General features: G+C 61.7%; 202 protein-coding genes and 2 pseudogenes (2 of these 204 only partly in view). 100 read left to right on the forward strand and 104 right to left on the reverse strand.

Features of this window, described 5'->3' with window-relative positions; genetic code table 11:
- The 7 genes from SGN16_RS14805 to pssA form a co-directional block, all read right to left on the reverse strand.
- Positions 1 to 236, reverse strand: partial view of an AMP-binding protein gene (locus tag SGN16_RS14805; RefSeq protein WP_335945473.1) — the 5' end (the start) only. 1,429 nt of this gene lie to the left of the window's left edge; only the first 236 of its 1,665 coding nucleotides appear in the window; its start codon is at positions 234 to 236; its stop codon lies beyond the left edge, outside the window.
- Between the two features lie 262 nt (positions 237 to 498).
- Positions 499 to 1,956, reverse strand: a complete 1,458-nt coding sequence (locus tag SGN16_RS14810) for a glycosyltransferase family 39 protein (protein WP_335945553.1) — start codon at positions 1,954 to 1,956, stop codon at positions 499 to 501.
- 66 nt (positions 1,957 to 2,022) lie between these two features.
- On the reverse strand, positions 2,023 to 2,316 hold the full coding sequence (locus SGN16_RS14815; RefSeq protein WP_210638770.1) for a lipid-A-disaccharide synthase N-terminal domain-containing protein: 294 nt from the start codon (positions 2,314 to 2,316) through the stop codon (positions 2,023 to 2,025).
- Position 2,317: 1 nt separating this feature from the next.
- Positions 2,318 to 3,061, reverse strand: coding sequence for a glycosyltransferase family 2 protein (locus SGN16_RS14820; RefSeq protein ID WP_210638771.1), 744 nt, complete (start codon positions 3,059 to 3,061; stop codon positions 2,318 to 2,320).
- Between the two features lie 34 nt (positions 3,062 to 3,095).
- Positions 3,096 to 4,067 (reverse strand): NAD-dependent epimerase, encoded by a 972-nt coding sequence (locus SGN16_RS14825; RefSeq protein WP_335945474.1) that lies wholly within the window; start codon positions 4,065 to 4,067, stop codon positions 3,096 to 3,098.
- A 217-nt stretch (positions 4,068 to 4,284) separates the two neighbouring features.
- On the reverse strand, positions 4,285 to 5,301 hold the full coding sequence (locus SGN16_RS14830) for an AraC family transcriptional regulator (protein WP_335945475.1): 1,017 nt from the start codon (positions 5,299 to 5,301) through the stop codon (positions 4,285 to 4,287).
- Positions 5,302 to 5,312: 11 nt separating this feature from the next.
- Positions 5,313 to 6,656: a CDP-diacylglycerol--serine O-phosphatidyltransferase gene (gene pssA, locus SGN16_RS14835; RefSeq protein WP_335945476.1), complete on the reverse strand. Its 1,344-nt coding sequence runs from the start codon at positions 6,654 to 6,656 to the stop codon at positions 5,313 to 5,315.
- A gap of 121 nt (positions 6,657 to 6,777) precedes the next feature.
- Here pssA and SGN16_RS14840 point away from each other — a divergent pair, with 121 nt between their 5' ends.
- The 3 genes from SGN16_RS14840 to SGN16_RS14850 all read left to right on the forward strand — a co-directional run bounded on the left by SGN16_RS14840 (position 6,778) and on the right by SGN16_RS14850 (position 8,525).
- Positions 6,778 to 7,347: a TetR/AcrR family transcriptional regulator gene (locus SGN16_RS14840; RefSeq protein ID WP_335945477.1), complete on the forward strand. Its 570-nt coding sequence runs from the start codon at positions 6,778 to 6,780 to the stop codon at positions 7,345 to 7,347.
- Positions 7,348 to 7,403: 56 nt separating this feature from the next.
- Complete coding sequence (locus tag SGN16_RS14845) at positions 7,404 to 7,883, forward strand: nuclear transport factor 2 family protein (RefSeq protein ID WP_335945478.1); 480 nt, start codon at positions 7,404 to 7,406, stop codon at positions 7,881 to 7,883.
- A 240-nt stretch (positions 7,884 to 8,123) separates the two neighbouring features.
- Positions 8,124 to 8,525, forward strand: a complete 402-nt coding sequence (locus tag SGN16_RS14850; RefSeq protein WP_335945479.1) for a hypothetical protein — start codon at positions 8,124 to 8,126, stop codon at positions 8,523 to 8,525.
- 3 nt (positions 8,526 to 8,528) lie between these two features.
- Here SGN16_RS14850 and SGN16_RS14855 read toward each other — a convergent pair whose 3' ends face one another.
- From SGN16_RS14855 to SGN16_RS14915, 13 genes are all read right to left on the reverse strand, one after another.
- Positions 8,529 to 9,152, reverse strand: coding sequence for an RraA family protein (locus SGN16_RS14855; RefSeq protein ID WP_335945480.1), 624 nt, complete (start codon positions 9,150 to 9,152; stop codon positions 8,529 to 8,531).
- Positions 9,149 to 9,970 carry an IucA/IucC family C-terminal-domain containing protein gene (locus SGN16_RS14860; protein ID WP_335945481.1) on the reverse strand — a complete coding sequence of 274 codons (822 nt, stop codon included), beginning with the start codon at positions 9,968 to 9,970 and terminating at the stop codon, positions 9,149 to 9,151. Before SGN16_RS14860 ends, SGN16_RS14855 begins: the two co-directional genes overlap by 4 nt.
- Positions 9,971 to 9,974: 4 nt before the next feature.
- Positions 9,975 to 11,846 (reverse strand): IucA/IucC family protein, encoded by a 1,872-nt coding sequence (locus SGN16_RS14865; RefSeq protein ID WP_335945482.1) that lies wholly within the window; start codon positions 11,844 to 11,846, stop codon positions 9,975 to 9,977.
- A gap of 6 nt (positions 11,847 to 11,852) precedes the next feature.
- A complete protein-coding gene (locus tag SGN16_RS14870) occupies positions 11,853 to 12,626 on the reverse strand; it encodes an aldolase/citrate lyase family protein (protein ID WP_210638787.1) in 774 nt (257 codons plus the stop codon).
- On the reverse strand, positions 12,620 to 14,485 hold the full coding sequence (locus tag SGN16_RS14875; protein WP_335945483.1) for an IucA/IucC family protein: 1,866 nt from the start codon (positions 14,483 to 14,485) through the stop codon (positions 12,620 to 12,622). Before SGN16_RS14875 ends, SGN16_RS14870 begins: the two co-directional genes overlap by 7 nt.
- 16 nt (positions 14,486 to 14,501) lie before the next feature.
- Positions 14,502 to 15,908: a DHA2 family efflux MFS transporter permease subunit gene (locus SGN16_RS14880; protein ID WP_335945484.1), complete on the reverse strand. Its 1,407-nt coding sequence runs from the start codon at positions 15,906 to 15,908 to the stop codon at positions 14,502 to 14,504.
- Positions 15,905 to 17,116 (reverse strand): type III PLP-dependent enzyme, encoded by a 1,212-nt coding sequence (locus tag SGN16_RS14885; protein ID WP_335945485.1) that lies wholly within the window; start codon positions 17,114 to 17,116, stop codon positions 15,905 to 15,907. The genes SGN16_RS14880 and SGN16_RS14885 overlap by 4 nt, the downstream gene beginning before the upstream one ends.
- Positions 17,109 to 18,893, reverse strand: coding sequence for an IucA/IucC family protein (locus tag SGN16_RS14890; RefSeq protein ID WP_335945486.1), 1,785 nt, complete (start codon positions 18,891 to 18,893; stop codon positions 17,109 to 17,111). Before SGN16_RS14890 ends, SGN16_RS14885 begins: the two co-directional genes overlap by 8 nt.
- Positions 18,894 to 19,063: 170 nt before the next feature.
- Complete coding sequence (locus SGN16_RS14895; RefSeq protein ID WP_335945487.1) at positions 19,064 to 20,440, reverse strand: diaminobutyrate--2-oxoglutarate transaminase; 1,377 nt, start codon at positions 20,438 to 20,440, stop codon at positions 19,064 to 19,066.
- A 321-nt stretch (positions 20,441 to 20,761) separates the two neighbouring features.
- Positions 20,762 to 23,194 carry a TonB-dependent receptor gene (locus SGN16_RS14900; RefSeq protein WP_335945488.1) on the reverse strand — a complete coding sequence of 811 codons (2,433 nt, stop codon included), beginning with the start codon at positions 23,192 to 23,194 and terminating at the stop codon, positions 20,762 to 20,764.
- A 67-nt stretch (positions 23,195 to 23,261) separates the two neighbouring features.
- Complete coding sequence (locus tag SGN16_RS14905; protein ID WP_335945554.1) at positions 23,262 to 24,206, reverse strand: FecR domain-containing protein; 945 nt, start codon at positions 24,204 to 24,206, stop codon at positions 23,262 to 23,264.
- Positions 24,206 to 24,715, reverse strand: coding sequence for a sigma-70 family RNA polymerase sigma factor (locus SGN16_RS14910; RefSeq protein WP_210638794.1), 510 nt, complete (start codon positions 24,713 to 24,715; stop codon positions 24,206 to 24,208). The genes SGN16_RS14905 and SGN16_RS14910 overlap by 1 nt, the downstream gene beginning before the upstream one ends.
- A gap of 173 nt (positions 24,716 to 24,888) precedes the next feature.
- Positions 24,889 to 25,410: an SgcJ/EcaC family oxidoreductase gene (locus SGN16_RS14915; protein ID WP_210638795.1), complete on the reverse strand. Its 522-nt coding sequence runs from the start codon at positions 25,408 to 25,410 to the stop codon at positions 24,889 to 24,891.
- A gap of 175 nt (positions 25,411 to 25,585) precedes the next feature.
- Between SGN16_RS14915 and SGN16_RS14920 the strand changes: the two genes are divergently transcribed.
- From SGN16_RS14920 to SGN16_RS14940, 5 genes are read left to right on the forward strand one after another with little or no spacing between them, the layout of a single operon-like run.
- Positions 25,586 to 26,770 (forward strand): sensor histidine kinase, encoded by a 1,185-nt coding sequence (locus SGN16_RS14920; protein ID WP_210638796.1) that lies wholly within the window; start codon positions 25,586 to 25,588, stop codon positions 26,768 to 26,770.
- Positions 26,767 to 27,435, forward strand: coding sequence for a response regulator transcription factor (locus SGN16_RS14925; RefSeq protein ID WP_210638797.1), 669 nt, complete (start codon positions 26,767 to 26,769; stop codon positions 27,433 to 27,435). The genes SGN16_RS14920 and SGN16_RS14925 overlap by 4 nt, the downstream gene beginning before the upstream one ends.
- Complete coding sequence (locus SGN16_RS14930) at positions 27,432 to 29,744, forward strand: ATP-binding protein (RefSeq protein WP_210638798.1); 2,313 nt, start codon at positions 27,432 to 27,434, stop codon at positions 29,742 to 29,744. The genes SGN16_RS14925 and SGN16_RS14930 overlap by 4 nt, the downstream gene beginning before the upstream one ends.
- A complete protein-coding gene (locus SGN16_RS14935) occupies positions 29,741 to 30,208 on the forward strand; it encodes a response regulator (RefSeq protein ID WP_210638799.1) in 468 nt (155 codons plus the stop codon). The genes SGN16_RS14930 and SGN16_RS14935 overlap by 4 nt, the downstream gene beginning before the upstream one ends.
- Before the next feature lie 29 nt (positions 30,209 to 30,237).
- Positions 30,238 to 31,134, forward strand: coding sequence for a helix-turn-helix domain-containing protein (locus tag SGN16_RS14940; RefSeq protein WP_335945489.1), 897 nt, complete (start codon positions 30,238 to 30,240; stop codon positions 31,132 to 31,134).
- Positions 31,135 to 31,205: 71 nt separating this feature from the next.
- Here the strand turns inward: SGN16_RS14940 and SGN16_RS14945 are convergent, their stop codons facing one another.
- From SGN16_RS14945 to SGN16_RS14970, 6 genes are all read right to left on the reverse strand, one after another.
- Positions 31,206 to 31,970, reverse strand: a complete 765-nt coding sequence (locus SGN16_RS14945) for an SDR family oxidoreductase (protein ID WP_335945490.1) — start codon at positions 31,968 to 31,970, stop codon at positions 31,206 to 31,208.
- A 102-nt stretch (positions 31,971 to 32,072) separates the two neighbouring features.
- The gene (locus tag SGN16_RS14950; protein ID WP_335945491.1) at positions 32,073 to 32,885 is read right to left on the reverse strand and encodes an energy transducer TonB; all 813 of its coding nucleotides are present in this window, start codon (positions 32,883 to 32,885) and stop codon (positions 32,073 to 32,075) included.
- Complete coding sequence (gene tolR, locus SGN16_RS14955) at positions 32,882 to 33,328, reverse strand: protein TolR (RefSeq protein ID WP_335945492.1); 447 nt, start codon at positions 33,326 to 33,328, stop codon at positions 32,882 to 32,884. Before tolR ends, SGN16_RS14950 begins: the two co-directional genes overlap by 4 nt.
- Before the next feature lie 13 nt (positions 33,329 to 33,341).
- On the reverse strand, positions 33,342 to 34,049 hold the full coding sequence (gene tolQ / locus SGN16_RS14960; protein ID WP_335945493.1) for a protein TolQ: 708 nt from the start codon (positions 34,047 to 34,049) through the stop codon (positions 33,342 to 33,344).
- 64 nt (positions 34,050 to 34,113) lie between these two features.
- Positions 34,114 to 36,039 carry a phytase gene (locus tag SGN16_RS14965; protein WP_335945494.1) on the reverse strand — a complete coding sequence of 642 codons (1,926 nt, stop codon included), beginning with the start codon at positions 36,037 to 36,039 and terminating at the stop codon, positions 34,114 to 34,116.
- A 50-nt stretch (positions 36,040 to 36,089) separates the two neighbouring features.
- Positions 36,090 to 38,612, reverse strand: coding sequence for a TonB-dependent receptor (locus SGN16_RS14970; RefSeq protein WP_210638806.1), 2,523 nt, complete (start codon positions 38,610 to 38,612; stop codon positions 36,090 to 36,092).
- Between the two features lie 483 nt (positions 38,613 to 39,095).
- Between SGN16_RS14970 and SGN16_RS14975 the strand changes: the two genes are divergently transcribed.
- Both SGN16_RS14975 and SGN16_RS14980 read left to right on the forward strand, forming a co-directional pair.
- Entirely contained in the window at positions 39,096 to 40,010 is a 915-nt protein-coding gene (locus SGN16_RS14975) for a GGDEF domain-containing protein (RefSeq protein WP_210638807.1), read from the forward strand.
- Positions 40,011 to 40,019: 9 nt separating this feature from the next.
- Entirely contained in the window at positions 40,020 to 41,057 is a 1,038-nt protein-coding gene (locus tag SGN16_RS14980; protein ID WP_335945495.1) for an AraC family transcriptional regulator ligand-binding domain-containing protein, read from the forward strand.
- 40 nt (positions 41,058 to 41,097) lie between these two features.
- On the opposite strand, the gene SGN16_RS14985 is transcribed toward SGN16_RS14980, so the two are convergent.
- The 4 genes from SGN16_RS14985 to SGN16_RS15000 form a co-directional block, all read right to left on the reverse strand.
- Entirely contained in the window at positions 41,098 to 41,538 is a 441-nt protein-coding gene (locus SGN16_RS14985) for a CBS domain-containing protein (RefSeq protein WP_210638809.1), read from the reverse strand.
- A gap of 191 nt (positions 41,539 to 41,729) precedes the next feature.
- Positions 41,730 to 42,116: a nitrite reductase small subunit NirD gene (gene nirD / locus SGN16_RS14990; protein WP_210638810.1), complete on the reverse strand. Its 387-nt coding sequence runs from the start codon at positions 42,114 to 42,116 to the stop codon at positions 41,730 to 41,732.
- Positions 42,116 to 44,677 carry a nitrite reductase large subunit NirB gene (gene nirB, locus SGN16_RS14995; RefSeq protein WP_335945496.1) on the reverse strand — a complete coding sequence of 854 codons (2,562 nt, stop codon included), beginning with the start codon at positions 44,675 to 44,677 and terminating at the stop codon, positions 42,116 to 42,118. Before nirB ends, nirD begins: the two co-directional genes overlap by 1 nt.
- Before the next feature lie 499 nt (positions 44,678 to 45,176).
- Complete coding sequence (locus SGN16_RS15000; RefSeq protein ID WP_210638812.1) at positions 45,177 to 45,806, reverse strand: TetR/AcrR family transcriptional regulator; 630 nt, start codon at positions 45,804 to 45,806, stop codon at positions 45,177 to 45,179.
- Positions 45,807 to 45,892: 86 nt separating this feature from the next.
- On the opposite strand from SGN16_RS15000, the gene SGN16_RS15005 reads away from it, so the two are divergent.
- Positions 45,893 to 46,525, forward strand: a complete 633-nt coding sequence (locus SGN16_RS15005) for an NAD(P)H-dependent oxidoreductase (RefSeq protein ID WP_335945497.1) — start codon at positions 45,893 to 45,895, stop codon at positions 46,523 to 46,525.
- Positions 46,526 to 46,527: 2 nt separating this feature from the next.
- Here the strand turns inward: SGN16_RS15005 and SGN16_RS15010 are convergent, their stop codons facing one another.
- Positions 46,528 to 48,099, reverse strand: a complete 1,572-nt coding sequence (locus SGN16_RS15010; protein WP_335945498.1) for a L,D-transpeptidase family protein — start codon at positions 48,097 to 48,099, stop codon at positions 46,528 to 46,530.
- A gap of 130 nt (positions 48,100 to 48,229) precedes the next feature.
- On the opposite strand from SGN16_RS15010, the gene SGN16_RS15015 reads away from it, so the two are divergent.
- Positions 48,230 to 48,943 (forward strand): murein L,D-transpeptidase catalytic domain family protein, encoded by a 714-nt coding sequence (locus tag SGN16_RS15015; RefSeq protein WP_210645293.1) that lies wholly within the window; start codon positions 48,230 to 48,232, stop codon positions 48,941 to 48,943.
- Between the two features lie 139 nt (positions 48,944 to 49,082).
- Entirely contained in the window at positions 49,083 to 50,039 is a 957-nt protein-coding gene (locus SGN16_RS15020; protein ID WP_335945499.1) for a class I SAM-dependent methyltransferase, read from the forward strand.
- A gap of 131 nt (positions 50,040 to 50,170) precedes the next feature.
- On the opposite strand, the gene SGN16_RS15025 is transcribed toward SGN16_RS15020, so the two are convergent.
- Positions 50,171 to 55,273 carry a leucine-rich repeat domain-containing protein gene (locus tag SGN16_RS15025; RefSeq protein ID WP_335945500.1) on the reverse strand — a complete coding sequence of 1,701 codons (5,103 nt, stop codon included), beginning with the start codon at positions 55,271 to 55,273 and terminating at the stop codon, positions 50,171 to 50,173.
- A gap of 159 nt (positions 55,274 to 55,432) precedes the next feature.
- Entirely contained in the window at positions 55,433 to 56,371 is a 939-nt protein-coding gene (locus SGN16_RS15030) for a LysR family transcriptional regulator (RefSeq protein ID WP_210638817.1), read from the reverse strand.
- A 126-nt stretch (positions 56,372 to 56,497) separates the two neighbouring features.
- On the opposite strand from SGN16_RS15030, the gene SGN16_RS15035 reads away from it, so the two are divergent.
- From SGN16_RS15035 to aldA, 4 genes are read left to right on the forward strand one after another with little or no spacing between them, the layout of a single operon-like run.
- Positions 56,498 to 57,793 carry an MFS transporter gene (locus SGN16_RS15035; protein ID WP_335945501.1) on the forward strand — a complete coding sequence of 432 codons (1,296 nt, stop codon included), beginning with the start codon at positions 56,498 to 56,500 and terminating at the stop codon, positions 57,791 to 57,793.
- Positions 57,794 to 57,809: 16 nt separating this feature from the next.
- Entirely contained in the window at positions 57,810 to 58,994 is a 1,185-nt protein-coding gene (gene rhmD, locus SGN16_RS15040; RefSeq protein WP_335945502.1) for an L-rhamnonate dehydratase, read from the forward strand.
- 11 nt (positions 58,995 to 59,005) lie between these two features.
- Positions 59,006 to 59,806, forward strand: coding sequence for an HpcH/HpaI aldolase/citrate lyase family protein (locus SGN16_RS15045; RefSeq protein WP_335945503.1), 801 nt, complete (start codon positions 59,006 to 59,008; stop codon positions 59,804 to 59,806).
- Positions 59,807 to 59,817: 11 nt separating this feature from the next.
- Positions 59,818 to 61,251: an aldehyde dehydrogenase gene (aldA, locus tag SGN16_RS15050; RefSeq protein WP_210638821.1), complete on the forward strand. Its 1,434-nt coding sequence runs from the start codon at positions 59,818 to 59,820 to the stop codon at positions 61,249 to 61,251.
- Between the two features lie 98 nt (positions 61,252 to 61,349).
- Here aldA and SGN16_RS15055 read toward each other — a convergent pair whose 3' ends face one another.
- From SGN16_RS15055 to SGN16_RS15090, 8 genes are all read right to left on the reverse strand, one after another.
- Positions 61,350 to 61,952, reverse strand: a complete 603-nt coding sequence (locus SGN16_RS15055) for a LysE family translocator (RefSeq protein WP_335945504.1) — start codon at positions 61,950 to 61,952, stop codon at positions 61,350 to 61,352.
- Positions 61,953 to 62,006: 54 nt separating this feature from the next.
- Positions 62,007 to 62,843 (reverse strand): AraC family transcriptional regulator, encoded by an 837-nt coding sequence (locus tag SGN16_RS15060; RefSeq protein WP_335945505.1) that lies wholly within the window; start codon positions 62,841 to 62,843, stop codon positions 62,007 to 62,009.
- A 98-nt stretch (positions 62,844 to 62,941) separates the two neighbouring features.
- Positions 62,942 to 63,367 (reverse strand): heme-binding protein, encoded by a 426-nt coding sequence (locus SGN16_RS15065; RefSeq protein ID WP_335945506.1) that lies wholly within the window; start codon positions 63,365 to 63,367, stop codon positions 62,942 to 62,944.
- Between the two features lie 82 nt (positions 63,368 to 63,449).
- Positions 63,450 to 64,232: an ABC transporter substrate-binding protein gene (locus tag SGN16_RS15070; protein WP_335945507.1), complete on the reverse strand. Its 783-nt coding sequence runs from the start codon at positions 64,230 to 64,232 to the stop codon at positions 63,450 to 63,452.
- Positions 64,233 to 64,375: 143 nt separating this feature from the next.
- Complete coding sequence (locus SGN16_RS15075; RefSeq protein ID WP_210638826.1) at positions 64,376 to 64,726, reverse strand: RidA family protein; 351 nt, start codon at positions 64,724 to 64,726, stop codon at positions 64,376 to 64,378.
- Positions 64,723 to 66,096: an FAD-dependent oxidoreductase gene (locus SGN16_RS15080; RefSeq protein WP_335945508.1), complete on the reverse strand. Its 1,374-nt coding sequence runs from the start codon at positions 66,094 to 66,096 to the stop codon at positions 64,723 to 64,725. Before SGN16_RS15080 ends, SGN16_RS15075 begins: the two co-directional genes overlap by 4 nt.
- Positions 66,089 to 66,418, reverse strand: coding sequence for a (2Fe-2S)-binding protein (locus SGN16_RS15085; protein WP_335945509.1), 330 nt, complete (start codon positions 66,416 to 66,418; stop codon positions 66,089 to 66,091). Before SGN16_RS15085 ends, SGN16_RS15080 begins: the two co-directional genes overlap by 8 nt.
- Positions 66,408 to 67,532: an FAD-dependent oxidoreductase gene (locus tag SGN16_RS15090; protein ID WP_335945510.1), complete on the reverse strand. Its 1,125-nt coding sequence runs from the start codon at positions 67,530 to 67,532 to the stop codon at positions 66,408 to 66,410. Before SGN16_RS15090 ends, SGN16_RS15085 begins: the two co-directional genes overlap by 11 nt.
- Before the next feature lie 159 nt (positions 67,533 to 67,691).
- Between SGN16_RS15090 and SGN16_RS15095 the strand changes: the two genes are divergently transcribed.
- The 3 genes from SGN16_RS15095 (at position 67,692) to SGN16_RS15105 (ending at position 70,765) form a co-directional block, all read left to right on the forward strand.
- On the forward strand, positions 67,692 to 68,597 hold the full coding sequence (locus SGN16_RS15095) for a LysR substrate-binding domain-containing protein (protein ID WP_335945511.1): 906 nt from the start codon (positions 67,692 to 67,694) through the stop codon (positions 68,595 to 68,597).
- 135 nt (positions 68,598 to 68,732) lie between these two features.
- The gene (locus tag SGN16_RS15100; protein WP_335945512.1) at positions 68,733 to 69,818 is read left to right on the forward strand and encodes an aromatic ring-hydroxylating dioxygenase subunit alpha; all 1,086 of its coding nucleotides are present in this window, start codon (positions 68,733 to 68,735) and stop codon (positions 69,816 to 69,818) included.
- Positions 69,815 to 70,765, forward strand: coding sequence for a PDR/VanB family oxidoreductase (locus SGN16_RS15105; protein WP_335945513.1), 951 nt, complete (start codon positions 69,815 to 69,817; stop codon positions 70,763 to 70,765). Before SGN16_RS15100 ends, SGN16_RS15105 begins: the two co-directional genes overlap by 4 nt.
- Positions 70,766 to 70,883: 118 nt before the next feature.
- Here SGN16_RS15105 and SGN16_RS15110 read toward each other — a convergent pair whose 3' ends face one another.
- The 4 genes from SGN16_RS15110 to SGN16_RS15125 all read right to left on the reverse strand — a co-directional run bounded on the left by SGN16_RS15110 (position 70,884) and on the right by SGN16_RS15125 (position 76,206).
- Entirely contained in the window at positions 70,884 to 71,597 is a 714-nt protein-coding gene (locus tag SGN16_RS15110) for a GntR family transcriptional regulator (protein ID WP_210638833.1), read from the reverse strand.
- A 212-nt stretch (positions 71,598 to 71,809) separates the two neighbouring features.
- Complete coding sequence (locus tag SGN16_RS15115) at positions 71,810 to 73,678, reverse strand: feruloyl-CoA synthase (RefSeq protein ID WP_210638834.1); 1,869 nt, start codon at positions 73,676 to 73,678, stop codon at positions 71,810 to 71,812.
- 140 nt (positions 73,679 to 73,818) lie between these two features.
- Positions 73,819 to 75,267, reverse strand: coding sequence for an aldehyde dehydrogenase (locus SGN16_RS15120; RefSeq protein WP_335945514.1), 1,449 nt, complete (start codon positions 75,265 to 75,267; stop codon positions 73,819 to 73,821).
- Positions 75,268 to 75,375: 108 nt separating this feature from the next.
- Complete coding sequence (locus SGN16_RS15125; protein ID WP_003202420.1) at positions 75,376 to 76,206, reverse strand: p-hydroxycinnamoyl CoA hydratase/lyase; 831 nt, start codon at positions 76,204 to 76,206, stop codon at positions 75,376 to 75,378.
- 214 nt (positions 76,207 to 76,420) lie between these two features.
- Between SGN16_RS15125 and SGN16_RS15130 the strand changes: the two genes are divergently transcribed.
- Complete coding sequence (locus SGN16_RS15130; RefSeq protein ID WP_335945515.1) at positions 76,421 to 76,909, forward strand: MarR family transcriptional regulator; 489 nt, start codon at positions 76,421 to 76,423, stop codon at positions 76,907 to 76,909.
- A 72-nt stretch (positions 76,910 to 76,981) separates the two neighbouring features.
- Here SGN16_RS15130 and SGN16_RS15135 read toward each other — a convergent pair whose 3' ends face one another.
- Positions 76,982 to 78,289 carry an OprD family porin gene (locus tag SGN16_RS15135; RefSeq protein WP_335945516.1) on the reverse strand — a complete coding sequence of 436 codons (1,308 nt, stop codon included), beginning with the start codon at positions 78,287 to 78,289 and terminating at the stop codon, positions 76,982 to 76,984.
- 314 nt (positions 78,290 to 78,603) lie between these two features.
- Here SGN16_RS15135 and mhpT point away from each other — a divergent pair, with 314 nt between their 5' ends.
- Positions 78,604 to 79,815 carry a 3-(3-hydroxy-phenyl)propionate transporter MhpT gene (gene mhpT / locus SGN16_RS15140; RefSeq protein WP_335945517.1) on the forward strand — a complete coding sequence of 404 codons (1,212 nt, stop codon included), beginning with the start codon at positions 78,604 to 78,606 and terminating at the stop codon, positions 79,813 to 79,815.
- Between the two features lie 70 nt (positions 79,816 to 79,885).
- Here mhpT and SGN16_RS15145 read toward each other — a convergent pair whose 3' ends face one another.
- The 3 genes from SGN16_RS15145 to SGN16_RS15155 form a co-directional block, all read right to left on the reverse strand.
- Positions 79,886 to 80,833, reverse strand: coding sequence for a transporter (locus SGN16_RS15145; RefSeq protein WP_210638839.1), 948 nt, complete (start codon positions 80,831 to 80,833; stop codon positions 79,886 to 79,888).
- Positions 80,834 to 80,912: 79 nt separating this feature from the next.
- Positions 80,913 to 81,680: a coniferyl-alcohol dehydrogenase gene (locus SGN16_RS15150; protein WP_335945518.1), complete on the reverse strand. Its 768-nt coding sequence runs from the start codon at positions 81,678 to 81,680 to the stop codon at positions 80,913 to 80,915.
- Positions 81,681 to 81,724: 44 nt separating this feature from the next.
- Complete coding sequence (locus tag SGN16_RS15155) at positions 81,725 to 83,197, reverse strand: benzaldehyde dehydrogenase (protein WP_335945519.1); 1,473 nt, start codon at positions 83,195 to 83,197, stop codon at positions 81,725 to 81,727.
- A 284-nt stretch (positions 83,198 to 83,481) separates the two neighbouring features.
- Here SGN16_RS15155 and SGN16_RS15160 point away from each other — a divergent pair, with 284 nt between their 5' ends.
- On the forward strand, positions 83,482 to 85,257 hold the full coding sequence (locus SGN16_RS15160; RefSeq protein ID WP_210638842.1) for a sigma-54-dependent Fis family transcriptional regulator: 1,776 nt from the start codon (positions 83,482 to 83,484) through the stop codon (positions 85,255 to 85,257).
- 27 nt (positions 85,258 to 85,284) lie between these two features.
- Here the strand turns inward: SGN16_RS15160 and SGN16_RS15165 are convergent, their stop codons facing one another.
- Entirely contained in the window at positions 85,285 to 86,184 is a 900-nt protein-coding gene (locus SGN16_RS15165) for a helix-turn-helix domain-containing protein (protein ID WP_335945520.1), read from the reverse strand.
- Between the two features lie 251 nt (positions 86,185 to 86,435).
- Between SGN16_RS15165 and SGN16_RS15170 the strand changes: the two genes are divergently transcribed.
- Complete coding sequence (locus SGN16_RS15170) at positions 86,436 to 87,209, forward strand: L-iditol 2-dehydrogenase (RefSeq protein WP_335945521.1); 774 nt, start codon at positions 86,436 to 86,438, stop codon at positions 87,207 to 87,209.
- 194 nt (positions 87,210 to 87,403) lie between these two features.
- Entirely contained in the window at positions 87,404 to 88,255 is an 852-nt protein-coding gene (locus tag SGN16_RS15175; RefSeq protein WP_335945522.1) for a CAP domain-containing protein, read from the forward strand.
- Between the two features lie 90 nt (positions 88,256 to 88,345).
- Here the strand turns inward: SGN16_RS15175 and SGN16_RS15180 are convergent, their stop codons facing one another.
- On the reverse strand, positions 88,346 to 89,242 hold the full coding sequence (locus SGN16_RS15180) for a LysR family transcriptional regulator (protein WP_210638846.1): 897 nt from the start codon (positions 89,240 to 89,242) through the stop codon (positions 88,346 to 88,348).
- A 101-nt stretch (positions 89,243 to 89,343) separates the two neighbouring features.
- Here SGN16_RS15180 and SGN16_RS15185 point away from each other — a divergent pair, with 101 nt between their 5' ends.
- The 3 genes from SGN16_RS15185 to SGN16_RS15195 are packed head-to-tail and all read left to right on the forward strand — an operon-like array spanning position 89,344 to position 92,378.
- Positions 89,344 to 90,696 carry an acyclic terpene utilization AtuA family protein gene (locus SGN16_RS15185; protein ID WP_335945523.1) on the forward strand — a complete coding sequence of 451 codons (1,353 nt, stop codon included), beginning with the start codon at positions 89,344 to 89,346 and terminating at the stop codon, positions 90,694 to 90,696.
- Positions 90,696 to 91,019 (forward strand): hypothetical protein, encoded by a 324-nt coding sequence (locus SGN16_RS15190; RefSeq protein WP_210638848.1) that lies wholly within the window; start codon positions 90,696 to 90,698, stop codon positions 91,017 to 91,019. Before SGN16_RS15185 ends, SGN16_RS15190 begins: the two co-directional genes overlap by 1 nt.
- 51 nt (positions 91,020 to 91,070) lie before the next feature.
- Positions 91,071 to 92,378, forward strand: a complete 1,308-nt coding sequence (locus tag SGN16_RS15195) for a citrate:proton symporter (RefSeq protein ID WP_335945524.1) — start codon at positions 91,071 to 91,073, stop codon at positions 92,376 to 92,378.
- A gap of 115 nt (positions 92,379 to 92,493) precedes the next feature.
- Here SGN16_RS15195 and mqo read toward each other — a convergent pair whose 3' ends face one another.
- The 11 genes from mqo to pedF all read right to left on the reverse strand — a co-directional run bounded on the left by mqo (position 92,494) and on the right by pedF (position 105,772).
- Positions 92,494 to 94,137, reverse strand: a complete 1,644-nt coding sequence (gene mqo / locus SGN16_RS15200; RefSeq protein WP_210638850.1) for a malate dehydrogenase (quinone) — start codon at positions 94,135 to 94,137, stop codon at positions 92,494 to 92,496.
- Between the two features lie 387 nt (positions 94,138 to 94,524).
- Positions 94,525 to 95,730 (reverse strand): heparan-alpha-glucosaminide N-acetyltransferase domain-containing protein, encoded by a 1,206-nt coding sequence (locus SGN16_RS15205; RefSeq protein ID WP_335945525.1) that lies wholly within the window; start codon positions 95,728 to 95,730, stop codon positions 94,525 to 94,527.
- Positions 95,731 to 96,015: 285 nt separating this feature from the next.
- Positions 96,016 to 97,386 (reverse strand): hybrid sensor histidine kinase/response regulator, encoded by a 1,371-nt coding sequence (locus SGN16_RS15210; RefSeq protein WP_210638852.1) that lies wholly within the window; start codon positions 97,384 to 97,386, stop codon positions 96,016 to 96,018.
- Positions 97,370 to 98,527: an alcohol dehydrogenase-like regulatory protein ErcA gene (ercA, locus tag SGN16_RS15215; protein ID WP_210645295.1), complete on the reverse strand. Its 1,158-nt coding sequence runs from the start codon at positions 98,525 to 98,527 to the stop codon at positions 97,370 to 97,372. Before ercA ends, SGN16_RS15210 begins: the two co-directional genes overlap by 17 nt.
- A gap of 133 nt (positions 98,528 to 98,660) precedes the next feature.
- On the reverse strand, positions 98,661 to 98,732 hold the full coding sequence (gene pqqA, locus SGN16_RS15220; protein WP_003253598.1) for a pyrroloquinoline quinone precursor peptide PqqA: 72 nt from the start codon (positions 98,730 to 98,732) through the stop codon (positions 98,661 to 98,663).
- A 246-nt stretch (positions 98,733 to 98,978) separates the two neighbouring features.
- Positions 98,979 to 100,499, reverse strand: a complete 1,521-nt coding sequence (locus SGN16_RS15225) for an aldehyde dehydrogenase family protein (RefSeq protein ID WP_210638853.1) — start codon at positions 100,497 to 100,499, stop codon at positions 98,979 to 98,981.
- 269 nt (positions 100,500 to 100,768) lie between these two features.
- A complete protein-coding gene (locus SGN16_RS15230) occupies positions 100,769 to 102,544 on the reverse strand; it encodes a PQQ-dependent methanol/ethanol family dehydrogenase (RefSeq protein ID WP_210638854.1) in 1,776 nt (591 codons plus the stop codon).
- A 161-nt stretch (positions 102,545 to 102,705) separates the two neighbouring features.
- Positions 102,706 to 103,644, reverse strand: a complete 939-nt coding sequence (locus tag SGN16_RS15235; RefSeq protein ID WP_335945526.1) for a quinoprotein relay system zinc metallohydrolase 1 — start codon at positions 103,642 to 103,644, stop codon at positions 102,706 to 102,708.
- A gap of 16 nt (positions 103,645 to 103,660) precedes the next feature.
- Positions 103,661 to 104,419 carry a quinoprotein dehydrogenase-associated SoxYZ-like carrier gene (locus SGN16_RS15240; RefSeq protein WP_335945527.1) on the reverse strand — a complete coding sequence of 253 codons (759 nt, stop codon included), beginning with the start codon at positions 104,417 to 104,419 and terminating at the stop codon, positions 103,661 to 103,663.
- Between the two features lie 10 nt (positions 104,420 to 104,429).
- Positions 104,430 to 105,305: a transporter substrate-binding domain-containing protein gene (locus SGN16_RS15245; protein WP_335945528.1), complete on the reverse strand. Its 876-nt coding sequence runs from the start codon at positions 105,303 to 105,305 to the stop codon at positions 104,430 to 104,432.
- A 5-nt stretch (positions 105,306 to 105,310) separates the two neighbouring features.
- A complete protein-coding gene (pedF, locus tag SGN16_RS15250; RefSeq protein WP_335945529.1) occupies positions 105,311 to 105,772 on the reverse strand; it encodes a cytochrome c-550 PedF in 462 nt (153 codons plus the stop codon).
- Positions 105,773 to 106,027: 255 nt separating this feature from the next.
- Between pedF and exaA the strand changes: the two genes are divergently transcribed.
- Positions 106,028 to 107,884: a quinoprotein ethanol dehydrogenase gene (gene exaA / locus SGN16_RS15255; RefSeq protein WP_210638860.1), complete on the forward strand. Its 1,857-nt coding sequence runs from the start codon at positions 106,028 to 106,030 to the stop codon at positions 107,882 to 107,884.
- 136 nt (positions 107,885 to 108,020) lie between these two features.
- The gene (locus SGN16_RS15260) at positions 108,021 to 108,665 is read left to right on the forward strand and encodes a pentapeptide repeat-containing protein (protein WP_210638861.1); all 645 of its coding nucleotides are present in this window, start codon (positions 108,021 to 108,023) and stop codon (positions 108,663 to 108,665) included.
- Between the two features lie 64 nt (positions 108,666 to 108,729).
- Here SGN16_RS15260 and SGN16_RS15265 read toward each other — a convergent pair whose 3' ends face one another.
- From SGN16_RS15265 to SGN16_RS15275, 3 genes are read right to left on the reverse strand one after another with little or no spacing between them, the layout of a single operon-like run.
- The gene (locus SGN16_RS15265; protein ID WP_210638862.1) at positions 108,730 to 109,368 is read right to left on the reverse strand and encodes a response regulator transcription factor; all 639 of its coding nucleotides are present in this window, start codon (positions 109,366 to 109,368) and stop codon (positions 108,730 to 108,732) included.
- Entirely contained in the window at positions 109,368 to 110,624 is a 1,257-nt protein-coding gene (locus SGN16_RS15270) for an ATP-binding protein (RefSeq protein ID WP_335945530.1), read from the reverse strand. Before SGN16_RS15270 ends, SGN16_RS15265 begins: the two co-directional genes overlap by 1 nt.
- Positions 110,625 to 110,626: 2 nt before the next feature.
- Positions 110,627 to 110,929: a hypothetical protein gene (locus SGN16_RS15275; protein WP_335945556.1), complete on the reverse strand. Its 303-nt coding sequence runs from the start codon at positions 110,927 to 110,929 to the stop codon at positions 110,627 to 110,629.
- Positions 110,930 to 111,048: 119 nt separating this feature from the next.
- On the opposite strand from SGN16_RS15275, the gene SGN16_RS15280 reads away from it, so the two are divergent.
- The 7 genes and pseudogenes from SGN16_RS15280 to SGN16_RS15310 all read left to right on the forward strand — a co-directional run bounded on the left by SGN16_RS15280 (position 111,049) and on the right by SGN16_RS15310 (position 116,255).
- Complete coding sequence (locus SGN16_RS15280) at positions 111,049 to 112,215, forward strand: ABC transporter substrate-binding protein (protein ID WP_335945531.1); 1,167 nt, start codon at positions 111,049 to 111,051, stop codon at positions 112,213 to 112,215.
- 27 nt (positions 112,216 to 112,242) lie between these two features.
- Positions 112,243 to 113,232 carry a YVTN family beta-propeller repeat protein gene (locus SGN16_RS15285; protein WP_335945532.1) on the forward strand — a complete coding sequence of 330 codons (990 nt, stop codon included), beginning with the start codon at positions 112,243 to 112,245 and terminating at the stop codon, positions 113,230 to 113,232.
- The gene (locus SGN16_RS15290; protein WP_210638866.1) at positions 113,229 to 113,960 is read left to right on the forward strand and encodes an ABC transporter ATP-binding protein; all 732 of its coding nucleotides are present in this window, start codon (positions 113,229 to 113,231) and stop codon (positions 113,958 to 113,960) included. Before SGN16_RS15285 ends, SGN16_RS15290 begins: the two co-directional genes overlap by 4 nt.
- Positions 113,957 to 114,748 (forward strand): ABC transporter permease, encoded by a 792-nt coding sequence (locus tag SGN16_RS15295; RefSeq protein ID WP_210638867.1) that lies wholly within the window; start codon positions 113,957 to 113,959, stop codon positions 114,746 to 114,748. Before SGN16_RS15290 ends, SGN16_RS15295 begins: the two co-directional genes overlap by 4 nt.
- A pseudogene (locus SGN16_RS15300) lies at positions 114,748 to 114,876 on the forward strand (DUF4381 domain-containing protein); the annotation flags it as partial. The gene SGN16_RS15295 and the pseudogene SGN16_RS15300, both read left to right, overlap by 1 nt.
- A gap of 124 nt (positions 114,877 to 115,000) precedes the next feature.
- A complete protein-coding gene (locus SGN16_RS15305) occupies positions 115,001 to 115,534 on the forward strand; it encodes a PQQ-dependent catabolism-associated CXXCW motif protein (protein WP_210638868.1) in 534 nt (177 codons plus the stop codon).
- Between the two features lie 55 nt (positions 115,535 to 115,589).
- Positions 115,590 to 116,255, forward strand: coding sequence for a response regulator transcription factor (locus SGN16_RS15310; RefSeq protein WP_210638869.1), 666 nt, complete (start codon positions 115,590 to 115,592; stop codon positions 116,253 to 116,255).
- Between the two features lie 135 nt (positions 116,256 to 116,390).
- Here the strand turns inward: SGN16_RS15310 and nahK are convergent, their stop codons facing one another.
- The 5 genes from nahK to SGN16_RS15335 all read right to left on the reverse strand — a co-directional run bounded on the left by nahK (position 116,391) and on the right by SGN16_RS15335 (position 124,608).
- Positions 116,391 to 119,033, reverse strand: a complete 2,643-nt coding sequence (nahK, locus tag SGN16_RS15315) for a hybrid sensor histidine kinase/response regulator NahK/ErcS' (protein ID WP_246883010.1) — start codon at positions 119,031 to 119,033, stop codon at positions 116,391 to 116,393.
- Entirely contained in the window at positions 118,963 to 120,126 is a 1,164-nt protein-coding gene (nosP, locus tag SGN16_RS15320; RefSeq protein WP_135845338.1) for a nitric oxide-sensing protein NosP, read from the reverse strand. The genes nahK and nosP overlap by 71 nt, the downstream gene beginning before the upstream one ends.
- 236 nt (positions 120,127 to 120,362) lie before the next feature.
- Positions 120,363 to 121,547 (reverse strand): porin, encoded by a 1,185-nt coding sequence (locus SGN16_RS15325; RefSeq protein ID WP_210638871.1) that lies wholly within the window; start codon positions 121,545 to 121,547, stop codon positions 120,363 to 120,365.
- Between the two features lie 392 nt (positions 121,548 to 121,939).
- Complete coding sequence (locus tag SGN16_RS15330) at positions 121,940 to 123,214, reverse strand: glucarate dehydratase family protein (RefSeq protein ID WP_210638872.1); 1,275 nt, start codon at positions 123,212 to 123,214, stop codon at positions 121,940 to 121,942.
- Positions 123,211 to 124,608, reverse strand: a complete 1,398-nt coding sequence (locus tag SGN16_RS15335) for an MFS transporter (protein ID WP_335945533.1) — start codon at positions 124,606 to 124,608, stop codon at positions 123,211 to 123,213. The genes SGN16_RS15330 and SGN16_RS15335 overlap by 4 nt, the downstream gene beginning before the upstream one ends.
- Positions 124,609 to 124,716: 108 nt before the next feature.
- Here SGN16_RS15335 and SGN16_RS15340 point away from each other — a divergent pair, with 108 nt between their 5' ends.
- Both SGN16_RS15340 and SGN16_RS15345 read left to right on the forward strand, forming a co-directional pair.
- Positions 124,717 to 125,613: a LysR substrate-binding domain-containing protein gene (locus SGN16_RS15340; protein WP_335945534.1), complete on the forward strand. Its 897-nt coding sequence runs from the start codon at positions 124,717 to 124,719 to the stop codon at positions 125,611 to 125,613.
- 303 nt (positions 125,614 to 125,916) lie between these two features.
- Positions 125,917 to 126,351: a nuclear transport factor 2 family protein gene (locus tag SGN16_RS15345; RefSeq protein ID WP_335945535.1), complete on the forward strand. Its 435-nt coding sequence runs from the start codon at positions 125,917 to 125,919 to the stop codon at positions 126,349 to 126,351.
- A gap of 108 nt (positions 126,352 to 126,459) precedes the next feature.
- On the opposite strand, the gene SGN16_RS15350 is transcribed toward SGN16_RS15345, so the two are convergent.
- Positions 126,460 to 127,383: a LysR substrate-binding domain-containing protein gene (locus tag SGN16_RS15350; protein ID WP_335945536.1), complete on the reverse strand. Its 924-nt coding sequence runs from the start codon at positions 127,381 to 127,383 to the stop codon at positions 126,460 to 126,462.
- Positions 127,384 to 127,510: 127 nt separating this feature from the next.
- On the opposite strand from SGN16_RS15350, the gene SGN16_RS15355 reads away from it, so the two are divergent.
- Complete coding sequence (locus SGN16_RS15355) at positions 127,511 to 127,717, forward strand: 4-oxalocrotonate tautomerase family protein (protein ID WP_135845331.1); 207 nt, start codon at positions 127,511 to 127,513, stop codon at positions 127,715 to 127,717.
- A gap of 309 nt (positions 127,718 to 128,026) precedes the next feature.
- Complete coding sequence (locus SGN16_RS15360) at positions 128,027 to 128,761, forward strand: SDR family NAD(P)-dependent oxidoreductase (RefSeq protein ID WP_335945537.1); 735 nt, start codon at positions 128,027 to 128,029, stop codon at positions 128,759 to 128,761.
- Between the two features lie 52 nt (positions 128,762 to 128,813).
- On the opposite strand, the gene SGN16_RS15365 is transcribed toward SGN16_RS15360, so the two are convergent.
- Together SGN16_RS15365 and SGN16_RS15370 are read right to left on the reverse strand one after the other, a co-directional pair.
- A complete protein-coding gene (locus tag SGN16_RS15365) occupies positions 128,814 to 130,955 on the reverse strand; it encodes a TonB-dependent siderophore receptor (RefSeq protein ID WP_335945538.1) in 2,142 nt (713 codons plus the stop codon).
- A 248-nt stretch (positions 130,956 to 131,203) separates the two neighbouring features.
- Positions 131,204 to 132,592, reverse strand: a complete 1,389-nt coding sequence (locus SGN16_RS15370) for a PLP-dependent aminotransferase family protein (protein ID WP_335945539.1) — start codon at positions 132,590 to 132,592, stop codon at positions 131,204 to 131,206.
- A 142-nt stretch (positions 132,593 to 132,734) separates the two neighbouring features.
- Between SGN16_RS15370 and SGN16_RS15375 the strand changes: the two genes are divergently transcribed.
- The 16 genes from SGN16_RS15375 (at position 132,735) to SGN16_RS15450 (ending at position 148,070) form a co-directional block, all read left to right on the forward strand.
- A complete protein-coding gene (locus SGN16_RS15375) occupies positions 132,735 to 133,901 on the forward strand; it encodes an MFS transporter (RefSeq protein WP_335945540.1) in 1,167 nt (388 codons plus the stop codon).
- A gap of 109 nt (positions 133,902 to 134,010) precedes the next feature.
- Complete coding sequence (locus SGN16_RS15380) at positions 134,011 to 134,682, forward strand: GntR family transcriptional regulator (protein ID WP_210638885.1); 672 nt, start codon at positions 134,011 to 134,013, stop codon at positions 134,680 to 134,682.
- A gap of 41 nt (positions 134,683 to 134,723) precedes the next feature.
- Complete coding sequence (locus SGN16_RS15385; protein ID WP_335945541.1) at positions 134,724 to 135,737, forward strand: hypothetical protein; 1,014 nt, start codon at positions 134,724 to 134,726, stop codon at positions 135,735 to 135,737.
- A gap of 124 nt (positions 135,738 to 135,861) precedes the next feature.
- Positions 135,862 to 136,794, forward strand: a complete 933-nt coding sequence (locus SGN16_RS15390; RefSeq protein ID WP_210638887.1) for a 4-hydroxyproline epimerase — start codon at positions 135,862 to 135,864, stop codon at positions 136,792 to 136,794.
- A complete protein-coding gene (locus SGN16_RS15395) occupies positions 136,791 to 137,906 on the forward strand; it encodes an FAD-dependent oxidoreductase (RefSeq protein WP_335945542.1) in 1,116 nt (371 codons plus the stop codon). The genes SGN16_RS15390 and SGN16_RS15395 overlap by 4 nt, the downstream gene beginning before the upstream one ends.
- Positions 137,899 to 138,135: a (2Fe-2S)-binding protein gene (locus SGN16_RS15400; RefSeq protein WP_335945543.1), complete on the forward strand. Its 237-nt coding sequence runs from the start codon at positions 137,899 to 137,901 to the stop codon at positions 138,133 to 138,135. The genes SGN16_RS15395 and SGN16_RS15400 overlap by 8 nt, the downstream gene beginning before the upstream one ends.
- Entirely contained in the window at positions 138,132 to 139,388 is a 1,257-nt protein-coding gene (locus SGN16_RS15405; protein ID WP_335945544.1) for an FAD/NAD(P)-binding oxidoreductase, read from the forward strand. The genes SGN16_RS15400 and SGN16_RS15405 overlap by 4 nt, the downstream gene beginning before the upstream one ends.
- Before the next feature lie 229 nt (positions 139,389 to 139,617).
- Positions 139,618 to 140,367 carry an AraC family transcriptional regulator gene (locus SGN16_RS15410; RefSeq protein ID WP_210638891.1) on the forward strand — a complete coding sequence of 250 codons (750 nt, stop codon included), beginning with the start codon at positions 139,618 to 139,620 and terminating at the stop codon, positions 140,365 to 140,367.
- Between the two features lie 233 nt (positions 140,368 to 140,600).
- A complete protein-coding gene (locus SGN16_RS15415; RefSeq protein WP_335945545.1) occupies positions 140,601 to 141,419 on the forward strand; it encodes a transporter substrate-binding domain-containing protein in 819 nt (272 codons plus the stop codon).
- A 10-nt stretch (positions 141,420 to 141,429) separates the two neighbouring features.
- Positions 141,430 to 143,208 (forward strand): aconitase family protein, encoded by a 1,779-nt coding sequence (locus SGN16_RS15420; RefSeq protein WP_210638893.1) that lies wholly within the window; start codon positions 141,430 to 141,432, stop codon positions 143,206 to 143,208.
- Entirely contained in the window at positions 143,201 to 143,866 is a 666-nt protein-coding gene (locus SGN16_RS15425; RefSeq protein WP_003182423.1) for an amino acid ABC transporter permease, read from the forward strand. Before SGN16_RS15420 ends, SGN16_RS15425 begins: the two co-directional genes overlap by 8 nt.
- Positions 143,867 to 143,878: 12 nt before the next feature.
- Positions 143,879 to 144,529, forward strand: coding sequence for an amino acid ABC transporter permease (locus SGN16_RS15430; RefSeq protein ID WP_210638894.1), 651 nt, complete (start codon positions 143,879 to 143,881; stop codon positions 144,527 to 144,529).
- Positions 144,522 to 145,244 (forward strand): amino acid ABC transporter ATP-binding protein, encoded by a 723-nt coding sequence (locus SGN16_RS15435; protein WP_210638895.1) that lies wholly within the window; start codon positions 144,522 to 144,524, stop codon positions 145,242 to 145,244. The genes SGN16_RS15430 and SGN16_RS15435 overlap by 8 nt, the downstream gene beginning before the upstream one ends.
- 115 nt (positions 145,245 to 145,359) lie before the next feature.
- A complete protein-coding gene (locus SGN16_RS15440; RefSeq protein WP_063320806.1) occupies positions 145,360 to 146,388 on the forward strand; it encodes a proline racemase family protein in 1,029 nt (342 codons plus the stop codon).
- 77 nt (positions 146,389 to 146,465) lie between these two features.
- Positions 146,466 to 147,383: a dihydrodipicolinate synthase family protein gene (locus SGN16_RS15445; RefSeq protein WP_210638896.1), complete on the forward strand. Its 918-nt coding sequence runs from the start codon at positions 146,466 to 146,468 to the stop codon at positions 147,381 to 147,383.
- 132 nt (positions 147,384 to 147,515) lie between these two features.
- A complete protein-coding gene (locus tag SGN16_RS15450) occupies positions 147,516 to 148,070 on the forward strand; it encodes a DinB family protein (RefSeq protein ID WP_335945546.1) in 555 nt (184 codons plus the stop codon).
- A 72-nt stretch (positions 148,071 to 148,142) separates the two neighbouring features.
- On the opposite strand, the gene SGN16_RS15455 is transcribed toward SGN16_RS15450, so the two are convergent.
- The 5 genes from SGN16_RS15455 to SGN16_RS15475 form a co-directional block, all read right to left on the reverse strand.
- Positions 148,143 to 149,207 carry a 2,3-butanediol dehydrogenase gene (locus SGN16_RS15455; RefSeq protein ID WP_335945555.1) on the reverse strand — a complete coding sequence of 355 codons (1,065 nt, stop codon included), beginning with the start codon at positions 149,205 to 149,207 and terminating at the stop codon, positions 148,143 to 148,145.
- Between the two features lie 84 nt (positions 149,208 to 149,291).
- The gene (locus tag SGN16_RS15460; protein WP_335945547.1) at positions 149,292 to 150,404 is read right to left on the reverse strand and encodes an acetoin dehydrogenase dihydrolipoyllysine-residue acetyltransferase subunit; all 1,113 of its coding nucleotides are present in this window, start codon (positions 150,402 to 150,404) and stop codon (positions 149,292 to 149,294) included.
- Positions 150,404 to 151,420: an alpha-ketoacid dehydrogenase subunit beta gene (locus tag SGN16_RS15465; protein ID WP_210638900.1), complete on the reverse strand. Its 1,017-nt coding sequence runs from the start codon at positions 151,418 to 151,420 to the stop codon at positions 150,404 to 150,406. The genes SGN16_RS15460 and SGN16_RS15465 overlap by 1 nt, the downstream gene beginning before the upstream one ends.
- A 35-nt stretch (positions 151,421 to 151,455) precedes the next feature.
- The gene (locus SGN16_RS15470; protein WP_210638901.1) at positions 151,456 to 152,433 is read right to left on the reverse strand and encodes a thiamine pyrophosphate-dependent dehydrogenase E1 component subunit alpha; all 978 of its coding nucleotides are present in this window, start codon (positions 152,431 to 152,433) and stop codon (positions 151,456 to 151,458) included.
- Between the two features lie 2 nt (positions 152,434 to 152,435).
- A complete protein-coding gene (locus SGN16_RS15475) occupies positions 152,436 to 153,509 on the reverse strand; it encodes an NAD(+)/NADH kinase (RefSeq protein ID WP_335945548.1) in 1,074 nt (357 codons plus the stop codon).
- A 347-nt stretch (positions 153,510 to 153,856) separates the two neighbouring features.
- Between SGN16_RS15475 and SGN16_RS15480 the strand changes: the two genes are divergently transcribed.
- Positions 153,857 to 155,722: a sigma-54-dependent Fis family transcriptional regulator gene (locus SGN16_RS15480; protein ID WP_335945549.1), complete on the forward strand. Its 1,866-nt coding sequence runs from the start codon at positions 153,857 to 153,859 to the stop codon at positions 155,720 to 155,722.
- Between the two features lie 10 nt (positions 155,723 to 155,732).
- Here SGN16_RS15480 and SGN16_RS15485 read toward each other — a convergent pair whose 3' ends face one another.
- The 3 genes from SGN16_RS15485 to SGN16_RS15495 all read right to left on the reverse strand — a co-directional run bounded on the left by SGN16_RS15485 (position 155,733) and on the right by SGN16_RS15495 (position 157,848).
- Positions 155,733 to 156,062: a hypothetical protein gene (locus tag SGN16_RS15485; RefSeq protein WP_210638904.1), complete on the reverse strand. Its 330-nt coding sequence runs from the start codon at positions 156,060 to 156,062 to the stop codon at positions 155,733 to 155,735.
- Between the two features lie 228 nt (positions 156,063 to 156,290).
- Positions 156,291 to 157,502, reverse strand: coding sequence for a cytochrome c biogenesis protein DipZ (locus SGN16_RS15490; RefSeq protein ID WP_210638905.1), 1,212 nt, complete (start codon positions 157,500 to 157,502; stop codon positions 156,291 to 156,293).
- Positions 157,503 to 157,584: 82 nt separating this feature from the next.
- The gene (locus SGN16_RS15495) at positions 157,585 to 157,848 is read right to left on the reverse strand and encodes a DUF2790 domain-containing protein (protein ID WP_210638906.1); all 264 of its coding nucleotides are present in this window, start codon (positions 157,846 to 157,848) and stop codon (positions 157,585 to 157,587) included.
- A gap of 232 nt (positions 157,849 to 158,080) precedes the next feature.
- Here SGN16_RS15495 and SGN16_RS15500 point away from each other — a divergent pair, with 232 nt between their 5' ends.
- The gene (locus tag SGN16_RS15500) at positions 158,081 to 158,821 is read left to right on the forward strand and encodes a response regulator (protein WP_210638907.1); all 741 of its coding nucleotides are present in this window, start codon (positions 158,081 to 158,083) and stop codon (positions 158,819 to 158,821) included.
- Positions 158,818 to 160,131 carry an ATP-binding protein gene (locus SGN16_RS15505; RefSeq protein WP_335945550.1) on the forward strand — a complete coding sequence of 438 codons (1,314 nt, stop codon included), beginning with the start codon at positions 158,818 to 158,820 and terminating at the stop codon, positions 160,129 to 160,131. Before SGN16_RS15500 ends, SGN16_RS15505 begins: the two co-directional genes overlap by 4 nt.
- Positions 160,132 to 160,363: 232 nt before the next feature.
- On the opposite strand, the gene SGN16_RS15510 is transcribed toward SGN16_RS15505, so the two are convergent.
- Both SGN16_RS15510 and SGN16_RS15515 read right to left on the reverse strand, forming a co-directional pair.
- Positions 160,364 to 160,561 carry a YbdD/YjiX family protein gene (locus SGN16_RS15510; protein ID WP_003201656.1) on the reverse strand — a complete coding sequence of 66 codons (198 nt, stop codon included), beginning with the start codon at positions 160,559 to 160,561 and terminating at the stop codon, positions 160,364 to 160,366.
- A 16-nt stretch (positions 160,562 to 160,577) separates the two neighbouring features.
- Positions 160,578 to 162,638 carry a carbon starvation CstA family protein gene (locus SGN16_RS15515; protein ID WP_210638909.1) on the reverse strand — a complete coding sequence of 687 codons (2,061 nt, stop codon included), beginning with the start codon at positions 162,636 to 162,638 and terminating at the stop codon, positions 160,578 to 160,580.
- Between the two features lie 351 nt (positions 162,639 to 162,989).
- On the opposite strand from SGN16_RS15515, the gene SGN16_RS15520 reads away from it, so the two are divergent.
- Positions 162,990 to 164,351: a cache domain-containing protein gene (locus tag SGN16_RS15520; protein ID WP_210638910.1), complete on the forward strand. Its 1,362-nt coding sequence runs from the start codon at positions 162,990 to 162,992 to the stop codon at positions 164,349 to 164,351.
- Between the two features lie 31 nt (positions 164,352 to 164,382).
- The gene (locus SGN16_RS15525) at positions 164,383 to 165,015 is read left to right on the forward strand and encodes a response regulator transcription factor (RefSeq protein WP_210638911.1); all 633 of its coding nucleotides are present in this window, start codon (positions 164,383 to 164,385) and stop codon (positions 165,013 to 165,015) included.
- Between the two features lie 56 nt (positions 165,016 to 165,071).
- Here SGN16_RS15525 and SGN16_RS15530 read toward each other — a convergent pair whose 3' ends face one another.
- Positions 165,072 to 165,497 carry a VOC family protein gene (locus tag SGN16_RS15530; RefSeq protein ID WP_210638912.1) on the reverse strand — a complete coding sequence of 142 codons (426 nt, stop codon included), beginning with the start codon at positions 165,495 to 165,497 and terminating at the stop codon, positions 165,072 to 165,074.
- A 102-nt stretch (positions 165,498 to 165,599) separates the two neighbouring features.
- On the opposite strand from SGN16_RS15530, the gene SGN16_RS15535 reads away from it, so the two are divergent.
- Positions 165,600 to 166,472, forward strand: a complete 873-nt coding sequence (locus SGN16_RS15535) for a LysR substrate-binding domain-containing protein (protein WP_335945249.1) — start codon at positions 165,600 to 165,602, stop codon at positions 166,470 to 166,472.
- A 34-nt stretch (positions 166,473 to 166,506) separates the two neighbouring features.
- Here SGN16_RS15535 and SGN16_RS15540 read toward each other — a convergent pair whose 3' ends face one another.
- Both SGN16_RS15540 and SGN16_RS15545 read right to left on the reverse strand, forming a co-directional pair.
- Positions 166,507 to 167,373 carry an SDR family oxidoreductase gene (locus SGN16_RS15540; RefSeq protein WP_335945248.1) on the reverse strand — a complete coding sequence of 289 codons (867 nt, stop codon included), beginning with the start codon at positions 167,371 to 167,373 and terminating at the stop codon, positions 166,507 to 166,509.
- A gap of 61 nt (positions 167,374 to 167,434) precedes the next feature.
- Positions 167,435 to 168,673 (reverse strand): arabinose transporter, encoded by a 1,239-nt coding sequence (locus SGN16_RS15545; RefSeq protein WP_335945247.1) that lies wholly within the window; start codon positions 168,671 to 168,673, stop codon positions 167,435 to 167,437.
- A 132-nt stretch (positions 168,674 to 168,805) separates the two neighbouring features.
- Between SGN16_RS15545 and SGN16_RS15550 the strand changes: the two genes are divergently transcribed.
- Complete coding sequence (locus tag SGN16_RS15550) at positions 168,806 to 169,459, forward strand: TetR family transcriptional regulator (RefSeq protein ID WP_210638916.1); 654 nt, start codon at positions 168,806 to 168,808, stop codon at positions 169,457 to 169,459.
- Between the two features lie 19 nt (positions 169,460 to 169,478).
- Here the strand turns inward: SGN16_RS15550 and SGN16_RS15555 are convergent, their stop codons facing one another.
- Positions 169,479 to 170,669 carry a GGDEF domain-containing protein gene (locus SGN16_RS15555; RefSeq protein ID WP_335945246.1) on the reverse strand — a complete coding sequence of 397 codons (1,191 nt, stop codon included), beginning with the start codon at positions 170,667 to 170,669 and terminating at the stop codon, positions 169,479 to 169,481.
- Between the two features lie 185 nt (positions 170,670 to 170,854).
- On the opposite strand from SGN16_RS15555, the gene SGN16_RS15560 reads away from it, so the two are divergent.
- Positions 170,855 to 171,646 carry a transporter substrate-binding domain-containing protein gene (locus tag SGN16_RS15560; RefSeq protein ID WP_335945245.1) on the forward strand — a complete coding sequence of 264 codons (792 nt, stop codon included), beginning with the start codon at positions 170,855 to 170,857 and terminating at the stop codon, positions 171,644 to 171,646.
- Positions 171,647 to 171,816: 170 nt separating this feature from the next.
- Here SGN16_RS15560 and SGN16_RS15565 read toward each other — a convergent pair whose 3' ends face one another.
- Genes SGN16_RS15565 through SGN16_RS15575 form a run of 3 tightly spaced genes read right to left on the reverse strand, consistent with a single transcriptional unit; the run spans position 171,817 to position 174,717 of the window.
- Entirely contained in the window at positions 171,817 to 172,836 is a 1,020-nt protein-coding gene (locus tag SGN16_RS15565; RefSeq protein ID WP_210638919.1) for a TRAP transporter substrate-binding protein, read from the reverse strand.
- 55 nt (positions 172,837 to 172,891) lie between these two features.
- The gene (locus SGN16_RS15570; protein ID WP_210638920.1) at positions 172,892 to 174,172 is read right to left on the reverse strand and encodes a TRAP transporter large permease subunit; all 1,281 of its coding nucleotides are present in this window, start codon (positions 174,170 to 174,172) and stop codon (positions 172,892 to 172,894) included.
- A complete protein-coding gene (locus tag SGN16_RS15575) occupies positions 174,169 to 174,717 on the reverse strand; it encodes a TRAP transporter small permease (RefSeq protein ID WP_210638921.1) in 549 nt (182 codons plus the stop codon). Before SGN16_RS15575 ends, SGN16_RS15570 begins: the two co-directional genes overlap by 4 nt.
- Positions 174,718 to 175,642: 925 nt before the next feature.
- Here SGN16_RS15575 and wecB point away from each other — a divergent pair.
- From wecB to SGN16_RS15600, 5 genes are all read left to right on the forward strand, one after another.
- On the forward strand, positions 175,643 to 176,875 hold the full coding sequence (gene wecB, locus SGN16_RS15580; protein WP_335945254.1) for a UDP-N-acetylglucosamine 2-epimerase (non-hydrolyzing): 1,233 nt from the start codon (positions 175,643 to 175,645) through the stop codon (positions 176,873 to 176,875).
- Between the two features lie 36 nt (positions 176,876 to 176,911).
- The gene (locus SGN16_RS15585; protein WP_335945244.1) at positions 176,912 to 179,125 is read left to right on the forward strand and encodes a hypothetical protein; all 2,214 of its coding nucleotides are present in this window, start codon (positions 176,912 to 176,914) and stop codon (positions 179,123 to 179,125) included.
- 12 nt (positions 179,126 to 179,137) lie between these two features.
- The gene (locus tag SGN16_RS15590; protein ID WP_210638924.1) at positions 179,138 to 181,252 is read left to right on the forward strand and encodes a glycosyl transferase family protein; all 2,115 of its coding nucleotides are present in this window, start codon (positions 179,138 to 179,140) and stop codon (positions 181,250 to 181,252) included.
- Positions 181,249 to 183,792, forward strand: coding sequence for a bacteriophage N4 adsorption protein A (locus tag SGN16_RS15595; protein WP_210638925.1), 2,544 nt, complete (start codon positions 181,249 to 181,251; stop codon positions 183,790 to 183,792). The genes SGN16_RS15590 and SGN16_RS15595 overlap by 4 nt, the downstream gene beginning before the upstream one ends.
- 180 nt (positions 183,793 to 183,972) lie before the next feature.
- On the forward strand, positions 183,973 to 184,755 hold the full coding sequence (locus SGN16_RS15600) for a hypothetical protein (protein ID WP_335945253.1): 783 nt from the start codon (positions 183,973 to 183,975) through the stop codon (positions 184,753 to 184,755).
- Here SGN16_RS15600 and hpaR (SGN16_RS15605) read toward each other — a convergent pair whose 3' ends face one another.
- Both hpaR (SGN16_RS15605) and hpaA read right to left on the reverse strand, forming a co-directional pair.
- Positions 184,756 to 185,178: a homoprotocatechuate degradation operon regulator HpaR gene (gene hpaR / locus SGN16_RS15605; protein ID WP_210638927.1), complete on the reverse strand. Its 423-nt coding sequence runs from the start codon at positions 185,176 to 185,178 to the stop codon at positions 184,756 to 184,758.
- Positions 185,179 to 185,257: 79 nt separating this feature from the next.
- The gene (gene hpaA, locus SGN16_RS15610; RefSeq protein ID WP_210638928.1) at positions 185,258 to 186,163 is read right to left on the reverse strand and encodes a 4-hydroxyphenylacetate catabolism regulatory protein HpaA; all 906 of its coding nucleotides are present in this window, start codon (positions 186,161 to 186,163) and stop codon (positions 185,258 to 185,260) included.
- 187 nt (positions 186,164 to 186,350) lie between these two features.
- On the opposite strand from hpaA, the gene SGN16_RS15615 reads away from it, so the two are divergent.
- The 8 genes from SGN16_RS15615 (at position 186,351) to hpaI (ending at position 193,648) form a co-directional block, all read left to right on the forward strand.
- The gene (locus tag SGN16_RS15615) at positions 186,351 to 187,028 is read left to right on the forward strand and encodes a fumarylacetoacetate hydrolase family protein (RefSeq protein WP_335945243.1); all 678 of its coding nucleotides are present in this window, start codon (positions 186,351 to 186,353) and stop codon (positions 187,026 to 187,028) included.
- Positions 187,025 to 187,795, forward strand: coding sequence for a fumarylacetoacetate hydrolase family protein (locus SGN16_RS15620; RefSeq protein ID WP_335945242.1), 771 nt, complete (start codon positions 187,025 to 187,027; stop codon positions 187,793 to 187,795). Before SGN16_RS15615 ends, SGN16_RS15620 begins: the two co-directional genes overlap by 4 nt.
- Before the next feature lie 5 nt (positions 187,796 to 187,800).
- Positions 187,801 to 189,261 carry a 5-carboxymethyl-2-hydroxymuconate semialdehyde dehydrogenase gene (gene hpaE, locus SGN16_RS15625; RefSeq protein ID WP_335945241.1) on the forward strand — a complete coding sequence of 487 codons (1,461 nt, stop codon included), beginning with the start codon at positions 187,801 to 187,803 and terminating at the stop codon, positions 189,259 to 189,261.
- Positions 189,262 to 189,378: 117 nt separating this feature from the next.
- Positions 189,379 to 190,236 carry a 3,4-dihydroxyphenylacetate 2,3-dioxygenase gene (gene hpaD / locus SGN16_RS15630; protein ID WP_135845279.1) on the forward strand — a complete coding sequence of 286 codons (858 nt, stop codon included), beginning with the start codon at positions 189,379 to 189,381 and terminating at the stop codon, positions 190,234 to 190,236.
- 35 nt (positions 190,237 to 190,271) lie between these two features.
- Complete coding sequence (locus SGN16_RS15635) at positions 190,272 to 190,664, forward strand: 5-carboxymethyl-2-hydroxymuconate isomerase (RefSeq protein ID WP_335945240.1); 393 nt, start codon at positions 190,272 to 190,274, stop codon at positions 190,662 to 190,664.
- 51 nt (positions 190,665 to 190,715) lie between these two features.
- Positions 190,716 to 192,020, forward strand: a complete 1,305-nt coding sequence (locus tag SGN16_RS15640) for an MFS transporter (protein WP_335945239.1) — start codon at positions 190,716 to 190,718, stop codon at positions 192,018 to 192,020.
- A 12-nt stretch (positions 192,021 to 192,032) separates the two neighbouring features.
- Positions 192,033 to 192,836 (forward strand): 2-oxo-hept-4-ene-1,7-dioate hydratase, encoded by an 804-nt coding sequence (hpaH, locus tag SGN16_RS15645; RefSeq protein ID WP_135845276.1) that lies wholly within the window; start codon positions 192,033 to 192,035, stop codon positions 192,834 to 192,836.
- Between the two features lie 14 nt (positions 192,837 to 192,850).
- Positions 192,851 to 193,648, forward strand: coding sequence for a 4-hydroxy-2-oxoheptanedioate aldolase (hpaI, locus tag SGN16_RS15650; RefSeq protein ID WP_210638934.1), 798 nt, complete (start codon positions 192,851 to 192,853; stop codon positions 193,646 to 193,648).
- 138 nt (positions 193,649 to 193,786) lie between these two features.
- On the opposite strand, the gene hpaR (SGN16_RS15655) is transcribed toward hpaI, so the two are convergent.
- The 3 genes from hpaR (SGN16_RS15655) to SGN16_RS15665 form a co-directional block, all read right to left on the reverse strand.
- Entirely contained in the window at positions 193,787 to 194,209 is a 423-nt protein-coding gene (hpaR, locus tag SGN16_RS15655) for a homoprotocatechuate degradation operon regulator HpaR (protein WP_210638935.1), read from the reverse strand.
- A 175-nt stretch (positions 194,210 to 194,384) separates the two neighbouring features.
- On the reverse strand, positions 194,385 to 195,326 hold the full coding sequence (locus SGN16_RS15660; protein WP_335945238.1) for a flavin reductase: 942 nt from the start codon (positions 195,324 to 195,326) through the stop codon (positions 194,385 to 194,387).
- Between the two features lie 71 nt (positions 195,327 to 195,397).
- The gene (locus SGN16_RS15665; RefSeq protein WP_335945237.1) at positions 195,398 to 196,567 is read right to left on the reverse strand and encodes a flavin-dependent monooxygenase; all 1,170 of its coding nucleotides are present in this window, start codon (positions 196,565 to 196,567) and stop codon (positions 195,398 to 195,400) included.
- Between the two features lie 312 nt (positions 196,568 to 196,879).
- Between SGN16_RS15665 and SGN16_RS15670 the strand changes: the two genes are divergently transcribed.
- The 9 genes from SGN16_RS15670 (at position 196,880) to SGN16_RS15710 (ending at position 206,573) form a co-directional block, all read left to right on the forward strand.
- Positions 196,880 to 198,178: an FAD-binding oxidoreductase gene (locus tag SGN16_RS15670; RefSeq protein ID WP_210638938.1), complete on the forward strand. Its 1,299-nt coding sequence runs from the start codon at positions 196,880 to 196,882 to the stop codon at positions 198,176 to 198,178.
- A 201-nt stretch (positions 198,179 to 198,379) separates the two neighbouring features.
- Complete coding sequence (locus tag SGN16_RS15675; protein WP_210638939.1) at positions 198,380 to 198,745, forward strand: cupin domain-containing protein; 366 nt, start codon at positions 198,380 to 198,382, stop codon at positions 198,743 to 198,745.
- A gap of 52 nt (positions 198,746 to 198,797) precedes the next feature.
- Positions 198,798 to 199,478, forward strand: coding sequence for a helix-turn-helix transcriptional regulator (locus SGN16_RS15680; protein ID WP_335945236.1), 681 nt, complete (start codon positions 198,798 to 198,800; stop codon positions 199,476 to 199,478).
- A gap of 63 nt (positions 199,479 to 199,541) precedes the next feature.
- Positions 199,542 to 200,363, forward strand: a complete 822-nt coding sequence (locus SGN16_RS15685) for a molybdenum cofactor biosynthesis F family protein (RefSeq protein ID WP_335945235.1) — start codon at positions 199,542 to 199,544, stop codon at positions 200,361 to 200,363.
- Positions 200,356 to 201,156, forward strand: coding sequence for an SDR family oxidoreductase (locus SGN16_RS15690; RefSeq protein WP_335945234.1), 801 nt, complete (start codon positions 200,356 to 200,358; stop codon positions 201,154 to 201,156). The genes SGN16_RS15685 and SGN16_RS15690 overlap by 8 nt, the downstream gene beginning before the upstream one ends.
- On the forward strand, positions 201,149 to 201,916 hold the full coding sequence (locus SGN16_RS15695; RefSeq protein WP_335945233.1) for an SDR family oxidoreductase: 768 nt from the start codon (positions 201,149 to 201,151) through the stop codon (positions 201,914 to 201,916). The genes SGN16_RS15690 and SGN16_RS15695 overlap by 8 nt, the downstream gene beginning before the upstream one ends.
- 278 nt (positions 201,917 to 202,194) lie before the next feature.
- Positions 202,195 to 203,250, forward strand: a complete 1,056-nt coding sequence (locus tag SGN16_RS15700; RefSeq protein ID WP_335945232.1) for a tetratricopeptide repeat protein — start codon at positions 202,195 to 202,197, stop codon at positions 203,248 to 203,250.
- A 153-nt stretch (positions 203,251 to 203,403) separates the two neighbouring features.
- Positions 203,404 to 204,906 (forward strand): ATPase domain-containing protein, encoded by a 1,503-nt coding sequence (locus SGN16_RS15705; protein WP_335945231.1) that lies wholly within the window; start codon positions 203,404 to 203,406, stop codon positions 204,904 to 204,906.
- Entirely contained in the window at positions 204,903 to 206,573 is a 1,671-nt protein-coding gene (locus tag SGN16_RS15710; RefSeq protein ID WP_335945230.1) for a response regulator, read from the forward strand. Before SGN16_RS15705 ends, SGN16_RS15710 begins: the two co-directional genes overlap by 4 nt.
- A 92-nt stretch (positions 206,574 to 206,665) precedes the next feature.
- Here the strand turns inward: SGN16_RS15710 and SGN16_RS15715 are convergent, their stop codons facing one another.
- The 5 genes from SGN16_RS15715 to SGN16_RS15735 are packed head-to-tail and all read right to left on the reverse strand — an operon-like array spanning position 206,666 to position 213,203.
- A complete protein-coding gene (locus tag SGN16_RS15715) occupies positions 206,666 to 207,043 on the reverse strand; it encodes a response regulator (protein ID WP_335945229.1) in 378 nt (125 codons plus the stop codon).
- Positions 207,036 to 208,316: a hybrid sensor histidine kinase/response regulator gene (locus tag SGN16_RS15720; protein ID WP_210638948.1), complete on the reverse strand. Its 1,281-nt coding sequence runs from the start codon at positions 208,314 to 208,316 to the stop codon at positions 207,036 to 207,038. Before SGN16_RS15720 ends, SGN16_RS15715 begins: the two co-directional genes overlap by 8 nt.
- 5 nt (positions 208,317 to 208,321) lie before the next feature.
- Positions 208,322 to 208,909: a chemotaxis protein CheB gene (locus SGN16_RS15725; RefSeq protein ID WP_210638949.1), complete on the reverse strand. Its 588-nt coding sequence runs from the start codon at positions 208,907 to 208,909 to the stop codon at positions 208,322 to 208,324.
- The gene (locus SGN16_RS15730) at positions 208,906 to 209,721 is read right to left on the reverse strand and encodes a protein-glutamate O-methyltransferase CheR (RefSeq protein WP_210638950.1); all 816 of its coding nucleotides are present in this window, start codon (positions 209,719 to 209,721) and stop codon (positions 208,906 to 208,908) included. Before SGN16_RS15730 ends, SGN16_RS15725 begins: the two co-directional genes overlap by 4 nt.
- Positions 209,721 to 213,203: a response regulator gene (locus SGN16_RS15735; RefSeq protein ID WP_335945228.1), complete on the reverse strand. Its 3,483-nt coding sequence runs from the start codon at positions 213,201 to 213,203 to the stop codon at positions 209,721 to 209,723. Before SGN16_RS15735 ends, SGN16_RS15730 begins: the two co-directional genes overlap by 1 nt.
- Before the next feature lie 263 nt (positions 213,204 to 213,466).
- Here SGN16_RS15735 and SGN16_RS15740 point away from each other — a divergent pair, with 263 nt between their 5' ends.
- The 11 genes from SGN16_RS15740 (at position 213,467) to SGN16_RS15790 (ending at position 225,339) form a co-directional block, all read left to right on the forward strand.
- Positions 213,467 to 213,838 (forward strand): response regulator, encoded by a 372-nt coding sequence (locus SGN16_RS15740; RefSeq protein ID WP_210638952.1) that lies wholly within the window; start codon positions 213,467 to 213,469, stop codon positions 213,836 to 213,838.
- Between the two features lie 77 nt (positions 213,839 to 213,915).
- Positions 213,916 to 215,208 (forward strand): glycosyltransferase, encoded by a 1,293-nt coding sequence (locus SGN16_RS15745; protein ID WP_335945227.1) that lies wholly within the window; start codon positions 213,916 to 213,918, stop codon positions 215,206 to 215,208.
- 82 nt (positions 215,209 to 215,290) lie between these two features.
- Positions 215,291 to 216,196, forward strand: coding sequence for an AraC family transcriptional regulator (locus SGN16_RS15750; RefSeq protein ID WP_335945226.1), 906 nt, complete (start codon positions 215,291 to 215,293; stop codon positions 216,194 to 216,196).
- Between the two features lie 234 nt (positions 216,197 to 216,430).
- Positions 216,431 to 217,741 (forward strand): sugar ABC transporter substrate-binding protein, encoded by a 1,311-nt coding sequence (locus SGN16_RS15755; protein WP_210638955.1) that lies wholly within the window; start codon positions 216,431 to 216,433, stop codon positions 217,739 to 217,741.
- A 157-nt stretch (positions 217,742 to 217,898) separates the two neighbouring features.
- Positions 217,899 to 218,831 carry a sugar ABC transporter permease gene (locus SGN16_RS15760; protein WP_210638956.1) on the forward strand — a complete coding sequence of 311 codons (933 nt, stop codon included), beginning with the start codon at positions 217,899 to 217,901 and terminating at the stop codon, positions 218,829 to 218,831.
- Positions 218,832 to 218,841: 10 nt separating this feature from the next.
- Complete coding sequence (locus tag SGN16_RS15765) at positions 218,842 to 219,672, forward strand: carbohydrate ABC transporter permease (protein WP_210638957.1); 831 nt, start codon at positions 218,842 to 218,844, stop codon at positions 219,670 to 219,672.
- A gap of 39 nt (positions 219,673 to 219,711) precedes the next feature.
- The gene (ugpC, locus tag SGN16_RS15770) at positions 219,712 to 220,815 is read left to right on the forward strand and encodes a sn-glycerol-3-phosphate ABC transporter ATP-binding protein UgpC (protein WP_210638958.1); all 1,104 of its coding nucleotides are present in this window, start codon (positions 219,712 to 219,714) and stop codon (positions 220,813 to 220,815) included.
- Between the two features lie 15 nt (positions 220,816 to 220,830).
- A complete protein-coding gene (locus tag SGN16_RS15775) occupies positions 220,831 to 222,306 on the forward strand; it encodes a mannitol dehydrogenase family protein (protein WP_210638959.1) in 1,476 nt (491 codons plus the stop codon).
- A gap of 133 nt (positions 222,307 to 222,439) precedes the next feature.
- Positions 222,440 to 223,927 (forward strand): xylulokinase, encoded by a 1,488-nt coding sequence (gene xylB / locus SGN16_RS15780; protein WP_210638960.1) that lies wholly within the window; start codon positions 222,440 to 222,442, stop codon positions 223,925 to 223,927.
- A 12-nt stretch (positions 223,928 to 223,939) separates the two neighbouring features.
- On the forward strand, positions 223,940 to 224,878 hold the full coding sequence (locus tag SGN16_RS15785) for a carbohydrate kinase (protein ID WP_335945225.1): 939 nt from the start codon (positions 223,940 to 223,942) through the stop codon (positions 224,876 to 224,878).
- 200 nt (positions 224,879 to 225,078) lie between these two features.
- On the forward strand, positions 225,079 to 225,339 hold the full coding sequence (locus SGN16_RS15790; RefSeq protein ID WP_210638962.1) for a DUF2790 domain-containing protein: 261 nt from the start codon (positions 225,079 to 225,081) through the stop codon (positions 225,337 to 225,339).
- Between the two features lie 86 nt (positions 225,340 to 225,425).
- Here the strand turns inward: SGN16_RS15790 and SGN16_RS15795 are convergent, their stop codons facing one another.
- The 4 genes and pseudogenes from SGN16_RS15795 to SGN16_RS15810 all read right to left on the reverse strand — a co-directional run bounded on the left by SGN16_RS15795 (position 225,426) and on the right by SGN16_RS15810 (position 228,863).
- Positions 225,426 to 225,719, reverse strand: coding sequence for a DUF1652 domain-containing protein (locus tag SGN16_RS15795; RefSeq protein ID WP_210638963.1), 294 nt, complete (start codon positions 225,717 to 225,719; stop codon positions 225,426 to 225,428).
- Positions 225,720 to 226,113: 394 nt separating this feature from the next.
- A pseudogene (gene ilvA / locus SGN16_RS15800) lies at positions 226,114 to 227,076 on the reverse strand (threonine ammonia-lyase, biosynthetic); the annotation flags it as partial.
- A 249-nt stretch (positions 227,077 to 227,325) separates the two neighbouring features.
- Positions 227,326 to 228,474, reverse strand: coding sequence for a PQQ-dependent sugar dehydrogenase (locus SGN16_RS15805; protein ID WP_335945224.1), 1,149 nt, complete (start codon positions 228,472 to 228,474; stop codon positions 227,326 to 227,328).
- 47 nt (positions 228,475 to 228,521) lie between these two features.
- On the reverse strand, positions 228,522 to 228,863 hold the full coding sequence (locus tag SGN16_RS15810; RefSeq protein ID WP_335945223.1) for a hypothetical protein: 342 nt from the start codon (positions 228,861 to 228,863) through the stop codon (positions 228,522 to 228,524).
- Positions 228,864 to 229,193: 330 nt separating this feature from the next.
- Between SGN16_RS15810 and SGN16_RS15815 the strand changes: the two genes are divergently transcribed.
- Together SGN16_RS15815 and ligD are read left to right on the forward strand one after the other, a co-directional pair.
- The gene (locus SGN16_RS15815; protein WP_210638967.1) at positions 229,194 to 230,072 is read left to right on the forward strand and encodes a Ku protein; all 879 of its coding nucleotides are present in this window, start codon (positions 229,194 to 229,196) and stop codon (positions 230,070 to 230,072) included.
- Between the two features lie 33 nt (positions 230,073 to 230,105).
- Positions 230,106 to 230,686: the 5' end (the start) of a DNA ligase D gene (ligD, locus tag SGN16_RS15820; protein WP_335945222.1), read on the forward strand. The gene runs 1,408 nt beyond the window's last position; 581 of the gene's 1,989 nt are visible here — the first part of the coding sequence; its start codon is at positions 230,106 to 230,108; its stop codon lies beyond the right edge, outside the window.

Raw genomic sequence — 230,686 nt, forward strand, 5'->3', positions numbered from 1 at the left:
ACACCTTGGGCCAGGAGAAAATTGGCGAAACGCGCGGCGTGGTCCTGCAAGTCGCGGTAAGTCCAAGTCGCGTCGCTGCCGTCGCGGCCCTCCCAGAACAGGGCAATGCGCCCTGGCAACGCATGCCGGTCGCAACACTCGACACAGGCATTGAGTGCCTCGAGCGAGCCGTGCAGCGCGGCGTTGACGGTGTGCAGGTAATCGAACTGCGACGTGGCGGACGAATAATCGCGCATGAGCAGAATCCCTCTGTATTTTTTATTGGTTGGGGGAACCGTAGACAGCAGGGAAATACTCGCGCCGAAGGGCCATGGGGGCAATGGTCAAAGCCATCAAGTTGCTTGACTGGTTTGGCCATGGTTTGGGGGATGTGTTGGCAGTAATGGCCTCATCGCGAGCAAGCTCGCTTCCACACGGGTTCTTGGGCGGTCACAAGATCCAGGACCACCACAAATCCACTGTGGGAGCGAGCTTGCTCGCGTAGCGGGACTCCAGACGCTACAAGGGATGAGCCCATGTGAATGAATAAACTTTCTCTGGCGCCGGCGACTGGCAGTTCTGGTTGTCCGCATCAGCCCCTACCAGGAACCACTCGGCCCTTGAGGTATCGCCGACACGACGAGCCTTTTGCGGGTCGTAACAGCGCGCCAGATCCCGGGCAGGTACCAAGGCATAGGCCTGCGGGTGGTTGCGCAGCCAGAGGGCGGATTGTTCCAGGGATTGGCTGCCATGGAAGCCAAAATGCACGATGGGTTGTTGCGCGAAGAGCCAGTGCCCCTCCCGCCAACCGACCAGGACCAATGGTGCGTTTGCAGTCAGCCGTGCCACATCGCGCATGAGGGTTTCGTGGGGGTTGATACCCTCTTTGTGAGGCTCGACGAAGCCGCGTACAAACCAGGCGCACAGCCACAGTGCAGTCAGTACCTTGAACACCACCCTGCCCCTGGGACGCCGGCCGAACCAGCGACGCAGCATCCACGGGACAAGCGGCGCCACCAACAGAATCAACCCGGGTAATGCAGGAAAGATATACAGCTTGCGTTTGCCGCTGCTCAGGCTAAAGAACAACAACACCAACAATACCCAGCCGAGCAGTACCAACACCCGACCGTCATGCTTGAGCAATTGTTTACGCCAGGCCGGCACCAGCCAGGGGAGCATGAACACAATCGGTAGCCAGTACTTGGGGATCACCTGAACGAAGAAATACCAGAAGGGTTCGCGGTGCTCCCATGCGTTGGCATAACGCCCCGCCGTTTGCTTGAACAGGATTTCCTGGGCGTAAGCCAGGCTGTCGGGGCTGCCCTGCCAGACAATCACCAGCAAAGGCCCCAGCCATAATGCGATGGCGGCCAATGCTAACAGCAGCCCCAGGCACCAGCGTCCTGCCTGGCCAGGCATGGCCACCACCCCTTTCCAACCTTTGCGCACCGCATAGGCGTAGGGAATCAGCATCAACACCGGCAGAAAGCCCACGCCTTTGCTGATGATGCCAAGCCCCATCGCCCCACAGGCAACGTAGTACCAGCCCCAGGCCGGGCCAAGCAACAGATGCCGGCATAACCCATAGACCCCCAGAATCGTCCAAAGGGCAAGGAAGCCGTCAATCTGCCCGGTCCGCAAGATGCTGTAGGTCTGGTAGGTCGCCAGGAACAACAGCGCGGCGATCACACCCACCCGCCGCCCCCACAAGCGCCGGCCCAAGTCATACAAACACGCCGTAGTCACCGCGCTTGCCAGCAGCGCGGGCAAGTACAGGGCAACTTTGGGCAGATGGGTCAACTGCACGAACAACGCCACCGCCCACATGAACAACGGCGGCTTGTCGGCGTAGATTTCGCCAGCGCGATGGGGAATGAACCAGGAACCGTTCTGCAGCATTTCCAGGGCCACGCCGAGAAAACGCTCTTCATCGACATTCAGCGGTTGGCGCCAGCCAAGACCGGCGCCCACCATGACCAACGTCAACAGAACAAACGCCAGTAACTCCAGCCGCGGGGAAGATAATCGTCTAGGCACCGTTCAGTCCTTTCCCGCCAGTTCGCGGTTTTCCCGCTCATGGTGCTTGGCGATCAACTGCAAGTTACGCAGGTACACAATGAAACCGAAAGACTGACCGACAATAAACACCGGGTCCTCGCGGTAGATGGCGTAGGCCAGCAACAGCGCGCTGCCGATGATGCTCAGGTACCAGAAGCCCACTGGGATCACACTGCGCTTCTTGTATTCGCTGTATAGCCATTGCAGGACAAATCGTCCGGTAAACGCAAACTGGCCAGCGAAGCCAACAGCCAACCACACAGATTCTCTGCCCATCTCAAACCTCGGTTTCTTGTGCGTTGACGTCCAGGCGTGTGCGCTTGATCAGCCACCACACCCCGAACAGATCGACGATGCCCACCAGCGCGCGGTCGAGGTTTCCGTAGTTGGATACCCCTGCCCCACGCTCACGATGGTTCACCGGGTGAACCAGCATTCGGCCGTTGTGCCGGCGGATCAAGGCGGGAATAAAGCGGTGCATGTGATCGAAATACGGCAGGCGCAAGAAAGCCTCGCGCTCGATGACCTTGATGCCGCAACCGGTATCAGGCGTCTGGTCCTTCAGCAGGCTGGCGCGCAATTTATTGGCGAATCGCGATGCCCAGCGCTTGCTCGCCGTGTCCTGGCGGTTGACACGATGCCCCGCCACCAGCTTGACCCCGGCCGGCTTACCTTCGGAACCGCGCACCAGGTCGAGCATTTTGGGCAGGTCAGCCGGATCGTTCTGCCCGTCGCCATCAAGGGTTGCCAACCAAGGCCCGCGCGCGACTTCGGCGGCGTGGTAGACCGAGGTGCTCTGGCCCAGGGAACGGGCATGACTGAGCACCCGTAATTGCCGGTAGCCACTGTCTTGCAAGGTACGTAACTCAGCGGCGGTGGCATCGGTGCTGCCGTCGTCGACCACGATGACCTCAAATTCCTCGTGGGCCAACGCCGTGCGCACTTCTTCGAGAAGCGGGATGAGATTGCCGGCCTCGTTCTTTGCCGGGATCAGGACCGACACATAAGGGGTTTCGTGCATGATGCTCCAGAAACAAAACTGAGAAATGAGAGGGTTAGACGCGGTAATAATCGCGATACCAATGGACAAATGACTGGACGCCGACGGGCACCGCGACCTGCGGGCGAAACCCCACACGCTCTTCCAACTCGCGAGTGTCCGCCCAGGTGTTGACGACGTCGCCCGATTGCAACGGCAAGAAGTTCTTGATTGCGCGAACGCCCAATGCCTGTTCGATGCACTCGATAAACTGCAGTAGCCTTACTGGCGCGCCGGCCCCGATGTTGTAGACCTTGTTGGGCACGCCGGCCTGATCGGTAGGCGGCAGCGCCAGCAAGCGCACGAGACCCTCGACGATGTCGTCGATGTAGGTGAAGTCACGCGACATCGCCCCCTCGTTATAGACGTCGATGGGGCGGCCCTTGAGAATCGCATCGGTGAATTTGAACGGTGCCATGTCGGGCCTTCCCCAAGGTCCATACACGGTAAAAAACCGCAGGCCGGTGGTGGGAATGCCATAGAGATGCGCATACGCGTGAGCCATCAGCTCGTTGGCGCGCTTGGTCGCGGCGTAGAACGACACCGGCTGGTCGACGGGGTCGGTCGTGGCATACGGCAAACGGTCGTTCAAGCCGTACACCGAGCTGCTGGAAGCGTAGATCAGGTGCGCCGGCCGATGGCCGCGACAGGCCTCCAGCACGTTGAGAAAACCCACCAGGTTGCTTTGCGCATAAACGTCCGGATGATCGATGGAATAGCGCACGCCAGCTTGCGCCGCCAGGTGGATGACCTGATCGAAGGCCTGTTCGGCAAACAACGCCAACAGTGCCTGTTTGTCTGCCACATCCAGCCACTGGAACTGGAAATTGCGCGATGTCGCCAATTGCGCAAGCCGAGCCTGTTTCAGCTCAACACTGTAGTAACTGTTGAGGTTGTCGATGCCGATAACCTGGTGGCCATCGCGGCACAGGCGTTTGGCTGTATGAAACCCGATAAAACCTGCGACGCCGGTGACCAGGATTCTCATACGCCTCGTCCTTGCGGACGTTTCCCAATTACGGGACAGGAAAACTCATTCAAATTGACATGGCTTCTACCCAAAACGGTCACTTGCATACATTACTCTGCTTGATGGCCTGGCTTTTCCGGCACCCTGCAGAGGCTTGTATCAAAGAAAAATGACGGTTTTATGAGCGTCCCGATCCGCTGAGCGAAATCCCCTGTGGGCGCGGCCTGCTAACAGATCAGTTGCTGTCGTTGAGAATCAAGCTGCGATAATGCCCCGGATTGGACCCGGACCACTTGCGAAACGCCTTGTAGAAGGAGCTGGCGTCGGCGAAACCCAGGCGCGCGGCGATGTCGACGAAGCTGATGGACGGCTCGGCAAGCCAGGTAATCGCCAGCTCTTTGCGCACGCTGTCCTTGATGCCCTGATACGTCTGGCCCTCCTCCGCCAGGCGGCGGCGCAGGGTGGACGCGGATACGCACAACTGCTGGGCCAGGGCCTCGGTTTCCGGCCATTGTTCGGCGGACAATTGGCGTAAATCGTGACGGATGCGGCTGGCAAGGCTTTGCGGGTCGCGGTATTTGACCAGGATGTTGGCCGGGGCCTGGGCCAGGAAGCGCTTGAGCTCTTCGGCGCTGCGCCGGATGGGCAGGTCCAGGCATTCGGCGGCGAAGATCATGCGTGTGCGAGGCCGGTCGAAGCGCAGGTTCTGGGAAAACATCACCCGATAGTCGTCGCAGAAATCCGGTGCCGGGCAGCGCAACTCGACGGAAAGGATAGGAATGCGTCGCCCGGCCAGCCAGCAGGCCACGCCATGGACAATCATCCAGTAGGTGAAATAGGTGAACGCCCGGCGCGGTTCCTGATCGTCTTCCAACAGGACGATCTCCGCCAGGCTCTGCTGGCGGACCCACTGGGCCGGCAGGTGTTCGAGCATCAACGAGAGAAACCCCAGCCCCGCCGTCAATCCAGCGGCCAGCGTCGGCTGGGCCATGGCACATTGGCAAAGAAACGCCAGGCTGCCGGACTTGAGCTTGCGCGGGTCCATGCCGAAAAACTCATCGTCCAATCGCCTTGCCAGCAACCGCCAGAGCCGCGCATAGGCATGGGCTGCGACCCGCGCCTGGGGATCATCGAGTAGCGCGGGGTCGATGCCGACCTTGCTCAGCACCTCATTGGTGGTCGCCCCGGGGGCGCAGCTTTGCAGCAGCGCCTCACGGACCAACTGAATGGAGATGGTGTCTTTTTCCGACATGGCGCGGGCGTTCACAGGATCCGGTAAAGCAGCCGTTCGATACGCACCCGGCTGACCCGCTTGAGGAACTTGCCTACAGCCGCCGGGTAGTCCGGCAGGGTTTCCAGGTCCAGGTAGCGTTCGATCCGGCGAGTATGCCGGTAGATCTGCTCAAGCTCGGCCTGGCGCGGCGCAAGCAACTCGCCCTTGGGGTCGTCCAGCAACAGGGCGTTTTCCAGGTCCAGGCGAAACGCCCGTGGGTTGAGGTTGTTGCCGGTGAGCAAAGTGTAGCGCTCGTCAACCCACATGCCCTTGAGGTGATAGGTGTTGTCACCGTCGCGCCACAGGTGCAGGTTCAATTGCCCGCTGTCGATGTAGCGTTGGTGCCGTTTGGCGAAGCGCCGCAGGCTGATCTCGTAGAGATAGGGCAAGGCGGCGATGATCTTGAACGGCTCGCTTGGCGGAATGTAGAAGTCGTTGGCGGTCTTGTCGCCGACGATGATATCAATCTTCACCCCACGGGCCAGGGCGCGGTTGATCTCGCGGGTCACGGCCAGGGGCAGGTTGAAGTACGGCGTGCAGATGGTCAGTTGCTGGCGACTGCTGGCGATCAGTTCGCCGATCACCCGGCTCAGCGGGTTGTTCTTGCCCACGCCCAGCAACGGGCTGACCGACAGGCCACTCTTGTCGAGGCCGCCGGCGTTGGTGTCATACGCCGCGTGCTTGAGGCGACTGCGCAGGTCGCCAATATCATTGCGCAGGCTGCGGGTGCTGGGCAGGTTCGGCAGGTCTAGGCGATGTACCGCCTTGGAGGCGATCAAGCCGTGCTGCACCAGGTGCTGCATCGAATCGGCCAGTGCCACGTTCTGCAACAGGTGGTAGCGGTCGTAGCGGTACTTGTCGAACTTGTGCAGGTAGACATTATTCAGGCTCGCGCCGCTGTAGACCACGCAGTCGTCGATCACGAAGCCTTTCAAGTGCAGCACGCCGAACAGCTCGCGGGTCTGCACCGGTACGCCGTAGATCGGCACTTCGCTGGCATGGGTGCGCGTTTGTTCCTGGTACCAGGCTGAGTTGCCCGGCTGCTTCTTGGCGCCGATCAGCCCGCGCTGGGCCCGCAGCCAATCCACCACCACGACCACGTCCAGTTCAGGACGCGCCGCTTTGGCAGCATGCAGGGCATCGAGGATTTCCTGGCCCGCCTCGTCCTGTTGCAAGTACAGGGCGACGATGTAGATGCGCTGGGTGGCCTGGGCAATTTTCTCCAGCAGGCAACGGCGGAACTCGGCGGCGCCATCGAGGATGGTCACGGCATCGGCGGTCAGTGCAAAGCTGCGCAGCTTGGGCAGCAGGGAGCGTTTGAAAAGCGACGGCATAGGGCTCGCAAAAGGTCGAATCCGAAGAACGCATGAGCTTACACCATAGATCGGTTCGGGTCTTCCCGTCTTCATGAAAAAAGATTTGACTAAGGAGAACGATCATTCTACTGTAATAAACATGAACGAAATCACTAGCAATGAAACCCGAGACATCATCCTCGATGTCGCCGAAAAGTTGATCTATAAAAGTGGCATCGCCGCCACCGGCATGGACCTTCTGGTAAAAACCGCCGGCGTCTCCAGGAAAAGCGTCTACCGCTACTTTGCCAACAAGGACGACCTGATCGTGGCGGCCCTCAAGCGCCGTGACGAACGTTGGATGCACTGGTTCAGCAGCGAGGTCGACAAGGCCCCGACGCCAGCGGCACGCTTGCTCAACTTGTTCACCGTACTCAAGGGCTGGTTCGACAGCGAAGGCTTTCGCGGCTGCGCATTCATCAACACCAGTGGCGAAACCGGCGATCCGCAGGACCCGGTCCGCCAAGTGGCGAAGTTGCACAAACAGAAGTTGCTCGACTATGTCACCCGGCTGTGCTCGGACCAAGGTATCGATAACCCGCAAGCCATGGCCCGGCAGTTACTGATCCTGATCGATGGCGCCATTACCGTCGCGCTGGTCATGGGCGATCACAGTGCCGCTGATGACGCCCAAGACCTGCTCAGAACTTTGTTGGTTGAAGTTAGATAACAAACGCACTTCGTAAACCGCTGTACATATTGTCAATCACTCATTGGAGATTTGCCATGTCGTCCCCCGCTGAAGTTCGTCCACCCTTACCGCCATTCACCCGTGAATCGGCTATCGAGAAAGTTCGCTTGGCCGAGGATGGCTGGAACTCTCGAGACCCACAGCGGGTGTCCCTGGCCTATACGCTGGACACGCAATGGCGTAACCGCGCCGAATTCGCCCATAACCGCGAAGAGGCCAAGGCATTCCTGACTCGCAAATGGGCCAAGGAACTGGATTACCGGTTGATCAAGGAGCTCTGGGCCTTCACCGGCAACCGTATCGCCGTGCGCTACGCCTACGAATGGCACGACGATTCGGGCAACTGGTTCCGTTCCTATGGCAATGAGAACTGGGAATTTGACGAGCAGGGCCTGATGTCCAACCGCTATGCCTGCATCAATGACATGCCGATCAAGGAAGGCGAGCGCAAATTCCATTGGCCGTTGGGACGCCGGCCGGACGATCATCCGGGGTTGTCCGAGTTGGGGCTGTAAGCGATTCACCTGCGGGAGCGAGCTTGCTCGCGATGGCGACGGCAAATCCAACATGGAGGCAAGCTGACCCACCGCTATCGCGAGCAAGCTCGCTCCCACAGCAGAGCCGTGGCGCAAACAGCCGCGGCAGACCAGCGGCCACTCGCCAGGGTTGACCGACAAGACGCCAGGCATCACATTGCCTGGGTCAGCCGATAGCCTCAGAGGCAGCTTCGTTGTGTTGCAGACCTTGTGGAGCCCATGACCGCGTCGATTCCGATCCGCCCCCCCTGCCCGCCTGGCGTCTGTGATTGCGGGCGCGATGTGTTGCTGCAAACGCCCGGCAGCGACCTGCGCATCCTTTGTTTCAACCGCCAGGAAGAAAAGCGCCTGCTCGAACGGCTGGAAAACATCCAGAGCCTGGCCGAACTCGAACGGCTGCAGCAGCGGTTATACGAGAACCTGGGCATCCGCCTGACCGTCGAACCCGGCTACAACGAAGTACGCACCATGCGTGGCATCGCCATAGAATTCCAGGACCACCCCGGCCTGTGTCGCAAGATTCGCCAGACGATCCCGGCGGCCATCCGGCGTGGGCTGGAAAAACGCCCGGAAATCGCCTGGCGACTGCTGGACGCCCACGACCTGTTTCGCGACGCCTGACGGTCAGCGCGGCGCCTGGATACGTTGCAGGAATTCGGTCCGTTTCAGTTGATCGGCCTGCTCCTTGGCCAATACGTTTGGCAACAGGTCGATGGCCTGTTGCACGCTGAGGATAAACACCCCGTCGTCGTCGCCGAGCGCAATATCGCCGGCACGGACCGTGACACCCGAGACCTGAATCGGTTGGTTGACCTCGCCACCCAAGCCAAGGCTACGGGTCGTGAACGCGCTGACACTGCGACTGAACACTGGCAAGCGATGCGCGCGCAAGGCCACCACGTCAGTCACCGCGCCGCACACCACGACGCCGGCCAACCCCTTGATCAGCCCGGCCAGTGTCCGCAGCTCGCCCCAACAGGCACACTCGGGGTCACCCACGCATTCCACCACCAGCACATCCCCTGGCTCACTCAGCAACAACGCTTCACGCAGGATGCTGCCATCGGGGGTGAAGAGTTTTACCGTGACGACTTTGCCGACCATGCGCAGGTTGTCGAACAGCGGGCGGATACCGCGCAAATATCCGCTATCGGTGAAGTGCCCGACGGTGGACGCCGGGATGCTTTGGTATTGCGCCAGCAGCGCTTCGGTCAACCCGGTTCGCGGCGGCGCCATTGAATCATTCATGATTTCTTTCTCTTTCGCAGCAACGGGCAGGCCGAGCAGTATTCGACCGGGTTGCTGGCCTGGTAATAGAAACAGCAAGTACGCCGCAGGCGCCGACAGCCCAGGCCGTTTTCAAGCACCATGGGCGCGCGACGAAAATGCTGCAACGGGTTGTAGTCCAGACCGAACAACGCCGGGTCGGCCTGGTTCAGCAGCCAGTCGAAGTCAGCCTCGACACGGCGACGTGCACAAGGATCCTGGAGGCTGTCCATGCGCTTTTCATACAGCGAGTACACCCGCACTGCAGTGTTCTCCCAGAGAATGCGCCGGGAAATGCCGCTGACCTGGACAAAGAGCTCCCACAACGGTTTGAGCAACCCGGCGAACAGGTTGCTGACCTGGGTTTCGCGCCAGGCCTCGCGAGCGCCGTGAACGTAAGCCAGTGGTTCGAGATCCAGCAGCGGCAGCGACGAGGTCCAGAGCCCCTCGTCGTGGCCGTACTCGATGATGCAGTTATCCGGGGTCAGCCGCAGCCCCTTGTCACACGCCGACAGGGCATAGAGACAGGCACCGGTGGCGAGGAACGCAATCCGCTTGCTCAACAACGAAGCGGTAATCGCCCGCGACGGCGAGCCGAGAATCGGTGTCAGTTCATCCAACAACCGCAGGCATACCCCACCGTTCAACAGCTCTTGCGCCGCCAGGGAGCGCAGCGGATCGCGCGCCCCGGCCGGTTTGAGCCGCAAGGCGCCGCTGAGCACCGCCCATTCGCCAGCCGTGAACCCGCCAGGCAAATCAACGTTCGCCGGCTCAGCCCCGAGGCTGCTCCTGACCGCCATTCCCTCAAGCCTCCAGGAACAGCCGGCGGAACGGGTTGACCACCTCGCCCTTGCCGAACGGCATGCTGCCCGGCCCACCGGCGCGCTCGATCATCGGTGTGAGCAACAGTTTCTGTGGCCAGTTTGGCGCGTCGAACAGCTGGCGCTTGATCATCGCCCGAGCCTCGTCGTCGAAATCGATGGTTTCGATCAACTCGTCCAGTACTCCGCGCAGCGCCAACCACAGGCCGGCCACCGGGATCGAATAGACCTGCGCCAGGGTGTCCATGATCGCTCGCATGTTGACCTGGATGCCCAGGGTCTGTAGCCAGAACAGCAGGTCTTCCGGGCGATCGTGGTAGAGGGTATTGGCGTGGCCCTTCTTGATGCGGTACACCGGATCCGCCATGCCGTTGCGCTCCAGCCACGGCACGAAAATGCGCAGCGAATCATGGTCGCGCAGCAGCAAGCCATCGGCATGGCCGTCCTTCCAGACCAGCACCGCGTTCTGGCCATGGACTTCACCGAGCATGCCCAGGCGGAACATGCGCAGGTTGATGTCGAAGAAGCTGCGGGCCAGTTCGCGGAACAAGGTCAAGACCGATTCAGCGTCTACCGGCAAGTTGCGGTATTGCATCCAGTCATCGAAGAAATGCCGGTTACTACCGGGCAACGGCGTGCCCAGCGCAGCCATGGGTAGCAGGCGGGTGTCGGCGGCCTCGAGCAGCGCGCGTGGATAGCCTCGGACCATGGCCGACAGATGCCGTGGTGCTTCGTCGAACAGCGTGGCGTCCGGTGGCATGAATGCCCACCACTTGCCCTCGTCGCACAGGTGCAGTGACTGGCGCAGAGTGGCGTCCTTTTCCAGTACTTCGTGCAGCAAGGCTTCGCTCAGGCCGCCGTTGATCATCTTGACCGCCGGCAGGTAGCGGGACGCGCCCAGGGAATGAATCGCCATCGGCAGCTTGAGGTAATCGGCGCTGTTGAAGCACGGCGTCATGGAACGCAGGGACGAGGTGGCGAAGAAATCCCCTTCATTGAACTCCAGGCGCTGGCAGTCGCCCTTGGCGAACACCTCTGCCAATTGCTTGTCCAGTACGTGCTCCCATTGCCAAGGGTGGACCGGCAGCGCGACATGAGTGTCGGCCAGACCGCGTGCTTGCATTTCCTGACCGAGACGGGCATGCAGATCCGGCGGCAACAGGTAGTGCGCCGGATAACACTGCGCCAAGTCCCCCACGCCCTCGCCACATAGCAGCAAGGTGCGATCCACCGCCACCCAGTTCAAGGCCACCGGGCGGGCGAATTCGGCCTGGTAGCGGCGATATTCTTCATCGTCGAGACCTTGCTTGGCCTTCGCCAACGGGTGGTACGGACGGTCACGCAGCGATGCCCATTGCTCCATGGTGCGGAAAAAGGTCGCAGGATCCTGGGCCATCAGACCCTGGTCATCGACGGCGTGGGACAAGGACAACGCCGTTTGCTTAACGCTGGTGTGCAACACGTCGAGAAACAGAGCCAGGCCCTTGTCATTGTCTTGGAAGCGCTCGCTCATCGAGCCGAACACCCGCTTCATGAAGTCCTCCGGGGACAGGACGGTCCATTGCTCGTCTTGGCGCGCGAGCACCGGCGTACCCGGGACCTTTTCCCATTGCTGGGTTATACCGGGACGCAGGGCAATGCTGATGAAGCGCTGTTCGACCGGGTCGCAGCACCACTCCCAGATGTACTGTCCGGTCAAGGTCGGGGCGTATGGATGGGCGCGCTGCCAGTCAGCATCGCTCACCAGGGGCAAGGGTTCGCTGCCGAAGAACTGTTCGGCCAGCAGGCAGTCCACCAGGTCCTGCATGACGATGTTGGTCGCTTGGCTCATGGCCTGTGGGGTCGCAGTAGTCATCTTGATTCATTGTCCTTCTGAAGAAAGTGTGGCCAAGCGGCCCTGGAGAGCGCGGAACGCAATGCCGCGTTCGTCGCCCAGCACAAAGGTATTCACCCCGCGGCCACGCCAGCGGGCGTGATCGTCGGGTTGGCGGGGAATCGCGCAATACGGCACGCCAGCGCTGCGGGCGGCCTGCCAGGTGTCGAGCAAGGCCTGCTGCACCGCGGGCTCGTTGATCTGCCAGGGCGTTCCCAGGGATTGCGACAGGTCGGCCGCGCCTTCGAGGATCATGTCCAGCCCGGGCACGGCGGCAATGTCCGCCGCCCGCCGTACGCCCTCGGCGCTTTCGATCATCGCCACCACCATGATTTGCTCGTTGGCCCGGCCCACGTACTCGGCAAGGCTGTACTTACCAAACGAACCCGGGCGCCCGGCATTCAGGCTACGTCGACCCAACGGATGGTATTTGCACGCGGCAATCGCCTCGGCCAGTTGCTCCGGGCTTTCGATCATCGGCAACACGATGCCCTGGGCCCCGCCATCGAGCAGGCGCAACAGGGTTTTCGGGTTCAGGTCCGCGACCCGCACCAGCGGCGTGATGGCATAGGCCTCGGCCATGCGGATCATGTGCTCCACCGTTTCCGGATTGATCAGCACGTGCTCCATATCGATGATCACGAAGTCGTAGCCGGCCTCGGCGATCAGCTCGATCGCCATCGCCGACGGGATCGAACTGATCAGGCCATAGGCGGCCTGCCCCGCGCCGAGTCTGAGTTTCAGTTGATTGGTTCTCAGCATGGTTGCGGCCTGAATGCATGCAGGGGGTTGGGCACCGACTTGAAGCGCCGCTCACCGTCGCCCAGCAGGCGGCGCTTGGTGAGCTCCTCCACTTCATAGGCTGGTGCGAACACATCGAACAGGGCAAAGCGCTCGCGGTGTTGTGGGTGCGCTGCTTGATAAGCGCAGATGACCTCGGCAGTCATCTGCCAGAAACGGCTTTCATCCAGCTGATAATGCTGGTGCAGGAAAATCGCCATTTCCGCCAGGCAGATGAAGAAGAAACAGTCGCAGGAGAAGTCGCGTACCGCATTGACGTCATCGGTGAGGATGAACGAGTTGCGGTTCAACCGGGCATGGCTGGCGGGCAGCGGCACCAGGGTCGGGCACAGTTCAGGGCGTGCCAGATGCGCCGGGGAATAACGTACACCGTCATGGAAATCCTTGAGGGCAATGCGTTGCGGCCAACCATCCTTGACGATCAGCACGATGTTCTGGCCGTGGGATTCCATGCCGATGCCTTCGGCGTACAACATATGGATGATCGGCGGCACCGTGACTTCCAGCAGGCGTTGGGTCCAGGCCTGCAAGCCGTACTGGACGATCCAGGCGTCGATGAAGGGCGACTGTTCGCCCTGGCCGTAGCGGTTTTCCACGTGGCTGAGGCCATTGAACGGCACGGCCTGCTCACCGGGCTTGAGGTAGCCGTGGATGCTCTCGCGCCAGATGGCCCCCAGGGTGCCGTAGGCTTGGGACGCGCGGCTGGCCGGCAGATGGTCGTAGCTGAAGCTGACCCCGGCCACCTCTCCCAGGATCACGAAATCCAGGGCGCGAGCAGTACTGTCAGTGGCGATCAGTTGCTGCAGCCAGTCGGTGATGATCGGGCCGTTCATCACCGTGTGCCGCGCCAGGATCCGCGTACTGGACGTGTTGGTCATGCTCATCGCCAGCTTCACATACGGGCGCTCGGGCGCGCTGGCGTTGGCCAGGGTACGGATCGATTGCTGGGCCTTGTACTGATCATCGGAAACACCGAGGTGAATCAGCTCGCCACTGATCAGTTCGGGGTAAAAGTTCGGGACAATGGTGTTTTCCCACTGCCACGGATGGACCGGGATCAGCCAATAATCTTCCGGCGACTGGCGGCGACTTTCGAGGACGGTGGCCAGTTGTTGCAGGCGACTCTCCCCCGCTTCCTGGCGGATGAACGCCATGAAATCCATTTTGCTGGAATGGTTCATTGCCCCGCAGGACTTCGCCACGGCCAACCAGACGACGGCAATGGGAGCGGCGAATTCCGGCCCGTAGCGAGTGTTGTCCTGCAAGGAAAAACCGATCCGCGACTTGTAGCACGGGTGGTAACTGTGGGCGTCCATGAAGTGCTGCTCCAGCGCGTCCACGTCCAACAGGTGCGCCGCACGTGGCGCGCTGTAGCCCTGGCTGCGGGCTTGCAGGTCCTTGAGTTGGGTCTGTTCCAATTCCTGGATGAACCGCGGCAAGTGGGCGCTACCCTCGAATTCGCCGAGCAGTTCGGCCAGGGCCTGGTGCAGGTTCGGCGCCTGGGTTTGGCCCGAAGCCTCCACGCGCTCAAGGCTGGCATGGTCCAGGCGGACCAGTTCGAAACTGCTGCTACGCAGGCCGTTGCAGCGGTATTGCACCGGTTGCCGATCCGCATCACGGCCTTGCACGATGAAGCGATACAGGCCGTCGCCAAGCGGTTGGCACTGGTACGCCAGCACGTCTTCATACAGCAGGGTTTGCAGCAACTGGCCCACGACACGCCGCTGGACACGTCGGCAGACGTCGGCATCGACACGCGCCAGCCAGGCACCCGGGCTTGAGGTGGAGGTCGTATGCGGGGCTTTTTCAAAAATCGTCATGGGAATTCCTTATCGATTAACGTTGTTCGAGGGCAATGGGCGACGGCTCGGCCGCCCGTTCGGGCACGGGGAAACGCCAGGCACTGGGCAAGGCCAGCAGAATCAGGACACCGGTGGCGATAAACACCTCGCTGATGGCCGCCGAGGTGTGCAGCGCAGAGCCAGGCTCGACACCCAGGCGCATTTCCAGCCAGAGCGAGGCGATCACGATGGCCAACGACGACACGAGGCGCCGGGAGATGTTGTTCATGGCCGCGCCCTGGGTGACCATCGGTTCTGGCAAGGCATTGAGGCCGGCGGTGGTGACCGGCATGTAGGAAAGCCCCAACCCGGCACCGCGTACCATCATCAGTACGAACACCGTAGTGATGGTGGTCTGCGACGTGAGCATGCCCAGGGCCAGGGTCGCCGCACCGGTCAGCAACATGCCCAGCGACACCACGGCCCGCGGCCCGTGCCGGTCCAGCCACTTGCCGCCGAGCTGGCCGAACAGGCTGGCGAACAGCGCGGTGCACAGCAGCGCCAGACCGGTCCAGATGGCGCTGTAGCCCAGCACCATCTGCACCAGCAACGGCACCAATACCAGGCACTCGAACATGCCCACCGATTGCACCACGGCGATGATCACGCTCAAGCGATAACCGCGCAGGGCGAAAATCCGTAGGTTGAGCAACGGCGCCGGGTGACTCAGTTCCACCCGCACAAAAGCGATCAGGCACAACACGCCGGCCACCAGCATGGCGAGGTTGAGCGGATCGACCAGGCCGCCGGCATGATGCAGGCGACTGGTGGCAACCATCAGTAAGCCAATGCCCCCGGCAATCAGCAGATACCCGGCAAAATCGAAGGGCTTGCGTTCAGGCGGTTCGGACGCCGGCAGCACGCCGAGGCCCAAGACCAAGGCCAACAGGCCGATAGGCACGTTCATCAGGAACAGCGAGCGCCAGCTGAACCACTCCAGCAGCAGACTGCCGCACAACGGCCCCACCGCCGGGGCAAGCATTACCGCCGCGCCCCACAGCCCCGTCACCCGGCCCCGTTCGTCCTTGGCATACACCGAAAAAATGATCGCCAGCGACAGCGGGATCATCAGGCCGCTGGCGATCCCCTGGATCACCCGCGCGGCAATCACCACGGCAATGGAGTCGGCCAGGGCCCCCAGCAGCGAGCCACCAATGAACAGCGCCACACCCCACAGATACAGGCGTTTTCGGCCGACCCGCTGACTGAGGAAACTGGTCAGCGGCATGGTCATGCCCATGGCGGTCATGAAGCCTGCGACAATCCAGGTCGCCATCAGCGGGCCGATGGCGAAAGCACTCATGAACGCCGGCAACGCCGGGTTTAGAGAACTATTGTTCAGGCTGACCGTGAGCGTGCCCAGCAGGACATTGATCACCACCCAATGGCGCGGCACCTTCACAGCAACTCACCCGGCGCCGTAGCGCTGACGAAGTGCTGCGCCGGGCGTGGATGGCACAAAAAGTCCGCGTGGGAGATGTTGTAGCCATAGGCGCCAGCCATCGGCAGCACCAACAGGTCACCCACCTCGACGCCTTGCAATTGGCAACCACGGCTCAGCACATCCTTGGGGGTGCACAGCTGGCCGACGACGGTCCAGGTTTTCGCGCTGTCCGGCTGCGGCTTGCGCCGGTGCGGCAAATGCATGACCGGATGATCGTGGCTCTGGGCCGCCGGCAGACGGAACTGGTGGGTGCCGCCTCGGCAGACCAGGAAGTGCTCGCCGTGGCTGGTCTTGGTGTCCAGCACCTCGATCACGTAGTAGCCGCAGAACGCACTGATGAAACGCCCCGGCTCGAAACGCACCACGGGCGGTTGTTCATGGGCGGCCAGGGATTGGCCCAGGTGCCGGCACAAACGCGGCCAGTCAAACCGTTGCCCGCTGAGGTAGTCGACGCCGATGCCACCGCCGACATTCAGGTGCGTCGGTTGCTCGGTTCCGGTTGCCAGCGCCTTCCATTCGCTCCAGCGTTGCAGGTAGAAATCCAGCAGTTGTTCGTGACGCTCCACCGAGTTCTGGTGGGACATCGCATGCACATGAAACCCCTTGAGGGTCAGGTGACTGAAGGCCTGCACCCGTCGAACCGCTTCGGGCAGTTCCGCTTCATCGATGCCGAATGGCGTCGCCGTGCCGGCCATCGCCAGCTTGCTGGACAGCGTGGAAGGCAGTTGCGGGTTGATGCGGATGAACACCGGTTGAACCCGCCCGGCCTGTTGCGCCAGGCGTTGCAAGCGGTCGATTTCATTGAGGCTTTCCAGATGAATCGCCTCCACCTGATTCGCCAGGGCAGCGCGCAGGTCAGAGTCGAGTTTGCCAGGGCCGGAGAACACGTAGGGTTTACGGGTAGGGCAAGCCACCACCCGGTCGATTTCCCCGCCGGAAGAAATCTCGAATCCACTGACCAGAGGCGCCAATGCCTTGAGCATCGGCGCTTCGCTGTTGGCCTTGATCGCGTAATACAACTCCACACCGGCGGGCAGCGCGGCCATGACCTCGCCGACGTGCTGGGTCAGCGCGTCCAAATCGTAGACGAACAACGCCAGTGGATCTTCGTGCTGACGGCGCGCGCCGTCGATGGCGGCCATGACGGTTTCTGGCAGGTCAGGCATAACGTGCCTCCTCGGCCCAAGGCGAGCGCAGGTTGACGTAGCCGGCCTGGCGATCGGCCTTGGCGGCCAGGCGCACCTTCAGGTTGGTCTTGCAGGCGATGGGTTCGCCAGCGATCAGCGCGTCCAGCTCCGGCGCAGGCCTCACCAGTTCTCCACGGATGCTGCGCAGTTGTTGCTCAACCCGTTGCCACATCAACGGCGCCAGGTGCGCACGTTCCCAACTCAGGGCCAGCACCGCCTCGGACAGGTTGTTGATCAGCAGGCAGTAACTGATGCGGCTCCAGCCTTGCTCGCGGGTATAGAGCAACGATTGGCGCACGCGCGGATGCAGGCCGATATCGATACCGGACATGCCCAGTTCATCGGTGAGCTTGACTCCTTCGAAATCCCGCAGCAGCAGTTGCTGTGGCTGGCCGTTGTCATGGATCAGCACGCTGTTTTGCAGGTGCGGCTCCATCACCACGCCATGATTGAAGAACAGCGCCAGCACCGGGCGCAGCAATAGCGCCTGATAGCGGTCGAACCAGTTCAGCAACTGTTCGTCTGCCAGAGGTTGGCCGTTGAAGCCTTGGAGGAATTCATGGACCAGCGGTTGGGAATGAATGTCCCGGGCGAAGAGCGTGCCGGCCATCACGCTGACATCGGCACCGGAACGACGGCAGAAGTTCTCCCGCAGGATGGCGCCGGTCTGTTCGCGAAACCAATGGCTGTCGGTTTCGCTGGCGTGTTTCGGCGCCCAGCTCAATGAACCCGGCTCGGCCACGGTGGACAAGCCTCCCAGGGTTTGCGGCTGGGTCTGCTGCAGACGCTGGAACAACTGGTCGATGATCAAGGTGCTTTCCAGCTCGTACCAGGCATTTTTGCGCACGCAATTGGTGATGCGTACGTTCAGCGAACCCTTGATGAAATAGTCATGGCCTTCGATGTACCAGGTGCGCATGGAGGCTGTCGGGCTGGCGAGCGCGCCCGTGGGCCCGAGGTCCCGTAGCTCGCCCAGCTCCAGCAGGTGTTGCACCCGACGGTCCTGCACGAATAACTGCGCCTGGACCGGGTGCAAACAGATGATCGCCCTGCCCGGTGCCGCACGGCTTTGATCGGCGAAACCGGCCAGTACTTGCTCCTCGCTCAGCCCGTTGGCGGAGATGCGTAGCCCTTCGCGCGGCACTTCAAACAGGTGCAGGGCTGTGCGCGCCTGGAATTCCGGCGCGTAGGTTTCCTGGGCCAGGTGGGCCGGCCAGAGTCGCGCCTTGGGAGCCGGATGGTTGGGGTGGCCGAACCACAGCCCTTGTTCGCTGGCCAGGTAGTTACTCAGCGGCGCAGGGCCCTCGCCATCCATATTGTGGGCGACAATGGCGGCGGTCAGAGACTGGCTTTGCAGCACCTGATCCAGCAGCTCGTCGTTGCTGGCACGGGTCATGTCTTCACAGGCGCTGAGCAATTGCGCAACGAATTCGGGGAACGCCAGGCTGGACCACGGCGCATCGCCCTGACGGGCATACACATCGGAAAGGTAGCGGTGGCTGCCGAGCCGGTCGCGGCGATCCACCATCACGAAGAACTGTTGGCCGTTGGGCAGGCCGATGGTCAGGGGAATACCCTTGCATTGCAGCCCTTCCAGATAACTTCCTGGCGCGATACCGCTCATTTCTTGCGGCCAGTTATAACGCAGGCAATTTTCCGGCAGCGCGAACTCTTTGATCAGGCAATTGAGCAAGGCGCGCGTGCTCGCCAGTTCGCTGACACGGTTGGATAGAACAGTACGATCGGGATATTGCATAGTTGCTCCTCGTAACCGCTGGGTTACGGATGACTTCATGTCTGGGCAAGTTCAAATAGCATTCAACGAAACAATAGGTGCCCGCCCTCCCATTATCGGGAAGTGTTTAACGTTGCTTATTAAGTGACTGATAAGGCTTACATCGTCACGCCCATATTCGGGCAGTGGTTTTAACCGCGTTCTTGCAAGAGCGCTGCCTTCACGGCCTTTTCAAATCGATCGATCGCGAGGGCGCATTGCTCGTCATCGATAATCAACGGCGGCAATAACCGAATTACGTTGCCCTGGCGTCCGCCGCGCTCAAGCAACAGCCCATGGTCGAAGCAGTGTTTCTGGATGGCGACTGCCAGGGTCGGATCGCCCGGGAAGCTGTTCAGGCGATCAGGCGCCTGGCGCTCGTCGACGATCTCGATACCCAGCATCAACCCGCGACCACGCACCTGGCCGAGGGCCGGGAAGCGTTGCTGCAGCTGGATCAATTGGCTCTTGAGCCACTGCCCACGGCGCTCGGCCTGGGCCGGAAGGTTTTGTTGCTGCAGGGCGTTAAGCGTCGCCAGGCCCGTGGCCATTGCCATCTGGTTGCCACGAAAGGTGCCGGTGTGGGCGCCTGGCTCCCAGGCGTCGAACTGACGCTTGATACCCAGCAATGCCAGCGGCAATCCACCGCCAACGGCTTTGGACATGACGATGATGTCCGGCTCGATCCCGGCATGCTCGAAGGCGAACATCTTGCCGGTGCGGCCGAAACCGGCCTGGACTTCGTCGACAATCAGCACGATGCCGTACTGTTGCGTGACCTCACGGATGCGGCGCAACCATTGGACTGGCGCGCAGTTGACACCGCCCTCGCCCTGCACCGCTTCCAGAATCACCGCGGCAGGCAGCGAGACACCGCTTTCCACGTCGGCGATGAACTGGGTGAAGTAGTGGCTCAGCGCTTCGACACCGGCTTCGCCGCCGATGCCCAGCGGGCAACGATATTCGTGGGGGTACGGCATGAATTGCACGCCCGGCATCAAGGACGCAACGGCGTTCTTGGGCCCGGTGTTACCGGTCACCGCCAGGGCGCCGTGGGTCATGCCATGGTAGCCGCCGCTGAAGCTGATGATGTTGCTGCGCCCCGTGACGGTCTTGGCCAGCTTGAGCGCTGCCTCCACCGCGTCCGCCCCCGACGGGCCACAGAACTGCAGGCAATAGTCACGCCCCTGCCCGGGCAGAAGGCTCAACAGCTTTTCGCTGAAGGCGTCCTTCTGTGGCGTGGTCAAGTCCAAGGTATGCATGGGCATGCCCGAGCTCATGAAATGATCGATGCTGGCAATGATGTCTGCATGGTTATGCCCCAACGCCAGGGTGCCAGCACCGGCCAGGCAATCGAGGTAGGTCTTGCCTTCCACATCCGTCACCCATACGCCATGGGCCTTGGCGATGGCCAAGGGCAACTTGCGCGGATAACTGCGAACATTGGATTCGAAGCGGCCCTGGCGGCTCAGATAATGAGCATTGTCTTTCTGCAAGGAATCGATGCGCAAAACGTTTTCATTCAGCATGAGGTAATCAACCCTGATAAGTCCCGACATGCAAATTATTATCATTCACGAATTACTGCAACAAGTAATCGCAAATAAAATCATGTCTGTGACGGAGTCGATATTAGTTAATTGACAGGCAGGAAAAATCCGCCGGATAAATAACGGATTAATAATAGTGACACATCGAAAGAGGCGCTTTGATATCAGCGCAGTGCGGGCTATAAGTTAAATTTTATATCGGTTTATTGACTCCGTTAATTGCAAAGTAATATCAGCCAATATCAAAACGACAGTGCTTATTAATAACAAACAGCTCCTTCCATGGAGCTGACGATCGGTTTAGAAGTCGACGGTGGCCGACAGCAGGTAGGTTCGCGGGGTTGCCAGCGTCAAGCCAGGCTCGCTGTCATCCGAGGCCCCGGCCGAACTCCAGTAGCGCTTGTCCGCTACGTTCTCGACATTGGCGCGTAGGGTGATGTGCTTTTCATCCACTTTAAATCCATAGCGCGCTCCTACGTCGAGCCGCACCCAGGAATCTATTTCCTTGACGTTGGACTGGTCCAGATACTGCGAGCTGGAGTAAATACCACGGCTCGTCAGGGTCAGCCCCTCGACAGTCGGAACATCCCATTCCGCGCCCAGGTTGACGTTGTACTTCGGCGTCGCGGGCGCGCGATTGCCGTCGAAAGTGCCATTGGTCGTGTTGGTCAGCTTGCTGTCGATGTACATCACACCGCCGAGCAAACGGGTACCCTTGATAGGTTCACCAAATGCGCTCAGTTCAACACCGGTGTTTTCGCGCTTGCCGTTCGGGCCAAAGACGCGTCTCGCGGGATCTGTCTCGTCGATCGCATAGGCTGGCTGCTTAATCCGGAACAGCGCGGCAGTCAATGCGACCGCACCCGCGTCATATTTGGCACCGACCTCGACTGAACGACTGATGAACGGTGGGAAAATTTCGTCCTCATTTCTCGTGTTCGTCGGCGCGATCTTGCCCTGGCTCAGGCCTTCCATGTAGTTGGCATACAGCGACAGCTTATCGGTGGCCTTGAACAGGATGCCGCCCGATGGCGAAACCTTTTCTTCGTCGTAGGCAGTGGGGCCCTTGACGCCATCCGACCAATCGTCAACCTCCACTCGCTGCCAGCGGGCGCCAAGGGTCAGCAGCAGCCGGTCATCAAAAAAGCCCAATGTGTCCGACAACGCTACGCCACTAAAGTGGTTCTCGGTATAGACCTTCGGATCTGACCGGGTGATAACGCTCGGAGTCGGTGTTTCCACCGGGTCATACAGGTTGCTGTTGGACTGCCCATAGCGAGCGCCGCCGTTGGTGAAGTCCATGTAGAAATAGCTGGCGGCCAGGTTGACCTCATGGCTTACCGGGCCGGTATGGAACCAGTTGCGCACCCCGGCGTTGGCCGTCCGGACATTCTCGTCACGGGTGAAATCACGGGGCTGAACGCGGAAGTCTCCTGCCTCATTGAGGACCGAAACGGCATGCCGGAGGAACTCATGATTACTTTTGCGCGCCCCCACGCCGCCGTACAGCATGACGGAATCGTTGACGTCGTATTCGGCATTCACCGTGCCGAAAGTATCCTTGGTGCGCGCCTTGCTCCAAGGCTGCGCATAGTTGCGATCGACATCGCTGGCATGCGGCACTGGCGCGGCGGCGGCAACCTGGACGCGCTCCTGCGGCGCGTCGGTATCCCGTTCGGTGCGCCCGATATCGGTCGAGATCCGCAAGCGTTCGCCGCGAAAGTCCAGGCCCAGCACGGCCATTTCGCGATCCACGCTCTGATGATCCCATTCGGTGTCGCCAGATTGTTTTACCCCATTGAAGCGAATACCGAACTTGTTGTCCTCACCAAAACGCCGGCCCACGTCCACGGCGCCACCCACTTGGCTATCGGATGCATAGCTACCGGTGAACGAGGTGATGGGCTTGTCGGTCGCTCGCTTGGGCACCACGTTGATCCCACCGCCCACGCTACCGCGCGGTGAGATGCCGTTGATGAGCTGGGTCGGCCCCTTGAGGATATCGACGCGGTCGGCCATCTCCATGTCGATCGTGTAGGTAGGCAGGACACCGTAGAGGCCGTTGTAGGCGACATCACTGTTGAACAGGCTCAACCCGCGAATGGTGAACTGCTCATAACGGCCGCCCGCCGGGTTGGTGGCGCGAACGGACGGGTCGCTGGCGATCAGGTCGCCCAGGGTGCGAGCCTGCTGGTTCTTGACCGTCTCGCTGGTGTAGGTGGTCATGCTGAACGGCGTTTCCATGAAGTCCCGCGAGCCCAGCAGGCCTTGAGAACCGCGGCGCGCGACCTGGCCGCCGGCATACGCCTCGCTGTCTGTCGAGGCCGTGGCGCCGAGAATCGACGTAGGGGCCAGTTGCAAGGAGCCGCCTTCTGGCGCGGGGGTCAAGATGTATGCCTGTTCGCCCACCGGTTGAAGCTGCAGGCCGGAGCCCTGCAACAGGCGGGAAAACCCCTCCTCCACCCCATATTCGCCCGACAACCCGGCGCTGTTACGCCCGCTTACCAGGGCCGGGTCGACCGACAGGTTGACACCCGCCAGCCCGGCGAACCGGGTCAGCGCGGCGCTGAGGCTGCCAGCCGGCACCTGATAGCTGCGTCGGGCAGCGTCTTCGGCCTGGCTGGATGAGATGAAGAATGGACTGGCGCTCAGGCTCAGCAAGAGACTCAGGTTCAACAGCGGACGCCAGCCGGCAAGGGCCGGGCGAAAACGCAAAGGTACTACTGCAGACATTAGAAGGCGCTCTCATTTTTGTTCAGTTGCCTTGAATGACAAGCGAGACAAAAAAAGGGGACAGGCTTCACGCAATATTTTTGCGAAGCCTTAACGTGACCCAGTAACGGGTGCGTGTCTGCACGTCCAGCGGCAGGCTGGCCGAGAGCAACGCGAGGATTCGATCGGTGTTTTCCAGCCGGAAGCTGCCAGTGACTCGAAGGGATTCCAGGGGGTCGTCCCAGCGCAATACACCCGGGCGATAACGGCTCAGTTCGCGGAGAAAATCCCCCAACGGCTGGTTCTGAGCCACCAGCACCCCGTCACGCCAACCCGGTTGCGCCACGTCGAAGGTGCTCACCGGCCCCGCCCCCGCCGCCTGTAGGCTGACTTGCTGGCCCGGGTCCAGCGACAGCAGCGGCCCACGCAACGGCTGCAACTGCGCTGAGCCGCTGACCACCGACACCCGGCAACTGCGTTCGCTCAGGCGTACACAGACTTCACCGCGACTGATCGTGATGAGCCCATAGGGCGCTTGAATCGCCAATGGCGTGGCCCCCGAGACCTTGAGGGCCATCTCACCTTGCACCAGCACCAGTCGCCGGGCCCTGAGGTCCAGGTCTACTGCGCTGTCGGTGTTCAACTGCAGGGTGCTGCCATCGACCAGCGACCAGCGTCGTTGTTCGCCAGTCGCGGTGCGCAGGTCGGCGCGCCAGGCCTCCAGCGGTAGCTCGCGCCCCAACAACCATGCGGCCGGCACCAGCGTGGCGACGCCCAATGCGCGCTTGAGCACGGCACGGCGAGCCATTGCCGGACGGTCCAGCGTCGCCATCCCAAGGGATGGCGGCACCCCGGCAAAGCGCTGACGCAGGCGCTGGGCTTTTTGCCAGGCGGCTTCGTGCTGAGCACTGCTTTCGCGCCACTGTTGCAAGCCGGCGGAGTCGAATTCGTCCCCGTTGAACTCCATCAAGGCCAACCAGCGCGCAGCCGCCCGTGCTACTTCGCGGGCTTCGGGTGAAGGAGCCGGGCGAATCAAAAGTCCACCAACAGGCAATGCTCATAGGCCTGGGCCATGTAGCGCTTGATGGTGCGCTCGGACACCTGCAGGCGCTCGGCGATTTCACGGTAGCCCAAGCCTTCGAGCTGGCTCCACAAAAAGGCCCGCCGAACCAGGGGCGGCAGGCCATCGAGCAACTCGTCCAGCGCTTGCAGGGTTTCGAGCAGCAGCCAGCGCTGCTCCGGAGACGGCACACTGTCTTCGGGCAGGCTCGCCAAAGCGTCGAGGTAGGCCTGCTCCAGGTTGCGCCGGGTGTAGAAGTTGCTCAGCAGGCGCTTGCCGACCGTCAACAGATAGGCACGAGGTTCCTGCAGGTCAGCCAACTGCTGAGAGCTGGACAGTACGCGCAGGAACGTATCCTGGCGCAGGTCCGCCGCATCCCAGGCATTGCCCATGCGCCGCCTCAACCAACCTTCCAGCCAGCCGCCGTGGTCACGGTACAACGCGTGTAGGGAGTGCTCCGTCGGCGTAGCTGCGTCAAACATGTCAAGAAGCCCTGCGCAAGGAATGTCTTAAATGAGACTGATTCTAATTAATGTTCGCAGGCTAATCCAAGCTCTTTATGCAGGGAATGTGTAAATACGCTGGTGGCCTATGGCTTTGGGAGCCGTTCGAGGGAGCTTGCGCAGCCAAGCTCCCTCCCCCACAAGGCGTGATCTCAATGACTGGCGTGCAGTGCTTTCGGCACTTCAGGCATCGCCGAAGAATGGTGGTTGATGATCTTCCACTGGCCGTCGAGGCGCTCATAGAGGAAGGTGTAGCGCGCCTGGACGTCCCGCTTGGAACCGTCGGCATTGGTGAGTGTGAAGGTGTAGACACCACTGTCCATCGCCGCGTCGGGCCCCAGGTGGCGGATCTCACGGTAGTTGATCTGCCCCACCGGCTTACCCGCCAGGAAGTGTTGGAAATAATCCTCGATCTGCGCGGGTGTGTTGCGCACCTTGTTGGAAACAGTCGGTTGCAAAATCGCGTCCGGGGCATAGAGGCTGGTCACCGCGCTGGCGCTGCCGGTTTGCAGCGCCGCGTTCCAACGGTCGAACAGCGCAGCGATCTCGCGGTCATTTACGTTCTTTGGCTGCTCGGCCACGGTGCGATACACGTAGGGCGTGGCCTCAATCCCATGGACGAATGGCGTGGTCAGCAGGAAAAAAGCAGCAATGGCGCAGGTTTTCATTTTCATCGAAGCGTTCCTTTGGGTTTCAATGAGGCCACTTTGCCGGCTCGCGCAGTCTTCGCCATCGGCCAACCGGTGCCGATCGCCTATGCCGTTTGGCAGATAGGCCCGCTGTCAACGGCACGCTCTAATGACGCCACCACAAACCCGGACCGGTCCCCTTCCATGCTGGAGCCCCCCCATGCAAAGCCCACCCCATGACCCCGGCAGCGCCCTGGCTATCCGCACCCAGTATCGCCAGTCGCAAAGCCGTGCCGCGCGCCTGCGCCTGCTGTTGGGCACCGGCCATGAACTGACGCAGTTGCCTTTGTCGGCGATGCGTCAGCGCGCGGTGCAACGGGCCTGCGCATTCATGGCCATGGACCATGGCCTGTTGCTGGAGTGGGCGGCAGACACGACTTTTCGCACCATCGCCAGCCATGGCAACCGCGAACGGCTCGATCTGCTTGCCAGCCTGGCTGAGCCACCGTCAGCCGAGCCGCAATGGCTGGAAGATCCCGGCAGCGCCCTGCCCCAGGTCTTGCGCGTGCCGTTGCGTGGTTCCGACGGCGCGGTGTTCGGGGCTTTGTTGCTGGGCAACAGCGTGGCCTTGGGCACGCCGGACAACGAAGACATTGAGTCACTGCAACTGCTGGCGACCCTGCTGGCGGCCCATCTGGAAAACAGTCGCCTGCTCGAAGCGCTGCAGGCCCGCGAACGTACCATGTCCGAGCTGGTCCACCGACTGTTCAGCGCTCAGGAAGATGAGCGCAAGCGAGTGGCCTACGACCTGCACGATGGCCTGGCACAGAATCTGGCCGGCCTGCATCAGCGCCTACAGGGCTTCGCCGGCCGCTGCCCGCCCCTGCCACCGGAACTGGCGAATGACTTGCAGGCCATTCTCGATCTCGCCCGGGGTTGTGTCGGTGAAGGCCGGCAGTTGATTGGCGGCCTGCGCCCCCACGCCCTGGATGATTTCGGCCTGTACAAAGCCGTCGACAAGGAAGCCGATCGCCTGCGCGACATGGGCCTGACGGTGGACTGGACCGAACACAGCGCCGCACGCCTGCCGGGGAACACGGAAATTGCCCTGTTCCGCATTGCCCAGGAAGGCATCAACAATATTCTCAAGCACGCCCGGGCCAGCCATGTGCGCCTGGGGCTGGCGGTGAGCGACGACCGGGCCTCGCTGCGAGTCGAAGACAATGGCCGTGGCTTTGCCCTGGAACAACCCATAGAGACCAACGGCACCTGTCACCTGGGCCTGGCGGCCATGCAGGAACGTGCCAGCCTGCTGGGCGGCCACCTGAGCTGTTTCAGTCAACCCGATGGCGGCACTCGCCTGCTGGCCAGCGTGCCCCTACCTACCCATGGAACACACCCATGACGCCGCCTTTACGCCTGCTGTTGGCCGATGATCACGAAGTCACGCGCACCGGATTCATCAGCATGCTGGCCGGCAACCCAGGGTTCGAAGTCGTCGGCCAGGCCAGTGACGGCCAGGAAGCCCTCGACTTGTGTGAACGATTGCAACCGGACATCGCCATTCTCGACATCCGTATGCCAGTGCTCAACGGCCTGGGGGCGGCGCGTATCCTCCAGCAGCGCCAGCCTGCGATAAAAGTGGTGATCTTCACCATGGACGACAGCCCTGACCATCTGGAAGCCGCCATCGCTGCGGGGGCGGTCGGTTATCTGCTCAAGGATGCCAGCCGCGATGAAGTGCTGGACGCACTCAAACGGGTCGCCCAGGGTGAAGAGGCCCTGAACAGTTCGGTCAGCGCGCGCCTGCTGCGACGCATGGCCGAGCGCAGTACCAGCGGCGCCACCCAGGTCCAGGCCCTGACAGCACGCGAACGCCAGGTGCTGGGGCTGGTGGCCGGAGGCTTCAGCAACCGTGAGATCGGCGAAAAACTCGGCATTGCCCCCGGCACCGCCAAGGCCCACGTGGAGCGAGTCATCGGCAAGCTGGGGGCCGCCGACCGGACCCAGGCCGCCGTGCGCGGTGTCGCCCTGGGACTGGTGGCCCAACCCAGCGGGCAATGGCCATGAGATTCCTCGCCGCCCGCCGCTGGGCCGACCTGCCATTGCGAGGCAAGGCACTGGTGGTGATTTCCCTGCCACTGGTGGTCCTGTTGCTGTCGCTGGTGCTGATCTACATCACCGAACGCCAGACCGCCCGGGCCGAAGAAGACGTGCGCCGGGTTCTACTGGTCCAGGGCGATATCCAGACCGTGCATACCCTGCTGGCCGAGGCCGCAGCGAGCGTGCGCGGCTATCTGCTGACCCGGCGCGAGGACTTCCTGCCCAGCTACGAACAGGCCACGCCGCTGATCAAGGCAGCGTTGCAACGGTTGGACCACAACATTCGCGACGCCAGGATGCGCGAGCACCTCAAGACCATCACCCCGTTGATCGCCGACAAACTCGACGGATTGCTCGCATTGCGCAACGGCAAGGCCGGGGACACCGAGGCCGTCACCGCGATCCTGATCGAAAACAAACAAGTGCTGGATGTGTTGCGCGAGCAGATCAGCGCCATGCGAGTCCGCGAGGACGCCCTGCTTGCCGACCGCAGTGCCGCCGCCTCGTCCACACGCATGCGGTTGTTGTTCGCCACTCTGCTGGCCGCAGTGTGCGGGCTGTTCGGGGCGATTGTGGCGGTGCTGTTCCTCTCCAAGGGCATTGTCGCCCGGGTCCAACAGGTGCAAGGCAATGCCCAGCGCCTGGCCTTGGGCCAACCCTTGTTGCCACAACCGCCGGAGCAAGACGAAATCGGCCAACTCGGCACTCGCCTGGTGGAGGCTGGGCAACTGCTTGCCGAGCGCGAGCGAGCCCTGCGCGATAACGAAGAACGCTTGCGGCTGATCATCGATGGCGTCAAGGACTACGGGATTTTCGCGCTGGATGCCCGGGGCTACGTGACCACCTGGAACGCCGGTGCCGAACGGATCAAGGGCTACACCGAGCAGGAAATCCTTGGCCGGCATTTTTCCCTGTTCTACCTGGCGGAGGAATGCCCCGCGCACCCGGACATGGCCTTGCGTGAGGCGACCCGCGATGGCCATTACATGGAGGAAGGCTGGCGTTGTCGCAAGGACGGCAGCCGCTTTTGGGCCAGCGTGGTCATCACCGCTCAATACGACAGTACCGGGGCCCTGCGCGGTTTTTCCAAGATCACCCGCGACATCACCGACCGGCGCGCCGCCGAGATCGCCCTGCGCACCGCACGGGAAGAGGCGGAAAGCGCCAGCCGGGCCAAGAGTGAGTTTCTCTCGCGTATGAGTCACGAACTGCGCACGCCGTTGAATGCCATCCTCGGGTTCGCGCAACTGCTGGACATGGACTCCACCGCAGGCCAACGGCCCCAGGTCAGTCACATCCTGCGCGCCGGCCAGCACCTGCTGGCGTTGATCAACGAGGTGTTGGACATCGCCAGGATCGAGGCCGGGCGCCTGCCGCTGAACATCGAGCCGATCGCCCTGTCGACGGTGTTGCACGAAGCCCTGACGCTGGTATCGCCCATGGCCACCGATGCCGGGATTCACCTGGCCGACCTGCCGCCGCTGCCTGAGGGCAGCGGCGTACTTGCCGATCGCCAGCGTCTGGTGCAGGTCTTGCTCAACCTGTTGTCCAACGCCATCAAGTACAACCGGCCCGGCGGTGAAGTACGCATTGAAGTCAGCGTCCAGGCCCGGCACGTGAGCATCGCCGTCAGTGATACCGGGCATGGCATCGCCCTCGAACAGCTGGATCAACTGTTCAAACCCTTCGAACGCCTGGGCGCCGATCCCCAGGTCGAAGGCACTGGCCTTGGGTTGTCCCTGAGCAAGAGCCTGCTGGAGATGATGCAGGGCAGCCTTCAGGTCCACAGTGAACCCGGGCAAGGTTGCCGCTTCACCTTGCAGTTACCCGGCACCCAGGTAGCCGGCAGCCATTTGCCGCCCGCAGCGCCCCTCATGGTGACGCGCGCGCCTGTCGAATATCACGGCAAAGTGCTGTGTATCGAAGACAACCTGTCGAGCCTGGCACTGATCGAAACCCTGATGCAGCGGCGCCCGGGCATCCAACTGTTGTCGAGCATGCAGGGCCAGATGGGCCTGGACCTGGCTCGCCAGCACGCGCCGCAACTGATCCTGCTGGACGTGACCCTGCCGGACCTGGACGGCCTGGAAGTATTGCAGCGCCTGCGCCACTCCCCGGCCACCGCCGCGACGCCGGTGCTGATGATCACCGCCGACGCCAGCGACCTGACTCACCGTACCCTGCACGACGCCGGTGCCACGGCGATCCTGACCAAACCCATTCATATCCAGGCCTTTTTGCGCCACCTCGAGCACTATCTACCGGAGCCCGCATGAATCGCGATTTGCGCATCCTGATCGTCGACGATCAGCGCCCCAACCTGGACCTGATGGAACAACTGCTGGCCCGCGAAGGACTGCACAATGTGCTGAGCAGCACCGAGCCCTTGCGTACCCTCGACCTGTTCAACAGCTTCGAACCGGACCTGGTCATCCTCGACCTGCACATGCCGGCGTTCGACGGCTTCGCCGTGCTGGAACAACTCAATCGACGCATTCCCGCCAACGATTACCTGCCGATCCTGGTACTGACCGCCGACGCCACCCGCGACACCCGCCTGCGTGCCTTGGCCCTAGGTGCCCGGGACTTCATCAGCAAACCCCTGGATGCACTGGAAACGATGCTGCGCGTCTGGAACCTGCTGGAAACCCGAGCGCTCTATAAGGCGTTGCGCGAGTTGATTCCTTCCCAGCAGATCGAACTGTTGCGTCAGCATCGGCCAGCCGCCGATCCGGTCTAGCCTGGCGGCAGTCATTGAGAGAGTCGAGTATGGACGTCATCCAGCGAACATCGGCAACCGGCTTGCAAGCGTACATTCGCGGCGAGCGCCTGGCGACGTCCGACGGGGTGTCAGCGAAGGATGTCCTGGTTGAGATTTTTGTCCGCGAGCGCACGGAAGAACGCGTGATCGTGCCTGCGGTGGCCGAACCGTTGCTCGTCTGGGTCTTGTCCGGCGAAGCCGTTGTCCAGGAGCGCAGCGAAAATGAGGCCTGGGCAGCGAGCTCGGTACGGCGTGGCGATTTTTTCCTGACCGCGTCCCCTGCGCCCTATGAAATGCGCTGGCAAGCCAGCGGTACCGAGCCATTCGTGGTCATGCACGTTTACCTGGGGTTATCGCTGCTGGAGCGCGCCGTGGCCGAAACCGGCGGCAGTGGTGCGATCCGTCTGCGGGAAGTCTCGGGTGGCCGGGATGACGTGCTTTCGGCCTTGCTGGAGCAGATTCACGTGGAGCTGGCCCGACGCGACGAAACCAGCGCGTTACTGATCCAGGGCGTGGCGCAATGTCTGGCGGTGCACCTGGCACGTCATTACCTGGATGCCGAAGCCGAGGACGTGTCCGGGCGCAATGCCCTGCCCGCCTTCAAGCTCAAGCGGGTCATCCAGCTAATGGAACGACGGCTGGCCGAAAGCTTCAGTCTTGGCGACCTGGCGCAAGCCGCCGGCATGAGCGAATACCACTTCAGCCGCCTGTTCAAACGCGCCACGGGGCGTTCGCCTTCACAGTACTTCATCCAGCTGAGAATGGCCCGGGCCCGACAACTGCTGATCGAAACCGAGCGCAGCATCATCGATATCGGCCTGGAAGTCGGGTATGGCAGTGCCAGTCATTTTTCCCAGATATTTCGTCGTGAGGTCGGAGTTGCGCCGAGTCATTACCGCAGGTGAAGCGAACACCAAAATTGTGGCGAGGGAGCTTGCTCCCTCGCCACAAAAGCCCGCGCAGCAGCCACAACGGATCAACCACCTACCGCAACACTCATCCCACCATCGGCCATGACCACCGAGCCGACCATGAAACTGGCTCGCTCCGAAGCCAGGAACGCGACGATCTCGGCAATCTCCGAAGGTGACGCCGCCCGGCCAATGGGCGCGGACTTGCCGTGCTCGGCCAGGAAACCCTGGCCATCCTCCATGAAGTGATCGAGCAGATGAGTGACCACATCACCAACGCCGATCGCATTGACCCTGATCCCGTGCTCAATGGCTTCCAAGGCCTGGGTACGGGTCAACTGGGCCAGGGCGCCCTTTGAAGCGGTGTATGCCGCGATGCCTGGAAAGGCAAAGTAGGACGCGTAGGATGCGATGTTCACGATGGCGCCGGACTGCTGTTTCATCATCGCCTTCATGGCTTCACGTGAATGCAGGAAAGCGCCGGTCACGTTGGTCTCCATCTGCCAGTTCCAATCTTCACGGGTCATTTCCACGAAGGGTTTGTAGAGGATTCGCCCGGCATTGTTCACCAGCACATCGAGCCGACCAAAGCGCTTCACCGCCAGCGCGACGGCGGCCTCGGCGCTGCCGTCCGCAGTGATGTCGGCCACGAACGGCACCAGGCCCGGCTGCTCCAACGCATTGACTTGAGGATTGATGTCCTCGGCAATGACCCTGGCACCGCGGGCATGGAACAACTCGGCGATCGCCCGACCGATGCCGCTGGCCGCACCGGTAACCAATACCACTTTGTCGGCGATTTCGTTGGGGGTCGGTTTGAAGTCAGTCATCTCAGTTCTCCAAAAGCAGGTTTGTTTTCGACGACTCCACTGTCGTCGATCGCGAACCTGCACTCTTTGGGAGCCTTGCTTGAGCTGTCGGGCTTTTGCGTTTTATTTGATCCGGTAGTGGAAGGTGTTGCGCACCGCCGGCACTGTCACGGCCTTGCCTTCGACGATTCGCGGTTGGTAGCGGAAGGTCTGTGCGGCCGCCAGGGACGGGCGGATGAACAGCGGGTGGCAACCGTCGAGCACCCTGGGACTGTCAATCCGACCATCTGGCGTCACGCTGTATTCCACGGTGCAGTCGCCTTCCAGTCCCTTGTCCAGGGCCCGTTGCGGATAGTCCGGGGCTTGTTTGCTCAGGGGCTGATAGCTGCGACTGTCGGCTGCAGCCAAGCGCGCCTGTTCGGCACGGTGTTGTTGAGCGAGCACTTGCGCCTGCTGGGTCTGGCGCTGTTGTTCAGCGGCCTGTTGCTCGGCCTCGTGCTGCCGCCGTTCACTCTCCTGGTGTTCACGTTGCTGTTGGGCCTGTTGCTCGCGCTTTTGATCCTCGACCCGTTTGCGGGCCAGGGTCGCCTGTTCCAGTTTCTGCGCCTGGACACGCGGGTCCACGACCGGCTTGGCCGGAGTGGGACGCGACGTTTGCAACGGCACCGCTTCGGACGGTTGCGCAATAACAGCGGCCACGGGGGCTGGTGCCGGTGCTTCCGGCACTGGCGCCGGGGGCAACATCACCAGTTGCGTATGCAGCACCCGAGGCGCCTGGGCAACGGGTTTCTCTGCGGTCCAGCCCAGGATCAGCAACACAGCCACCAGCGCGTGCAGTGCCACCGCGAGCCCTGCCGCGAGGCTGTTTCGCCAAACGCCATGGCGCGTCAACGCGCGAAGGTGCAGGGAAGGAGTGTGCATGATCATCGCCGTCATCGGGGCGCCTCGGTCACCAGCCCCAGGTTGCTCACCCCGCCCTGCTGCAAGGCCGCCATGGCCGCGACGACCCGGCCGTAATCGGCATGCTCGTCGGCACGGATATACACCTGGGTGTCGCTGCGCTCAGCGACGACCTGCGCCACTTTGGCGCGCATCTGGTCCAGGTCCACAGCGCTGTCGGTCTGGTGATGGGTGTCCAGTTCTCCACCAAGGTTCCAGTAATAGCCTCCTTCGGCCTTCACCGATAGGGTCAGGATCTGCTGGCGGCTGTCATTGGCCAGGGCCTCGCTGGCGACCTTGGGCAGTTCGATCTTCACCCCCTGGGTCAGCATCGGTGCGGTGACCATGAAGATCACCAGCAGCACCAACATCACATCGATGTAGGGCACCACGTTCATTTCGGCCTTGGGCCCGTGCTTGCGTTGCGGCTTGACTAACATCTGCCCTCTCCTTTCAAGCAGCCGTGGCCAGGTTGACCGCAGCACCGTGCAGCTTGCGGTGCAAGCGTGCCTGCAACTCGTTGCCGAAGGCGTAGTAGCGGGTCAGCAAGGTCTGGCCGCGAGCGGCAAAACGGTTATAGGCAATCACTGCGGGGATCGCCGCGAACAAACCGATGGCCGTGGCGATCAGCGCTTCAGCAATGCCCGGCGCCACGGTGGAAAGGCTGGCCTGTTGCACTTGGGAGAGACCGATAAAGGCATTCATGATCCCCCAGACCGTGCCGAACAAACCGATGTACGGGCTGACCGAGCCGACGGTGGCGAGAAACTGCAGGCCTTTTTCCAGCTGCACCTCCTGTTCGCTGATCGCCACCTGCAGCGAACGCTCGACACCTTCGAGCACCACTTCCGGTGTACTTGAGGGTTGGTTGAGCTGAGTGAAGGCCAGCACGCCGGCCTGGAAAATCGGAGTTATGCCACCCTCCTCTTCGCGAGCCTGCGCAGTTTCCCGGTACAGCGCCAGCACATCCTGAGTGCTACGAAAGCGCTGCATGAACCCCTTGAACTGTCGCTCGGTACGTTGCAGCACGGCACTTCGCTGGATGATCAGGTACCAGCTCAGCAATGAGGCCAACAACAACGTGAGCATGACCGCCTTGACCAGCAGACTCGCGTCGCTGATCAGGCCCCAGATCGTCATGTGTTCCAAAGTGGCTTGCATGGGTAGAACTCCTGTCTGACGGCTATTCGATGAAATGTTCGTGACCGGTTGATGACAACGTCGCTCAAGGCAGGCGTAGCGCTTTGGCCACCTCGGCCCAGGGCACGAACTTGAAATTCTGGGTCTGCTCGGGCATGCGCTTGCGACCGTCCTGGACGACCAGCATCCCCTGGTTCCAAGGCCCGCCAAGGTTTACCGAGGTGACTTCCAGACCATCGGTTTCCGAGGCCCCGTCAATGCCCGCCGCAGCGTTCAGACCGACCCGAAAAGCACCACGCACGGCATAAGGCGGCTCGGCATCGAGCACCAGGTAGCTGTCATTGCCCTGGCTGGACACCACCAGATAGTCATGGCCTGCGCTTCGGTACAGGGCGATGCCCTCGACGTCGGCATGTAACGGTGGCCCCACCTTGATCACGCTGTTCAAGGTCGCCGGCTGGTCGGCCCGGGCATCCACCGTCCAGACGCCGACGTCTTCTTCACCGAGAAACAGGCGCTGACGCGGGTCATCGGCCACACAACCTTCGGGTTGGCTATCGACGCTGAACTGGCGCACCAACTCACCTTTCACCACGCCGTCCGGCGCGCTGAGGCGGTACTGCAGATAGCGACCGTCCTTGCCGTTGGCGAAGGCATACAGTTCGCCTTCGGCTGGCTGGAACAAACAAATGCCGTAGATTTCCTTGAGCGACGTGGGGATCTCGCCAGCCTCGTGCAACTCGCCACTGGTGCGATCAATACTGAACAGACTGAGGCTGTTGCGATCGCGATTGCTGGCTACCGCAAGATCGACGGTTTGCTCACCCAGCTTGAAGTTGGCGCGCACATCGACATTATTCAGGCGCCCTACCGGCAACGCCTGCAGCAGCTTGCCTTGCAGGTCATAAGCCAGCAGGCCTTGCTTCTTGTTGGTGCCCAGCACTCGACTCAGGGCGGGCGTCGTTGGATGAATCCAGATCGCCGGGTCATCGGCTGCGTCGCCCTGGCGGGCCACCGGCTCGCTCTGGACGATGGCCGCAACACTGGGCAGGATCGGCGCCAGCGGTACAGGCTTGGGTTGCCAATTGATTTCACCCTGATACAGGCGTCCGTTGGCATCGTCGCGCAGCAGCATTTCGATGCCGGATTTGCTCGGGCGTATCGCGAGGCTTTCCGGTTCCTTCAGGCCCGGCAAGGGCAAACGGGCCTTGGCGATCCAACCTTCGTCCTTTTGCTGATACAGATGCAGTTGCGCCGCCGCCGGATCCAGGCCCAGCATGCCACCCGGCAATACGGCCATGGCCCCGGCGGCTTGCTGGATGTCACCGAACGGTGTGCGCATCGCCACGGGAACACGAACGGTATCGGCTTCGGAAGATGCCGGATAGGCCCACCACCCCACCCGCTCCTCGTTGACGAACAATTGATTGGTGCCGTCCTGCACCTGGCAGGTCTTGGCGTCCGGTGGTAACGGCAGGCCGCGCACCCGTTGCGCGGTGTCGCTCAGGTGCTCGCCATTGCCGACCAGCCATTGCTCGCCTTTACCCTGTTCCCCCATCAGGAACACGAACAGGTTGCTCGCGTCATCGCGGTACAGGCATAGGCCGTTTACCGCAAAATCCCGCGTCGGCAGATACACAGGTGTTCCCCACTGGCGCTTCTGCGGGTCGAGGCTGACCAGCAACGCCTGCTGACGCGTGCCGTCGAGGCTGGCAACCAGTACATTCGCTCCCAGGGAACGACTGTCGAGGCCTTCAAAGCTGCCCTCCAGGCGCGCCAACTCAAGGCCTTGGGCGTCGAGCAACAACAAACCCTCGCGGGCGCTGGCCAGCCGCTCGGTCGTTGACGGGCCAGGCAGGAATGCCAGGGCGTTGAGCGAAAGGTCCCGGGATTGAGACCAGGGTTTCAGTATCAGCTTGGGAGCCGCGGGAGCCGCCAGGGTGGGGACCGCTGCCAGGCTGACCAGCATCGCCAACAGGTAGCGCTTGGGTAATAGCAACATCGTGTTCAACGCAAAAGTCCTTGTCATTAGGCCAAACTCAAAAGTGGCATGCTCGCAGTTCAAAAATGGGTAAAGGTCAGGCCCAGCTTGTAGGTCGGGCCGTACTCTTCGTACTGGCCGTTGTAGGAGCGGTGGCCGGTGTAGACGAAATACGGCTCGTCGGTGAGGTTCTGCGCCTCCAGGCTGACTTGCAGGTTTTTGGTCAGTGAATAGCGGGCACTGAAGTCGACGAAGGTCTGGGCATCGACGTGCAGGTCATGGTCACGGTCGCTGATGGACGCCAGCTCATAGAGGTATGCCGACTTGTAGTTGGCCGACAGGCGCAGGCTCAGCTTGTCGTTTTCCCAGCCCAGCATCAGGTTGCCGACGGTGTCCGATTGGTTCGGCAGGTCGATGCTGCGTTTACGCTGGGTGCCACTGGCCTGGTCGAAGCCTTCGATCTCGGCATCCGAACGGCTGAAGGTGGTGTTGGCCCCCAACAGCAAGCCGTTCCAAGGCGCCGGCAACCAGTCGAATTTTTGCGAGTAGGCCAGTTCCAGGCCATAGAGCTTGGCGCTGTCGCCGTTGGCGTAGCTGTGGGCTTCGGCGAAATCGGTCCAGGCGCCCGTGCCCGCCAGGTCGGTGTTGTAGACGAAGTTCTTGATGTCCTTGTAGAACACGAAGGCCGAAACGGTGCCGGCGTGGCCCATGAAATGCTCGATGCCCAGGTCCAGGTTGCTCGATTCCAGGGGCTTGAGCTCAGGGTTGCCGAAGGTGGCCTCGTCATCGTCGATGACAAAACCCGGTGCCAGTTGGCCAAAGGTCGGGCGCACCACGGATTTGGTCCAGGCCGCACGGACCTGGGTGTTTTTGTCCAGTTGGTAACGTGCGTGCAAGCCCGGCAGCCAGTGGTGATACTTGCGACGGGTCTCGGTGTCGGTGAACACGCCGTCGGTGGCGCCGGTGCCCTTGGCGTCAAACTCAGTACCTTCGTAGCGCATGCCGGCGATGAAGCGCCAATCGTCGATGTCGACGGTGTTCATCAGGTACGCAGCGTTGATGTCCTCGCTCATCTTGAAGTCGTTGACCCGCGACTCCTGCTCGTCAAAAAAGTCGTCGCGATTGAGGCCGCCGATCAACTGCTTGATGGCATCGGCGCTGATGCCCGGGCCGAAGCGGCCGAGGCGATAATCAACGTTACCTTTCTGGAATTGCCCGAGGTTGAGCTGGTCATCGGTGAACCCCAGGGCATCAAAATCCTCGTAGACCCAGGCATTGAGGTCGTTATCCTTATTGCGTCGGCTGACTTTGCCGCCGAATTTGACTTGGGACGCATAGCCGCGCAAGTCGTAGTCCCGGGCCAGGTCCAGGCGCAGGTTTTTCTCGGTGTCGGTGGTCTTCTGCTCTTCCCAGTCCACCTTGTCGAGGCTGAAGTTGGCGGGGTCATAGAAGCCCGAGCCGATGATCGGCCGCGGCTTGTCGTTGTCGTAGAAACCGCCGGTGAAACCGTCGATGCCTTCGAACGTGGCGCCGGCGATGTGCCCGGGGGTGTCTTCGCTGGATTGGCTGTAGCCGCCCTGGCCACTCAGAGTCCAGAGCCCGAACATGCGTTCGCCACCGAGCACGTAGGATTGGATTTCCTGGGTTTCTTCACGTTGCTTGAGTTTGCGCTTGCCCTCGGCGTCACCCAGTTCACCGGCGGCCTGCGGGTCTTCGAAGGCGATGCTGGTGGAGTTGCGGGTTTCGCTGTCCTTGTAGCGGCTGTACAGCGTGCGCAGGTAATAGCTGCTGAAGTCATCGGGCTTGTAGTCGAAGTTCAACCCGCCACCGGCACGCTCGCGACGGATGTCGTAATCGCGCTGTTCGAACTCTTCGAGGCGTGAGCCTTGCTCGAAATCCCAGGCACCACCGGTTTCGACGTTGTCCGAGCCGAAATCGCGCTTCTGCCAGCTCAACGCCGCGGCCACCCCGAAGTTGTCGATACCGTCGCCTAGGCTGAAACGATCGCTGATGGCGCCGGAGAATTTCGGGCTGGTCTGGCCGGTGTTCTTGTCATAGCTGGCTTCGCTGCTGCCGGTGTAGAACAGGCCTTTATGGTCGAAGGCCGAGAGGCTTTTGACGTCCACCGTGCCGCCCAGGGAGTTGGCGTCCATGTCCGGTGTCAGGGTCTTGATCACCGACAGCGACTGCACCAGTTCCGAGGGCAGCACGTCGAGGGCAACGGCTCGACGTTCACTCTCCGGGGCCGGCACCAGGGTGCCGTTGATGGTCACGCTGTTGAGGTCCGGCCCCAGGCCGCGCACGCTGACAAAACGGCCTTCACCCTGATCGCGCTCGACGCTGACACCCGGCAAACGCTGCACCGCCTCGGCGACGTTTTCATCCGGCAATTGCGCCACGCCGTCGGCATGCACCACGCTCTTGATCGTGTCGGCGCTGCGCTGTTCCTTGAGGGCCTGGTCGATGCTGGCGGCCTGGCCAACCACTTCGACGTGTTCCGTGGCCGCCTGCTCGGCGGCGCTCAGACGCTCACTGGCAATGGCCATCGCCAATGCGGTGAACGTGAAACCGACGAACCCGGCAGTGCTGGTGCGGTGGTGCATGGTGGTCCTCCCCCAGGAATCCGAATATCCGCCAGGCAATGGCCCGGCAACTGGGAGGGCAAGCTAGGGGTGGGGAATGACGGTTCTGTGACAGGGTTTGGCCGTGGAGGCTGTAATAGGCTGATTTAGGGCGCTGGCGAGCCGGAATGAGCTGAAATGACCTGTTTCGAACCGCGCAGACAACCAGCAACCGATCTTATTGTGGCAACAGATAAAATCCCCCCGCCTCAATGAGATCGATCGTCCCCTCGCTCCAGCGTGGGAATGTCGCCAGGGACGCTGCGCGTTCCGCTTCTGGGATGTGACGCAGAGCGTCACGGGATGCATGCCCACGCAGAGCGTGGCAACGATCAGAAAAAATGAAAAGTTCTGACAATGGATGAGCTGATTCGACCTCCCCCAGCCATTCGGCCGTCGTCACGGCACTGTCACATTCATCTGCTGTGCTGGGCCGCATTCCGCTTCTGGCAAAGGATTCCGGCCATGTTCTCCGTGCTGCGCCCGCACCGCCTCAAACTCGCCCTGCTCCTGCTGGCGGCCAACCTCGGGTTGATGCTGTACCTGGCCAGCGGTGAACTCAAACCCATTGCGCAGTGGGTCTGGCTGGATATTCTCGGCGAAGGCGGATCGGCGCTGCTGGCGCTGGTCTGGCTTGGCCTGGTACTCAAAAGCCGCCCCGCCGGGCGGGTCACCAATTACCTGATCCTGGGCCTGGGTTGCATCTTCTTTTCCTGGTGGATCGACAGCCTCGACGAATTCATCCGCCTGCCCGAGAGCATCACCTGGGACCACTGGCTCGAATCCGGGCCAATGCCGGTGGGCATGATCCTGCTGACCCTGGGCATCTATCACTGGCACCGGGAACAGCTGGCAATCAACGGGCAGATGGAGAAGCGCGAACGATTGTTCCGCGAGCACCGTTTGTTCGACAAGCTCACGCCGTTGGGTGGCGCCGACTTTCTCAAGCATGAACTGTCCGCCAGCCTGCAGGACAGTCGCCGCCGTCAGCAACCGCTGTCGCTGCTGGCCCTGGACCTGGATAACTTCACCGCCATCAACCAGCGTTTCGGCCATGGTGAAGGCGATGCCGTGCTGCAGGCGGTCAGCCAATTGCTGGTGCTGAACCTGCGTCGCCAGGATTTGCTTTGCCGCCTGGCCGGTGATCGCTTTGTGGTGCTACTGCCCGACACCGGCGAAAGTCAGGCCCAGCGCCTGGCGTTGGAGCTGGAGGTGGCGATTCGCAGCCTGGCCCACAAGACCCGGCAACACGGCGAGCGGTTGCGACTGGCCGCCAGCACCGCAGTGGTGATGGCGTTCGACGAATCCCCCGAAGCCTTGCTCAAACGCCTCAACCTGGCCCTGGCCCAGTCCCGGTCCACGCTGGCGAAGAGCGCCTGAGGCCGGTCCATGACACTCAAGACGTGCTGGTACGAAGCCGACAGTCGCTTCATCCCCGGGCATTATCAGCCTGCCGCGCTGATCGACCTGGCGCTGTCGCGGGACATCGACAGCCATCGCCTGCTGCGCGGCACCGGGTTGTTCCACGACGACATCCTGGCCGGGCAGAGCCGCATCAGCCCGCAGCAGTTTCTTGGCCTGATCGACAACAGCCAGCGTCTGCTGGACGCCGACGACAGCAGCTTCCTGTTCGGCCAACGGCTGTTGCCGGGGCACTACGGACCCGCCAGCCACGCCTTGCGCCACGCGCAGAATCTGCATCAGGCGTTGGACACGCTGATCGACCAACAGGCCTTGCTCAGCCCGTTGGCCGCACCACGGCTGTTGCTGGACGAGCAGTATGCCTACGTTCATTGGCTGGACAGCTGCGGGGCCGATGAGCAATGGCGCTTCGTGCTGGAGGCCAGCGTGACCTCACTGGTGGCGATGAGCACCTGGCTGAGCGGCGAACGCTTGCCTTGGCAATGCAGCTTTCGCCATGCCGAGCCGCGCTATGTCGAGCAGTATTGGGTGCACCTGGGTGAGCAGACTCAGTTCAACCGACCGCTGGACCTGATGCGCCTACCCCGCCACTGCCTCGCCCGGCCTTGGCCCAACGTGTCGGCCACCGCTGGCCAGGTGGCGCGAATCGAAGCCCGGGAACAGCTCGATCTACTGGGTTTTGCTTCAAGTTTTCTGGATTGCATCTACGACCACTTGCACGCCCATGTGCAGCAGACGCCAAGCCTGGAACAGACCGCCCAGGCCTTCGCCATGAGCCCGGCGACCCTCAAGCGCAAGCTGCACAAGCACCACACCGGGTTCCAGCAACAGGTGGACCGGGTGCATACCCACGTTGCGTTGCACCTGTATCAGGTCAAGGGGTTCAGTAACGAGGAAGTGGCGCAGTATTTGAATTTCAACGATACGGCGAACTTCCGTCGCGCGTTCAAGCGCTGGACCGGCAGTACGCCGAATCTGATCCGGCAGTTGTTGGCGTTGGGCTAAGCACTGACGTCGTGCGCGATCTTGTGGCGAGCTTGCGGTGTCAGTGCCCGCGAATGTAGTGCTCCAGTTGTCGAATCAAATCCGCCTGCTCGACAATCGCCTCTTTCACCAGGTCACCAATGGACAGCAAGCCGATCAACTGCCCGTTATCCAGCACCGGCAGGTGCCGCAGGTGGCTGTCGGTCATGACCTCCATGCAGCGCTCGATGCTCTGCTGGCTGTCGGCGGTGACCACCGGCGCGCTCATGATCGTGCGTACCGCAGTGCCTACCGAGGAGCGCCCTTGCAGCACCATCTTGCGCGCGTAATCCCGCTCACTGAACACGCCCACTACCTGGCCGTCTTCGATCACCGGCAGCGCGCCAACGTTTTTCTCGGCCATGATTTGCAGCGCTTCGAGCACCGTCTGTTCCGGCGCGATGCTGTGGACCTGCTGGTTCTGCACGCTTTTGAGTTTCACCAGTTGAGCGGCGGTTTTCATTGTTAATCCCCACATTCAGCTAAAGGCATGTGTGAACATCATGCCTGTCAGTTAAAACGTCCCCTGGGGGAGCGGGCTTGCTCGCGATAGCGTTGGATCAGCAGCATTGTTGTTGACTGATACACCGCCATCGCGAGCAAGCCCGCTACCACAGGTTTTCATGCAGTTTTCAATTTGCTCGCAGGTGCGGATCAGTCTTGGCCAATCTCAACCACATCACCATTCAAGCGCACCGGCCACACCCGCAGACGCTGTTCCGGATACTCCAGGCAATGGCCGTCCTCCAGGCGGAAGTGCTGTTTGTACATCGGTGAAGCAATCACCAGGTCACCCTTGATGCTGCCCAACAAGCCCCGGCCAATGACATTCGCGCCCGACTTGGGATCGCGGTTGTCGATGGCGTACAGCGGCTTTTCCTGATGTTCGGGCAGGTACAGCAGCGCCACCTGGCTGCCGTCGTGCCAGGCGACCACGCCGGAATTGGGCACCAGGTCCTCGCGGCGGCACAGGGCAAGCCATTGCAGCGGTTCCTGGTCCGCAGAACGGGTGGGAATACGAACGACGTTTGACTGGCTCATCAGAGCACCTCCTCGGTGACGGGAATCAGGTGAAGTTCGCCGGCGTGAACCGGCCGGCGCTGGCCGCGTTCGCGAACGAAATGAACGTCCGGATCGCCGCGCTTGTCGTTGACGAAGGTACGGAAACGCTTGAGTTTTTCCGGATCCTTGAGGGCGTTGGCCCATTCGCATTCGTAGCGGTCGACCACCAGCTGCATCTGGGCTTCGAGCTCGGCCCCCAGGCCCAGGCTGTCGTTGATGATCACGTCCTTGAGGTAATCCAGGCCGCCTTCCAGGCTTTCGCGCCAGACCGAGGTGCGTTGCAACTTGTCGGCGGTGCGGATGTAGAACATCAGGAAGCGATCGATGTAGCGGATCAAGGTGGCGTCATCCAGGTCGGTGGCAAACAGCTCGGCGTGCCGCGGGCGCATGCCGCCGTTACCGCCCACGTAGAGGTTCCAGCCCTTCTCGGTGGCGATCACGCCGACGTCCTTGCTCTGGGCCTCGGCGCACTCGCGGGTGCAACCGGACACCGCGAACTTGAGCTTGTGGGGTGAGCGCAAACCTTTGTAGCGGTCCTCAATGGTCAGGGCCATTTGCACACTGTCCTGCACGCCATAGCGGCACCAGGTGCTGCCCACGCAGGATTTCACCGTGCGAGTCGATTTGCCGTAGGCGTGGCCGGTTTCGAAACCGGCTTCGATCAGCTCGGCCCAGATGTCCGGCAACTGATGCAACTGGGCGCCGAACAGGTCGATGCGTTGGCCGCCGGTGATCTTGGTATAGAGGTCGTATTTCTTGGCGACCACGCCGATGGCGATCAATTTGTCGGCGGTAATTTCCCCGCCGGCGATCCGCGGCACCACCGAATAAGTACCGTTTTTCTGCATGTTCGCCATGAAGGTGTCGTTGGTATCCTGCAACGCCACCAGGGACGGGTCCATGATCGGCTGGTTCCAGCACGACGCCAGGATCGAGCCCACCGCCGGTTTGCACAGGTCGCAACCGGTGTGGCCGCGACCGTGCTTGGCCAGCAATTCTTCGAAGCTGATGATCCCTTCCACCCGCACCAGGGCATACAGCTCCTGACGGGTGTAGGCGAAGTGTTCGCACAGGCTCTTGTCGACGCTGACACCACGGGCGATCAGTTCATGTTCGAAGACCTGCTTGACCAGGGCGGCGCAACCACCGCAACCGGTGCCGGCCTTGGTGTCGCATTTGAGTTGGCCCAGATCGGTGCAGCCACCGTCGATGGCCGAGCAGATCGACCCCTTGGTGACGTTATGGCACGAGCAAATGGTTGCCGCCTGGGGCAGCGCTGCCGGGCCCAGCGTCGGGGCGCCTTCGGACGATGGCAGGATCAGGCTGGCGGCGTCCTTGGGCAAGGCGATGCCGTTCTGCATGTATTGCAGCAAGGTGTCGTAGTAGCTGTTGTCGCCCACCAGTACCGCACCGATCACCCGTTTGCCGGCGGCGTCCACCACCAGTCGCCGGTAGCTGGCACTGGTTTCGTCGATGAATTGGAAGCTGCGCGAACCCGGCGTGTTGCCATGGGCATCGCCGATGGAGCCGACGTCCACGCCCAGCAGCTTGAGCTTGGTGGACATGTCCGCGCCAGTGAACGGCTCGGCGCTTTCGCCGCACAGTCGGGCGGCAACATTGCGGGCCATCTGGTAACCCGGTGCGACCAGGCCGAAGATGCTGCCGTTCCAGGCCGCGCACTCACCGATGGCGTAGATGTCCGGGTCGCTGCTCAGGCAATGGTCATCGATCACCACGCCGCCGCGCGGGCCGATTTGCAAATCGCTCTGGCGGGCCAGGGCATCCTGGGCGCGGATACCGGCGGAGAACACGATGAGGTCGGTTTCCAGGAAATCGTCGTCGGCGAAGTTCATCCGATAACGGTACTGCTCGCCGGCGCTGATGGACTGGGTGCCCTTGGACAGGTGTACGCCGACGCCTAGCTTCTCGATGCGGGCCTTGAGGGCCAAACCGCCCTGCGGGTCCAATTGCACCGGCATCAGCCGTGGGGCGAATTCCACCACATGGGCTTCCAGGCCGAGGGTCTTGAGCGCATTGGCCGCTTCCAGGCCCAGCAGGCCGCCGCCAACCACCACGCCACGGCGGGCGTTGCTGGCGGCGGCGCGGATCGCGTCCAGGTCTTCAAGAGTGCGATAGACCAGGCAGGAGTCACCTTCAGCGCCTTCAATCGGCGGCACGAACGGGTAGGAGCCGGTGGCGAGCACCAGTTTGTCGTAGCTGATGCGGTCTCGGGCAGTGACGACCTGACGTGCCTGACGGTCGATTTCCAACACCGGCACACCCAGGTGCAACGTGACACCCGGCATCTGGTACAGCGAAGCTTCACCGAGGGCCAGGGACTCGGCGTCACGGCCAGAGAAGTACTCGGACAGATGCACGCGGTCATAGGCGCGCATTGGCTCTTCGCTGAACACATGAAGGCGGTAGTGATTGAGGGCACCGCGCTCGATCAGTTGCTCGACACAGTGATGGCCGACCATGCCATTGCCGATCACGATCAGCGTTTGCAGCTTGTTCAGAGAAGCAACGTTGGAATTCATAAAAAGCACCCGACAAAAGCCCATCACGATTCTGAAAGCAAAAAAAAGACGCCTGAAACCTTGCGGTTCCAGGCGTCTTTGCCTGTTCTGTGCGGTATCGGTCCGGCGACTGCGCCCTGACCTACCGTTATTCCCCGGCCTGCTGGCGCTCGATCTTCGTTGACCGACGGGGTTGCCCACTCGATTGTGTTCACGGTGGGCCTGGGTAGTCTCTTGCAGCGAGCGTGCCAAGCCGCACCTATACCCCCGATTCCACTGGGCTACCCAGACCTTGCCGCCAGCGAAAATCCCTGTGGGAGCGGGCTTGCCCGCGAAGACGCCCGCTCAGTCAGCCACGCAAACACGCTCCAGGCTCCAGCTTCCAAGCGCCGACGATTGCCTTCCCATGGTGCGCGCCTCCCGCCTTGGCTTCATAAAAGTGCAGGCTTGCAGGTGACCCAGGATTGGAATTCACGACAGCTCCCTGTGTGGGAGCGAGCCTGCTCGCGATAGCGGTGGGTCAGTTTGCAGCGATATTGGCGGTTCGATCGACCATCGCAACGATGCTCACAAAAAGCTCTTCCTTGGCCTCGGCGGCACTGATTTCCCCGCTGGCCGCCGCGTTAGACAGTGCCTCCGCCGCGCCCAGCATCGCCCGCAAACCGGCCTGGGTGATGCCCCTTGGGCCTGCGAACGGTTCCAGCACCGCTCGGCATTTGTCCAGGAAAACAGCCTCGTATTCCCGCTTGATCCGCTCCAGTTCCGGGGAGCTGGTCAACGCAGCGATCACCCCCGGAATCTCTCGGCCCTGCAACAGCACGCATTCGACATAGGACGCAGCAATCACCGTAGCGCGGCCTGGCAACGTCGCCTCGCTCGCGTCGAGGGCGGCGTCCATCAGTGCGGTCTGGCGGGCGTCGAAATCCTGATACAACGCCGCCAGCAACCCGGAACGGCTGACGAAATGGTCATAGACGATGGGTTTGGTCACCCCGGCCTGTTCCGCCAGCCGCGCCAGGGTCAGGGCTTCGCTGCCCTCCTCGCGCACCAGCCGCCAGGCAACGTCGAGCAATTGCCGTTGCCGGTCTTCTCGCGACAGGCGTCGACGAGGCGTGGAAGGAGGTTGCGAATTTTCTCCGATGCTTGACATGCTAACTTTACCAACCGTAACTTACTAAAGGTAACTTAATCCAGAATACCGGTTTTCCGGTCTTCGTGACCAGCAGGAGTTTTGTCATGCATTCACTCATCGTTGTCGCCCACCACGACCCTCACGCCCTCACCCACAGCCTTGCCAGAAAAATCGCCGAGGGCATCACCCAAGCCAACCCCGCCAATACGTTCGAGATAGCCGACCTGGCTGGCGAGGGCTTCGATCCGCGTTTCGGCTTTGCCGACCACGCTGTCCACCACCGTGAGGCGTCGCCGCCTGCCGATGTATTGGCTGAGCAAGCCAGGATCGAGCGTGCCGACGCGCTGGTGTTGGTCTATCCGATTTATTGGTGGTCGATGCCGGCCTTGCTCAAGGGCTGGATCGACCGGGTATTTTCCAACGGCTGGGCATTCGATTTCAGTCCCGACCGGCCGTTTGTCAAAAAGCTGCAGCGCTTGCAGGTGCACCTGGTGGCAGTCGGTGGCGCCGATGCCGACACCTTTCTACGTCACGGCTATGGCAAGGCAATGACCACCCAAATCGACCATGGCATCTTCGATTACTGCGGTGCTCGGGTGGTGAGCTCTCAGCGGTTGCTCGAATCGGAAACCCTTGATCCGGCTCTGCACCTGGAAACCGCCAGCGTCATCGGCCAGCGGTTGTTCGCGACGGTTGAGGCGATGGACCCGGTCCAAGGCGCTGCCACCTGCGCCTGACCTCAGAGTGCACGAGCGTGAGCAGCAGACAGCGTCGGATCGCGCCCATAGATATCGGGGATGTACACGGGCTGGCCCTGGTTGTCCGCCTGCACCGTCCAATACCCCAGCAGAATCGGCACAGGCTTGGCCAACCTGAACTCATGGGTCAACTCAGTAGCCAGCAGCGTGTCGGTACGTGCCCGTTCGGCCGGGCTCACCAGCAGGTCGCGCAAGTGCATGACTTGTTCGATCCGCACGCAGCCTGAACTGAACGCACGGGGGCCTTTGACGAACAGTGCCTGGCTTGGCGTGTCATGCAGGTACACGGAAAACGGGTTGGGAAAGCGGATCGCCATTTTACCCAACGGGTTCTTCGGACCGGGATCCTGACGCAGCATGAGGTCGCCCGGATGCTCCCAGTCGATATCCGAGGCCTGCAGCGGCAGGCCATCGCGGTCGAGGATCTTCAGGTTCTGTCGGTTGAGAAACTCCGGATCGCGGCGAATCTCGGGCAGTTTGTCTTCCCGCATGATGGTCGGGGGAACCGTCCAGGTCGGGTTGAGCGTCAGCCGGGTGACCCGGGACTTGATCAGCGGCGTTTGCCGTTGCGCACGGCCCACCTGGGTGCGGGTTTGCCAGACCGGCGCGCCCCCCTGGTACACCGTCAACTGCGCCGCCGCCACGTTGACCAGCACACTGTCGGGCTCCAGGTCCTGGGCCAGCCAGCGCATGCGTTCGAGGTTGATGCGCAACTGTTCACGGCGCATGGCCGGGCTGACGTTCAGCTCGGTGACGGTCCACGGGCCCACCACACCGTCGGCTTGGAGCGAATGCTGGAGCTGGAAGCTCTTCATCGCTTCGACAAGCGTGGTGCTGTAATGCTCGTCGTCGATGAGCGGCGGTGCGCTCAGGTAACCTTCATTGAACAGTCGCTGGGCCAGGGCCGGTACGCGCGCATCCTGCTTGTCCGGTTGCAACAGCGGACCGCCAGGCACTGGCTGCCAGTCAGACAAGGGCTGTTGCCGTAGCCGGGCGTAGAGGCCACGCAGGTTGCGATAAAGCGCCAGGTTCGGCCGCGCCTGTTCAAAGGCCCCGGCCAGGTTTTGCAGGCCCTGTCCGGCGATGGCCAGCACGGCGGCGTGACGGTCTTGCGGCTGCGGGCTGGCCTTCCATATCGGTTCCAGGCGGTCCTGGGGTAAATAGCCGAAACGCAGCTCGTACAAGGCTTGCAGGTAGCGCTGGCTGATGTCGATATCGACACACGCCGCGCTCTGGGAGGTGCCGGCAGCCGGCAAACTGTAGCGCGTGGGATCCAGTCCATCATCGGCCAGTTGTTGCAATTGGGCCCGCAACGCCATCACTCGCTCGTCGTCCGACCAGACCGCCTGGCCTGCGTTTTGCTGATAAAACGCCTGCAAGCTCATCATCGTCGGAAAGTCGACACGAGCAGCCAGTTCCGGGCAGGCAACCGACAGCTGCGCCAACGCAACCTGCACAGGAGCCGGTTCGCCGACCGAAACGTCTTCGGCCGTCGCGACCAATGGCGCAGTGAGCAATAAAAGGCTCAGGTAACATGCGGACTTTTTGAACAACTGCTTTACTCCAATCCATGGCCGTCTCGTTGACGGTCAAACTTTGCGACAGGTACGACCCGCCATCATGCATACAAACAACACCGGACGGGATGCCGCACACCAATATCACCATTGGAATATTTCATCCGTGCTGAGGTTTTTGCGCCGACTTGGCCTGGTCATGACCGGCCTTGGCGTAATGTGTGGCCCGGCACTGGCCGAAAAAGCCAATTCTCAACTTCTTTACAACAGCCTCGCCCACGCAGCGCCGGAACTCAATCCCCAGGCCTTGAAAAGTGCCTTGAGCGCCATGCAATGCGCTGTCGCCAATGGCGCCACTCAGGCCCGCCACCTGGCGGTAATCGACTACTCGCAACCCTCCACGGCCCGTCGACTGTGGATCTTCGACCTGCGCCAGAAGAAGCTGGTATTGCGCGACCTGGTGGCCCACGGGCAGAAATCCGGGGAAAACTTCGCCACGCAATTTTCCAATCGCCTGGGCAGCTACCAGTCCAGCCTGGGCCTGTTTCGCACCCAGGAAAGTTATCAGGGCACCCACGGCTATTCGCTGCGCATGGACGGTCTGGAACCGGGTTTCAATGACCAGGCTCGTGATCGGGCGATCGTGATCCATGCCGCTGACTACGTGAACCCCTTATGGAGCGTGCGCCAAGGGCGTATCGGACGCAGTCAGGGCTGCCCGGCTGTACGCCCTCAGGTGGCGCGACAGGTGATCGACAAGCTCAAGGGTGGCCAATTCATGTTTTCCTGGTACCCGGACCCGAGTTGGCTCAAGCGCTCAGCGTACCTCAACTGCCAGCCGCAACAGGTTGCCAGTATTCTTGCTAGCAGTGGCGGCTAGCATCGGCGGCAGAACGCTTGCGTAGCCTGGCCCCTGGGGCAGCTTCGCTGCCAGCGGGAGCAAGCGCCCTCGCCACAGAGATTGCGTCGGGTCACACTGCGGTTAAAATGCCGGCCTTTCGAATTGCTGGCCGCGCCTGATGAACCCTGAAGCCGTTCAAACCCTGCAGACTCATTTACTGACAGCCCTTGCGTCGGTACCTGAAGAATCCCGTCGCCTGTTCCATGGTCGCGGTCGCTGCTGGCCAGGGCTGGAACAGATCACCGTCGACTGGCTCCAGGGCGTTGTGCTGGTCTCGTTGTTCAAAGAACCGGAACAGGCGCAGTTGAACGACTTGATGGCGATGCTGCTGGCACTCACCTCTTCGCCTGCCTGGCAACACAGCAGCGCCCATACGCTGGCCGTGCAGCACCGCTACTTACCGCAAAGCCTGACCCAGTGGCTGGTGGGCGAGCCGATTGACGAGTGGACCCTGACCGAAGGTGGCCTGCGTTACCGTATCGACCTGGGCAAAAAACAGAACAACGGCCTGTTCCTGGATATGCGCTACGGCCGCGACTGGGTGCGGGCCCATGCCAGTGGCAAGCGCGTGTTGAACCTGTTCGCCTACACCTGCGGTTTTTCGGTGGCGGCCATCGCCGGCGGAGCGCAGCATGTGGTGAACCTGGACATGTCCCGCGCGGCCCTGAGTCGTGGCCGCGACAACCATCGCTTGAACGGCCATGACTTGAGTCAGGTGAGTTTCCTCGGCCACGACTTGTTCAAATCCTGGGGCAAGGTGATCAACAGCGGGCCCTATGACCTGGTGATCATCGATCCGCCTACGTTCCAGAAAGGCAGCTTCCTGCTGACCAAGGATTACCAACGCGTCCTGCGCCGCCTGCCGGAACTGCTGAGCGCCGATGGCACAGTCCTGGCCTGCAGCAACGACCCGGCCACCGGTCCGGAATTTCTCATCGACGGCGTCACCCGTGAAGCACCTGGCTTGAAGTTCGACCAGCGCCTGGCAAATCCACCGGAATTTCCCGATGCCGACATGCAATGTGGCCTAAAGGCGTTGGTGTTCCAGTATGGTGAGAAGGCTTGCTCCCGCTAGGGGAATCTTTGGAGCGCTCCCACGCTCTGCGTCATCTTCCAGAAGCGGAACGCGGAGCGTCCCTGGCGGCGTTCCCGCGCAGAAGCGTGGGAACGATCGATCGGCGCTAGCCGAGCAACTGCTTCCCGTGGCTATTGCCGTCGCAGCGACCACCAAGGGGTGACCAATTCGGTGGTTATCCGCCTTGCCAGGGCTTCAACCTCTCGGCTTTTGACGGAACGGTAGATGGCCATGGTCCGGCGCAATTGGTCTTCAGTGAGCATCACCGGCTGACCTGCGGCCCAATCCACATCCGCCACGGCTTCCAGTCTCACCCGCTGCCAGACTACGCCGTTGGGTAGAGTGACCGACTCCAGGGCACTGGGCAGGTCGCTGGCAGGTTGCCTCAGGTTATCTAACAGCACCTGGGGCCAGTGGGATGGATCCACGGGTTCGCTGAAGGCATCCACCAGGTTGTCTTCCACCGTGTCCCAGATCGCCAGGCCTTCGAGCCAATCGCGCGACATCAACCCCAGGTAGGGGCGCCAGGCCAACTCCCCTATGCGGGGCGTCTGATCATTGCTGTTGAAGGTGTCCTGGGCGTCGCTGAGCCAATTGATGAAACCCTCCCGGGTCGTGGCTGCCCTGCGCTGGGATAGCTCCGGATAGAGGCTGCTCAGTACCCGGTTCCAATACTCGTGCTGGGTGCCCAGGAACCGCGCAAAAGGCACGCCCTGCGGATCGAGGCGGGCACGCTGGACGGACTCGAACATCAAGAAGTGCACCTCCAGCTCAGAGACGTCTGGCGTTTGCCTGTCCAGCACGCGCGCTTGCAGGCGTGTGCGCAGTTGCGCCAGTTGCTGGTCAAAATCGGCAATTCGAATGAACAGGTCGGCATAGAGATTTGAGTACCCGGTGTAGTACTGCAGGATGCCCGCGGCGCGCTGACGATATCCCAGCGCCAGCCCGTTCGGCTCACTGGCATCGACGTCGCGAATGAGACCGGAGAACCAGTCAATGAAACGTCGCCCCCCGGCATCGTCCCGGGCCACTTCCAGTGTTTTCTTCAGATCAGGGAGGTCATCCAGCCAGTCATCGACCGTGTAGCGGAAAGCCTCACGGTCCAGGGCGCGAAGAGCGTTGATCTGGACACTTGGTAGTGGATTGTCTTCAAGCCATAAACCAAGGGTGTTACTGCTTGGCATGCTGGCAAGCGCGGGAAGCAGGTCATCTTGAATATTGCTGATGCGGTTGCCCTTGAGATCGAGGAAGATCGGCTCGGATGAAGGCCTGGATATCAGCGTCAAGGCCATCGTCGGCACCCGATCCAAGCCTGCGTAGGCCAGTTCCAGCTCTTCCAGGGCTGCGAGCTCCGACAGGTTCGGCAATTCGCGGCAATTGTTGCCACTCAGGCGCAGTTCTTTCAAGCCTGTGGCGGTGCGCAGGAAGGCACTGCCCTCTTCATCCAGGCGCAAGCCACAGCGAACCAGATCCAGCCCTTCCAGACCGGGTAAAGCAGTGATGGCCAGCAGTTCCTGGGCAGTGAAGTTCAGGTTATCGGACCATACCAGTTCACGCAGGGCAGGCAGCTCAGCCAGGCGGCCGATGGCTGCGACCATGTTGGCCTCGGCGCCAGGCTCCGCGCCGCCAGTTATCTCGGAAAGGTGCAGGACCCGCAGCTTGGGGGCGCGATTGGCACCAATCAGGGGGACAAATACATCCGCGTTCATGTTGAGTGGATTTTTACCCAATGCCAGCTCCAGCAGATTGCGAAACTCGCCCGCCGCCACGGGTACGGCGGTGAAGTTATTACCGTGCAGGCGCAGCGTATCGATATTGGGAAACAGCCGCAGAAAGTCCGAGGGGTCTTCACTCAAACTCATGTGTGACAACGTCAGGGTTTCGATATGGGTGAAACGCGCGTGGATCGTAGGGAGCCTGCCGATGTCCCACCCCGACAGACGCAATGTCAACTCGCTGTCTTCCCTGCGCGGATTGGGTTCACGCCGCCAGGCGCGGCGGATTTCGTTCGCTACGCCGCGACGATTCGCCAGGATATCCTCTCGGCTGTAGCGACCCTCCACCGGGTGATGAACGCCCTCATGGACTTCCCACTGGCGCAACCCTTCATCGAGCGTCGCCCATTCATTGCTCAGCCGGCTGACCAACTGGTTCAGGCTGAGGCCTTCACGCGCGGCCTGGTCGGTCAGGCTGCGCTGAAGCCCCGCAAGGGACTCCCCGGCATAGTGAGGATAGAGTCGTTCAAGACGCCCTTCCAGGCTGTGGCGCCAGCCCTGCAACGGCAGTTTTCCACGCCCACTGAGCGGATAACCCAAGCGTCCGTTCTGCCATTGCGGGCCTTGCGCGCCGCTATCCAGGCGCTTGAGGAGCAGGAAAGCACGCAGCCCTTGCCGATCGTCAAGGGCTTGCCCCAGCAACGCCTTGCGAAGCCTGGCCGCCTCCCAAATGTTGAATCCCAGCGCCCTGCGGGCCTCGTCCGGCATTGCGCTTAGCAGCGCCTCTTCCAGGCTCAACCCCACGCCCAGCTCGTTGCCCTGCTCGTCAAAGGCCTGGTACTGCCCGCCGTCCTGGCGAATGACTTTCAAAGGCCCCTCTTCCCCCACTTCCAACGGGCTGGCCAGTTCGCTCGACACCAGGCGCAGGCGCAACCGGCCGCGCAATGGGGCCATATTGCCCAGCAAGCCCATGACAACGCGGTCTCGATCGGCGCTACGTTCTCCGCGCTCCAAAGCACGTAACGTACGTGTCAGGCGCAGCTCGGTCAGGGCCTCTACGCACTGTTTACCCAGGCTTCCCGTCACCCGGCCGGCACGCAGGCGCACCAGGTCCTCGCCTTGAGCCTGGCTGGCAAGCTCGTTGGCCATAGATTCCGGCAGGCCGGGGAAGGCCCGAGCCACGGGAACGGCCAACGGATCGAGCCCGGTGGACCGGGCCATGGCGGCGGTCACGTGGGTAGCATTGCGTTCCAGGTAGGCGGCCCAGCGGCCAGCCAATAGTCGACTGCACTCCACCGGACGCAGGCCGAGGGGGCTTTGCCCCAGCAGTGTCCGCTGCTCGCTCACGCTCAGGCCGGCCAGGATGCGACTCGCCCAGCCATCGTGCGCCAGATCAGCCTGGTTCAGATCGAGAAAGCGCGTAGCCGTCGTGTCACCCATCGAGTGAACCCGCCCCCCATCGTGATAGCGCAGCGTCACCGTCTCGGGCCAACCCGGCAGATCCACGAGGGTCTGAGTGATTCGAACGTGCATGTTGCCTGGCGCTTCGCCGCCGCGCAGACGCCCAATGGTTTGCTGCACCCATTGCCAATCCCGTGCTTCACTCAGGGCATCGGCGAATATGGCCGGCATCGGCTGCCCGTTCACTTGCAGGTAGCGCAGATGCGTCTCGCTGATACCCACCTGCCGCTGCAGGGCAAGGATCGAAGGGTCGTCCAGTTCGGCCGGCGTCTCGACAAAGCTACGCAGCAGCTCCAGATTGCTGCGCTGCAACGGGTTGCGGTGCGCCCACTGCCAGCCGCGGGCACGGTTCCACTCCATGATCGGCGTTACGCCACGATGGTCGGTGGGTAGTCGCAGGCCCAAGGCATCGGCTGTGCCCTGCACCTCGAAATAACGGCCCTCGATCTGCACCCATGCCTCGTCCGTTGTGCGCCATACCCCCCAGGCATCCTGCTCGGCCTCAAGGGGTGGCAAGCGCCGTGCTTGGAAAGGCCTGACATCGCCATTCCACAGGCGCGTCGTACCGTCACGCACCGGCATGGGTTCGACAGCCCCGCCGATAAAACCCAGATAGGCCCCTTGAGCGACCCCGAACAGGACGTTGAAGATGTGGTCGATACCTTCTTGCGCGTGACCTTCGTTGAACGCCTGGATGCCTTCGAAGAACTCATACACCAGGCGCACCCCGCCCACCGCCGCCGCAGCCATCCCGACAGGTGCGCAGAACGGGATGAAACTGACGGCGAGCATCAGGGAACGCTCGGCGAGACTTTCCCAGTATTCGAGGCGAGCCAGCAGCGCCTGCCAATCCTGATCCTTGGTGGAAACCATCAGCGCCGAGGCATTGGCCAAGGTGTGGGTTCGCCATTCGTGATAGCGATCGTCCCAGTGATTTTCACGCACATCACCCAGGGTCCAGGGCACATGGGGCGCAGGCACTCGAATGCGCCGGGGGTTGCCATCCTCGCCAAGCTCACCCTCTCTCCAGCCCGCGATCCGGGCGTGGATTTCCTGGAAAATATTGAGGTTGTCCGTTATCTCCCACTCCACTTGATCATGCAGGGCATCGCCGAGCCGGGCCTGCAGACGTACCGGGAAGTAGCGCATCAGGCTCTCGCGATAACGCCGTCTGCGCAGCCGTTCGATCAACTGCGCGGCCATGGCCTGTAAGCTGGGGAATTGCTTGATTGGTGCCACAATGTCATGGGGCATGTGCAAGACCAGCGGACGAACGCCTTTGGCGTCCCCTTCCAATCCCCAGTACACCCGGGCGCCAAACAGTGGCACCGACAGCACCTCCAGTGCCTTGACCTCACAGGCCAGGGATTTGACCGGGTGAGCGTTGAGTTGCACCCCGACATGGGCCAGCAACCGCTCACCGGTTTCATCCAGGCGCCCATCCAGCTTCGCCTCGTAGGCGTCATAGGTGAGCAGGCTGCGTGCGTACTTGATGTAGGCGTCGGCGACAACCGGGACCTCGTTGCGAATCTGTGGCAGTCGCTGCTTGAGCAGGCGCTGATAAGTACCGCCTGCATCCAGCTCCCGACACAGACGTGCGAAAGTGGCCGGGGTCATGGGCAGTGCCGTAGTGTCTGACGGGGCTCCCCGGCGGTAAAACTCTCCAGGCTTGCCCTTGATGAACAGCTCGCCGTTTTTATCCAAAGCGCCGCCAGTGACGGCATCGGCGGGAGGATAGTTGCGCATGGCCGCTTCGACCACCGATAGCGAGGTGCCGAAAGGGTCACGCTTGACCCTGGCCCGCCGTAGCGCATCCGCAACGCTGCCGGTGCCATTCACCAAGCGCCAGGACTGTATTTGCGGCCGGGCCTGCAGCAAGTCGCGCGTGAAAGTTTCCGGTGCCGGCAGGTCGATCAGTAGCGCGTTGAGCGCGTCGCTGTCGCGCTGCAATTGCTTGGTAAAGGCCTTGAAACGCTCCTGGTGGATCCGCGAGGCACGTTTCAGCCAGACGGGCAGTCGGGCCTGGATGAACTCGATATGGGTATCGAGAGTGGACATGATGGACCTCCTTCCTTGGGGTCGATTGGGCATTTGAAATTTACAGCTCACCAAACGTTGGCGTCGTCGATGCTCCCCAAAACGATGGTTTTTTGAAACCGTCAGACTGTTGCGAGGGGTTGCCGCGCAGCACGCCATTGCGGGTGTATTTCCTGCCCCTCACAACGCGGCCTTGCTACGCAGCAAATCAATGAACAAGCCCAACTCCCGGCTCACCGGTTCGCCCTTGCGCCGCAACATCCCGAACGGCGCCAATTGCACATCCAGCGCCACCGGCAGCGCGACCACCAGGCCCATCTTCAGGTAATCGCGCAAAGCGGTTTCCGAGAGCACCATGATTGCGTCGGTCAATTGAATCAGTTGCTGCATGGAGTACACCGAACTGCATTCGATGATGTCCGCCGGCGTCGGCAGCGCCAGGCGTTGCAGCGCCTGATCGAGGCCGATGCGTGCCGGGCTGGTTTCCGGCTGCAGGATCCATGGCCAGTCGCTGACCAGTTCGGCCAGGGCCAGTTTTTTGCGCCGGGCCAACGGGTGGCCGGCATGGACTACCACCAGCAAACGCTCATTGCCCAGTTGTTCGAAATCGTAGTGTTCACTGTCGGTGGCCGCGTTGCGCCGGGCGATGGCCAGGTCGATACGACCTTGTTCCAGTAGCTGGATCACCTGGTCGCTGGTATCGCCCATGATACGGATCCGCAATTGCGGGTTGAGGGCCTTGATGCGGGCGATGGAGTCCATCACCAGGTCCGGCGCGGCGCCCATGATGGTGCCGATGGACAGGTAACCGTAACCACCTTGCTGACGGGCCAACAGGTCTTCGGCACAACGGTCCAGGCCACTGAGGGCTGACTCGGCAAAGCGAATCAGCTCCTGTCCCAGGGCGGTCGGACGCATGCCACGCGGCAAGCGCTCAAACAGGTCGCAACCGAACATGTCTTCGATTTCGTGCAGCATCCGGGTTGCCGCCGGTTGCGACATATTCAAGCTCTGGGAGGCGCGATGCAGGTTCTGGCTGGCGCTCAGGGCCACCAGCATGTGCAGGTGTTTGTAGCGCAGGCGGTTGAACAGGCTGCGGGACAGCGCGGGATCGGTCATCGATGAGCCTCGGATTATCGATACCTTGAAGGTATCACTTGTTAGCGAGATTCGATTTGTAACGCATCGATCGCCGGCCGTACAGTCCAGCCCATAAGAACAAATATCTGCTAAAGGACTCCCGCGATGAAGACTCTTCCTGCGTCTGTACTGGCCAAGATTTCCTGGCGCCTGCTGCCCTTCCTGCTGCTGATGTACATCATGGCTTTTCTCGACCGGGCCAACGTCGGCTTCGCCAAACAAGCCTTCCAGGCCGACACCGGTATCGGCGACGCCGCATTCGCATTTGGTGCCGGCGTGTTCTTCGCCGGTTACGCGCTGCTGGAAGTACCCAGCAACCTGATCCTGCACCGCGTCGGTGCGCGGTTGTGGATGTGCCGGATCATGGTTACCTGGGGCCTGGTTTCAGCGGCCATGGTCTTTGCTCACAACGAAACCAGCTTCTACGTGCTGCGCTTCTTGCTGGGCGTGGCCGAGGCCGGGTTCTTCCCCGGGGTGATTCTCTACCTCACCTATTGGTTCCCTTCGGCGGCTCGGGGCAAGGCCATGGGCTTTTTCTATTTTGGTGCGCCGCTGGCCTTCATTTTCGGCAGCCCGCTATCAGGGCTGTTGTTGGAACTGGACGGCTTCGCCGGTGTTCACGGCTGGCAATGGCTGTTCGCCGTGGAAGGCCTGATGGCTTCGGCGGTCGGCGTGTGGGCCTACTGGTATCTGGACAATCGTCCGGCCGATGCGAAATGGCTCTCGCTCGAGGAACGCCGCCAGGTCCAGGACCTGCTCGATGCCGAGGATCAACACAAGCAATCCCATGGCCGCAGCCTGCTCAGCGTGCTGTGCCAGCCATCGGTGCTGTACCTGTGCCTGATTTACCTGTTGATCCAGGCCAGTGTCTACGGCGTGGTGTTTTACCTGCCGACCCAGGTGGGTGGGTTGCTGGGCAGCAAGGTCGGGCTGATGGTGGGGCTGGTCACCGCGATTCCGTGGATCTGCGCCCTGTGTGCGGCCTATCTGATTCCTGGTTACAGCGACCGCAGCGGCCAGCGCCGCCGTACCGCCGCGTTGACCTTGCTGATGGCGGCCGCCGGGATCGCCTGTTCGGTGAGCGTGTCCAGCCCACTGCTGGGCATCATTGCCCTGTGCTTCGCCGCCTCCGGGTTCATCGCTGTACAGCCGGTGTTCTGGACCTTTCCGTCCAGCTACCTGGCCGGTAGCGCCGCAGCGGCAGGCATCGCGTTGATCAACTCCTTCGGTGCCCTCGGCGGCTTCATTGCTCCGGTGCTGAAGAACTGGGCCGAAGGCGCCTTCCACTCCCCTGCTGCCGGCCTCTATCTGCTCGCTGGCACCACAGTCATTGCCGCGTTGCTGGTACTGGGCATCCACTCGCCCGGCCAGCGCGCCTCGAACACACCGGCCACTGTTTAACTCAAGGAGCTGCACCATGGGTACCCCCACGATCAAACACGTCCGCGCCTTTGTCCTGCGAGGCGGCGGCGCGGATTATCACGACCAGGCGGACGGCCATTGGATCGACGATCACATCGCCACGCCGATGAGCAAGTACCCGGACTATCGTCAGAGCCGCCGTAGCTTCGGCATCAATGTGCTCGGCACCCTGGTGGTGGAAATCGAAGCCAGCGACGGCACCGTCGGCTTTGCCGTGACCACCGGCGGCGAGCCTGCGGCCTACATCGTTGAAAAACACCTGGCACGTTTCATCGAAGGTGCCCGGGTCACCGACATCGAAAAGATCTGGGACCAGATGTACCAATCGACGCTGTACTACGGTCGCAAAGGCCTGGTGATCAACACGATTTCCGGCGTGGACCTGGCGCTCTGGGACTTGCTGGGCAAGATTCGCCAGGAGCCGGTGCATCAATTGCTCGGTGGCGCAGTGCGCGACGAGTTGCAGTTCTACGCCACCGGCGCCCGGCCGGACCTGGCGCAAAAAATGGGCTTTATCGGCGGCAAGATGCCGCTGCACCACGGCCCGGCCGAAGGCGAGGAAGGCTTGCGCAAGAACCTCGAGGCATTGGCGACCATGCGCGAACGGGTCGGCCCGGATTTCTGGCTGATGCTCGATTGCTGGATGAGCCTGGACCTCAACTACGCCACCAAACTCGCAGTCGGCGCCCATGCGCACGGTTTGAAATGGATCGAAGAAGCCCTGCCGCCCGACGACTACTGGGGCTACGCGGCACTGCGCAACAACGTACCCAAGGGCATGCTGGTGACCACCGGCGAACACGAAGCCACCCGTTGGGGCTTTCGCATGCTGTTGGAAATGGGTTGCTGCGACATCATCCAGCCGGATGTCGGTTGGTGCGGCGGTCTCACCGAGCTGGTGAAAATCTCCGCCCTGGCCGACGCCCATAACGCGCTGGTGATCCCCCACGGTTCCTCGGTCTACAGCTACCACTTCGTCGCCACCCGGCATAACAGCCCGTTCGCCGAGTTCCTGATGATGGCGCCCAAGGCGGACGAAGTGGTGCCGATGTTCCACCCGCAATTGCTGGGCGAGCCGGTGCCGGTACAAGGCCGCATGCGCCTGTCGGTCCTCGACCAGCCTGGCTTCGGCGTGACGCTGAACCCGGAATGCCAACTGCACCGGCCTTATAACCGCTAAAGGAGCCTGCCATGAACATGCCCCGCAACGCCTTCAAGGCCGCGCTGACCTCAAAGGACACCCAGTACGGCATCTGGGCCGGTTTCGCCAGCGGTTACGCCGCTGAAATCGTTGCCGGCACCGGTTACGACTGGATGCTGATCGATGGCGAGCACGCGCCCAACACCGTGCCCAGCGTGCTCAGTCAACTCCAGGCCGTGGCGCCCTACGGCACCGCACCGGTGGTGCGGGCGGTGACCGGCGAAGCCAACCTGATCAAGCAACTGTTGGACATCGGCGCCCAGACCCTGATGATTCCCATGGTCGAAACCGCTGAACAAGCCCGGGCGCTGGTGCGCGCCATGCGCTATCCGCCCCACGGCATTCGTGGCGTGGGCGGCGGCCTGACCCGCGCCACCCGCTGGGACGGCGTGGCGAACTACCTCAATACGGCCCATGAAGAACTGTGCCTGATCGTCCAGGTGGAATCGCGCACGGGCGTGGAAAACGTCGAAGCCATCGCTGCCGTCGAGGGCGTGGACGCGGTATTCATCGGTCCGGCCGACCTGTCCATCGGCCTGGGCCATGCGGGCAATCCCGGTCATCCCGAGGTCCAGGAACGCATCCGACACGCCGTGAACGCCACCCTCGCGGCGGGCAAGGCCTGCGGCATCCTCGCGCCCAACGAAGAAGACGCCCGGCGCTACCAGGGTTGGGGCTGTCAGTTCATCGCCGTGGCCATCGACATCAGCCTGCTGCGCCAGAGTGCTCTCGCCACCCTCGCCCGCTATCGCGAACCCGCCACCGCTCAAGCGCCTTCGCGCACTTATTGAAGGACACTGCCATGTCATCCGTTCCCGTGTTCCAAAACTTCATCAACGGCCAGTTCACTCGCAGCGAGGCACACCTGGACGTGTTCAACCCAGCCACCGGGGCTCTGTTGTCCCGCGTCCCCGCGTCCACCGCTGCCGACATCGATCAGGCCCTGGCTGCCGCCCGCGTCGCGCAGAAAGACTGGTCGGCCAAACCGGCCATCGAACGCGCCGGACACCTGCGGCGCATCGCCGCCAAACTGCGAGAAAACGTCGCTCACCTGGCACGCACCATCACCCTTGAGCAAGGCAAGATCAGCGCCCTGGCCGAGGTGGAGGTGAATTTCACCGCCGATTACCTCGACTACATGGCCGAATGGGCCCGGCGCATCGAAGGCGAGATCATCACCAGCGACCGTCCCGGTGAAAACATCTTCCTGTTCCGCAAGCCTCTGGGCGTGGTGGCCGGGATCCTGCCGTGGAATTTCCCGTTCTTTTTGATCGCTCGCAAGATGGCCCCGGCGCTGCTGACCGGTAACACCATCGTCATCAAGCCCAGCGAAGAAACCCCGAACAACTGCTTCGAATTCGCCCGATTGGTGGCCGAGACCGATCTGCCGCCCGGCGTGTTCAATGTCGTGTGTGGCGACGGCCAGGTCGGCGCAGCCTTGAGCGGCCATAAAGGCGTGGACATGATCAGCTTCACCGGCAGCGTCGACACTGGCTCGCGAATCATGACCTCGGCTGCGGCGAACATCACCAAGCTGAACCTGGAGCTGGGCGGCAAGGCGCCGGCCATTGTGCTGGCGGACGCCGATCTGGAGCTGGCGGTGAAAGCCATTCGCGACTCGCGGATCATCAACACCGGGCAAGTCTGCAACTGTGCCGAACGGGTCTACGTGGAGCGCAAGGTCGCCGATCAATTCATCGAGCGCATTAGCGCGGCGATGTCAGCCACCCGCTATGGCGACCCGCTGGCCGAGCCGGACGTAGAAATGGGCCCGTTGATCAACCGCCAGGGCCTGGACAGCGTCGAGCGCAAGGTGAAAAAGGCCCTCAGCCAAGGCGCCAGCCTGATCAGCGGCGGCAGCGTGGCGGGCCGCCCCAGCGGTTTCCACTTCCAGCCCACGGTACTGGCCGGCTGCAATGCTTCGATGGAAATCATGCGTGAGGAAATCTTTGGCCCGGTGTTGCCGATCCAGATCATCGACGACCTGGACGAGGCCATAGCCCTGGCCAACGACTGCGACTACGGCCTGACCTCTTCGGTCTACACCCGCGACCTGAGCCGGGCCATGCACGCCATTCGGGGTCTGGACTTTGGCGAGACCTATGTGAACCGCGAAAACTTCGAAGCCATGCAAGGCTTTCACGCCGGGGTGCGCAAATCCGGGGTTGGCGGGGCCGATGGCAAGCATGGTCTGTATGAGTACACCCATACCCATGCGGTGTACTTGCAAAGCTGACCGGCGAGAGACCGAGGCTTGGCGAAGCGCTCGCCCTTCAGGGGGCGCTTCGCCCCGCAACGGGGATAAATCCCTCGCCACAAACGTCCTGCTTTTTCTCAGACCACCAAGGTCAACCACGCCGATACCAGTAGCATCACCGCCATGACCCGATTGAACCGCCCCATCGCCACAGCGGAACGGCAGAACCGTGCAGCGCCACGGCCCAGGTAGGCCCAGACGGTCATGCACGGGATCGAAATGGCAAAAAACGCCAGGGACAGCCAGAGCACCCGCACAGTACGGTCAGCTTCGGCGCCAGCGAAGACGCTGACCACTGCCAACGCCATCATCCAGGTTTTCGGGTTCACCAACTGCAACCCGGCAGCCCCCGCCAAGCCCAGACGCGGGCCCTCGACCGGCTGGGACGGATCGATGGCCTGGGCCGGTGCGCTGAAAATCTGCCAGGCCATCCAGCTCAGCCAGGCGATGCCCGCCCACGAGAGCAGCGTCTGGATCGTGGCATGGCGCGCCAGCACGTCCCCCAACCCGGTGCCGACCAAAAGCACCAACAAGGCCGCAGCCGCGCAGGCACCGAGGATGATCGGCACGGTGGTTGCCAGGCCGAAGCGCGAACTGTGGCTCAGCACCATGATATTGGTCGGGCCCGGGGTAATGGAGGCGACAAAAGCAAACAAGGCAAACGGCAGTAACTGGTCCATTGAACTACGTCTCGCTGAATGATCGATCGCTTGATCATCCCCACGCAGCCGTGGTCAGTCTGGAACAATTGAGCAGCGCTTGCGATAGTCCGCCGGGCTCAGGCGATAGGCGCGCTGGAACCAGCGCCCCAGGTGGCTTTGGTCGGCGAACCCGAGCATCGCCGCCACCGCCACGGCACTCTCGCCACGAGCCAGCAAACGCCGGGCCCGGGCCAGGCGCAACTGGATCAGATAGGCATGGGGCGCCAGGCCGAACGCTGCCTTGAACGCCCGGGTCAAGCGGAAACGATCCACGCCGGTCACCCGCGCCAGGTCGTCCAGTCCGACATCGTCGCTCAGGTGGCTGTGCAGGTAATCCCGGGCTTGTTGCGCGACCAGCGGCAGGCGTGGGTCGGGGTTGATCCGTGTCCGCCAGTGCAAGTGTTGGGTCAGGTTGGCAAGCAAGGCGTCCAGGGCGGTCTGGCGCACGATGCGGATCTCCTGCTCATGCAGGCTCTGGAAGGCCATGGCCGTGGCGCTCGCCAGCCGCGCATCGTCGGTCAGGGTGGCGGCAAACCCCAGTTGGGCATTGTCCGGCGCCACGTCGAACAAGGAACGCAACTCGCGCTCCAGCCAGTGGGGCTCCAGGTACAGCGTGCGGTAGGTAAACCCATGATCGTGGGGGGCGTTGCCGTCATGCAGCTCGCCGGGCTCAAGCAGGAACACTTTGCCCGGCGTGCTGTTGTGCTGCTGGCGGCGACAATGAAACTGCTGAACGCCCTGCTCGGTCACGCCCACCAGGTAGGTGTCATGCCAATGGGGATCATAGGCATGCCCCTCGAAATGCGCGCGCACGGTCTCGATACCGGACGTGGCGTCCTGTTTGAAATCGATCCAGTTGCGCGCGGTCATGAGCCGTCTCGTTTTGTCTATCCGCTCGGGGCAGATTAACCGCTGTGGGCGATGACGTCTGGAAGATTTGTGCAACCCGTTCCCACAGGTCGAGTCAATCAGACATCCGATGCGATAGTCCCCTCCCAGGTCTCCACCGACAGCCGCGCCAGTTCGGCATCCTGCTCGGCCTTGACGCCGGAGACACCGATAGCGCCGATGCATTGGCCGTCGTGACGAATGGTCACGCCGCCTTCGAGCATGCCTTGCAGGTGCGGCGCGCTGAGGAAAGCGTAGCGGCCGCCGTTGATCATGTCTTCGAAGACCTTGCTGTCGCGCCGGCCCATGGCGGCGGTACGGGCTTTTTCGGTGGCGATATAAGCCGATAACGGCGAGGCATCGTCCAGGCGCGACAGCCCGAGGGGGTGACCGCCGTCGTCCACCACACAGATCGACACCGCCCATTGATGCTGGTGCGCCAACTTCTTGGCCGTCTCCAGCAATTGCTCAACGTCCTGCTCAGTGAGTACCGCTTTGGTTTTCATGGATCACTCCGTGTTATGCAACAACGAGCTCGCAAGACAGCCCACAAGACAATGCCTGCGGGCCGAAGAACACCGCCGAGGATTACTCGCCGTAGATATCGAAATCAAAGTATTTCTGGCGGATCCTGTCGTAAGTGCCGTTGGCACGAATGGTCGCCAACGCCTGATTGAAGCGGCTCGCCAGCGCATCATTCTTGCGCACCGCAATGCCGATGCCCGTGCCGAAGTATTGTTCCTCGGTGAAATTGGGCCCGACAAATTCGAAATCCTTGCCCTCCGGACGCTTGAGCAGGCTTTCGTCGATCACCACCGAACTGGCCATGGTCGCGTCCAGGCGCCCGCCCAGCAGGTCGAGGAATATTTCATTCTGCGAACCATAGCGGATAACCTCGGCGCCCGCCGGAGCAAACTTCTCGGTGACGTAGCGATCGAAGTTGGTCGCCCGCTGCACGCCGATCCGCTTGCCTTTGAGCTGCGCCGGAATGTCGTTGATACCACTGCCCTTGCGAAACACCAGGCGCGCCGGGATGCGGTAATAGCGGTTGGTGAAGTCCACCGACTTCAACCGCTCGGGGGTGATGGACATGGACGAAATCACCGCGTCGACCTTCTTCACCTTGAGTGCCGGAATCAAGCCGTCGAACTCCTGCTCCTGCCAGACGCAGCGGACCTTCATCTCGGCGCACAACGCCTGACCGATGTCGTAGTCAAAGCCGATAATGGTGTTGTCCGGGGTTTTCGAAGCGAATGGCGGGTAAGCCGCCTCGATGCCGATGCGCAACGATGTTTCGGCGGCTTGCGGGCTTGTGCCGAAAGCCAGCAGCGAGACGAAGCCCAGCCTGAGGGCAATGCGTTTAACGTTCATTCATTAGCTCCAGATGCGATGTTATTGAGTTCGGACGCTCCACAGAAGTCGTCCGTTATGGCAGCAGCAATGTGAACAAGCCCGGGCGGCGACTCTGCGGTCGTCTGCCCGGTGACAGCACAACGGCGATCCGGCCGACGGCCTCAGACTGCCGCCGTGACAATCAGCTCCAGCAAAATATCGGGATCATCGAACGCCACCTGGGCCGTGGCCCTCGCCGGGGTCTGCGCGGCGTCGACCCAGTCGCTCCACAAGGCATTCATCGCCGCGAAATCCCGGCCCATGTCTTTCATCCAGATCTGCACGCTGAGCAGTCGGCGCTTGTCACTGCCCGAAACGGCCAGCAACTCATCGACCCGTTGCAGCACCTGACGGGTCTGGCCCTGGATGTCCTGACTGCAATCGGCGGCGACGATGCCGCTGAGCCAGGCCACGCCGTTGTGCACGACACTGCGGCTCAGGCGTGGGTTGCTTTCGATGCGTTGAATACTCATGACGGTTCCTCGATAAAGGGCTGCTCGCTAGCCAGTTGGGCGAGCGTGATGGGTTTGAGGGGCGAACGGACGCGGTAGTAGCCCACCTCGGCGGGCGACACATGGCGATGCCCGGCGATGATCTCGGTGACGTTCAGGCCACACTGACGGCCCTGGCACGGCCCCATTCCGCAGCGACTGAACGCCTTGGTCTGGTTCGGCCCCAGGCAACCGAGGTCGACGTAGCGGCGGATAGCGCCCGCGCTGACTTCTTCGCAGCGACAAACCGTGACGTCATCGGCGGGAATGCGGTTCTGAACCGGCGGGCGATACAGGGCGTCGATCAGCGGGCGTGCCGCGCGGGCCCGGCCCAGAGCTTGTTGCACAGACGCGGCTGTCGCGTGTTTGCCGGCAATCGCCAAGGCCGCCAGGCGACCTTCCAATTGCGCCACTTGCGCGCCGCCGATAGCGCCGCCGTCGCCGGCAATGAAAATGCCCGGCACGCTGGTTTCACCCCATGGGTTGCGGCGGGCGATCCAGCACAATTGCTGTTCGCTCCACTCATGGTCCAGACGCAACGACCAACTGATCTGGGTATTAGGCACCACACCTTGGTGCAGCAGGACCAACTCGGCAGGAATGCGCTGCTGGCGAGCGCCACGGTCGAAGCTCACGGCACTGGCCCGATCCGCGCCCTCCACCCGCAGGTTGCGGGCACCGCGAATATGTCGGACACCGGCGCGCTTCAACTCCAGCAGCAGCGCCATGCCCTTGAGCAAATCCCGCCAACCGCGCAAGGCACCGGGAACCGCACGCCAGGCACGCAGCAGATCGCTTCGATGGCTGGTGTCCACCAAGGCTTCGATGGCGATCCCGGCGCGCAGGTATTGCACCGCCAGCAGGTACAGCAACGGGCCGCAACCGGCCAGTAGCACTGGACCCGCAGGCACCAACGCTGCGCTCTTGAGCAGGATCTGCCCGGCCCCGGCGGTCATGACGCCGGGCAAGGTCCAGCCAGGAATCGGCATCGGCCGTTCAAAGGCTCCCGTGGCGATCAACAACTGGCGCCCTTGCAAGACTTCGACGCGTCCCTCGATCAAATAGTGCACTTGACGCTGCGGCGTGACCTGCCAGATCGCTGCGTTGGGCAGATAACGAGCGCCGCATTGCAGGAAATCTGCTGCCAGTTTCGCCCCAGCGCTGTAATCGTCACCCAGGATCGAGCGGCAGCGGGTATCGGCTTGAAGCACCTGACGATAAATCTGTCCGCCGGGACTGGCCTGTTCATCCAGCACCACTACCGACAAGCCGTGAGTCCTGGCCTCAAGAGCGGCACTCATGCCGGCGGGCCCGGCACCAATGACGATCAGGTCGATGACGAGGTTACTCATCGCTACCCTCCTCGCCCTGCGCCAGGCAGGCGGCTCCGCGTTGACGGCGTACGCGCATGCCTGGACGTACCGGCACCAGGCAGGCCTGGACATTGGCTTGGCCGTCCACTTCCACCAGACACTCAAAGCACACACCCATCATGCAATAGGGTGCACCAAGCCGACCGTTGATCGCGCTTTCGCGGGTGTGGCGGATGCCGCTACTCAACAGTGCGGCGGCCAGAGATACCGCGCCGGGCACCGTCAACGGCAGTCCTTCGAACTCGATTTGCACGGTGTCATCCCCTGGCGTCAAAGGCCGGAACAGGCTGTCAGCCGACATGACGCACCTCGGTTGGCGAGTTGAATCGGTGCAGGCCGAATGGTTTTAGCATCGGGTCATCGAACTCACCGGCGATCCACGGTGCCAGGCGCAAGGCATGGGCTGCGGCCAACGTCACGCCGCTGTGGCAACTGATAATCGACAGCCCCGCCCAGGCCTGGGGGGCTTCGTAGATCGGAAAACCATCGGCACTCATCACCCGCAGCGCACCCCAGGCCCGTACCAGTCGTACCCGGCCCAATCGCGGGAAGCACTGCACCGCACGCCGGGCGATATCGGCCATGACCTGGCTCCCGGTGCCGTCGTCGTAGCCCACTGATTCATGGGAGTCGCCCAACTGCACCGTGCCCTCGTCGGTCTGGCGCACATAAGTGGTGGGGTAATGCAGAAAGGGCTTGAGCCGTTCGGTGACCAGGATCTGCCCACGGTTCGGCCGCACTGGCACGTCCAGCCCGACCATGCCCCCCAGGGCTCGATTGCCGAGGCCAGCGGCCAATACGACCTGACGGGCAGACCAACACTGGTCCTTCGCCCGCAGTTCGAAACCCGTGGCGCGCGACTCGATCCCGTCAACGTGATGCCCGTTCATGAGCTTTACCCCTCGGGACTGGCAGGCGGCGTAGAGCGAGCGCAGCAGTTTGAGCGGATTGACATGGCCGTCCATGGGCGAAAAACAACCGCCAGCCACCTCCGGCCCGATGCCAGGCAAACGGGCGCGCAGTTGCACGGCGTCCAACAGTTCAAAGGGGTAGTCACCCGCAAGGGCTTCGCGCAGCCAACCCAGGCGACGACTCTCCTGGGCCATTTCTGCGTCGCTCAGGCATAACTGGAAACCGCCCTGTTGGCGTAGATGAACGTCGATGCCGGTGTCGGCCTGCAACGCAGCGGCGAACCTTGGCCAAAGCACCACCGATTCGCGCGTCCACTGCGCATACGGGCTCATCCGGTAGCCCTTGCCCTGGACCCACAACAAGCCAAAGTTGCCCCGGGCGGCGCGGATGGCGTCATCACCTTCGTCGAGCACACTCACTTGGCGCCCGAGCAAGGCCAGCCCATAGGCAATGGACAGTCCCACCAGGCCTCCCCCTACGACGATGACATCAGTTTTTTGCATGGCTTGTTTTTCGCTGTTATCGATACCTAGTGGTCAGTCAAGCACCGATTTTATGGGTTGATTAACGGGATGCAGACGATCCTAGGGCGGTGACAGCACGTTGAAAAATGCTTTATTTTGGCAACCTCATGTCTTTTTGTTATGGGTTTGATCAGCACTATGAACCTTCGCCAACTGGAAGCCTTTCGCGCTGTAATCCTGGGCCAGACCGTGACCCGCGCCGCTGAAATGCTGCACATCTCGCAGCCAGCCGCGACCCGACTGATCGCCAGCCTGGAAGAGGACATCGGCTTCAGTCTGTTCGACCGGGTCAAGGGCCGGCTTCAGCCCACCGCAGAGGCCATGACGCTGTATCAGGAGGTGCAGCGTTCACTGCTGGGCGTGGAGCGCATTGCCCGCACCGCCCAGGACATCCGCAACCTCAAGCGCGGCTCGCTACACATTGCCTGCGCACCGGCCATGGGGCTGTCATTCGTGCCACGGGCAATTGCCGCATTCGTGGCCGAACACGATCAGGTCCAGATCTCACTGGTGGTGCATTCGTCTCGGGAGGTGGTGGACTTGGTGGTGGGTCAACGCTGCGACCTCGGCCTGATCGTGCTGCCCAACACGTACCCGAGTCCACGGGCCGAGAAACTACTGGCCACACGCATGCTTTGCGCCCTGCCCGCTGGCCATCGCTTACAGGACCAGACCACGATTCGCCCGGAGGACCTGCAAGGCGAACCATTCATTTCCTACCCGCAGTCCATTGCCTCACGCCAGCACATCGACGCCATCTTCGCCGCCCATGGGGTGGACCGCGAACTGCGCCTGGAAACCCAACTCTCCCTGCCCATGTGCGCGTTCGTCGAACAAGGCTTAGGCGTGGCGCTGGTAGACGCCATCAGCGCCGTCGAATACCGCGGCAATGGCATCGTATTCCGCGCCTTCGAACCGGCGATTGAAATGGACTTCAGCATGCTGCTGCCCATCCAGGGGCCGGTCTCCAAGTTGCAAGCCAGCTTTCTGGAACATATGCAGCGGTTCATCGAAGCGCAGGTGCCATCGGCCTATCGGTTCTGAGTGCATTCCCAGAGCAACAATGGATCCACTGAAAACACCAGCCATCGTCAAGACCATCAAAATCATTGACAAGCAAATTAGTTAAGAGAGTTAATGGATCCATAGATAAAAACAAAACCAGCCTGGAGAACCTCCATGTACCCCAAAAACACCTGGTACGTTGCCTGCACCCCCGATGAAATCGCCGACAAGCCCCTGGGCCGTCAGATCTGTGGCGAAAAAATGGTTTTTTACCGTGGGCACGAGGGCAAGGTCGCGGCCGTGGAAGACTTTTGCCCCCATCGTGGCGCCCCGCTCTCGCTGGGCTACGTCGAAAACGGCAACCTGGTGTGCGGCTATCACGGCCTGGTGATGGGGTGTGACGGCAAGACCGTGGAGATGCCGGGACAACGGGTCCGAGGCTTCCCTTGCAACAAGACCTTTGCGGTGCAGGAACGCCATGGCTTCATCTGGGTCTGGCCGGGCGACCAGGCGCTGGCCGATCCGGCGCTGATCCATCATCTGGAATGGGCCGAAAATGACGAATGGGCCTACGGTGGCGGTCTGTTCCATATCCAGTGCGATTACCGCCTGATGATCGACAACCTGATGGACCTGACCCACGAAACCTACGTGCACGCGTCCAGCATCGGCCAGAAGGAAATCGACGAGGCGCCGCCGGTGACCACCGTCGAAGGCGACGAAGTGGTCACCGCCCGGCACATGGAAAACATCATGGCCCCGCCGTTCTGGCGCATGGCCCTACGCGGTAACAACCTGGCCGACGATGTGCCGGTGGACCGCTGGCAGATCTGTCGCTTCACCCCGCCCAGCCACGTACTGATCGAAGTGGGCGTGGCCCACGCCGGCAACGGCGGTTATCACGCCGCCCCGCAGTTCAAGGCGTCGAGCATCGTGGTGGATTTCATCACGCCGGAAACCGAAACGTCCATTTGGTATTTCTGGGGCATGGCCCGGCATTTCCAGCCACGGGATCAAGCACTGACCGACAGCATTCGCGAAGGCCAGGGCAAGATTTTCAGCGAAGACCTGGAGATGCTTGAACGCCAGCAACGCAACCTGCTGGACCATCCGCAGCGCAACCTGCTCAAGCTCAACATCGATGCCGGTGGCGTACAGTCGCGTCGGGTGCTGGAGCGCTTGATTGCGCGCGAACGCGACCCGCAAGCCGGCTTGATTGCCAGCACCCGGCAGCCGCAGCACGTGGAGCAGCGGTCATGATCGAAGTCCAAGTCGTCGCGCGAAACAACGAAGCCCTGGATATCTGCAGCTACGAGCTGATCCGTGTCGACGGCCAACCCTTGCCGGCGTTCACTGCCGGCACCCATATCGACGTGCACTTGCCCGATGGCCTGATCCGCCAGTACTCGTTGTGCAACCATCCCGAGGAACGACATCGTTATCTCATTGCTGTACTCAAGGACTCGGCCTCGCGCGGCGGTTCGCGCAGTCTGCACGAACTGATCGAGCCCGGCGCACGGCTGCTCATCAGCGAACCGCGCAACCTGTTTGCTCTCGCACCCGAGGCCCGACGCAGCTTGTTGTTTGCCGGGGGGATCGGTATTACGCCGATCCTGTGCATGGCCGAGCACCTGGCCCAGAGCGGTGCGACGTTCGAACTGCATTACTGCGCCCGGTCCCGGGAGCGCGCCGCCTTTATCGAGCGGTTGCGCCAGTCACCTTATGCTGACCGGGTTTTCCTGCATTTCGATGAAGAGCCCGAAACGCTGCTGGACGCCGGCCGGGTGCTGGCCGCACCCAACGATGACCTGCACCTCTACGTGTGCGGCCCCGGCGGCTTCATGCAGCATGTACTGGATACCGCCAAGGCCCAGGGCTGGCAGGAAAATCACCTGCACCGTGAATATTTCGCCGCTGCGCCCACCGACACCAGCGCCGATGGCCGCTTCTCGGTGAAACTGGCCAGTAGCGGCCAGGTCTTCGAAGTACCCGCCGACCGTAGCGTGGTGCAGGTGCTGGAGAGCCATGGCATCGAGATTCCGATCTCGTGCGAACAGGGCGTCTGCGGCACCTGCCTGACCCGCGTGCTGGAAGGTGTACCAGAGCATCGGGACATGTTCTTGACCGAGGCAGAACAGGCTTGCAACGACCAGTTCACGCCGTGCTGTTCACGGTCGAAGACACCGTTGCTGGTGCTGGATCTCTAACCCCCGAACAACCGAAACCCTGTGGGAGCGAGCTTGCTCGCGATTGCGCTGTGTCAGCCAACATTAATGCCGCTGAACCACCGCTATCGCGAGCAAGCTCGCTCCCACAGTGGAGCCTTCAGTCCGAACGCAATATCACCGTCATTCGCTCATCGGCCAGCGTCGAGCCGAACACCTCGGCATAACGCAAGGTCGCGTTGGCATGCTCGCGCATGATCGCCTCGGCACGAGCGCCCTGGCGGTGGATCAACGCGTCGAATACCGAATGGTGCTGCATATGGGCATAGTTGAAGCGGCGAAACTCGCCGGCCATGTTCTGACGGTCCACCGCCAGGGCGGTGACTGAGGCGAACGGCAGATGATCGTTGCGGGCCAGTGCATCGGCGATGGCTGGGTTGTGGCTGCCTTCGACGATCACTTGGTGAAAACGCATGTTCAGGTCGTGATAGACCTCCAGGTCATCCTCGGTCACGTAGCCTTTGGCGAACAGCTCATCGCCCTGCACCAGGCATTGTTCGAGTATTGCCCGACCCTCTTCGGACAAGCCACGTTCGGCCGTTTGCCGCGCGGCCAGCCCTTCAAGCACGCCACGCACCTCCACGGCCCCGGCGATCTCCTCGGCACTGACCGAACGCACCTGAAAACCCCTGCCGCCGAAGCGCACCAGCAACCCTTCCTGCTCCAGCGTGCGGAACGCCATGCGTACTGGCATCCGCGAGACGCCAAACAGTTCCGCCGTGGGAATTTCCATCAAGCGCTCACCCGCCGCCAGTTCGCCCGAAGCGATCATTCTGCGCAGCGCAACCAGCACCGTTTGGCCAGGCTTACTCATCCAGGTGGATTCCAGAGAAAGAAGAACCGGCATAGTAGAAGGCTTGGGGCGGTGTGTCACGGCAGGGCAAGCTGACCGGAGAAGAACCTGATGCTGAAACAAACGGTGGGAGCGAGCTTGCTCGCGATAGCGTCGGAACAGTCGACATTAATATTGACTGATCCACCGCTATCGCGAGCAAGCTCGCTCCCACAGTTCTTGAGTCTTGCCGACTAGTTCGCCCGCAGGATGGAAGCATCCTCACCGCGATACAGCGCCTCGACTTTCGCCGCCCGCCACTGCAACACCGCTCGCTGGTTGATCGAGCCCTTGTCGGTGATTTCGCCGCGATCGATGGATGCCGGTTCATCGAGCAAGGCAATCCATTCCACACGGCTGGCGTTGCCGGTGGCTTCGCGGTTCAGGCGCTGCAGCCAGCCGGCGAACCATTGGCGTACTGGCTCGCTGGCAAGTACCTGGGTATCGCTGGCGTCCAAAGCCAGGCCTGACAAACGACGACATTCGGCAAGCCGTGGAAACACCAGCGCGCCCAGGCACTCGCGATCCGGCGCGGTGATCACCAGGTCCTGGACGTAAGGCGTGCCTTCCAGCACCGCCCGATTACGCAACGGCCCGACACTGACGAACACGCCGGAAGACAATTTGAAATCCTCGGCAATCCGCCCGTCGAACATCAGCCCCAGTTGCGGGTTGCCGGGATCGGCCAGCTTGATCGCATCCCCCGAACAGTAGAAACCGTCCTCGTCGAACACCTCGGCGGTCTGCTGCGGTGAGCGCCAGTAGCCGGGCATGATGTGCGGCCCGCGGAAGCGTCCTTCGAACTTGCCGTCCACCGGCACCAGTCGAACTTCGCAACCCGGTGCTGGCAGGCCGATGTAGCCGGCCATGGACAGCGGTCCGGTGGTGAAGGTGCAGGATGGCGCCGCCTCGGTCATGCCCAGGCCGGCCATCATGCGGATTCGCTCACCACAATGTTGCTCAGCCACTTTGTCGAGTCGATCCCAAGTGCTTTGGGACAGGCCCGCCGCGGCAAAGAAGAACAGGCTGATGCGCTTGAAAAAACGCTCGCGCAGTTCGCCGTCCTGCTCCAGGGCGCTGACCAGCTCTTCCCAGCCCTTGGGCACGGTCAGGTACGCGGTAGGCGAAATCTCCTTGAGGTTGCGCAAGGTTTCGGTGAAGCCCTGGGCCGTGGGTTTGCCGTCGTCCAGGTAGAACGTGCCGCCGTTGTACAACACGATGCCCACGTTATGGCTGCCACCGAAGGTGTGGTTCCACGGCAACCAGTCCACCAGCACCGGCGGCTCTTCGCCGAATACCGGAAAGGTTTGCAGGAGCATTTGCTGATTGGCACAGAGCATGCGCTGGGTGGTGATTACCGCCTTCGGCAGCTTGGTCGAACCGGACGTGAAGAGAAACTTGGCGATGCTGTCCGGCCCGGTGGCGGCAAAGGCGCGCTCGGCCTCGACGCCGCCGGGCTGTGCCAGCAGGCTGGTGAAGCCGGTCCTGTGCCGGCCCGGTATCTCGCCGCGCACCGTGACCAGCGGAACATCCACCGGCAATACCGCATTGATTGCTCGCTCGAACGGTGCCGCCTCACTGACAAACACCAGCCCCGGCTGCAACAGGTCGCAGACGTGCCGCAGCTTGGCGAAATCCTGGGACAGCAATGAATAGGCTGGCGACACCGGGCAATAGGGAATGCCTGCGTACATTGCGCCGAGGGCCATTTGCAGGTGTTCGATGTCATTGCCTGAGAGCAGCGCCAGCGGTTTTTCGGCCGACAAGCCGTAGCTCAGCAAACTCTGGGCGATAGCCCGCACACTGTCGAGCATCTGCGCATAGCTGACACGACGCCAGTCACCACTCGCGTCACGCGCCGCGATAAACGTGTGCTGCGGGCGCACCTCGGCCCAGTGCACCAAGCGATCGAGCAAACGCGTCGGCAACGGCGCCAGGGGCTCCAGGGAGCGCATGTGCAAAATGCCGCGTTCTTCTGTGACTTCAACGGCAGGATGACCAATCGACACCTGGCGATACTGCCCAGGGCCGGGTCGGGAGGACGATCTGAACTCGGGACTCACGTACATTTCCTCCACCAAGGCATGCTCGGGTCGCATAAAGCGAGCGGAGCGTGGCAGCGTCTGGCTGCGGCCTTGTCATTGTTATTCTGGCCTGCACCCGGGCGGCTTTCGAGACCTGGCCGCCCGCGGCGCGACGGATTTCAGATCGGGTAATGCCGGGGGCCGTTCTGCAATGTCACCCAACGCAACTGGGTGAAATGCTCGATGGACGCCTTGCCGCCAAAGCTGCCGTAACCGCTGGACTTGACCCCACCGAAGGGCATCTGCGCCTCATCGTGCACGGTCGGACCATTAATGTGGCAGATGCCCGATTCGACCCGCTGGGCCAGGGCCAGCGCACGGCTGGTATCGCGGCTGAAAATGGCCGCCGACAGGCCGAACTCGGAGTCATTGGCCAGGCGCAGCAACGCCTCGTCGCCATCGCCGCGCAGTACCACCGCCACCGGGCCGAAGGACTCTTCGCGATACAGACGCATGTCCGGGGTAACGCCATCGAGCAAGGTCGGTTGCAGGATGCTGCCCTCCAACTGCCCGCCCGCCACCAGGGTCGCGCCTTTGGCCAAGGCGTCGTCGATCAGCCCCTTGATGCGCTGACCGGCACTGACATCCACCAGCGAGCCGAGCACGGAGTCACCGGCTGTGGGATCGCCAGCGCGCAAGGTGGCGATCTTCGCGGTCAGCCGGGTGACGAAGGCATCGGCCACTCGCGTATCGACGATCAGTCGCTCGGTGGACATGCAGATCTGCCCCTGGTTGAAGTAAGCCCCGAAGGCCGCCGCTTGTACCGCAGCGTCCAGGTCGGCGTCGTCCAGCACCAACAACGGTGCCTTGCCGCCGAGCTCCAGCAGGGCCGGCTTGAGATGGCGCGCCGACAGTTCGCCGACGATGCGCCCGACATGGGTCGAACCGGTGAAATTGACACGACGCACCGCCGGATTGGCGATCAAGCGTTCGACAATCGCCGGTGCGTCCACTGGCGCATTGCAGATGACATTGACCACGCCGTCGCCCAGCCCGGCGTCCTGCAATACCTGACCGATCAACCGGTGCACCGCTGGGCTTATTTCCGAAGCCTTGAGCACCACCGTATTGCCGCAGGCCAGGGGCATGGCGATAGCGCGGGTGGCGAGAATCACGGGCGCGTTCCAGGGTGCGATGCCCAGCACCACGCCACAGGGTTGACGCAAGGCCATGGCGAAATTGCCAGGTACGTCAGAGGGAATGATTTCGCCGTTGATCTGGGTGGTCATGGAAGCGGCTTCACGCAGCATATTCGCCGCCAGGTGTACGTTGAAACCGTACCAGTTGGCCATGGCGCCGGTTTCGCCAGCGGCCGCGATGAATTCGCCGCTGCGAGCCTGCAACTGCTCGGCGGCACGCAGCAGACGCGTGCGGCGTTCGTTGGGCGCCAGCGCGGCCCAGGTGGGAAACGCGGCTTGCGCGGCGGCCACGGCGGCGTCGGCATCTTCCAGCGTGGCAGCGGCCACGCGCGAGACCACTTCACCGGTCACCGGGTTGCAGCGCTCGAAGGTCCGGCCGTCACGGGCGGGGCACGACTGGCCACCGATCAACAGGGGCACGTCCAGCATGGTGATTCCTCTTTATTGTCTTTATCGGGAATGCATCGCAGCGGTGTAGCAGTAGCGCCGGGGCGACGCAGCGAACAGCGGGATGCAGCCCCCTATTCGCCTGTCGACTCAACGCTTATAGGTCTGCAAGCCAGGCTTGATGCTCTTGTCGTCCAGGAACTGCTTCATGCCCTGCTCGCGACCGCCTTCGGTGTCGAGCAGGCGCGACTGGTCGAGCTTGGCGTACAGGTAATCCTCGTTCTGCTCCCAGGTCAGTTCGCGGCAGCGTTTGAAGCCATGCTTGGCCGCGCGCAGCACCACGGGGTTCTTCTCCAGCAGGTTACGCGCCAGCTCCACAGTGACTTCGCGCAGTTGCGCCAGGGGCACACTTTCGTTGACCAGGCCCATCTCGGCAGCTTTCTGCCCGCCGAAGGTCTTGCCGGTCATGATGTAGTACAGCGACTGGCGATGGCCCACGGTGTCGGCCATGGCCTTGCTGACCAGATTGCCGGGCGGGATGCCCCAGTTGATTTCCGAAAGACCGAAGGTCGCCTCATCGGCGCAGATCGCCAGGTCGCACGCCACCAACGGGCTGAAACCGCCACCGAAGCACCAGCCATTGACCATGGCAATGGTCGGCTTGGCGTACATGCGCAGTAGTTTCCACTGCCATTGCGAGGCTTCGCGACGGATTTTCTCCTGGAGGATTTCCGGCCCGGCGTCCACCTCGCGGAAATATTCCTTGAGGTCCATGCCGGCGGTCCAGGCATCGCCCGCCCCGGTCAACACCAGCACGCCAGCGGCCGGATCCTGTTCCAGGGTCTCGAGCACATCGATCATCTCGCGGTTGAGGGTCGGGCTCATGGCGTTGCGTTTTTCCGGGCGATTGAGGGTCACCCAGGCAATGCCTTCCTCGATATCGACTTTGACCGTTTTCCAGCGACCTTCGTAATTGCTCATGATGCGTGCTCTCTTGTTCTTGGCTGAAGATGATCAAAAACTAAACTGGAAAATTAGTTATGTCAATTAACTATTAATCGATTTACCTGTGTTTTTTCAGGGGTTGGAGCAGAGCCCCTGATCAACGAATGTGCGATCGACCGTAGCCATCGCGTCACAACCTCGGCAAACTGGATAGCCTTGTTAATCACTCACCTTGAGGATGTTCTCTTCGATGGCCAAGTCTTCCAAGCTTGCCGAACCTACCGAGGCCCTGGTGGACGGTACCGACGTGCAGGCACCGCTGGACTCCGCGCTGGATGACCTGATCGGTTACGCCTTGCGCCGCGCCCAGCTGAAACTGTTCCAGAATCTGATCGGCCGGCTTGCGGTCCACGATTTGCGGCCCGCCCAATTCTCGGCCCTGGCGATCATCGACCAGAACCCCGGCCTGATGCAGGCCGACCTGGCCAAGGCGCTGACGATCGAACCACCGCAAGTGGTGCCGTTGCTCAACAAACTGGAAAGCCGGGCCCTGGCGGTGCGCGTGCGGTGCAAGCCAGACAAGCGTTCCTATGGGATTTTCCTGAGCAAGACCGGTGAAACCCTGCTCAAGGAACTCAAGCAGATCGCCGCACAGAGTGACCTGGATTCCACTGCCGCTCTCTCAGGAACTGAACGCGAGGAGTTGCTACGGTTGCTGAAGAAGGTGTACCAGCAATAAGGCCAGCGCTCGCCCCTGTGGCGAGGGAGCTTGCTCCCTCGCCACAAAAGCTCTGCGTTGCACCTCAGTGGATCACCAGATCGGCACGCTGTAGGTCACCAGGAACCGGATCTGGTTCTCGTCGCGAAACGCCGCCGTACCTGGGAAGTCATTGCGATAGATCGATTTGCGCGCCAGCAACCCGACATTTTTCAACGGGCCACTCTGGATCACGTACCCCAGCTCCATCTGGAACTCGCGCTCCTTGCGATCCTCGGCATTGAGCGCCGCCAGCTCAATGTGATCGCCACGCACATAACGCAGACGAGTCCTCAGCCCCGGCACACCTACTGCGGCGAAGTCATAGTCATGGATCACCTGCCAGGTGCGCTCCTTGGCATTGAGGAAATCCGAGCTCATGGTCATTTCGCTCAAGCCCATCAACTCGGTGCCGGACACATAAGGGGTGGCCGTATCACCGCTGGAATGCATGTAGCCCAAGCTCACGCGATGCCCACCCAAGCGATAGCCGACCAGCGCCGAAACATTGCGGTTATCCACCTTGCCGGCCTTGGCAGCGCCGTCCTCGTCACTGAAAAAGCTGCGCAGGTCGGTGGTCAACACACCGTCGCCCAAGGGCAAGTTGTGCAGCAACGCCAGGGTGTCCTGCTGGTACAAGTCCGCCACTTCAGCGTGGTAGGCCCGCAGGCTCAGGTCTTTGTTGACCTGGTAGTCGCCCCCCACATACGCCATATGCGAAGAGGTCGCTGCACCGTTGAACCGACGGTTGGGCGAGGCGATGCTCATCGGTTGGTAGTCGGTGGATTCGCGACGGTTGATGCGGTCGATGTACCCCGTGTTCAACGTCAGTCCGTCGATGTCCTTGGAGCTCAGTGTCGTGCCGCGAAAGGTTTGCGGCAACAATCGTGACGGGCTGGCAAAGGCGAACGGCAGGAAGATCGAAACGTCGCCGGTCTTCACCGTGGTCTGGCCGAAACGCAGCTTGCCGGTCAAGGCCAGGCGCGAATACTCATCGGCGGCACGCTTGTCGCTGCTGGACACCGGCAACAATTCAGTACCACTGCGATCCGGCGACGAATCCAGCTTGATCCCCACCAACCCTCGGGCGTCCAGGCCAAACCCGAGCGTGCCCGGCGTAAACCCAGACTCCATGTTCAGAATCACCCCCTGGGCCCATTCCCGGGCCGCGGTCTTGGCGCCATCGTCCTTGTAGTCGCGATCCATGTAGTAATTGCGCAGGGTCAGGGTACCGTGGCTATCGTCGATGAACCCCTCTGCCCATAAAGCGCTGGAACCCAGGCTCAGCCCGAGACAGGCCAGCAGTTGAACGAGAGGCGAAACAGGGAGCGCCGCAAGGGCGTGCCGGGCAAGGTTTGGCATGTGTGATGTCCAATTATTGTTGTTGTTTTTGATCGACCTCAACACCTGGGGCGTTGGGCTCTGCGCCAAGAGAATGGAAAGGTCCCAACGCCTTCGTCAATCCAACATGACCGATAATCGAACATTAATATCATTAACTAATTTATCAATAAAACCTCCATCTACTCTCAAGCAACTGATTTTTATCACGATATTTGCGTAATCAGCTTACCGTCCGGCGCGATTCATTTTTTAGTTAGGTTTGTTAATCTTAAATACACCTGTCGGAACTCCCGAGCTGGTAGCCCCTGACAAAAACAATAAGAGGATTTGCCATGAACCGTCCGGCGCGTCGTGCGACGCTGACCATCGCCTTGTGTTTTATCGTTGCGCTGATCGAGGGTTTCGACCTGCAATCGGCCGGCACTGCCGCCGCCGGTCTACGGCAGACGTTTGCCCTGGACCCGAAGATGATGGGTTGGGTATTCAGCGCCGGGATCATCGGGCTGCTGCCGGGTGCATTCTTTGGAGGCTGGATCGCTGATCGGATCGGCCGCAAGAAAATTCTCATCGCCGCCGTCCTGCTGTTCGGCGTGTTCTCCCTCAGCACTGCGTATGTCGAACACTTCTCCAGCCTGCTGCTGGTGCGCTTCATGACCGGCCTGGGCCTTGGTGCTGCCCTGCCCAACCTCATCGCCCTGTGTGCCGAAGCCGTGGGTGAGCAACGACGCGGCACGGCCATCAGCGTGATGTACGCGGGCGTCCCGTTGGGTGGTGCACTGGCGGCGGTGGTTGCCATGTTGTTTGGCGAGCACTGGCAAATGACTTTTTTCATCGGTGGGCTGGCACCGTTGCTGGTGGTGCCGCTGATGTTGCTCTGGCTCCCTGAATCCAGCGCCTTTCGCCAGGCTCAACATGTCAGCGCCGCGGCTCGCAGCTCAACCGGCCAGGCGCTGTTCGGCGATGGCCGGGGGCGTACCACCCTGGCGCTTTGGCTGAGCTACTTCTTTACCCTGACGGTGATGTACATGCTGCTCAACTGGCTGCCGTCGTTACTCCTCGAACAAGGCTTCAGCAAACCCCAGGCCGGTCTGGTGCAGATGCTGTTCAACATCGGCGGCACCCTGGGTTCGTTGCTCGGCGGCCTGTTACTGGACCGTTGCAATGGCATCAAGGTGGTGCTGTTCGTCTATGCCGGATTGCTCAGCGCCCTGGCCGGGGTCGGGCTGTCGGTCGGTATCGTGCCGATGGGCATCGCAGGGTTCGCTGCCGGGTTGTTTGTCATGGCCGCGCAACTGGTGCTCTACGCCTTGGCCCCGCCCTCCTATCCTACGGCTGTGCGGGCGACAGGGGTCGGTGCAGCCGTGGCCATCGGACGCCTGGGGTCGGTCGCCGGACCATTGGCCGCCGGCCAAATCCTGGCGGCCGGCGCGGGAACCACCGGTGTGCTGTTGGCGACGTCTCCAGGGCTGTTGATTGCTGCCGTGGCGGCGATCAGTGTGATGGCCCGTTCGGTGGTGGTGGGTGAAGCACAAGGGGTGCGCTAACCCTCTGCAACCCACTCCTTGTGGCGAGGGAGCAAGCCTCCTTCGCCACAAGGATGTCCACCGGGGACCACTAGAATCTATGCAACCAGTTCAACACTAGCTTATCCCCCTCGGTACGGTTCTCGGCATCCTGCTCGAAGTAGGCATTGACCGACAGCACGTCCTCCTTGCGAAAGACATAATTGAACCCCGGCCCGATCGCCCAGACCTTCTCCCGGCGCCCGCTGACGTCGTGCCCATCGACCTGGGTGTCAGTGAACTGCTTGAGCCAATAGCCGTTGAGCCCGGCGCTCAGTCGATCGGTCAAGGCGTACTGCAACGTCAGGTTGGCGTGCAAGGCCTGACCGGCCTGGGTATCGGAGACATCACCAAAACTGGCCGAAGGGTCGTCGTTCTTGCCGTTCCACAAATACATGAAGCGCCCGCTTGCCGACCATTTGGGCGTGAACCAGTAGGTGGCGGCGTAATACGGATTGAACGACCAGAAGTTACTGCCCGGGTTGATCGAGCGATTGCGGTTGTAGGCACCGACCGGCATCGACACGTCCACCTCGACACGCTGGGTCAGCAAAGGGCTGCCATCGGCGCGGGTCAGGGTGGGCAATTGCAGGAAGGCGCCGACGATCAGGTCGCCAAACCCTTCCCGAGAACTCAGGGCTGCATTGTTCAACCCATCGTCCACATCCACATGGGCCAGGGAGGTGTTGATCAGGGTAAACCCTGGCATCGCGCCGTTGGCGCGGGGTTGGCCGACGTAGATGATCTGGGTGGTCGGCGCGAAGACCTCCACGGTTTGCTTGGGTAGCGGCAGTTTATTGCCGTGGGCATCGTTGAAACGATTGGCCTTGGAGTACGTCAGGTATTCCTCCAGATACCAACCGGGGCCGGCCGGCGCAGGGGAACCGTCGTAGAAACTGGTGCTACCCAGATTGAGGCCAGGCAGGTCATACGCATGAACGAGGGGCGACAGCGCAACCAGAATCGGGGCAGCAGCCATCCGCAAGATAGGCTTGAGCATCTTGTGAGTCCTGTATTTTTGTTGTTATTAGAGGCCCGGCACCGCACCCACAGTGCCGGGTTACATCACCGCGACGGCGTTATATGTAGGTCGCCGCAAGCCCGCCATCCACCGGCAGGTTGACCCCGTTGACCCAGCGCGCAGCGTCTGAACAGAGAAAAGCGATCACCTGCGCCACCTCATCGGCCAGGGCCGGACGCTTCATGCGATGGCTGTCCTGTGCCACGCGTTCCTCGCCGAGCATGCTGACGAAATCTCCGAGGATAGGGGTGAACACCGGCCCCGGCGCCACGCAATTGACCCGCACCGAATGCTCGGCAAACCACTGTTGCGCCTTCTGGTAAGTCCAGACGATCAGTGCTTCCTTGAAGTATTGGTAACAGGTTGCCTGCTCCACCGGGTTAGCCGCGAGCCACTGCTGCCCTGCCCCATAACTCTGGGTAGCAGCCAAAGCCTTGTGCAACGCCAGCCGCTCCGGCCACTGCGCCCCCAGGATCGAGGCGACGTTGACGATGCTGCCCCCCGGGGCGATGCGCGGCAGCAAGGCTTCGGTGAGGTGACGCAGGCCCAGGTAATTGACCTTGGCCACGGCCTGTACCGGCGCGGTCCCCGGCACACCGGCTATGTTGCACAGCCCGTCGATCTGCTGCGGTAAACGCCTCACCAAGGCATCGATGCTTTCAGGATCGCCCAGGTCGGCCTGGAAAAAGCCATCAACGGTCAGTTGTGGCTCATGACGATCGACGCCGATCACACGGGCGCCCTGGAAACGCGCCAGGCGCGCCACCTCCGCACCGATGCCGGACGCCACACCCGTGACCACCAGGGTTTTGTTATGCAAGTTCATGTTCAAGCCCTCTTATTGTTGTATAGGCATATCGTGGAACAGCGTCAGAACGGATAGATCGGCGCGGTGTTTTTCACCGTCACCCATTGCCACTGCGTGTATTCATCCCAGTCCGCCGGGCCGCCGACGCTGCCGCCATTACCCGAGGCACCGCGCCCGCCGAAGGGGTTGACGCACTCATCGGCAACGGTCTGGTCATTGATATGCAGCATGCCGCACTGGAGTCGTTCACCAATGGCCATGGCCCGGCCCACCGACGGTGAAATGATCGCCGCCGACAAACCGTACTCGGTGCGGTTGGCCAATTCGATGGCCTCTTCGTCGGTGGCGAAGCTGACCACCGTCGCCACGGGCCCGAAGACCTCCTCTTCGAAGGCTCGCATGCCCGGCTTCACGCCGCTGAGCACGGTCGGCTGATAAAACAGCCGATCATATTCGCCGCCGGTCTCCAGCCGCGCCCCGGCGCTCAAGGTGTCGCTGACAATTGCATGCACCCGCTGCAACTGCCGCTGATTGATCAATGGCCCCAGGGCAGCTTCGCCCCGGGCAGCGTCGCCGACGCTCAAGGCGCGAGCCTTTTCCACCAGCTTGTGGGTCAGGGCTTTGGCGATGGACTCATGGGCCAGGATCAAGCCGGTGGCCATGCAAATCTGCCCTTGATGCAGCCAGGCCCCCCAGGCCGCGTTGCGGGCGGCGACGTCCAGGTCGGCGTCTTCAAGAATGATCAGCGGGTTCTTGCCGCCCAGCTCCAGCGCGACTTTCTTCAAGTTGCGCCCGGCTACCTCAGCGACTTTGCGACCAGCCCCGGTGGAGCCGGTGAAGGCGATCATCCGCACGTTAGGATCGCGGCACAGCGCCTCGCCGGCATCCGCCGCGCCGGGCAACACTTGCAGCAAGCCCTTGGGCAGCCCTGCCACCTCGAACAGTCGGGCGATGAGCAGACCACCGCTGACCGGGGTCTGCGGATCCGGCTTGAGCACCACCGCGTTGCCCGCCGCCAGGGCCGGCGCTACGGAACGCATGGACAGAACCAGAGGAAAGTTGAACGGCGAAATCACCCCGACCACGCCGTGGGGTTGGCGCCGGGCATAGGACAGGCGCCCCGCCTCGCTGGGCAACACCAGCCCATGGGCTTGGGACAGCAGCCCGGCGGCTTGATGCAACAGCACAATCGCCTCACGCACTTCATGCTGGCCCTTGAACAACGCGGCGCCGGTTTCCCTGGCCACATACAGCGCCAATTCCTCGAAGGCATGCTCAGCCACGTCGGCGGCCTTGCGAAAGATCGCCGCGCGTTGCCGCGGGCCCATCGCCGCCCACGCCGATTGAGCCAGGGCGGCGTCTCGGCAGGCCTTGGCGATGTCGGCGGCGTCGGCCGTGGCGCTACGCATCATCACCTCGCCGGTGGCCGGTTCGATGATCGGTTGCAGTGGGCCCGAGGCAGGCACCCAGTCACCGTTGAATACGCATTCGGATTCGATCACCTGAGACAACAGGTGGCTTTTGGATGCAGACATTTAAAACTCCCGGCTCTTTGTTGTTGTCATCGTTTGCCGCGCCTCGAAGGCGCCTGCGCAAACGCCGTGCAAGTGCTTGAGCAAGCGTTGTGCCGGTTTCGCCTGTTGATGCCGGAAAAAATGCCGCAAGGCTCTGGATCAAGGATCTGCCAAAGCCACTACCGGCCAAGCGTCGCTGGCGCCCCTGGAGCCAAGCAGCCGACGCTTGTTCATTTGATAAAGTTATGTTTAATAACTATCTAGCCAGATGATCATTTCGATCAACCGCCATCAGGGGCCTGACAATGAATAATCCCCACTGTCCGTTGCCGGATCACCGGATTGCCACCGAGCATTTCCACCCACGGGGCGACAGCAACGAACTGACCGACAGCAGTTCGCCGACGCCGGCCGAACTGACCGATTGCCTGTTTTTTTCCCCTGACGATGGGCGTATCTGGCTCAACGACCAGCGTATGTTGCTGCTGCACAGCTCATCCTTCGGGGCGTTACGCCGGGAGATCATCGAGCGCCAGGGGCTGGAACAGGCCCGTGGCATGCTCACCCGCACCGGCTATTGCTCCGGGGCCCGGGATGCCCGACTGATTCGCGAACGCTGGCCCCACGCCGATGCCGCTGCGGTATTTCGCGCCGGCACGCATTTGCACACCCTGGAAGGCATGACCAAGGTCGAGCCGCTGCATTTCAAGTTCGATGCCGATTCGGGATTCTATGAAGGCGAGTTTCTCTGGCACCACTCCTGTGAGGCCGACGAGCATGTTGCGGCCTACGGTACCGGGCAGGACCCGGTGTGCTGGACCGAGCTGGGCTACGCCATCGGTTTCGTCAGCGGGCTGTTCGGGCAATTGGTGATTTTCCGCGAAGTGGAATGCCGAGGCATGGGCCATGAGCGCTGCCGAGTCATCGGCAAGACCGCTGAGCAATGGGGTGACATCGAGCGGGACCTGAGTTATCTCAACGCCTCGCCCGCAACGCAGGCCAGCCGCAGCGCGCCGGAGCTTCACAGTGCAGCCGGAACCGCGCCGCTGCCGGACAGCGAGCAACCCCTGATCGGCGCCAGTGCCGCCTTCAATTCAGCGACCCAGGCCCTGCAGCGCGTGGCCTTGACGCCTGCCACCGTGTTGGTCAGCGGCGAATCCGGGGTAGGCAAGGAACTGTTCGCCCGCCAGTTACACCAATTGAGTCACCGCCGCGATGGGCCATTCATTGCCCTCAACTGCGCGGCCATACCGGATAACCTGATCGAAGCCGAGCTGTTCGGCGTCGAGCGCGGCGCCTACACCGGAGCCACTCACTCGCGCCCCGGACGTTTCGAACGGGCCCATGGCGGCACGCTGTTTCTCGACGAAATCACCTGCCTGAGCCTGGCCGGGCAAAGCAAGCTGCTGCGCGCCTTGCAGGAGCGCGAGATTGAGCGGGTCGGTGGCGGTCACGGCATCAAGGTCGATGTCCGGGTGGTGGCGGCGACCAACGTCGACCTGCGTAAAACCGTAGCGGACGGCGAGTTTCGGGCGGACTTGTTCTACCGGCTCAATGTCTACCCCATCGCCCTGCCCCCCTTGCGAGAGCGCCGCGATGACATACCGCTGCTGATCAACGCCTTCCTCAAACGCTTTTGCCAGGAGTACGGCCGCACGCCCATGGGCCTGACCATGCGCGCCCTCAAGGTCCTGCTGCGCTACGACTTCCCGGGCAACGTGCGAGAGTTGCAGAACCTCATCGAGCGCGGCCTGATTGCCAGCGAAGAAGGCCAGGCAATCGACCTGACGCATCTGTTTCGCAATGAGCAATTGCCGGTGGCGGCCTATTCCGTGGACGACAACGGCGGCCTCTCGTCGATAGGCCGCGCCACGACCGATGCCCTGGAAAAACCGGCCTTGCTCCAATCCCTCAGCCAGCTGGACTCGGATTTCTCCATTGATGGCCTTGAATCCCGGCTGATCAACGAGGCGTTGCACTTGAACAACGGCAACCTGGCGGCGGCGGCAAGATCATTGGGATTGAGCCGGGCCCAGTTCGCCTACCGGCTGAAGAAACATCAACGAGGGATCCCAGCCTGATTGCAAACCTGCTCGCGATAGCGCAGGTCAGTTTGCCTCCGCGCCCCGCCGATACTCGCTGGGCGTCTGGTTCATCTCGATGCGGAAATGCCGGTTGAAGTTGGACAAATTGTTGTACCCCACTTCAAAGCAGATGTCGGTCACCGGCATTTCGCTCTGCAACAGCAAACGGCAGGCTCGCTGGACCCGCAGCTTGCGCATCAGGTCAATGAAGCCGTGCCCGGTGATGCGTTTGAAAAAGCGCGAGAAGCCGGGTTCGCTCATGTCCAGCTGCCGGGCGATCACCGACAGGCGCAGGTCGCCGGTGAGTTCGGCTTGCAGGTATTCGAAAGCTCTATGAATACGTTCGGAACTGCGGGCATCCAGGGTTGGTGCGTAGCAGGGGCTCGCCAGGCACAAGGCCTGCGCTTCGGGGGCTTTACTGAGGGTTTCGAGCAGTTGCAGGAACAGCGCCAGCCGCCCCAGTCCCTGCGCCGGGCCGATGGCCTCGAGCAGGCTCGCGGCGTGAACGGCGGTGTCGCCGCTGAAGGCCAGGCCTCGCCGAGCCCGCTCGAACAACGTCTGTAAATCCCCTAGTTCCGGCAGGGTCCGGCGCAGGGTCAGCAAGGTGGCGCCGTCGAACTGCAACACCACATCGCGCCCGGCCAGGTGCTCGCCCGGCGCCAGGTCGCCCATCCAGTCGTGGGGCAGGTCCGGACCGATCATCGCCACATGGCCGGGGCCAAACGGGCCAATATAATCGCCCGCCAGCAACTTGCCGCTACCGTGGCGGATAAGGTGGATTTCAAATTCGGGGTGATGGTTCCAGCGCGCCATCGGATAGGGATAGTCGTGCTCGTACCAGCGAAAACTGTGCTCGGGTTCGGGCAGGATGACTTCAAGTTCGGCCGGTCGCTGTTCGAACAAAGGCGTTCTGTGATCAGGCATGACGCGCCTCTCTTATCGTTATAGCCAGCACCTTACGCTGGGTGCACAGCGGTTCGCCAGTTCCCACCTGACTGCCCACTGATACTTTTTTAACCCGACCGAACGACCCGTACAGGCGTTAAAAAAGTATCACCGGATCATCCCCCCTGCGTTTGTCCGCGTTGAGGTGCACTGCTGTAATCGCCCAGCCATGGCGCACATGCAGGTCCGCCCTGCCCCATGGACCTCTAGACTGAAGACAGGACAAGCCCATGAAACGACTGGAAGGAAAAAGTGCCCTGATAACCGGCGCAGCCCGAGGTATCGGCAAGACGTTTGCCCAGGCCTATATCAATGAAGGCGCCACTGTGGCGATTGCCGATATCGATCTTCAGCGGGCCCAGGTCACCGCCGCCGAATTGGGCGACAGCGCCTACGCGGTGAAAATGGACGTGATCGACCAGGCGTCCATCGACCAGGCCATCGAGGCGGTCGTGGCCCGGGTGGGCAAGCTGGATATCCTGATCAATAACGCGGCGCTGTTCGACCTGGCGCCCATCGTGCAAATCACCCGCCAGAGCTACGAACGGTTATTTTCCATCAACGTTGCCGGCACGCTGTTCACGCTGCAGGCGGCGGCCCGGCAGATGATCCGCCAGGGGCACGGCGGCAAAATCATCAACATGGCGAGCCAGGCCGGTCGGCGTGGCGAGGCGCTGGTCGGCGTCTATTGCGCCAGCAAGGCCGCGGTGATCAGCCTGACCCAATCTGCCGGGCTGGATTTGATCAAGCATCGGATCAACGTCAACGCCATCGCCCCCGGCGTGGTGGATGGCGAGCATTGGGATGGCGTGGATGCGCTGTTTGCCCGCCATGAAAACCTACCGCGCGGAGAAAAGAAGCGCCAGGTCGGTCAGCAAGTGCCTTTTGGCCGGATGGGCACTGCGGATGACCTCACAGGCATGGCGATTTTCCTTGCCTCGGCAGAGAGTGAATACGTGGTGGCGCAGACTTATAACGTCGATGGAGGGAACTGGATGAGCTGAAAATCCGCAGCTTTATGGCCTTGAAACGACGGAAATGGACTTATTCGGCGGAAAATTGATCCCACTACTTGAAGATTGTCCCGAACGGTACCAAACGGTGCCGTTCCAAGGGATTTCAAGAGAGCGTGAATACCGTTGCCCCAGCGGGGCAAAAATTGCGCATCATAGGCGCCGTCCGCTCAAGGGAGATTTACATGCGTGCCATTTCATCCGCCATGCGTCTTGTCGTGCTGTCGCTGGGCCTGGCCTTCGCCGCCAGCGCCGCGGCCACCGAAGAGACGCAACTGGTCGAGACCATCAATCTGTACCGTAGCCAGTCCCAAAGTTGCGCGGGCCAGGCCTCTCTGGAGTTGCCGCCGCTGGCGATGGACTCTCGGCTGATCCTGTCCGCCAATGGCATCGGCGACCTGCAGCAGGCGCTGGCGCGCACGGCCTATCCGATGATCAACGTGCAGGCCATCAGCCTGTCCGGGCCACGCGATGCGCAAGCTGCGATGAAGGCCGTGCAGGAAAGTTTCTGCCAGGTTGTCCTGGACCCGCAGTTCGTCGACATCGGCGTCAGCCGCCTGGATCGCGAATGGCGCATCGTGCTTGCGCGCCCACTGCTGTCGGCACGCCTGGGGGACTGGCAAGCCGAAGGCCAGAAACTGCTGAAGTTGATCAACAGCGCCCGTGCGCAACCCCGCCGCTGCGGTACTGAAACATTCGCGGCCACAACCCCACTGAGCTGGAACGCCACCCTGGCCCTGGCCGCCGTGACTCATACCCGGGCCATGGCCAACAGCAATTTCTTCGACCACAAGGACCGCGACGGCCGCATGCCGGGTGATCGTGCCGAACTGGCAGGCTATCTCGGCCAGTTGATCGGTGAGAACATCGCCGCCGGGCAAGACACAGCCCTGAAGGTGGTGGACGGCTGGCTGGCAAGCCCCGGGCATTGCGCCAACCTGATGAACCCGCAGTTCCGCGAACTGGGTGCCGGCTACGCGACCGATCCGAAAAGCGATGCGGGGATCTATTGGACGGCGATGTTTGGCACCCAATAGCGCGGTGGCCGGGCCACCGTTATCGCGAGCTGGCTCGCTCCCACAAGGGATTTGTGGTGCTCATGAGAAATATGCGGTGCGCCAATCACATCAATGCCGGCTACTGGCGCTGTACTGCCGCAGCGTCTGCCGCAAATGCTGCATGAACTGGCTCAACGACGGTGACTGGGCCACGGGTTTGCGTTGCAACAGGCCGATCGAGCGCTTGCCGGGCTGGTCGATGGCGATCACCGCGCATTGCTCACCGATATTGAACACTGCCGTGCAACTGGCCGGCAGCAAGGAAAAACCCAACCCTTCACGCACCAGGGCGGTGGCCGTGCTCATGTGGGCCACTTCCCAGGCCGGCTCAGGATCGACATTCAGGTAACGCAACGCGGCATCGGCCAGCGGGCGGATACTGGTGTCGGGGGTCAGGGCGATATAGGGCTGGCGCTTCCAGTCTTCCAGGCTGTCACGCTGGTGGTCCTTGTGGGTCAGCAACACCAGGTTGTCATCCAGCAAACGCACGAAGCTCAGCCCGGACAGGTCGTCCGGCAACGACGTAATGCCTGCGTCCACCTCGCCGCGCTGCACCCACCCCATGATCTCCCCGGCGCGGCCGTCCAGTACGCTTACCCGTACCCCCGGGTGTTCGCGCTGGAACGCGGCAATGACCACCGGCAGGAACGAAGCAGCGGCAGTGGGCAGTGCCGCCAGGCGCAGGGTGCCTCGGCTCAGGCTGAGGGTGTCGCGGGCGTCGCGCACAGCATCGTCCATGTCCCTGAGCATGCGCCTGGCCTGGGGCAGGAAGTGTTCACCGGCGGGCGTCAACTCGACACTGCGGGTGTTACGCGCCAGCAACTGCAAGCCCATAGTCTCTTCCAACTTGCGGATGCTGTAGCTCAGGGCCGGTTGGGACAGGTGAAGCTGTTCGGCGGTGCGAGTGAAGCTTGAGGTTTCAGCGATCAAGATGAAAGCGCGAAGCTGTCTGAAAGAAACGTTCATGGCTGCACTTATAAAAATAATGGATCAATTGATTCTACCTTTAAAATTCACAGAACAATCGATGCAAGCCACTATGGGTTATCCCCCCAGTGGAAACGAACATGACAAAAACAATTCTCGTCGGGTGTGGCGCCGGTTTCGCCAATGATCGCCCGGATGCCGCGTTACGCCTGGCCCAGGACCTGGCGCAGCGGCCCGGCCAGCGCTACATCATGCTTGAGCTATTGGCCGAACGGACTTTGGCCGAGGCGCAGTTGCGCAAGGGGCTTGACCCCCTGGCTGGCTACTCCTCTCGCCTGTTCGACTTCCTCGAGCCCATGCTGGAGGTGTGCATCGAGGCTGGTATCCCGATTATCACCAACGGTGGCGCGGCGAACCCCAGGGCCGCGGCGCAACGGCTGCGGCACACACTGGCGGGGCGCTACCCGCAATTGAAAATTGCCTGCGTGCTGGGTGACGACCTGCTGGAAGAAACCCCATCCCGTTACGCCCGATGGCTGGCCCCGGAGCTTGCGAGGGACCAGCCTGTGTCAGTCAACGTCTATACCGGCGCCGATGGCATCACGACAGCGCTGGCTGAAGGCGCCGGCATTGTGCTCTGTGGTCGGGTGGCCGATCCATCGTTGGCGGTAGGCGCGATTCGCCACGGGCTGGGCTGGGCCGCCGACGATTGGCAAAAGATGGCCATCGCGACCGCCGCCGGGCATCTGCTGGAATGCTGCACCCAAGTCACCGGCGGGTATTTTGCCCATCCCGGAATGAAAGAAATCCCCGACCCGGCCAACCTCGGTTGCCCGATTGCCGAGGTCCATCAGGACGGACGCTTGATCATCGGCAAGACCCGCCACAGCGGCGGTCGGGTCAGCGAGCAGACGGTCAAGGAGCAATTGCTTTATGAGGTGCACGACCCACGGCATTACCTGACGCCGGATGTGGTGTTGGATCTGGGCCAGGCCCGTGTCCAGGACCTGGGCGAGGATTGCGTCGAAATCAGCGGTCTGCTCGGCCATCCGCGCCCCGACACGCTCAAAGGCTTGGCCGGGGTGCGCGGGCTTTGGTTTGGCGAGGCGGAGATCTCCTATGCCGGCCCCGGCGCCGTGGCCCGTGCCGCCCTGGCCCGGGAAATCCTGCTGCAGCGTTTCGACCGGCTGGCGCCAGGGATACAGCCGTGGATCGATTTGTCGGGCATCGCCAGCCTGTTCAACGATCACGCTGGCCGCTACCTGCAACAACGCCTGGCCCAGGCACCGGCCCTGGAAGACGTGCGCGTACGGGTCGGTCTGACCCACACTGACCGGTCGTTGGTCGAAACCCTGCTGGCCGAGGTGGAGTCGCTCTACACCAACGGCCCGGCCGGTGGCGGCGGTGTTCGCCGCCACCTCGCCGAAGCGGTCACCACCCGCAGCTTCCTGCTGCCGCGCAGCGAAATCCACACAACCCTGGAGTGGTACTGATGAACCTCGTCACCCTCGCCGACTTCGCCCACGCCCGGGCTGGCGACAAAGGCAACATCCTCAGCATCGCGGTATTTCCCCACGACCCGGCGCACTACTCCTGGTTGCTGCGTGAACTGAGCGGCGAACGGGTCGCCGAACAATTCGCTACGCGGCAACCCTCCAAGGTTCATCGCTACGAACTGCCGAACCTGAACGCATTGAATTTCGTACTCGAAGACGCCTTGGAAGGCGGCGTAAACCTCAGTTGTGGCCTTGATCGCCATGGCAAGAGCCTGAGCTATCTGCTGCTGGCCCTGCGCCTGCCTGGGCCACAAGGCTGATCGACGCGCCGCCGCCGAACCATCGACAACAATAAAAAGAGAGGTTGCTACATGATCACAACCCTGGGTTTCCTGATGATGCTGGCCATCATCGGGCTGATATTGCTGCGCAGGATCAGCCCCGTAGTGGCGTTCACCACCCTGCCCGTCGTCGTGTGCCTGCTGGCCGGTTTCAACCCCGGACAAATCGGCGAATTCATCAAGACCGGCCTGATTACTGTGGCCCCAACGGCAGCGCTGTTTCTGTTTGCCATCCTGTTTTTCGGCATCATGCGCGATCGCGGCTTGTTCGATCCACTGGTCAACCTGCTGATCCGCAGCACCGGCGGCAAGCCGCTGGCAGTGGCATTGGTCACCGTACTGGTGACCTCGGTGGTGCACTTGGACGGCGTCGGTGCCGCCACATTCTTGCTGACCATTCCGGCGCTGTTGCCTTTGTACAAACGCCTGCACATGAGCCCGACCATGCTGCTGTGCCTGGTGGGCACCACGGCCGGGGTGATCAACATGGTGCCTTGGGGTGGCACTACGGCCCGGGCCGCCGCGGTGTCGGGGCTTGATGCCACCGAACTGTGGTTGGGCTTGTTGCCCGTGCAGATGGTGGGCCTGGTCTGCATGCTGCTGGTGGCGACGGTATTGGGCTTGCGTGCCCAGCGTCGCCGGCCGATGTCACTCGGGGCCGCCGCCAGCGTCGACCTGGACGGCCTGGCCACTGAAACCCGCGAGTTCAGCCTCTCGCCCCGTGACCTGCGCTATTGGCTGAACGTGGGCCTGACCGGTGCGATCCTGGCCTGCCTGTTCACCGGCATTTTCCCCCTGTATGCCTGTTTCATGGTGGGGTTGGGGATCGCCTTGCCGTTGAACTTTCCTTCCCTGGATGCCCAGGCCGAGCGTCTCAAGGCGCATGCATCCGACGCGCTGCAAATGGTGCTGGTGATGATGGCCGCTGCGGTGCTGCTCGGCGTGCTGTCCGGAGCGAAGATGTCCGACGGCATGGCCCTGGCATTGATCAACTTCCTACCCGCCGGCTCGGCCCACTACCTGCACATAATCGTCGGTTTCTTCGGCGTTCCCCTAGGCATGATCTTCTCGCCGGATGCCTACTACTTCGCCTTGTTGCCAGTGATCAAGGACGTGGCCGCCGCCGCTGGCGTTCCCCTTGAAGCCGTGGCGCGGGCCATGCTGATCGGCGAAAACACCGGGTTCTCCATCAGTCCGGTGGTGCCCAGTGTCTATCTGGCACTGGCGCTCAGCGGCGTGGAGCTGCGCAAGCACATGGCCTACACCTTTTTCTGGGCCTGGGGCGTGAGCCTGGTGATGCTTGCCTTCGCCGTGGCGAGCGGTGCGGTGCAGGTGTAAGCCGAGGCCAACGCCCGCAGTGGATGTCGGTATGCGCCCGAGCGGCTAGTGATGGGAGCAAAAAAAACGCCGCTCAATGAGCGGCGTTCTAGTACCTCACCAGACAGCGTCCGGTTTACAGCGCCATGTCAGCCGCTGGGTTGGCTTCACGGGCAGCAGCCGGTTTAGCCGGTGCCGCAGGGGCGCCTGGCTTGCCGATCGCCGGCGGCGGATCCAGTTGCAGGACCTCGCTGGTGTAAGCCCACTCCTGGGCGACGCGTTCAGGGCTATCGTTGAGCTTGGTGCCGTAGCTCGGCACGATCTGGTGCAGTTTTTCCTGCCAGGCCGGGCTGGCGACCTTGTCCTTGAAGACTTTCTCAAGCACGGTCAGCATGATCGGCGCGGCGGTCGAGGCGCCTGGCGAGGCACCCAGCAGGCCGGCGATGCTGCCGTCCTGGGAAGCGACCACTTCGGTGCCGAGTTTCAGCACGCCGCCCTTCTCTTCGTCACGCTTGATGATCTGCACGCGCTGGCCGGCCTGCCACAGGCGCCAGTCTTCCTGCTTGGCTTCCGGGAAGTATTCCTTCAGCGCGTTGAAGCGGTCTTCGTCCGACAGCATCAGCTGACCGGCCAGGTACTCGACCAGCGGGTACTGTTCGATACCAACCTTGGTCATCGGCCACACGTTGTGGGTGGTGGTGCTGGTCAGCAGGTCAAAGTACGAACCGTTCTTCAGGAACTTGGTGGAGAAGGTGGCGAACGGGCCAAACAGGATCACGCGCTTGCCGTCCAGCACACGGGTGTCCAGGTGCGGAACCGACATCGGCGGTGCGCCGACCGAAGCCTTGCCATACGCCTTGGCCAGATGCAGTTGGGCAACGGTCGGGTTTTCGGTGACCAGGAACGAACCGCCCACCGGGAAACCTGCGTATTCACGGGCTTCCGGGATGTCGGACTTCTGCAGCAGGTGCAAGGCACCGCCGCCAGCGCCGATGAACACGAACTTGGCGTCGGTCTCGGTTTCGGTACCGTCCTTCAGGTTCTTGTAGGAAACGCGCCAGGTGCCGTCTTCGTTGCGGGTGATGTCTTCCACTTCACTGGACAGCTTGAGCGAGAAGTTCGGCTTGGTCTGCAGGTAAGTCGCGAACTGGCGAGTGATTTCGCCGAAGTTCACGTCAGTACCCAGGGGACTCCAGGTGGCCGCGACTTTCTGGCTCGGGTCACGCCCTTGCATCATCAGCGGAACCCACTTGCTGATCTGCTCGCGATCTTCGGAGTACTGCATGCCGGCGAACAGCGGGCTGGCCTGGAGGGCTTCGTAACGCTTCTTCAGGAACGCGATGTTCTCGTCGCCCCACAGGAAACTCATGTGCGGCGTGGAGTTGATGAACGAGCGCGGGTTCTTCAGCACACCGTTCTTGACCTGCCAGGACCAGAACTGACGGGAGATCTGGAAAGCCTCGTTGATTTCGATGGCCTTGGAGATATCGACCTTGCCGTTCTTGTCTTCCGGCGTGTAGTTCAGCTCGGCCAGCGCGGAGTGACCGGTACCGGCGTTGTTCCAGCCGTTGGAGCTCTCTTCGGCAACACCGTCCAGGCGCTCGACCATTTCCATGGTCCAGCCCGGCTCCAGCTCATTGAGCCAGACGCCGAGTGTCGAGCTCATGATGCCCCCACCAATGAGCAAGACATCCACTTTTTTTGCCTCGGCGGCGTGCGTGGTCGCAAGACCCATCGCCATCGCCAGGCCCAGCAGCGCCGTGTGTGTTTTCTTCAACATGTGTGTATCCCTAGGATAGAACGCCATTCCACCCCCACTCCTGATAAACGATAGACCATGCCGTGGCCGGCAATGCCAGCCGGCTGGTATCGGAAAGGACTGGAGGATGGACCTACAGGGCCGAGTAATTATCGGCCGCACATTTATGTCTCTCCGGCGCTGACTTCTTGTAGGTCTTGGCTTCAGCTGGGTGAGGGACACTGCAAAACGGTTGCCATCGGGCGTGCCGAGGCCGTGCCCGATTGTCGCAGCCGGGGGAGTTTACATAAGGAAATAAACAGACCGAAGCGTCTTTTTACATTTCTGGCGAAAACGCCGACCAAACGGCGGCATTTTAATGGCTCTGCCCCCATATTCAGTCGGCACTGTCGGTCATCAGGCCTTGGCTCAGAAATACTTGAGAATCGCGATGTCACGCCGACGCTGTTTGAGAGCGGCAAACCAACGCGTCGGGAAGAACAGTGCGACGCCCAGCAGCACGCTCGATAACCACACCATGGGCAAATGGTCGAAGCCAAAATAGGCGCCCTGGTTAGTACCCCAAATGGCAACCGCCGTCAGGTACAAGGCCTTGAGTACGTAAAGGTGCAGCAGGTAGAAAAACATCGGGGCGCCGCCGTAGATCGCCAACGTCGCGATGGCCCCCCGCCCCTGGGCTTTCTCGAAGAGCGCCAGCAGAATCAAGCCCATCCCCAGGGTTGGCATCAGGAACATCAGCGACGGCGGGTACTTGGTCGCACTCATGAAGCTCATGAAGGTGCGCAGCGCATCGCCGGTCTGTACCCAGGGTTTGTCGCCGTACACGTTCAGATAACGGATGCACACGAAGAGCAGCAGCAAGCCGATGCCGACCTTGAACAGCCGCCCCAGGCGTACAGCGGGCTCCACGTCCTTGCCGAACCACGGGCCGATGGCCCAGCCCAGCAGGATCACGCCGATCCACGGCAGCACCGGATAAGTGGTGCGGGCCCGAGTGAACTCGGTGAGATCGATGAATGCCCGCTGATGAAGAATCGACCACGGTACGAAAAACGGAGAGTCAGGCCCCAGCAGCACACCGTCCAACAGATTGTGCCCGGCGACGATGGCTAGCCCGAGAACGATCAGCCAACTGCGCTTGAGGTGCAGCAGCGCGGCCAGGACGATCATGCAGATGCCGATGCACCAGATCACCTGCAACCACAAGGTCTTGGGCGGAAACTCGGCGTTCCAGGCGAAACACACGAAAGTGAGTTCCAGGAAAACCAGGAACAGACCGCGCTTGAGCAGGAACAACGAGGTCTGGCCGGCAGTGTGTTTCTGGCTGTATAGCCAGGCCGACAAACCGGTGAGGAAGATGAAAACCGGGGCGCAGAGCGTGCTGAGCAGGCGGGTGAAATACAGATCCGGGGTGACACTCAGCGCATCGATCGGATCGCTGACCTGACGGTGCAGCAGGAACGTCTCGCGGACGTGATCAACAAGCATCAGCAGCATGACGAAACCGCGCAGGGCATCGATGGCGAGCATGCGCACATGGGTTTCGGCGGTGCGGGTTGCAAGTACAGGTGCGATGACGCCGGACGGGCTCGTCATGCTTGGAGATAGGCTCATGGCATTACTCGGATGGGAGGTCGTAGGTCCATGCAAGGCGAGAAATGAGAATCCCTGCCAAACGAAAGCGGATAACATAACATGAAATCGTTATCACAAGCAGGTTCGCTTCCACAGGATCTTGCAATGCATGCGATTTCCATGACCTCCCAAAACCCATGTGGAAGCGAGCTTGCTCGCGATGACGTCGGCACAGCCGACATCACCGCAAGCTGACCCACCGCTATCGCGGGCGAGCTCGCTCCCACAGGTTGGGCGTGCTCAGGTGGATGAGTTTCAGGGTCGCTACCCGAGCATCTGGCTCAACACCGCCCGCAACTTGCCGGGCTTGACCGGTTTGTTCAGCAGCGGCGCGCCCAGTTTGCGCAAGGCGCGCCGGCATTGGTCGCTGCGATCGGCGGTGATGATCACTGCCGGGATCGCTTGATGGAAATGCTCGCGCAGATGCTTGACCACTTCACAGCCCACCACCCCATGATCCAAGTGGAAATCAGCCAGGATCAGTTCCGGCGCGCGGCCTTGCAGCACATCGAGGGCGCCCGCTTCGTCGGTGGCGGTCAAGACGTCGCAGCCCCACTGGCTCAATAGCGCAGCCATGCTCTGCAAAATGCTCAGTTCGTTGTCAATCACCAACAACCGGCGCCCCGGCAGCGGATTGCCGGCCACCGCCTGTACTGGTATCTGTGACACGGGCAACGGTTTTTCAGTAGACAGCGGCACTGCGATACTGAACACCGAGCCACGTCCCGGTCGAGAGCGCACCTGGACCCGGTAGCCGAGGATGTGGGCAATACGCTCGACAATCGCCAGCCCCAGGCCCACGCCTTTGCGATCCGCCGCCCGCCCGACGTCCAGTTGGTTGAACTCCAGGAAGATCGACTCCAAGCAATCGGCAGCAATGCCCCTCCCCGTGTCCCAGACTTCCAGGCTCAACTGCCCTCCCCGACGGCGAGCGGCCAGGAGAATGCCGCCCTGGGCGGTGTAGCGACAGGCATTGCTGAGCAGGTTACGCAGGATACGAGTCATCAGTCGCAGGTCGGTCATGATCGCTTCGTCGCCAAACCGCACCCGCAACTCCAACCCTGCCGCGCCAGCCACCGATTGAAACTCCGAGACCAGCGGCGCCAGCAACTCATCCAGCCGATACGGCGCCAGGTCCGGCTTGACCGCGGCCTGGTCCAGCCGGGAAATATCCAGCAGGTCAGTGAGCAAGTCTTCGGCGCCTTCCAAGGCTTGGTGGGTACGCTCCACCAGCACCTGCTCGGAGGTTGGCAGTGAGCGCTCGCGCAAGGTGGCGATCAGCAAGCGTGCGGCGTTGAGCGGTTGCAACAGGTCATGGCTGGCGGCGGCGAGGTATTTGTCCTTGCTGCGGTTGGCGGCCTGGGCAGCGTCCCGGGCGTCGCGCAACTGTTGCTCGACCAACTCCCGCTGGGCGATCTGTTGCTGCAGGTTGTGGTTGGCCTCCAGCAATGCGTCGGTGCGCTCGGCCACCCGTTGCTCCAATTGGTCGTTGAGCTGTTGCAGGTGTTGCCGGGCCAGTTCCAGTTCGTCGAGGCGCGCCGCCAGCTCCGGATAGTGACTCTTGCGCGTCGAGTGATTGCCCAGTCCCAGCAGCCCGGCCAGGGCTTTTTGCTGTTCGTCAGAGGGCTTCGCCATAGACGACCTCGACATCCCGCTGGCTCGACTCCCGAGGGTTGGTGAGGATGCAGGGGTCATGCATCGCGTGCTGTGACAGGAACGGGATATCCGATGTACTCACCCCGTGCAGTCCCAGGGTTTCGTGGAAACCGATGGTGTGCTTGAGGGCAATCAGGTGCTCCACCAACCGGGTACGGATCTGCCGGTGATTGAGGCCGCGGCAATCGATGCCCAGCGTCTCGGCAATCACCTTGAAACGCTCCGGCGCCGAGCTGTAGTTGAACGCCACCACATGCTCCACCAGCACCGCGTTGCACAAACCATGGGGCAGGTCCAGGAAACCACCCAGGCTGTGGGACATCGCATGCACCGCGCCGAGGATCGCGTTGGAGAACGCCAATCCGGCCTGCATGCTGCCCAACATGATCTTTTCCCGCAGTGCCACGTCCGCGGGGTTGGCGATCATTTGCACCAGGTTGCCGTTGATCAGGCGCATGGCTTCCAGCGCATGGGGGTCGGTGAGCGGGCCATGGCCGGTGGACACGAACGCCTCGATGGCGTGCACCAGCGCATCGATGCCGGTACAGGCCGACAGGAACGGGTCCATGCTCAAGGTGGTTTCCGGGTCGATCAACGACACGTCCGGCACCGCCGCCTTGCTGACGATGGAAAACTTCATGCGCTCCTGCTGGTTGGAAATGATCACGAACTGCGACACATCGGCCGAGGTACCGGCCGTGGTGGGAATCAGGATCAGGGGCGGGCTGGGCATGTACAGCATGTCCACGCCCTCGAACTCAAGGATGTTGCGACCATGGGCGACGACGATGCCGATGGCTTTGCCGCAGTCCATGGGGCTGCCGCCGCCGACCGCAACGATGACGTCGCAGTGGTGTTCCCGGTACTGCTCGGCACCGAGCATCACTTCCTCGACCCGGGGATTGGGCGAGACCGCGCTGTAGATACAATAATCAATGGCCTGGGCCTGGAGGCTGGCCTCGACATCGGCCACCCATCCGGCAGCGATCACGCCGGGATCGGTAACGATCAGCACCTTGCGTGCGCCGAACGTCTTGGCGTAATTGCCAACATTGTGCCGGCAACCGGCACCAAACATGATTTCGGGGGAAACGAACTTGCGCAGCGGACTGAGGCTCATCTTTTCAGGTGCGGGGCTCATCGGTAAGCCTGTTCTTATTGTATTGGGATACCCTGAGCCTAAAGCATCCCACCGTGATTGCAATCAGACCAAATGGTGAACCCGGCCTGAAGGCATCAGGCCGGGCCAGCACTCATCGGTTGGCGAAGTACATTGTCACTTCAAAGCCAATACGCAGGTCGGTAAACGCGGGTTTAGTCCACATGGGTCTTTCCTCTTCTTGTACCGGGCAATTCCGGCAAGGTCATTAATGCACGGTGTGCCCAGGGCTCGAATGCTACTTTCGAAGCGGTGGGTGGGGTGCGTTGGTAGCAATGCTGCAATCGCGCAAATCCAGATGTGGCGGCGAGCTTGCTCGCGATAGCGGTCGATCAGTCAACATTAATGCTGAATGTCCTGGCCTCATCGCGAGCAAGCTCGCTCCCACAGGGTGCGGGGCTGTTTCCCAGGGTTAGAAGAACCCCAACGGATTGATGTCATAGCTCACCAGCAGGTTTTTGGTCTGTTGGTAGTGATCGAGCATCATCTTGTGGTTCTCCCGGCCGACGCCGGACTTCTTGTAACCGCCGAACGCGGCGTGGGCCGGGTACAGGTGGTAGCAGTTGGTCCACACGCGACCGGCCTTGATCGCCCGGCCCATGCGGTAGGCGCGGTTGATATCGCGGGTCCAGAGGCCGGCACCGAGGCCGAATTCAGTATCGTTGGCAATCGCCAGGGCTTCGGCTTCGTCCTTGAAGGTGGTCACGCCCACCACCGGGCCGAAGATTTCTTCCTGGAACACGCGCATTTTGTTGTGACCCTTGAGCAGGGTCGGCTGGATGTAGTAACCGCTCGCCAGGTCCCCTTCAAGACGCTCCATCGCGCCACCGGTAATCAGCTCGGCGCCCTCTTCCCGGGCGATCTCCAGGTACGAAAGGATCTTGTCGTACTGCTGCTGCGAAGCCTGGGCGCCCACCATGGTTTCGGTGTCCAGCGGATTGCCGCGCTTGATCTTGGCGATTTTCTTCATGACCTCGGCCATGAACGGCACATAGATCGACTCCTGCACCAGGGCACGGGATGGGCAAGTGCAGACTTCGCCCTGGTTGAAGAACGCCAACACCAGGCCTTCGGCGGCTTTTTCAATAAAGGCCGGTTCGGCCTGCATGATGTCTTCGAAGAAGATGTTCGGCGATTTGCCGCCCAGTTCCACGGTGGATGGAATGATGTTCTCGGCAGCGCATTTCATGATGTGCGAGCCGATCGGTGTCGAGCCGGTAAAGGCAATCTTGGCAATGCGCTTGCTGGTGGCCAGGGCTTCACCGGCTTCGCGACCGAAGCCATGGACGATGTTCAGCACACCGGCCGGCAGCAGGTCAGCGATCAGTTCGACGAAGATCATGATCGACAGCGGTGTTTGCTCCGCGGGCTTGAGCACGATGCAGTTACCGGCAGCCAGGGCCGGGGCGAGTTTCCAGGCGGCCATCAGCAGCGGGAAGTTCCACGGGATGATCTGCCCGACCACGCCCAGCGGTTCGTGGAAGTGATAGGCGGTGGTCAGCTCGTTGATCTCGGCCGCCCCACCCTCTTGGGCGCGGATGCAGCCCGCGAAATAGCGGAAATGGTCAGCCGACAGCGGTACGTCGGCGTTGAGGGTTTCGCGCACGGCCTTGCCGTTGTCCCAGGTCTCGCTGACCGCGAGGATTTCCAGGTTCTGTTCGATACGGTCGGCAATCTTCAGCAACACCAGCGAGCGGTCCTGGGCCGAAGTCTTGCCCCACGCGTCAGCCGCGGCATGGGCGGCATCCAGGGCCTTGTCGATGTCGGCGGCGCTGGAACGGGGGAACTCGGCGATGACCTCGCCGTTGACCGGGGACGTATTGGTGAAGTACTCGCCATTGACCGGTGCGACGAATTCGCCGCCGATGAAATTGCCATAGCGCGGTTTGAAGGTAACGACGGCGCCTGGGGTTCCGGGTTGTGCGTAGATCATAGTGGGCCTCTGCCTGGTCGATGCCTGTCGCGGGACAGGCGATAGGCCGATGGTAGAGAGCCTCGCATGCTGGACGAATGCGTCATTGGCAGGGGGGGCTCTCGTTATTTGGTCGTAGGTTTTGTCGCGACCGGAGGATGAACCGGGGCTTTTTTTGTGGGAGCGAGCTTGCTCGCGATGAGGTCGGCACATCCAGCCTGGAGGGTGACTGATCGACCGCTATCGCGAGCAAGCTCGCTCCCACAGGTTCTACATTTGCCAAGGTTGGCTCAGCGCTTGGCTACGAGCTCTTTTGGCAACTTGAAGGTCCAGAGCATCCCACCCTGGTTGAAGTCCTTCACGCGCTTGGCCACCTCGCCGCCCCACAACGGCACCGCACCGCCCCAGCCAGAGACCACGGAGACGTATTGCTCGCCGTCCATTTCCCAAGTGATGGGCGAACCGAGCACGCCGGAACCGGTCTGGAATTCCCAGACTTTTTCCCCAGTCTTGGCGTTGAAGGCCTGCAGGAAACCTTCAGGCGTGCCGGTGAACACCAGGTTGCCCTTGGTGGTCAGCACGCCGCCCCACAGTGGCGCATAGTTCTTGTGGCGCCAGACTTCCTTACCCGTCTTCGGATCGATGGCCCGCAGCACGCCTATGTAATCCTCGTTCAGCGGCTTGATAGTGAAACCGGCCCCGAGGAACGCGGCGCCTTTCTTGTAGGCGATGCCTTCGTTCCAGATGTCCATGCCCCATTCGTTGGACGGCACGTAGAACAACCCGGTGTCCTGGTTGTAAGCCATCGGCATCCAGTTCTTCGCGCCGAGGAACGCCGGTGCCACGAACACCGAACTGCCCTTGGCTTCGCTACCCGGCGCACCCGGACGGCTGGCCTCGTTGTAGATCGGCCGGCCGTCCTTATCCAAACCACTGGCCCAGGTGATCTTGTCGACAAACGGGAAACCACGGATGAACTTGCCGTTGGTGCGATCGAGCACGTAGAAGAAGCCGTTGCGGTCGGCGGTGGCCGCAGCCTTGATGTCCTTGCCACCTTCCTTGTAGTTGAACGAGATCAGCTCGTTGACACCGTCATAGTCCCAGCCGTCGTGAGGCGTGCTCTGGAAGTGCCACTTGATGGTGCCGTCGTCCGGGTTCAGGGCCAGGCGCGACGATGAATAGAGGTTGTCACCAGGGCGCAGGTGGGAGTTCCACGGTGCCGGGTTACCGGTGCCGAACAGCAGCAGGTTGGTTTCCGGATCGTAGTAACCGCCCAGCCAAGGTGCCGCGCCGCCGGTTTTCCAGAGATCGCCAGGCCAGGTCTTGCCGGCTTCGCCGCCGGAAATGCCGTTCTCGATGGCCTTGCCGTCCTTGTAGACGTAGCCCATGTGCCCTTCCACGGTTGGGCGGGTCCAGAGCAGTTCACCGTTCTTCGGATCATAGGCGCTGATCTGGCCCACCACACCAAACTCGCCACCGGCCACACCGGTGATCAGCTTGCCGTTGATCACCAGCGGCGCGGCGCTGATGGAGTAGCCTTCCTTGTGGTCGGCGACCTTCTTGCTCCAGACCACTTTGCCGGTGTCCTTGTTCAGGGCCACCAGCTTGGCGTCGAGGGTGCCGAAGAACACCAGGTCGCCATACAGCGCCACGCCACGGTTGATCACGTCGCAGCAAGGGCGGATGTCATCCGGCAGGCGCGCATCGTACTGCCAAAGCTTCTTGCCGGTGCGCGCATCCACCGCGAATACTCGCGAATAGGAACCGGTGAGGTACATCACCCCGTCTTTGATCATCGGCTGGGCCTGCTGGCCGCGCTGCTTTTCACCGCCGAAGGAGAACGCCCAGACCGGGCGCAGGTCCTTGACGTTATCGACATTGAGGGTATCGAGCGGACTGTAGCGTTGGCCCTGGACACCCAGACCGTTAGTCACGATCTGTTGCGGGTTCTTCGGGTCCTGGAGAATTTCCTGATCGGTCACGGCTGCAAGGGCCGAACCGGACAGCAGCATGGCACTGAGCAGCAGGCTCACGGCGAAGGGTTGGCGACGTGCGGGATGACTCATGACGGCTACCTCTGCGGTTATTGTTATACCCGGGAATATTTCCCGGTCTGTCGCAGATTCTTGGGCCCGGGGCCGCCGGCAACAATTGCCCGCTGTGTTGAGTTTTCTAGTTCCTTGGTACATGTGGAGCAGCAGCGGACACCATCCTGTGGCGAGGGAATTCAGCCCGGGTTGTGGGCATCCACCCGCTTCATCCCCGCGCGCTCATAGCGCGGATAGAGATGACTGACACTGCGAATCAGCTCATACCGGCTCAGGCTGATCCCGGCAAAGCGCTCTGGAATGGGGCTGCGGATCATCTCGGCCATGTCATCGCCACGGGCGGCGCCGTCGCGCATCAGCTGGTCGAGCCACCCCAGGTAATCGCGCATCTGCGCAAAGGGCCGGGGGTCAGTCGCAAGCGGGCCGTGGCCGGGGACAATCTGCTTCCAGGGCAAGGCCTGCAGGGTGTCGAGGTCTTTGAGCCATACCTCGAGGCCCGGACTGTTGGGGGTGGTCAGGGCTCGCTCATAGAACACCAGGTCCCCGGCGAACAGCACGCCTGTGGTTTCATCGAGAATCGCCAGATCGGCACCCGTGTGCCCGGCCAGTTGCAGCAGACGCAGCGAATGATTGCCCACCTTCAGCGTCCCGGGCTCCAGCACCTGGGTCGGCAGCACCACCTCGGTGCCGCGCATCCAGTCGCCGACCAGCCGATACATGTTTTCCGCCAATGCATCGCCCTGCTGCCGCAGCAAGTCGGTGGTGCCCGCCAGCGCGCCGATGGGCACATCACTGAAGGCCTGGTTGCCCAGTACGTGGTCAGGGTGGTGATGGGTCAACAGGACCTGGATCACCGGTTTATCCGTGGTCGCTGCGATAGCCTGGCGCAGCGCCTCGCCATAGCGCTTCGAAGGCCCGGTGTCGATCACCACCACGCCGGCATCGGTGACGATGAACGCGGTATTGACGATGTTGCCGCCATTGGACTTGGCAAAATTCTCGGTGCTGCCTTCCAGCAGCCAGGTGCCCTCGGCGATCTGCCGGGGCTTGAGCGAGTAGTCTGTCGCGGCCCACGTCGGCCAGCACAGGCTCACGAACATCAGCATCAACCAGCGCATGGCGCGCTCCTTGTGGTCAGGGGATCGCCGCCTCGAACGTGTTGCCGCTGTTGTCGCGCAGCAACAGGCGGGTCTGCCCGGGGCCTTGTATGTCGAAGCCCAGGTTGGGGTTTTCGCTGACCGCCGGAAACAGCTCCAAGTGCGCCAGCACCTTGCCGTCGGCATCCAGTAACTGGGCCTGATTGAGGAAAAATTCCGGGATACCGCTCACCAGGCCGTTATCCATCGGATGGGCCACCTGCAAGCGCAGGCGACTCGTGTCGCCCCGGGGATAACGGGCGCCGATTACCTCACCCAAGTGCTCCTCCCACCCCGGCTGGGTGCGCACCACACTCGGCGCGGTACAGCCACCACCGGCCGCGTCGATCAACGTCGAGCCGACGTGCCACAGGCCGTCGCGGGTTTGCACGGCGGCTCGCAACGGCGTGGCTTGCTCGATCCGGATGCGGATCGACAACCAAGGCAACACACGATCCCCTGGCCTGAAATCAACGATTTTCGGCAACGGGTTCAGTTCGGCCCAGGCCAGCACCCGCACCACATCACCGGCGAAGGCCCGGGCGTCGATCTCCAGCGGGACCTGGCGCGCATCCTCGGCAAAAGGCGGCGCCAGCAACCGCACCCGATCGTCGAACACGAACGGCGCGTCGCCCAGCAGTTGCTTGTGGTAGAAGGCCCACATCACCGAAGGCACCGGATCCTTGCCCGGCTCGATCGCCGCCAGCGCGATCATGGGCAGACCGCACCACAGCAGGCACCACACGGGCCATTTCATCCCTGCGCTCCTATTGATACATCTCGGGCACTTCGTAACGCAGGCCGTAATGGGCATAGACAGTCTTGACACTGCCGTCGCGGATCAGGCCTTCCAGTGCTTCTTCCACCGCATAGGCCAACTGTCGGTTGCTTTCATGCACCGCCATGCCGATTTCCCAACGTTGCTTGCCCATGCTCGGGTAGGCATTTTCCGCCAGCGCCAGTTGCGGATCGGCGGCCTGGTGCACCTGCCAGTCGATTTCCCCACGCATGGCCATGACCGCGTCGACTTCCCCCGCCTGCATCGCGTTGAAAGCCTGGCTGACACCGGGGTAATGGTGGGTCTTGGCACTGAGCATGCCGTTGAACACAGACGTCAGGTAGAACGATGGAACGCTGTCGACTTCAACACCGATGGGGTGTTGCTGGAACACCGCGACGCTGCCCACCGAATCCAACCGCCGTCGGTCATACGCCACCTGCCAGCACTCCTGCTGATAAGGCCCGAACATCACCACCTGGGCGTTTGCCAGTTCGCCAATGTCGTTGCGCTTTTGCACGTAGTCGTGATCGTAGGGCACGCGCATCATCAAGTCGGCCAATTGCCGGTCGTGCAACGGACTGCTGCGCCAGATGTAATCGCGCAGGTCGTCATCGAGTTTTTCGCCCGGCGGTGCCCAGATCAATTGCAAGCTTACGCCAAGCGCTTTGGCCAAGGCTTGGGCCAGCTCCACATCCACGCCCCTGGGTTGGCCGTGGTCTTCGAAGCTGTAGGGCGCGAAATCCTTGTAGACCGCGACCTTCAACTCGCCGGCGGCAATCATCTGGTCGTAGCTGCGCACCTGCGCCTGCACCGCCTGGCCACACAAGAGCAAGCTGCACATCACCCACGCGAACAGGCGCATGGCGATCACTCCTCGACGTGCACGCTGTCGAGATAGGTGCGCACCGCCCACAAAGCTTCTTGGCTCAAGTAATCGGCCATTTTCGGCATGTAGACCCGGCCGTCGCGCACTGCGCCATGGCGCACGCGCTCGACAAACCACTCATCGCCGGCTTCAGCAGCGTCGAGCATGCGCAGGTCCGGAGCGATGCCGCCCGACTTGGCCTCCAGGCCATGGCAGGCCGCGCAGTTCTGGTTGTAGGCCGATGAGCCGATTTCCAGCGCCCGATCACGCTCGGACGAAGTGCGATAAGGGTTCACCGTGGCCCAGCCGTCACCGTCCAGTGCGACACCGGTGTCCTTGATTGGGGTCAGTCCCTTGGTTTCCACTGCCTGGGGCACTACGTTGCCATGGGCCCACACGGAGCCTGCGCCGGCCAGCCCCATCAGCAGTGCGGTAGCGATGATGGCGTTGCGTTTTGTTGTCATTGTTATGCCCTCTCAGATTGCACGCAAGACCTCTGTGAAGAAGCCGTGCCGTCATCTTAGGAACCCCCTGCCGCCAGCCGAATGCTGCTTTGGTGGCCGCGTTCTACTCCCTTGGTAGCGGGTCATCCGGCGCGAGTCGCAAAGACAGGCGGCTCGGGAAGTCTTCCCGGCGAGGGCGGGACTTTTTCCGTATCCCGAGGCGCTCGGTGCGACTCACCCTAGTCAGGCCAAAACCTTTCACTGGGAACTGCCACCATGAGAATAAAAACGCTACCCGCCCTCTCCTCCCTGACCGTTGCCTTGCTGTTGGCCGGCAGTCTGTCGTCGAGTCCCTCGGCGAGTGCTGCCGTCACTTGGGAAGACATCGCCAACGACCACCTGAGCACCAAGGACGTGCTGCAATACGGCATGGGCACCAACGCCCAGCGCTGGAGCCCGCTGGCCCAGGTCAACGACAAGAACGTGTTCAAGCTCACACCGGCCTGGTCCTACTCGTTCGGCGACGAGAAGCAGCGCGGCCAGGAATCCCAGGCCATCGTCAGCGACGGTGTGGTGTATGTCACCGGCTCATACTCACGGGTGTTCGCCCTCGACGCCAAGACGGGCAAGCGCCTCTGGACCTACAACCACCGCCTGCCGGACAACATTCGTCCATGCTGCGACGTGGTCAACCGGGGCGCGGCCATCTACGGTGACAAGATCTATTTCGGCACCCTGGACGCGCGAGTGGTCGCCCTGGATAAAAACACCGGCAAGGTGGTGTGGAACAAGAAGTTCGGCGACCACGCCGGCGGCTACACCATGACCGGCGCTCCGGTGCTGATCAAGGACAAGACCAGCGGCAAGGTGCTGTTGATCCACGGCAGTTCCGGCGACGAGTTCGGGGTGGTCGGGCAGTTGTTCGCCCGTGACCCGGAAACCGGTGAAGAAGTCTGGATGCGCCCCTTCGTCGAAGGCCACATGGGCCGCCTCAACGGCAAGGACAGCACGCCGACCGGCGACGTCAAGGCGCCGTCCTGGCCTGACGATAAAACCAGCGAAACCGGCAAGGTCGAAGCCTGGAGCCATGGCGGCGGCGCGCCTTGGCAGAGCGCCAGTTTCGACCCCGAGACCAACACCATCATCGTCGGCGCCGGCAACCCCGGCCCTTGGAACACCTGGGCACGTACGGCCAAGGACGGCAACCCCCACGATTACGACAGCCTCTACACCTCCGGCCAGGTCGGCGTTGACCCCAGTACCGGCGAAGTGAAGTGGTTCTACCAACATACGCCCAACGATGCCTGGGACTTCTCTGGCAACAATGAGCTGGTGCTGTTCGACTACAAGGACAAGGACGGCAAAGTGGTCAAGGCCACCGCCCACGCAGACCGCAACGGTTTCTTCTATGTCGTGGACCGCAACAACGGCAAGCTGCAGAACGCCTTCCCCTTCGTCGATAACATCACCTGGGCCAGCCATATCGACCTCAAGACCGGGCGCCCGGTGGAAAACCCCGGCCAGCGTCCGGCCAAGCCATTACCGGGGGAAACCAAGGGCAAACCGGTGGAAGTCTCACCACCGTTTCTCGGCGGCAAGAACTGGAACCCCATGGCCTACAGCCAGGACACCGGGCTGTTCTACGTCCCCGGCAACCAGTGGAAAGAGGAATACTGGACCGAAGAAGTGAACTACAAGAAAGGCTCGGCCTACCTGGGCATGGGCTTTCGTATCAAGCGCATGTACGACGATCACGTCGGCAGCCTGCGGGCGATGAACCCCACCACCGGTAAAGTGGTGTGGGAGCACAAGGAGCCGCTGCCGCTGTGGGCCGGCGTGCTGGCGACCAAGGGCAACCTGGTGTTCACCGGTACCGGTGACGGTTTCTTCAAGGCCTTCGATGCCAAGACCGGCCAGGAACTGTGGAAATTCCAGACCGGCAGCGGCATCGTCTCCCCGCCCATCACCTGGGAGCAGGATGGCGAGCAGTACATCGGCGTGACCGTGGGCTATGGCGGTGCCGTGCCGTTGTGGGGCGGCGACATGGCCGAACTGACCAAGCCCGTGGCCCAGGGCGGTTCGTTCTGGGTGTTCAAGATTCCGAGTTGGGATAAGGCAACGGCGCAGAAATAGCCTCTGAGCCCAAACACAACCCCCTGTGGGAGCGAGCTTGCTCGCGATAGCGCACTGTCAGCCAACATCACTGCCAACTGAACCGACGCAATCGCGAGCAAGCTCGCTCCCACATTAGCTGCCCGAGTGTCTTGCCATGAACTATCTGCCGCTTGTATTGCTCATGATCATCGCCCACGCCAATGCCGACGACGTTGACACCCCGCTCACTATCAACGGCTGCATCATCGCCGAATCCAGCCAATGCCCCGGCGCCGACCTGCGCGGCGCCCGGTTGGCCAACCAGGACCTGCGCAAGATGAACCTCAGCGGTGCCGACCTGCGCGGTGCCGATTTGCGTCACGCACGGCTGGACCTGGCCAATCTGGAAAAAGCCCGCCTGCAAGGCGCCAACCTGACCCGTGCCAGCCTGCAACAGAGCAACCTGCGCTTGGCAGACTTCAGTGGCGCCACGCTCAAGGCGATCCAGGGTTGGGGTTTGTTCGCCCAGGGTGCGCAGTTCCAGCGGGCCGACCTGAGCGCTGCTTACCTTCAGTTTGCCCGTCTGTCCGGCGCTCGTTTGCACAATGCCAACCTGCAGGCCGCCGACCTGGAAATGGCCTGGCTGAGCAAGGCCGACCTCAAGGGCGCCGATCTGCGCGACGCCAACCTGCAGGAGGTCAAGCTCGGCGAAAGCAACCTGGAACAGGCCAACCTGAGTGGCTCACGCCAGCACTATGGGAACTTCCAGGATGCAAATATGCAGGGCTGTACGGGGTGCCCGGTGTCCTGGGATCAATAACCCATCCAAAGACCTACACAGCCCCTCTGTGGCGAGGGCACTTGCTCCCTTTCAAGCAAGGGGTTCACCCCGCCACCCGCACCACCCCCATATCAATCCCCAAATGCACCAGCTCGGCATGGGAGCTGACCTGCAACTTGCTCTTGAGCAGGGTCAGGTGGTTGGACACGGTCTTGGCGCTGATGCACAGCTGTTCGGCGATGGTGCGGGCCGGGGTACCCTTGGCGAGCATGACGAAGATCTCCAGCTCGCGCTGGGTCATGCATTGCAAGCGCGGGTCGGTATCGTGTCGGGAGCTGGCGCAGGCCAGTTGCGTGGCCAGGGATTGCTCGATGTAGACATGCCCGGCCAGCACTCGCCGCACCGCTTCCACCAGCACCTGGGGCGCCGAGTTCTTGGTCAGGTAACCCGCGGCACCGGCATCCAGCGCCTGGCGCACCAACGGCAGTTCATCGTGCATGCTGAAGAACAACACCCGCAGTTGCGGCAGGCGCTGGCGCAAGCGCCGGGTGGTTTCCAAGCCACTGATACCGGGCAGGCCGAAGTCCATGATCACCAGGTGCGGCACCTGCTCCTGGACCTGGCTCAACGCCTCCTCCCCTGTGGTCGCTTCCCGCACCTGCAAGTCCGGCATCAATGCCCGCAAAAGGCTGGCATAGCCCTGCCGAACCACTGCATGGTCGTCCACCAACAAGATGTTCATCACGCCTCCATAGGTATATTCAAGGCCAGCGCCCAACCGACGCCCGGTTGGCTGATGACGCGCAGTTCGCCGCCCAGGCTGCGGGCCCGTTCGGCCATCGAGTGCAGGCCAACGCCTGCACGCGCGGGTTGCGCCGCGCCACGGCCGTTGTCACGCACCAGCAAGCGCAGGCGCCCGGCACGGTGTTGCAAACGGATCCGCACCTCGCTGGCGCCGGCATGTCGGGCAACGTTAGTCAGCGCTTCCTGCAACAAGCGATACAGATGGGTCTTGTCCGGCCCGGACAAGGGCGGCAGGACCTGATCGATGCGCAACTGACACGCGATGCCCTGGGACTGCTGCCACTGCCCGGCCAACAGTCCGATGGCCTCGCACAACGGCAGGTGTTGCAACACCACCGGGTACAGGTCATGCACCAGCGTCCGGAACCCCTGGTGCAAATGTTCGCAATGATCTTCGAGCTGGCTGATGGTCTGTTCCAGCGCCGGTGGCTGGTCAATCAGCAACCGCAGCAGACAGGCCCGAGCGCGAATGCCGGCCACGTATTGGCCCAGGTCGTCGTGCAGGGTCTGGGCCAGAAGGGTTCGCTCCTGCTCCTGCACGGCCAGCAACGCCTGGGTCAGTCGGGTGTTATCCGCCTGAGACTGGGCCAGGGCGATGGTCATCCGGTTGAAATGCCCCGCCAACTGCTGTGCCTCCGGCACGCCTTCAGTTGGCAAATGCACCTGAAGGTTCCCGGCGGACACCTGGCGCAGCGCATGCAGCAACTCATCCAGCAACCGCATGCCTCGGCGTACAGCCCAACGAATCACCAGCAAACTGAGCACCAGCGCCAAGCCACAGACGCCCAGCAACTGCACCAATGAATCGAGGATTTCCTCGATTTCGTCGCGAGGATCGACCGCAATCCAGGCCCGCCGACCGTCAGGCAGGTCCACCACCTGAGCCGCGGGACCGTCATCCAGCAATCGCCGGCCGAGCCAGGCCTTCACCCCACTTTCGACATCCGCTGGGAACAGCTCGCCCGGCGCCAACCACCGCACTCGCACGTGACGCAGGCTGGCGGTCAGTCGTGGCTGGAGACTGGCCGGATCGCGCTCGGCGGTTTCGCGCAGGTAATGCACCACCGACTCGGCCGATTGCAGCTCTCGTTTCACATCGGTCGTGGCTTGGTGCAACAACAGGACGGCACAAGCCAGGGTGACCAGGGCGAAAAAGGCGGAAACCCAGAGATTGATGCGCCAGAGGGCTGACATGGTTAGCGGCCCATTGCCGGGATGAACTCACATCCGCGCCGGACACAAATCCCTTGTGGGAGCGAGCCTGCTCGCGATAACGGCGGTTCAGTCGACAATAATGTTGGATGTGAGGCCGCTATCGCGAGCAGGCTCGCTCCCACCGGGGTTACGGGGTGGCCGCAGTTTTTATGTCCATTGCACCCGATTTTTTTACCCGCCAGCCGGTCAACGCCAACCAGGCTCAGGATCAGCAGAAACGGCAGCAGCAGCGCTTTGAGAATCCGCATGGTCTGTCCCTCCTGGTCAATGACGATGCCTTGCATGCTAAAACCCCGGCCGCCAAGGCGAGTTACTACCTTGGTACTGCCCCGGCGGTACTTTCTACATATTTCCCCAGGCCCCCTGGCTTCCTATGCTGGCGCTACCCGCAATGGAGGATGTCATGCGCCGGCTCGTCAGTTACGCCTTGGTTTCTCTGCTGGCAGCGGCAACCGCTCACGCTGGCGATGCCACACCGCTGCAAGTGCGCATCGGCTACCTGGGTTATCGCCCCGACTCCGGCCCGCTGCTGTCCAACGTCATTGCCGAACCGGTCGACGCCGGGCTGCGCGGGGCTGAGCTGGCGATCATCGACAGCAACAGCACCGGGCGCTTTCTCAAACACGACTACCGCCTGGAAAGCGCCAACGTCGATAGCCCCGAAGCACTGCTCCAGGCCGCCCGCACCCAACACGACCAAGGCCTGCGGCTGTTCGTGGTCAACGCCCCGGCCGCGAGCCTGCGCCAGCTCAGCGCCGCCCTGCCCGACAGCCTGCTGTTCAACGCCGGTAGCCCCGACGACAGCCTGCGCACCACCGACTGCCTGGGCAACGTGCTGCACAGCCTGCCCGACCGAGCCATGCTCGCCGATGCCCTGGTGCAGTTCAGCGTGGTACGCAAGTGGCAGCGGGCCTTGCTGATCGTCGGCCAGACAGCCGAGGACCAGGCCTATGCCGCCGCATTGCGCCGGGCCATGAAACGCTTCGGCATGAGGATCGTCGCCGAGAAGGCCTGGCAGTTCGACAACGACCAACGCCGCAGCGCCCAGGCCGACATGCCGCTGTTCACCCAGACCGCCGAATACGACGTGGTGCTGGTGGCCGATGAGCGCGGCGACTTCGGCGAGTACGTGCCCTATCAAACCTGGTACCCGCGCCCAGTGGCCGGCACCCAAGGGCTGACCCCCACCGGTTGGCACAAGACCGTGGAAACCTATGGTGCGGCGCAGTTGCAAAAGCGCTTCGAAACCCTGGCCGGGCGCTGGATGAATGACCGTGACTTCGCCGCCTGGATCGCCGTGCGCAGCATCGCCAGCGCCGTGGGCAAACTGCGCCAGGCCGAGCCGCTCGCCATCCGCCAACTGGCCCTCAGCGACCAGTTGCCGCTGGATGGGTTCAAGGGCCGCAAGCTCAGCTACCGACCGTGGAACGGCCAACTGCGCCAACCGATTCCCCTGGTCCAGCCGCGGGCGTTGGTCAGCACCTCGCCCCAGGAGGGTTTTCTACACCCCACCAATGAAATGGACAGCCTGGGCTACGACCAGCCCGAAGTGAGCTGCCGTTACCCCTGATCGATAACAACAATAAGGAAAACCGCCATGCGCCGCTCCCTGATTTGCCCGGCCCAGCTCTGCCAAGCCCTCGCCCTGGGCGCTGCGCTGCTCGTCGCCGGCCCTGCCGCCGCGAGCACTGCCTGGGTCTCCAACGAGAAAGACAACAGCCTGAGCCTGATCGACATGCAAAGCCTGGAAGTCATCGACACCCTGCCGGTGGGCCAGCGCCCCCGTGGCTTGTTGCTGTCCCACGACAACCGCCTGCTGTACATCTGCGCCAGCGATTCGGACCGGGTGCAGGTGATGGACGTCGCCACGCGCAAGATCATCAAGGAACTGCCCTCCGGCAAAGACCCCGAGCAGTTCGCCCTGCACCCCAACGACCGCTGGCTCTACGTTTCCAACGAGGACGACGCCCTGGTCACGGTCATCGATACCCAGACCTCCGAAGTGCTGGGCCAGATTGGCGTGGGTGTCGAGCCCGAAGGCATGGCCGTCAGCCCCGATGGCAAGTGGGCGGTCAACACCAGTGAAACCACGAACATGCTGCACTGGATCGACACCAGCACCCAGACCCTGGCCGACAACACGCTGGTGGACCAGCGGCCGCGTTTCGTCGAGTTCAGCCACGATGGAACCCAACTGTGGGCATCGGCGGAGATCGGCGGCACTCTGACCATTCTCGATGTCGCCACACGCAAGACCCTCAAGACCCTGACCTTCCAGATCAAGGGCGTGCACCCTGACAAAGTGCAGCCGGTGGGCATCAAGCTCAGCGCCGACGGCAAGCTCGCCTTCGTCGCCCTGGGCCCGGCCAATCATGTGGCGGTCATCGACGCCAAGACCTTCGAAATACTCGATTACCTGCTGGTGGGCCGACGGGTCTGGCAACTGGCATTCACCCCGGACCAGAGCCAGCTGCTGGCAACCAATGGCGTGAGCGGCGATGTTTCGGTGATCGATGTACAGAGTCGCAAGGTGCTCAAGTCGGTGAAGGTCGGGCGTTATCCCTGGGGCGTGGTGGTGACGCCATGAACGCCCTGGAGGTCAGCGAGCTGTGCTTCGCCTATGGGGCACGCGAAGCCCTCAAACAGGTCAGTTTCAGCTTACCCGCCGGGCGCTTCGCCGCGCTGCTGGGGCCCAACGGCGCCGGTAAGTCGACGTTGATTGCCTTGCTCACGCGCTTGTACGACGTGCAACGCGGAGATATCCGTGTCGGCGGTCATTCCCTGCAGCAATCACCGCGAGCGGCGCTGCGCCAGTTGGGCGTGGTGTTCCAGCAGAGCACCCTGGACCTGGACCTGAGTGTCGAGCAGAACCTGCGCTATCACATCGCATTGCATGGTTTGTCGCGGCGGCAGGGCGCCACCCGGATCGACGCCGAACTGGCCCGCCAGCACCTGACGGAGCGACGCCACGAGCGGGTGCGCGATCTCAACGGCGGCCATCGACGCCGGGTGGAAATCGCTCGGGCCCTGTTGCATGAACCGCGCCTGTTGCTGCTGGACGAGCCCAGTGTCGGCCTCGATCCGGCCAGCCGCCTGGCCCTGGGTCAGCACATTCGCCAGCTGTGCCGCGAGCATGGCATCAGCGTGCTCTGGACCACTCACCTGCTGGACGAAGTGCAGCCCAGCGACGACCTGCTGATCCTGCACCAGGGCCGCCTGGTCGCCAGTGGCCGCGCCGATGCCGTGAGCCTGGAACATGGCGGCAGCCTCGGCTCGGCCTTCACGCACTTGACCACCTCGGGAGTTCAGCCATGAGCGCGTACTGGTATTGTTTCAGCGGCATCGTGACGCGCGAATGGCTGCGTTTCGTGCTGCAACGCACACGCTTGCTCAGTGCCCTGGTGCGGCCGCTGCTGTGGCTGCTGGTGTTCGCCGCCGGCTTTCGTGCGGCGCTGGGCATCGCCATCATCGCGCCCTACGACACCTACATTCCCTACGAGGTGTACATCGTGCCCGGGCTGGCCTGCATGATCCTGCTGTTCAACGGCATGCAAGGTTCGCTATCGATGGTCTACGACCGGGAAATGGGCAGCATGCGCGTGTTGCTGACCAGCCCCCTGCCCCGGGCTTTTCTGCTGGCAAGCAAGTTGCTGGCGACCTCGTTGATCTCGCTGCTGCAGGTCTACGCCTTTCTCGCCATTGCCTGGTTGTACGGGATCCAGCCGCCGACCATGGGCCTGCTGCTGGCCCTGCCGGCCCTGTTGCTGGTGGCGCTGATGCTCAGCGCCCTGGGCTTGCTGCTGTCCAATGCCATCCGGCAGTTGGAGAACTTTGCCGGGGTGATGAACTTCGTGATCTTCCCGATGTTCTTCCTGTCTTCGGCGCTGTACCCGTTATGGAAGATGCTCGAAGCCAGCCCGTGGCTGTATTGGCTGTGCGCGGTGAGTCCGTTCACCCATGGCGTGGAACTGGTGCGTTTTGCCTTGTACGAACAGTTCAACCTGTTGGCGATGGCGGTATGCCTGGGCTTGACCCTGGTGTTTGCGCTGCTGGCGGTGTGGACGTTCAATCCGCAGCATGCGGCGTTGCGTAAGGCGAACTGATCCAGCCCACACAAGCCTTCCCTGGTGGATGGATTCCTGTGGGAGCGAGCTTGCTTGCGATAGCGGTGCGTCAGTCAACATCGTTGCTAAATGATCCGCCGCCATCGCGAGCAAGCTCGCTCCCACAGGGTTCTGTGCAGGATCCATCGCCTCAAATTACGACTTTAGTACTGGTTTTCCTGTCTATGGTCGCATTCACAAGACCTCCCACCCTGGCATGTAATGGGCGCATAACAAAAAGGATAAATTCCTATGCCCCGTTTGCTGGCCATCGTCCTGCTGGGCCTGTCGCTGAATGTCGCGCAGGCTGACACTGCCCTGTTTTCCCCACAGGGCTACCGTATTGCGTTGTACCGCAGCCCGACGCCTGCCGCGGTGGACGGTGCGCAGGTGCTCGACACCCAGGCCCTGCAACAACTGCTCGGGCAAACACCGCCCCCGGTACTGATCGACGTTTACCGCCGGCCCTGGGTCCAGGGGCAGTTCATCGATAACGAGCCTCACGCCAACCTCCCCGGCAGCCTGTGGCTGGCCAATACCGGCGACGGTGACCTCGACCCGACCTGGCAGGCGTACCTCTCCTATCATCTGCGCAAAGCCACCTCCGGGCGGTCGGACCAACCGCTGGTCTTTTATTGCCGCGCCGATTGCTGGCTGAGCTGGAACGCGGTAAAACGCGCCGCTGCCATGGGCTATAACCATGTGTATTGGTATCGCGACGGCCTCGATGCGTGGGAAGCGGCCAACCTGCCCCTGCAGGCAGCGCGGCCCGAACCCTTTCCCTGACCGCACGCGTGCGCCCAACTGCCCCACCCACACGACAATAACGAGGTGAATGGCCATGTATAAGATCCTGATAGCCGACGATCACCCACTGTTTCGCGAAGCCATCCACAACGTCATCAGCGACGGATTTCCTGGCAGCGAGGTGATGGAAACCGCCGACCTGGACAGCGCCCTGGCGTTGACCCGCGAACACGACGACCTCGACCTGATCCTGCTGGACCTGAACATGCCCGGCATGCACGGGCTCAATGGCCTGATCAACCTGCGCAACGAGGCGCCAACCATTCCTGTGGTGATCGTCTCCGCCGAGCAAGACAAGCAGATAGTGTTGCAGGCCATCACCTATGGTGCGGTGGGCTTCATCACCAAGTCCTCGCCTCGCTCGCAGATGACCGATGCCATCGAACAGATTCTCAACGGCAACGTGTACCTGCCACCTGACATCATCCGCACGCAAAAAAGCCCGATGGGCCGACGCCTGAATGAGAACCCGAGCTTTCCACCGGAACTGCTCCAGGCCCTGACCCGCAAGCAGCTGCTGGTGCTTGAGCGCATGACCAAAGGTGAGTCGAACAAACAGATCGCCTATACGCTGGACATCGCCGAAACCACGGTCAAGGCTCACGTCTCGGCCATCCTGCGCAAACTCAATGTGCACAACCGGGTACAGGCGATCCTCAGTGCCGGGGATATTGATTTCGGGGCTTATTTGCGGCGTTGAAAGGCACCGCATCGTAGCTGTATTGATCGTTCCCACGCTCTGCGTGGGAATGCCACCTGGGACGCTCCGCGTTCCGCTTCTGGAAGGTGACGCAGAGCGTCACAGGATGCATTCCCACGCAGAGCGTGGGAACGATCAATGGCCGTGGGTCTGGCCCAACAGATGACTCATCGCAATCTTGAGCTTCATCGGCCGCACCGGCTTGTGCATCAGGGTATGGCCCAGTTCGCGGATCTGTTGCTTGAGTTCGTTGCTGTAGTTGGCGGTGATCATCATCGCCGGGATCGGTGAGGCCCGGCGGGCATTGATCCGGGCAACGGCGTCGACCCCGTTCTGCTCATTGTCCAGGTGATAGTCGGCGATCAGCAGATCCGCCTCGGCATGGTAATTGTCCACCTGGCGTGCCAGGTCCTGCTCCGACAATGCGGTCACTACCCGACACCCCCAGCCTTCCAGCAAGGTCCGCATGCCGGCGCAGATCGCCGCGTCATTATCCAACACCCAGACCCGCGCTCCGCGCAAACGCTCGAGCATCGGTTCGCTCATGTCCAGGCACGGCAACGGCTTGGGCGCGGTGGCGCTGAGGGGGACTTCGATGGCGAACATCGAGCCCTTGCCCGGCCACGAACGCACCTGGATCCGGTGCCCGAGGATACCGGCGATTTTCTCGACAATCGCCAGCCCCAGGCCCAATCCGCGGTCCTGGTCCGGGCGCTGTACGTCGCCGCGCTTGAACTCCTGGAAAATTTCCTCCAGACGGTTTTCGGCGATACCGATGCCGCTGTCCCAGACTTCGATCGACAAACGCTGGCGATGTCGCCGACAACCCAACACCACCCGACCACTGGGGGTGTAGCGAATGGCATTGCTCAGCAGGTTGCGCAGGATCCGCGCCAACAGCTGAATGTCACTGCGCACCAGGGCCGAACATGGCACAAAGTGCAATTCCAGCCCTTCGCTGCGGGCCACCTGGACATATTCGGCGGCCAGGTTATCGAGCAACTCGCTGAGGGCGAATGGTGCGATGTCAGCCTTGATCACCCCGGCATCGAGCTTGGAAATGTCCACCAGGGTGCCCAGCAGGTTTTCCACGTCCTGCAGCGAATGGCTGACATTGCGCACCAGTTGTGCGTTCGCCACCGGTTCGCGGCGTTCGAGCAAGGCGCTGGTGAACAACCGCGCGGCATTGAGCGGTTGCAGCAGGTCATGGCTGACCGCCGCGAGGAATTTGGTTTTCGACAGGTTGGCCTGCTCGGCCTCGCGCTTGGCCTCGCGCAGGCGCAATTCCACCCGACTGCGCTCGTCGATCTCGCGCAGCAACTGATCATTGAGGGTGGTAAGTTCGGCGGTGCGTTCCTGCACGCGCTGTTCCAGGTTCTGATAAGCCTGGTGCAGCGCCTCGGCGGTGCGGCGGCGCTCGGTGATGTCGCGGATCAGCACGAAGATCCCCACCACCTCGCCGTTGGCCAGCCGGTTGGGCACATAGGAACGCAGCATGTAGCGTTCCTGGTTGTTGATGTTGGTTTCGGCGAACTCGAATGTCACGCTCTCACCGGCCAAGGCCCGGGCGACGTAAGCCTCCAGGCGTTGGTAATGCTGCTCGCTGTGAGCCTCGCGCAAGCTCTGGCCGAGCATCACCCCGCGCGGCCAGCAGTACCATTGTTCGTAGACCTTGTTGGTGAACTCGTAGACCAGGTCAGCGTTGAGGTAGGCGATCAACGCCGGCACATGGTCAGTGATCAAACGGATCCAGCGTTCACTTTCGCTCAGGGCCTCGGCGTGTTGGTAGCGCTCGGTGATGTCGGTAAAGGTGTTGACGTAACCGCCGGTGGGCAGCGGATGGGTACGAATCTCCAGGACCCGGCCATCGGAGAGGCGCTGTTCGCATTCGTGGATCAACCGCCCGTTGCTGTCGCGACTGGCTGGGGTTAGCAGGCGCAGTTCGCTGTCGGCGATGACCTCGCTGAACGACCGATGGGCCGCCACCGGTGCCAGGCCGCTGAGTTCCAGGAACCGGCGGTTCCAAAGCTCCAGTACGCCTTGGGCGTTGACCATCGCCACGCCCTGGGAGAGGTTGTCGACCGCGCGCTGCAACAAGTGGGATTTCTGTGCGATGGCCTGCTCGCGGCGCACAGTTTCACTGAGTTTGACGTCGGTGATGTCGGTAAACAGGATCACCCGCCCGCCTTCCTGGGTCGGTCGCTCGCTGACTTGCAGCCAGCGACCGTTCTGCAAGCGATACAGCACGTGTTCGTCGGCCTGCCCCCGGGGCTCTTCGCTGAACAAGCCGTTGGCGGTCATCAAGCGCTTGACCTGCGACAGGCGCATCCCGGCGATGATCCGCACCCGGCTGTTGGCCCAGAACGCCTTGAAACGGCTATTGAACAGGACGATGCGTTGCTGCTCATCGAACAGCACGAACGCGTCGGAAATGCTCTCGATAGCGTCGATCAAATGCCGGTGGGCGGTTTCCGCCCGCAGCCGCGCCTCACCCAGCAAGTGATTGCCAGCCTTGAGCTCGGCCATGGCCTGGTTCAGTGCGTCGGTACGCTCGCGAACCTGTTCGGCCAGCACCACCGAATGCTGGAATGCCGCATACGGGTCGTTGCCCCGGGTCACGCCGGACTCCACCCGTTCGATCAGCGCAGCGTTGATCCGCCGCAGCTTGTGGTTGTCGTGCTGCAGGCTGGCGATCTGCGCCTGCAGCTCAGCGATGGCCGGGGACGCGATGGCGGGCAATGGCAACTCCGGTAAAGGTCTGGTTGATGTGCATGCCATTGAACTGTTCTCCGTAGGTGTTGAAACCCATCACCCGTTGTTCGCGCAGGAACTGGCCGATCTGTTCCAGGCCGCCACGGTCTTCGAGTTCCAGGCGCCTGAGGAAACAGTCACAACCGATGGTCAGCAGCAAGTCGCCGAGGCGTGCCTGCAAGCCGTCGAACAGGTTTTGCAGGTTGTCCAGCAAAGGTCCCGGGGTCATCGCGGTAAGGACGATGCCGTTCTCCACCGCACAGTAGAAGCTCAGGCTCAGGTCCGGGTGTACCTGCTGGATGGCCCTCACGTAGTACTGGTCATTGATACGCACCGCCAGCGGATGGGCGGCGAAGACCCGGTAATCGAGTGCGCTCACCGGCACGCCGATGTGCCGGGCGTATTCTTCGGCGGCAGGTTCGGCGTTGAGTTCATAGACCCGTCGTGAAGCGCTGTCGGCGCCAGTCACCACCAGTTTTTCTTCCCGAGGCAGGATGTGATGGGTGGTGAACACTTCGAATTCCAGCCAGGTGTTGATCAGCAGCACCACGGCCGCGCCACTGTGGAACTGGCCTTCGAAGTACACATGGGTGTGGGTCAGGTAATTATCGTCGCCGGCCGAACCGCCAAAATGCGGGATGTCCCCAAGTGCGGCACTCAGGGCCGCCAGGACCATTTCCTCGCGGCTGGACAGGCCGTCAAGCAGGGTCAAGGCGAAGCTGTGGCCCTTGATCGGTGCCAGAGCGTTGCTGCGGCAACCACTGGCCAGCCGCTCGACCATTTGCTGGGCGTCGATCAGGCTGAAGTGTTCCATTTCGCCGATCAGTTCGGCGGCGATGGAAAAATGCCGATGATCGAAGCCCACTGCGGTCACGCAGTTGCGACCATAACCCTGGGCGGTGATTTCCCCGGCGCTGGTGCAGCCCACCAGGCGAATCCCACCGAAACTTTGGGACAGCGCCTGGCCGAGAGCCGGCAAGTTGTATTCGGCGGAACAGAAAAACAGCACGAAACCCAGGTGCGGGTGCAACAACTGTCGCGCCAGCTCCTGGGCCACTTGCTGGACGTCCGTGGCCTGGGACATGGCGCTCACCACACCTTCGCTCTGGGCCTTTAGCATCTTCGCCTCCGACGGTGCGTGATAGGAACCTTGAGTGTACGAAGCCGCGCCCGCGGCACGAATGCTACTTGGGTAGCGGGTGGGCGCTTCCATGGGAGGAGAACAGTGGCGGCCCTGGCCGCGATGCGCACGGCTGGGGCCACCACAAAACACTCGGACTTTGCCTGGAATGCCCTTGTGGCGAGGGGTTTTATCCCCTCGCCACAAGGGTATGCTTTTCGCTCGGCGAATTGCCCTTACCAGGTCAACACCGCCCCCACTGCAAAGGTATCGGTGTCTTCATTCTGCGCGCTGGTGTCGTGGCCGTTGATTTCGAACTGGTTGTATTCGGCCACGAGCTTGAGGTTGTCGTTGACGTCATGAAACAGCGCGATGCCACGGGTTTCGTAATCGGCGCCGCTGCCCACCACGCCATTGCCATCGTCGTCGGTCTTGCCGTAGGACAGCGCCAGGCGGTTCTTGCCCAACTTGTAGGAGCCCTGCAGCAGGTAGCCCTTGCTGTCGACGTTGCGCAACGTGGCTTCGCCAGCGTTGTTGGTGAAGAACGGGTTGATGCCCTTGGCCTGGAACCCGGAACCGGTGAGCGACAGCCCGCCCATCTTCGCCTGGACGCCATAACCCAGGCCTTTGGAGGTCACCGATTCGACGGTGGAGTCGGTGTTGTCCGAGGTCTGGTAGCTGCCGTTGAGCCAGCTGTAGATCTTCGCCCCGGCGAGGTCGAACTGGTAGGTGATCTCGCTCTCGGTGCGAGGGTTTTCCTGGTAGGCCTTGCCGGTGGCGCTGTTGTCGTTGGTGTCCACCGGATCCATGATGCCCACCGCCACTCGCAAGCCGTCTATCACCGGGGTGCGGTAAGTGATCTGCGAGGTTGGGAACGGATAAGGGTAACCGCTGCCGATGTTGCCGAACGAGACACCACCGCCGTCCACCAGCCCCAGGGTGTCGCTGACTTGGCCGTAACCGGCCAGCAGTTCATCGAGCAGGATGTTGGAGCGGGCGAACAGGCCGAAGTCCTTGCCGATCAATACCTCGCCCCACTCTGGGTTGGCGACGGTACCGTAGAATTGCCGCACATCGATGGCGGTGTCGGTGCCGTTGGTTTCACTGTCGTTGATGGTCACCCAGAACGAGGCGCGGGCACCGAGCTTGAGGTCATCGACCTGCTTGCCCATGTTGAAGCCCAGGTAGTTCGGCAAAAAGCCCATCTTGACCCGCGCCTGTCGACGGTCGTACTGATCCCCTGCCCGGTCCACGTCACTGTTGACATAGAAGGCGTTGATGTAGCCGTCAGTGGAAAAGGTGGTCTGGTCTTTGTCGTACAGCATGATTTCGGCCTGGGCCCAAGGCGTCAGGCCCAGGGTCGAAAGACCGGCGATGACCGCAGGCATAAAACGCTGGCGAATATTTTTATTGTTGTGCATGGCGCGCTCCGCAACATGAGACGGGATGTCGGAGGCGATTATCGAAAGGCGCCAGGCCGCGTCATACGCTGCCTTGGAGGCAATTGGCGAATGCTTTGGAAGCGCCGGCCCAGCGCGGCAGTTTGGGTGTAAGACCCCGATGCCGCCGGGCGCGAGACTTTGGGTGTGGGTCGGTTGTCCTGCCAGTTGATCGTTGGGTGGCCACCCACCCTGTGAGAGCGAGCTTGCTCGCGATGGCGGCGAACCATTCAGCATTGATGTCGACTGACACACTGCTATGGCGAGCAAGCTCGCTCCCACAGGGTTTCGCGCAATATTGTTTGGATGGCAAGGCTCTTGTGGCGAGCAAGCTTGCTCCCGCTGGCCTGCGCAGCAGGCCCTGCGCCTTGGGCTCAGAACCTCGGCTTGACGGTTTTCCAGTCCGGCCGGTAGCGCTGCATCTGCCGCACATCGTCACGCTGGCGAATACCGCAACTGAGGAACTGGTCATGCAGCTTGCCCAGTTGATCGCGGTCCAGCTCCAAACCCAGGCCCGGCGCCCGGGTGATTTTCACACAGCCGTCGACGATCGGCAGCTTGCCGCCCTTGATCACTTCCTCATCCGGCTCCTGCCACGGGTAATGGGTGTCGCAAGCGAAGTCCAGGTTCGGCACCGCCGCTGCCACATGGGCCATGGCCATCAGGCTGATACCCAGGTGCGAGTTCGAATGCATCGACACGCCCAGGCCGAAGGTGCTGCACATTTTTGCCAAGGCTTGGGTGTCCCGCAGGCCGCCCCAGTAATGATGGTCGGCCAGCACAATCTGCACGCTGTTCAACGCTACGCTGCGACGGAACTCATCGAAATCGGTGACCACCATGTTGGTCGCCAGGGGCAGGCCCGTGCGTTTGTGCAGCTCGGCCATCCCCTCCAGCCCCGGGGTCGGGTCTTCGTAATACTGCAAGTCATCGCCCAGCAGTTCGGCCATGCGAATCGAGGTTTCCAGGGACCAGTTGCCATTGGGGTCGATGCGCAACGGGTAGCCGGGGAACGCCTGCTTCAACGCCTTGATGCACGCCACTTCATGCTCCGGATCGAGGGCGCCAGCCTTGAGCTTGATGCTCTTGAAGCCATAGTCCTGGATCATCCGTCGGGCCTGGGCGACGATTTGCTGTTCGTTGAGCGCCTCGCCCCAACTGTCCGGCGGATACGGCGAATCGATGTGCTCGGCATACTTGAAAAACAGATACGCGCTGAACGCAATCTCCTCGCGAATCGCGCCGCCCAGCAGATCCACCAGCGGCACATTCAAGTAATGGGCCTGCAGGTCCAGAAAGGCCACCTCGAACGCCGAATAGGCATTGCTCACCGCCTTGCTCGCATGGGAACCCGGTGCCAGTTCGGCCCCGGCGACGCTGACCGGTTTATGGGCGGCGACGGTGGCTTGGACGATGGCTCGCAACTGATTGAGGTTGAACGGATCCAGGCCGATCAACTGGTCCTGCAGTTGCTGCTGGATCGCCAGGGCCGGCGCATCGCCGTAGCTCTCGCCCAGGCCGATGTAACCGTTGTCGCTCTCGATCTCGATGATCGAGCGCAGCGCGAACGGCTCGTGGATGCCGCTGGCGTTGAGCAAAGGTGGGTCGCGAAAGGCGATGGGTGTGACGGTGACGCGTTTGATCTTCATACAACGGCTCCCGATGGGCCAGGGTTCAAGGCTTGACGTGTTTGCGGCTGATCGGCTTCGGCAACGGTTTCGGGCCGGCCGGACAGTGAATTCGGGGTGTCGCGCTTGGGCGCGGTGCGGGCGAAAAAGATCACCACGGCGGCGACGAGCGAGGTGATGGCCAATCCATACAGGCCGCCCTCGATGGAGCCGGTGGTCTGCTCCAGGAATCCGAACGCCGTGGGCGCGACGAAGCCGCCGAGGTTGCCGATGGAGTTGATCAGGGCAATCACCGCCGCCGCGATACGGGCATCCAGATAGCCCTGGGGAATCGGCCAGAACAACGCCGACGCCGCTTTGAAACCGATGGCGGCAAAACAGATCGCGACGAAGGCGAAAATCGGCCCGCCGGTGGTGGACATGAACATGCCAAACGCCGCGATCACCAGCGTCACCGCGACCCAGGCCTGCTGGAACTTCCATTTGCCCGCCAGGGCGGCGAAACCGTACATCGCGACGATGGAAATGATCCACGGAATGGAGTTGAGCAAGCCGACCTGGAAGTCTCCCAGGTTGCCCATTTTCTTGATCATGCTTGGCAACCAGAACGTGGCGCCGTAAATCGTCAGGGCGATGGAGAAGTAGATGAAGCAGAACAGCGCGATCTGCCGGTCGGCCAGTAACTTGAACATCGACGGCTTGATCACCTGCGCGGCTTCTCGGGCCCGTTGTTCTTGAGCAATGGCGGCGATCAGCACGGTTTTCTCGTCGTCGGTCAACCATTTGGCCTGGCTCGGATGGGATTGCAGCCAGAACCAGACAAACCCGCACAACACGATGGAAGCAAAGCCCTCGATCAGGAACATCCACTGCCAACCGTGCAGGCCCAGTCCACTCAGATGCAGCAATGCGCCAGACACCGGGCCGGAGATCACCGAGGCGATGGCGGAACCGCTGAGGAAAATCGCCATGGCCTTGCCGCGTTCATTAGCGGGCAGCCATTGGGTGAAGTAGTAGATGATGCCGGGGAAGAACCCCGCCTCCGCCGCGCCGAGGATGAAGCGCAGCACATAGAAGCTGGTTTCGCCGCGCACAAAGGCCATGGCCATGGCCGCCGCGCCCCAGGTGAACATGATGCGTGTCAGCCAGGCCCGGGCGCCGTAGCGCTGCAGGAGCATGTTGGACGGCACTTCAAACAGTGCGTAGCCGACGAAGAACAACCCGGCACCCAGCCCATAGGCGGCGGCGCCGATGCCCAGGTCGGTTTCCAGGTGGCTGCGCACAAAGCCGATGTTGACCCGGTCGATGTAGTTGACGATGAACATCACCACCACCAGCGGCAGTACATGACGTTTGACCTTGGCCGCTGCGAGCGCCAGGGTGCTGTCATGGGTGGAGTCCGTTACGTTATTCAAGGGGTGCCTCCCGATCATTGTTTTTGTGGGGAACGGGGCGATGATGGACGCGGCGGATTGTTCCCGTCTAATCTAACTTGGCACTTGATTGATACCCGGATTGAATCAATGTTTGAACTAGCCCAGCTGCGCTGCTTCACCACGGTGGCGACCGAACTCAACTTCCGTCGCGCCGCCGAACGCCTGAACATGACCCAGCCACCGCTGAGCCGGCAGATCCAATTGCTGGAACACCACCTGGGTGTCGAACTGTTCACCCGCAGTACCCGCAGCGTGGCGCTCACCGCCGCCGGCCGGGCGTTTTTCATCGAGGCGCAGAACCTGCTGGAGCAGGCACAGCAAGCCGCCGTCGCCGCCCGGCGGTTCGCCCAGGGCGACATCGGCTCGGTCACCATCAGCTTCGTCGGCAGCGCGGTGTACGAGTTCTTGCCCAAGGTCATCGCCGAGGCCCGGCTGAAACAGCCCCAGGTCAAAATCGTCCTGGCGGAGATGAACACTTACCAGCAGCACGAGGCCTTGCGCGCCCGGCGCATCGACCTGGGTATCGTTCGTTCGCCGCTGCTGGAAACCGGTTACGCCACCGAGTGCCTGGTGCGCGAGCCCTTCGTCCTGGCGGTGCCTGCCGGCCATCCGCTGGCCAGTGCCGAGACCGTGGGCGTCCAGGATCTGGACGGCCAACCGTTCCTCATGTACTCCCACTCCGCCTACCCGCCCTTCAACGAACTGCTCACCGGCATGCTTCGCTCGGCCCGAGTCGCACCGCAATTCGTGCAATGGCTGGGGTCGTCGCTGACAATCCTGGCGCTGGTCAACGCCGGCATGGGCCTGGCGCTGGTGCCGCGTTGCGCCACCAGTGTGGTGTTCAAGCACGTGGTGTTTCGCGAGATCGACCTGGGCGAAGGGGTGCAGAGCGAGTTGCACCTGGTGTGGCGCCAGGACAACGACAACCCGGCGTTTACCATGTTGCTGGATGGGATTCGGGGGGCGGTTCGGGAGGGGTTGTGATCGCAAGCCACTGTATGTTTGATCGTTCCCACGCTCCTGCGTGGGAACGTCGCCAGGGACGCTCCGCGTTCCGCTTCTGAAGGTGACGCAGAGCGTCACGGGATGCATTCCTACGCAGAGCGTGGGAACGATCAAAATTCCCCCTACCACATTGACCCAGGCTTGGCTGCCGATTTTCAGTCGATCCAGGTTAAGCAACTGCTCGCCTATTCCCGTCGCCCCAAACAAGTTATACGATGACCGACGAGAGCAAGGCAAAACCGCTCTTCAGTGCCCGATACCTACAAAAATAAGGAAATCCCCATGAAAAAAACCACACTGGTCATCAGCTTCCTGTGCCTGTTCAGCGGCTACGCAGCGGCAGCCACTTCATCGCCCGAGCAAGACGTGGCCCAGGCCGTCGACCACCTGACCCAGGCCATGCTGCACAAAGACATCCCACAACTGCAGGCACTGGCCGCCGAGCACCTGACCTACGGGCACTCCAGCGGGAACATCCAGGACAAGAAAGCCTTCATCGCCGACATCGAAACCGGCAAGAGCGCGTTCAAGACCCTGGAAATGAAGAACCAGAAAATCACCCTGTCTGGCGATGTGGCGCTGGTGCGTAACCACTTCTCAGCGCAGGCGCTCAAGGGCACTGAAGTGGTTCCCACTGAAATCGAGAACTTCCAGATCTGGCAGAAGCAGAAGAATGGCAAGTGGTTGCTGATTGGTCGTCAGGCGTTTCGGTTCTGATATTGGGTTGACTCAGGTGTTTTCTGTGGCGAGCTTCTGCTGAGCGCTTCGCACTCAGGCGGGAGCAAGTTCCCTCGCCACAGGGAACACCTTGGCCCGAAGTTATTGTCAGGCTCCCGCCCACTGTTCGCGATGCTGCAAGAGAAAATCCACGAAGGCCCGCACCCGTTGCGGCATGTAGCGGCCGTGGGGGTAAAGCAAGGTGAAAGGACGTGAGCGGCCCGCGAAGGGCTGCAAGACCTCTACCAGGCGGCCGTCCGCCAGCTCCTGTTCGACGATGAATCTGTAGGTCTGGAACAACCCCGCGCCATGCTTGGCCAATGTCACCCCGCCCAGCACATCATCCGAACAGCAATAGCCACCCTGGCCGAATACCTCCCGCTCCTTGCCATCGACATCGAACAACCAGGAAATCCGTCGCCCGCTACTGGGCAATTCGAACTGGATGCACTCGTGAGCGTCCAGGTCCTCCAGAGTCTGTGGCGTGCCAGCCTTGCGCAGATAGTCCGGCGCCGCGACCACGACCAACTGCGCGTCTTCCAGCAGCCGGGCGATCATGGACGAGTCCGGCTGGGCGCGCACTCGGATCGCCAGGTCATAACCCTCAGCCACGAAGTCGATGTTTCGATTGCTCAAGTGCAGGTCCACGGTTACTTGCGGGTACAGCGCCCGAAAGGCCGGGAGCAAGGGCAGGATCCGGTGATGAGCGTAAGTAGTGGGCAGGCTGATGCGCAGTTGCCCGGACGGCACCGATTGCGCGCCCATCATTTCCTGTTGCGCCTCGACCAGTTGCGTCAACGCCTGGCGACATTGTTCGAAATAGGTTCTGCCGGCTTCGGTCAGGCGGATGCTGCGGGTGGTGCGCACGAAAAGTCGTGAACCCAGGCGCTCCTCCAGGCGAAAGATCGAACGGCTCACCGCCGCCGGGGTAACGCCCGCCGCCTGGGCCGCCGCGGTGAAACTGCCCGCCTCGGCCGCCAGACAAAACAGCTCTATGCTGCCCAACTGCAGGTCTTCGAAATGACGCTTCATGATTCGTTACACCAGGTATCAACTGAAGATTCCAAATGCCTGTTTATCAGCCCGTGACATATAAATACAGTGGCCCGCAGTAGCGCAGGAATCCTCCTGCGCCCTTTCTCACCAGCAGGAGTGCAACATGCCTTTCGTCAATGTGCGTATTACCCGCGATGGCGTCACCCGCGAGCAGAAAGCCCAGGTGATTGCAGAAATCACCGAAACCCTCCAGCGCGTGCTGGGCAAGGACCCGCACTTGACCCATATCGTGATCGAGGAGGTCGATACGGATAACTGGGGGTATGCGGGGATCACCACGACTGAGTATCGAAGTCTGCCCAAGGAATGACGTTCTAAACTTCCGAGCCCGGTCCGATTGATCGGGCTTTTTTATATCTGCCAACCCAATAACCCTGTGGGAGCGAGCTTGCTCGCGATAGCGGTATTCCAGTCAACATTTGAGTCGGCTGATATACCGCTATCGCGAGCAAGCTCGCTCCCACAATGGTCCAGTGGTGATCACACAATTGATTACATCAGGTATCAACTCAAGTACCAGAACCCCCATTTATCAACCCTCGGCACATCAATACCCTGATCTCAACCACCGCCCACCCAGGCGCAACGGTTTCAACTCAACGTGATCAGGAGTCCCATCATGAACCTCAACAAAACCGTCATCATCACCGGCGCCTCCAGCGGCATCGGCCTTGGCTTGGTCAAGGCGTTTCTCGTTCGTGGCTATAACGTGGTGGGCAACGCCCGTTCCCAGTCAGGCCTGGACGATGCCGCAGGGCTACTCGGGCACCCGGCCGGTTTCATTGGCGTGGCCGGCGATGTCGCTGACCCGGCCACTTCGACCACCCTCATCAACAAAGCCATCGAGGCGTTCGGGGCGGTGGACGGGCTGGTGAACAACGCCGGTTTCTTTCTGCCAAAACCCTTCATCGAATACAGCCCCCAGGACCTGGACGCGCTGCTGGACACCAACCTCAAGGGGCTGGTCTACGCCAGCCAGGCCGCTGCCGCGCACATGATCAGTCGCCAGCAAGGTTTCATCATCAACATCTCGGCGGCTGTGGCGCTGCAACCGAACATCCAGGTACCGGCAGCACTGCCGGTGTTGATCAAGGGCGGCGTCAACCAGATGACCCGCGCCTTGGCCCTGGAACTGTCGCCCTACAACATCAAGGTCAACGCCGTCGCTCCCGGGATCATCGACACGCCGATGCATGACCCGGCGCACCGCGAGTTCCTCGACAACCTGGCCCCGGCCGGTCGCGTGGGTACCATCGAGGAAATTGCCGAAGCCGTGCTGTACCTGGCGGGCGCTGATTTCACGACGGGCGCGATACTGCCGGTGGACGGCGGGATGAGCACAGGCAAGTGGTAAAAAAGAAAAACCCCGGAGGCAAAACCTTCGGGGTTTTCATCAAGCATTGGACTCAGAGCGTGTAGGAGATACCAGCCTGCACCGTCCGCGGTGCGCCTGGATAGGCATAGACACCCCCAAATGCGCCTTCCTCATAATCGGCGTCGAACAGGTTCTTCAGGTCCAGGTTGAGGCGAATCCGCTCGTTGACCTTGTAGTAGCCGAGCAGGTCGACGACGGTGTAGCTGTCCATGGTAAAGGCGTTGGCCGCCGTATTGCCGGCCCGCTCGCCGACGTACTTGCCGCCCAGCCCCAGGCCCAGGCCCTTGAGACCGCCGTCCTGGAACTCGTAGACGTTCAACAGGCTGAAGGTGTTCCGGGGCACGTTGAGCAGGCGGGTGCCGGTGGGGATATTGATGTCCTTGGTCACCTCGGCGTCCACATAGGCGTAGCCCCCGATCATGCGCCATTCTGGCGTGAGGTTGCCCGCCACGTTCAGGTCAAAACCACGGCTGCGCACCTCGCCAGCGGCGACGTTGAATGTGGAATCCAGTGGGTCAGGCGTGAGCACGTTGCGCTTTTCGATCTGGTAAATCGCCGCATCGACGCTCAACTGGCGATCCAGCGCTTCCCACTTGACGCCCATTTCGTAGGACTTGCCCTCTTCCGGCTTGAACCCGCCCCCTTCGCGGCTGGCCCCAGTGTTGGGTTTGAAAGAGCGGGCGGTGTTGGCGTAGACCGCCACCGTGTCGGTCAGGTCGTAGATCACACCCAGGCGCGGGGTAACGGCGCTGTCAGTGACATCCCAGTTCCTGCTGCCAGGCCGGGCTTGAGGGACGAAGGTCTCATACTCATGCTCAAAGCGCTCGAAACGCGCCCCAGCCAACAGTTTCAAGCGTTCGGTGAGCGCCACTTGGTCCTGGACGAACACGCCGAACGTCTTGAGGTTTTCCTGGTCGTCAGTGGGCGTGCGCGTCAGCGCCGGGCGCGGCTGGCCATACACCGGATCGAAGATATCGATCGGGTAGGCACCGGCACCGGCGGCGGAACGTTGGATGATGGACTGGTAGTCATAGTCCTCATATTCGATCCCGGTCAACAGCGTGTGCTCGAACCCGCCGGTGGAAAAATGCCCGGTGAGGTTCAACTGAGTGTCGCGGTCGCTCCATTCCAGCTTGCGGTAGTTGAAGTTGCGACCCAGGGTGCGCCCATCGGCGGCGATGCCGTTGCCTTCGACCGCGTTGCCCTGCAACGTGCCATCGAGCCACTGGGTGCCGCCGGCGAGGGTCCAGTCGTCGTTGAGCATGTGTTCGAAACGCACCTGCAGCATGTTGTTGTCGTTGTGCAGCTTGCCGGCGTCTTTTTCGCCGAAAAACGTATCGCGCGATGCGGTGCCGCGCTGGCCGGCATAGTGAGTCAAGCCACGGTCCAGCGGAGCATTGTTGCGCATGAAATCGCCTTCGAAGATCAAGCGCGTGGTGTCGTTGACCTGCCAGGAGACCACCGGCGCAATGCCATAACGCTCGGTCTCGACGTGGTCGCGAAAGGTGTCCCCGCCCTCGCCGATCACGTTCAGGCGATAGGCCAGGTTGCCTTGTTCATCCAACGGGCCGGAGGCATCCAACGTGCCACGGCGCATACCCTGATCGTTGAGCTGGCTACCCAAGGTCACCTTTCGCTCGGCCAAAGGTTGTTTGGACACCACGTTGAAGGTACCGCCCGGGTCGCCACGGCCATACAGCATGGTCGCCGGCCCTCGCAGCACCTCCAGGCGCTCGATGGTGTTGGCATCAGGCATGTTCGGGTAGCCCCGGTTGATCGGGAAGCCATTGCGATAGAACTCCCCCGTGGTGAAGCCGCGAACGGTGAACGTGGTCAGGCCCTGGCCGCCGAAGTTATTGCCCCGGCCAACCCCGCCGGCGTAGTCGAGGGCGTCTTGCAGGCGTGTGGCGCTGAGGTCTTCGACAACGTCGCGGGACACCACGGAGATCGATTGCGGGGTTTCATGGATTGCGGTGTCGGTACGGGTTGCGCTGGCGGAACGGGTGGCGTGGTACCCCTTCACCGGGCCCTGCGCATTCTCATAATCCGACTCGCCAACGATATCCGTGGCTTGCAGCTCCAGCGGTGCCCTGTCCGTAGAGATGGGCTCATCTGCCCAGGTGGAAACCGAATAAGCCTGGAGCACACACAGTGAAACAAGAATCCGACGCATCGATGCACAATCCTAATGAAAGAACACCGGCCATTTTCGAGGCCGACAAGAATGTGTCGCGAAAGATACATGAACTCATTCTTGTTTGATATAAATTCCCATTAGCATCATTTTTTGGCGTCTGTCAGTCCGCCATCGCGAGCAGGCTCGCTCCCACAGGGATTTGTGGCGGACGCGATTTCTGTAAATATCCATGAACCCATGTGGGAGCGAGCTTGCTCGCGATGGCGCCGGGACATTCACCCTGCTCACTGAAACGCTGCAGACTCCCTTTCAACCCGCTGAAAGAACCTCTGCGCCCGAATATCCTGGGTATAGGCCACGTTCAGCCGCAGCCAGTCGCAAGCCTCCCCCCCAGGCAGGAAAGTCGAGCCCTGGGACAGTTGGATGTGCAGTTCCCGCGCGATCTGCTCAACCCGTCGTGCATCGAGCCGCCGAGGCCTGGCCCAGATAAACAGGCCCCCAGTCGGCTCGGCAAAGACCTCCCAATGCACCGGGTCCAGTTGGCGCAGCGTACTCGCCATCTGCTTGTTCAGGCGTTGACGCAAGCGTTGGATCAACTTGCGATACGCGCCGTTGGCCAACAACGTCGCCACCACGTTTTCGGCCAGCAGCGAGCAACCGATGCCGGTCACCATCTTGACTTCGGCCAGGCGGTTGATGATTTCGGGCTGGGCGACCACATAACCGATGCGCAGCGAACTGGACAGCGTCTTGGAGAAACTCGCGAGGTAGATCACCCGATCCAGGGCATCGAGGGTCGCCAGGCGTGAGGTCGGGCCGTTCTGGAAATCGGCGTAGATGTCGTCCTCGATGAGGCGAAAGTCATGCAGCGTGGCCAGTTGCAGCAGACGATAGGCCACGCTCGGCGCCAGGCTGGTACCGGTGGGGTTCTGGTACATGCTGTTGATGAAGAAATACGTGGGTTTATGCTGGCTCAGGATTCGCTCCAGGCTGGCGATATCCGGCCCCTGGGCGGTCCTGGGTACCGCCAGGGTCTTGACCCCGTGGAGCTGCAGCAGGTTGAACAGATTGTAATAACCGGGGCTCTCCACCAGCACCAGGTCGCCGGGTTTGAGTAGCGTGCGCACCAGCAGGTCAAGGCCATGACTGGCGCCTTGGGTAGTGAGAATTTGCCCCAGATCGGCGTGGATATCGATCAGCCCCAAGCGTTTTTGGATGTGCAGGCGCAGCTGCGGCGAGCCCAGCGGGGTGCTGTAGTTGAACAGCGCCTGGCTGTCGCTGCGCACCACCTGCCGGATGGCTTGGCCCAGGTCGGTCTCGTCGCGCCAGGCGTCGGGCAGCCAGCCACAGCCCAGCTTGAGTTGTGTCGATTGATTGTCGAACAGCCGCCATGCCACGTTGTCCGGTTCAACGGCCGGCGCCGCGGGCTGGGACAACGGCTGCGCGACGAAGAAGCCCGACCCATGGCGCGACTCCAGCACCCCGACGGCCACCAGTTGGTCATAAGCCTTGATCACGCTCGACAGGCTCAGGTTGTTTTCCTGGGCCAATTGACGGATGGAAGGCATGCGCGCACCGGGACGAATGCCATGGGACTGTATCCACCCCATGACGTGAGTCACCAGTTGGCGGATCACCGGTTCAGCAGCGTTGCGATCAATGTTCAGGTCCACGCGCGCACTCTTGTCCAAGTGTTCTTGAATTTCGAGCGAACAGTTAAGCACAAAAGGCCGCTGGGTGTTCCTTGTTCGAGTGGCTCCCCACAAGTGATAGTCCCAACGACTGCACCCGAGCACACCCACCTAAGGAACACCTTTGAACACACAACATCGACACGCGTGGGGACTGGCGTTCGGTCTTTGCCTGATCACCCTGGCGGTCAACCTGCAAGCACCGCTGTACACCACCTACGCGCAGTTGTCCGGCTATGGTGCTGGCGCCACGGCGGTAGCATTTTCCGGTTACGTGCTGGGCGTGTTGCCGGTCCTGCTGGCCTTCGGCGGGCTGGCCGACCGAGTGGGACGCAGGCCGTTGATCCTGATCGCGCTGGGCCTGTCGATGCTGGCGACGGTGGTGACGTTGCTCTGGCCGAGCCTGCTGGCGCTGGGCGTGGCGCGGCTGATGATGGGCGTCGGCACGGGGCTGGCCTCGGCGACATCGACGGCCTACATGACCGAACTGATGGTCACCCGCGATACCCGCTCACCGGCCAACCGGGTCACCGCCAGCACCTCTCTGGGGTTTGGTCTGGGCGCGGCCTTGACCAGCCTGTTTCTGTTCGTCCATCACAGCGTCACGCCCGGCAGCTTCTGGCTGCAATTGCTGCTGGCTGCCGTCGCAATCGGCGTGGTCTGGCGCTTACCGGACCCTGCCGTGAAAATCAGTAACGCAGCACTGTTGCGCTTGCCACTGTTCCCCGCCGGCAGCCTGCCCTACAGTTTTTCGATGCTGCTGGCCTGGGCGACCTCGGGCCTGGTCATCGCCATCCTGCCTTCGGTGCTTGCCACCCACGACCTGCAACGCTGGTCGGGTCTGTCGACCTTCACTGTGATCAGTTGCGGGCTGCTCTTTCAACCTTGGGTGCGCCGCATGCAACCGGCCAGGGCCACTGGCTTGGGCCTGTTGATCCTGCCGTTGAGCTACGCGTTGCTGGCCTGGGGCGCGAGCGTCGGGTCCCTGGCCGCCGTACTGCTGGGCGCACTGGGAGCGAGCAGTGCCTGCTACGGTTTTCTGTACTTGGGTGGATTGTCAGCCGTCACGGCCATGGCCGGCGAGGAAAAGGCCCGGGTCAGCGCCGGATTTTTCCTGTTCGCTTATGTCGGGTTCAGCATCCCGGTGGTGGTGACGGGTTTACTGGCCGACTATCTCGGCGCGGATGTGGCGCTGGTATTGTTCGGTCTGGCGCTGGCTGCGGGTGCAGGTGTCACGGGATTGATCATCGTTCGGACGCAGGCATGTGTCACCCAACTGTCCCATGGCTGAACACAACCCTTTGGGCAGTGCGCGACCTGTGGTGAGGACCCGGACCGCTCGACTTGCACCCGGCAAAGTCGTATACCATATCCCCATCCAAGCCGAACGACCTGCCGCCGTGACCTTATCCAAGTTCAATCTACCCGACCTGGGCAACACCCCTTCCACCTCGGAAATCATCACCCGCCACCTGCGCGATGCCATCGTCGCCGGGCATTTTGCCGAGGACGAGCCGATTCGCCAGGACGACATCGCCCGCCAGTTCAACGTCAGCAAGATCCCCGTACGCGAAGCCCTCAAGCGTCTGGAGGCCGAGGGCCTGGTGATGTTCCAGCGCAATCGCGGGGCGATGGTCACGCGTATTTCCGAGGCAGAGTTGGCGCAGATGTTCGAAGTCCGCATGCTGCTGGAGGACAAGGTGCTGCGCCTGGCGATTCCCAACATGACCGAAGAGACCTTCGCTCGCGCCGAGCGCATCTGCCAGGAATTCATCGGTGAGGACGACGTCGGACGCTGGGCCGAACTGAACTGGCAATTGCATGCCTGCCTCTACGAGCCGGCGCAACGGCCCTTCCTGGTGAGTTTGATCCGTTCGGTCCATGACAAGCTGGAGCGCTACTTGCGCATGCAAATGAGCCTTTCAGCTGGCAAGGAGCGCGCCGACCACGAGCACCGGGAAATCCTCGACGCCTGCCGTGCCGGTGATGTCGAACGGGCGGTGAAGCTGTTGGACGAACACATCGCCGGGGTCTGCAAGACGCTGTTCGAGTTCCTGCCTTCCAGCCATTGAGCCTGCCCGTCGTACCGAGTCGATGAGCGACTCGGTACTTCTTGAAGACCTATACATATATACCGCGGCGGCTGTCCGACGCCGCCCTAGAATCAGGTGCCTTCGTTATTCAAGACAGACACCTGCTTTCAACCATGACACATCCATTCGACACCTTCATCGACAGCCTTTCTGTTACAGCCTCCATAAAGAATCAAAACTGGGCGGGCACGGACGACAGCATCTATATATCGATGGGCCCCTTGGGTCAGATGCAGTTGTTCTGTGAAGCGCCCAGGGTGGGGCAAGTCATCCACGTGGATATCGACATTGCCCGGATGTTCGGCCGACCGCGTATTTCGCTGATGGAAATTGACGGCCTGGTCCTCTACCAGGTGCCCGTCGCACACCCGATCGCTTCTGATGACTGGGCGCTGGAATCGGTGCTGATCAAAGCCAATGACATCTACACCAATACCTCATTCAAACAGATCAACAAATGGCTCAGAAACTCATCCGCGCACTTGCGATTCGTATGGTCGGGTCACATTCATTTCGCCGACTGGAAAAATTCCGATCACAGATCCATCGATCTCAACGCCCAGACCTATCCGATCAGGTGGATGCCCTTTATCGGTGACCTGGTGCATTGGCGTTGTTATGACCCGTCGAAAATAGACGGCGTAGGCCAGTTGATCGGGATGTGGGACGGCAAATTGATCGGCAATCAACTGAAGACACACACCAGTGAGCTGTTGTCCCCCAACGACCAGTCCAATAGCTACACATGGGTCTATACACCGGAACACGCCATTATTTATAAGCGCTGGGAACATAGCGACCGGGGCAATTATGTAAGGCATAGCCAGCTCGGCAGTGGCAGGCCCGTCATGTGTGCTGGGGAGTTCAGGGTCACCGAACGTCGTATGGACCATGTGATTGCCATGGTCAACGATGCTTCCGGACATTACAGGCCCGACGGCGGCGCCTGCCTGCGGTATGTGGCCGAGAAGCTCGAGGCCTTGGGGATCAATACCGAGCATATCGAATGGCGATGGCAAGACAGGAACGCCTGACCAGGCTCATCTGGCTGGGCCGCACTGTGCCGATTTCGTCACCGGCACCAGATAAATCCATCAAGCCGTCGCCCCCCGGCGCGGGCCACCCTTGCCGTCAATCATCTGAACGGACGTGGCCCCCATGAAACGCATCACCGTGATCGATTCCCACACCGGCGGCGAGCCGACCCGATTGGTCACCGACGGCTTTCCCGACCTGGGTCGAGGCAGCATGGCCGAGCGCCGGCAGCGCCTGGCCGAGCAACACGATGCCTGGCGCACGGCCTGCGTGCTGGAACCCCGCGGCAGCGATGTGCTGGTGGGCGCGCTGCTCTGTGAACCGGTGGACCCGAGTGCCTGTGCCGGGGTGATCTTCTTCAATAACAGCGGCTACCTAGGCATGTGCGGCCACGGCACCATCGGCCTGGTGGCGTCGCTGGCTCATCTGGGACGGATCGGTCCCGGCGTACACAGCATCGAAACCCCGGTGGGCACGGTACAAGCCACCTTGCACGACGACCATTCGGTCAGCGTGCGCAACGTGCCGGCCTACCGGTACCGCAAGGCACTGGAACTGGAGGTGCCGGGCATCGGCAAGGTGGTGGGTGATGTGGCCTGGGGGGGCAACTGGTTTTTCCTGATCGCCGACCACGGCCAGCGCGTGGCCGGCGATAACCTCGACGCGTTGACCGCCTATACCTACGCTGTGCAGCAAGCCTTGGAGCAGCAGGGTTTTCGCGGCGAGGACGGCGGCCTGATCGACCACATCGAACTGTTCGCCGACGACCCGCACGCTGACAGCCGCAACTTCGTGCTCTGCCCCGGCAAGGCCTATGACCGCTCCCCTTGCGGCACCGGTACCAGCGCCAAACTGGCCTGCCTGGCCGCCGATGGAAAGTTGCAACCCGGGCAGATCTGGCGCCAGGCCAGCGTGATTGGCAGTGAATTCGAAGGCTCTTATGAACGCTCGGGCGAGCGCATCGTGCCGACCATCCGTGGTCGAGCCTACATCAGCGCCGAAACCACGCTGATCATCGACGCAGATGATCCGTTTGCCTGGGGTATCCGTTCGTGAGCGAGGGCCAGGTCGCCGACGTGATCATCATCGGCGCCGGCATCATCGGCGCTGCCTGCGCCCGGACATTGGCCCAACGCGGCTTGCAAGTGCTGGTGCTGGACGCCGGTTGGCATGGCGCGACGGCAGCTGGCATGGGCCATCTGCTGGTGCTGGATGACAACCCGGCGGAACTGGCCCTCAGTCAATACTCCCTGCAACGCTGGCGCGAACTGGCCCCGGCCCTGCCCGAGGCCTGCGCCTGGCGCAACAACGGCACCCTGTGGCTGGCGGCCAATGCCGAAGAAATGGCGGTGGCCCATAGTAAATATCTGAATCTGCTGGCCCATGGCGAAGCCTGCGAACTGATCGGTCGCGCCGCCCTGCACCAGCGTGAACCTCAATTGCGCGAAGGTTTGGAAGGCGGGTTGCTGATCAAGGGTGACGGCATCCTCTACGCCCCGGCTGCCGCGCGCTGGATGCTCGACGCGCCCAACATTCGCCAGCAGCGCGCCCGGGTCAGCGAAGTCGACGGCCACCGCGTGCGCCTTGACGACGGCCGCTGGTTGAGCGCCGACGCGGTAGTCCTGGCCAATGGCATCCAGGCCACCGAGCTGTGCCCGGAGCTGCCCATCGAAGCGAAAAAAGGTCACCTGCTGATCACTGATCGCTACCCCGCCGCCATCACCCATACGTTGGTGGAACTGGGCTATGTCACCAGCGCCCACAACGCCAGCGGGCCATCGGTGGCGTGCAATATCCAGCCGCGCCCGACCGGGCAATTGTTCATCGGTGCCTCGCGGCAGTTCGGCACCGTCGACCCACAGGTGGAAGGCTGGATGCTGGCGAGGATGCTCAAGCGCGCCGTCGAATACATGCCGGGGCTGGCGCAGCTCAACGGCATTCGTGCCTGGACCGGTTTTCGTGCGGCCAGCCCCGACGGCCTGCCGTTGGTGGGCCAACATCCGCAGCGCCAGGGCCTGTGGCTGGCGGTGGGTCACGAAGGCCTGGGCGTCACCACGGCCCCCGCGACCGCCGACCTGCTGGCCGCGCAGCTGTTCAACGAAACCTCGCCACTTGCCCCTCAAGCTTATCTGCCGCAGCGTTTCCTGGGAGAACCGGCCCATGCCTGAATTATTCCTCGACGGTCACCCACTCTCGGTCGCCAGCGGCACCAGTGTCGCGGCGGCATTGGCCTTGGGCTCCGACGGCAGCAGCCGCACGTCGGTCAGCGGCCAGCGCCGTGCGCCTTTGTGCGGCATGGGCATCTGCCAGGAATGCCGGGTGACGATCGACGGCCATCGGCGTCTGGCCTGCCAGACCTTGTGCCGCGATGGTATGCGGGTGCAGACCCGACCATGAATGAAACCACCGACCTGCTGATCATCGGCGCCGGCCCTGCCGGCATGGCGGCCGCCCTGGCTGCAGCAAGCAGCGGCGCGCGCATTGTACTGCTGGACGACAATCCGCTACCGGGCGGGCAGATCTGGCGCGACGGTCCTCAGGCCAACCTGCCGACCCAGGCACGCCGCCTGCGGGACCGGTTGCATGCCTGCACTAACGTCCGCTGCCACGCTGGCGCGCGGGTAATCGCCTGCGCAGGAGACAAAACCCTGTTGGTGGAGGATGCCGAGCGCGGCTGGCGGATCACTTACGAGCGCTTGATCCTCTGCACCGGCGCCCGGGAATTGCTGCTGCCCTTCCCCGGCTGGACGTTGCCCGGCGTGACCGGAGCCGGCGGCTTGCAGGCGCTGATCAAGGGCGGCCTGCCGGTGCGCGGCGAACGGCTGGTGATCGCCGGCAGCGGCCCCTTGCTACTGGCCAGCGCCGCCACGGCGAAACATCAAGGTGCGCAGGTGCTGCGCATCGCCGAGCAAGCCAGTCGCACCGCCGTCGCCGGTTTCGCCGCGCAATTGCCACGCTGGCCGGGCAAGCTCTTCCAATCGTTCAGTTTGTTCGACCACCACTACCGTACCGGCACTTATGTGCTGGAGGCCTTGGGGCAGGAACGGCTCGAGGGCGTGCGCTTGCTGCAACAAGGCAAGACGATTGAACTGGCCTGCGACCGGCTGGCCTGTGGCTTCGGGCTCATTCCCAACACCCAACTCGGTCAGGCCCTGGGCTGCGCGTTGGAAGGCCAGGCGCTGGCCGTTGATGCCTGGCAAACCACCACCCGCGTCGGACATTACGCCGCTGGGGAATGCACCGGTTTTGGCGGCAGCGAACTGGCGCTGGTGGAAGGCGCCATCGCCGGCCATGCCGCCGTCGGCGATACTGCGGCAGCCCAGCGCCTGTGGCCCCGGCGCACACACTGGCAGGGTTTCGCCCAGGCATTGAACAAGGCCTTCACCCTCGATCCACGGCTCAAGACCCTGGCCCGCGCCGACACCCTGGTCTGTCGTTGCGAAGACGTGCCGTATGGCGAACTGATCGGCCATGAAAACTGGCGCGAAGCGAAACTGGCGAGCCGTTGCGGCATGGGCGCGTGCCAAGGCCGGGTGTGCGGCGCCGCGCTGGAACACCTGCTCGGCTGGACACCACCCGCCCCACGCCCGCCGTTCAGCCCGGCGCGGATCGATACCTTGCTGCACCTGCAAGAACCCCCGACCACTTGAGCCATATACAAGCCCTTGGGGGAGCGAGCTTGCTCGCGATAGCGGTGGATCAGCTTGCAGTGATTTTGGATGTGCCGTCGTCATCGCGAGCAAGCTCGCTCCCACACTGGTCAGTGGCGCTCACCAGATATCATGTCCACCACAACTCCTGCTCGCGATGACGGCGTGACAGCCAGCGCATTTTCGATTGACACTCCGCCATCGCTTCCACAAAAAGACGACGTCGGCCATGTACCCTTCGCTCACCTCTTTCGCCCCCTGCGACCTCGACACCCTGCTGCGCAGCTTGCAACCCATCGCGCCGCTGCTGGACACCCTTTCGGATGTGGTGTTTTTCATCAAGGACAAGCAAGCCCGCTACGCCTTCGTCAACCAGACCCTGGCCCGCCGCTGCGGCTTCAAACACAGCGCCGACCTGCTCGGCCTCACCGCCGAACAGGTGTTCCCCGAACGCTTCGGCCCGTTGTACACCGAGCAGGATCGCCGGGTGCTGGCCAGCGGCCGGGAGTTGGCCGACCAGCTCGAACTGCATTTGTATTACGGCAACCAACCCGTGTGGTGCCTGACCCACAAGCTCGCCCTGCATGACCCCACCGGCCAGATCGTCGGCCTCGCCGGTATCTCCCGCGACCTGCAACTGCCCCAATCGAGCCATCCGGCCTTCCAGAAACTGGCGGCGGTGGATGCCCATATCAAAAGCCACTTCGCCCGCCCCATCAGCCTGGCTGAACTGACCGCCATCGCCGGGTTATCAGTGGCGCAGTTGGAGCGGCACTGCAAACGCATTTTCCAGCTCACGCCCCGGCAGATGATTCACAAGGCGCGGCTGGAAGAAGCCTCGCGGTTGCTACTGGATCAAGACCTGCCAATCACCGAAATCGCCTTGCGCTGCGGTTACACCGACCACAGTGCTTTCAGCCGCCAGTTCCGGGCCCTGACCAGCCTGTCCCCCAGCCAGTATCGCGAGAATCAGCGCTGAGGCCTGTTCCCTAACGGGGCATGGCGCCTCGTGGCTGCTCCCATCTGTAACACCCTGGGCCAGCGTTGCCCGCTGCCCTGAGCTTCACCACCGCCCATGAAAGCCTCTATATCAGTCCTCCGGCGGCATTCCCGCGAATGAGCAGCAAACCGGCACGCCGCTTGCTTATCTAATATCGTATACGAAATCCTCAATACGATATCTCACCGCATTTATTCGACAGCGAGGCATTTATGAAAAACCCTGCATTGGCCGTAGCCCTCAGCGTTGTCCTCACCCCGCTTTTCATTGCCCCCGCCCACGCTGACAAGCTCGACGACATCATTGGCTCGGGCACGCTGCGTTGCGCCGTAACCCTGGACTTCCCACCCATGGGCTTTCGCGATGAAAACAACAAGCCGGCGGGATTCGATGTGGACTATTGCCACGATCTGGCGAAGGTCCTCGGTGTGGACGCCGAAGTGGTGGAAACCCCTTTCTCCGACCGAATCCCCGCGCTGCTGTCCGGTCGCGCCGATGTCATCGTCGCATCCACGTCTGACACCTTGGAGCGAGCCAAGACCGTCGGCCTGACGGTGCCCTACTTCGCCTTCCAAATGGTCGTGCTGACCCGCGACGACACCGGCATCAACAGCTACGCCGACCTCAAGGGCAAGAAACTCGGCAACACCAGCAGCACCTACGAAGCCATCGCCCTGGAAAAAGACCAGAAGAGCTGGGGCAGCGGCAGTTTCCGCGCCTACCAGTCGCAGAACGACACCCTGCTGGCCGTCGCCCAAGGCCACATTGACGCGACCGTGGTCACCAACACCGTGGCGGCGGCGACCATCAAATCGGGCAAATACAAAGGCCTGAAGATCGCCGGCGACGCGCCTTATGTCATCGACTACGTATCCCTGGGCGCCAAGCGCAGCGAATACGGCCTGCTCAACTACCTCAACCTGTTCGTCAACCAGCAGGTGCGCACGGGCCGCTACAAAGAGTTGTTCGTCAAATGGGTCGGCACCGACATCCCGCCAGCCAACCTGACCGTGCCGCAGGTTTACTACTGAGGATCGGCGCATGCCAAGCACGCCTATCCGTGTGAAGGGTCGCAGTCTGGTGGAGGGTGCCGCCCAGGGCGCCCTGCTGTTCGCCGATGTCGGCTTGAGCTTCTGGGGCGGGGTCGATCCGGCCAGTGGCGAAGTCATCGACCGGCATCACTCGCTGAGCGGTGAGCGCTTGGCCGGGCGTGTGCTGGCGATTCCCAGCGGGCGTGGCTCCTGCACCGGCAGTAGCGTGTTGATGGAACTGATCAGCAACGGCCACGCCCCCGCCGCTCTGATACTGGCCGAAGCCGATGAGATCCTGACCCTGGGCGTGCTGGTGGCGCAAGTGATTTTCCAGCGTTCCTTGCCGGTCTTGTGTGTAGGCCTAGAGGCCTTCAACAGTCTGCGCGGCCAGGGTTTCGTCCGCGTCGAAGGCGATTGCCTGACCCTGACTGGCCGCCGTCCCAACGATGGCTGGCATGAGTCGAATGTTGCCTTGCAGCCACCGACGCCTTCAACCCTGCGCCTCACCGAACAGGACCGGGCGTTGCTCGACGGCGCCCACGGCAAGGCGGCCCAAGTGGCGATGCAAATCGTGCTACGCATGGCCGAGATCCAGGGGGCCACGCAACTGCTGGACGTGACCCAGGCCCACATCGACGGCTGCATCTACACCGGCCCGGCCAGCCTGCGCTTTGCCGAACAACTGGTGCAGTGGGGCGCGAAGGTCCGGGTGCCCACCACCCTCAATTCCATCTCCGTGGACCAGCGTCGCTGGCGTGAACTGGGCGTCGATCCGGCCCTGGGCGAGCCGGCCAGTGCCTTGGGCGATGCCTATATGGCGATGGGCGCGCAGCTGAGTTTCACCTGCGCGCCCTACCTGCTGGAGACCGCGCCCAAGGCCGGCGAGCAAATCGTCTGGGCCGAATCCAACGCGGTGGTCTACGCCAACAGCGTGCTGGGTGCGCGTACGCAGAAGTACCCGGACTTCCTCGACATCTGCATTGCCCTGTGCGGGCGGGCACCGTTGACAGGTTGTCATCTCGACGCCCCGCGCAAGGCCGGGCTGATCATCGATGTGCCAGCGCTGGGCAACACGGACGACAGCTTCTATCCGCTGCTGGGCTATCACATCGGCGCTTTGGCGGGCCGTCGTATCCCGCTGATACGCGGCCTGGAACACGCCGCGCCAACCCTGGACGACCTCAAGGCCTTCGGCGCCGCATTCGCCACCACCAGCGCCGCGCCGTTGTTCCACATCGCCGGGGTGACGCCGGAAGCCCTCGACCCGACGGCGGTCCTGGGGAGCGACGTCACGTTGCCGCAGGAAAGCGTCGATACCGCCGGCCTGCTTGCCAGTTGGCGCGAGCTCAACAGCGCCCGGGACAACTGGGTGGACGTGGTGTCCCTGGGTAACCCACATTTCTCCCTCAGCGAATTCGCCGCCCTCGCGACCTTGTGCGCGGGGCGGGTCAAGCATCCGTATGTGGTGCTGGCGATTACCTGCGGTCGAGCGGTGCTGGAGCAGGCACGCAAGGCCGGCTACCTGGCGGCCATCGAGGCCTTCGGTGCGGTGCTGGTAACCGACACCTGCTGGTGCATGTTGGGCGAACCGGTGATCCCGCCCCACGCCACCACGCTGATGACCAACTCCGGCAAATACGCCCATTACGCACCCGGCCTGGTTGGTCGTGGGGTGCACTTTGCCGCCCTTGCCGAATGCGTCGACGCCGCGTGCACCGCCGCGACCAGCGGCCAGCCGCCGACGTGGCTGCGACCCACCGCCCGTACGGGGGGCACTACCCATGTTTGACTACAGCTTCCAATGGCGCCCGGCCCTGCGCGCCCTACCCGATATGCTGGCCGGGGCCTGGGTAACTTTTGAAACCGCCGCGCTGTCGATGATTTTCGGCGTATTGATCGCCCTGGTACTGACAGTGATGCGCCAAGCCCGGCATCCCTTGCTGCGGGGCGTGGGCAACGGCTGGGTGTCCATCGCCCGCAACACCCCCTCGCTGTTCCAGATCTACATCCTCTACTTCGGCCTCGGCTCCCTCGGGCTGCACGTCAGTTCCTGGCTGGCCTTGCTGGCCGGGATCACCTTCAACAATGCCGGTTACCTGGCAGAAAACTTTCGTGGCGGCCTCAAGGCCGTGCCGAGTACGCAAATGCGTGCCGCTCGTTCCCTGGGCATGAGCGCTTTCCAGGCCTACCGGATGATCATCGTTCCGCAACTGTTGCGCATCGTCTTCTACCCGCTGACCAACCAGATGGTCTGGGCGGTGTTGATGACGTCGTTGGGCGTGGTCGTCGGCCTGAACAACGACCTCACTGGCGTTACCCAGGAATACAACGTCAAGACGTTCCGCACCTTCGAGTACTTCGCCCTCGCGGCGGTGCTGTATTACCTGATCGCCAAGCTGATCGTCGGGCTGGCCCGGCTGTTGTCCTGGCGCTTGTTTCGTTATTGAGGAGGGCTGGTCATGTTCTCTACAAGCCTCACCGTTAACGACCTGCTGTTCTTGCTCAATGGGGCCTGGGTCACGCTGCAACTGACCGTCTGGTCGATCCTGCTGGGTACCCTGGCCGGCTTGCTGTTCGGCCTGTTGCGAGCACTGTTGCCCCGGGCCAGCCTGCCGCTGGCCTGGGTGCTGGACGTGTTTCGCAGCGTGCCGCTGCTGATCCAGTTCGTGCTGTTCAACTCCCTCAAGAGCATCGTCGGCCTGAACCTCAGTGCCTTCGCGGTCGGTTGCATCGTGCTCGGGGTCTACGCCGCCGCGTACTTCACCGAAATCGTCCGTGGTGGCGTGCTGGCGGTCCCACTGAGCACCCGCCGGGCCAGCCGCTCCCTGGGCCTGAGTTACTTGCAGGACTTGCGTTTCATCGTCCTGCCGATTGCCACGCGGGTGGCCTTTCCCGGCTGGCTGAACCTGGTGCTCGGCGTGATGAAAGACACCGCGCTGGTGATGTGGATCGGCATCGTCGAATTGCTCCGTGCTTCGCAAACCATTGTCACGCGCATTCAGGAACCCCTGTTGGTGCTGTGCATCGCGGGCCTCATTTACTACGTCATGAGCCTGGTGGTCGCCCGCCTCGGCGCACGTCTGGAAAGAAGGTGGCAGGAAAATGATTGAGATCGAAAACGTGCACAAATCCTTCGGTGACCTGGAAGTGGTCAAGGGCGTTAGCCTGACCGTGGACAAGGGTGAAGTGGTGTCGATCATCGGCGGTTCCGGCTCCGGAAAATCGACCCTGCTGATGTGCATCAACGGCCTGGAGCCGATCCAGAAAGGCAGCATTCGCGTGGACGGTGTCGAGGTTCATGATCGCGCCACCGACCTCAATCGCTTGCGGCAGAAGATCGGCATCGTGTTCCAGCAATGGAACGCCTTCCCGCACCTGACCGTGCTGGAAAACGTGATGCTGGCGCCGCGCAAGGTGCTGGGCAAAAGCCAGCAGGACGCCGAGGCGCTGGCGGTGCAACAGCTCCAGCATGTCGGCCTGGGGGACAAGCTCAAGGCCTTTCCCGGCAAGCTTTCCGGCGGCCAGCAACAACGCATGGCCATCGCCCGTGCCCTGGCGATGTCGCCGGACTACATGCTGTTCGACGAAGCCACCTCGGCCCTGGACCCGCAACTGGTGGGCGAAGTGCTGGACACCATGCGCATGCTCGCCGAAGACGGCATGACCATGGTGCTGGTGACCCACGAGATCCGCTTCGCCCGGGACGTGTCCGACCGTGTGGCGTTCTTTTGCAATGGCCGGGTCCATGAGATCGGGGCGCCGGACCAGGTGATTGGCAATCCCGTGCAGCCGGAGACGGCGGCTTTCCTCAAGTCGGTGAAATAGCGGATGGCCCATCGCGAGCAGGCTCGCTCCCACAGGTTCTGTGGCGCTCACAAAACAGTGTGGGAGCGAGCTTGCTCGCGATGAGGCCCTACAAGACAACACAAGGATTTGACTCATGCGCTCATCGAAAATCATCCATGTAGTCAGCTGCCACGCCGAGGGCGAAGTCGGCGACGTGATCGTCGGCGGCGTCGCCCCACCGCCCGGCGCCACGGTGTGGGAACAGTCCCGCTGGATCGCCCAGGACCAGACCCTGCGCAACTTCGTCCTCAACGAGCCGCGGGGCGGCGTATTCCGCCACGTTAACCTGCTGGTGCCGGCCAAGGACCCGCGGGCGCAAATGGCCTGGATCATCATGGAACCGGCCGACACCCCGCCAATGTCCGGCTCCAACTCGTTGTGCGTCGCCACTGTGCTGCTGGACAGCGGCATCCTGCCGATGACCGAACCCCAGACCCGCTTGGTGCTGGAGGCACCGGGCGGCCTGATCGAAGCCGTGGCCGACTGCCGCGACGGCAAGGTGCAGCGAGTGGAGATCAAGAACGTGCCCTCCTTCGCCGACCGCCTCGATGCCTGGATCGAAGTCGAGGGCCTGGGCTCGTTGCAGGTAGACACGGCGTACGGCGGCGACAGTTTTGTGATTGTCGACGCCCAGCGCCTGGGCTTCGCCATCCGTCCAGACGAGGCCGCCGAGCTGGTGGCCGTGGGCTTGAAAATCACCCGGGCCGCCAATGAACAACTGGGCTTCGTCCACCCGCTGAACCCCGATTGGTCGCATATCTCGTTCTGCCAGATCGCCGCGCCCATCGTCCAGGAGAATGGCATCGCCACCGGCGCCAACGCGGTGGTGATCCAGCCGGGCAAGATCGACCGCTCCCCCACCGGCACCGGCTGCTCGGCGCGCATGGCGGTGCTGCACGCCAAGGGCTTGATGCAGGTCGGCGAACGGTTCATCGGCCGCTCGATCATCGGCTCCGAATTCCACTGCCGCATCGACTCGCTGACCGACGTGGCCGGACGCCCGGCGATTTATCCGTGCATCGCCGGGCGGGCATGGATCACCGGCACGCATCAACTGCTGCTCGACCCGGCCGACCCGTGGCCGCAGGGCTATCGGCTTTCGGATACCTGGCCTGGCGCGTGATTCTTGAACCTGGAATCGCCCTTTGTAGGGCATTCAATTCTTTTTACGTATACGAAATACCAAAACCGGAGACAACCATGAGCAAACGCATCAACTGGAGCGGCGTCTTCCCTGCCGTCACCACCCAATTCAACGATGACTTTTCCATCAACCTGGAAAAAACCCACCAAGTGATTTCCAACGTTATTCGTGATGGCGTGTCAGGCCTGGTGGTCTGCGGGTCGGTGGGGGAAAACACTTCCCTGAGCGCCGAGGAAAAGATCGCCGTGACCGAAGTCGCGGTAGACGCTTCCCGGGGCCGGGTGCCGGTGATTTGCGGCGTGGCCGAGTTCACCAGCGTGCAAGCGGCCAAGGTCGCTAACGCGGTGCGTAAGGTGGGGGTTGACGGAGTGATGCTGATGCCGGCGCTGGTCTATGGCTCCAAGCCGTTCGAGACCGCCGAGCATTTCCGCTACGTCGCTCGGCATGCCGACGTGCCGTTGATGGTCTACAACAACCCGCCGATCTACAAGAATGACGTGACCCCGGACATTCTGATTTCCCTGGCCGATTGCGACAACGTGGTGTGCTTCAAGGATTCCTCCGGCGACACCCGGCGTTTCATTGACGTGCGCAATGAAGTCGGCGACCGCTTTGTACTGTTCGCAGGCCTGGACGATGTGGTGCTGGAAAGCCTTGCCGTGGGTGCCGAAGGCTGGGTCTCGGGCATGTCCAACGTGTTCCCGAAAGAAGGCGAGACCATTTTCCGCCTGGCCCGCGCCGGACGCTTTGCCGAAGCGATGCCGATCTACGAATGGCTGATGCCGATCCTGCACCTGGACGCCCGCGCCGACCTGGTGCAATGCATCAAGCTGTGCGAAGCCATTGCCGGTCGCGGCAGCGCCCTCACCCGCCCACCACGCCTGGCCCTGCCGCAAGAGGATCGGCTGTACGTTGAGCAGATCATGGCCAAGGCTCTGGCCAATCGGCCGGTGTTGCCGGATGTGGGGCTTTAAGAACCGACCCAATACTCTGTAAATAAAGCACCCATGTGGGAGCGAACTTGCTCGCGATAGCGGTCGGTCTGAATCGACTATGCTGGATGTGCCGCCATCATCGCGAGCAAGCTCGCTCCCACAAGGTGCCCCATGAATTACTTCCTGGCCCAGGCCCTGAACAATCAGTGGGCCAATCACCGACTGCTCACTGCCTGCGCGCAGTTGAGCGAAGCCGAATACGAGGCGCCGCGCACGGGGTTCTTCCCGTCCATACAAGGCACGCTCTGCCATATTCTGGAAGTGGACCGCTATTACCTGACCGCTCTGGAAGGTGACCGGGACGGCCAGATCAAGGACTTTTCCGAGACCTTGGCCTTTGCCCAACTGAAGGAAAGCCAAACCCGAACCGACCAGCAACTGCTGGCATTGTGCGAAAGCCTGCGAGAAAGAGACCTCGCCCGCTCCGTTGAGCTGGTACGCGTGGACGGCGTGGTGCGTGAGCGGATCGACCGGCTGTTACTGCACCTGTTCGAACACCAGATCCACCACCGTGGCCAAGTCCATGGGATGCTCAGTGGCACCGGCATCAAGCCACCCCAGCTCGATGAGTTTTTCCTTGATTGCGACCGCCCGTTCCGGCAACAGGAAGAACAACAACTGCAGCTCAACGAAGGGCATGTCTGGCGGGACTATCTGCCTGAATGAATCGACACGCTGTGTAAAAAATGCGATGGCCGCTGCCGGCCATCGCCAAATCGCCCACCCGGGCGCTCTCAGTCAGACCCGTGCGGGAGACACAATGATTTTCACGTTGTGCTCCTTGTTATTGACCAGTTCCTCGAAGCCCTGGCCAACGATCTGCTCCAGCTGGATGCGTCCGGTCACCAGTGGCGAGATATCCAGGCGCCCATCGGCGATGAAAGCGATCACATCGGCAAACTCACCGTTGTAGGCCAGCGCGCCGAGCACCTGCTTCTCGGTGGACACCAGGTCGAAGAAATTGAATTCACTGGGCTCCTCGAAGATTCCCACCAACACACATTTGCCAGCCTTGCGGATCAGGTCGATAGCCAGTTTGGCGGTGTGCTTGTTGCCGATGCACTCAAAGCTGACATCCGCCCCCAGGCCACCGGTCAGGCGACGCACTTCGGCCAGGGCGTCGCACTCCTTCGGATCGATCACATGGTTGGCACCGACTTCCAGGGCCTTGGCCTTGCGTGCGCCGGACATCTCCAGGGCAATCACCTGGGCCGCGCCAGCGGCCTTGGCGCACATGATGGTGCACAGGCCGATCGTACCGGCGCCGACCACCACCACGTTTTGGCCCAACAGGCTGCCGGCCTTTTTCACCGCGTGCATACCGACTGCCAAGGGCTCGATCAAGGCGCCAGCCTCGGCAGGGAAATTGGCCGGCAACTTGTAGAGCAGATTGGCCGGCACGTTGACCAATTCAGCAAACGCACCGTTGTTCATCAGCCCGGTGAACGCCAGGTTTTCGCAGATGTTGTACAGCCCGTGGGTGCAGTAATAGCAGGTGCCGCAGTGTTGGCAGGCATCGGCCGCCACCGGTTCACCGATGCTGAAACCTTCGACGCCAGCGCCCAGTTCGACGATCTCGCCGCAGAACTCATGGCCGAGGATGCACTGGCCCTTGATTCCGGTCAGCGGGTGCGGCGCGTCCACCGGGATGAACACCGGCCCAGCCACGTATTCATGCAGGTCGGAACCGCAGATGCCGCACCACTGCACGCGGATCTGTACCCAACCGGCGGGCGGCGAAACCGGCAGTGGCACGTCTTCGACGCGGATGTCGTTGCGGCCATGCCAGACGGCGGCGCGCATGCTGCGGGTAGGCTTGATTGAAACGTTCATGACGTTGCCTCCAGAAGTTTGTCGGGGCGACGAATCACTCCGCCGCCCGCTTGATCAATGCTGTTCAATGAACTCGAGGATCAGTCGGTTGACCTGCTCGGCCGCTTCCATCTGCACCATGTGGCCCTGGCCGGAAAGCACCTCGACCTTTGCGCTCAGCCCATCGCTGTGGGCCACCGGGATGATTGCGTCGTCGCTGCCCCAGACCACCAGGGTTGGCACATGGCCGGCCTGCACCACTTCGCGCAAGTTCACCTGTTGGCGGCCATCGGCGAACAACGTCGCAGACAGTCGCTGTAGTGCGGCGTCCACCCCTTCCAGGCGCTTGTACTTGAGCATGTCATCGAGCATCTGCCGGTTGACCAGCTCGGCATTGGAAAACAGTTGCACCAACTGCGGCTTGAGGGCGTTGCGGTTGGCGGCCTCGACAAAGCCTTGCAAATAGCCGCCATTGATCTGCGGGCCCAGGCCGGCGCTGCCGATCAAGGTCAGGGAGCGCACACGCTGGGGCATCAAGCGTGCGGCATTCAGCGACACCGCCCCACCCATGGAATGCCCCACCAGGTGCACGGCGTTGATGTCCAGGTGATCGAGCAGCGCCAGCACCACGCCGCTCAGCTCGTCCAGATCGCCGCGCTGCAGTGTTTTGGCGGATTCGCCATGGCCCGGCAAGTCCAGGGCAATCACCCGGCGCCCGGCCGCCAGTGCTTCGTGGTTGAATAACCAGTTATTCAGGTCACCGCCGAAACCGTGTACCAGCACCAGCGGCGTGCCGCCCTCGCCACGCTCGAAATACCGGATCACTCGGCCGTCCAACTCGACTTTCTGCGGTTTCGGGCCGTTGTCTTCATCGGCGGCATCGCCCGGCACAAAGCTGGCTTGGAATTGCTCGATAACCGCATCGATCTCGGCATCGCTGGCTTCGCCGTCGACGACAATACCGAGCAAGGCGCCGACCGCCAGGGTTTCGTCCTGCCGGGCAATCTGCCGACGCAATATCCCAGAAAACGGCGCTTCGACGCTGCTGGAGATCTTGTCGGTTTCCACGTCCATCACTTCATCGCCCTTGGTAATGGCCTGGCCTTCCTCCTTGAGCCAGGCGTCGACTCGGCCTTCGGTCATCGACAGGCCCCACTTGGGCATGGTCAGGGTATGAATCTGGCTCATCAGCGCTTGCTCCACTCGATCACGTTGAGCACGGCTTGTTCGATCTTCGCCGCGTCAGGGATATACAGGTCTTCCAGCGAATCGGAGAACGGCACCGGCGTGTGTGGCGCGGTGACCATCTCAATCGGTGCCTTGAGCGCGCCGAAGGCTTTTTGCGCCACCAGCGCGGAAATATCGGTAGCCATGGAACAGCGCGGGTTGGCCTCGTCGATGACCACCAGCCGTCCGGTCTTCTCGACGCTTTCGAGGATGCTGTCTTCGTCCATCGGGCTGGTGGTGCGCAAGTCGATGACTTCGCAATCGATGCCGCGTCCGGCGAGGCTGCGAGCGGCGTCCATCGCGGTGTTGACCATGCGCCCGTAAGACACCAGGGTCACGTCCTTGCCGTCGCGCAGGAAATTGGCCTCGCCAAAGGGAATGGTGTAGAGCTCTTCCGGCACCTCGCCCTGCATGCTGTAGAGCAATTTATGCTCGCAGAAGATCACCGGATCGTTGTCGCGGATCGCCTGGATCAGCAAGCCCTTGGCATCGTAAGGCGATGACGGACACACGACTTTCAGCCCCGGAATGTGCGTCCACAAGGACGTGAGCATCTGCGAATGCTGGGCGGCGGCCCGCAGGCCGGCGCCGACCATGGTGCGGATCACCAGCGGCGTGGAAGCCTTGCCGCCGAACATGTAGCGAAACTTCGCCGCCTGGTTGAGGATCTGGTCCAGGCAGCACCCGGCGAAGTCGACGAACATCAGTTCGCACACCGGGCGCACGCCACAGGTGGCAGCCCCGACCGCCGCGCCGACGTAACCGATTTCCGACAGCGGCGTGTCGAGCACGCGGCCGGGGAACTGGTCGTAAAGGCCCTTGGTGACACCAAGCACACCGCCCCAGGCGTCGTTTTCACCGGGCGCGCCGGCACCGCCAGCCACGTCCTCGCCCATGATAAAGACGCTGGCGTCGCGGCGCATTTCCTGGGCCAGGGCCTCGTTGATTGCCTGCTGATAACTGATTTTTCTCGCCATGATGGGATTCTCTATTCTTGTTTTATAAAGGGCGTTCAGGGATAGGAGACGTAGACGTCAGTGAGCAGGTCCGCCGCCGTTGGCTTGGGATCGGACTTGGCTTTGCGCACTGCGTTTTCGATCAGCAGCTCCACTTCCTTGTCGATCTGGTCCAACTGCTCGACCGACAGCAAGCCAGATCGAGTGGTGCGCTCGCGAAACTGCATCAGGCAGTCCTGGTTTTCGCGGAAATGCTTGACCTCGTCCGGCGCCCGATAGGTCTGGGCGTCGCCTTCGAAGTGACCGTAATAGCGGGTCAGCTTGACCTCGATCAGCGATGGCCCCTCCCCGGCCCGGGCCCGCTCGACCGCCGCCCCGGCCGCCTCATGCACGGCAAAGAAGTCAAAGCCATCCACCGTCACCCCGGGCATGCCGAACCCGGCGGCGCGGTCGGCGATGTGATCGCAGGCCACCGACCAATTGGAGGCCGTGGCTTCGGCATAACCGTTGTTTTCGGCGACGAACAGGCACGGCAGGTTCCACACCGAAGCCATGTTCATGGCTTCGAACACCGCGCCCTCGTTGGAGCCGCCGTCACCGAAGAACACCACGGCAACGCTGTCGGTGCCCTTCATCCGGGCCGCCAGCGCGGCGCCTACCACCAGTGGCGCACCGGCACCGACAATGCCATTGGCGCCGAGCATGCCTTTCTCGAAATCGGCGATGTGCATCGAGCCGCCCTTGCCTTGACAGACGCCGGTCTTCTTGCCGTAGATCTCGGCCATCATCCCGTAGACATCCACGCCCTTGGCGATGCAATGGCCATGGCCACGGTGGTTGGAGGCGATGCAATCGTCATCGCCCAAGTGGGCCATGACGCCGGCGGCCGACGCTTCTTCGCCGGCATACAGGTGGACGAAACCGGGAATCTCGCCGGTGGCGAACTCCACGTGCAGGCGCTCTTCGAACGCGCGAATGGTGCGCATCACCTGATAGGCGTGCAGCAATTGATCGTGGCTGAGCGGTGTCGACATTTTTATTCTCCTGGGGTGTCTTCTTGAAGATTCAGAGGGTGTTGCGGGTGTTCGCGGCCAATGGCCAACAAACGCTGTTGCGCGGCGTAGGCCAGTACCGCGTTGACATCGATGCTCAGCGGGCCGCCGGCATCGAGGGTGACCGTGGGCCGGTCCTGCGCGTTGAATTCGATTTCCCGCTCGCCATCCAGGGCCAAGGTGCCGCTGGACAACGACAGCCCGTGGGCGATGCCAGGTTCCAAAGGACCGGCGGCGAGCACGCCACACCCCTGCAACAGGCCCGGCGCCAGCGGCACCAGCAGCGCTTCGGGCGATTGCGGGTCCAGGCGCATCCAGGCCCCACCCGCGGCCTGGCGTGACACCGGGAACCACAGGCCACACAACGCCGACAGGCCGATGGCTTGCGGTTCGGCAAAGGTCACGAATACTTCGGCCAGGTCCTGTGCCCGGCTGATGGCACGGGCGCCGACAAAGCGCAGCGGCGACACGGCGACGTCCACCAGGGCGACTTCACGCAAACCACGTCCGGCATCGCAGACCAGCAGGCGCTTATTGCGACGCAAGCCGATCTGCGCCGGGATCCGGCCGCTGGCATACAACCCACCAGCCAACCCGGCACTGGTGGCCTCGCGCAGTTCGGGAAAGGCGTTGTTGGTGCCGGTGGACAGGGTCAGTAGCGGGATATCACCGACTTCAGCGGCGACGGCCTTGTGCGTGCCGTCGCCACCGAGCACGGCGATCAGCGCCACCTCGCGCTCGGCCATCTGACGCGCGGCGTTGCGGGTGTCTTCGACGGTCTGGCGCAGGGTCAGGTCCAGAAATTCCAGGGCCGGCCAATGACTGCTGCGGGCCTGACGGCTGTGGCTGTTCTTCAATACAGCGGCAGCCATGCCAATCATGTCGGTGGGCATCAACACCTGTTCGATGCCAGTGGCGCCGAAGGCGGCCAACAGCCGTTGGATCACCGAGACTTTGTCGGTGCTGGAAAACAGCCCGGCATTGGCGGTCAGGCGTCGCACGTCACGGCCCGAGGCCGGGTTGGCAATGATGCCCACGGTCAATGGCCGGCGACTCATGACGCCACCATGGGCGAGACAGGCACATGGCCTGGGCAGGAAAACAACATAGGCACCTCGGTTTTTATTATTGGAAGACCCGTCGGGCGGGTTCATGGGGATAGAGCAAGGCCGGTGCCAGTTGTGCCCCAAAGCCAGCAAATGCCCGAGCCAGAGCGCTCGGCGCGTAATAACCGACGAAACGAGCCCAAGCCCTGTGAGACGCGGCATGTCAGCCTGCACGAGGCGCCCGCGAGACAGTGAGACGTGGCGTCTCACACCTGTCCTGGCAGGCGACACGCTTGTCTGCCGACGGCGAACGGCGCTTAATGAGCGCACAACGATAAGAAGCTGAATCGGAGGCCCGTATGCTTTCCGCTCACTCCCGGGCGCATGTGGATTGCGTCAGCCGTGTACTGAAAAACGCGGACCAATTGCCACAACTGCCCGTTCCGGACCTGATCCTCGACTCCTGGCGCCGCTCCATGGAGCAACATCACCTGGACCCCGGTTCGCTGCAGGGCCCGCGCATCCTCTCCCAGGACGTGCTCAAGCAATGCCGCGAGCGCTCCGAGCTGTTCCTCAACATTGCCAGTGAAGAAGTGGCGCGCCTGCATGGGCGGGTGCGCGACGCCGATTACTGCGTGTTGCTGACCGATGCCCAGGGCCAGACCATCGACTATCGGGTGGAAACCACCATTCGCAATGACTGCCGCAAGGCCGGCTTGTACCTGGGCACCTGTTGGTCGGAGGGTGAGGAAGGCACCTGTGGCGTGGCGGCGGTGCTCACGGCCAAGGCCCCGGTGACGGTGCACAAGCGCGATCACTTCCGCGCGGCGTTCATTGGCCTGACCTGCTCCGCCGCGCCGGTGTTCGACCCGCAAGGCGAGTTACTCGGAGTGCTGGACGTCTCGGCGGTACGCTCGCCGGATGATCGACGCTCCCAACACCTGATCCGCCAGATGGTGGTGCAAAGCGCCCGGGAGATCGAACAGGCGTTTTTCATGAGCAGCGCCCAGGGCTACTGGGTGCTTCGCGCCCATCGCAACGCCGGCTACGTCGACAGCCAACCGGACTTCCTGTTCGCCTGGGACGACGACGGCCGCCTGCAGGCCCTCAACCCGGCTGCGCGCCATTACCTGCTGCAACACTATGGCCAGTTGCCGCAACACATCAGCCAAGTGTTCGATCAGCAACTGCTGCACCGCGCACGGGACGAAAGCCTCTGCCCCCTCGATCACGCCCTGCATGGCCGCTTGAGTGCGCCGCGCCACCGGGCCAATCCGCGTCCCCGAATCGCACTGACCCCTTGCGAGATCGACCCGCGCCTGGCCGACAGCCTGCGCCTGGCGGTGCGGGTCAAGGATCGCAACCTGCCAGTGCTGATCCAGGGCGAAACCGGCTCCGGCAAGGAAGTGTTCGCCCGCCAGTTGCACCAGGCCAGTCAGCGCCGTGATCGCCCGTTCGTGGCACTGAACTGCGCGTCCATTCCTGAAAGCCTGATCGAAAGCGAGTTGTTCGGCTACGTCGCCGGGGCCTTCACCGGGGCCTCGGCCAAAGGTATGCAAGGTCTGTTGCAACAGGCCGATGGCGGTACGCTGTTCCTGGACGAAATCGGTGACATGCCACTGGCCTTGCAGACCCGCTTGCTACGGGTGCTGGCCGAGGGTGAAGTGGCGCCTCTGGGGGCATCGCGCCGCAAGGCCGTGGATATCCAGGTGATTTGCGCCACCCACCGCGACCTGGAGACGTTGGTTGCCGCTGGCGAGTTTCGCGAGGACCTGTATTTTCGTCTGGGCGGCGCTCGCTTCCAGCTGCCACCGCTGCGCGAACGCACGGATCGGCTAGCGCTGGTCAACCGCATTCTGGAAGAGGAATCGGCACTGTGCGGAGGGGCCGTGCAATTGAGCGGCGCGGCCCTGGAATGCCTGCTCGGTTACCCCTGGCCGGGCAATATCCGCCAGTTGCGTCATGTACTGCGTTACGCCTGCGCGGTATGCGAAACCAGTGTGGTCCAGCTCAGCCATCTGCCCGAGTCATTGCACAGCACAAATCCCGCCGTCCAACCGCCGGAGCCGAGCGCCAGCCCGGAACGCCAGGCTCTGCTCGATGCCCTGGTGCGCCATCGCTGGAAACCCACCGCCGCTGCCCGGGCCCTCGGAATTTCCCGGGCGACCCTGTATCGAAGGGTGCACCAGCATGGCATCGACATGCCGGGCAGAAGCCCGGCATGAAGGCCAAGGCTTATCTTCGCGCCAACTCGTGACGCACACATTGCTCGTAGTAAGTCTGCTTGACTGCGGCGGGCTTGAGGCGCGAGGCGCTGTTGTAGGTTTGTTCGGTGATGCCCATGGCGGTCATGCGCATCCAGGGCCGGGGAAATTTACGTACCTGCAGTCGCTTGCGGGCGCCGTACAGGGTAATCCCGGAGAGCTTCGAGGCTTGTGCTCCCGCAGCAATGTCCGAACCCCAGCGGCACATCGACTGCTGGTTTTGCGTCAGCACCCTGGCCTGGGCCTCAAGCGAAACGGCAGCCAGGAGAAACGACGCCATGACCCACTTAGAAAATCGCATAGGTTTGTCGCTCAACTTTCTGAAATGAAAGAAGTTTGACGACATTAAGATGAGCAAGGGGCCAGCACCTGGCTGGAAAATATATGTGGCGAGGGCGCTTGCTCCCTCGCCACATATATCGGCTTGCCTTCGCCAGCTGCGGTATCCGTCCCTCCAAGCGGCATACCGATCTAGAAATCGCCAGAAGATATATTCCTAAGATATTGAAATTGAATATATTTAGTTAATTTATTGGTTCGCCTTCGCCTCCTGCAACAACTGCTGGATCACCTGCTCCTGCTCGCCATAGCGCCCTTCACCAAAGTGGCTGTAGCGCACCTGCCCCTTGGCATCGATGAAGTAATGGGCCGGCCAGTACTGGTTGTTGAAGGCGCGCCAGATCGCATATTGATTGTCGATCGCCACCGGGTAGCCGATGCCCAGCTTGCGCACCTGCTCGCGCACGTTGTCGATGATCTTCTCGTAAGCGTATTCCGGGGTGTGGACGCCGATCACCACCAGTCCGTCCTTTTCATACTTCTTCGCCCAATCGTTCACATACGGCAGCGTGTGCTGGCAGTTGATGCAGTCGTAGGTCCAGAAGTCCACCAGTACCACCTTGCCCTTGAGTGACTCACTGCTCAGCGCTGGCGAGTTCAGCCATTGCACCGCACCGTCCAGCGAGGGCATGGTGCCTTGGGCTTCGAGGCTCGGCATGGAGGCTGCGCCGGCCTTGCTGACCACGTAATCGATAGCCTTGGGTACTTTCTCCAGCAGGCTCTGTTCCAAGGCTGCAGCGCCTTGGGAGGAGGTACTGGCCAACAGACGATTATCGACACCGGTGCCAATCGCCACGGCGACCAGCAATACCAGCGCTCCGGCACCCCGACGTAGCCAGGTGGTGATCGGCAAAGAGGGCTTCAGGCGGCCGACCAACCCGCGTCCGGCGAAGATCAATGTTCCCAGCGACAAGGCACTGCCCAGCCCATAGACGACCAACAGCAGACTGGTTTCGGCACTGGCGCCTTGCAGCATGGCCCCGGTCAGGATCACCCCGAGGATCGGCCCGGCGCACGGTGCCCAGAGCAGCCCGGTGGCGACACCGATCAGCAGCGCCCCGGCAGGCCCGGCCATCCGCCCAGCGCCGGCGTCGATCCGATTGCCCAGGCTGACCAGCGGCCGTGCCAGCCAGGTGCCGAATCGGCTGAAGATCAGCGACAAGGCGAACAGCACCATCACCCCCAAGGCAACCTGCCGGCCGATGCTGCTGGCCCGCAGAACCCATTCACTACTGACCACCGCCAGGCTGGATACCAGGGCAAACGTCAGCACCATGCCCGCGAGCGTCAGCAACACCGAGCTCGGCGAACGATTGGCCCGGGCGAACAGAAACGGCACCACGGGAAGAATGCAGGGGCTGAGGATCGTCAGGATCCCGCCGAGGAAAGCGATCAGAAGCATGGCAGCACCTCAATGGCAGACATTTTTATAAAGTAAATTCTTTTAAAACATGAAGTTATAAATAACTCATGAGACATTGGTTTCAGTTGTCGTCATGGCAATTGTCGGCAAACTTGCGGTAATCCAGCGCCTGCTTGCGGCCCGCTGAGTCCAGGTAGGTCATCCGGGCATTCACCACGCCGCAAGTCGGTGCAGCGTCTTCGCTGAGGGACAGTACTTTCTGGATATCAAGGTGGCTGCCGTAGGCATAGGTTTGCGCCTGGACGTCACTCTCGGCCCGAGCCGACAACGTGCAGATGTTCAGCGTGGCGAAAAGGCAAGCGGTGTAGATGGCTTTGGTGTTCATGGCACGGTCCTCGATTCATTCAATGGGAGTGTTTTCCTGCCGAGGCCTGTTGTGTTGCCTCGATGCACACCATTGAATGCCGCGCAGGTATCGTGTCTGTATCGAGCCAGGAGGCTTTTTGCATCGCTGTGTATCCGCCGCGCGCCAGATACACTGCAATACAAACCGCCGTGAGCCGGGCCGGCCGGCGCCTGTAGACTGATCACACAAAACGCCAAGGGGACTGGACACCATGGATCATGTCGATCACGTGTTGATAGTGGATGACGATCGCGAGATCAGAGAGCTGGTGGGCAACTACCTGAAAAAGAACGGCCTGCGCACCACGGTCGTAGCCGATGGCCGGCAAATGCGCGCCTTCCTGGAAACCACTCCGGTGGATCTGATCGTGCTGGACATCATGATGCCGGGCGATGACGGCCTGGTGCTGTGTCGGGAACTGCGCGCCGGCAAACACAAGGCCACACCGGTGCTGATGCTCACCGCCCGCAATGACGAAACCGACCGCATCATCGGCCTGGAAATGGGCGCCGACGACTACCTGGTCAAACCCTTCGCCGCCCGTGAGCTGCTGGCACGGATCAACGCCGTGCTGCGCCGTACCCGCATGCTGCCGCCCAACCTGGTGGTCACTGAAAGCGGCCGCCTGTTGGCCTTCGGCCGCTGGCGCCTGGACACCACCGCCCGCCACCTGCTCGATGGCGACGGCACCATGGTCGCCCTGAGCGGCGCCGAATATCGCTTGTTGCGGGTGTTCCTCGACCATCCGCAGCGGGTGCTCAACCGCGACCAGTTGCTCAACCTGACCCAAGGCCGGGACGCCGATCTGTTCGATCGCTCCATTGATCTGCTGGTCAGTCGTCTGCGCCAGCGCCTGCTGGACGATGCCCGGGAGCCGGCCTACATCAAGACCGTGCGCAGCGAGGGTTATGTGTTCTCGCTGCCGGTGGAGATCCTCGAGGCGTCGGTATGAGGCTGGCGTTACATTGGCCACGCACCCTGGCTTCGCGGTTGTCGCTGATTTTCCTGATCGGCTTGATCCTGGCCCAGGGCCTGTCGTTTGGCGCCCAGTACTACGAGCGCTACCAGAGCGCCAAGTCGACCATGCTCGGTAACCTGGAGACTGATGTCTCGACCTCTATCGCCATTCTCGACCGCCTACCGGCCGCCGAGCGCCAAGCCTGGCTGCCCAAACTGGTGCGGCGCAACTACGACTACCGGCTCGATGAAGGCCAGCCCGGCCAGCCGATGGACCTTGCCAACGCACCGGTGTCGGTGAGTTCGATCCAAGAGGCCATCGGCCAGGCCTACCCCCTGACCTTTACCGACATTCCCGGGCCGCAGAAGCACTATCAGGCGCACCTGCGCTTGGGCGACGGCAGTCCGCTGACCATCGATGTACGACCAGCGATGGTGCCCCTCTCCCCTTGGTTGCCGGGGGTGTTGCTGGGGCAGTTGGCGCTGTTGATCGGCTGCACCTGGCTGGCCGTGCGCATCGCCGTCGGCCCGCTGACCCGGCTGGCCGGAGCGGTGGAAACCCTCGACCCGAACGTCCACAGCGTACGCCTGGATGAAAAAGGCCCGACTGAAGTGGTGCATGCCGCCAAGGCGTTCAATGCCATGCAGGACCGCATCGCCGCCTACCTCAAAGAGCGCATGCAACTGCTGGCGGCGATTTCCCATGACTTGCAGACCCCCATCACACGCATGAAGCTGCGCGCCGAATTCATGGACGATGGCGTTGAAAAGGACAAACTGTGGAGCGACTTGAGCGAAATGGAACACCTGGTGCGCGAAGGCGTGGCCTATGCCCGCAGCGTCCATGGCGCCACCGAGGCCAGCTGCCGCATCAGCCTGGATGCGTTTCTCGACAGCCTCGTGTTCGACTATCAGGACACCGGGCAGGACGTGCAGTTGTCCGGGAAAAATGCCGCCGTCATCGACACCCGCCCCCATGCCCTGCGCCGGGTACTGGTCAATCTGGTGGACAACGCATTGAAGTTCGGCGGTGCTGCCCAGATCCAGGTGCAACTCGCTGATGACGGGCAATTGGCGATCCAGGTCTTGGACCGTGGCCCCGGCATCAATGAAGAGGAACTGGCCGAAGTACTCAAGCCGTTCTACCGGGTAGAAAGCTCGCGCAACCGGGAAACCGGCGGCACGGGACTGGGCCTGGCCATCGCCCAGCAATTGGCCCATGCCATGGGCGGCTCACTGACCTTGAGCAACCGCGACGGCGGCGGGCTGTGTGCCGAGCTGCGGCTCAGTCACCAAGCCCGGTAAGCCCATGATGGTGGGTCAGTCGATATCGATGCTACTGACCCGACGCCATCGCGAGCAAGCTCGCTCCCACAAGGGGTTCTGTGGCGTATGCAAATCCTGAGACCACCCAAAAACAACCGTGGGAGCGAGCTTGCTCGCGATAGCGGTAGGTCAGCCGACATGATCGCAACTGACACTACGCCTTCGCGAGCAAGCCCGCTCCCACAAGAGTTACCTCAACCCAAGCGGTGCTTCAACAGCACTTGGGCCCACCCTTGCCACCGTAACGGGCCTCCTGGCGTTCGCGGAAGAACGCCTCGTAGTCCATCAGCGGTTTGTCCGGGTGCTTGGTTTGCATGTGCTCGACGTAGTTGTCGTAGTCGGGCATGCCGACCATCAGGCGCGCGGCCTGACCGAGGTATTTACCGAGGCGACTCAAGTCATTGAACATCGTTGCAATCCTCGTTTCAGGCGTCCGGCACGGCCTGGAATGGTGCTTCTTTATCCGTGCGTTCCTTGGTGCCCCAGGCGGCGATACCAACCTTGAGCGCGTAGAACAGGATGCTGAAGACCACGAACAGGAACAACACCGTCAGCGTTGCGTTGGTGTAGGCGTTGAACACCACGTGCTGCATCTGCTCGATGCTCTTGGCCGGGGCCAGGATCTGGCCGGCGGCCAGGGCATCGTTGTATTTGCGGGCCAGGGCCAAAAAGCCGATCGCCGGGTTGGCGTCGAACAGCTTGATCAGGCCTGCCGTGGTGGTGCAGATCAGCAGCCAGGCCGCTGGCAGCATGGTCACCCAGACGTAGCGCTGGCGCTTCATCTTGATCAGTACCACGGTGGCGAGCATCAGGGCGATACCGGCCAGCATCTGGTTGGAGATGCCGAACAGCGGCCACAAGGTGTTGATGCCGCCCAGCGGATCGATCACGCCCTGGTACAACAGGTAGCCCCACATCGCCACACAACCGGCGGTGGCGATCAGGTTGGCCGGCCAGGATTCGGTGCGCTTGAGCGAAGGCACGAACGAGCCGAGCAAATCCTGCAGCATGAACCGCCCGGCACGGGTGCCGGCGTCCACTGCGGTAAGGATGAACAGCGCTTCGAACAGGATCGCGAAGTGGTACCAGAACGCCATGGTGTTCTCACCTGGCAGCACCGAGTGCAGGATCTGCGCGATCCCGACCGCCAGGGTCGGCGCACCGCCGGCACGGGCCAGCACGGTGGTTTCGCCGATGTCCTTGGCCACCGCTTGCAGCGCCTCGGGCGTGATGGCAAAGCCCCAACTGCTGACGGTCTGCGCCACGGCCACCACATCACCGCCGACGATCGCCGCCGGGCTGTTCATGGCGAAGTACACACCCGGCTCGATCACCGAAGCGGCGACCATGGCCATGATCGCCACGAAGGATTCCATCAGCATGCCGCCGTAACCGATGTAGCGGGCATTGACTTCGTTATCCAGAAGCTTGGGCGTGGTGCCCGACGAGATCAGCGCATGGAACCCCGAGACCGCGCCGCAGGCGATGGTGATGAACAGGAACGGGAACAGCCCGCCCTTCCACACCGGCCCGGTGCCATCGGTGAACTGGGTCAGCGCCGGCATTTTCAGCTCGGGCATGGTGACCAGGATGCCGATCGCCAGGGCGACGATGGTACCGATCTTGAGAAACGTCGACAGGTAGTCCCGCGGCGCCAGGATCAGCCACACCGGCAGCACCGCCGCGACAAAACCGTAGCCGATCAGCATCCAGGTGATCTGGATCCCGGTGAAGGAGAAAGCCTTGGCCCAGACCGGGTCGGCGGCGATCTGCCCGCCCAGCCAGATCGAACCCAGCAGCAACAGCACGCCGATGAGCGAGATTTCCCCGATGCGGCCCGGACGGATGTAGCGCATGTAGATGCCCATGAACATCGCGATCGGGATGGTCGCCATCACGGTGAAGATGCCCCATGGGCTCTCGGCCAGGGCCTTGACCACGATCAGCGCCAGCACCGCGAGGATGATGATCATGATCAGGAAGCAGCCGAACAGCGCGATGGTGCCGGGGATGCGGCCCATTTCTTCACGGACCATGTCGCCCAGGGAGCGCCCGTTGCGGCGGGTGGACAGGAACAGGACCATGAAGTCCTGCACCGCACCGGCCAGCACCACGCCGGCGATCAGCCAGAGCGTGCCGGGCAGGTAGCCCATCTGCGCCGCCAGCACCGGCCCGACCAGCGGCCCCGCACCGGCAATGGCCGCGAAGTGGTGGCCGAAGAGAATGTGTTTGTTGGTCGGGACATAGTCCAGGCCATCGTTGTTGAGCACGGCGGGGGTGGCCCGACGCGCATCGAGTTGCATCACGTTGTTGGCGATGAAGAGGCTGTAGTAGCGGTAGGCGACCAGGTAGATGGCCACGGCTGCGACGACGATCCAGAGGGCGTTGATCGGTTCGCCGCGGCGCAAGGCCACGACACTCAACGCACAAGCTCCCAGAACAGCCACGGCAAACCAGGCGAGGTGTTTAACCAGACGGGTTGTCATTGCGTGTCTCCTGCCGATATCCAGTGGATTGCGGCGATTGTTTTTATAGTGTGCCCCGGCTATTCGGAGCCGGCCCAATATCCGTGGAAGTCGTCAATAAATAAATCCGCAGTACTACGTACGGGCTACCTACGTAGTTCTACGTAGAAACCCATCTCCTGTGGGAGCGAGCTTGCTCGCGATGGCGGTGCATCAGTCGCCAGCAATGCTGATTGAGCCGACGCTATCGCGAGCAAGCTCGCTCCCACAGGGTTCAAGCCTCATATCCGATAGGATTATTGAGCACGCCTGGGTTTGGCATATGATGCCCGCCATCCACCTCCCCGCCGCCGAACCCGGACAGGAGTACAGATGCTGCTCAAACACAAAATCGTCGCCCTCGGGATTCTGCCCCTGGTCCTGGCGATTGCTGTGATCTGCGCCTTGGTGATCTCACTCAATCGCCAGTTGGGCGATCAACAGGCGCAATTGATCGAAGACAGCATCCTGGCGAGCAAACGCGCCGAGTTGAAAAACTATGTCGAGATGGCGCAGAGCCTGATCGCCCCGCTGTACAACGACGGCTTGGGCGACGAACGCGCGCAGCAGCAGGTCCTGGAGGAGCTGCGCAAGCTCAGCTTCGGCATCAACGGCTATTTTTTCGTGTACGACCGCCAGGGCCGCAGCCTGATGCACGCCCGTCAATCGGAGCTGGTGGGGCAATATCTCTGGGACATGAAGGATCCCCACGGCCTGCCGGTGATCCAGGCGCTGCTCAAGAGTGCCGAATCCGGCGAAGGTTTCCAGCGTTATGCCTGGAACAAGCCCTCCTCCGGCCAGGTCACCGACAAACTCGCCTACGTGGTGATGCTCGATCGCTGGGGCTGGATGCTTGGCACCGGGATTTACCTGGAGGATGTCGAGCGCGCCACCCAGCAGGCCCGCGACGAGGTGGCCCAGGGCATCCACACCACCATGCAAGCCATCGCCGCCATCGCCTTAGTGGCGGTGCTGCTGGTGTTTGCCGGCGGCATGACCCTCAACGTCAGCGAACACCGCCTGGCCGACAAAAAGCTGCAGCGGTTGAACCAACGCATTGTCAGCCTGCAGGAGGAGGAGCGTTCACGGGTGTCTCGCGAGCTTCACGACGGCATCAGCCAGTTGCTGGTATCGATAAAATTCCAGTTCGAACTGGCCAGTCATGTGCTGGAAAATGGTCAGGAAAACGGCCTGGGTATCCTGAAAAACGCGACAGACCGCCTGGGCGAAGCCATCGGCGAGATCCGCAGCATTTCCCACGACCTGCGCTCTTCGTTGCTCGACACCCTGGGCCTGCCCGCCGCCATCGGCCAACTCGCGGCTGAGTTCCAGCAACGCAGCGGGCTTGAAGTGTCCTACAGGAGCAATGAATTCGATTGTCGGCTGGAAAATGGTGCACCGGTTTCGCTGTTCCGCATTGCCCAGGAAGCCCTGACCAATATCGAGCGTCACGCCGGCGCGAAAAGCGTCGGCATCACCTTGTTCGGCTCCGGCCAGTCCTTGCGCCTGACGGTGGTGGACGACGGAATGGGCTTTAACGTCCCACAGGTCGAACGTGGCCATTCCGGCATCGGCCTGCGCAATATCCGCGAACGGGTCGAGCATTTTGGCGGACGGCTGGAAGTGACGTCAGTACCGGGGCGAAGCGAACTGGACATTTTGCTGCCCATGAACCTGTCGGCGACAGAAAGCTGATGCGCGCCCATTCCAACAAGAGCACCTGCCGATGAACCTGCCCCCTGCAATCCGCGTCGCGCTGGTCGACGACCATTCCCTGGTGCGCGATGGCATCAGGGCCCTGCTGTCCGTGATGCCCAGACTGGAGGTGGTCGGCGAAGCCGAGAACGGTGCGCAAGCGATCGAAATGGTCGGTCGCTGCCAACCGGACCTGCTGCTGATGGACATCAGCCTCAAGGACATGAACGGGCTTGAACTGACCCGCTTGCTGGGCAAGCAATACCCCAGCCTGAAGATCCTCATCCTCAGCATGTACGACAATTACGAGTACGTCAGCGAGTCCGTGCGATCCGGCGCCAGCGGCTATGTGCTCAAGAATGCGCCGTCGCGGGAAATCATCGCGGCCATCGAAGCCATCATCAGCGGCGGCACCTTCTACAGCGCCGAGATCGCCCAGCGCCTCGCCACCGACCAAAACACCGATAACGAGCTGACGCCGCGCGAAAGCCAGGTGTTGTACAAAATGGTCCAGGGGCTGAACAACAAGGAAATGGCCCGGGAACTGGACATCAGCGTGCGGACCGTCGAAACCCACCGCCTGAGCATCCGCCGCAAGCTCAACATCGACAAACCCGCGGCGCTGGTGAAATACGCGATCGACCACGGAATCATTTCGCGTTGATATAGAAACCTGCTGTGGCGAGCAAGCTCCCTCGCCACAGGGGCCTGCGTCGCCGCTTATTTCGCAAACAGCTGGCTCATATCCTTGAACGCCTTGAATTCCAGCGCATTGCCACAAGGATCGAACAAAAACATCGTCGCCTGTTCGCCAACCTGGCCCTGGAAGCGGATATAGGGCTCGATCACGAACTCTGTGCCAAAGGACTTCAAACGCTCGGCCAGGGCCTCCCATTCGGCCCAGCCCAGCACCACGCCAAAGTGCGGAACAGGAACGTCGTGGCCATCGACCGGGTTACTGTGCACGCTTTCCTGGGACGCCGTCTTCGGCTGTTCATGGATCACCAACTGATGACCGTAGAAATTGAAATCGACCCATTGCGCACTCGAACGACCTTCCGGCAGGCCGAACACATCAGCGTAAAAAGTACGCGCAGCGGCGAGGTCATAAACGGGAATAGCCAAGTGAAAGGGTGAAAGACTCATCAGGGCACCGGTCGTTTACAGAAAAGAGAGACAAAGCCTAACGTCACGCTCAAAACAATAAAATCAATATAAATTACTAAGAAACACAATTATTCTTTGTGAATGATCAAAGAACTGAAAACCCTTGTCGCCGTTGCCCGCGAAGGCACCTTCGCCGCTGCCGGCCATCGTATCGGCCTCACCCAGGCAGCCGTGAGCGCCCAAATGCAACGCCTTGAGGCCGAACTGGGCTTCGAGATCTTCGAGCGCAAGGGACGCTCGGCCCACCTGAACCGCAAGGGCCATCAGATCCTGGTGCAAGCCCAGGAACTGCTGCGCCAGTACGACAACCTGGGCTCTTCCAGCCTCGACACGCCGGCCAGCGTGCTGATGAACATCGGCGCCATTGCCTCAGTCCAGCGCTCATTTCTGCCGGCCGCCTTGGCGCGGTTCCACCGCCAAAGCCCGCAATGCCGCACGCGGGTGATTCCCGGTCTGTCGATCGAGCTGATCAACCTGGTGGACGCCGGCGAGATCGACCTTGCAGCCATCATCCGCCCGCCCTTCTCGCTGCAGAGCGATCTGCGCTGGAGCACCCTGATCCAGGAACCCTACCGCTTGATCGTCCCCCGCGATGCGCCAGGGGATGATTGGGCCGGATTGCTCGCCAGCCAGCCGTTCATCCGTTATGACCGCTCATCCTTTGGTGGCCGGCAGGTGGACCGCTTCCTGCGCCGGATGCCCATTACCCTGCGGGAGGTCTGCGAGCTGGACGAACTGGACGCGATCATCAAATTGGTGGAAAGGGGCGTCGGCGTTGCCTTGGTTCCCCAGACCGCGGCCCATCAGGACTGGCCTGCTGGAGTCCGGGTCATGGACCTGGGCTCCCACACCTTCCATCGTGATATCGGTCTCGTCCATCGCGCCCCACAAAGCTTGACCGAGCCAGTGCGGTTGCTCGTTGAGTTGCTGACCGAGCAAGCCCGCGACGGCTGACACGTGTGCTGCCCAGCCCTCCCCCGGACATCGATCAATCAAGGTAATAGCCGGGTTGATCCAGGTCTGTCAGCAGGTCAGGCCCGCTTGGCGTCCAGCCTAGCAATGCCCGCGTGTGCCGACTGGACACGGCCATGTCCGCAGCGGCCATGTGCGCGAACCAGCCGAAGTGTTCGCGCTCGCGTGACTCCGTCGGCAAGCCCAGGCGACGTCCGAGCGCCTCGGCAATGGTCTTGAACGGTACGGCCTCGTCAGCGACCGCGTGGTACACCGACTGCGTCACGCCTTGTTCGAGCGCCAGGCGGTAGACCTTCGCCGCATCCAGCCGATGCACGCCAGCCCAGCAGTTGCGGCCCTCACCCAGGTAAGCCGAGACGCCCTTCTCACGCGCCAGGCGGATCAGGAGCGGAATAAACCCATAGTCGCCCAAGCCGTGGACCGAAGGTGCCAAGCGCACTGTGGCCACGCGCACACCGCGCTCGGTTAACGTTCGAGCGGCCACTTCGGATTTACGCGCAGACGCAGGGCTGGCCACTTCAAGCTCGACCGCGCCACGGGTCAGGCCTAACAAGCCCGAGGTGACCAGCAGTGGACGTGCAGAGCCTTGCAGCGCACTGCCCAAGGCCTCGATCACACGACGGTCCTGCTCGGCATTTTCGGCGAACCTGGAAAAGTCGTGATTGAACGCCGTATGAATCACCGCGTCCGACGCCAACGCCGCTGTCTGCAAGGCTTCGATGTCATCGAGGGTGGCGCGCAGGACCTTCGCGCCAGTGGCGGCCAGCCTGGCGGCCTTGTCCTCGGAACGGGCCAGCCCTGTGACCTGGTAGCCGGCCCCGATCAAATCCTGGACCACCGCCGACCCAACCCAACCTGTGGCGCCGGTAACGAATACGTGCATGTGCAACGCTCCTACTCTGGAAAAAAACTGAGATCGCGAACCTCTATAGCCTATGGACGGCTCAAGATTTGTATTGAACTTGTACCGCTTTCCCATCGGCTCGCCCCGTCAACAGCAACAAGGCCACCCCAAAGGACAGTGCGACAACCACGGCGCCGCCAAGATAAACAGCATCGATGCCCCAGCCACTGGCCAATACGCCGGCCAGCGGGCTGGTAATGCCCAGCGAGATATCAAGAAATGCAACATAGGCGCCCATGGCCAGGCTACGGGTTTGCGCCGAAGCGCGCCGCACCGCTTCCACCCCGAAGCCTGGGAACGCGAGCGAATAGCCGAACCCGGTCAATGCGGCCCCCAGGTAGGCGACGAGCGCGGTGTCGGCTGCCCAGATCAGTAGCAAGCCGATCGCCTCGATGACGACACAGACCAACGCCACTTGCGCGCCACCCAGCTTGTCTGGAAGGTGCCCGAACATCAGGCGAGCACCAATGAACGCCAGGCCAAACGCGGTGAAGGCCAGCGAGGAATTGCCCCAGCCCCTGCTGGCGAACAACAGTGCGATGAACGCGGTAACGACCCCAAACCCGACACTGCAGAACGCCAGCCCCATGCCAGGGGCCCATACAGTGCCCAGCACTTTGTAGAAAGGTGTGCGCCGGGTCGCCGTGGGGGCGACAGCGGCGACATTGGCAACGACCATCAGTGCCAGCAACGGGATGAATACCGAGCTCACGGCAATGCCTGTGAATCCCCACAGGGCATTCAGGAAAACGCCGGCCGGCGCACCCAAGGCAAAAGCGCCATACATGGCGATGCCATTCCAGGCCATGACCTTGCCTGCATGTTGCGGCCCGACCAAGCCAATGCCCCAGCCCAGTGCGCCGGTGACGATCAAGCTTTCGCCCATAGCCAGAATGACTCGGCCCAAGAGCAGCAGCCAGACTGAAACCACCGGCACATCGACGAACGCCAGGGAAGCCAGGTACACCAGGCCGGAACAGGCCGCCGTCACCAAGCCGGCAATCACCGCACGCTGGGTGCCGCGGATATCCGCGAAGTTGCCGGCCCAGGATCGCGACAGCAGCGCTGCGGCAAATTGCGCACCCACCACCAGGCCTATCACCAGCGTGCCCATGCCCAACGTGTCGTGCAGATGCAAGGGCAAGACGGGCAGTTGCATGCCTATTGTCAGGAAGCCGATGAACACCGTCAGGGCCAGTGGAAGCAGCTTGAACACCGGATTGGCGTCGTCGTTTCCATAGGTCGCCGAAGAAGCAGGATGCGTATGTTTGTGAGTCATGAGAGTCATACCAAGGGAAGTCGTTGAATGCCGTTTGGGGGACGACTAAAATGCGATCAATTCGTCGCATTCAGAATACGAATACTTCGTCGCGTTTTCTATTCGCATTCCCCCTACAAGGTCCATCCCTCCATGTCCGAGCGCTCAGGCCCACAGATTTCCTCGAGAAAACAACCCCGGCAGGCACGCTCGACCGAACTGGTTTCAGCCGTTCTACAAGCCGCTGTTCAGGTTTTGGCAACGCAAGGCGCACCACGATTCACCATGGCGCGCGTGGCCGAGCGAGCTGGCGTGAGCGTCGGTTCGGTGTATCAGTACTTTCCGAACAAAGCGGCGATCCTGTTCCGCCTGCAAAGTGATGAATGGCGCCAGACGTGCGACATGCTGCGCAATATCCTTCAAGACCATGGCAAATCACCCTTCGAACGGCTGCGCACACTCGTGCATGCGTTTATCCAATCGGAATGCGATGAGGCGCTGATCCGCGTCGCGCTCAACGACGCCGCGCCGCTTTACCGTGACGCTCCCGAGGCGCAGGAGGCCAGGGCTTCGACGGAACAGGCGATGGAGCTCTTCATGCAAGAGGTGCTGCCCAAGGCAGCGGCGCAACACCGAGCACTGGCCGCCGACTTGATCACCACGACGCTCAGTGCCGGCGGCAAACAGTTTTCGGCTACGCCTCGCTCATCTGCGCAAATTGAACAATATGCGCAGGCAATGGCCGATATGTTCTGTGCGTATCTGGCCAGTCTTGAACAGCCTCAAGCCTCATCGCCTATGGCTTGATCGGGGTGAGGATGCTCGCTCAGGACTCAACTTCAGTCTGCCTGTCGAACCGATGTGGCAAACCATCCGCCACCGTCCGGTTCCGCCCTGCTCGCTTGGCCTGGTAGAGCAAGGTATCGACACGTTTGTACAGCCCCTGCCAGGTTTCCTCGGGGCCGAGACTGCCGACGCCAAAGCTCGCGGTGACCGGCCCCACAGCGTCCAACGTGATGCAACCACCGTGCTCGATGGCCATTCTCAAGCGTTCCGCGCACTCATGGGCTTCCCGGGCATCTGTGTCCGGCAAGAGCACGGCGAACTCCTCGCCGCCGAGTCGACCGACGATGTCTCGTTTGCGCGCCGAAGCACGCAGCAGTTGCCCAACCTCGCGCAGGACGTTATCGCCCACGTCATGACCGTGGGTGTCGTTGATGCTCTTGAAATTGTCGATGTCGCACAGTGCAAGCGACGTCGTGCCACGCGGGCTCTTCATCAGTAGCAACGACACCTGGTCCTCGAAGCCGCGTCGGTTCAAGACACCGGTCAATGGGTCGAAATCGCGCTCGCGCCGCAAGTCATCGATCACATCGGCAATGGCAGCGGCGAGAATCGCAAAGGCAAGCGCAACACCTAGCACCGCCAGGGATAACTGGAGCGCCTGCCAAAACACCGAGTTGACGAAAGTGATCCGGTCGACAGGCGCCGAAAGCCCGACGGTCAGCAGGGTTCGCGGAAAGAAATGCAACGAGAAGACCAGCAACACCCAGAACAGTGCCTTGTCGACGAGTCGGCCGCCCACCAGGGATCTGAGCTTGAGCGCAGCCACCAACAGAATCGCGCCGTAGCCGAAGTTCTGGATGTAGATGCGCGCAAGGAGGCTACGGTCAATGTAGAAGAACCAGGCCATTGCCAGGGTAATGAGGCCCACCACAACGATGTTCGTCCGCCAACCGAAGCGCTTCTGCGAGCGCAGCAAAACGCCTTCGGCCACCGCCAGAACCGCCGAAGTGTACAGCGCACCGGACACAATGGCGTTGGGCCCAATCCCTGGCGGCAAGCCGAAAATCTGTGAAAAGGCGCCGCACGCGAACAGGCCACAGCCACCGGCCAGGAGCAGCAAATAGTTGCGTTTTTTGTCGATAAGCCACGCGCACACAAATGCGCCGCCAAAGACCGACAGGATCCCGGGAACCATCAAGACAAGCGTAATTCTGACGACTGATGCGTCCATTGGAGCGGGCTCTCGCCGAGCAAGGTATGCAATTGGCCATGATGACAGAGCTGGGGAAAGGAAACCTGTGAAGTTTGACGGACTCATCCATGACGGCGAGCTCAACCGCCTCCGGTGACAGCCTGCAAACACTTTTACTACACTGGCCCGTCTTGTCCCCTTCCCTTGCGAGACGTCCAATCCCTATGAAAACCATAACAAGCACGATGACGATCTGTGGCCTGCTGGCGCTCTGCGGCAGTGCCCTGGCGGAGCCTGCCCCCTCGCATCTGGACCAGGTGCTGCAACGCGGCGAACTGAGGGTCTGTACCACCGGCGACTACAAGCCCTACACCTACAAGGCCGAAACGGGCGAATACGAAGGGATCGACATCGACATGGCGCGCTCGCTGGCCACCAGCCTGGGCGTCAAGGTGCAATGGGTACAGACCACTTGGAAAACCCTGATGCCAGACATGCTGGCGCAAAAGTGCGACATCGGCATGGGCGGGATTTCGGTGACCCTGGAGCGCCAGAAGAAAGCCTACTTCAGCAGCACCCTGGACGTGGATGGCAAGATCCCGCTGGTTCGCTGCGAAGACCAGACGCGCTACCAGACCATCGAACAGATCAACCAGCCTTCGGTACGCCTGGTGGAGCCGGCCGGCGGCACTAACGAAGCCTTCGTCCGGGCATTCCTGCCCAAGGGCCAGCTCAACTTCCACGACAATGTGACCATCTTCCAGGAGCTGCTGGACAAGAAAGCCGACGTGATGATCACTGATGCATCGGAAGCGCTCTACCAGCAAAAACTCAAACCCGGCCTGTGCGCCGTCAACCCGAGCCGCTACCTGCAATATGGCGAGAAGGCCTACCTGCTGCCACGGGACGACACCACTTGGAAAATGTACGTCGATCAGTGGCTGCACCTGAGCAAGGCAAACGGCAGTTATCAGAAGGTCATTGGGCAGTGGTTGGCGGTTCCGGGCGCTCAGTAACCGTTCGAGAAGAAACACAAATCCCTGTGGGAGCGAGCTTGCTCGCGATGGCGTGAGTTCAGCAGCATCGATGCTGACTGAAACACCGCCATCGCGAGCAAGCTCGCTCCCACAGGTTGAACTGCTTGAGGTCTGATTCAGCGTCAGACCTTGATTATCGACACTTCAACTCACTGCGCCGCCCGCACCTTGGCGATTTCGGCGTACATCATCTTCACCAGCTCGCCATCCAGGGACTTGGCGAACTTGTCGATCACCGGTTGTACCCGCTCGCGAAAACGATCTTTCTCCGCCGGGGTGATTTCGTTGACGGTCATCGCGCCGGCCAGGGTGGCTTTGGCCTTGTCCATGCTCGCCGCGGTGACTTCACGCTGGAATTGTTGCGCCTCGGTTGCCGCCTGGCGAATCATCGCTTTTTCATCGTCGTTGAGGCGATTCCAGGTTTTCTGGCTGATGATCAACGACTGCGGATTGAAGATGTGTCCCGTCACGGAAAGGTACTTCTGCACCTCGTAGAACTTGTTGCCTTCAATCACCGTGAAAGGGTTTTCCTGGCCGTCGATGGTGTGCTGCTCAAGGCCCGTATAGACCTCGGGGAACGCCATCGGCACCGGGTTGGCCCCCAGGGCGGAGAAAGTTTCCAGGTAGATCGGCGACTGGATGACGCGAATCTTCAAGCCTTGCATGTCCTCGAGCTTGGTCACCGGATGCTTGCTGTTGGTCAGGTTGCGAAAGCCCAGGTCCCAATAACCCAGGCCCACCAAGCCTTTGCTATCCAGCTGTGCCGCCAGTTTCTGGCCGACCGGCCCATCGATCACCGCATGGGCTTCCTCAGCGTTATTGAACAAAAAGGGGAAGTCGAGCATTGCATAGTCCGGTGCCTGGGCCGCCAGGATGCCGGAGTTCAGTACAGTGATATCCAGCGTGCCGCCTTGCAGGGCTGACACCGTTTGCACGTCGCCGCCCAAGGTACCGCCGGGGAACAGGCGGACCTTGATCTTGCCGCCGCTCTTCTCGCTGAGCAGGTCGGCGAACTTCTGCGCGCCCTGCCCTTGTGGATGCTCCTTGACGTTCTGGAACGCGAATCGCAGGGTACGTTCGCGGATTTCATCGGCGTGACTGGCCACGCTCCCCAGCAGCAACCCCGTTGCACACGCCCCAGCCAACAGGGTTTTCATCAGTTTTCGCATATCACTCTCCGATCATTATTGTTTTTCAAGTCGAGCTACTACGCTTGCACCGGCATCAGCCGGTGAAGAATTTCAATGGCCCCATGACCAGTTGCGGGAACAGCACCAACAGCAACAGCACTACAAACTGCGCCAGCATGAATGGCCACACGCCGCGGACGATTTCCTCGAAGTCCAGCTTCGCCACCCCACACACCACATTGAGCACCGTCCCCACGGGCGGAGTGATCAGGCCGATAGCGGTGTTGATCAGAAACAGCACGCCGAAGTACACCGGGTCGATACCCGCCTGGATGACCGCAGGCATCAATACCGGAGTGAGAATAAGAATGGTCGGGGTCATGTCCATCACCGTTCCGACCAGGATGATCAGCACCATCATCACCAGCAGCAAAAGGGTCTGGTTGTCCATGAAGGGCGCCAGCAATTCGGCCAACTGGCCGGGCAGGTCCGCGATGGTCACCAGCCACGATGAAACCATGGCCGCCGCCACCAGCAGCATCACCACCGAGGTGGTCTTGGCCGAGGACAGGATCACTTCATACAGCTGGCTGACTTTCATTTCCCGGTAGATCACCAGGGATACGAACAACGAATAGACCGCCGCGACCACCGCTGCTTCCGTGGGAGTAAAGATGCCGAATTTAAGCCCCAGGATGATGATCAAGGGCAGGCCCATCGCCCAACTGCCGTCGAGCAACGTGCGCAACACTTCGGCGCGGGAACGCTTGGGCGGCGTCTCGACGTTCTCGCTGCGAGAGATGTACCACCAGGCCAAGGCCAGCGAGGCCCCCAGCATCAACCCCGGCACGATCCCGGCGAGGAACAGCTTGGAAATCGACACACCGGAAGCCACGCCAAAGACAATGAAGCCGATGCTCGGCGGAATGACCGGTGCGATGATACTACCGGCGGCGATCAGCCCCGCCGAGCGCCCCCGGTTGTGTCCGGCCAGCACCATCATGGGCACCAGCAACGCCGCCAGTGCCGCGGCATCGGCCACGGCCGAGCCGGAGAGCGACGCCAGCAGGCAGGACGCAATGATGGCCACGTAACCGAGACCGCCACGCTTGTGCCCCACCAGAGCCATGGCAATGTTGACGATGCGCTTGGACAGGCCGCCGACATTCATGATTTCGCCGGCCAACATGAAAAACGGTACCGCCATCAACGGAAAGCTGTCGGCGCCATTGAGCAGGTTCTGGGCGATGATTTGTGCGTCAAACAGATCCAGATAAAACATCAGCGCCACGCTGACCACCAGCAAGGCAAACGCAATGGGTATGCCCAGCGCCATGCTGCCCATCAACGACCCGAGGAAAATAACCAGCGTCATGGACGAGTACTCTTGATGGAGTTATGGGCGATCACCTCGGCGGCGTCGTTGTCCTGGACCATGACCAGTTCGTCATCCCCCAGCTTGCCGGACAGCGCCAGATAGAGTTCGTAGATCAGGATCGGCGCGGCGCTGGCGCCGAACACCAGGCCGGCGGCGTAGAACAGGGCCATTGACAGGCCTGAGGCTGGCGCGACCACCTTCAGGTTGATCAACGCCTGCTGCCAACTGCCACTGAAGATCAGCCAGCAGATGTACAACATCAGTAGATGTCCGATGACCAGGCACCCGCGCTTGCCGGCCGGCGGCAAGCGCTTGACCAGGCTGTCCATCCCCAGATGAGCGCGGTCCTTGAGCGCTACCAGCGCACCGAGAAAAATCATCCAGACGAAAAACCAGCGCGACAGCTCTTCCGACACACTGATGCCGGAGTTGAAGGCATAGCGCAGTACCACATTGCCAAATACCAGCACGATCATGGCGATCATGCACAGCACGATCAGTAGCTTCAGCAGCTTGAAATACAGATCAACGACTTTTGCCATCTTGAAGACCTCTCGGATTGTCGAGTGCCGGGTTCCAACCGGCGCGAGTAAACGGCAACGGTGGCCGCTATCGAATCCGAATAGAGGTATTGCGAGAGGCTCCAGGCCGGGAGCAACAGATCGAGGGAAAGGCGTAGGGCGTTTGCGGATAGGTGCGCATGAGGTATTCCTCTGTTTTTTATTATGGTCTTGGCAATGCGTCGCAAGACGTATGGCAGCTAAAATGTACCAACCGGTTAGTTCGGTCAATATCCCCGAGGCTAACGTATGACAAAGCGTGCGATTATCGGCTACAGGGGCGATAGGACTTTCAGCGGAATTCTGGCGATGCAAGAAGGCGCTACCATCACTTGTTCTAATTAAGAACCATGCTGTTTATAAGCCCGAACAATGTGCGTAGCCGTAGAGTTTTTTTAAATAAAAACTCAAATTAAATTGAACTTTCACATAGTTGTAAGACTTGGCACCCAAGTACTAAGGCATGACCAGAACATGACAATATCCAGGCGTCATTCTAATGGCTAGCCAATTTCCTACATAAACATTGGCGCCATCTGTCAAAAAAATGTCGTCACTCCCCACAACCTGACAAAAGCGTCGAACCCCCACTCAAAAAAAATAAAAAAACCTTATTAATCAAAGAGTAATAAAATATAAAATCGCCGAAACACTCCTCTCTCTCGCCATTAACAAGTTCTTAAAAAAAATATTATTTAAACTTCACATATAAAACTTTGCAGCAACGATCTTTGATGTTATTAATTTGACGGATCAGATCGCAAGATGCCACTACGTCACTTTCTGTGCATGTAACCGTTTTTGCCTGATATCGGATCCAATCAACTTAACCGCTTGCTTGCCCAACACATTATTTGTGCTTGGACGGCTGTTGTGCGGCGCAGAAAACTGCGCGAGGAAGGGCGTCATCGCTATTCAAGACTCACGGATCAAGGTCCTCTCGATCTTCGGTACCCGTCCAGAAGCCATCAAGATGGCACCTTTGGTCAAGGCCCTTGCAGCCGAACCCGGCATTGAGTCCTTGATCTGTGTCACCGGCCAGCATAAAAGCATGCTCAAGCAGGTGCTGGATCTGTTCGATCTCAAGGCTGATTTCACCCTTGACGTGATGACGCCGCACCAGACGCTCAACTCCCTGACCGCTGCGTTGTACAGCGCCATCGACCCGGTACTGGAGCAGACTCGGCCGGATCGGGTACTGGTCCATGGTGATACCACTTCGGCCATGGTGGCTTCGATGGCAGCGTTCCATCGGCGTATCCCCGTGGGTCATGTGGAGGCCGGGTTGCGCACCGGTGATATCTACAGCCCATGGCCGGAAGAAATGAACCGTCGTTGCATCGACCTCAGTGCCGACCTGCTGTTTGCACCTACCGGGCAATCGCGCGACAACCTGCTCAATGAACGCCTGCAGGGTCGCTGTCTGGTGACGGGCAACACCGTCATCGACGCACTGCAAATGACCGCCCGACGCATCGATGAAGATGCACAACTGCGTGGCGAGCTGGACCAACAATTCCCGTTCCTGCAAACCGGGCGCAAGCTGCTGCTGGTAACCGGTCACCGCCGGGAAAACTTCGGCGAGGGCTTCCTGGACATCTGCAAGGCCCTGCGCCACCTGGCCCAGCGTACGGATATCCAGATCGTCTACCCAGTACACCTCAACCCCAACGTGCTGGGGCCGGTGACCGAGCAACTGGGCGACCTGCTCAACGTACACCTGATCAAGCCTCTGGATTACCTGGCCTTCGTGCGCCTGATGCAACACGCCCACGTCATCCTCACCGACTCTGGCGGTGTGCAGGAAGAAGCGCCGTCCCTGGGCAAGCCCGTGCTGGTGATGCGCGACGTCACCGAACGCCCCGAAGCCGTAGCCGCGGGCACCGTGCGCCTGGTGGGCACTTCCCCAGCCTCGATCATCGCCGGTGTGGACGCACTGTTCGACGATGGTGCTTTGTGGCGTCGTGCTTCCCAGGCCGCCAACCCTTATGGCGATGGCAAGGCCAGCCAACGCATCGTCGATACCCTGATGGGCCGCCCTGTCAGCGATTTTTCCGTGGGCCAGGCACATTCGTTCCAGGCGTTGGCGCACGCGCCAATGTCCGCGCCCCACGAGTTGCTCGCCGATTTCACCTCATAACCGCTACCCACCCTTATCAGATCGAGATTTGCCTGAATGAAGCCTTCCGTTGCCATCCCTACGGGCGCGCTCAGCGCCCTTGCCTGTGGCCTGAGCCTGCTCGCGCTCATGCCAACCTTTGCCCTGGCTGCGGATAGCCCGCTCACCCAGGCAATCCATCGACTCAACGCCGACACCCGCCAGGAGCGTGAGATTCGCTTGAGCGACCTGGGCATCACTGCGCCGATCCTGCTTGGCGCCAGCGACGCTCGACGCGAACTGTATTTACCGGTCCCAGCCGGCGTGACCCTTGACGATGCGACGCTGCAACTGGACGCCAGTTATCTCAACGGCGAAGGCGGCCGCAACACCATGCTGCTGTCGCTCGATGGGTATCCGGTACGAGCCGAGGGGCTCAGCGAGGCGCAGGGCGATGCCAGCCTCAAGCTGGGCGTAGACAAGGCTGCACGTGACAACGGCCTGGTGCGCCTGGGCATTGCCTGGTCCTCGGTCGTCCCCCGGCCATTGTGCGAAGACGATCGGGTCATCGGCAACGTGCTGCGCATTCAACCCGATACACGCCTGAACTACAGCTACGACGCCAGCCAATTGCAGGATGTCGGCACCGCCTGGACGACACTGCCCACCAACCCCGGCATCCTCGTCGCGCCAGGCTCGTTGTCGGCAGGCAGCTATGATGCCGCCTGGCGATTGGGCGTGGCCTTGGAACGCATCGGCAAACACAGCCGTATCCTGCCCTTCCCTGCCGTGCAGGACAGTGTCGACCTGAGCGGTCTGCGCGTCCCCGCCGAGCTGTTGAACATTCCGGCCTTCGCCAGCCTCAACGGCAAAGGCCCGCATACCCTGGCCAACGCCGCCGAAATCGGCGCCCTGCTGATGCTCGGCCAGGCGCCAAACGTACAGGCCGACCTGGCCATCAACGACCCACAACTGCTCAAGGCCATCAACCAATCGCTGGATGCCTTGCAGAGCCAAGTCCAGAGCGTCGACACAACAGCGGCCAGTGCATTGACCCAATGGCGCGATCAGCACGTCAACGTCGCCCTGGCCAGCGCCGGCACGGATAACGTGCGCCTGGCCCTGCTGGGCACGCGCCCGGTGCTGGTCATCGCCCCGGATGCGACCGGCAAAGCCTTGTCCTTACTCGGTTCGGCGTGGAACAAACTGGCGCGCAGCCGCCAATTGACCGTGACCGAAGCGCAAACGCCGTTGAGCGACGATGGTCGCGTGGCGCTGGCGCGTTTGGGCGGCGCCCCTGGCACATTCGACGTAGCCTCGCGCTTCGACTGGAGCACCTCGTTCCCCCTGGGCAGCGTGGCGTATGACGGCCGCCTGCCTGTGACCGCGGTGGTGGATGTATCCGCAGCGCCAGGTGCTTCGCACACCCCGCCCGTGGCCTCGCTGTACTTCAATGATTTCCTGATCGGTGCGCAACAGTTGACCACCGACGGTGAGCCGCAACGCATCCAGGCGCATATCCCCCGCTACGCCCTGGGCTCGAAAAACGTCTTGCGCGTCTCGTTCCAACGCCAGCCGGTCAGCGACCGTTGCCTGGAGACGCCGCAGGCCTTCCCGGTAGCGGTCCTGCCAACCAGCCATATCGTGCTGGACAAAACCTCGCTGGATGACGATTTCGCCAGCATGGCTGCACGCTTCGCCGTCGACACTCAGGTGCTCGTTCCCCAGGCCTACCTTGACCATCCGGCCAGCAGCCTGGCCCAAGTGATTTCGGTGGCCGATGCGGCCGGTGTCTCGCCGCTGCGCGCGCAGTTGAAGGTCAGCGCCGATCCAAAAGCCGTCGTCAGCCCGGACAAGGCTTTCCTGGCTTTCGAGCTGCCCCTCAAGGACGCCAAGGAAGCGGTCCAGGTCGACGAGCAGGGTCACCTGCGTATCAACCATAAAGACCAGGTGATGCTTGATGTGCAGCGCCTCAACCAACTGGCTTCACTGCAAGTGGTGCAGACCTCGGGCCAGCACGGCCTGGTCTATCGGACCCTGGGCAGCCAGCCACCGGGCCTGGCCAAGCCGGTTGTGCTGACGCGTGGCGACGTGGCGATTCTGGGCGACAGCGGTGCCGTGGCAATCTTCGATACCCAGGACCCCAGCGGCAGCCAGTTGATCGGCCAGGAAGAACCCAAGGGCCTGGATGCCTGGCGTAAACCTTCACTGCTCTGGCTGATTCCAGGTGGCATTGCCTTGTTCCTTATCTTGTTGCTGGCTGGCCGTATCGCCCGTCGCAATCGCCAGTAACGGTAACCTTCGATGACGTCGCTTTATTGGCCCTATTGGCTGGCCCATTACTATAACTACCTGGAAGCCGCGACCATTGTGGTCGCGGTACTGATCCTGATCTCCAGCCTGGACGATCTGATCATTGACCTGTGGTACTGGTCTCGCCGCCTGTACCGCAAGTTCACCGTGGACCGCAAATACCGGCCGCTGACCGTCGAACAACTGTTGGCCCGGGACGAGCAGCCCTTGGCGATCATGGTGCCTGCCTGGCTGGAATACGACGTCATCGCGCCGATGATCGAAAACATGGTCTCGACGCTCGACTACCAGAACTATGTGGTCTTCGTCGGCACTTATATCAACGACCAGCGCACCATTGACGAAGTCGAGCGGATGCGTCGGCGCTACAAACAGCTGCACCGCGTGGAAGTCCCCCATGCCGGGCCGACCTGCAAGGCCGACTGCTTGAACTGGGTGATCCAGGCGATTTTCCTGCACGAGAAGACCCATGGCATGACCTTCGCCGGCGTCGTGTTGCACGACAGCGAAGACGTGCTCCACCCGTTGGAACTGCGCCTGTTCAACTACCTGTTGCCGCGCAAGGACATGATCCAGTTGCCGGTGGTGTCGTTGGAGCGCAACTGGTACGAATGGGTGGCGGGCGTCTACATGGACGAGTTTGCCGAATGGCACGGCAAGGACCTGGTGGTGCGTGAAAGCATGACCGACACTGTGCCCTCGGCCGGCGTCGGCACCTGCTTTTCTCATCGTGCCTTGCGGGTACTGGCTGGCGAAACTGAAAACCAGCCGTTCAACACCGACAGCCTCACCGAGGACTACGACGTCGGCGCGCGGCTGGCCAAGGTTGGCATGAACGCGATCTTCGTGCGTTTCCCGGTGCAATTCCGGGTGCTGCGCAAATCCTGGTTCCGCAAACCCTATGAATCGACCCTGACGATGCCGTTATGCGTGCGGGAGTTTTTCCCCGATACCTTCCGCACCGCATTTCGACAAAAGGCACGCTGGACCCTGGGCATCGGCCTGCAAGGTTGGGAACAGATGGGATGGAATGGCTCGCTGGCCAACCGATACCTGCTGTTTCGCGACCGCAAGGGTGTCGTGACTGCGTTCATCAGCATCATTGCCTACGTGATCCTCGTGCAGCTACTGGGCCTGATTATCCTGCGCAACAGTGGCTTGTGGAACGTCAGCTTCCCAACGCCCTTTGAAACCAATGGCGTGATCAAATACCTGTTGCTGGCCAACGGCGTCGCCCTGGCCTGGCGCATCCTGCACCGCTATTACTTCACCACCGTGCTGTACGGCTGGCAGCACGGTTTGCTGTCGATCCCGCGCATGTTGGTGGGCAACTTCGTCAACTTCATGGCTGCCTCCAGGGCCTGGCGCATGTTTCTGGTGGGCAAGGTGATGAACCGCAAGCTGGTCTGGGACAAGACCATGCACGACTTCCCTTCCACCGACCTGGTTGCCACCGCTCCGCGTCGCCTGGGCAGTGTGTTGCTGTCCTGGCAGGCCATTACCGACACCCACCTGCAAAGCGCCCTCGACGAACAGCAGTCGCGCAACGTGCCGCTGGGTCGGATCTTGCTCAATAACGGCTGGCTGGACGATGAAACCCTGGCCGAAGCCATCGCGTTCCAGAATGACCTGCCTCGGGTCTTCGACGTGGCCGAAAAAGCCGCAGCCTCAAGCTCGTCACTGGACAGCGAATTTGCCTTGCGCTGGCGGGCCATTCCCTTGGGACGCAATGGTGAAGGCCGTGAACAGATCGCCGTCGCCAACCCGCTTTCCGACGAAGGCTTGCAGCAGGTCAGCGCCGAATTGGGCAGCGAGCCGGTGCAACTGATCGCCCGGGAAAGCGAAATTCTCGCATTGTTGCGCCAACTGCCGGAACGCAACGGCCACGCCGTACCCAATGCCAGCGCACCACTGCTGGGTGACTTGCTGATTGAAATGGGCCTGCTCGATCGCGACCAGTTCAGCCGCGCCATGTTGCAGTATCGGCCGCAGCACCATGGCCGGATTGGCGATTACCTGGTCGACAGCGGCGTGCTGCCCCGGGCCACTATCGAACAAGTGGTGGCGCGTCAGCACAGCCTCTACCCAATGGAGCTCCCGGCATGAACCGCCCCCTTCTGACCCTCTTGGCCACGGGGCTGAGCCTGATCCCGGTGCTTGCGCCGGCCGAGACGTTGCCCCTGCCATTGACCGGTCCGGCCTACACCGCCGCCAACGAAGCCTACAGTGCCTACGAGCGCAAGGATTACGACCTGGCCATCGCCAAGGCCCGCGAAGCCCTGCGCCAGCGCGCCGACGTGACACGCCTGAACACGCTGATCGAGTTGGCCGAACGGGACAAGAAACTACGCGATCAACCCCAGACCGCTACGTCATCGCGCGCCGCCTCGCCGGCACCGGGCTTCGTTGCTGCGTCCCAGGGGTTCAAAGCCTATGATCGCGAACAATTCGACCTGGCCGCGCAATCGGCCCGCAAGGCCATCGCTCAGGCCCCCCGTCGTCGTGAGTATCGATTGCTGCTGATCGATTCCTTGCAGCGCCAGCAACACTTGGAAGAAGCCGACCAGGCCACCACCGATGCCCTGCAAGCCTTCGCCAGCGACAAGACGCTGTTGATGCGTCGCGCGGCGATTCGCCGTCAATTGGCGGTACCGTTGGCGACCCAGGGCTACCGCGCCCTGGAGCAAGGCAATACGGCCTTGGCCGTGGACCAGGCGCGCAAAGCCGTGGCCTGGGCTGCGGAAGTTCCCGCCAACCAGCAACTGCTCATCAGCGCCCTGCTCGCGGCCAAGGATTACCCCGCTGCCGAACAAGCCGCCTCGAACGCACTGGCGCTGGACGACAGCAAGACCGCTCCGTGGATCCTGCGCAGCTATGCTCGCGAGCGTCAGGGCAAGACGCAGGCGGCCCAGGTCGACCTGAACCGTGCCCAGACCCTTGCCGGCGTATCGGCCAGCGAAATTCGCGACATCCGTCTCTTTTCCGTCGATGCCGCGCTGGCCCGAGGCGAGCCTGAGCAGGCGCTGGGGCAATTGCAAACCCTGGGCAGCGACGACAGTGATGAAGTCACCCGTCGACAAGCCGTCGCCCACAGGGCGCTGCGAAAGAAAACCCAAGGCGTGAACACCCTGGTCCAGTTTCCGCCACCGCCCCTGGAATGTCAGGAAAGCAGCTTCGGCCTGACCTGTTCCATCTGGCCGGGTAGCACCCATGATGCTGGCACAGCCCTGGCCTCCCAGGCCTATGCCGCCCTCGCCCGCAAAGATCCGGCAACCGCGGTCGCCCTGACCAACCAGGCCATTGCCCGTGCGCCGCAGAACCCGTCCTATCGGCATCTGCTGGTCAGCGCCCTGACGGACCAGAAACGCCTACCGCAAGCCATCGCAGCGGCCAGTGAAGGCCTGCAAACCCATGGCGATGACGCCCGGCTATTAGTCATGCGTGGACGCCTGCGTCAGCAGTCCGGGGACGATGCCGGTGCCCGGGAAGACTTTTCCCGCGCCTTGGCACTGGGCAGCTTGCCGGCCTACGAAGAGGCCGGTCTGTATGCCGCCATCGGACAGCGCCGCACCGCCCGCGAACGTCTGCAAGAAGCGCGCACCAGTGGTGAGCTGGCATCGGTGAGTGACTTGCAGCTCGCCTATCTCTCGATGCAGGCCGGCGACGACGAAGCCGCCCACGCGGCCTTCCGCAAGGCCGACGCCACCACACCACTGCCCCCGTCAGCGGCCCAGGATGCGGCCTACAACGCCATGCGAGTCAACGAGGACGACGAAGCCGTGGCCTACTTCAAGCGCGTGATCGATGGGCAAAAAAACGCGGAAACGCCCATGTCCGCGCAACAGTTGTTCGATACCCGTCGTGCCGTGGGTGACGTTTCGCGCTCCATGGGTCTGATCAGCACCACCAGCTATCGCGGTTCCAGTGGCCTGAGCGGAGCGCCGAGCACCAATAGCAGCGGCGGCAACGAAAGCAACGACCTGCTGCAAAACAGCACCGAACTATCCTGGCGTCCGTTGGGTTATCGCAACGCCCGTTTTGTCGAACTCTACGGGCGCATCACCGACACCTTGTGGAGCAAGAACAGCGACTCGGACACCGGCGCCGATGCCTTGCAAGGTGCCGTCGGCATACGGGTCAAGCCCTTTAGCTCCGTCAACATCATGGCCGCCCTTGAACGGACCTTCCCTCTCGGGTCTTCCGATGTCGACGGCGACTGGCTGGTGCGCCTGGGCTACGGTTCGAGCATTGGCACCGACCTGCGGGTTGACGTGCCGAGCTGGTGGACCTCGCAGTTGTATGCCGAGGTTGGCCATTACATCAACGACTCGCGAGACTACTTCAACAGCGAATGGCAAGTGGGGCGCAGCTATGCGATTGGCGGCACCGGCTCGCGCTGGGTGACCTTCCCCCATATCGTGGCGGCGATCGACTACGATTCGAAGATGAAGAGCGGCTCCAACGGCGATTTTTCGTCCGGTGATGCCGGAGGAATCGGGGTCGGGAACAACGTGCGCTATTGGTTCCGTGAAGACGCCTACAACGCCCCACGCTCCTACGTGGACTTTTCCCTGCAGTACCGGGCCAGAGTGTTTGGCGAGGACCGCGCCAAAGGCGTGTTCGCCCGCCTGACCTACTCCTATTGAGGACGTTGACGTGATATTCGCTGCACGGGTACGAAAAGCGGCTCGCCTGGTCGAGTCACGACTACACTGCATCCAGAAGGGGCTTGTTTGAAAAGCTTCGCCAACGCAGTCAAACACAAGGTCGTCGCGGCGCTGTTACTGGTCGCGGCCATCGGCCTCGGTACAGGGACGTACTACACAATGACCACCACCGCAGCTCCGAATATCGTCGGCATCGTCTGGCAGCCGGACAACCAGACCGTCGGCATCAACGGTACCTGGGAAAAACTGGGGGTGCACGAGCTGCTGGTGCAATGGACGGTGGTGGACGATCAGGCCTTCGTGCCCGGCACCGGCTTGACCAGCGTACCGGTATTGCCGGACTGGGCGCGCATCGCCAAGGCGCCTTGGGCCCAGGATGTCATCCTCGGGCTGGCCGGCTATTTCAGCGAAAACCGCACCCGGGACAACATCGAGCAACTGGCTGCGCTGTCGGAACGCATCGCCGGGTTGCCAACGCCGCTGCATGTCACTGGCTGGTACTTTCCCGCCGAAGTCGATCCCAGTTGGGCGCGTGCCTCCGAGCTGCCGGCTTTGCTGGCCAAACTGCCACGCCCGCTATGGATCAGTGTCTATGACGGCGCCAATATCGGCCCTGCCGCCACCGCTGATTGGCTCAAGCAGTGGTTGCCGAATGACATCGGGGTGTTTTTCCAGGACGGCGTAGGCGTCTATGCTCGCACCGCCCCGGTGGCCCGTAACTACGCCGACGCCTTGCGAGATCGGCTGGGCAAGGATCGCGTGCGGATCATCGTCGAAGCCTTCCGGCTTAAATACGGTGGTGGCTTCCGCTCAGCCACCGTGGCCGAACTCACGCCGCAGTTGGCGGCCTATGCCGGCTATCCGCTCTACCTGTTCGACGGGCCGCATTACATGACGCCCGCGTTGGTGGAGCAGTTGAAACAATCCCTGGCCACCCCTTGATCAAGGCTTGATGTTTTTCAGCTCATTGAGCAGAACCAGCAGTTGCTGCATTTTTTCTTCGCCGAACTGCTCCTCAATCCGCCGATAGTTGCTTTCCATTCCCTCACTCATCGACACAAAGCATTGCTGGCCGCGTTCGGTCAGGCCGACGAAGACCCGACGCTGATCCTGGCTCGACTTCTGCCGCCGCACCAGGCCATCGCGCTCCAGCCGGCTGAGCACACCGGTCATGCTCGGCTTGAGTATGCAGGCCTGGTGAGCCAGCTGGTGGCTTTCCAGCTCCCCCTGCTGATGCAGAATGCGGATCACCCGCCATTGCTGTTCCGTGAGGTCATGCTGGTTCAACGCCGGGCGAAAAAACGCCATGGCAGCTTCGCGGGCTTGCAGCAGGGTCAAGGTCAATGAAGGTCTGGGGGTGGCCATGTTCGGACTGTCTGGATGAGCGAGTCGGCAGCTTAGTGTCACCATCACACCGCTGCAAGAGCAACCGTGGCGAGGGGATTTAGCGCAACCCCGATTGCCGCTGACGATACTCCCCAGGAGTGAGTTGGGCGTAGCGCTGGAAAAACCGGCTGAAATAAGCCGGATCCTTAAACCCGAGCTGGTAGCAGATTTCATTGGCTGAACTGCCGGTGAACAACAGCAGTCGCTTGGCCTCCTGCATCAGCCGCTCCATGATCAACCGCTTGGAAGGCAGGTCGGCAATACGTCGGCAGACATCATTAAGGCGCGCCTCGGTGACGCCGATGCCCTCGGCGTAACGCGACAACGGCCAATGTTGCAGATAATGGGCCTCGATCAGCTCGTTGAAACGGTGAAAGATCTTCAGGTCTTCATGCCGGGCCGGCCTGGCCTCCAGGGAGTTGGAGCTCAAGCGCAGCAGGCTGATCATGATCAGCCGCGTCAAAGCGTCCAGTGCCGCGCTATGCCCCGGGCGCCCGGCCGTCACCTCCTCGCTCAATTCCTCGAACAGGTATTCCAACCGCCGCACCTCCCCTGCCTGCCCAGGCCCCAATTGCGCCAGCGCAACGCAGGTTGCCGGCAGTTGCACACCGGCTGGCGCCAAGCTTGGATCGGAGTCGATCAACTGCCACACCAGTTGCTGGCGCACCGTCAGCACATGCCCGTCACTGTCGGCCTCGGTCACGAAGGAATGGGGGATGGTCGGCGGCGTGAGAAAGAACATCGGCCCCGACTCGACGTACTGCTGATCGTCCAGATACACCCGCACAGTACCGCTCTTGACGTAGTGCACCTGAAAGAACCGATCGTGGCGATGCACCGGCATGTTACGGCCGAAGAACCCCGCCAGGTTGGCGAGCCGGTCGTAATGCACCTGCGCGTCGCTATAACGCTGGTCGTACACCTGACCAATGTTGATGTTCGGGATCGGCTGGCGGTCGGTCATCACGCAGTACTCGTTTTTATTCTGATTCAGGCACCTGCTCGCGCTCATCCTGCACCCAATTTGGCACGGCAACCAGCGCCCGGCAATTCTGCCACGCTTGACGATAGTTAACATCTTAATTATAACTGTTAACACATTAACAATATGCGCAGAGCCCTCATCACTCTGCCAATGCCAGGAGACAAGCATGAGCCGTGCCCTGCATGACGTCGCGACCGGCACCCTGTTCGGGGTCGCGCTGAACTATCAAGGGCTGCTGAAGCAGCGCCTCGCCGAGTTCGAGCAACCGCCCTACCAGAAGCCGCCGGTCAAGCCGGTGCTGTTCATCAAGACGCCCAACACCCGTAACCGCCACGGCGCCGAGGTGGTTCATCCTGGCCAGGGGGAACGGCTGCAACCAGGACCCGCGCTGGGCGTGGTGATGGGCAAATCGGCCAGTCGCGTCAGCGCCGCCGAGGCACTGGACTATGTCGCCGGCTTCACCGTCGTCAATGAATTCAGCCTGCCGGAAGACAGCTACTACCGCCCCGCCGTCAAGGCCAAGTGCCGGGACGGGTTCTGCGCCGTCGGCCCTGAACTGGTGCCGGCCGCCCAAGTTGCCGATCCTCACAGCTTGGCAATCACGCTGTATGTAAACGGTGAGATTTGCCAGCAAAACAACACTGCCAACTTCGTTCGCAACATTCCCCAGTTGATTGCCGAGATCAGCGAATTCATGACCCTGCACGCCGGGGACGTGCTGATCACCGGCACGCCTGAAGGTCGGGTCGATGTACAGCCCGGCGACCGCGTCGAAGTCGAAATCGCCGGCCTGGGCCGTCTCGTCAATATCGTCGTGGCTGAGGCAACAGGAGCACGTTCATGAAACACGCGCGCATTCGTTTTGAAGGCCAGGTCCACGCCGTCACCGTAGAAGCTCACAACGCCGTTCGTTTGGCCGACGGTCGCCTGCTGGCCGAGGATCAGGTCCAGTGGCTGCCACCGGCCACCGGCAGCATGTTCGCCCTTGGTCTGAACTACGCCGATCACGCCGCCGAGCTGGCGTTCAAACCGCCGACCGAACCCCTGGTGTTCATCAAGTCGTCCGGCACCTACACCGGCCACAACCAGGAGACCTGGCGCCCCGACAACGTCGCCTACATGCACTACGAGTGTGAACTGGTGGCGGTCATCGGCAAAGCCGCGCGCAACGTCAAGCGCGAGGATGCTCTGAGCTACCTGGCCGGCTACACCGTGTGCAACGACTACGCGATCCGCGACTACCTGGAAAATTACTACCGCCCCAACCTGCGGGTGAAGAACCGCGACGCGACGACACCTGTCGGCCCGTGGCTCGTCGACGTCGCCGACGTACCGGACCCGAGCAACCTGAAATTGCGGACCTGGATCAACGGCCAATTGCGTCAGGAAGGCTCGACCCGCGACATGATTTTCGACATTCCCTACTTGATCGAATACCTGTCCAGTTTCATGACCCTGCACCCCGGCGACATGATCGCCACCGGTACGCCGGAAGGCTTGGCGGACGTCGTGCCGGGCGATGAAGTGATCGTGGAAGTGGAAGGCGTCGGCCGCCTGGTCAACCAAATTGTCAGCGAAGCCGAGTTCTTCGCATCCCGTAAAGAGGCGTGAGCAGCATGATCAAGCACTGGATCAACGGCCGCGAGGTCGAAAGCAAAGACGTTTTCGTCAACTACAATCCGGCCACCGGCGAAGCCATCGGCGAAGTCGCCAGCGGCGGTGCCGAGGAAGTCGCCCAGGCCGTGGCGGCGGCCAAGGACGCGTTCCCGAAGTGGGCCAATACGCCGGCCAAGGAACGCGCCCGGTTGATGCGCAAGCTCGGTGAACTGATCGAGCAGAACGTGCCGAAACTGGCCGAACTGGAAACCCTCGACACCGGCTTGCCGATCCACCAGACCAAGAACGTGCTGATCCCGCGAGCGTCCCACAACTTCGATTTCTTCGCCGAAGTCTGCACCCGCATGGACGGTCACACGTATCCGGTCGACGATCAGATGCTCAACTACACCTTGTACCAACCGGTGGGTGTCTGTGCGCTGGTGTCGCCGTGGAACGTGCCGTTCATGACCGCGACCTGGAAGACCGCACCCTGCCTGGCCCTGGGCAACACCGCAGTGTTGAAAATGTCCGAGCTGTCGCCCCTGACCGCCAACGAACTGGGGCGTCTGGCCGTTGAGGCCGGCATTCCCAACGGCGTGTTGAACGTGATCCAGGGCTACGGTGCCACGGCCGGCGACGCGCTGGTGCGTCACCCGGATGTGCGAGCGATTTCCTTCACCGGCGGCACCGCCACCGGCAAGAAAATCATGCAGACCGCCGGGTTGAAGAAGTATTCGATGGAACTGGGCGGCAAGTCGCCGGTGCTGATTTTCGAAGACGCCGACCTTGAGCGGGCTCTTGATGCGGCGCTGTTCACCATCTTCTCGCTCAACGGTGAACGCTGCACCGCCGGCAGCCGGATCTTCATCCAGGAAAGCGTCTATCCGCAGTTCATCGCCGAGTTCGCCGCCCGCGCCAAACGCCTGATCGTCGGTGATCCGCAGGACCCGAAGACCCAGGTCGGCTCGATGATCACCCAGGCTCACTACGACAAGGTCACCGGCTATATCAAAATCGGCATCGAAGAAGGCGCCACGCTCCTGGCCGGCGGCCTGGAACGCCCGGCCAACCTGCCGACGCACCTGAGTCGCGGCCAGTTCATCCAGCCGACAGTGTTCGCCGACGTGAACAACCAGATGCGCATCGCCCAGGAGGAAATCTTTGGTCCTGTGGTCTGCCTGATCCCGTTCAAGGACGAGGCTGAAGCCTTGCAACTGGCTAACGACACCGAGTACGGCCTGGCGTCGTACATCTGGACCCAGGACATCGGCAAAGCCCATCGCCTGGCCCATGGCATCGAGGCCGGCATGGTGTTCATCAACAGCCAGAACGTGCGCGACCTGCGCCAGCCTTTCGGCGGCGTGAAGGGTTCCGGAACCGGCCGCGAAGGTGGACAGTACAGCTTTGAAGTATTCGCCGAGATCAAGAACGTTTGCATCTCCATGGGCAGTCATCACATTCCGCGGTGGGGCGTATGACTGTAGAAAAAATCTGGTGATTAACCTTGTGGCGAGGGGCTTGAGCCATCCAGAGCATCAAGCTGTGACTTACCGATTGCTCGTACTCAACAAGAACAATTTTTCAGGAGAATCATCATGGGCGAAGTCGTCCTGGCTGCGAAAATCTGCCACGTTCCCTCGATGTACCTGTCGGAGCTGCCCGGCAAGCACCACGGCTGCCGTGCAGCGGCAATTGCCGGGCATAAGGAAATCGGGCGCCGTGCCCGCGAGCTGGGCGCCGACACCGCCGTGGTGTTCGACGTGCATTGGCTGGTCAACAGCGCCTATCACGTCAACAGTGGCGAACAATTCAAAGGCATCTACACCAGCAACGAGCTGCCGCACTTCATCAAGAACATGGAGTACGAGTATTCGGGCGCCCCGGAGCTGGGCGAGTTGATCGCCGCCGAGGCCAATGCCGCCGACGTGCGCACCCTGGCCCATAACATCCCGAGCCTGGAGCTGGAATACGGCACGCTGGTGCCCATGCGCTACATGCACATGGACGTTCCGCAGGAACAGAAATTCAACGTCGTATCAATTGCCGCCTGGTGCGCCTGGCATCGCCTGCAAGACAGCTTCACCTTTGGCGCCGCCGTACGCCGGGCCATCGAGAAAAGCGATCGCAAGGTGCTGGTGCTGGCCTCCGGTTCGCTGTCGCACCGGTTCTCCGACGATCGCAATGCCGAAGCCAATATCCATAACTGGACGCGCGAGTTCGACAAACAAGTCGACCTGCACGTCGTCGAACTGTGGCGCCAAGGCCGTTGGAAAGAGTTCTGCGCCATGCTCCCGGACTACGCCGAGCACTGCTTCGGCGAAGGCAAGATGCATGACACCGCCATGCTCCTGGGGCTGCTCGGGGGGCCGGATTATGACAAGCCCGCCGAAATCATCACCGAGCCTTTTGGCAGCTCCGGCACCGGCCAGATCAACGCCATCTTTCCCGTTTGAGCAACAGCTTCACGCTGTCGTCGCAGGAGGCTTCCATGCCGCACTTCATTGCTGAATACACCGACAACATCGAACAGCAGGCCGACCTGCCCGGCCTGTTTGAAAAGGTCCACACCTTGCTGGGCGACAGCGGCGTGTTTCCCCTGGGCGGCATCCGCAGCCGCGGCGTGCGCCTGGACACCTGGCGCATGGCCGACGGCAAGCACGACTACGCCTTCGTGCACATGACGCTGAAAGTCGGCCACGGTCGCGATTTGGCCACGCGCCAGAAAGTCGCGGAAAAACTCTTCGAGGTAATCACCGCACACTTCGCCGACCTCCAGGCCCAACGTTTGCTGGCCCTGTCGTTCGAGATGATCGAGCTGCACGAACAGCTTAACTTCAAGGCCAACAACGTCCATGCCTTCCTCAAGGCCCAGACACGTTAAACCTGCCTACCCGCTCGTCCCATCGGCCTCTCTGACAAAAAGTACAAGATCATGAGCACAGCCAATACCGCCGACACTGCCGGCACCATCGCGCACGACCGCACCCATGCCACCATCACCTGGCGGCTGATGCCGTTGCTGCTGGTCTGCTATCTCTTCGCCCACCTGGACCGTATCAACATCGGCTTTGCCAAGATGCAGATGAGCGCCGACCTGCAATTCAGCGACACGGTCTACGGCTTCGGCGCCGGTCTGTTCTTCATCGCCTATGCGCTGTTTGGCGTACCGAGCAACATGGCCCTGGACCGGGTCGGCCCACGCCGTTGGATCGCGACACTGATGGTGGTCTGGGGCGCCTTGTCCACCGGCATGTTCCTGATTGAAAGCGCAGCTGGCTTCTACGTCTTGCGTTTCCTGCTAGGGGTGGCCGAGGCCGGCTTCTTCCCGGGGATCCTGGTTTTTCTCAACCGCTGGTACCCGGCCCGGCGCCGGGCCCAGGTGACCGCGCTGTTCGCCATCGCCGTGCCGATGGCCGGGGTGATCGGCGGGCCGTTGTCCGGTGGCATTCTGGAGCAGCTCCATGATCTTGGCGGTTTGCGCGGCTGGCAGTGGATGTTCGTCATCGAAGGGCTGCCAGTGATCCTGCTCGGCCTGGTGGTACTCAAGTGCCTGCCGGACAGCTTCGAGGTGGTCAGTTGGCTCACGCCGCAAGCCAAGCAGCAACTGCGCGAACAACTGAGCGTTGAAGAGCAAGGCAAATCGATTACCTCGTTCTCGGCGATCCTCAACAACCCGCAGGTCTGGTTGCTGGTGGCGGTGTATTTCGCGGTGATGCTGGCGGTCAATACCCTCGCCTTCTGGATGCCCACCTTGATCCACGGCGCCGGCATCGGCAGCGACGGCAAGGTCGGGCTGCTCAGCGCTGTGCCCTACCTGGCCGGCTGCTTCTTCATGATCGGCTGCGGACGGTCCTCCGATCGCAATCGCGAACGGCGTTGGCACCTGTGTGTACCGCTGCTGATGGCGGCGGCCGGCATCGCGCTCGCCGGGCTCTCGCCCAGCAACCCGACCCTGGTGCTGGCTGGCCTGATTGTCGCCGGCATGGGCGCCAGCGCGGCGTTGCCGATGTTCTGGCAGCTGCCAGCGGCCTTCCTGTCCAACAGCACCCAGGCCGCCGGCATTGCCCTGATCAGTTCCTTCGGCAGCATCGCTTCATTCTTCGCCCCCTACCTGATCGGTTGGATGCGCGACACCACCCAGAGCGCCAGCCTGGCCCTGTATGCGCTGGCGCTGCTCATCGCCCTTGGCGGCCTGCTGGTGCTGCGCACCCGGGCCGCCATCGTCAATCCTCACTAAGAGATCCTTGCCATGCTCGACCAGAACCTCATCCAACAAGCCGCCGCCCGCCTCGACCATGCCGAACGTTCGCGCGAACAGGTGCGCCAGTTTTCCCTCGACCACCCGGACATCACGATCGATGATGCCTACGCCATCCAGCGCGCCTGGGTCGCACAAAAGATCAAGGACGGCCGCAAGCTGGTCGGCCACAAGATCGGCCTGACGTCCCGGGCCATGCAGGTTTCGTCGAACATCACCGAACCGGACTACGGCGCGCTGCTGGACGATATGTTCTTCGACGAAGGCACCGACATCCCGTTCGAACGCTTCATCGTGCCGCGGGTGGAAGTCGAACTGGCGTTCATCCTCGGCAAGCCGTTGAAGGGCCCGAACGTGACCGTGTTCGATGTGCTGGACGCCACCGAATGGGTGATCCCGGCGCTAGAAATCATCGACGCACGTATCCAGCAGATCGACCCACAGACCAAAGCGACCCGCAAGGTCTTCGACACCATTTCCGACAATGCCGCCAACGCCGGTGTGGTCATGGGCGGGCGCGCCGTACGGCCCACTGAGATCGACCTGCGCAAGGTGCCGGCGGTGCTATACCGCAACGGCGTGATCGAAGAATCCGGCGTCTCGGCGGCCGTGCTCAATCATCCGGCCAAAGGCGTGGCCTGGCTGGCAAACAAGTTGGCGGCCTACGACGTGACGTTGCAACCGGGGCAAATCATTCTCGGTGGCTCCTTCACCCGCCCCGTGGCAGCCAACCCGGGCGATACCTTCCACGTCGACTACGACATGCTCGGTTCCATCGCTTGCCGTTTCGTCTGATCGGAGACCGGTTCATGGACATGCCTATCAACACCTTCAAACAACGCCTGCGCAGCGGTGAAGCGCAGATCGGCCTGTGGCTGGGCCTGGCCGATGCGTACTGCGCCGAACTCGCCGCCAACGCTGGCTTCGACTGGTTGCTGATCGACGGCGAACACGCGCCCAACGACTTGCGCACGCTGCTCGGCCAGCTCCAAGCCGTGGCACCCTACCCCAGCCAGCCGGTGATCCGCCCGGTGATTGGCGACACCGCGCTGATCAAGCAAGTGCTCGACATCGGCGTGCAAACGTTGCTGGTACCTATGGTGGAAAGCGCCGACCAGGCGCGCGAGCTGGTGCGTGCCATCCACTACCCACCCCACGGGGTGCGCGGGGTCGGCAGCGCGCTGGCCCGAGCGTCGCGCTGGAACAGCATCCCCGGCTACCTCGACAAGGCCGATGAACAGATGTGCCTGCTGGTGCAGATCGAAAGTCGCGAGGGCCTGGCTAACCTGGACGCCATCGCAGCGGTGGACGGTGTTGACGGGGTGTTCATCGGGCCGGCGGACCTGAGCGCGTCCATGGGCTTTCGTGGCAATCCCGGGCACCCGGATGTGCAAGCCGCCATCGAGGACGCCATCGGCCGCATCCGCCAGGCTGGTAAAGCGGCCGGGATTCTCAGTGCCGATGAAAAGCTGGCTCGGCGATACATCGAACTTGGCGCCGCGTTTGTCGCGGTGGGCGTGGACACCACGGTGTTGATGCGCGGTTTGCAGACCCTTGCCGCGACGTTCAAAGACACACCAAAGCCTGCGGCGGGTGGCGTGTACTGATAGCAACACAAACCTCTTGTGGCGAGGGAGCTTGCTCCCCCTGGGTCGCGCAGCGCCCCCGCTTTCTTATGATTGCTACGCAATCGAGCGGGAGCAAGCGCCCTCGCCACAAAAGCCAAGCGGGGCCGCCTGGATGTCTCAGCGCCTGATCGCTTTCAAGTCATTGAGCAACCCCAGCAACGTCTGCAATTTTTCCTCCCCCAACTGACCCTGCAAGCGCTGATAGTTCGCCTCCATGCTCTGGCTCATCGAATCGAAGCTTGCCTGCCCCTGGGGTGCCAGGCGCACCAGCACCCGCCGCTGATCCTGTTCGGCCTTGCGCCGCTCCACCATGCCCGCCGCTTCCATACGCACCAATACGCCGGTCATGCTGGGCTTGAGAATGCAGGCCAGTTCGGCCAGACGATTGATCTCCAGCTCATCGTGCTGGCTGAGAATACGAATGACCCGCCACTGCTGTTCGGTCAAGCCGTGCTGATTGAGGGAAGGACGGAAAAACCCCATGGCCGCTTCACGGGCCTGTAGCAGGGTCAGGGTCAAGGATTGGCGCGGTTTGGGCATGGAGAATGGTCGCGAAAGAAGATTTAGTTAATGAGTTAACTAAATCTTAACAGCTTCCAACCAATACCGAACCATTCATTCAAAGAGTCTGGATCAGGATCAAGTAGCCTTGAACCATCGGTCCCCGCGGCGAGGGAGCTTGCTCCTGCGCCACGGGATTGCTGTCGATGCAGGCTCAAGCGCCTTTGATCACACCCTTGAGCACCGCTTTGAAATGCTCGACCTGCTCCTCGCTGAACTGGCCGAACACCTTATCCTGCTGCGCCTTGGCAATCGCCCAGAGCCCTTCGGTTTCATCGACACCCTTGCCGGTCAGGCGCACTCGATCGCCTTCATCGCTCACCAGGCCCTTGCGCTTGAGGTTGGCCACGGCTTCTTCGATCTCGCGCACCGGCATCGCCACTTCCCGCTGCAGATCGCAAAGGCTCAGCCCGGCGTCGTTCTCCAGCACCATCAACATCCGCGCTTCACTGGTACGCAACCCAGTGGACAACTGGCGAGGTTGGTAGCTGGCCTGGTAGGCCCGCAACGCTTGGGTCATCAGGTAATACAGATTGTGGCTCAAGCGACCTTGGAAGTGGCTGCTGGGGGACTGCCCCTCTTCCCGTTTGGTCATGCGGGTGTGGGGCAAGACCATCGAGTAGGCACCCTGGTGATAGAGCAACGGGGAACGCCCAAAATCGTCAAAGGCCACGACCTTGCCGATCATGATCCAGTGATCGCCGCCGTCAACCTGTTGGAATTTTTCACAGTGAAAACGCGCTGAGCAGTCCACGAACACCGGGGCGCCACCTTCGCCGGCCTCGTACTCGATCTCGGCGAAGCGGTCCTCCTTGGGCCGGGCGAAGTTGTTCGACAGGTCGATCTGGTCGGCGGCCAGCACGTTCACGGCAAAATGGCTGGAAGCTTCGAACACGCCGTGGCTGCTGGAGCGTTTGTCGATGCTCCAGAGGATCAGCGGCGGCTCCAGGGACACCGAATTGAAACTGTTGGCCGTCACGCCGACCTTGCGGCCGTCGTCAGTCGCGGCGGTGACCACGGTCACGCCAGTGGCAAAGTTGCCCAGGGCGCGGCGGAACGCGCGGGTGTCGAAAGCGGTATCGCAAACATTAGACATGCAAGACTCCCGGCCGCCTCAGGTGACGGCCTCGATTGTTGTTATATGAGCCGGGCTCGGTGTGCGAGCGGTCAAACCATGGTGGGATCGGGCTCCAGGCCCATCAATTCACGACCGAGGATCTGCGCACAGACGTCGTAGTCGGTGTAGGCGTGAGCGCCCGTGAGGTGGGCATCGCGGAACAGACGCTGCAGTTCGTTGTTCTCAAACCACGCGCCACCACCGGCCGCCTCCATCAGGCGATCCACCGCCTGGATGCACATCTTGGTGGCATAGGCCTGGTTGGTTCGCCAGAACGCCAGGGTTTCACGGCTGGGGTATTGCTGGCGCTCGCCGTGCTCGGCATGCTCCTGCCAAGTCTTCTCCAGAAAAGCACGGGCCGCCGCCACCTGGTGGGTAGACTCGGCCAGACGCATCAAGGCTGGCGTTGCGGCACCGACCGCAGCACCGGTGTAGGCGCGCACGCGGTTGCGGGTTTTCTCGCGAAAGACCTCCAGCATACGTTCGGCTACGCCCAGGCTGACGGTGGAAAACCCACTGGCGAAATACGGACGATACGGCGAGTAGAAAATCTTGCTGTCGGGGTACAGGCCAAACCCGCCGGACGTGCCTTCCATCATGTCCTTGGCTTTCTGGATCCGATGTTCCGGCACGAAAGCGTTGTCGACGATCAATGTCTTGCTGCCACTGCCGCGCATGCCCACCGCGAACCAGTCATCGCGAATCTCATAATCGCTGCGAGGCAACACGGCGAAGCAATAGTCCTGGGTGCCTTCAGCGTTTTTGCGGCGAAACCCCATGATCGCCCACTCGGCATGGTCGCAACCACTGCTCCAGCCCATCTCACCGCTGAACGTCACACCCCCCTCGACTTCCTCGGTGCGGCCAAACGGCGCGATGCTACTGCTGGCGGTAGCATCAGGATCGTCGCCCCAGATTTCCTGCTGGGTCTTGGCCGGGAACATCGCCAGCTGATGGCTGTGGGTGCACAACAGGCTCATGGCCCAGGCGGTGCTGGCGCAAGAACCGGCCAGCAATGCGATGCAATCGGCAAACTGTGGCAGGGAAATCTCCATGCCCCCGTACTTTTTCGGCTGGAAGGCCTTGTGCATGCCGATGCCTTTGAGCAGGGCTATATTCTCGGCAGGGACGGTACGATCCTTTTCCGCCTGGAAGGCATTGGCGGCAATCGCCGGCAGGATAGGCTTGAGGTCTTCGAGCAGCGGATTTGGCTTTTTCATGGACGGGCTCTTTTATTATTGGCATCTACCGATCCCGCGTTTGCCCGGCAACCTGATGGTGCGCAAACCGCGGGGTCAATGATTAAGGCCGGTCCAGTATGGGCAATCGAGGGCCGCTGAAAAATGCACCTTCCAGATCCAAGATTGCACTTTTCATGGGGCCGACCCCGACCATCTGGCGCGCTCGATCAAATACCCCGGCACGGATGATCAAGACAGGTATCCCCGCCAGGGCTCTTAATAGGGCCAACGCATGCAGCGCTTTGCGAAGACGCTGCAACGGAGTTTCCTTTCACTTTGTCAGGTTGCGTCATGATCAATATCGAAACGCCCACCTATTACACGGCCACCAAGAAATACAACCTCAGCTTCCCCACCCTGGAACAGGACGTGGACGCCGACGTTGTGGTGATTGGCGGCGGTTTCTCCGGCATCAATACCGCGCTGGAGCTTGCCGAAAAAGGCATCACCAACATCGTGGTGCTGGAGGCGCGTTACCTGGGCTTCGGCGGCACCGGGCGCAACGGCGGGCAGATCATGGCCGGCATCGGTCATGACCTGGAAAAAATCAAGAAGGACGTCGGTGAAGAGGGCTTGCGCCAGGTCTTCGAGATCAGCGACCTGGGCGCCGATATCATCAAGGACCGTATCGCCAAGTACGCCATTGATGCCGATTTCTGCCATGGCTACGGCTACATGGGTTTTAACGCCCGCCAGGAAAAAACCCTGCGAGCCTGGGAAAAAGACTTCAAGTCAATCAACACCAAGCACGAGATCCGCTTCCTCGGTGGCTCCGACGTGCAACAGATCATCGGTTCCAAGGCCTACGGCAGCGCCTTGCTGCACATGGGTGGCGGGCACGTGCATTCGCTGAACCTGCTGCTGGGCGAAGCCAAGGCCCTGGTCAGCCACGGCGTGCGGATTTTCGAGAACAGCCCGGCCCTTGAGGTCAGCTATGGTGAGCGGATCACCGTGCGTACCGGCCGTGGCTCGGTCAGGGCCAGCAAGCTGCTGTGGGCCTGTGACAGTTTCCTCAACAAGCTGGAACCGGAGTTGCATCGCTCGACTATCAACACCTACGCCTTCCAGATGATGACCGAGCCATTGTCGGACGAGCTGATCCAGCGCATCAGCCCGATTCGCGGTGCCTACAGCGATATTCGCCCGGTAATCGACTACTACCGCGTCACCAACGAAAACCGCCTGCTGTTCGGTGCCGCCACGCCCTTGGTGGAGCACATCCCCCAAGACCTCAAGGCTTGGAACCGGCGCCTTATGCTGAAGATTTTCCCCTACCTCAAGGATGTGAAGATCGACCTGGCCTGGGGCGGCCCGATGGCGTGCAGCCCGAATCTGTTCCCGCAGATCGGCACCCTGCCCGGTCGCAGCAATGCGTTTTTCGTCCAGGGTTACTCAGGCTTTGGCGTCACGCCGAGCCACATCATCTGCAAGGTGCTGGCCGAAGGCATGAGCGAGGGCTCGGCGCGCTACGACCTGGTCAGCTCGATCCACCGCCCGACCATCATTGGCAAAGACGCCATCCGCCCACTGCTGCTGACCGCCGGCAAGTCCTGGCATCAGTTGTCGGGTTACTGGAGTGGCCGTCGCTGATGGTCAATACAACCCTGATGCCAGTCAGTTAAGCGACCCCCTGTGGCAGCGAGCTTGCTCGCGAAGACGGCGCAACAGTCAACTTCAATGCTGCCTGACCCACCGCTATCGCGAGCAAGCTCGCTGCCACAGGGTAGAGGTTCAACTGACTGGCACTGGACAAACCCCACCTTTGTTTTTCACTCATCAGGAGTCACTGCCATGCCCCTCATCACCCTCGAAAAAGACATCCAGCTGTCCGAACTTGACGCCTGGGGTACTGTCGCCGACCTCGGCTCACAAATTCTCGAAGGCGAGGTCAAAGCCTTCGGCAAGATGACCTTTGGCGCCCCGACCGACCCGATCAGCAGTGCCTATTTCGGCACCACGCAAGGCAAGTTCCGCATGGTTTATCCATTCACGGAACAAGCCACCGTGGTCACCGGCGAAGTGGTCCTCACCGATGAAACCACCGGCCAGAGCACCCGCTACAAGGCTGGCGACAGCTGGTTCGTGACCAAGGGCACGCCCGTACTGTGGGAAGTGGTCAGCGAAAGTTTCGTCAAGCACTACTTCGCGGTAGCCTGATCGAACCCGGCCGCCGCCCCCCACCGGCGGCCTCTTGACGAAGGTCGCGACCATGAACGTCATCCCCACCCAGGACATCGCCGGCCACTGCCTGCACGCGTTCACCCAGCTCATTCCCGTCAGCCGGGCGGCTTTCTACTGCGTCGACCGGCACCTGCAAGCCCATGACTTCAGCCTGCAAGGCATGAGCGGCGAGATGCATCGCGATTATCTGGACAACTATCGCCAGTTCGACCCGTTGCAACCGCGCAATTGCCTGTCCAGCGGTTTGGCCGTGGTGCCCCTGGGCCTGGCGATGGCCCGTCAACCGATACGGGACAACCATCGCTATCGCAGCTTCTTGCAGCGCTATGGCGTTGTGGATGTCGTGGAAGTCTTCGCCCACCGGAACGGTCAGCCCCAGGCCGCCATTTCGTTGTTGCGCACCGCCGAACAAGGTGCCTTCACCCACCAGCAGTTGACCCAACTCACGGCGTTGCAGACCCTGCTGCAACTGGCCGTCGCCCATCTTCCCCCCCATGAGGACGCATTAAGCGACCTGACACCCAAGGAGCGCCAGATCGCATTGCTGTTGCGCCAGGGCGTGAGCAACAAGCAATTGGCCCGGGAGCTGGACGTGGGCTTGCCGACCATCAAGACCCACCTGATCAACCTGTTCCGCAAAGTGGGTGTAAGCAGTCGTACCGAGTTGGTCAGCGCCCTGTTCCTCCCGCCGGTTCAACCATTCGGTTGATAGGCCAACCTTGCTCAGAACCGCATGATCCGGGTGGCTATCTTATCCAACCGGAGCCTTGCAATGAGCACACCTACAGACTGGATCACCGTCGGCGCCCTGGCCGACGGCTTCGCCCCTGAAGCTTTCATCCTGCCCAACCTGGCCGATTTGAAGAACAAGGCCTTCACCCTGAATTTCGCCAATGGCTGGCAGATCGAGCATCGATTTGAACAAGACACCGTGTCCTGGGACGCGGCTGACGGGCACCCCAGCGGCACCGCGTCGTATCGAGCCACGTCGGTACGCCCAGGCCTGTACCTGGTGGATTTCCTCAAGGGTGAAGGCGCTCAAACCTTCTCGGTCAGCCTTGTGCTCGATACCGCCAGCGCTGCATTCACTGCCGTGCTCGGCCGTATGCCCGCGCCGGAGCAAACCCGTGAAGGCCTTTACAGCCGCGCCTTGGCCGGCAAGCCACTGACCTCGGTTGAAGTGCAATTTCTCCACGGCAGCCTCGACCGCCCTTGGCAGCCAGGCCTGTGCCCGCACGTACCGACCGGCGAACTGGTGGGGTTGCGCAACCTGTATCGCTACAGCCCGAGCGAGGTCTACGAACACATTTACCTGAACGAGCAGTTCTACGCCTGGCAATGCCTCAAGGGTGTTGAACAAGGCCTGTGCGACACCGATCGCTGCGACACCTACAAAATCACCGATCAGTTGTACCTGTTCGTCTGGCGGGAAAAGATCATCCCGACCCTGGGCCTGGTGTTGATCGACCTACAACAGCACCGCAGCGACGGCAAGATTTTCGGTTACGCCGGAGCGTCCTTCGACGAGTTTTCCAATTTCCCGATCAGTTCCTACTGCCAGGTGCTGAACCGGACGGAGTATCCCGATGCCTGAATTACGCACCATCGTGATCACCGGCGCCGGCACCGGTATCGGTGCCGCCTGCGCCCGTTCGTATGCCGCCGAAGGCGCCAACCTGGTGTTGATCGGCAGGCGCCGCGAGCCCCTGGAGCAACTGGCCGAGGAAATCGGCGGCCTGGTGTTGGTGGGCGATGCCGCCTGCCCAACGACCTGGGACGGTTTCATCGCACAAATCCGCGAGCGCCATGGCCGACTCGATGTGTTGCTGGCCTGTGCCGGCGGCATGGGTTTGGGCAGCGCCACCGAGACCAGCCCGCAGTCCTGGGAAGCGGCACTGCGCAGCAACCTCGACAGCGCCTTCTACAGCGCGCGGGCTTGCCTGCCGCTGCTGCAAGAAAGTGCCGGCGCCATTGTATTGATCGCCTCCATTGCTTCATTGGCGGCAGGACCGCACGTCTGCGGCTACACCACCACCAAGCATGCGCTGCTGGGCCTGAACCGCTCCCTGGCGCGGGACTATGGCCCCAGAGGCGTACGAGTCAACGCCGTCTGCCCCGGCTGGGTGCGCACGCCAATGGCCGATGAGGAAATGCAGGTACTGATGCAGTTTCATGGCCAGACGCTGCAACAGGCCTACGACCAGGTCTGCGCCGATGTGCCGTTGCGCCGCCCCGCCAGCGCGCAGGAGATTGCCAATGCCTGTCGCTTCCTGGCATCGGAACAAGCCTCGATCATCACCGGTGCGACGCTGGTGGCCGACGGCGGTTCCAGCATCGTAGACGTGCCAACCCTGGCGTTCAGTCGGATGGAGCAGCCCCATGCCTGATGACCTGGATTTCAGCGGCAAAACCATGCTGGTGACCGGCGGGGCCCAAGGCATTGGCCGGGCCATCGTCGAAGCCTTCGCTATGCGCGGGGCTCGCGTGGTGATCGCCGACCTCGGTCTGGCGCAGGCTGAGGCAGTGGCGAGCCAATTGACTGCCCAGGGTAGTCAGGTGGACGCCGTAGGTGTCGACCTGGCCGACGCCACGGCGATCTCCGGGATGATGGCCGGGCTGGAGCAACGCCTGGGAAGACTGGATATCCTGGTGCACAACGCCGGGTATTTCCCGCTGACGCCCTTCGCCCTGATCACACCGCCGGTACTTGAGCGAACGCTGGCGGTGAACCTGTCGGCGCTGTTCTGGCTGACCCAGGCCGCACTGCCGATGTTCCGGCGCCAGGGCCAGGGTTGCGTGCTGGTGACCTCCTCGGTCACCGGTCCGCGAGTGGCCTATCCGGGCCTGAGCCACTACGCGGCATCCAAGGCCGGGGTCAACGGTTTCATACGCAATGCGGCGCTGGAACTGGCAGCTGAGAATGTGCGCGTCAACGGCGTCGAGCCCGGCATGATCGCAACACCGGCCATGACGAACCTCGGGGATGATGAAGTCAACCAGGACATCGCCCGCCGGGTGCCGCTGGGGCGACTGGGCAAGCCGAGCGACATCGCCGGGGCCATGCTGTTCCTGGCATCAGACTTGGCCGCGTATGTCACCGGGCAAACCCTGGTGGTCGATGGTGGCTCGACTTTGCCGGAGGTTTGAGTTTGGGAGCCGGGTTCTTCCGGCAATAGTGGTAGACCTGCCTGCTCAAATGTCGAATGTGCCGCCGCCATCGCGAGCAAGCTCGCTCCCACATTGCGGGGCAATCACAAAGTCTGCTTCCACAACCAATCCCTGTGGGAGCGAGCTTGCTCGCGATCAACGATGACGCGGTCTGGATGAAGCCCACGTCATCGCCCGAAGCGTCCTTAAGGTTTGACTCAGGCCCGCGCCTGACCGAAGCTTGCGACACTTCACGCTTCTGGTTATGGATTTCCTGCATGCACCTGCCCCGCCGCTACCTGCTTATCAGCCTGTCCGTCCTGTTGGTGATCGGTCTCGTCGCAGTGTGGCTACGTAGCACCACCCCGCAAATCCCCGAAGCGATCAAGCGTGGCTACAGTGAAGCCTTGGAAAAGGCCCGCAACGGGCAGCCGGGCGCGGCGCGGGTGCTTTATCAGCAGCTGGGACGCCCGGACCTCTCGCCCAAGCGGCGCGTGTGGCTGCACGCCGAGCTGCCCAACTACCCAAGCCCGCAAGCCCTCAAGCTGGCGGCTGCGGACCTGCACAGCGAATCGCCAGACGTACGTCGAGCAGCCATTGCCAGCATCGTCGGGTTGGTGCCGACCGGCCAACGCAGCCTGCTGCTGGGGCCGTTGCTCGATGATGACGACCAGAACGTCCGGTTCGCCGCCGTGAACGCCCTGCTGGGCTCGTCACCTGACGACCTGGGCCTGTATTTCGGCGCGATGCAGCTCGCCATCGATACCTGGGAGCAGGTGCTTGGGGACGGCCCGCAGACCGCCGAGTCCTTCTATCAGCTCGCCCGCCTGCACCTGCACAATGCCGAGTTGAAAAAGGCCCAGCAGGCGCTGGAACAATCCTTGCGCCTGCAACCGGACAACCTGCCGGCACTGGTCATGCAGATCGAAGTGCTGGACAAACTGGGCCAGGGCGAAACCGCAAGGCAGTTACTTGCCCGGCAGTTGCAAACCCAACCCAACTCGGCTTATCTGCAACATGCATTGGGCATGTGGCTGCTGCAACATGGCCAGAACGAATACGCGGTACTGGGCCTGGCCAAAGCCGTGGAACTGGAGCCCAATAACCGGACTTACCGTTATGACCTGGCAACCACCCTGCACGCCGAGCAGGAACTGGAAGCCGCGCAGAAACAACTGCAGGAAATCGTCCAGCGCTACCCCGCCGACCGCAAGGCCCGGGTGTTGTTGATCAACTACTGGAAGGAGACCGGACAGCTGCAGAATGTGCAGATCCTGTTGGCCCAGCTCGAGCAGCTCAACCCCGACGATCCGGCGTTGCAGCAAGGCCTTTAGGCATCGCACCGCCAGCCAGAAGTTGTGCAGTAGACCTCGTTTTGCAACAGAAAGCGGAACCGCCATCATCGCAAAAGGTCAAGTGTTCAGGCAGTTCATTCTCAGGCGTACTCCAGCCTGCTGCCCACTTCCCTAGTCATGAGAGGGCTATTTTTGTCTACATCTAACGAGTTGATCAGCGCAAAAGCCGCCACCGGTATCGAAGGGTTGGACGATATCCTTTCCGGTGGTCTGTCCCGCGGCCATGTGTTCCTGCTGGAAGGGGAACCCGGCACCGGTAAAACCACAGTCGCGTTGCAATTCCTGCTGGCCGGTGCCAAGGCCGGTGAGCGCTCGTTGTACATCACGCTGTCGGAAACCGAGCGTGAACTGCGCCAGGGTGCGGCGTCCCACGGCTGGACGATCGATGAAAACGTCCATATCTTCGAGCTGACCCCGCCCGAAAGCCTGCTCAATGCCGAGCATCAGCAAAGCCTGTTGTATTCCTCGGACCTGGAGCTGGGCGAGGCGACCCGCCAGATTTTCGAAGTGGTCGAGCGTGTCAAGCCAACCCGGGTGGTGCTCGACAGCCTGTCGGAGATCCGCCTGCTGGCGCAAAGCTCCCTGCGCTATCGCCGCCAGATCCTGGCAATCAAACACTACTTCGTGCGCTACGATGCCACCGTGTTGCTGCTGGACGACTTGACCACCGAGTCCCTGGACAAGACCGTGCACAGCGTCGCCCACGGGGTGATTCGCCTGGAAGAACTGACCCCCAATTACGGCGCCGAGCGGCGACGGATCCGGGTGGTGAAGTATCGCGGGCAAAAATACCGCGGCGGCTTTCACGATTTCACCATCATGGGCGACGGCATCCATGTTTTCCCGCGCCTGGTGGCCGCCGAACACCGAGGGCAGTATCTGCGCAAACAGCTCTCCAGCGGCCTCAGTGGCGTGGATGCCCTGCTCGGTGGCGGTATCGAAACCGGCTCCAGCACGTTGATCCTGGGTCCCGCCGGCACCGGCAAGTCCTTGATTTCGATGATCTTTGCCGCCGCTGCCGTGCAGCGTGGCGAGAAAGCCGCGCTGTTCATCTTCGACGAAGAGTTGGGCCTGCTGTTCGAGCGCATGAAGAACGTAGGCATCGACCTGGAGGCACTGAGAAAAACCGGCAACCTGGTGATCGAACAGGTGGACGCTGCCGAGCTGTCTCCCGGCGAATTCTCACATCGGGTGCGCCGTTGCGTCGATGAAAGCAACATCAAGACCGTAGTGATCGACAGCATCAACGGCTACCAGGCCGCCATGCCAGAGGAAAATGCCCTGGTGCTGCATGTGCATGAACTGTTGCTCTATTTGAACCGCAGGGGCGCGGCGACCTTCATGACCGTGGCCCAGCACGGCCTGGTGGGCGATATGCAAGCGCCTGTGGACATCACCTACCTGGCCGACACGGTGATTCTGCTGCGTTACTTCGAAGCACTGGGCAAGGTTCGCCGCGCAATATCCATTATCAAGAAACGCACCGGCAGCCACGAATCCACCATTCGCGAATACCGCATCAGCCCCCAGGGCATGACCATCGGCGAACCGCTGGAAGCGTTCCAGGGGGTATTGCGCGGAGTGCCGAACTATGTCGGAGCGGATAACCCGTTGCTCAAGGATGACCTACCGTGACGTTGACCGAGCCCCTGTCGGAGCGGGCATTGATCCTCGCTCCGCTGGGACGGGACAGCCAGATCGCCCTGATGATCCTCAACGAAGCCGGCTTTGCCGGCCTCATCTGTCGCCATCTGGCGCACCTGTGCGAGGAGCTGGAGCACGGCGCCGGGCTGCTGGTGGTGTCCTCCGAAGCCCTGGTCGGGCCGGATCTGGAAACGTTGCTACTGCATATCGAGCAGCAACCGGCCTGGTCCGACCTGCCTATCGTCCTGCTGACCCACCACGGCGGCCCCGAGCAGAATCCGGCGGCCCGCATCGGCGCGCAACTGGGTAACGTGACCTTCCTCGAGCGTCCTTTTCACCCGGTAACCCTGGTCAGCCTGGTGACCACTGCAGTACGTGGTCGCCGAAGGCAGTACGAGGCGCGAGACCGCCTGATCGACCTCAGCAACAGTGAACTGCGCCTGCAAACGACCCTCGAAACCCTCGAGCAGCAGGTGGAAGAGCGCACCGCTCAACTGCGGCACAACGAAGAGGCCCTGCGCCAATCGCAGAAAATGGAAGCCGTCGGCCAGCTCACTGGCGGTATTGCCCATGACTTCAACAACATGCTCACCGGGATCATCGGCAGCCTGGAACTGCTGCGTCGGCGCCTGGCCCGGGGCCGCACCGAGGATCTGGACAGTCTGATCGACCTGGGTGTGACCTCCGCCAACCGCGCAGCGGGCCTGACCCATCGCCTGCTGGCCTTTTCCCGGCGACAATCGCTGGACTCCAAGGCTGTTCAGATGAACACGCTGGTGCTGTCCATGGGGGAGCTTTTGCAACGCAGCCTCAACGAAAGCATCCGGCTGGACATGCAGTTGGACGATCAGCTCTGGATCGCCGAAGCCGACCCCAACCAACTGGAAAGCGCCCTGCTCAACCTGGTGCTCAACGCCCGTGACGCGATGCCGACCGGCGGCAAGTTGGCGGTGCAGACGTTCAACCGCCACCTGGATGCCGGCTTCACCGATGCCTTCTCCAACCTGGAGCCCGGCGATTACGTGGTTCTGAGTGTGCAGGACACCGGCTGCGGCATGCCCGAAGCAATCATCAATCGCGCCTTCGACCCATTCTTCACCACCAAGCCGATCGGCCAAGGCACCGGGCTCGGCCTGTCGATGATCTATGGGTTCAGCAAGCAATCGCGCGGTCATGTGACCATCGACAGCGAAGTCGGCAAAGGCACCACGGTCAATCTTTACCTGCCCCGCTTCATTGGTGAACAGGTACAAGAAACCCAGGTCGTCACGCAGCACGCGCCGAACGCACAGGATGGCGAGACGGTGCTGATCGTCGAAGACGATCCGGCGGTGCGGGTGCTGGTCAGTGCCGTATTGAGTGAGTTGGGTTACGCCTTTGTCGAGGCCGCTGACGCCAACCAGGCGGTGCCGATTCTCCAGTCAGGCCAACGCATCGATCTGTTGATCAGCGACGTCGGCCTGCCGGGCATGAATGGCCGGCAACTGGCGGAAATCGGTCGGCAGATCCGCCCGGACCTGCGGGTGCTGTTCATCACCGGGTACGCCGAGCATGCAGCGGTACGTGGCGGCTTCCTTGACCCGGGCATGCAGATGATCACCAAGCCGTTCACCTTTGACTTGTTGACCGCCAAGGTGCGGGAGATGATCAAGATTTGAGGCGATGGTAATTGCGATCGGGGCCAGGGTGGTAAACCTGTGGCGAGGGGATGCCCCCTCGCCACAAGCCATGTCCCCGGTCCAAACAAAACCTACGACAGCATGGACTGCATGATGTTTTGCAACTCATCCAGGTCGAAGGGTTTATCCAGGATCGGGGCCTTGCGGGTGATCGGGCTGTCGGTGTCGCGCACTTCCTGCGCGTAGCCGCTGATGAAGATGACTTTCAGGTCGGGGCGCAATCGGACCGCCGGTTCAGCGATCTGCACGCCGGTGATGCCGCCCGGCAGGCGGAAGTCGGTGATCATCATGTCCAGGTGGGGTTTGCTCGCCAGGATCTCGAACGCCTGCTCGCCGTTTTCTGCCTGCAGTATCCGATACCCTTCACCTGATAAATAAGCAGACAACACCATCAGGATCGACGGGTCATCCTCGACAATCAGTACAACGTCTTGCGCATCTTCACTCATGAGAAGCCTTTGTTCGATCAATAGCTGCTGATACGACCTTAGGGTCACCCAGAGGTTGCGTCTGTTCGACGGTTTTGTGCAAGGCCGTTTTCTGCAAGGGTAGACAAACACGAAACAACGCCCCTTCGTTGAGGCGGCTGTTGACCGTGATCGTCCCGCCATGAGCGGACACAATCTGCTCGGAGATGTACAGGCCCAGGCCCAGGCCGGAGGCGACTGCCTTGGAGGATACCCGCTCGAATTGCTGGAAGATGCGCCGCTGGTTTTCTTCGCTGATGCCGATGCCGTGATCCTGGACCTCGACGCAAGCATGGCCAGGGGTCTTGTAGACGCGCACCTCGATCGGGCTCTTGCCGCCGTAGCGCAAGGCGTTGGTCAGCAGGTTCGACACCACCTGCTCGATCCGAAACTCATCCCAGAAGCCCTCCACCGCCGGCTCTGCGGTACAGATCAATGAACATTCGGCCGCCGCGATCTGCGGCTGGAAATTGTGCAGCAGGTTCTGCACCAGCGCCGTCAGGTTGAAACGCGTAGGCCGGATCGACAACTTGCCGGTGCGAATCCGCGAGACGTCCAGCATGTCTTCGATCAATCGGATCAGGCTCTTGATCTGGCGTTCGTCGCGCTCGACCATCGCCCGCACCTTGTCCAGGCTGAAGGCTGCGGCGTTGTCCCGGGCCAAGTGCATCTTGCGCAGTTGCGTCTCGAGAATCAGGCCATTGAGGGGCGTACGCACCTCGTGGGCGACGATCGACATGAAGTCATCACGCATCCGCACCGCCTGCTCCAGCTCGCTGCGCGTGGCTTCCAACTGCTGCAACAGAATCTCCTGCTCCCGGCGACTCTGCTCCAGGGCAACGACCTGCTCCTTCATCGCCTTTCTCTGGCGATAGAGTTCGACGAATACATTGACCTTGCTTTTGACCGCGTGGGTATCCAGCGGCTTGTGCAGAAAGTCCACCGCCCCGCTTTCATAGCCGGTGAAGGCATAGTTGCGCTCACGACCGGCGGCGCTGACAAAAATGATCGGGATGCTGCGGGTCTTCTCCGTGCCGCGCATCAGCTCGGCCAGCTCGAAACCGTTCATTCCCGGCATCTGCACATCGATGATGGCCAGGGCAAACTCATGCTGTAGCAGCAGCGACAGTGCTTCATCAGCCGACAGGGCCTTGAAGACCTCCCGGTCGTCGCGTTTGATCAATGCATCCAGGGCCAACAGATTCTCTGGCAGATCGTCCACGATCAGCAGCTTGGCTTGAATATCTCTTGGCATGTGGTTCATTCCAACCCGGCCAGCAACTGGCCGATGTCTTGCAAAGTAAGGATATGGTCGGGCTCATGCAAAGCCAGCGCCGCTTCGGGCATGGTCGATACCTGTGCCTCCCGGGGATCCTGGACCACCGTGATGCCACCCAGCTCCCGCACCCTGGCCAAGCCCTTGGCACCGTCGTTGTTGGCACCGGTGAGGACCACCGCCAGCAGGTTCGGGCCGTAGACATCGGCCGCCGATTCGAACAGCACATCGATGGACGGCCGCGAATGATGCACCGGGTCCTCCAGGCTCAACGACAAACTGCGGTCGGCCTCGACCGACAAGTGGTAGCCGGGCGCAGCCACGTACAAGGTGCCGGGCACGACGTCCTGCTTGTCCTGGGCTTCCTCCACCGGCACGGCGAGACGATAGCCAAACACCTGGGCCAGTTGGCTCTGGCGCTCATCCGGCAAATGCAGCACCACCAGTATCGGCACACTGAAACCTTTGCGCAGTTGGCCGAATACCTTGAGCAGCGCTTCGACGCCGCCAGCGGATGCGCCGACGGCAATGGCCTGGATTCGGGACCTGGATCTGTCCATCGTATGGTTCATAACTTGCGATAGATCCGTTCCTGTTTGACCAGCGCTTCGAACTGATGGCCATAAGCTGAGAAGTCCAGCGTCTCCTTGCTGCCCAGCACCAGGAAACCACGGTGGCAGAGAGACTCGTGAAACAATCCGAACGCACGATCTTGCAGTTTCTTATTGAAGTAAATCAATACGTTACGGCACGAAATTAATTGAGTTTCTGAAAAAACACTGTCAGTTGCCAGGCTGTGATCGGCAAAGGTCACGTTCTCACGCAAGGTTTTGTCGAACATCGCGTAATCGTAGGCGGCGGTGTAGTAATCGGCAAACGATCGCCGGCCTCCAGCACGCTGGTAGTTTTGCGTGTAGGTCCGGACGTTTTCCAGGGAAAAAATGCCCTGCTTGGCTTTTTCCAGCGAGCGGGGATTGATATCGGTGGCATAGATGAGCGTACGGTCGAGCAGGCCTTCCTCACGTAATAGAATCGCCATGGAATAGACCTCTTCCCCGGTGCTGCACCCAGCGATCCAGATCTTGATCGACGGGTAAGTCTTGAGCAGCGGCACCACTTCCTCCCGAATCGCCAGGAAATGCGAGGGGTCGCGAAACATCTCGCTGACAGGGATCGTCAGCAATTGCAGCAATTGCATGAACACGCCCGGGTCGTGCAGCACCCGCTCCTGCAACGCCGAGATGGTCTTGCACTCGAACTGGCTCAGCGCATGGTGGACCCGGCGCTTGATGGACGCGCCGGAGTAGTCCCGAAAATCGTAGCTGTACTTGAGGTAGATCGCTTCGATCAACAAACGCAGTTCAATGTCAGTGTCACGTTCCACTAAATTCTTTCCATATTCGGCAACCACACGCGAATCAGCGAGAACAGACGATCCAGGTCGATCGGCTTGGCCAGGTAATCGTTGGAACCCGCCGCCAGGCAGCGCTCCTGATCATCCTTCATGGCCTTGGCCGTTACGGCAATGATCGGCAGTTTGCGCCAGCGCGGGTCCTTGCGGATCAGCGCGGTGGCTTCGAAACCGTCCATCTCCGGCATCATCACGTCCATCAACACCAGGTCGATGTCGTCGACCTCATTCAGGCGTTCGATCGCCTCATAACCATTACGGCCGATGACCACGATCGCCCCTTTTGCCTCCAGGGCACTGGTCAGGGCAAAGATGTTGCGCACATCGTCGTCCACCAGCAGCACCTTGCGGCCTTCGAAAACCTTGTCACGGCTGCGGGCAGTCTTGAGCATCCGTTGCCGTTCATGGGACAACCGGGATTCGACTTTGTGCAGAAAAAGTGTCACCTCATCCAACAGGCGCTCTGGCGAGCGGGCGCCCTTGATGATGATCGAACGCGAATACTTGCGCAGCTCGGCCTCTTCATCACGGGTCAGGTTACGCCCGGTGTAGACGATCACTGGTGGGAACGAACAGATCTCCTCGGTAGACATGCGCTTGAGCAAGTCATTGCCCAGCATGTCCGGCAGCTTGAGGTCGATGATCATGCAGTCGTAGACATTCGTGCGCAGCAGGTCCAGGGCCTGTTGCGCCAAGCCAACGGCGGTGATCTCGATATCGTCATCGCCGATCAGGCGGGTAATGCTGTCACGTTGCAAGTCATCGTCTTCCACCAGCAGCACCCGCTTGACCTTCTGGGTCAGTTTGGCTTCCAGGCGAGCGAACACGTCCTTGAGCTCTTCGCGGGTGGTCGGCTTGACCGCATAACCGATGGCGCCCATGTGCATCGCGGCTTCGACGCGGTCCTCGACGGAAATCACGTGCACCGGAATATGCCGGGTTCCGGCCTGTTCCTTGAGCCGTTGCAACACCGTCAGCCCGGAATGATCCGGCAGGCGCATGTCCAACAGGATCGCGTCGGGGCTCAGGTGCGAGGCCAGGTCGAAGCCCTCATCGGCGCCATGGGCCACCAGGCACTGGTAGCCGAGTTCGTGGGCCAGGTCGAACAGGATCCGGGCAAACTCGGGCTCGTCTTCGATCACCAGGATGCAGCGGGTGTCGAACGGGGCCTTGTCGCGGTCATCGGCGAACCGAGCGATAGGTGTGTCCACCTGGGCGGTCAGCGGTGCCGGGGCCGGTTTTTTGGCGCCCGGCGTCGGCTCGGTGGCCGTCGGTGTGAAGACTCTCGGTTCGGTCGGGGTTGGCCCCGGCTCGACATAGCGCTCAGGCAAGACCAGTGTGAACACGCTACCCTGTCCTGGTTCGCTGGTGACTGAGATCGAACCACCCAGCAGCGTGGCCAGGTCTCGGGAAATCGACAACCCCAGGCCGGTGCCGCCGTAACGGCGGTTGGTGGTGCCATCGGCCTGGCGGAAGGCCTCGAAGATGCTTTGCTGCTGGTCGGCAGCGATGCCGATGCCGGAGTCGCGCACGATAAAGGCAATGCCTGAACCCGGCTGACCGACCACGGACAGGCGCACGGCCCCCCGCTCGGTGAACTTCACGGCGTTGGACAGCAGATTCTTGATCACCTGCTCCAGGCGCTGGCGGTCGGTGTACAGCATCGACGGTGCGTCGGCCAGCACCTCTGCCTCGAAGCCCAGGCCCTTTTCTGCCGCCAACGGCATGAACATCTCGCGCAACCCCTCCACCAGGCGCGGCACGCTGGTGTTTTCCGGGCGCACTTCCAGCTTCCCGGCCTCGACCTTGGAGATGTCGAGAATGTCGTTGATCAGGTTCAACAGGTCGTTACCCGCAGAGTAGATCGACTCGGCAAACTTGACCTGCTCCTCGCTGAGATTTTTCTGCGGGTTCTCCGCCAGCAGCTTGGACAGGATCAGCGAACTGTTGAGCGGCGTACGCAGCTCATGGGACATGTTGGCCAGGAACTCGGACTTGTACTTGCTCGAGCGTTGCAGTTCTTCGGCACGTTCTTGCAACTGGATCTGGGCCAGGTTCAGCTCGCTGTTCTTCTGGTCCATGGCATCACGCTGCTCGGCCAGTTGCTCGTTGGTCTGCTCCAGTTCCTGTTGCTGGGTTTCCAGGTGAGCCTGGGATTCCTTGAGAATGCGCGACTGTTCTTCCAGTTCTTCGTTGGCCGTCTTGAGCTCTTCCTGCTGGACTTGCAGTTCCTCATTCAACTGTTGGGTTTCGGCCAGTACTTCCTGCAAGCGTTGACGATAACGCGCCGCTTCAATGGAAGTACCAATGTTGCCGGCCACCAGCTCAAGCAGTTCCAGGTCGCGGTCAGTCAGTGGGCGCAGGAAACCCAGTTCGATGACGCCGTTGATCCGGTCGTCGTCGCTGGTCGGCACCACGACCACGCTGTTGGGCAAGCCCTGGCCTAATCCGGAGCTGACTTTAAGGTAATCTCTGGGCACATCATCCAAGCGGATCGGCCGCCCTTGCTGTACGGCTTGGCCAACAATGCCCTCGCCGGCGACGATCACCTGATGCCGTTCGTCCTCCTCCCGGGACATGCCATACGTGGCCACGCGCTTGAGCTGGCCATTTTCTTCCCGCGCGTAAAGTGCCGCCACGACAGTACCCATGTATTGCGCACAAAACTGCAGGATGTTGCGTCCCAGCAGGCTCAACGTCAGTTGCCCCAGGACCTGCTCGGCCAACAGCGTCTGGCCATTGCGCAGCCAAGCCTGTTTCTCCAGGTGTAAAGCGCTCTGCTGTTGCACTTTCAGGCTCGCGCTGTAGTTGCTGGACAGGGTCAACAGGTCCCGGCGGCCAATGTAGGCCAGCAATCCGCTGACGGCGGCAACGAACAGCAGATACAGGGTAATGCTCCAGACGGTAGTGGTGCGCACCTCGTCGTTGCGCGCCGCCCGCAGATGCTGTTCGGTTTCAACGATGTCTTCGAAAGTCTTACGGATTTCGTCGGTCAAACGCTTGCCACGCCCGGCCTTCACCGCCCCCCGGTAATCGCCGCTGCTGCGTTGCAGGTCGATCATGCTCTGGGCATAGCTGGCCCATTCCACCTGGAGCGCTTGCACCTTGTGCAGGCGGTCGGTCTGAACGGGGTTGTCGGCTGTCAATTCCAGCAATGTATCCAGCGCAACGGCTATACGCGGCTTGGCGACTTCATAGGGGTCGAGGAAATGCTCGTCGCCGCTCAAGAGGTAGCCACGCATGCCGGTTTCCAGGTCCACGCTCAGCTTGAGCGCTTCGTTGGCATTGTTGATCACCCGGTCGGTGTGCCCGACCCATTGGATCACCGACAGCAGATAGGTGATCAGCACGATGAAAAACACCGCACTGAGGGCGCCCATGCCCAGTGGCAGGCTGATATTGCGGATCAAGAGTTTACGAAAACTTTGCTCGTCAACCGAAGACGAAGGAGTCATGGAATAAGGGCCTTGGTGGACAGTTGAAGACCGTGGAGTGTGCCCGAAAAACATCGGTTGGATCCACATTTCTGACGAGACAAAGACACTAATCCCACGGCGTTCAGCCTTGTAGCAAGGAAGCGACTATCCTTGTCAGCTCTTGTACTATAGATCCTTTCTTGTACAACTCAGGGAACTTGTGCCGCCTCGCAACTTACTCATGCATGAGGCCGTTTTTTTGTGCCCGTCCCGCCCCCATCTTTTTTTTGAGAATACCTATTATGTCCACCCCCTCTTCCGCCACTCAGCCTTGCATCCTGGTCGTCGAAGACGACGACATTGTGCGTATGTTGATCGTCGATGTGCTGGAAGAGCTGGAATACCAGGTGTTGGAGGCGGACGGTTGTGAACAGGCACTCGCGTTTTTGCGCGACGACGAACAACCCATCGCCCTGATGATGACGGATGTCGGCCTGCCGGTGATGGACGGTCGCGAACTGGCGAAGCAGGCCCGATTGGTACGCCCGGGGCTGGCCATTCTGTTTGCCAGTGGTTATGCCGAAAGCATTGATGTGCCTGAGGACATGGCAGTGATCGGCAAGCCCTTCTCCATCGATCAATTGCGTGACAAGGTCAAAAGCATTCTTGCTTGAGCCCAAACGGATTCTTGGTCACTATCGGCGCCCCGCGCGCCGACTGCGCCTGATTCGTCTCTAGGGAATACCTGCTCATGCCTCATCCCACCGCCACCAAGGTCCTGGTTATCGGCTATGTCTGGCCCGAGCCACGCTCATCGGCGGCCGGCGGACATGTCATGCAACTGTTGGAAACCTTCCTCGGGCAAGGCTGGGACATTACGTTCAGCAGCCCGGCAAACCCAGGCGAAAACCGCGCGGACCTGGTCGCACTGGGCATCCGCGAAGTGCCGATCGAACTCAATAGCAGCCGTTTCGACGCGTTCATCCGTGAGCTGGCTCCGGATATCGTGTTGTTCGACCAGTTCATGATGGAGGAACAGTTCGGCTGGCGTGTCGAGAAAAACTGCCCCGACGCCCTGCGTGTGCTGGAGACCTCCGATCTGCAAAGTCTGCGTCATGCTCGCCATCATCGCCTGAAGGATCGCTTGAAAGCCGACGACGCTTCCCAGGATTTCAGCGACCTGTTCGCCCCCGCCCTGCATGACGAATTCGAGCTGATGGCCGGCACCGACCTGGCCCAACGGGAAATCGCCGCCCTGTACCGCTGCGACCTCAACCTGATGGTGTCCGAGGTTGAAATCGAACTGCTGGTGGAACACTTCAAGTTGCCTCGCAGCCTGCTGCTCTGGTGCCCGCTGATGCTCGACCTGCCGAGTGAGCCGCTCGTGCCGTTCGCAAACCGGGCGCACTTCTTGAGCATCGGCAACTTCCGCCACGCGCCAAACTGGGACGCGGTGCTCTGGATGAAAAACGCCATCTGGCCGCTGATCCGTCAGCAACTGCCCGGTGCGCAACTGCATCTATACGGGGCCTACACCCCACCCAAGGCTGCCGCGCTGCACAACCCGGCCCAGGGCTTCCACATCATGAACTGGGCCGAAGACGCCTTGCAGGTGATGTCGGCGGCACGTATCTGCCTGGCACCATTGCGTTTCGGCGCCGGCATCAAGGGCAAACTGATCGAGGCCATGCTCTGCGGCACGCCCAACGTCACCACGCCCATCGGCGCCGAGGCCATGCACGGCGAACTGCCCTGGCCTGGGTCGATTGCCCAAAGCGCCGAAGACATTGCCCGCGCCGCAGTGCAGCTGTACAGCGACCCGGCGCGCTGGACCAAGGCCCAGGATGCCGGCCTGGACTTGCTGGCAAACCGTTATCAGCGACGGGTACATGGCCCGGCGCTGATTGAAAGCATCACGGCCTGCCGTGCCGAGCTTGCGCAACGACGCCGGGACAATTTCACCGGCAGCATGCTGCGTCACCACCAGCACAAGAGCACCCAATACATGTCCCAGTGGATCGAAGAAAAAAACCGCAACAGCTAGGCACCAATATCCCATCCGGGGTGGCACCTGTGCGGCGAAGGGGGCATTATCCAGCGGCGATAACAAAAAAAGCGCCAGGCAAATGACCCGAACAGCCAGAGTCACCGACCCTTCCTACGAGTTGATGGACGACCATAACGGGCTGTCCATCATCTATCGCCAGCACGGCTTCCCCTGCCCGCTGGTGCGCTGGCATTTCCATAAGGAATACGAGCTGCACCTGATCGTCGCCAGTTCCGGCAAAGTGTTCATTGGCGATTACATCGGCAACTTCTATCCGCAGTCGCTGTTTCTGACCGGCCCCAACCTGCCCCACAACTGGATCAGCCAGGTGGCCGAGGACGAAGTGGTGCCCAAGCGCGACATGCTGGTGAATTTCACCGATGAGTTATTCGAAAGCGGCCACCAGGTGTTTGCCGAGCTCAAGACCGTCGCACCACTGCTTGAACGCGCCCAGTACGGTATCGAGTTTCGCTGCAAGCGCACCATCCGCCAGGCCATGATCCTGATGCAGCGCATCGCCGATTCCCAGGGCATGAGCCGCCTGGGGCATTTTTTCATTCTGATGGAGCTGCTGGCCGCCACGGACGACTACCAACTGCTCTCCGGCGCCACGACCCCGCAATCGACGGACGAGCACAGCATCGACCGCACCAACCGCGCGGTGGATTACATCTTCGCCCATTACGCCCGGGAATTGTCCCTGGAAGAAGTCGCCGAACACCTGGGCATGAAACCCACCTACTTCAGCCGGGTGTTCAAACAGGCCACCGGCCGGTGCTTCATCGAATTCGTCAATCGCCTGCGTATCAGCAAATCCTGCGAATTATTGGCCGATGGCGATAAACCGGTGACGGACGTGTGCTTCGAATCGGGTTTCAACAACATTTCCAACTTCAACCGACGTTTCCAGCAACTCAAGGGCATGACCCCTTCCCACTACCGGCGGCTGGCGGTGCAACGGCTGACCGAGCAGAACCAGGGCTGACCGTTCTCAGGCACAACCCGCTCCTGTGGCGAGGGGATTTATTCCCTCGCCACAGATGAATTCCCCGCCTGAAACCTTATCCAGTGCAAAAAAGTATCAGCATAAGTGCGACGGATGATTTGTCACGCCGTCCATTGAGGGCTGTAATCAGCGCACATTCTTCCCTTCATCCGGAAGACACAAAAACAATAACTGTCCTTCCGCAGCCTTCTGGGCGCGGAAAAGGAGTGCGCGATGAAACCTTCGGTAAAAGCTCTGCTTGTCTCCACCTGCATGACCCTCAGCAGCGTCAGTTTCGGCGCACAGACCCTCACCATTGCCACCGTCAACAACAGCGACATGATCCGCATGCAAAAGCTCTCGAAAACCTTCGAGGCCGAACATCCGGATATCAAGCTGAACTGGGTGGTGCTTGAAGAAAACGTGCTGCGCCAGCGCCTGACCACCGACATCGCCACCCAGGGCGGGCAGTTCGACGTACTGACCATTGGCATGTACGAAGCCGCACTCTGGGGCGCCAAAGGCTGGTTGGAGCCAATGAAGGACCTGCCAGCCAGCTACGCCCTCGACGATATATTCCCATCGGTACGCGAAGGCCTGTCGGTCAAGGGCTCGCTCTACGCCCTGCCGTTCTATGCCGAAAGCTCGATCACCTATTACCGCACCGACCTGTTCAAGGATGCCGGGCTGACCATGCCCGAACACCCGACCTGGACCCAGATCGGAGAGTTCGCGGAAAAACTCACCGACAAGAGCAAGGAACAGTATGGCCTGTGCCTGCGGGGCAAAGCCGGTTGGGGCGAGAACATGGCGCTCATCACCACCCTGGCCAACGGTTTTGGTGCGCGCTGGTTCGATGAGAAGTGGCAGCCACAATTCAATGGCCCCGAGTGGAAAGACGCGCTCAACTTCTACGTCGACAACATGAAGAAATCCGGCCCGCCGGGTGCTTCCAGCAACGGTTTCAACGAAAACCTGGCACTGTTCAACAGCGGCAAATGCGCGATCTGGGTCGATGCCAGCGTCGCCGGTTCGTTCGTCACCGACAAGACCCAGAGCAAGGTGGCCGATCACGTTGGATTCACCTTCGCCCCCCACGAAAAAACCGACAAAGGCACCTCGTGGATGTACTCCTGGTCGCTGGCAATCCCCACCAGCTCCAAAGCCAAGGAAGCCGCCACGGTCTTTACCACTTGGGCGACTTCCAAGGAGTACGGCCAATTGGTCGCCAAGACCGACGGCATTGCCAACGTACCGCCGGGCACACGCACCTCGACCTACAGCGACGACTACATGAAGGCCGCGCCGTTTGCCAAGGTGACCCTGGAGTCGTTGAAAGTCGCCGACCCGAAAGCACCGACCCTCAAGCCTGTGCCCTACATCGGCATCCAATTGGTAACCATTCCCGAGTTCCAGGCCATCGGCACCCAGGTCGGCAAATTCTTCTCGGGCGCGCTGACCGGCCAGCAGACCGTGGACCAGGCGTTGACCGCCGCACAATCCACCACCGAACGCGAGATGAAACGCGCTGGGTATCCCAAGTAGTCAGCTCATCAAGGCCCGCTCCCGATTCCTGTGGGAGCGAGCTTGCTCGCGATGAGGGCCTGCGAGCCAATATTGCGAGTGACTGACACGACGCTATCGCGAGCAAGCTCGCTCCCACAGTGGATCTTCATAGGCCCGCAAAAATCGGTTCAATGCCATGAATAGCTCAACGACAACCGCCAAAGCCCCCATCGAACTCCAGCAACCGGCGCGCAAGACCCGCCTGGCCAACCCCGGCTGGTTCCTGGTCAGCCCTTCGGTCGCCTTATTGCTGCTGTGGATGATCGTGCCGCTGGGCATGACCGTCTATTTCTCGCTGATCCGCTACAACCTGCTCTACCCCGGCGAAAACGAATTCGTGGGGCTGGAGAACTTCACTTATTTCCTCACCGACTCGGGCTTCATGCCCGGCGCGACCAATACCCTGTTGCTGGTGGGCAGCGTGCTGCTGATCAGTATCGTGCTCGGGGTGTTGATCAGTGCGCTGCTGGAAGCCAGCGAGTTTTTCGGCCGCGGCATCGTCCGGGTGTTGCTGATCTCGCCCTTCTTCATCATGCCCACGGTGGGCGCGCTGATCTGGAAAAACCTGATTTTCCACCCGGTCTCGGGGATTCTCGCTGCGGTGTGGAAACTGTTCGGCGCGCAACCGGTGGACTGGCTGGCCCACTACCCGTTGCTGTCGATCATCATCATCGTGAGCTGGCAATGGTTGCCCTTCGCGATCCTGATCCTGATGACCGCCATGCAGTCCCTCGACCAGGAACAGAAAGAAGCCGCGCGCCTGGACGGTGCCGGCCCCATCGCGATCTTCTGGCACCTGACCCTGCCGCACCTGGCCCGCCCGATTGCCGTGGTGCTGATGATCGAGACGATTTTCCTGCTGTCGGTGTTCGCCGAGATTTTCACCACCACCAACGGTGGCCCTGGCTACGCCTCGACCAACCTTGCCTACCTGATCTACAACCAGGCGCTGGTGCAGTTCGACGTTGGCATGGCTTCGGCCGGTGGTCTGATTGCCGTGGTCATCGCCAACATCGCCGCCATCATCCTGGTCCGGATGATCGGCAAAAACCTCACCGACAAGCATTGAGGCCGTCGCCATGACTCTTCAACAATCCCGTCGCCTGCAAAGCCTGCTGCTGGGCACGTTGGCCTGGGCCATCGCGATCCTGATCTTTTTCCCGATCTTCTGGATGGTGCTGACCAGCTTCAAGACCGAAATCGACGCATTCGCCACGCCGCCGCAATTCATCTTCGCGCCGACGCTGGAGAACTACCTGCACATCAACGAACGCAGCAACTACTTCAGTTTCGCCTGGAACTCGGTGGTGATTTCCTTCAGCGCCACCGCCCTTTGCCTGCTGATTGCAGTGCCGGCAGCCTACTCCATGGCGTTCTACGAAACCCAGCGCACCAAAGGCACTTTGTTGTGGATGCTCTCCACCAAGATGCTGCCGCCGGTGGGCGTACTGATGCCCATCTACCTGCTGGCCAAGAGCTTTGGCCTGCTGGACACCCGCCTCGCGCTGATCGTCATCTACACGTTGATCAACCTGCCGATTGTGGTCTGGATGATTTACACCTACTTCAAGGACATTCCCCGCGACATCCTCGAAGCCGCACGCCTGGATGGCGCCACGCTATGGCAGGAAATGGTTCGCGTGCTACTGCCGATTGCCAAGGGCGGCCTGGCGTCCACCGTGTTGCTGTCGTTGATCCTGTGCTGGAACGAGGCCTTCTGGTCGTTGAACCTCACCTCATCCAAAGCCGCGCCCCTGACGGCGCTGATCGCCTCTTACTCCAGCCCCGAAGGCCTGTTCTGGGCCAAATTGTCGGCCGTCTCGACCCTGGCCTGCGCGCCGATCCTGATTTTTGGCTGGATCAGCCAGAAACAGTTGGTGCGCGGTTTGTCCTTCGGCGCCGTGAAATAACGCGCCCTACACAATAATCAGAAGTGGAGGCCCATCATCATGGCCAACCTGAAAATCAAGAATCTGCAAAAAGGTTTCGAAGGCTTCTCCATCATCAAGGGCATCGACCTTGAAGTGAACGACCGCGAGTTCGTGGTCTTCGTCGGGCCGTCGGGCTGCGGCAAGTCCACGCTGCTGCGGCTGATCGCCGGCCTGGAAGAAGTCAGCGACGGCACTATCGAACTGGACGGCCGGGACATCACCGAAGTCAGCCCGGCCAAACGCGACCTGGCGATGGTGTTCCAGACCTATGCCCTGTACCCGCACATGAGCGTGCGCAAAAATATGTCCTTCGCCTTGGACCTGGCTGGCGTGCCGAAGGCCGAGGTCGAGAAAAAGGTCAACGAAGCGGCACGCATCCTCGAGCTGGGGCCGATGCTTGAGCGCAAGCCCAAGCAGCTCTCCGGCGGCCAGCGCCAGCGTGTGGCGATTGGTCGGGCCATCGTGCGCAACCCGAAAATCTTCCTGTTCGACGAACCCTTGTCCAACCTCGACGCCGCCCTTCGCGTGCAGATGCGCCTGGAACTGGCCCGGCTGCACAAGGAGTTGCAAGCGACCATGATCTACGTGACCCACGATCAGGTCGAAGCCATGACCCTGGCCGACAAGGTGGTAGTGCTCAATGGCGGGCGCATCGAGCAGGTCGGCTCGCCGCTGGAGCTGTATCACCAACCCGCCAACCTGTTTGTCGCCGGGTTCCTCGGCACCCCGAAAATGGGCTTTCTCAAAGGCAAGGTCACGGGCCTGGACGGCCAGGGCTGCGAAGTCCTGCTGGACGCCGGAACCCGTATCAGCCTGCCATTGAGCGGTGCCAGCCTGAGTGTTGGCAGCGCGGTGACCCTGGGGATTCGTCCGGAGCACCTGAACCTGGCACAACCGGGCGATTGCACGCTGCAAGTTACCGCCGATGTCAGCGAACGCCTGGGTAGCGACACGTTCTGCCACGTCGTGACCGCGTCCGGTGAAGCCTTGACCATGCGCGTTCGCGGTGACCTGGCGAGCCGTTTCGGCGAGCAACTGAGCCTGCACCTGGACCCCGAACACTGCCACCTATTCGATGCCGAAGGCGTAGCGGTCACCCGTGCACTGCGCGCCGCCGCCTGATTGCCGAGACTTGTGATGAAACTCAACCGACAGAACCTGCACAACCTCAAGCCTGAGATCGCTCTGCCCGCCTATTCCTTGAGCGAGATTCGCCAGGGCATTGCCCACATCGGCGTCGGCGGTTTCCACCGCGCTCACCAGGCGTATTACACCGATGCGCTGATGAACACCGGCGCCGACCTGGACTGGGCCATCTGTGGCGTCGGCCTGCGCGCCGAAGATCGTCGCGCCCGGGACGACCTGGCCAGCCAGGACTACCTCTTCACGCTTTATGAACTGGGGGACACCGACGACACCGAAGTCCGGGTGATCGGTGCCATCGCCGACATGCTACTGGCCGAAGACGGCGCCCAGGCGCTGATCGACAAACTGGCCGACCCGCAGATCCGTATCGTCTCGCTGACCATCACCGAAGGCGGCTATTGCATCGACGACAGCAACGGCGAGTTCATGGCCCACCTGCCGCAGATCCAGCACGACCTGGCCCACCCGGACGAACCGAAGACCGTCTTCGGTTTCCTCTGCGCCGCCCTGGCCAAACGCCGCGCCGCCGGCACCGCGGCATTCACCCTGATGTCCTGCGATAACCTGCCCCACAACGGCGCCGTGACCCGCAAGGCCCTGCTGGCCTTCGCCGCGTTGCGCGATGCTGAACTGGGGCAATGGATTGACCGCAATGTGAGTTTCCCCAACGCCATGGTCGATCGCATCACACCGATGACCAGCGTCGCCCATCGCCTGCAACTGCATGACGAACATGGCATCGATGACGCCTGGCCGGTGGTCTGCGAACCGTTCGTGCAATGGGTGCTGGAAGACAAATTCGTCAACGGTCGCCCGGCCTGGGAAAGGGTCGGCGTACAGTTCACCGATGACGTTTCGCCCTATGAAGAGATGAAGATCAAGCTGCTCAACGGCAGTCACCTGGCGCTGACTTACCTGGGCTTTCTCAAGGGCTATCGCTTCGTCCACGAGACCATGAATGACCCGCTGTTCGTGCGTTACATGCGGGCCTATATGGACCTGGACGTGACACCGCAACTGGCGCCGGTGCCAGGGATCGACCTGACCGACTACAAGAACACCCTGGTGGAGCGTTTTTCCAACCAGGCCATCGCCGACCAGTTGGAACGAGTGTGTTCGGATGGCTCGTCGAAGTTTCCGAAATTCACCGTGCCGACCATCAACCGCTTGATTGCCGACGGTGGCGAAACCCGCCGCGCGGCGCTGGTGGTGGCGGCTTGGGCCGTGTACCTGAAGGGCGTCGACGAAAACGGCGTGACGTATTCGATCCCAGACCCACGGGCAGCATTCTGCCAGGCGCTGGTGACTGACGATGCACTGGTGACCCAGCGGATGTTGGAAGTGGAAGAAATCTTTGGCACCGCCATCCCCCGTTCGCCAGAGTTCGTGGCAGCATTCGAATGGTGCTGCAACAGCTTGCGTGAGCATGGTGTGACGCGCACGCTTGAGCGGATACTGGCTGACTGAGGCTTAATTCCCAGGCTCTGCGTGGGAACACCTCAACGGACGCTCCGCATTCGGCTTCTTGGGGGCGCGGAGCGTCCCGTGCTGCATTCCCACGCAGAGCGTGGGAACGTTCTGACCACTCAGGGTTTATTCCATGGCAAACCAACAATTGTTCCTGGGCATCGACTGCGGCACCCAAGGCACCAAGGCGCTGATCCTGGATGCGCTCAGCGGCCAGGTACTCGGCCAGGGCGCCGCTGCCCACAGTATGATCAGCGGGGCCAACGGTCGCCGTGAACAAGATACCCAGCAATGGCTCGATGCATTTACCCAGGCGACCCATCAAGCCTTGGCCGCTGCCGGGGTCGATGGCCAGGCCATCCTCGGCATCGGCGTCTCCGGCCAGCAGCACGGCCTGGTCTTGCTCGATGACCAAGGCGAGGTCTTGCGCCCGGCCAAGCTGTGGTGCGACACCGAGACGACACCGCAAAACGATCGGCTCCTGGCGCACCTGGGCGGTGAAAATGGCAGCCTCGAACGCCTCGGCGTGGTGATCGCGCCGGGCTACACGGTTTCCAAACTGCTCTGGACCCTGGAGCAGCATCCCCAGGTTTTCGAACGCATCGCCAGCATCCTGCTGCCCCACGACTTCCTCAATCATTGGCTCACCGGGCGCCATTGCAGCGAATACGGTGATGCTTCGGGTACCGGCTATTTCAACGTGCGCACCCGTGAGTGGGACCTGCCGCTGCTGCAACACATCGACCCCAGCGGCCGCTTGCAAGTGGCGTTGCCGGAACTGATCGATGCTCATCAACCGGTCGGACGGATCCTGCCAGCCATTGCCGCACAGCTGGGCATCAATCCAGATGCTGTGGTGGCCAGCGGTGGCGGCGACAACATGATGGGCGCCATCGGCACCGGGAATATCCAGCCAGGCGTGATCACCATGAGTCTCGGTTCCTCCGGCACGGTATACGCCTATGCCGCGGAGCCTGCGGTCAGCCCGGAGGCATCGGTGGCGACCTTCTGCTCCTCCAGCGGCGGTTGGCTGCCACTGATCTGCACCATGAACCTGACCAATGCCACCGGGGCGATGCGCGAGTTGTTCGACCTGGACATCGACGCCTTCAACGCCCTGGTAGCCCAGGCTCCGATTGGCGCAGAGGGCGTGTGCATGCTGCCGTTTCTCAATGGCGAGCGCGTTCCTGCCCTGCCCCATGCCACTGGCAGCCTGCTGGGCCTGACCGCCACCAACCTGACCCGGGCCAATCTGTGTCGGGCCGTGGTCGAAGGCACCACCTTTGGTTTGCGCTACGGCCTGGACTTGTTGCGGGCGAACGGGCTTGAGGCCCGCAGCATCCGCCTGATCGGCGGCGGTTCGAAGAGCCCGGTGTGGCGGCAGATCGTCGCCGATATCATGAATACCACGGTTATCTGCACCGAACAGAGCGAAGCTGCCGCCCTCGGCGCGGCGATTCAGGCGGCATGGTGCCATTCAGGGGCGCAAGAAAACCTGGCCGAACTGTGCGAGCGCTGCGTCAAGCTCGACCTGAGCAGTAAAACCCGGCCCATCGCCGAGCATGTAGCAGCTTCCCAACAAGCTTATGAACATTATCGACAACACGTCGCAACCCTTTGAGAGCGGGCAACTATGTATCTGGTGTGTGGTGAAGCGCTGTTTGATTTTTTCAGTGAAACCGAGGCTGACGGCCCAGCCTCGCAAGTGAACTTCAAGGCCATTGCCGGCGGCTCGCCGTTCAATGTGGCGGTCGGTTTGCGGCGCCTGGGTGTCGAGTCGGCGCTGTTTGCCGGGCTGTCCACCGACTACCTGGGCCGACGCTTGCAGCAAGTACTGCTCAACGAAGGCGTCAGCGCCCGATACCTGCTGGACTTCGACGCACCAACCACCCTGGCGATGGTAGCCGTCGGCGCCAACGGCTCGCCCCACTACAGTTTTCGCGGCGAAGGCTGCGCGGATCGGCAATTGAGCCCGGCCCACCTGCCAACGTTGGGCCCGCAGGTTCGCGGCCTGCATTTCGGCTCGTTCTCCCTGGTGGTCCAGCCGATTGCCGACACCCTGTTGGCCCTGGTACAGCGCGAAAGCGGCAAGCGCCTGATCAGTCTCGACCCGAACGTGCGCCTCAATCCACAGCCGGATATCGAACTGTGGCGCTCGCGGATCGCAACGCTGGTGCAATATGCCGACCTGATCAAGGTCAGCGACGAGGACCTGCACCTGCTCTACCCTGAGCTTGAGCCACAAGCGGTGATCGATGGCTGGCTGCAACACCGTTGCCAACTGGTGTTCCTGACCCGTGGCGGCCAGGGCGCAACGGTATTCAGCCGTCAGCATGGCTCATGGTCGCTGCCCGCCTGTTCGGTAAAGATCGCCGACACCGTGGGCGCCGGTGATACCTTTCAGGCCGCGCTGATTACCTGGCTCACCGAGCAGCAATTGGACTCGGTCGAAGGCCTGAACACCCTGGCCCGTGACCAGATCAACGCCATGCTCGACTTCGCCATACGCGCGGCAGCCCTGACCTGTGCGAAAACCGGCCCTGACCTGCCTTACCGGCAACAACTGAACTGACCGTCCCAACCCATCGCAGCCAAACGCCACCCGGTTTTGGTTGCGATAGCCTTCCCGTAAAAGCCAAGATATTCGCTTTAACCCTGGTTTAATCCCGCGATCCGACACTGTCCCGGACCGCGTATCCCTCCTGAGGTCCCGCGCGGCAGGCCCGATGTTTGAACATCAGGCCGATTTTTCTCTGCTGCGGAGTCTCGCTCATGAATATTCGTAGATTAGTCGCCGCGTCATCCTTGGTACTTCTGACTGGCATCAGTGCAATGGCTCAGGCTGACAATACCGTACAGCCCATACCCTACCGTTATGGCATGCCGTTGGAGATCAAAAAGCTGATATCGCTGAAGGAGCCGTCAACGCCTTATTGCGAAGTTGTGACGGCACAGATGGTGTACATCGACAAAGCGGGACAAACCCGTGATGTCTCGTATCGCAAGTTATCGGATTCTTGCAATTATCAATAATTGACTAGCGGTTGGCGGACAACAGAACGCCTGGCTCGGACAATGACCGGGCCAGGCGTCGATGTACTCTGAACTGGGCGTTTATCTTAACGCCCGGTCATCCGATGTAACTGATGAAAATGATTGCCAACGGGATTGTGGTGCTGACCGTGGTTCTGGTCGAGTTCGCTGCGCAGTTCGGCAATCAAGTCGTTGATTGCCCGGCAACCCGTGAGTTTTTGCGCATCGATGCCAGTTTTTACCAAGGCCACGCGGTCAGTTTCATGATCATCGTAAATCTTGATGGTCATCGACAAATCGGGTGACAAGGTGCATTGCGAGCGCTTGGGCAGCAAGCTGCTTTCAATGATGTTTCGCATTTCGAGGGCAGATAAAAACATGGCAACTCTCTCCTGTTGAGGCGGCCAATTTATGTACACAACGGCGGTATTCTTTTCGTCCGTTTCTTCCATGCGGACTGGGACTACGAATGCCGTGCCGTTCTTCGTTTTTGGCGTTTCTAATCAATGAGCCCCATAAGGCGAACTCCTGAATCATCCCGCAAGTAACATGCCTGAATTCACGACGCCCAGGCTTGATTCAAATCAACTACTTAGCTTTACCTGGCGCCGGACAAGTCGTGCAGAATGCAAGCAAAAGGTAAAAAACCCATGCAAACTGCAATCGCTTTCTTCCTGTCGCAAGCTAGATTAGCCCCTATTGGGATAGGGTGAGAGGGCATCCGTCGCCTGCTTCAAAAAAAGTGTGACTCGGGCTGCAAACCGCGTTGACGGCTGCGCGCTCGGCTACATGGCGCAAGCTGTCAAAGTTGATATTGGCGCCAGAATCGATCGCCACCAGGGTCTGGCCCTGTGCACCGGTTCGGGCCACGTACTGCTTGATACCCGCCACAGCCAAGGCGCCCGAGGGTTCGGTGATCGAGCGGGTGTCGTCATAGATATCCTTGATCGCGGCGCACAGTTGATCGTTGCTGACGGTCATGACCTCATCGACACAGAAACGGCAGATCTCGAAGCCATGGGCACCGATCTGCGCAACGGCCACGCCATCGGCGAAGGTTCCCACACTCGGCAGCGTTACCCGCTCTCCCGCCACCAACGCCGCCTGCAGGCAGGCGGAGTGTTGCGACTCGACACCGATGATGCGCACTTGCGGACGCAGGTATTTGACGTAGGCGGCGATTCCGGCGATCAGCCCACCGCCACCGACCGGGACAAAAATCGCGTCCAACCTGCCGGGGTGCTGGCGCAGGATTTCCATGGCGACGGTGCCCTGCCCCGCGATGACGTCCGGGTCATCGAAAGGCGACACGAACTCCCGCCCAGTCTGCCGGACCAAATCCAGTGCATACGCCAGGGCAAACGGAAAACTCTCGCCGTGCAGCAATGCTTCAGCGCCCCGGTTGCGCACGCCCAGCACCTTCAATTGCGGGGTGGTCAAGGGCATGACGATACTCGCCGAAATCCCCAGTTCCCGCGCCGCCAGCGCTACGCCCTGGGCATGATTGCCCGCCGAAGCAGTGATAACCCCCCGAGCCCGCTGCTCCGGGGTCAATTGCGCCAGTTTGTTGTAGGCACCGCGGATCTTGAAGGAGAAGGTCGGCTGCAGGTCTTCCCGCTTGAGCAGGACCTGGTTCCCCAAGGCTTCGGACAATGCCGGGGCCGCTTGCAGTGGCGTGCGCACGGCCAGTTCGTACACCGGCGCAGCCAGGATCTTTTTGACGTAGTGCTCCAGCAGGGCGTGTTCGGCGGCGGTTGTGGTCATGGCGGTCTCCTGGTTTGGACAGAACCCTGGAGACAGAAAGAAAAAACCCGCCTCTAGGGCGGGTTGGGTGCAGTCGTCAGCTAGCCCGCCAAATAAGGAATGGCGGTAATAATGCTTGGCTGGCTACGCAGTACGGTGGAAGTCATGGTTGGAAGTTAGCTGGGGGACGGGGACCAAGTCAATCCAAAATACACAGCTGGCTTGGTTCACCCGCGCTGCGCATTACTGCAGGCCGACTTTATACAACGCCCCATCGCCTTCATCCGTCAGCACATACAAGAAACCATCCGGCCCCTGGCGCACGTCACGGATACGCTCGTCGAGCTCACCGAGCAAACGCTCCTCGTGCACGACCTTATTGCCCTTTAATTGCAGACGGATCAGGTTCTTGGAGACCAGCGCACCGATGAACACGCTGTGCCGCCAGGCCTTGAAGCGATCACTGTCGTAGAACGCCATGCCGCTGAGCCCCGGTGACACCTGCCAGACATGGTGAGGACCCAGGGTGCCTTTGACCGTCGTGCCCTGGGCTTCGGGAATCGGGGCACCGGAGTAATTGATGCCGTGGGTCGCCAACGGCCAGCCATAATTCTTGCCACGCTCGATGATGTTCAGCTCATCGCCCCCCTTGGGCCCATGCTCGTTTTCCCACAGCGTGCCGTTGCGTGGGTTGAGGGCCGCTCCCTGTGGATTGCGAATACCGTAGGCCCAGATCTCGGGGCGAACGTTTTCCTGGCCGACAAACGGGTTATCGTCCGGCACCTTGCCGTCGGGGTAGATGCGTACGATCTTGCCTTGCAACTTGTCCAGGTCCTGGGCCGTCGGACGGTCGTTGTTTTCCCCCAGGGTGACGAATAGATAACCGTCCCGGTCGAACACCAGGCGCGAGCCAAAGTGGTTGCCCTTCGACAGCTTGGGGTACTGGCGAAAGATTACGTTGAAACTGTTCAGCCTCTTCAAGTCTTGTGACAACTGCCCACGGCCCACCGCAGTACCGGCCTTGCCGTCTTCACCGGCCTCGGAATAGGACAGGTAGACCGTGCGGTCCTGTTTGAAATCCGGTGACAGCACTACATCCAGCAAACCGCCCTGGCCCTTGGCCCAGACCTTGGGAACGCCCCTCAACGGCGCCGATAACTGGCCATCGGGGCCCACTAAACGCAGGTTGCCGGGGCGTTCCGTGACCAGTATGCCTTGCTGGTCCGGCAGGAACGCCAGCGCCCAAGGGTGCTCCAGGCCCTTGGCCACGGTGCTCACCTCCAAGGTGCCCTCCTCGCTTTTCGCTTGCTGGGTTTGTGCGGCAACGGCCGGCGTGGCAAGGGTCAGAACAGCGCTGGCGCAGAGTGCGGCCAGGAGTGTTTTACGCAACATGCACACCTCCTTCTGTAGCGTGGAAAGAAACAGCCAGGATTCAGCGCCTAGCGATTGCCGTTGTTCGTGCTCCTGGGCGGCGGGGTGTAGTCGAGGGAGGGCCGCGGCGAAGCCGGCGGCTGGCCGGAACGAGGGTAACCGTTGCCGATACCGCCGTTTTCCAGGGTCGGTGGACGCGGAGCCGGAATCGTCGGGTTGCTGTGGATCATCGGTACGTTAGGCTGGGTACCTTGCATGCTGTTGGGATTTGCCCGGCGAATCGGACTGTTATAGGGATTGTTGTTGCCGGGCAGGTTCTGGGCGAGGAGCACGGCACCATGACCAGGCATCTGAGCCTGAGCCGCCGTGGTCAGTAGTAGCGTCATGATTGCGAGCATCAGCCTGTTCATCGGAGCACCTCATGGGTTCAGGCATATCGAAAGCACGCTACGCCGCAGGTTCGCCGTTGTTAAGTAAAAAATCCCCCTGAAGATGTAACCAGGCATCTCTAAATAGATGTGGAAGCGAGCTTGCTCGCGATAGCGGTCGGTCAGCTTGACCCCATGTTGAATGTGCCGCCGTCATCGCGAGCAAGCACGCTCCCACGGGGTTCTCGGGTTGTTCAAAGGACCGACGTTCATCACCGATGTCCTGTGGAAACCAGACGGCGCGCGGTGGAAACTTTTCCCGAGGCACCAGGGTCACCAGAAAGACGAACTCATCGGCAAGGAACCTCCACCATGGCACGGGCAATCTGGAAAGGCGCAATCAGCTTCGGACTGGTCCACATTCCTGTGGCGCTGGTATCGGCCACCTCGTCCCAAGGCGTGGATTTCGACTGGTTGGACAAGCGCAGCATGGACCCGGTGGGCTACAAACGGGTCAACAAGGTCACGGGCAAGGAAGTGACCAAGGAAGACATCGTCAAAGGTGTGCAATACCAGAAGGGCCAGTATGTGCTGCTCAGCGAAGAGGAAATTCGCTCCGCCCATCCCAAGTCCACCCAGACCATCGATATTTTCTCCTTCGTCGACAGCGAAAAAATCCCGCTGCAAAACATCGACACACCCTACTTCCTGGCGCCGGACAAGCGCGGTGGCAAAGTCTATGCGCTGCTGCGCGAAACCCTGGTCAAGACCAACAAAGTGGCCCTGGCCCACGTCGTGCTCCACACCCGCCAGCACCTGGCGGCGCTCATGCCTCTGGAATCGGCCCTGGTACTGGTGATGCTGCGTTGGCCTGCGGAGGTGCGCGACCTCGATATCCTGGAACTGGGCGAAGAAGTCACCCACCCGACCCTGGCCAAGGGCGAGTTGGACATGGCCAAGCGCCTGGTGCAGGACATGAGCGCCGACTGGGAGCCGGAGCAATACCGCGACAGTTTCGAGGACAAGATCATGGAACTGGTGGAGAAGAAGGCCAACGAAGGCCGCCTCGAAGCCGTGGAGACCGACCCGGGCGAAGAACAGCGCAAGAGTGCCGACGTCATCGACCTCACCGAACTGCTCAAGCGCAGCCTGGGCGGCAAAGGCAAGCCCGCCGCGAAAACCGCCGCGAAAACCACGAAGACCAGCAAGCCCGCTCCCGCTAAAAAAGCCACCAAGGCCTCCCGGGGCTAATCCCCTGGCGCCAGCAATACAAGGGAATCTGTCATGGCCAATGCCGAGAGTGAATATGCTCGTTTGTCCGACGCCGAGCTGGATGAATCAAAGCCCGTTCGCCGCCCCCGAAGGGCTAAAACGGCGCAAGAGGAGAAGTTGCCCGAACGCCTGTTACCGCAACTGGCTACACCCGTGGAGCTACCGCCGCCCGGTGAATGGCGCTATGAGGTGCAATTCCACGGCTATCGGCTGCTAACGCGCATCGAAGATGGCGAAATCCGCTTGCTCAATCGCAATCAGCAGGACTGGACCGAGCGCCTCAAGCTGCATGCCGCTGCCCTGGCCAAGTTGAACCTGGGGGATAGTTGGCTCGATGGTGAATTGGTCCTGTTGGACGATGCCGGGCATTCTGATTTCGACGCCCTGCGCCAGGCCTTCGAAATCGGCCGCAGCGTCGACATGGTGTATTTCCTGTTCGATGCGCCCTTTCTCAATGGCGTCGATCTGCGCCAGGCACCCGTGGAAGAACGCCGCGCGGCGCTTAAAAAGGCCCTGAAGAACAATGCCAGCAAGCGCCTGCGCTTCTCCGAAGCGTTTTCTGCCAGCCAGCACGACATGTTCGAAAGCGCCAT

The sequence above is a fragment of the Pseudomonas sp. G166 genome (assembly GCF_037027455.2).
Taxonomy (GTDB): Bacteria; Pseudomonadota; Gammaproteobacteria; order Pseudomonadales; family Pseudomonadaceae; genus Aquipseudomonas.

Bases quoted from the DNA above. Each gene is read 5' to 3' on its own strand.
- SGN16_RS14810 (WP_335945553.1), bottom strand. From the start codon at position 1,956: ATGGTGGGCGCCGGTCTTGGCTGGCGCCAACCGCTGAATGTCGATGAA.
- SGN16_RS14815 (WP_210638770.1), bottom strand. From the start codon at position 2,316: ATGGGCAGAGAATCTGTGTGGTTGGCTGTTGGCTTCGCTGGCCAGTTT.
- SGN16_RS14820 (WP_210638771.1), bottom strand. From the start codon at position 3,061: ATGCACGAAACCCCTTATGTGTCGGTCCTGATCCCGGCAAAGAACGAG.
- SGN16_RS14825 (WP_335945474.1), bottom strand. From the start codon at position 4,067: ATGAGAATCCTGGTCACCGGCGTCGCAGGTTTTATCGGGTTTCATACA.
- SGN16_RS14830 (WP_335945475.1), bottom strand. From the start codon at position 5,301: ATGTCGGAAAAAGACACCATCTCCATTCAGTTGGTCCGTGAGGCGCTG.
- pssA (WP_335945476.1), bottom strand. From the start codon at position 6,656: ATGCCGTCGCTTTTCAAACGCTCCCTGCTGCCCAAGCTGCGCAGCTTT.
- SGN16_RS14840 (WP_335945477.1), top strand. From the start codon at position 6,778: ATGAACGAAATCACTAGCAATGAAACCCGAGACATCATCCTCGATGTC.
- SGN16_RS14845 (WP_335945478.1), top strand. From the start codon at position 7,404: ATGTCGTCCCCCGCTGAAGTTCGTCCACCCTTACCGCCATTCACCCGT.
- SGN16_RS14850 (WP_335945479.1), top strand. From the start codon at position 8,124: ATGACCGCGTCGATTCCGATCCGCCCCCCCTGCCCGCCTGGCGTCTGT.
- SGN16_RS14855 (WP_335945480.1), bottom strand. From the start codon at position 9,152: ATGAATGATTCAATGGCGCCGCCGCGAACCGGGTTGACCGAAGCGCTG.
- SGN16_RS14860 (WP_335945481.1), bottom strand. From the start codon at position 9,970: ATGGCGGTCAGGAGCAGCCTCGGGGCTGAGCCGGCGAACGTTGATTTG.
- SGN16_RS14865 (WP_335945482.1), bottom strand. From the start codon at position 11,846: ATGACTACTGCGACCCCACAGGCCATGAGCCAAGCGACCAACATCGTC.
- SGN16_RS14870 (WP_210638787.1), bottom strand. From the start codon at position 12,626: ATGCTGAGAACCAATCAACTGAAACTCAGACTCGGCGCGGGGCAGGCC.
- SGN16_RS14875 (WP_335945483.1), bottom strand. From the start codon at position 14,485: ATGACGATTTTTGAAAAAGCCCCGCATACGACCTCCACCTCAAGCCCG.
- SGN16_RS14885 (WP_335945485.1), bottom strand. From the start codon at position 17,116: ATGCCTGACCTGCCAGAAACCGTCATGGCCGCCATCGACGGCGCGCGC.
- SGN16_RS14890 (WP_335945486.1), bottom strand. From the start codon at position 18,893: ATGCAATATCCCGATCGTACTGTTCTATCCAACCGTGTCAGCGAACTG.
- SGN16_RS14895 (WP_335945487.1), bottom strand. From the start codon at position 20,440: ATGCTGAATGAAAACGTTTTGCGCATCGATTCCTTGCAGAAAGACAAT.
- SGN16_RS14900 (WP_335945488.1), bottom strand. From the start codon at position 23,194: ATGTCTGCAGTAGTACCTTTGCGTTTTCGCCCGGCCCTTGCCGGCTGG.
- SGN16_RS14910 (WP_210638794.1), bottom strand. From the start codon at position 24,715: ATGTTTGACGCAGCTACGCCGACGGAGCACTCCCTACACGCGTTGTAC.
- SGN16_RS14915 (WP_210638795.1), bottom strand. From the start codon at position 25,410: ATGAAAATGAAAACCTGCGCCATTGCTGCTTTTTTCCTGCTGACCACG.
- SGN16_RS14920 (WP_210638796.1), top strand. From the start codon at position 25,586: ATGCAAAGCCCACCCCATGACCCCGGCAGCGCCCTGGCTATCCGCACC.
- SGN16_RS14925 (WP_210638797.1), top strand. From the start codon at position 26,767: ATGACGCCGCCTTTACGCCTGCTGTTGGCCGATGATCACGAAGTCACG.
- SGN16_RS14930 (WP_210638798.1), top strand. From the start codon at position 27,432: ATGAGATTCCTCGCCGCCCGCCGCTGGGCCGACCTGCCATTGCGAGGC.
- SGN16_RS14935 (WP_210638799.1), top strand. From the start codon at position 29,741: ATGAATCGCGATTTGCGCATCCTGATCGTCGACGATCAGCGCCCCAAC.
- SGN16_RS14940 (WP_335945489.1), top strand. From the start codon at position 30,238: ATGGACGTCATCCAGCGAACATCGGCAACCGGCTTGCAAGCGTACATT.
- SGN16_RS14945 (WP_335945490.1), bottom strand. From the start codon at position 31,970: ATGACTGACTTCAAACCGACCCCCAACGAAATCGCCGACAAAGTGGTA.
- SGN16_RS14950 (WP_335945491.1), bottom strand. From the start codon at position 32,885: ATGACGGCGATGATCATGCACACTCCTTCCCTGCACCTTCGCGCGTTG.
- tolR (WP_335945492.1), bottom strand. From the start codon at position 33,328: ATGTTAGTCAAGCCGCAACGCAAGCACGGGCCCAAGGCCGAAATGAAC.
- tolQ (WP_335945493.1), bottom strand. From the start codon at position 34,049: ATGCAAGCCACTTTGGAACACATGACGATCTGGGGCCTGATCAGCGAC.
- SGN16_RS14970 (WP_210638806.1), bottom strand. From the start codon at position 38,612: ATGCACCACCGCACCAGCACTGCCGGGTTCGTCGGTTTCACGTTCACC.
- SGN16_RS14975 (WP_210638807.1), top strand. From the start codon at position 39,096: ATGTTCTCCGTGCTGCGCCCGCACCGCCTCAAACTCGCCCTGCTCCTG.
- SGN16_RS14980 (WP_335945495.1), top strand. From the start codon at position 40,020: ATGACACTCAAGACGTGCTGGTACGAAGCCGACAGTCGCTTCATCCCC.
- SGN16_RS14985 (WP_210638809.1), bottom strand. From the start codon at position 41,538: ATGAAAACCGCCGCTCAACTGGTGAAACTCAAAAGCGTGCAGAACCAG.
- nirD (WP_210638810.1), bottom strand. From the start codon at position 42,116: ATGAGCCAGTCAAACGTCGTTCGTATTCCCACCCGTTCTGCGGACCAG.
- nirB (WP_335945496.1), bottom strand. From the start codon at position 44,677: ATGAATTCCAACGTTGCTTCTCTGAACAAGCTGCAAACGCTGATCGTG.
- SGN16_RS15000 (WP_210638812.1), bottom strand. From the start codon at position 45,806: ATGTCAAGCATCGGAGAAAATTCGCAACCTCCTTCCACGCCTCGTCGA.
- SGN16_RS15005 (WP_335945497.1), top strand. From the start codon at position 45,893: ATGCATTCACTCATCGTTGTCGCCCACCACGACCCTCACGCCCTCACC.
- SGN16_RS15020 (WP_335945499.1), top strand. From the start codon at position 49,083: ATGAACCCTGAAGCCGTTCAAACCCTGCAGACTCATTTACTGACAGCC.
- SGN16_RS15025 (WP_335945500.1), bottom strand. From the start codon at position 55,273: ATGTCCACTCTCGATACCCATATCGAGTTCATCCAGGCCCGACTGCCC.
- SGN16_RS15030 (WP_210638817.1), bottom strand. From the start codon at position 56,371: ATGACCGATCCCGCGCTGTCCCGCAGCCTGTTCAACCGCCTGCGCTAC.
- SGN16_RS15035 (WP_335945501.1), top strand. From the start codon at position 56,498: ATGAAGACTCTTCCTGCGTCTGTACTGGCCAAGATTTCCTGGCGCCTG.
- rhmD (WP_335945502.1), top strand. From the start codon at position 57,810: ATGGGTACCCCCACGATCAAACACGTCCGCGCCTTTGTCCTGCGAGGC.
- SGN16_RS15045 (WP_335945503.1), top strand. From the start codon at position 59,006: ATGAACATGCCCCGCAACGCCTTCAAGGCCGCGCTGACCTCAAAGGAC.
- aldA (WP_210638821.1), top strand. From the start codon at position 59,818: ATGTCATCCGTTCCCGTGTTCCAAAACTTCATCAACGGCCAGTTCACT.
- SGN16_RS15055 (WP_335945504.1), bottom strand. From the start codon at position 61,952: ATGGACCAGTTACTGCCGTTTGCCTTGTTTGCTTTTGTCGCCTCCATT.
- SGN16_RS15060 (WP_335945505.1), bottom strand. From the start codon at position 62,843: ATGACCGCGCGCAACTGGATCGATTTCAAACAGGACGCCACGTCCGGT.
- SGN16_RS15065 (WP_335945506.1), bottom strand. From the start codon at position 63,367: ATGAAAACCAAAGCGGTACTCACTGAGCAGGACGTTGAGCAATTGCTG.
- SGN16_RS15070 (WP_335945507.1), bottom strand. From the start codon at position 64,232: ATGAACGTTAAACGCATTGCCCTCAGGCTGGGCTTCGTCTCGCTGCTG.
- SGN16_RS15075 (WP_210638826.1), bottom strand. From the start codon at position 64,726: ATGAGTATTCAACGCATCGAAAGCAACCCACGCCTGAGCCGCAGTGTC.
- SGN16_RS15080 (WP_335945508.1), bottom strand. From the start codon at position 66,096: ATGAGTAACCTCGTCATCGACCTGATCGTCATTGGTGCCGGGCCCGCC.
- SGN16_RS15085 (WP_335945509.1), bottom strand. From the start codon at position 66,418: ATGTCGGCTGACAGCCTGTTCCGGCCTTTGACGCCAGGGGATGACACC.
- SGN16_RS15090 (WP_335945510.1), bottom strand. From the start codon at position 67,532: ATGCAAAAAACTGATGTCATCGTCGTAGGGGGAGGCCTGGTGGGACTG.
- SGN16_RS15095 (WP_335945511.1), top strand. From the start codon at position 67,692: ATGAACCTTCGCCAACTGGAAGCCTTTCGCGCTGTAATCCTGGGCCAG.
- SGN16_RS15100 (WP_335945512.1), top strand. From the start codon at position 68,733: ATGTACCCCAAAAACACCTGGTACGTTGCCTGCACCCCCGATGAAATC.
- SGN16_RS15105 (WP_335945513.1), top strand. From the start codon at position 69,815: ATGATCGAAGTCCAAGTCGTCGCGCGAAACAACGAAGCCCTGGATATC.
- SGN16_RS15110 (WP_210638833.1), bottom strand. From the start codon at position 71,597: ATGAGTAAGCCTGGCCAAACGGTGCTGGTTGCGCTGCGCAGAATGATC.
- SGN16_RS15120 (WP_335945514.1), bottom strand. From the start codon at position 75,267: ATGCTGGACGTGCCCCTGTTGATCGGTGGCCAGTCGTGCCCCGCCCGT.
- SGN16_RS15125 (WP_003202420.1), bottom strand. From the start codon at position 76,206: ATGAGCAATTACGAAGGTCGCTGGAAAACGGTCAAAGTCGATATCGAG.
- SGN16_RS15130 (WP_335945515.1), top strand. From the start codon at position 76,421: ATGGCCAAGTCTTCCAAGCTTGCCGAACCTACCGAGGCCCTGGTGGAC.
- SGN16_RS15135 (WP_335945516.1), bottom strand. From the start codon at position 78,289: ATGCCAAACCTTGCCCGGCACGCCCTTGCGGCGCTCCCTGTTTCGCCT.
- mhpT (WP_335945517.1), top strand. From the start codon at position 78,604: ATGAACCGTCCGGCGCGTCGTGCGACGCTGACCATCGCCTTGTGTTTT.
- SGN16_RS15145 (WP_210638839.1), bottom strand. From the start codon at position 80,833: ATGCTCAAGCCTATCTTGCGGATGGCTGCTGCCCCGATTCTGGTTGCG.
- SGN16_RS15150 (WP_335945518.1), bottom strand. From the start codon at position 81,680: ATGAACTTGCATAACAAAACCCTGGTGGTCACGGGTGTGGCGTCCGGC.
- SGN16_RS15155 (WP_335945519.1), bottom strand. From the start codon at position 83,197: ATGTCTGCATCCAAAAGCCACCTGTTGTCTCAGGTGATCGAATCCGAA.
- SGN16_RS15160 (WP_210638842.1), top strand. From the start codon at position 83,482: ATGAATAATCCCCACTGTCCGTTGCCGGATCACCGGATTGCCACCGAG.
- SGN16_RS15165 (WP_335945520.1), bottom strand. From the start codon at position 86,184: ATGCCTGATCACAGAACGCCTTTGTTCGAACAGCGACCGGCCGAACTT.
- SGN16_RS15170 (WP_335945521.1), top strand. From the start codon at position 86,436: ATGAAACGACTGGAAGGAAAAAGTGCCCTGATAACCGGCGCAGCCCGA.
- SGN16_RS15175 (WP_335945522.1), top strand. From the start codon at position 87,404: ATGCGTGCCATTTCATCCGCCATGCGTCTTGTCGTGCTGTCGCTGGGC.
- SGN16_RS15180 (WP_210638846.1), bottom strand. From the start codon at position 89,242: ATGAACGTTTCTTTCAGACAGCTTCGCGCTTTCATCTTGATCGCTGAA.
- SGN16_RS15185 (WP_335945523.1), top strand. From the start codon at position 89,344: ATGACAAAAACAATTCTCGTCGGGTGTGGCGCCGGTTTCGCCAATGAT.
- SGN16_RS15190 (WP_210638848.1), top strand. From the start codon at position 90,696: ATGAACCTCGTCACCCTCGCCGACTTCGCCCACGCCCGGGCTGGCGAC.
- SGN16_RS15195 (WP_335945524.1), top strand. From the start codon at position 91,071: ATGATCACAACCCTGGGTTTCCTGATGATGCTGGCCATCATCGGGCTG.
- mqo (WP_210638850.1), bottom strand. From the start codon at position 94,137: ATGTTGAAGAAAACACACACGGCGCTGCTGGGCCTGGCGATGGCGATG.
- SGN16_RS15205 (WP_335945525.1), bottom strand. From the start codon at position 95,730: ATGAGCCTATCTCCAAGCATGACGAGCCCGTCCGGCGTCATCGCACCT.
- SGN16_RS15210 (WP_210638852.1), bottom strand. From the start codon at position 97,386: ATGGCGAAGCCCTCTGACGAACAGCAAAAAGCCCTGGCCGGGCTGCTG.
- ercA (WP_210645295.1), bottom strand. From the start codon at position 98,527: ATGAGCCTCAGTCCGCTGCGCAAGTTCGTTTCCCCCGAAATCATGTTT.
- SGN16_RS15225 (WP_210638853.1), bottom strand. From the start codon at position 100,499: ATGATCTACGCACAACCCGGAACCCCAGGCGCCGTCGTTACCTTCAAA.
- SGN16_RS15230 (WP_210638854.1), bottom strand. From the start codon at position 102,544: ATGAGTCATCCCGCACGTCGCCAACCCTTCGCCGTGAGCCTGCTGCTC.
- SGN16_RS15235 (WP_335945526.1), bottom strand. From the start codon at position 103,644: ATGCGCTGGTTGATGCTGATGTTCGTGAGCCTGTGCTGGCCGACGTGG.
- SGN16_RS15240 (WP_335945527.1), bottom strand. From the start codon at position 104,419: ATGAAATGGCCCGTGTGGTGCCTGCTGTGGTGCGGTCTGCCCATGATC.
- SGN16_RS15245 (WP_335945528.1), bottom strand. From the start codon at position 105,305: ATGCGCCTGTTCGCGTGGGTGATGTGCAGCTTGCTCTTGTGTGGCCAG.
- pedF (WP_335945529.1), bottom strand. From the start codon at position 105,772: ATGACAACAAAACGCAACGCCATCATCGCTACCGCACTGCTGATGGGG.
- exaA (WP_210638860.1), top strand. From the start codon at position 106,028: ATGAGAATAAAAACGCTACCCGCCCTCTCCTCCCTGACCGTTGCCTTG.
- SGN16_RS15260 (WP_210638861.1), top strand. From the start codon at position 108,021: ATGAACTATCTGCCGCTTGTATTGCTCATGATCATCGCCCACGCCAAT.
- SGN16_RS15265 (WP_210638862.1), bottom strand. From the start codon at position 109,368: ATGAACATCTTGTTGGTGGACGACCATGCAGTGGTTCGGCAGGGCTAT.
- SGN16_RS15270 (WP_335945530.1), bottom strand. From the start codon at position 110,624: ATGTCAGCCCTCTGGCGCATCAATCTCTGGGTTTCCGCCTTTTTCGCC.
- SGN16_RS15275 (WP_335945556.1), bottom strand. From the start codon at position 110,929: ATGCAAGGCATCGTCATTGACCAGGAGGGACAGACCATGCGGATTCTC.
- SGN16_RS15280 (WP_335945531.1), top strand. From the start codon at position 111,049: ATGCGCCGGCTCGTCAGTTACGCCTTGGTTTCTCTGCTGGCAGCGGCA.
- SGN16_RS15285 (WP_335945532.1), top strand. From the start codon at position 112,243: ATGCGCCGCTCCCTGATTTGCCCGGCCCAGCTCTGCCAAGCCCTCGCC.
- SGN16_RS15290 (WP_210638866.1), top strand. From the start codon at position 113,229: ATGAACGCCCTGGAGGTCAGCGAGCTGTGCTTCGCCTATGGGGCACGC.
- SGN16_RS15295 (WP_210638867.1), top strand. From the start codon at position 113,957: ATGAGCGCGTACTGGTATTGTTTCAGCGGCATCGTGACGCGCGAATGG.
- SGN16_RS15305 (WP_210638868.1), top strand. From the start codon at position 115,001: ATGCCCCGTTTGCTGGCCATCGTCCTGCTGGGCCTGTCGCTGAATGTC.
- SGN16_RS15310 (WP_210638869.1), top strand. From the start codon at position 115,590: ATGTATAAGATCCTGATAGCCGACGATCACCCACTGTTTCGCGAAGCC.
- nahK (WP_246883010.1), bottom strand. From the start codon at position 119,033: ATGGCATGCACATCAACCAGACCTTTACCGGAGTTGCCATTGCCCGCC.
- nosP (WP_135845338.1), bottom strand. From the start codon at position 120,126: ATGCTAAAGGCCCAGAGCGAAGGTGTGGTGAGCGCCATGTCCCAGGCC.
- SGN16_RS15325 (WP_210638871.1), bottom strand. From the start codon at position 121,547: ATGCACAACAATAAAAATATTCGCCAGCGTTTTATGCCTGCGGTCATC.
- SGN16_RS15330 (WP_210638872.1), bottom strand. From the start codon at position 123,214: ATGAAGATCAAACGCGTCACCGTCACACCCATCGCCTTTCGCGACCCA.
- SGN16_RS15340 (WP_335945534.1), top strand. From the start codon at position 124,717: ATGTTTGAACTAGCCCAGCTGCGCTGCTTCACCACGGTGGCGACCGAA.
- SGN16_RS15345 (WP_335945535.1), top strand. From the start codon at position 125,917: ATGAAAAAAACCACACTGGTCATCAGCTTCCTGTGCCTGTTCAGCGGC.
- SGN16_RS15350 (WP_335945536.1), bottom strand. From the start codon at position 127,383: ATGAAGCGTCATTTCGAAGACCTGCAGTTGGGCAGCATAGAGCTGTTT.
- SGN16_RS15355 (WP_135845331.1), top strand. From the start codon at position 127,511: ATGCCTTTCGTCAATGTGCGTATTACCCGCGATGGCGTCACCCGCGAG.
- SGN16_RS15360 (WP_335945537.1), top strand. From the start codon at position 128,027: ATGAACCTCAACAAAACCGTCATCATCACCGGCGCCTCCAGCGGCATC.
- SGN16_RS15365 (WP_335945538.1), bottom strand. From the start codon at position 130,955: ATGCGTCGGATTCTTGTTTCACTGTGTGTGCTCCAGGCTTATTCGGTT.
- SGN16_RS15390 (WP_210638887.1), top strand. From the start codon at position 135,862: ATGAAACGCATCACCGTGATCGATTCCCACACCGGCGGCGAGCCGACC.
- SGN16_RS15400 (WP_335945543.1), top strand. From the start codon at position 137,899: ATGCCTGAATTATTCCTCGACGGTCACCCACTCTCGGTCGCCAGCGGC.
- SGN16_RS15405 (WP_335945544.1), top strand. From the start codon at position 138,132: ATGAATGAAACCACCGACCTGCTGATCATCGGCGCCGGCCCTGCCGGC.
- SGN16_RS15410 (WP_210638891.1), top strand. From the start codon at position 139,618: ATGTACCCTTCGCTCACCTCTTTCGCCCCCTGCGACCTCGACACCCTG.
- SGN16_RS15415 (WP_335945545.1), top strand. From the start codon at position 140,601: ATGAAAAACCCTGCATTGGCCGTAGCCCTCAGCGTTGTCCTCACCCCG.
- SGN16_RS15420 (WP_210638893.1), top strand. From the start codon at position 141,430: ATGCCAAGCACGCCTATCCGTGTGAAGGGTCGCAGTCTGGTGGAGGGT.
- SGN16_RS15425 (WP_003182423.1), top strand. From the start codon at position 143,201: ATGTTTGACTACAGCTTCCAATGGCGCCCGGCCCTGCGCGCCCTACCC.
- SGN16_RS15430 (WP_210638894.1), top strand. From the start codon at position 143,879: ATGTTCTCTACAAGCCTCACCGTTAACGACCTGCTGTTCTTGCTCAAT.
- SGN16_RS15435 (WP_210638895.1), top strand. From the start codon at position 144,522: ATGATTGAGATCGAAAACGTGCACAAATCCTTCGGTGACCTGGAAGTG.
- SGN16_RS15440 (WP_063320806.1), top strand. From the start codon at position 145,360: ATGCGCTCATCGAAAATCATCCATGTAGTCAGCTGCCACGCCGAGGGC.
- SGN16_RS15445 (WP_210638896.1), top strand. From the start codon at position 146,466: ATGAGCAAACGCATCAACTGGAGCGGCGTCTTCCCTGCCGTCACCACC.
- SGN16_RS15450 (WP_335945546.1), top strand. From the start codon at position 147,516: ATGAATTACTTCCTGGCCCAGGCCCTGAACAATCAGTGGGCCAATCAC.
- SGN16_RS15455 (WP_335945555.1), bottom strand. From the start codon at position 149,207: ATGCGCGCCGCCGTCTGGCATGGCCGCAACGACATCCGCGTCGAAGAC.
- SGN16_RS15460 (WP_335945547.1), bottom strand. From the start codon at position 150,404: ATGAGCCAGATTCATACCCTGACCATGCCCAAGTGGGGCCTGTCGATG.
- SGN16_RS15465 (WP_210638900.1), bottom strand. From the start codon at position 151,420: ATGGCGAGAAAAATCAGTTATCAGCAGGCAATCAACGAGGCCCTGGCC.
- SGN16_RS15470 (WP_210638901.1), bottom strand. From the start codon at position 152,433: ATGTCGACACCGCTCAGCCACGATCAATTGCTGCACGCCTATCAGGTG.
- SGN16_RS15475 (WP_335945548.1), bottom strand. From the start codon at position 153,509: ATGAGTCGCCGGCCATTGACCGTGGGCATCATTGCCAACCCGGCCTCG.
- SGN16_RS15480 (WP_335945549.1), top strand. From the start codon at position 153,857: ATGCTTTCCGCTCACTCCCGGGCGCATGTGGATTGCGTCAGCCGTGTA.
- SGN16_RS15485 (WP_210638904.1), bottom strand. From the start codon at position 156,062: ATGCGATTTTCTAAGTGGGTCATGGCGTCGTTTCTCCTGGCTGCCGTT.
- SGN16_RS15490 (WP_210638905.1), bottom strand. From the start codon at position 157,502: ATGCTTCTGATCGCTTTCCTCGGCGGGATCCTGACGATCCTCAGCCCC.
- SGN16_RS15495 (WP_210638906.1), bottom strand. From the start codon at position 157,848: ATGAACACCAAAGCCATCTACACCGCTTGCCTTTTCGCCACGCTGAAC.
- SGN16_RS15500 (WP_210638907.1), top strand. From the start codon at position 158,081: ATGGATCATGTCGATCACGTGTTGATAGTGGATGACGATCGCGAGATC.
- SGN16_RS15505 (WP_335945550.1), top strand. From the start codon at position 158,818: ATGAGGCTGGCGTTACATTGGCCACGCACCCTGGCTTCGCGGTTGTCG.
- SGN16_RS15510 (WP_003201656.1), bottom strand. From the start codon at position 160,561: ATGTTCAATGACTTGAGTCGCCTCGGTAAATACCTCGGTCAGGCCGCG.
- SGN16_RS15515 (WP_210638909.1), bottom strand. From the start codon at position 162,638: ATGACAACCCGTCTGGTTAAACACCTCGCCTGGTTTGCCGTGGCTGTT.
- SGN16_RS15520 (WP_210638910.1), top strand. From the start codon at position 162,990: ATGCTGCTCAAACACAAAATCGTCGCCCTCGGGATTCTGCCCCTGGTC.
- SGN16_RS15525 (WP_210638911.1), top strand. From the start codon at position 164,383: ATGAACCTGCCCCCTGCAATCCGCGTCGCGCTGGTCGACGACCATTCC.
- SGN16_RS15530 (WP_210638912.1), bottom strand. From the start codon at position 165,497: ATGAGTCTTTCACCCTTTCACTTGGCTATTCCCGTTTATGACCTCGCC.
- SGN16_RS15535 (WP_335945249.1), top strand. From the start codon at position 165,600: ATGATCAAAGAACTGAAAACCCTTGTCGCCGTTGCCCGCGAAGGCACC.
- SGN16_RS15540 (WP_335945248.1), bottom strand. From the start codon at position 167,373: ATGCACGTATTCGTTACCGGCGCCACAGGTTGGGTTGGGTCGGCGGTG.
- SGN16_RS15545 (WP_335945247.1), bottom strand. From the start codon at position 168,673: ATGACTCACAAACATACGCATCCTGCTTCTTCGGCGACCTATGGAAAC.
- SGN16_RS15550 (WP_210638916.1), top strand. From the start codon at position 168,806: ATGTCCGAGCGCTCAGGCCCACAGATTTCCTCGAGAAAACAACCCCGG.
- SGN16_RS15555 (WP_335945246.1), bottom strand. From the start codon at position 170,669: ATGGACGCATCAGTCGTCAGAATTACGCTTGTCTTGATGGTTCCCGGG.
- SGN16_RS15560 (WP_335945245.1), top strand. From the start codon at position 170,855: ATGAAAACCATAACAAGCACGATGACGATCTGTGGCCTGCTGGCGCTC.
- SGN16_RS15565 (WP_210638919.1), bottom strand. From the start codon at position 172,836: ATGCGAAAACTGATGAAAACCCTGTTGGCTGGGGCGTGTGCAACGGGG.
- SGN16_RS15570 (WP_210638920.1), bottom strand. From the start codon at position 174,172: ATGACGCTGGTTATTTTCCTCGGGTCGTTGATGGGCAGCATGGCGCTG.
- SGN16_RS15575 (WP_210638921.1), bottom strand. From the start codon at position 174,717: ATGGCAAAAGTCGTTGATCTGTATTTCAAGCTGCTGAAGCTACTGATC.
- SGN16_RS15585 (WP_335945244.1), top strand. From the start codon at position 176,912: ATGAAGCCTTCCGTTGCCATCCCTACGGGCGCGCTCAGCGCCCTTGCC.
- SGN16_RS15590 (WP_210638924.1), top strand. From the start codon at position 179,138: ATGACGTCGCTTTATTGGCCCTATTGGCTGGCCCATTACTATAACTAC.
- SGN16_RS15595 (WP_210638925.1), top strand. From the start codon at position 181,249: ATGAACCGCCCCCTTCTGACCCTCTTGGCCACGGGGCTGAGCCTGATC.
- SGN16_RS15600 (WP_335945253.1), top strand. From the start codon at position 183,973: ATGACCACCACCGCAGCTCCGAATATCGTCGGCATCGTCTGGCAGCCG.
- hpaR (WP_210638927.1), bottom strand. From the start codon at position 185,178: ATGGCCACCCCCAGACCTTCATTGACCTTGACCCTGCTGCAAGCCCGC.
- hpaA (WP_210638928.1), bottom strand. From the start codon at position 186,163: ATGACCGACCGCCAGCCGATCCCGAACATCAACATTGGTCAGGTGTAC.
- SGN16_RS15615 (WP_335945243.1), top strand. From the start codon at position 186,351: ATGAGCCGTGCCCTGCATGACGTCGCGACCGGCACCCTGTTCGGGGTC.
- SGN16_RS15620 (WP_335945242.1), top strand. From the start codon at position 187,025: ATGAAACACGCGCGCATTCGTTTTGAAGGCCAGGTCCACGCCGTCACC.
- hpaE (WP_335945241.1), top strand. From the start codon at position 187,801: ATGATCAAGCACTGGATCAACGGCCGCGAGGTCGAAAGCAAAGACGTT.
- hpaD (WP_135845279.1), top strand. From the start codon at position 189,379: ATGGGCGAAGTCGTCCTGGCTGCGAAAATCTGCCACGTTCCCTCGATG.
- SGN16_RS15635 (WP_335945240.1), top strand. From the start codon at position 190,272: ATGCCGCACTTCATTGCTGAATACACCGACAACATCGAACAGCAGGCC.
- SGN16_RS15640 (WP_335945239.1), top strand. From the start codon at position 190,716: ATGAGCACAGCCAATACCGCCGACACTGCCGGCACCATCGCGCACGAC.
- hpaH (WP_135845276.1), top strand. From the start codon at position 192,033: ATGCTCGACCAGAACCTCATCCAACAAGCCGCCGCCCGCCTCGACCAT.
- hpaI (WP_210638934.1), top strand. From the start codon at position 192,851: ATGGACATGCCTATCAACACCTTCAAACAACGCCTGCGCAGCGGTGAA.
- hpaR (WP_210638935.1), bottom strand. From the start codon at position 194,209: ATGCCCAAACCGCGCCAATCCTTGACCCTGACCCTGCTACAGGCCCGT.
- SGN16_RS15660 (WP_335945238.1), bottom strand. From the start codon at position 195,326: ATGTCTAATGTTTGCGATACCGCTTTCGACACCCGCGCGTTCCGCCGC.
- SGN16_RS15665 (WP_335945237.1), bottom strand. From the start codon at position 196,567: ATGAAAAAGCCAAATCCGCTGCTCGAAGACCTCAAGCCTATCCTGCCG.
- SGN16_RS15670 (WP_210638938.1), top strand. From the start codon at position 196,880: ATGATCAATATCGAAACGCCCACCTATTACACGGCCACCAAGAAATAC.
- SGN16_RS15675 (WP_210638939.1), top strand. From the start codon at position 198,380: ATGCCCCTCATCACCCTCGAAAAAGACATCCAGCTGTCCGAACTTGAC.
- SGN16_RS15680 (WP_335945236.1), top strand. From the start codon at position 198,798: ATGAACGTCATCCCCACCCAGGACATCGCCGGCCACTGCCTGCACGCG.
- SGN16_RS15685 (WP_335945235.1), top strand. From the start codon at position 199,542: ATGAGCACACCTACAGACTGGATCACCGTCGGCGCCCTGGCCGACGGC.
- SGN16_RS15690 (WP_335945234.1), top strand. From the start codon at position 200,356: ATGCCTGAATTACGCACCATCGTGATCACCGGCGCCGGCACCGGTATC.
- SGN16_RS15695 (WP_335945233.1), top strand. From the start codon at position 201,149: ATGCCTGATGACCTGGATTTCAGCGGCAAAACCATGCTGGTGACCGGC.
- SGN16_RS15700 (WP_335945232.1), top strand. From the start codon at position 202,195: ATGCACCTGCCCCGCCGCTACCTGCTTATCAGCCTGTCCGTCCTGTTG.
- SGN16_RS15715 (WP_335945229.1), bottom strand. From the start codon at position 207,043: ATGAGTGAAGATGCGCAAGACGTTGTACTGATTGTCGAGGATGACCCG.
- SGN16_RS15720 (WP_210638948.1), bottom strand. From the start codon at position 208,316: ATGCCAAGAGATATTCAAGCCAAGCTGCTGATCGTGGACGATCTGCCA.
- SGN16_RS15725 (WP_210638949.1), bottom strand. From the start codon at position 208,909: ATGAACCATACGATGGACAGATCCAGGTCCCGAATCCAGGCCATTGCC.
- SGN16_RS15735 (WP_335945228.1), bottom strand. From the start codon at position 213,203: ATGACTCCTTCGTCTTCGGTTGACGAGCAAAGTTTTCGTAAACTCTTG.
- SGN16_RS15740 (WP_210638952.1), top strand. From the start codon at position 213,467: ATGTCCACCCCCTCTTCCGCCACTCAGCCTTGCATCCTGGTCGTCGAA.
- SGN16_RS15745 (WP_335945227.1), top strand. From the start codon at position 213,916: ATGCCTCATCCCACCGCCACCAAGGTCCTGGTTATCGGCTATGTCTGG.
- SGN16_RS15750 (WP_335945226.1), top strand. From the start codon at position 215,291: ATGACCCGAACAGCCAGAGTCACCGACCCTTCCTACGAGTTGATGGAC.
- SGN16_RS15755 (WP_210638955.1), top strand. From the start codon at position 216,431: ATGAAACCTTCGGTAAAAGCTCTGCTTGTCTCCACCTGCATGACCCTC.
- SGN16_RS15760 (WP_210638956.1), top strand. From the start codon at position 217,899: ATGAATAGCTCAACGACAACCGCCAAAGCCCCCATCGAACTCCAGCAA.
- SGN16_RS15765 (WP_210638957.1), top strand. From the start codon at position 218,842: ATGACTCTTCAACAATCCCGTCGCCTGCAAAGCCTGCTGCTGGGCACG.
- ugpC (WP_210638958.1), top strand. From the start codon at position 219,712: ATGGCCAACCTGAAAATCAAGAATCTGCAAAAAGGTTTCGAAGGCTTC.
- SGN16_RS15775 (WP_210638959.1), top strand. From the start codon at position 220,831: ATGAAACTCAACCGACAGAACCTGCACAACCTCAAGCCTGAGATCGCT.
- xylB (WP_210638960.1), top strand. From the start codon at position 222,440: ATGGCAAACCAACAATTGTTCCTGGGCATCGACTGCGGCACCCAAGGC.
- SGN16_RS15785 (WP_335945225.1), top strand. From the start codon at position 223,940: ATGTATCTGGTGTGTGGTGAAGCGCTGTTTGATTTTTTCAGTGAAACC.
- SGN16_RS15790 (WP_210638962.1), top strand. From the start codon at position 225,079: ATGAATATTCGTAGATTAGTCGCCGCGTCATCCTTGGTACTTCTGACT.
- SGN16_RS15795 (WP_210638963.1), bottom strand. From the start codon at position 225,719: ATGTTTTTATCTGCCCTCGAAATGCGAAACATCATTGAAAGCAGCTTG.
- SGN16_RS15805 (WP_335945224.1), bottom strand. From the start codon at position 228,474: ATGTTGCGTAAAACACTCCTGGCCGCACTCTGCGCCAGCGCTGTTCTG.
- SGN16_RS15810 (WP_335945223.1), bottom strand. From the start codon at position 228,863: ATGAACAGGCTGATGCTCGCAATCATGACGCTACTACTGACCACGGCG.
- SGN16_RS15815 (WP_210638967.1), top strand. From the start codon at position 229,194: ATGGCACGGGCAATCTGGAAAGGCGCAATCAGCTTCGGACTGGTCCAC.